Annotated in this window: 205 protein-coding genes, 1 tRNA gene and 2 pseudogenes (2 of these 208 cut by a window edge); 83 read left to right on the top strand and 125 right to left on the bottom strand. The window is 41.5% G+C overall.

The features are described from left to right. On the top strand, window positions 1-258 hold the 3' end of the coding sequence (locus tag AABS66_RS07600) for an energy transducer TonB (RefSeq protein ID WP_272539221.1). It extends 693 nt beyond the left edge of the window; 258 of the gene's 951 nt are visible here — the last part of the coding sequence; its start codon lies off the left edge, out of view; its stop codon occupies window positions 256-258. A 76-nt stretch (window positions 259-334) separates the two neighbouring features. Here AABS66_RS07600 and AABS66_RS07595 read toward each other — a convergent pair whose 3' ends face one another. From AABS66_RS07595 to AABS66_RS07585, 3 genes and pseudogenes are all read right to left on the bottom strand, one after another. Further along, window positions 335-1,582, bottom strand: coding sequence for an aromatic amino acid transporter (locus AABS66_RS07595; RefSeq protein WP_272539220.1), 1,248 nt, complete (start codon window positions 1,580-1,582; stop codon window positions 335-337). Between the two features lie 67 nt (window positions 1,583-1,649). Continuing rightward, window positions 1,650-3,053 (bottom strand): tryptophanase, encoded by a 1,404-nt coding sequence (locus AABS66_RS07590; RefSeq protein WP_206083519.1) that lies wholly within the window; start codon window positions 3,051-3,053, stop codon window positions 1,650-1,652. A gap of 535 nt (window positions 3,054-3,588) precedes the next feature. Further along, window positions 3,589-3,774, bottom strand: a pseudogene (locus AABS66_RS07585) (GNA1162 family protein); the annotation flags it as partial. Between the two features lie 259 nt (window positions 3,775-4,033). Between AABS66_RS07585 and AABS66_RS07580 the strand changes: the two are divergent. Further along, window positions 4,034-5,329, top strand: coding sequence for an MFS transporter (locus tag AABS66_RS07580; RefSeq protein WP_206083518.1), 1,296 nt, complete (start codon window positions 4,034-4,036; stop codon window positions 5,327-5,329). Between the two features lie 90 nt (window positions 5,330-5,419). Here AABS66_RS07580 and AABS66_RS07575 read toward each other — a convergent pair whose 3' ends face one another. The 3 genes from AABS66_RS07575 to AABS66_RS07565 all read right to left on the bottom strand — a co-directional run bounded on the left by AABS66_RS07575 (window position 5,420) and on the right by AABS66_RS07565 (window position 10,433). Continuing rightward, entirely contained in the window at window positions 5,420-7,729 is a 2,310-nt protein-coding gene (locus AABS66_RS07575; protein WP_206083517.1) for a M66 family metalloprotease, read from the bottom strand. A 323-nt stretch (window positions 7,730-8,052) separates the two neighbouring features. Continuing rightward, complete coding sequence (locus AABS66_RS07570; RefSeq protein WP_272681740.1) at window positions 8,053-9,183, bottom strand: hypothetical protein; 1,131 nt, start codon at window positions 9,181-9,183, stop codon at window positions 8,053-8,055. Beyond that, window positions 9,180-10,433 carry a hypothetical protein gene (locus tag AABS66_RS07565; RefSeq protein WP_371007269.1) on the bottom strand — a complete coding sequence of 418 codons (1,254 nt, stop codon included), beginning with the start codon at window positions 10,431-10,433 and terminating at the stop codon, window positions 9,180-9,182. The genes AABS66_RS07570 and AABS66_RS07565 overlap by 4 nt, the downstream gene beginning before the upstream one ends. 276 nt (window positions 10,434-10,709) lie before the next feature. On the opposite strand from AABS66_RS07565, the gene AABS66_RS07560 reads away from it, so the two are divergent. Next, the gene (locus tag AABS66_RS07560; protein WP_206083515.1) at window positions 10,710-11,423 is read left to right on the top strand and encodes a UTRA domain-containing protein; all 714 of its coding nucleotides are present in this window, start codon (window positions 10,710-10,712) and stop codon (window positions 11,421-11,423) included. Window positions 11,424-11,516: 93 nt separating this feature from the next. On the opposite strand, the gene AABS66_RS07555 is transcribed toward AABS66_RS07560, so the two are convergent. From AABS66_RS07555 to AABS66_RS07500, 12 genes are all read right to left on the bottom strand, one after another. After that, complete coding sequence (locus tag AABS66_RS07555; protein ID WP_430224742.1) at window positions 11,517-13,199, bottom strand: 4Fe-4S dicluster domain-containing protein; 1,683 nt, start codon at window positions 13,197-13,199, stop codon at window positions 11,517-11,519. Window positions 13,200-13,208: 9 nt separating this feature from the next. Next, complete coding sequence (locus tag AABS66_RS07550; RefSeq protein WP_206083513.1) at window positions 13,209-14,159, bottom strand: electron transfer flavoprotein subunit alpha/FixB family protein; 951 nt, start codon at window positions 14,157-14,159, stop codon at window positions 13,209-13,211. Window positions 14,160-14,174: 15 nt separating this feature from the next. Further along, the gene (locus AABS66_RS07545) at window positions 14,175-14,930 is read right to left on the bottom strand and encodes an electron transfer flavoprotein subunit beta/FixA family protein (RefSeq protein WP_430224741.1); all 756 of its coding nucleotides are present in this window, start codon (window positions 14,928-14,930) and stop codon (window positions 14,175-14,177) included. A gap of 152 nt (window positions 14,931-15,082) precedes the next feature. Continuing rightward, window positions 15,083-16,522 (bottom strand): purine-cytosine permease family protein, encoded by a 1,440-nt coding sequence (locus AABS66_RS07540; protein WP_219244611.1) that lies wholly within the window; start codon window positions 16,520-16,522, stop codon window positions 15,083-15,085. 283 nt (window positions 16,523-16,805) lie between these two features. Further along, window positions 16,806-17,945, bottom strand: a complete 1,140-nt coding sequence (locus tag AABS66_RS07535; protein WP_353166356.1) for an acyl-CoA dehydrogenase family protein — start codon at window positions 17,943-17,945, stop codon at window positions 16,806-16,808. Further along, a complete protein-coding gene (locus tag AABS66_RS07530; protein WP_272574012.1) occupies window positions 17,942-19,126 on the bottom strand; it encodes a CaiB/BaiF CoA transferase family protein in 1,185 nt (394 codons plus the stop codon). Before AABS66_RS07530 ends, AABS66_RS07535 begins: the two co-directional genes overlap by 4 nt. A 51-nt stretch (window positions 19,127-19,177) precedes the next feature. Beyond that, window positions 19,178-20,845 carry a urocanate hydratase gene (gene hutU, locus AABS66_RS07525; protein WP_430224740.1) on the bottom strand — a complete coding sequence of 556 codons (1,668 nt, stop codon included), beginning with the start codon at window positions 20,843-20,845 and terminating at the stop codon, window positions 19,178-19,180. 782 nt (window positions 20,846-21,627) lie between these two features. Continuing rightward, complete coding sequence (gene livF / locus AABS66_RS07520) at window positions 21,628-22,329, bottom strand: high-affinity branched-chain amino acid ABC transporter ATP-binding protein LivF (protein WP_206083507.1); 702 nt, start codon at window positions 22,327-22,329, stop codon at window positions 21,628-21,630. Beyond that, a complete protein-coding gene (livG, locus tag AABS66_RS07515; RefSeq protein WP_430224739.1) occupies window positions 22,329-23,108 on the bottom strand; it encodes a high-affinity branched-chain amino acid ABC transporter ATP-binding protein LivG in 780 nt (259 codons plus the stop codon). Before livG ends, livF begins: the two co-directional genes overlap by 1 nt. Further along, the gene (locus tag AABS66_RS07510) at window positions 23,105-24,376 is read right to left on the bottom strand and encodes a high-affinity branched-chain amino acid ABC transporter permease LivM (protein WP_206083505.1); all 1,272 of its coding nucleotides are present in this window, start codon (window positions 24,374-24,376) and stop codon (window positions 23,105-23,107) included. The genes livG and AABS66_RS07510 overlap by 4 nt, the downstream gene beginning before the upstream one ends. Then, the gene (livH, locus tag AABS66_RS07505) at window positions 24,373-25,299 is read right to left on the bottom strand and encodes a high-affinity branched-chain amino acid ABC transporter permease LivH (RefSeq protein WP_206083504.1); all 927 of its coding nucleotides are present in this window, start codon (window positions 25,297-25,299) and stop codon (window positions 24,373-24,375) included. Before livH ends, AABS66_RS07510 begins: the two co-directional genes overlap by 4 nt. A gap of 103 nt (window positions 25,300-25,402) precedes the next feature. Further along, window positions 25,403-26,512: a branched-chain amino acid ABC transporter substrate-binding protein gene (locus AABS66_RS07500; RefSeq protein WP_272539209.1), complete on the bottom strand. Its 1,110-nt coding sequence runs from the start codon at window positions 26,510-26,512 to the stop codon at window positions 25,403-25,405. Window positions 26,513-26,891: 379 nt separating this feature from the next. On the opposite strand from AABS66_RS07500, the gene panM reads away from it, so the two are divergent. Next, window positions 26,892-27,317 carry an aspartate 1-decarboxylase autocleavage activator PanM gene (gene panM / locus AABS66_RS07495; RefSeq protein WP_353166362.1) on the top strand — a complete coding sequence of 142 codons (426 nt, stop codon included), beginning with the start codon at window positions 26,892-26,894 and terminating at the stop codon, window positions 27,315-27,317. Continuing rightward, window positions 27,304-27,693: a VOC family protein gene (locus AABS66_RS07490; RefSeq protein WP_206083501.1), complete on the top strand. Its 390-nt coding sequence runs from the start codon at window positions 27,304-27,306 to the stop codon at window positions 27,691-27,693. Before panM ends, AABS66_RS07490 begins: the two co-directional genes overlap by 14 nt. 102 nt (window positions 27,694-27,795) lie before the next feature. Here AABS66_RS07490 and rpoH read toward each other — a convergent pair whose 3' ends face one another. From rpoH to ftsY, 4 genes are all read right to left on the bottom strand, one after another. After that, entirely contained in the window at window positions 27,796-28,671 is an 876-nt protein-coding gene (gene rpoH / locus AABS66_RS07485) for an RNA polymerase sigma factor RpoH (protein WP_206083500.1), read from the bottom strand. Window positions 28,672-28,946: 275 nt separating this feature from the next. Further along, window positions 28,947-29,924, bottom strand: a complete 978-nt coding sequence (gene ftsX, locus AABS66_RS07480) for a permease-like cell division protein FtsX (protein ID WP_430224738.1) — start codon at window positions 29,922-29,924, stop codon at window positions 28,947-28,949. Then, the gene (ftsE, locus tag AABS66_RS07475) at window positions 29,917-30,582 is read right to left on the bottom strand and encodes a cell division ATP-binding protein FtsE (RefSeq protein WP_206083498.1); all 666 of its coding nucleotides are present in this window, start codon (window positions 30,580-30,582) and stop codon (window positions 29,917-29,919) included. Before ftsE ends, ftsX begins: the two co-directional genes overlap by 8 nt. 6 nt (window positions 30,583-30,588) lie before the next feature. Next, window positions 30,589-32,655, bottom strand: a complete 2,067-nt coding sequence (gene ftsY, locus AABS66_RS07470; protein WP_430224737.1) for a signal recognition particle-docking protein FtsY — start codon at window positions 32,653-32,655, stop codon at window positions 30,589-30,591. A gap of 275 nt (window positions 32,656-32,930) precedes the next feature. Between ftsY and rsmD the strand changes: the two genes are divergently transcribed. Beyond that, window positions 32,931-33,512 carry a 16S rRNA (guanine(966)-N(2))-methyltransferase gene (gene rsmD / locus AABS66_RS07465; protein ID WP_206083496.1) on the top strand — a complete coding sequence of 194 codons (582 nt, stop codon included), beginning with the start codon at window positions 32,931-32,933 and terminating at the stop codon, window positions 33,510-33,512. A gap of 9 nt (window positions 33,513-33,521) precedes the next feature. Beyond that, complete coding sequence (locus AABS66_RS07460) at window positions 33,522-33,818, top strand: DUF1145 family protein (protein ID WP_206083495.1); 297 nt, start codon at window positions 33,522-33,524, stop codon at window positions 33,816-33,818. Window position 33,819: 1 nt separating this feature from the next. On the opposite strand, the gene AABS66_RS07455 is transcribed toward AABS66_RS07460, so the two are convergent. After that, window positions 33,820-34,170, bottom strand: coding sequence for a DUF2500 family protein (locus AABS66_RS07455; protein ID WP_206083494.1), 351 nt, complete (start codon window positions 34,168-34,170; stop codon window positions 33,820-33,822). Between the two features lie 122 nt (window positions 34,171-34,292). Here AABS66_RS07455 and AABS66_RS07450 point away from each other — a divergent pair, with 122 nt between their 5' ends. From AABS66_RS07450 to AABS66_RS07440, 3 genes and pseudogenes are all read left to right on the top strand, one after another. Continuing rightward, window positions 34,293-34,922 carry a lysoplasmalogenase gene (locus tag AABS66_RS07450; protein WP_206083493.1) on the top strand — a complete coding sequence of 210 codons (630 nt, stop codon included), beginning with the start codon at window positions 34,293-34,295 and terminating at the stop codon, window positions 34,920-34,922. 155 nt (window positions 34,923-35,077) lie between these two features. Next, window positions 35,078-37,480 (top strand): zinc/cadmium/mercury/lead-transporting ATPase, encoded by a 2,403-nt coding sequence (locus AABS66_RS07445; RefSeq protein WP_430224736.1) that lies wholly within the window; start codon window positions 35,078-35,080, stop codon window positions 37,478-37,480. Window positions 37,481-37,671: 191 nt separating this feature from the next. After that, a pseudogene (locus tag AABS66_RS07440) lies at window positions 37,672-38,281 on the top strand (Rpn family recombination-promoting nuclease/putative transposase); the annotation flags it as partial. On the opposite strand, the gene tusA reads toward AABS66_RS07440, so the two are convergent. Then, a complete protein-coding gene (tusA, locus tag AABS66_RS07435; RefSeq protein WP_206083491.1) occupies window positions 38,282-38,536 on the bottom strand; it encodes a sulfurtransferase TusA in 255 nt (84 codons plus the stop codon). A gap of 166 nt (window positions 38,537-38,702) precedes the next feature. Here tusA and AABS66_RS07430 point away from each other — a divergent pair, with 166 nt between their 5' ends. Next, on the top strand, window positions 38,703-39,371 hold the full coding sequence (locus tag AABS66_RS07430; protein WP_206083490.1) for a 7-cyano-7-deazaguanine/7-aminomethyl-7-deazaguanine transporter: 669 nt from the start codon (window positions 38,703-38,705) through the stop codon (window positions 39,369-39,371). A gap of 86 nt (window positions 39,372-39,457) precedes the next feature. On the opposite strand, the gene glpC is transcribed toward AABS66_RS07430, so the two are convergent. From glpC to glpA, 3 genes are read right to left on the bottom strand one after another with little or no spacing between them, the layout of a single operon-like run. Beyond that, the gene (gene glpC / locus AABS66_RS07425; protein WP_206083489.1) at window positions 39,458-40,651 is read right to left on the bottom strand and encodes an anaerobic glycerol-3-phosphate dehydrogenase subunit GlpC; all 1,194 of its coding nucleotides are present in this window, start codon (window positions 40,649-40,651) and stop codon (window positions 39,458-39,460) included. Further along, on the bottom strand, window positions 40,648-41,943 hold the full coding sequence (gene glpB, locus AABS66_RS07420) for a glycerol-3-phosphate dehydrogenase subunit GlpB (protein ID WP_430224735.1): 1,296 nt from the start codon (window positions 41,941-41,943) through the stop codon (window positions 40,648-40,650). Before glpB ends, glpC begins: the two co-directional genes overlap by 4 nt. Continuing rightward, the gene (gene glpA / locus AABS66_RS07415) at window positions 41,933-43,588 is read right to left on the bottom strand and encodes an anaerobic glycerol-3-phosphate dehydrogenase subunit A (RefSeq protein ID WP_206083487.1); all 1,656 of its coding nucleotides are present in this window, start codon (window positions 43,586-43,588) and stop codon (window positions 41,933-41,935) included. Before glpA ends, glpB begins: the two co-directional genes overlap by 11 nt. Window positions 43,589-44,025: 437 nt before the next feature. On the opposite strand from glpA, the gene glpT reads away from it, so the two are divergent. Beyond that, complete coding sequence (gene glpT / locus AABS66_RS07410; protein ID WP_206083486.1) at window positions 44,026-45,375, top strand: glycerol-3-phosphate transporter; 1,350 nt, start codon at window positions 44,026-44,028, stop codon at window positions 45,373-45,375. A gap of 92 nt (window positions 45,376-45,467) precedes the next feature. Continuing rightward, window positions 45,468-46,541, top strand: coding sequence for a glycerophosphodiester phosphodiesterase (gene glpQ, locus AABS66_RS07405; RefSeq protein WP_206083485.1), 1,074 nt, complete (start codon window positions 45,468-45,470; stop codon window positions 46,539-46,541). Between the two features lie 72 nt (window positions 46,542-46,613). Here the strand turns inward: glpQ and epmA are convergent, their stop codons facing one another. Beyond that, the gene (gene epmA, locus AABS66_RS07400; protein ID WP_430224734.1) at window positions 46,614-47,591 is read right to left on the bottom strand and encodes an elongation factor P--(R)-beta-lysine ligase; all 978 of its coding nucleotides are present in this window, start codon (window positions 47,589-47,591) and stop codon (window positions 46,614-46,616) included. A gap of 833 nt (window positions 47,592-48,424) precedes the next feature. On the opposite strand from epmA, the gene frdA reads away from it, so the two are divergent. The 5 genes from frdA to AABS66_RS07375 all read left to right on the top strand — a co-directional run bounded on the left by frdA (window position 48,425) and on the right by AABS66_RS07375 (window position 52,458). Next, window positions 48,425-50,221, top strand: a complete 1,797-nt coding sequence (frdA, locus tag AABS66_RS07395) for a fumarate reductase (quinol) flavoprotein subunit (protein ID WP_430224733.1) — start codon at window positions 48,425-48,427, stop codon at window positions 50,219-50,221. After that, complete coding sequence (locus tag AABS66_RS07390; RefSeq protein WP_004258616.1) at window positions 50,214-50,948, top strand: succinate dehydrogenase/fumarate reductase iron-sulfur subunit; 735 nt, start codon at window positions 50,214-50,216, stop codon at window positions 50,946-50,948. Before frdA ends, AABS66_RS07390 begins: the two co-directional genes overlap by 8 nt. Window positions 50,949-50,962: 14 nt before the next feature. After that, window positions 50,963-51,358 carry a fumarate reductase subunit FrdC gene (gene frdC, locus AABS66_RS07385; protein WP_004258617.1) on the top strand — a complete coding sequence of 132 codons (396 nt, stop codon included), beginning with the start codon at window positions 50,963-50,965 and terminating at the stop codon, window positions 51,356-51,358. Window positions 51,359-51,373: 15 nt separating this feature from the next. Next, a complete protein-coding gene (gene frdD, locus AABS66_RS07380) occupies window positions 51,374-51,727 on the top strand; it encodes a fumarate reductase subunit FrdD (protein ID WP_206083482.1) in 354 nt (117 codons plus the stop codon). Window positions 51,728-52,059: 332 nt separating this feature from the next. After that, window positions 52,060-52,458: a hypothetical protein gene (locus AABS66_RS07375; protein ID WP_206083481.1), complete on the top strand. Its 399-nt coding sequence runs from the start codon at window positions 52,060-52,062 to the stop codon at window positions 52,456-52,458. A gap of 51 nt (window positions 52,459-52,509) precedes the next feature. Here AABS66_RS07375 and tetR read toward each other — a convergent pair whose 3' ends face one another. Then, window positions 52,510-53,109, bottom strand: coding sequence for a tetracycline resistance transcriptional repressor TetR (gene tetR, locus AABS66_RS07370; RefSeq protein ID WP_430224731.1), 600 nt, complete (start codon window positions 53,107-53,109; stop codon window positions 52,510-52,512). An 80-nt stretch (window positions 53,110-53,189) separates the two neighbouring features. Between tetR and tet the strand changes: the two genes are divergently transcribed. The 5 genes from tet (at window position 53,190) to AABS66_RS07345 (ending at window position 59,704) form a co-directional block, all read left to right on the top strand. Further along, entirely contained in the window at window positions 53,190-54,392 is a 1,203-nt protein-coding gene (tet, locus tag AABS66_RS07365; RefSeq protein ID WP_430224730.1) for a Tet(A)/Tet(B)/Tet(C) family tetracycline efflux MFS transporter, read from the top strand. 79 nt (window positions 54,393-54,471) lie between these two features. Continuing rightward, complete coding sequence (locus AABS66_RS07360) at window positions 54,472-55,053, top strand: TetR/AcrR family transcriptional regulator (RefSeq protein WP_206083478.1); 582 nt, start codon at window positions 54,472-54,474, stop codon at window positions 55,051-55,053. A 241-nt stretch (window positions 55,054-55,294) separates the two neighbouring features. Next, window positions 55,295-57,436, top strand: a complete 2,142-nt coding sequence (locus AABS66_RS07355; protein WP_206083477.1) for a TonB-dependent siderophore receptor — start codon at window positions 55,295-55,297, stop codon at window positions 57,434-57,436. A gap of 19 nt (window positions 57,437-57,455) precedes the next feature. After that, window positions 57,456-58,589, top strand: coding sequence for an ABC transporter substrate-binding protein (locus AABS66_RS07350; RefSeq protein WP_430224729.1), 1,134 nt, complete (start codon window positions 57,456-57,458; stop codon window positions 58,587-58,589). An 11-nt stretch (window positions 58,590-58,600) separates the two neighbouring features. Then, the gene (locus AABS66_RS07345) at window positions 58,601-59,704 is read left to right on the top strand and encodes a hypothetical protein (protein ID WP_206093507.1); all 1,104 of its coding nucleotides are present in this window, start codon (window positions 58,601-58,603) and stop codon (window positions 59,702-59,704) included. Between the two features lie 75 nt (window positions 59,705-59,779). Here AABS66_RS07345 and AABS66_RS07340 read toward each other — a convergent pair whose 3' ends face one another. Both AABS66_RS07340 and AABS66_RS07335 read right to left on the bottom strand, forming a co-directional pair. Continuing rightward, window positions 59,780-60,964 carry an MFS transporter gene (locus AABS66_RS07340; protein ID WP_430224728.1) on the bottom strand — a complete coding sequence of 395 codons (1,185 nt, stop codon included), beginning with the start codon at window positions 60,962-60,964 and terminating at the stop codon, window positions 59,780-59,782. A 57-nt stretch (window positions 60,965-61,021) separates the two neighbouring features. Beyond that, window positions 61,022-61,798 carry a hypothetical protein gene (locus AABS66_RS07335; protein ID WP_206083473.1) on the bottom strand — a complete coding sequence of 259 codons (777 nt, stop codon included), beginning with the start codon at window positions 61,796-61,798 and terminating at the stop codon, window positions 61,022-61,024. Between the two features lie 188 nt (window positions 61,799-61,986). On the opposite strand from AABS66_RS07335, the gene AABS66_RS07330 reads away from it, so the two are divergent. Next, entirely contained in the window at window positions 61,987-62,196 is a 210-nt protein-coding gene (locus AABS66_RS07330) for a helix-turn-helix domain-containing protein (RefSeq protein ID WP_206083472.1), read from the top strand. A gap of 110 nt (window positions 62,197-62,306) precedes the next feature. Here the strand turns inward: AABS66_RS07330 and sugE are convergent, their stop codons facing one another. Then, window positions 62,307-62,621 carry a quaternary ammonium compound efflux SMR transporter SugE gene (gene sugE / locus AABS66_RS07325; RefSeq protein WP_206083471.1) on the bottom strand — a complete coding sequence of 105 codons (315 nt, stop codon included), beginning with the start codon at window positions 62,619-62,621 and terminating at the stop codon, window positions 62,307-62,309. A 267-nt stretch (window positions 62,622-62,888) separates the two neighbouring features. Here sugE and AABS66_RS07320 point away from each other — a divergent pair, with 267 nt between their 5' ends. The 3 genes from AABS66_RS07320 to AABS66_RS07310 all read left to right on the top strand — a co-directional run bounded on the left by AABS66_RS07320 (window position 62,889) and on the right by AABS66_RS07310 (window position 66,677). Further along, window positions 62,889-63,797: an EamA family transporter gene (locus AABS66_RS07320; RefSeq protein ID WP_206083470.1), complete on the top strand. Its 909-nt coding sequence runs from the start codon at window positions 62,889-62,891 to the stop codon at window positions 63,795-63,797. A 341-nt stretch (window positions 63,798-64,138) separates the two neighbouring features. Next, complete coding sequence (cstA, locus tag AABS66_RS07315; RefSeq protein ID WP_272681450.1) at window positions 64,139-66,232, top strand: pyruvate/proton symporter CstA; 2,094 nt, start codon at window positions 64,139-64,141, stop codon at window positions 66,230-66,232. A 247-nt stretch (window positions 66,233-66,479) separates the two neighbouring features. Next, complete coding sequence (locus tag AABS66_RS07310) at window positions 66,480-66,677, top strand: YbdD/YjiX family protein (RefSeq protein WP_272539318.1); 198 nt, start codon at window positions 66,480-66,482, stop codon at window positions 66,675-66,677. A gap of 78 nt (window positions 66,678-66,755) precedes the next feature. Here the strand turns inward: AABS66_RS07310 and efp are convergent, their stop codons facing one another. Then, the gene (efp, locus tag AABS66_RS07305) at window positions 66,756-67,322 is read right to left on the bottom strand and encodes an elongation factor P (RefSeq protein ID WP_004258667.1); all 567 of its coding nucleotides are present in this window, start codon (window positions 67,320-67,322) and stop codon (window positions 66,756-66,758) included. Between the two features lie 43 nt (window positions 67,323-67,365). Here efp and epmB point away from each other — a divergent pair, with 43 nt between their 5' ends. Next, complete coding sequence (gene epmB, locus AABS66_RS07300) at window positions 67,366-68,394, top strand: EF-P beta-lysylation protein EpmB (protein ID WP_430224727.1); 1,029 nt, start codon at window positions 67,366-67,368, stop codon at window positions 68,392-68,394. 47 nt (window positions 68,395-68,441) lie between these two features. Here the strand turns inward: epmB and AABS66_RS07295 are convergent, their stop codons facing one another. The 4 genes from AABS66_RS07295 to AABS66_RS07280 form a co-directional block, all read right to left on the bottom strand. Continuing rightward, a complete protein-coding gene (locus AABS66_RS07295; protein WP_047756639.1) occupies window positions 68,442-68,786 on the bottom strand; it encodes a DUF4156 domain-containing protein in 345 nt (114 codons plus the stop codon). Between the two features lie 413 nt (window positions 68,787-69,199). Beyond that, on the bottom strand, window positions 69,200-70,843 hold the full coding sequence (gene groL / locus AABS66_RS07290) for a chaperonin GroEL (protein ID WP_206083466.1): 1,644 nt from the start codon (window positions 70,841-70,843) through the stop codon (window positions 69,200-69,202). Window positions 70,844-70,894: 51 nt separating this feature from the next. Next, a complete protein-coding gene (locus AABS66_RS07285) occupies window positions 70,895-71,188 on the bottom strand; it encodes a co-chaperone GroES (RefSeq protein WP_206083465.1) in 294 nt (97 codons plus the stop codon). A 163-nt stretch (window positions 71,189-71,351) separates the two neighbouring features. Beyond that, window positions 71,352-71,867 (bottom strand): FxsA family protein, encoded by a 516-nt coding sequence (locus AABS66_RS07280; RefSeq protein WP_206083464.1) that lies wholly within the window; start codon window positions 71,865-71,867, stop codon window positions 71,352-71,354. Between the two features lie 440 nt (window positions 71,868-72,307). Between AABS66_RS07280 and aspA the strand changes: the two genes are divergently transcribed. The 7 genes from aspA (at window position 72,308) to AABS66_RS07245 (ending at window position 81,584) form a co-directional block, all read left to right on the top strand. Further along, window positions 72,308-73,732, top strand: a complete 1,425-nt coding sequence (aspA, locus tag AABS66_RS07275; protein ID WP_206083463.1) for an aspartate ammonia-lyase — start codon at window positions 72,308-72,310, stop codon at window positions 73,730-73,732. Between the two features lie 146 nt (window positions 73,733-73,878). Then, the gene (locus AABS66_RS07270) at window positions 73,879-75,201 is read left to right on the top strand and encodes an anaerobic C4-dicarboxylate transporter (RefSeq protein ID WP_206083462.1); all 1,323 of its coding nucleotides are present in this window, start codon (window positions 73,879-73,881) and stop codon (window positions 75,199-75,201) included. 679 nt (window positions 75,202-75,880) lie between these two features. Beyond that, entirely contained in the window at window positions 75,881-76,174 is a 294-nt protein-coding gene (locus AABS66_RS07265) for a helix-turn-helix domain-containing protein (RefSeq protein WP_206083461.1), read from the top strand. Between the two features lie 214 nt (window positions 76,175-76,388). Next, window positions 76,389-76,961 carry a division control transcriptional repressor DicD gene (gene dicD, locus AABS66_RS07260; RefSeq protein ID WP_430224748.1) on the top strand — a complete coding sequence of 191 codons (573 nt, stop codon included), beginning with the start codon at window positions 76,389-76,391 and terminating at the stop codon, window positions 76,959-76,961. 126 nt (window positions 76,962-77,087) lie between these two features. Next, window positions 77,088-77,163 (top strand) — tRNA-Phe (locus AABS66_RS07255). Window positions 77,164-77,945: 782 nt separating this feature from the next. After that, on the top strand, window positions 77,946-78,287 hold the full coding sequence (locus tag AABS66_RS07250) for a helix-turn-helix domain-containing protein (protein WP_241016812.1): 342 nt from the start codon (window positions 77,946-77,948) through the stop codon (window positions 78,285-78,287). A 90-nt stretch (window positions 78,288-78,377) separates the two neighbouring features. Further along, window positions 78,378-81,584, top strand: a complete 3,207-nt coding sequence (locus tag AABS66_RS07245; protein ID WP_430224726.1) for an ATP-binding protein — start codon at window positions 78,378-78,380, stop codon at window positions 81,582-81,584. Here AABS66_RS07245 and AABS66_RS07240 read toward each other — a convergent pair. The 6 genes from AABS66_RS07240 to AABS66_RS07215 all read right to left on the bottom strand — a co-directional run bounded on the left by AABS66_RS07240 (window position 81,562) and on the right by AABS66_RS07215 (window position 87,667). Next, complete coding sequence (locus tag AABS66_RS07240) at window positions 81,562-82,215, bottom strand: response regulator transcription factor (protein ID WP_206083458.1); 654 nt, start codon at window positions 82,213-82,215, stop codon at window positions 81,562-81,564. The genes AABS66_RS07245 and AABS66_RS07240 overlap by 23 nt on opposite strands. A gap of 69 nt (window positions 82,216-82,284) precedes the next feature. Next, window positions 82,285-83,268 carry a fimbrial protein gene (locus AABS66_RS07235; protein WP_430224725.1) on the bottom strand — a complete coding sequence of 328 codons (984 nt, stop codon included), beginning with the start codon at window positions 83,266-83,268 and terminating at the stop codon, window positions 82,285-82,287. A 3-nt stretch (window positions 83,269-83,271) separates the two neighbouring features. After that, complete coding sequence (locus AABS66_RS07230; RefSeq protein WP_430224724.1) at window positions 83,272-83,997, bottom strand: fimbrial biogenesis chaperone; 726 nt, start codon at window positions 83,995-83,997, stop codon at window positions 83,272-83,274. Window positions 83,998-84,003: 6 nt separating this feature from the next. Next, window positions 84,004-86,484 carry a fimbria/pilus outer membrane usher protein gene (locus AABS66_RS07225; RefSeq protein WP_430224723.1) on the bottom strand — a complete coding sequence of 827 codons (2,481 nt, stop codon included), beginning with the start codon at window positions 86,482-86,484 and terminating at the stop codon, window positions 84,004-84,006. A gap of 131 nt (window positions 86,485-86,615) precedes the next feature. Then, entirely contained in the window at window positions 86,616-87,149 is a 534-nt protein-coding gene (locus tag AABS66_RS07220) for a fimbrial protein (RefSeq protein WP_136135351.1), read from the bottom strand. A 209-nt stretch (window positions 87,150-87,358) separates the two neighbouring features. Next, window positions 87,359-87,667 carry a helix-turn-helix domain-containing protein gene (locus AABS66_RS07215; RefSeq protein WP_206083454.1) on the bottom strand — a complete coding sequence of 103 codons (309 nt, stop codon included), beginning with the start codon at window positions 87,665-87,667 and terminating at the stop codon, window positions 87,359-87,361. Between the two features lie 558 nt (window positions 87,668-88,225). Between AABS66_RS07215 and AABS66_RS07210 the strand changes: the two genes are divergently transcribed. After that, window positions 88,226-88,633, top strand: coding sequence for a DUF2628 domain-containing protein (locus tag AABS66_RS07210; protein WP_206083453.1), 408 nt, complete (start codon window positions 88,226-88,228; stop codon window positions 88,631-88,633). Window positions 88,634-88,745: 112 nt separating this feature from the next. On the opposite strand, the gene AABS66_RS07205 is transcribed toward AABS66_RS07210, so the two are convergent. Beyond that, window positions 88,746-90,317: an AbgT family transporter gene (locus AABS66_RS07205; RefSeq protein WP_206083452.1), complete on the bottom strand. Its 1,572-nt coding sequence runs from the start codon at window positions 90,315-90,317 to the stop codon at window positions 88,746-88,748. A 455-nt stretch (window positions 90,318-90,772) separates the two neighbouring features. On the opposite strand from AABS66_RS07205, the gene AABS66_RS07200 reads away from it, so the two are divergent. Continuing rightward, window positions 90,773-91,141, top strand: coding sequence for a DUF1992 domain-containing protein (locus AABS66_RS07200; RefSeq protein ID WP_206083451.1), 369 nt, complete (start codon window positions 90,773-90,775; stop codon window positions 91,139-91,141). A gap of 9 nt (window positions 91,142-91,150) precedes the next feature. Here AABS66_RS07200 and AABS66_RS07195 read toward each other — a convergent pair whose 3' ends face one another. The 18 genes from AABS66_RS07195 to AABS66_RS07110 all read right to left on the bottom strand — a co-directional run bounded on the left by AABS66_RS07195 (window position 91,151) and on the right by AABS66_RS07110 (window position 106,368). Next, window positions 91,151-91,852, bottom strand: coding sequence for an AraC family transcriptional regulator (locus AABS66_RS07195; RefSeq protein ID WP_430224722.1), 702 nt, complete (start codon window positions 91,850-91,852; stop codon window positions 91,151-91,153). Window positions 91,853-92,106: 254 nt separating this feature from the next. Next, window positions 92,107-92,442 carry a tRNA-binding protein gene (locus tag AABS66_RS07190; RefSeq protein WP_206083449.1) on the bottom strand — a complete coding sequence of 112 codons (336 nt, stop codon included), beginning with the start codon at window positions 92,440-92,442 and terminating at the stop codon, window positions 92,107-92,109. A gap of 193 nt (window positions 92,443-92,635) precedes the next feature. Then, window positions 92,636-92,962: a DMT family transporter gene (locus tag AABS66_RS07185; protein ID WP_206083448.1), complete on the bottom strand. Its 327-nt coding sequence runs from the start codon at window positions 92,960-92,962 to the stop codon at window positions 92,636-92,638. A gap of 21 nt (window positions 92,963-92,983) precedes the next feature. Beyond that, on the bottom strand, window positions 92,984-93,409 hold the full coding sequence (locus tag AABS66_RS07180; RefSeq protein WP_430224721.1) for a DMT family transporter: 426 nt from the start codon (window positions 93,407-93,409) through the stop codon (window positions 92,984-92,986). 53 nt (window positions 93,410-93,462) lie between these two features. Next, complete coding sequence (locus AABS66_RS07175; protein WP_206083446.1) at window positions 93,463-94,161, bottom strand: hypothetical protein; 699 nt, start codon at window positions 94,159-94,161, stop codon at window positions 93,463-93,465. Between the two features lie 14 nt (window positions 94,162-94,175). Then, a complete protein-coding gene (locus tag AABS66_RS07170; RefSeq protein WP_206083445.1) occupies window positions 94,176-94,820 on the bottom strand; it encodes a phosphate propanoyltransferase in 645 nt (214 codons plus the stop codon). Further along, entirely contained in the window at window positions 94,817-95,233 is a 417-nt protein-coding gene (locus AABS66_RS07165; RefSeq protein ID WP_206083444.1) for a BMC domain-containing protein, read from the bottom strand. The genes AABS66_RS07170 and AABS66_RS07165 overlap by 4 nt, the downstream gene beginning before the upstream one ends. Window positions 95,234-95,246: 13 nt before the next feature. Continuing rightward, window positions 95,247-96,197, bottom strand: coding sequence for a choline TMA-lyase-activating enzyme (cutD, locus tag AABS66_RS07160; protein WP_206083443.1), 951 nt, complete (start codon window positions 96,195-96,197; stop codon window positions 95,247-95,249). 77 nt (window positions 96,198-96,274) lie between these two features. Beyond that, window positions 96,275-99,706 carry a choline trimethylamine-lyase gene (gene cutC / locus AABS66_RS07155; protein WP_430224720.1) on the bottom strand — a complete coding sequence of 1,144 codons (3,432 nt, stop codon included), beginning with the start codon at window positions 99,704-99,706 and terminating at the stop codon, window positions 96,275-96,277. A 59-nt stretch (window positions 99,707-99,765) separates the two neighbouring features. Next, on the bottom strand, window positions 99,766-100,896 hold the full coding sequence (locus AABS66_RS07150) for a 1-propanol dehydrogenase PduQ (RefSeq protein WP_272539329.1): 1,131 nt from the start codon (window positions 100,894-100,896) through the stop codon (window positions 99,766-99,768). 8 nt (window positions 100,897-100,904) lie between these two features. Further along, the gene (locus AABS66_RS07145) at window positions 100,905-101,162 is read right to left on the bottom strand and encodes a EutN/CcmL family microcompartment protein (protein ID WP_206083440.1); all 258 of its coding nucleotides are present in this window, start codon (window positions 101,160-101,162) and stop codon (window positions 100,905-100,907) included. 26 nt (window positions 101,163-101,188) lie between these two features. Next, window positions 101,189-102,802 (bottom strand): acetaldehyde dehydrogenase (acetylating), encoded by a 1,614-nt coding sequence (locus AABS66_RS07140; RefSeq protein WP_206083439.1) that lies wholly within the window; start codon window positions 102,800-102,802, stop codon window positions 101,189-101,191. A gap of 69 nt (window positions 102,803-102,871) precedes the next feature. Next, on the bottom strand, window positions 102,872-103,150 hold the full coding sequence (locus AABS66_RS07135; RefSeq protein ID WP_006658501.1) for a BMC domain-containing protein: 279 nt from the start codon (window positions 103,148-103,150) through the stop codon (window positions 102,872-102,874). A 14-nt stretch (window positions 103,151-103,164) separates the two neighbouring features. Next, window positions 103,165-103,449: a BMC domain-containing protein gene (locus tag AABS66_RS07130; protein WP_206083438.1), complete on the bottom strand. Its 285-nt coding sequence runs from the start codon at window positions 103,447-103,449 to the stop codon at window positions 103,165-103,167. Window positions 103,450-103,469: 20 nt separating this feature from the next. Next, entirely contained in the window at window positions 103,470-103,748 is a 279-nt protein-coding gene (locus tag AABS66_RS07125) for a BMC domain-containing protein (RefSeq protein WP_004249182.1), read from the bottom strand. 616 nt (window positions 103,749-104,364) lie between these two features. Continuing rightward, complete coding sequence (locus AABS66_RS07120) at window positions 104,365-104,883, bottom strand: FidL-like protein (protein ID WP_206083437.1); 519 nt, start codon at window positions 104,881-104,883, stop codon at window positions 104,365-104,367. After that, complete coding sequence (locus AABS66_RS07115; RefSeq protein WP_272573989.1) at window positions 104,880-105,737, bottom strand: transcriptional regulator; 858 nt, start codon at window positions 105,735-105,737, stop codon at window positions 104,880-104,882. The genes AABS66_RS07120 and AABS66_RS07115 overlap by 4 nt, the downstream gene beginning before the upstream one ends. A 58-nt stretch (window positions 105,738-105,795) precedes the next feature. After that, window positions 105,796-106,368 carry a TetR/AcrR family transcriptional regulator gene (locus AABS66_RS07110; protein WP_206083798.1) on the bottom strand — a complete coding sequence of 191 codons (573 nt, stop codon included), beginning with the start codon at window positions 106,366-106,368 and terminating at the stop codon, window positions 105,796-105,798. Window positions 106,369-106,674: 306 nt separating this feature from the next. Here AABS66_RS07110 and AABS66_RS07105 point away from each other — a divergent pair, with 306 nt between their 5' ends. Then, a complete protein-coding gene (locus AABS66_RS07105; protein ID WP_206083435.1) occupies window positions 106,675-107,235 on the top strand; it encodes an NADPH-dependent FMN reductase in 561 nt (186 codons plus the stop codon). 68 nt (window positions 107,236-107,303) lie between these two features. Here the strand turns inward: AABS66_RS07105 and potD are convergent, their stop codons facing one another. The 4 genes from potD to potA form a co-directional block, all read right to left on the bottom strand. Continuing rightward, window positions 107,304-108,353 carry a spermidine/putrescine ABC transporter substrate-binding protein PotD gene (gene potD / locus AABS66_RS07100; protein ID WP_206083434.1) on the bottom strand — a complete coding sequence of 350 codons (1,050 nt, stop codon included), beginning with the start codon at window positions 108,351-108,353 and terminating at the stop codon, window positions 107,304-107,306. Window positions 108,354-108,517: 164 nt separating this feature from the next. After that, the gene (gene potC, locus AABS66_RS07095; RefSeq protein ID WP_206083433.1) at window positions 108,518-109,303 is read right to left on the bottom strand and encodes a spermidine/putrescine ABC transporter permease PotC; all 786 of its coding nucleotides are present in this window, start codon (window positions 109,301-109,303) and stop codon (window positions 108,518-108,520) included. Continuing rightward, window positions 109,300-110,163, bottom strand: coding sequence for a spermidine/putrescine ABC transporter permease PotB (potB, locus tag AABS66_RS07090; RefSeq protein WP_206083432.1), 864 nt, complete (start codon window positions 110,161-110,163; stop codon window positions 109,300-109,302). The genes potC and potB overlap by 4 nt, the downstream gene beginning before the upstream one ends. Beyond that, window positions 110,150-111,259, bottom strand: coding sequence for a spermidine/putrescine ABC transporter ATP-binding protein PotA (gene potA, locus AABS66_RS07085; RefSeq protein WP_206083431.1), 1,110 nt, complete (start codon window positions 111,257-111,259; stop codon window positions 110,150-110,152). The genes potB and potA overlap by 14 nt, the downstream gene beginning before the upstream one ends. 990 nt (window positions 111,260-112,249) lie before the next feature. Here potA and AABS66_RS07080 point away from each other — a divergent pair. Beyond that, window positions 112,250-113,896 (top strand): fumarate hydratase, encoded by a 1,647-nt coding sequence (locus tag AABS66_RS07080; protein WP_206083430.1) that lies wholly within the window; start codon window positions 112,250-112,252, stop codon window positions 113,894-113,896. A gap of 115 nt (window positions 113,897-114,011) precedes the next feature. Here the strand turns inward: AABS66_RS07080 and AABS66_RS07075 are convergent, their stop codons facing one another. From AABS66_RS07075 to AABS66_RS07050, 6 genes are all read right to left on the bottom strand, one after another. Then, on the bottom strand, window positions 114,012-114,977 hold the full coding sequence (locus tag AABS66_RS07075) for a fimbrial protein (RefSeq protein ID WP_206083429.1): 966 nt from the start codon (window positions 114,975-114,977) through the stop codon (window positions 114,012-114,014). A gap of 13 nt (window positions 114,978-114,990) precedes the next feature. Beyond that, window positions 114,991-115,509 (bottom strand): fimbrial protein, encoded by a 519-nt coding sequence (locus AABS66_RS07070; RefSeq protein ID WP_206083428.1) that lies wholly within the window; start codon window positions 115,507-115,509, stop codon window positions 114,991-114,993. Between the two features lie 43 nt (window positions 115,510-115,552). Continuing rightward, window positions 115,553-116,281 (bottom strand): fimbrial biogenesis chaperone, encoded by a 729-nt coding sequence (locus tag AABS66_RS07065; protein WP_206083427.1) that lies wholly within the window; start codon window positions 116,279-116,281, stop codon window positions 115,553-115,555. Window positions 116,282-116,291: 10 nt separating this feature from the next. Beyond that, window positions 116,292-118,787, bottom strand: a complete 2,496-nt coding sequence (locus tag AABS66_RS07060; RefSeq protein WP_430224719.1) for a fimbria/pilus outer membrane usher protein — start codon at window positions 118,785-118,787, stop codon at window positions 116,292-116,294. An 83-nt stretch (window positions 118,788-118,870) separates the two neighbouring features. After that, window positions 118,871-119,428 carry a fimbrial protein gene (locus tag AABS66_RS07055; RefSeq protein ID WP_206083425.1) on the bottom strand — a complete coding sequence of 186 codons (558 nt, stop codon included), beginning with the start codon at window positions 119,426-119,428 and terminating at the stop codon, window positions 118,871-118,873. Window positions 119,429-119,627: 199 nt separating this feature from the next. Beyond that, window positions 119,628-119,864: a helix-turn-helix domain-containing protein gene (locus AABS66_RS07050; RefSeq protein ID WP_206083424.1), complete on the bottom strand. Its 237-nt coding sequence runs from the start codon at window positions 119,862-119,864 to the stop codon at window positions 119,628-119,630. Between the two features lie 1,279 nt (window positions 119,865-121,143). Here AABS66_RS07050 and AABS66_RS07045 point away from each other — a divergent pair. From AABS66_RS07045 to AABS66_RS07005, 9 genes are all read left to right on the top strand, one after another. Further along, the gene (locus tag AABS66_RS07045; protein ID WP_206083423.1) at window positions 121,144-122,133 is read left to right on the top strand and encodes a nitrilase family protein; all 990 of its coding nucleotides are present in this window, start codon (window positions 121,144-121,146) and stop codon (window positions 122,131-122,133) included. 87 nt (window positions 122,134-122,220) lie between these two features. Continuing rightward, window positions 122,221-123,105, top strand: a complete 885-nt coding sequence (locus AABS66_RS07040) for a LysR family transcriptional regulator (RefSeq protein ID WP_206083422.1) — start codon at window positions 122,221-122,223, stop codon at window positions 123,103-123,105. Between the two features lie 97 nt (window positions 123,106-123,202). Continuing rightward, window positions 123,203-124,201, top strand: coding sequence for a 3-oxoacyl-[acyl-carrier-protein] synthase III C-terminal domain-containing protein (locus AABS66_RS07035; RefSeq protein ID WP_206083421.1), 999 nt, complete (start codon window positions 123,203-123,205; stop codon window positions 124,199-124,201). Next, a complete protein-coding gene (locus AABS66_RS07030; protein ID WP_206083420.1) occupies window positions 124,198-125,199 on the top strand; it encodes an NAD-dependent epimerase/dehydratase family protein in 1,002 nt (333 codons plus the stop codon). Before AABS66_RS07035 ends, AABS66_RS07030 begins: the two co-directional genes overlap by 4 nt. Continuing rightward, window positions 125,199-126,002, top strand: a complete 804-nt coding sequence (locus tag AABS66_RS07025; RefSeq protein ID WP_206083419.1) for an MBL fold metallo-hydrolase — start codon at window positions 125,199-125,201, stop codon at window positions 126,000-126,002. Before AABS66_RS07030 ends, AABS66_RS07025 begins: the two co-directional genes overlap by 1 nt. Before the next feature lie 8 nt (window positions 126,003-126,010). Beyond that, window positions 126,011-127,276, top strand: coding sequence for a F390 synthetase-related protein (locus AABS66_RS07020; RefSeq protein WP_206083797.1), 1,266 nt, complete (start codon window positions 126,011-126,013; stop codon window positions 127,274-127,276). Further along, window positions 127,273-127,884 (top strand): phosphatase PAP2 family protein, encoded by a 612-nt coding sequence (locus tag AABS66_RS07015; protein WP_206083418.1) that lies wholly within the window; start codon window positions 127,273-127,275, stop codon window positions 127,882-127,884. Before AABS66_RS07020 ends, AABS66_RS07015 begins: the two co-directional genes overlap by 4 nt. Continuing rightward, complete coding sequence (locus tag AABS66_RS07010) at window positions 127,881-129,005, top strand: sterol desaturase family protein (protein WP_349415539.1); 1,125 nt, start codon at window positions 127,881-127,883, stop codon at window positions 129,003-129,005. Before AABS66_RS07015 ends, AABS66_RS07010 begins: the two co-directional genes overlap by 4 nt. Continuing rightward, on the top strand, window positions 128,995-130,098 hold the full coding sequence (locus tag AABS66_RS07005; RefSeq protein ID WP_272539337.1) for a fatty acid desaturase family protein: 1,104 nt from the start codon (window positions 128,995-128,997) through the stop codon (window positions 130,096-130,098). Before AABS66_RS07010 ends, AABS66_RS07005 begins: the two co-directional genes overlap by 11 nt. A 40-nt stretch (window positions 130,099-130,138) precedes the next feature. Here the strand turns inward: AABS66_RS07005 and AABS66_RS07000 are convergent, their stop codons facing one another. Continuing rightward, window positions 130,139-131,455, bottom strand: a complete 1,317-nt coding sequence (locus tag AABS66_RS07000; protein ID WP_430224718.1) for a polysaccharide deacetylase family protein — start codon at window positions 131,453-131,455, stop codon at window positions 130,139-130,141. A gap of 341 nt (window positions 131,456-131,796) precedes the next feature. Between AABS66_RS07000 and AABS66_RS06995 the strand changes: the two genes are divergently transcribed. From AABS66_RS06995 to AABS66_RS06985, 3 genes are all read left to right on the top strand, one after another. Further along, a complete protein-coding gene (locus AABS66_RS06995) occupies window positions 131,797-132,909 on the top strand; it encodes a mandelate racemase/muconate lactonizing enzyme family protein (protein WP_206083414.1) in 1,113 nt (370 codons plus the stop codon). A 191-nt stretch (window positions 132,910-133,100) separates the two neighbouring features. Further along, window positions 133,101-134,411 carry an MFS transporter gene (locus tag AABS66_RS06990; RefSeq protein WP_206083413.1) on the top strand — a complete coding sequence of 437 codons (1,311 nt, stop codon included), beginning with the start codon at window positions 133,101-133,103 and terminating at the stop codon, window positions 134,409-134,411. Window positions 134,412-134,569: 158 nt separating this feature from the next. After that, window positions 134,570-135,304: a Crp/Fnr family transcriptional regulator gene (locus AABS66_RS06985; RefSeq protein WP_241016810.1), complete on the top strand. Its 735-nt coding sequence runs from the start codon at window positions 134,570-134,572 to the stop codon at window positions 135,302-135,304. Here the strand turns inward: AABS66_RS06985 and exuR are convergent, their stop codons facing one another. After that, window positions 135,305-136,066 carry a transcriptional regulator ExuR gene (gene exuR / locus AABS66_RS06980; RefSeq protein ID WP_206083411.1) on the bottom strand — a complete coding sequence of 254 codons (762 nt, stop codon included), beginning with the start codon at window positions 136,064-136,066 and terminating at the stop codon, window positions 135,305-135,307. Between the two features lie 239 nt (window positions 136,067-136,305). Between exuR and AABS66_RS06975 the strand changes: the two genes are divergently transcribed. The 7 genes from AABS66_RS06975 (at window position 136,306) to AABS66_RS06945 (ending at window position 142,687) form a co-directional block, all read left to right on the top strand. Then, the gene (locus tag AABS66_RS06975; RefSeq protein ID WP_349415536.1) at window positions 136,306-137,799 is read left to right on the top strand and encodes a UxaA family hydrolase; all 1,494 of its coding nucleotides are present in this window, start codon (window positions 136,306-136,308) and stop codon (window positions 137,797-137,799) included. A 192-nt stretch (window positions 137,800-137,991) separates the two neighbouring features. Then, window positions 137,992-138,843, top strand: a complete 852-nt coding sequence (locus tag AABS66_RS06970) for a MurR/RpiR family transcriptional regulator (RefSeq protein WP_206083409.1) — start codon at window positions 137,992-137,994, stop codon at window positions 138,841-138,843. A 187-nt stretch (window positions 138,844-139,030) separates the two neighbouring features. Continuing rightward, window positions 139,031-139,462 carry a PTS sugar transporter subunit IIA gene (locus tag AABS66_RS06965; protein ID WP_206083408.1) on the top strand — a complete coding sequence of 144 codons (432 nt, stop codon included), beginning with the start codon at window positions 139,031-139,033 and terminating at the stop codon, window positions 139,460-139,462. Window positions 139,463-139,471: 9 nt separating this feature from the next. After that, complete coding sequence (locus tag AABS66_RS06960) at window positions 139,472-139,945, top strand: PTS system mannose/fructose/N-acetylgalactosamine-transporter subunit IIB (RefSeq protein WP_206083407.1); 474 nt, start codon at window positions 139,472-139,474, stop codon at window positions 139,943-139,945. A gap of 45 nt (window positions 139,946-139,990) precedes the next feature. Continuing rightward, entirely contained in the window at window positions 139,991-140,782 is a 792-nt protein-coding gene (locus tag AABS66_RS06955; protein WP_206083406.1) for a PTS mannose/fructose/sorbose/N-acetylgalactosamine transporter subunit IIC, read from the top strand. Next, window positions 140,779-141,630, top strand: a complete 852-nt coding sequence (locus AABS66_RS06950) for a PTS system mannose/fructose/sorbose family transporter subunit IID (protein ID WP_206083405.1) — start codon at window positions 140,779-140,781, stop codon at window positions 141,628-141,630. The genes AABS66_RS06955 and AABS66_RS06950 overlap by 4 nt, the downstream gene beginning before the upstream one ends. Before the next feature lie 13 nt (window positions 141,631-141,643). Continuing rightward, the gene (locus tag AABS66_RS06945; RefSeq protein ID WP_206083404.1) at window positions 141,644-142,687 is read left to right on the top strand and encodes a tyrosine-protein phosphatase; all 1,044 of its coding nucleotides are present in this window, start codon (window positions 141,644-141,646) and stop codon (window positions 142,685-142,687) included. 187 nt (window positions 142,688-142,874) lie between these two features. Here the strand turns inward: AABS66_RS06945 and araD are convergent, their stop codons facing one another. Beyond that, entirely contained in the window at window positions 142,875-143,573 is a 699-nt protein-coding gene (gene araD, locus AABS66_RS06940; RefSeq protein WP_206083403.1) for an L-ribulose-5-phosphate 4-epimerase, read from the bottom strand. Between the two features lie 453 nt (window positions 143,574-144,026). Between araD and AABS66_RS06935 the strand changes: the two genes are divergently transcribed. The 7 genes from AABS66_RS06935 to AABS66_RS06905 all read left to right on the top strand — a co-directional run bounded on the left by AABS66_RS06935 (window position 144,027) and on the right by AABS66_RS06905 (window position 152,120). Next, window positions 144,027-144,839: a DeoR/GlpR family DNA-binding transcription regulator gene (locus AABS66_RS06935; protein ID WP_206083402.1), complete on the top strand. Its 813-nt coding sequence runs from the start codon at window positions 144,027-144,029 to the stop codon at window positions 144,837-144,839. Between the two features lie 213 nt (window positions 144,840-145,052). Next, window positions 145,053-146,045: a substrate-binding domain-containing protein gene (locus AABS66_RS06930; RefSeq protein WP_206083796.1), complete on the top strand. Its 993-nt coding sequence runs from the start codon at window positions 145,053-145,055 to the stop codon at window positions 146,043-146,045. A 157-nt stretch (window positions 146,046-146,202) separates the two neighbouring features. Beyond that, a complete protein-coding gene (locus tag AABS66_RS06925) occupies window positions 146,203-147,720 on the top strand; it encodes a sugar ABC transporter ATP-binding protein (RefSeq protein WP_206083401.1) in 1,518 nt (505 codons plus the stop codon). Then, window positions 147,713-148,702, top strand: a complete 990-nt coding sequence (locus AABS66_RS06920; protein ID WP_206083400.1) for an ABC transporter permease — start codon at window positions 147,713-147,715, stop codon at window positions 148,700-148,702. Before AABS66_RS06925 ends, AABS66_RS06920 begins: the two co-directional genes overlap by 8 nt. Before the next feature lie 13 nt (window positions 148,703-148,715). Further along, window positions 148,716-149,750: an ABC transporter permease gene (locus AABS66_RS06915; RefSeq protein ID WP_206083399.1), complete on the top strand. Its 1,035-nt coding sequence runs from the start codon at window positions 148,716-148,718 to the stop codon at window positions 149,748-149,750. A gap of 19 nt (window positions 149,751-149,769) precedes the next feature. Next, window positions 149,770-150,633, top strand: a complete 864-nt coding sequence (locus AABS66_RS06910) for an L-ribulose-5-phosphate 3-epimerase (RefSeq protein ID WP_206083398.1) — start codon at window positions 149,770-149,772, stop codon at window positions 150,631-150,633. Between the two features lie 11 nt (window positions 150,634-150,644). Beyond that, window positions 150,645-152,120: an FGGY-family carbohydrate kinase gene (locus AABS66_RS06905; RefSeq protein WP_272539340.1), complete on the top strand. Its 1,476-nt coding sequence runs from the start codon at window positions 150,645-150,647 to the stop codon at window positions 152,118-152,120. Between the two features lie 58 nt (window positions 152,121-152,178). Here AABS66_RS06905 and AABS66_RS06900 read toward each other — a convergent pair whose 3' ends face one another. Further along, window positions 152,179-153,522, bottom strand: coding sequence for a phosphoethanolamine transferase (locus AABS66_RS06900; RefSeq protein ID WP_272539341.1), 1,344 nt, complete (start codon window positions 153,520-153,522; stop codon window positions 152,179-152,181). A gap of 516 nt (window positions 153,523-154,038) precedes the next feature. Here AABS66_RS06900 and AABS66_RS06895 point away from each other — a divergent pair. The 4 genes from AABS66_RS06895 to AABS66_RS06880 are packed head-to-tail and all read left to right on the top strand — an operon-like array spanning window position 154,039 to window position 158,065. Then, complete coding sequence (locus tag AABS66_RS06895; RefSeq protein ID WP_430224717.1) at window positions 154,039-154,791, top strand: sugar phosphate isomerase/epimerase family protein; 753 nt, start codon at window positions 154,039-154,041, stop codon at window positions 154,789-154,791. Window positions 154,792-154,794: 3 nt separating this feature from the next. Beyond that, complete coding sequence (locus AABS66_RS06890) at window positions 154,795-155,778, top strand: sugar kinase (RefSeq protein ID WP_272539343.1); 984 nt, start codon at window positions 154,795-154,797, stop codon at window positions 155,776-155,778. A gap of 13 nt (window positions 155,779-155,791) precedes the next feature. Continuing rightward, entirely contained in the window at window positions 155,792-157,072 is a 1,281-nt protein-coding gene (locus AABS66_RS06885; RefSeq protein WP_206083393.1) for an MFS transporter, read from the top strand. Window positions 157,073-157,084: 12 nt separating this feature from the next. Continuing rightward, window positions 157,085-158,065 carry an NAD(P)-dependent oxidoreductase gene (locus AABS66_RS06880; RefSeq protein ID WP_206083392.1) on the top strand — a complete coding sequence of 327 codons (981 nt, stop codon included), beginning with the start codon at window positions 157,085-157,087 and terminating at the stop codon, window positions 158,063-158,065. 49 nt (window positions 158,066-158,114) lie between these two features. On the opposite strand, the gene AABS66_RS06875 is transcribed toward AABS66_RS06880, so the two are convergent. Continuing rightward, window positions 158,115-159,137: a LacI family DNA-binding transcriptional regulator gene (locus AABS66_RS06875; protein ID WP_272539344.1), complete on the bottom strand. Its 1,023-nt coding sequence runs from the start codon at window positions 159,135-159,137 to the stop codon at window positions 158,115-158,117. 80 nt (window positions 159,138-159,217) lie between these two features. Further along, window positions 159,218-160,171 (bottom strand): DNA-binding transcriptional regulator DsdC, encoded by a 954-nt coding sequence (gene dsdC / locus AABS66_RS06870; protein ID WP_206083390.1) that lies wholly within the window; start codon window positions 160,169-160,171, stop codon window positions 159,218-159,220. 209 nt (window positions 160,172-160,380) lie between these two features. Between dsdC and dsdX the strand changes: the two genes are divergently transcribed. Both dsdX and dsdA read left to right on the top strand, forming a co-directional pair. Continuing rightward, window positions 160,381-161,718, top strand: a complete 1,338-nt coding sequence (gene dsdX, locus AABS66_RS06865) for a D-serine transporter DsdX (protein WP_430224716.1) — start codon at window positions 160,381-160,383, stop codon at window positions 161,716-161,718. A gap of 12 nt (window positions 161,719-161,730) precedes the next feature. After that, a complete protein-coding gene (gene dsdA / locus AABS66_RS06860; protein WP_430224715.1) occupies window positions 161,731-163,065 on the top strand; it encodes a D-serine ammonia-lyase in 1,335 nt (444 codons plus the stop codon). Between the two features lie 43 nt (window positions 163,066-163,108). Here the strand turns inward: dsdA and AABS66_RS06855 are convergent, their stop codons facing one another. From AABS66_RS06855 to AABS66_RS06830, 6 genes are read right to left on the bottom strand one after another with little or no spacing between them, the layout of a single operon-like run. Further along, window positions 163,109-164,158: an osmoprotectant NAGGN system M42 family peptidase gene (locus AABS66_RS06855; protein WP_206083387.1), complete on the bottom strand. Its 1,050-nt coding sequence runs from the start codon at window positions 164,156-164,158 to the stop codon at window positions 163,109-163,111. Between the two features lie 5 nt (window positions 164,159-164,163). After that, window positions 164,164-164,934 (bottom strand): FadR/GntR family transcriptional regulator, encoded by a 771-nt coding sequence (locus tag AABS66_RS06850; RefSeq protein WP_206083386.1) that lies wholly within the window; start codon window positions 164,932-164,934, stop codon window positions 164,164-164,166. 18 nt (window positions 164,935-164,952) lie between these two features. Continuing rightward, window positions 164,953-165,747, bottom strand: coding sequence for an ATP-binding cassette domain-containing protein (locus AABS66_RS06845; protein WP_206083385.1), 795 nt, complete (start codon window positions 165,745-165,747; stop codon window positions 164,953-164,955). After that, window positions 165,744-167,561 (bottom strand): ABC transporter permease subunit, encoded by a 1,818-nt coding sequence (locus AABS66_RS06840; RefSeq protein WP_430224714.1) that lies wholly within the window; start codon window positions 167,559-167,561, stop codon window positions 165,744-165,746. Before AABS66_RS06840 ends, AABS66_RS06845 begins: the two co-directional genes overlap by 4 nt. Further along, window positions 167,558-168,505, bottom strand: a complete 948-nt coding sequence (locus AABS66_RS06835) for an ABC transporter permease (RefSeq protein WP_206083795.1) — start codon at window positions 168,503-168,505, stop codon at window positions 167,558-167,560. The genes AABS66_RS06840 and AABS66_RS06835 overlap by 4 nt, the downstream gene beginning before the upstream one ends. Window positions 168,506-168,523: 18 nt before the next feature. Further along, window positions 168,524-170,083, bottom strand: a complete 1,560-nt coding sequence (locus AABS66_RS06830) for an ABC transporter substrate-binding protein (protein WP_430224713.1) — start codon at window positions 170,081-170,083, stop codon at window positions 168,524-168,526. A 161-nt stretch (window positions 170,084-170,244) separates the two neighbouring features. Here AABS66_RS06830 and AABS66_RS06825 point away from each other — a divergent pair, with 161 nt between their 5' ends. From AABS66_RS06825 to AABS66_RS06810, 4 genes are all read left to right on the top strand, one after another. After that, window positions 170,245-170,907 carry a DUF1028 domain-containing protein gene (locus AABS66_RS06825; protein ID WP_206083382.1) on the top strand — a complete coding sequence of 221 codons (663 nt, stop codon included), beginning with the start codon at window positions 170,245-170,247 and terminating at the stop codon, window positions 170,905-170,907. Between the two features lie 883 nt (window positions 170,908-171,790). Beyond that, complete coding sequence (locus tag AABS66_RS06820) at window positions 171,791-173,209, top strand: NAD(P)/FAD-dependent oxidoreductase (protein WP_206083381.1); 1,419 nt, start codon at window positions 171,791-171,793, stop codon at window positions 173,207-173,209. Window positions 173,210-173,333: 124 nt separating this feature from the next. Next, window positions 173,334-173,834: a RidA family protein gene (locus tag AABS66_RS06815; protein ID WP_206083380.1), complete on the top strand. Its 501-nt coding sequence runs from the start codon at window positions 173,334-173,336 to the stop codon at window positions 173,832-173,834. 211 nt (window positions 173,835-174,045) lie between these two features. Beyond that, window positions 174,046-175,509, top strand: a complete 1,464-nt coding sequence (locus tag AABS66_RS06810) for a hypothetical protein (protein WP_430224712.1) — start codon at window positions 174,046-174,048, stop codon at window positions 175,507-175,509. Window positions 175,510-175,598: 89 nt separating this feature from the next. Here the strand turns inward: AABS66_RS06810 and AABS66_RS06805 are convergent, their stop codons facing one another. From AABS66_RS06805 to AABS66_RS06710, 20 genes are all read right to left on the bottom strand, one after another. After that, window positions 175,599-176,357, bottom strand: coding sequence for an ABC transporter ATP-binding protein (locus AABS66_RS06805; RefSeq protein ID WP_206083378.1), 759 nt, complete (start codon window positions 176,355-176,357; stop codon window positions 175,599-175,601). Window position 176,358: 1 nt separating this feature from the next. Then, on the bottom strand, window positions 176,359-177,348 hold the full coding sequence (locus tag AABS66_RS06800; RefSeq protein ID WP_047757179.1) for an iron chelate uptake ABC transporter family permease subunit: 990 nt from the start codon (window positions 177,346-177,348) through the stop codon (window positions 176,359-176,361). After that, window positions 177,335-178,297, bottom strand: a complete 963-nt coding sequence (locus AABS66_RS06795; RefSeq protein ID WP_206083377.1) for an ABC transporter permease — start codon at window positions 178,295-178,297, stop codon at window positions 177,335-177,337. Before AABS66_RS06795 ends, AABS66_RS06800 begins: the two co-directional genes overlap by 14 nt. Before the next feature lie 3 nt (window positions 178,298-178,300). Further along, window positions 178,301-179,269, bottom strand: a complete 969-nt coding sequence (locus tag AABS66_RS06790) for a siderophore ABC transporter substrate-binding protein (RefSeq protein ID WP_206083376.1) — start codon at window positions 179,267-179,269, stop codon at window positions 178,301-178,303. Window positions 179,270-179,627: 358 nt separating this feature from the next. Continuing rightward, window positions 179,628-179,900 (bottom strand): helix-turn-helix domain-containing protein, encoded by a 273-nt coding sequence (locus AABS66_RS06785; protein ID WP_206083375.1) that lies wholly within the window; start codon window positions 179,898-179,900, stop codon window positions 179,628-179,630. A 14-nt stretch (window positions 179,901-179,914) separates the two neighbouring features. Beyond that, window positions 179,915-180,757, bottom strand: coding sequence for an adhesin (locus AABS66_RS06780; RefSeq protein WP_206083374.1), 843 nt, complete (start codon window positions 180,755-180,757; stop codon window positions 179,915-179,917). 17 nt (window positions 180,758-180,774) lie between these two features. Then, complete coding sequence (locus tag AABS66_RS06775; RefSeq protein WP_206083373.1) at window positions 180,775-181,305, bottom strand: fimbrial protein; 531 nt, start codon at window positions 181,303-181,305, stop codon at window positions 180,775-180,777. Further along, window positions 181,305-181,790 carry a fimbrial protein gene (locus AABS66_RS06770; RefSeq protein ID WP_241016808.1) on the bottom strand — a complete coding sequence of 162 codons (486 nt, stop codon included), beginning with the start codon at window positions 181,788-181,790 and terminating at the stop codon, window positions 181,305-181,307. Before AABS66_RS06770 ends, AABS66_RS06775 begins: the two co-directional genes overlap by 1 nt. 11 nt (window positions 181,791-181,801) lie before the next feature. After that, window positions 181,802-182,356 carry a fimbrial protein gene (locus AABS66_RS06765; protein WP_206083372.1) on the bottom strand — a complete coding sequence of 185 codons (555 nt, stop codon included), beginning with the start codon at window positions 182,354-182,356 and terminating at the stop codon, window positions 181,802-181,804. Continuing rightward, window positions 182,349-182,930 (bottom strand): fimbrial protein, encoded by a 582-nt coding sequence (locus tag AABS66_RS06760; protein WP_206083371.1) that lies wholly within the window; start codon window positions 182,928-182,930, stop codon window positions 182,349-182,351. Before AABS66_RS06760 ends, AABS66_RS06765 begins: the two co-directional genes overlap by 8 nt. A gap of 13 nt (window positions 182,931-182,943) precedes the next feature. Next, the gene (locus AABS66_RS06755) at window positions 182,944-183,696 is read right to left on the bottom strand and encodes a fimbria/pilus periplasmic chaperone (protein ID WP_206083370.1); all 753 of its coding nucleotides are present in this window, start codon (window positions 183,694-183,696) and stop codon (window positions 182,944-182,946) included. Window positions 183,697-183,731: 35 nt separating this feature from the next. Further along, on the bottom strand, window positions 183,732-186,422 hold the full coding sequence (locus tag AABS66_RS06750) for an outer membrane usher protein (protein WP_206083369.1): 2,691 nt from the start codon (window positions 186,420-186,422) through the stop codon (window positions 183,732-183,734). Window positions 186,423-186,442: 20 nt separating this feature from the next. Beyond that, on the bottom strand, window positions 186,443-186,994 hold the full coding sequence (locus AABS66_RS06745; RefSeq protein WP_225818672.1) for a fimbrial protein: 552 nt from the start codon (window positions 186,992-186,994) through the stop codon (window positions 186,443-186,445). Window positions 186,995-187,073: 79 nt separating this feature from the next. Next, on the bottom strand, window positions 187,074-187,604 hold the full coding sequence (locus AABS66_RS06740) for a fimbrial protein (protein ID WP_206083367.1): 531 nt from the start codon (window positions 187,602-187,604) through the stop codon (window positions 187,074-187,076). Between the two features lie 1,454 nt (window positions 187,605-189,058). Continuing rightward, window positions 189,059-190,315, bottom strand: a complete 1,257-nt coding sequence (locus tag AABS66_RS06735; protein ID WP_206083366.1) for an amino acid deaminase — start codon at window positions 190,313-190,315, stop codon at window positions 189,059-189,061. 22 nt (window positions 190,316-190,337) lie between these two features. Further along, on the bottom strand, window positions 190,338-191,789 hold the full coding sequence (locus AABS66_RS06730; RefSeq protein WP_206083365.1) for a sodium:solute symporter family protein: 1,452 nt from the start codon (window positions 191,787-191,789) through the stop codon (window positions 190,338-190,340). 24 nt (window positions 191,790-191,813) lie between these two features. After that, a complete protein-coding gene (locus AABS66_RS06725) occupies window positions 191,814-192,209 on the bottom strand; it encodes a RidA family protein (RefSeq protein WP_206083793.1) in 396 nt (131 codons plus the stop codon). A gap of 12 nt (window positions 192,210-192,221) precedes the next feature. Next, window positions 192,222-193,658 (bottom strand): N-acyl-D-amino-acid deacylase family protein, encoded by a 1,437-nt coding sequence (locus tag AABS66_RS06720; protein WP_206083364.1) that lies wholly within the window; start codon window positions 193,656-193,658, stop codon window positions 192,222-192,224. 27 nt (window positions 193,659-193,685) lie between these two features. Further along, the gene (locus AABS66_RS06715) at window positions 193,686-194,303 is read right to left on the bottom strand and encodes a 2-dehydro-3-deoxy-6-phosphogalactonate aldolase (RefSeq protein ID WP_206083363.1); all 618 of its coding nucleotides are present in this window, start codon (window positions 194,301-194,303) and stop codon (window positions 193,686-193,688) included. 32 nt (window positions 194,304-194,335) lie between these two features. Further along, window positions 194,336-195,331: a 2-dehydro-3-deoxygalactonokinase gene (locus tag AABS66_RS06710; protein WP_206083362.1), complete on the bottom strand. Its 996-nt coding sequence runs from the start codon at window positions 195,329-195,331 to the stop codon at window positions 194,336-194,338. A 253-nt stretch (window positions 195,332-195,584) separates the two neighbouring features. Here AABS66_RS06710 and AABS66_RS06705 point away from each other — a divergent pair, with 253 nt between their 5' ends. Next, window positions 195,585-196,367 (top strand): IclR family transcriptional regulator, encoded by a 783-nt coding sequence (locus tag AABS66_RS06705; protein WP_225820483.1) that lies wholly within the window; start codon window positions 195,585-195,587, stop codon window positions 196,365-196,367. A 120-nt stretch (window positions 196,368-196,487) separates the two neighbouring features. Here the strand turns inward: AABS66_RS06705 and narI are convergent, their stop codons facing one another. The 5 genes from narI to AABS66_RS06680 form a co-directional block, all read right to left on the bottom strand. Further along, window positions 196,488-197,165, bottom strand: a complete 678-nt coding sequence (gene narI, locus AABS66_RS06700; RefSeq protein ID WP_206083360.1) for a respiratory nitrate reductase subunit gamma — start codon at window positions 197,163-197,165, stop codon at window positions 196,488-196,490. Then, a complete protein-coding gene (narJ, locus tag AABS66_RS06695) occupies window positions 197,162-197,884 on the bottom strand; it encodes a nitrate reductase molybdenum cofactor assembly chaperone (protein ID WP_272681487.1) in 723 nt (240 codons plus the stop codon). Before narJ ends, narI begins: the two co-directional genes overlap by 4 nt. Further along, window positions 197,881-199,422, bottom strand: a complete 1,542-nt coding sequence (gene narH / locus AABS66_RS06690; RefSeq protein WP_206083358.1) for a nitrate reductase subunit beta — start codon at window positions 199,420-199,422, stop codon at window positions 197,881-197,883. The genes narJ and narH overlap by 4 nt, the downstream gene beginning before the upstream one ends. Further along, the gene (locus tag AABS66_RS06685) at window positions 199,422-203,183 is read right to left on the bottom strand and encodes a nitrate reductase subunit alpha (protein ID WP_349415525.1); all 3,762 of its coding nucleotides are present in this window, start codon (window positions 203,181-203,183) and stop codon (window positions 199,422-199,424) included. The genes narH and AABS66_RS06685 overlap by 1 nt, the downstream gene beginning before the upstream one ends. Window positions 203,184-203,252: 69 nt before the next feature. After that, window positions 203,253-204,650 (bottom strand): NarK family nitrate/nitrite MFS transporter, encoded by a 1,398-nt coding sequence (locus AABS66_RS06680; RefSeq protein ID WP_272573961.1) that lies wholly within the window; start codon window positions 204,648-204,650, stop codon window positions 203,253-203,255. 334 nt (window positions 204,651-204,984) lie between these two features. Here AABS66_RS06680 and narX point away from each other — a divergent pair, with 334 nt between their 5' ends. Together narX and narL are read left to right on the top strand one after the other, a co-directional pair. Continuing rightward, a complete protein-coding gene (gene narX, locus AABS66_RS06675; RefSeq protein ID WP_272539359.1) occupies window positions 204,985-206,712 on the top strand; it encodes a nitrate/nitrite two-component system sensor histidine kinase NarX in 1,728 nt (575 codons plus the stop codon). Window positions 206,713-206,733: 21 nt separating this feature from the next. Continuing rightward, a complete protein-coding gene (gene narL, locus AABS66_RS06670) occupies window positions 206,734-207,390 on the top strand; it encodes a two-component system response regulator NarL (protein ID WP_206083354.1) in 657 nt (218 codons plus the stop codon). A 3-nt stretch (window positions 207,391-207,393) separates the two neighbouring features. Here narL and AABS66_RS06665 read toward each other — a convergent pair whose 3' ends face one another. The 7 genes from AABS66_RS06665 to AABS66_RS06635 all read right to left on the bottom strand — a co-directional run bounded on the left by AABS66_RS06665 (window position 207,394) and on the right by AABS66_RS06635 (window position 216,331). Then, on the bottom strand, window positions 207,394-208,548 hold the full coding sequence (locus AABS66_RS06665) for a CdaR family transcriptional regulator (RefSeq protein WP_206083353.1): 1,155 nt from the start codon (window positions 208,546-208,548) through the stop codon (window positions 207,394-207,396). A 25-nt stretch (window positions 208,549-208,573) separates the two neighbouring features. After that, complete coding sequence (locus AABS66_RS06660; RefSeq protein ID WP_206083352.1) at window positions 208,574-209,725, bottom strand: glycerate kinase; 1,152 nt, start codon at window positions 209,723-209,725, stop codon at window positions 208,574-208,576. Window positions 209,726-209,758: 33 nt separating this feature from the next. Then, on the bottom strand, window positions 209,759-211,099 hold the full coding sequence (locus tag AABS66_RS06655) for an MFS transporter (RefSeq protein WP_206083351.1): 1,341 nt from the start codon (window positions 211,097-211,099) through the stop codon (window positions 209,759-209,761). A gap of 120 nt (window positions 211,100-211,219) precedes the next feature. Beyond that, the gene (locus AABS66_RS06650; protein ID WP_206083350.1) at window positions 211,220-212,404 is read right to left on the bottom strand and encodes a thiolase family protein; all 1,185 of its coding nucleotides are present in this window, start codon (window positions 212,402-212,404) and stop codon (window positions 211,220-211,222) included. A gap of 9 nt (window positions 212,405-212,413) precedes the next feature. Further along, complete coding sequence (gene fabG, locus AABS66_RS06645; RefSeq protein ID WP_206083349.1) at window positions 212,414-213,151, bottom strand: 3-oxoacyl-ACP reductase FabG; 738 nt, start codon at window positions 213,149-213,151, stop codon at window positions 212,414-212,416. A 26-nt stretch (window positions 213,152-213,177) separates the two neighbouring features. Continuing rightward, window positions 213,178-214,746 carry an acyl CoA:acetate/3-ketoacid CoA transferase gene (locus AABS66_RS06640; RefSeq protein WP_206083348.1) on the bottom strand — a complete coding sequence of 523 codons (1,569 nt, stop codon included), beginning with the start codon at window positions 214,744-214,746 and terminating at the stop codon, window positions 213,178-213,180. A 67-nt stretch (window positions 214,747-214,813) separates the two neighbouring features. Next, window positions 214,814-216,331 (bottom strand): class I adenylate-forming enzyme family protein, encoded by a 1,518-nt coding sequence (locus AABS66_RS06635; RefSeq protein ID WP_206083347.1) that lies wholly within the window; start codon window positions 216,329-216,331, stop codon window positions 214,814-214,816. A gap of 481 nt (window positions 216,332-216,812) precedes the next feature. Here AABS66_RS06635 and yghU point away from each other — a divergent pair, with 481 nt between their 5' ends. After that, on the top strand, window positions 216,813-217,652 hold the full coding sequence (yghU, locus tag AABS66_RS06630; protein WP_206083346.1) for a glutathione-dependent disulfide-bond oxidoreductase: 840 nt from the start codon (window positions 216,813-216,815) through the stop codon (window positions 217,650-217,652). Window positions 217,653-217,858: 206 nt separating this feature from the next. Here the strand turns inward: yghU and AABS66_RS06625 are convergent, their stop codons facing one another. From AABS66_RS06625 to AABS66_RS06615, 3 genes are all read right to left on the bottom strand, one after another. Further along, window positions 217,859-219,517 carry an ABC transporter permease gene (locus tag AABS66_RS06625; RefSeq protein ID WP_430224711.1) on the bottom strand — a complete coding sequence of 553 codons (1,659 nt, stop codon included), beginning with the start codon at window positions 219,515-219,517 and terminating at the stop codon, window positions 217,859-217,861. Window positions 219,518-219,581: 64 nt separating this feature from the next. Continuing rightward, the gene (locus AABS66_RS06620) at window positions 219,582-220,514 is read right to left on the bottom strand and encodes an ABC transporter substrate-binding protein (RefSeq protein WP_375084323.1); all 933 of its coding nucleotides are present in this window, start codon (window positions 220,512-220,514) and stop codon (window positions 219,582-219,584) included. A 61-nt stretch (window positions 220,515-220,575) separates the two neighbouring features. Then, window positions 220,576-221,238: an ABC transporter ATP-binding protein gene (locus tag AABS66_RS06615; protein WP_206083792.1), complete on the bottom strand. Its 663-nt coding sequence runs from the start codon at window positions 221,236-221,238 to the stop codon at window positions 220,576-220,578. 631 nt (window positions 221,239-221,869) lie between these two features. Between AABS66_RS06615 and AABS66_RS06610 the strand changes: the two genes are divergently transcribed. The 4 genes from AABS66_RS06610 (at window position 221,870) to AABS66_RS06595 (ending at window position 225,971) form a co-directional block, all read left to right on the top strand. After that, on the top strand, window positions 221,870-223,138 hold the full coding sequence (locus AABS66_RS06610; protein ID WP_206083343.1) for a cytosine permease: 1,269 nt from the start codon (window positions 221,870-221,872) through the stop codon (window positions 223,136-223,138). 256 nt (window positions 223,139-223,394) lie between these two features. Further along, on the top strand, window positions 223,395-224,393 hold the full coding sequence (locus AABS66_RS06605) for a methionine ABC transporter ATP-binding protein (RefSeq protein ID WP_272539366.1): 999 nt from the start codon (window positions 223,395-223,397) through the stop codon (window positions 224,391-224,393). A 2-nt stretch (window positions 224,394-224,395) separates the two neighbouring features. Further along, on the top strand, window positions 224,396-225,082 hold the full coding sequence (locus tag AABS66_RS06600) for a methionine ABC transporter permease (RefSeq protein ID WP_206083341.1): 687 nt from the start codon (window positions 224,396-224,398) through the stop codon (window positions 225,080-225,082). A gap of 64 nt (window positions 225,083-225,146) precedes the next feature. Beyond that, on the top strand, window positions 225,147-225,971 hold the full coding sequence (locus AABS66_RS06595; protein WP_430224710.1) for a MetQ/NlpA family ABC transporter substrate-binding protein: 825 nt from the start codon (window positions 225,147-225,149) through the stop codon (window positions 225,969-225,971). Window positions 225,972-226,033: 62 nt separating this feature from the next. Here the strand turns inward: AABS66_RS06595 and AABS66_RS06590 are convergent, their stop codons facing one another. The 6 genes in view from AABS66_RS06590 to pefC are tightly spaced (at most 13 nt apart) and all read right to left on the bottom strand, a layout consistent with a single transcriptional unit that may run on beyond the window. Then, a complete protein-coding gene (locus tag AABS66_RS06590; RefSeq protein WP_206083339.1) occupies window positions 226,034-226,570 on the bottom strand; it encodes a fimbrial protein in 537 nt (178 codons plus the stop codon). A gap of 13 nt (window positions 226,571-226,583) precedes the next feature. Beyond that, a complete protein-coding gene (locus tag AABS66_RS06585; RefSeq protein WP_272539370.1) occupies window positions 226,584-227,132 on the bottom strand; it encodes a fimbrial protein in 549 nt (182 codons plus the stop codon). 12 nt (window positions 227,133-227,144) lie between these two features. After that, the gene (locus AABS66_RS06580; protein WP_206083338.1) at window positions 227,145-227,678 is read right to left on the bottom strand and encodes a spore coat protein U domain-containing protein; all 534 of its coding nucleotides are present in this window, start codon (window positions 227,676-227,678) and stop codon (window positions 227,145-227,147) included. 12 nt (window positions 227,679-227,690) lie between these two features. Then, the gene (locus AABS66_RS06575; protein ID WP_206083337.1) at window positions 227,691-228,701 is read right to left on the bottom strand and encodes a fimbrial protein; all 1,011 of its coding nucleotides are present in this window, start codon (window positions 228,699-228,701) and stop codon (window positions 227,691-227,693) included. A gap of 10 nt (window positions 228,702-228,711) precedes the next feature. After that, entirely contained in the window at window positions 228,712-229,371 is a 660-nt protein-coding gene (locus AABS66_RS06570) for a fimbrial chaperone (protein WP_371007297.1), read from the bottom strand. Between the two features lie 4 nt (window positions 229,372-229,375). Continuing rightward, a protein-coding gene (gene pefC / locus AABS66_RS06565; protein WP_206083336.1) for a PefC/AfrB family outer membrane usher protein crosses the window boundary here: on the bottom strand, window positions 229,376-230,686 show its 3' portion. The gene runs 1,062 nt beyond the window's last position; only the last 1,311 of its 2,373 coding nucleotides appear in the window; its start codon lies off the right edge, out of view; its stop codon occupies window positions 229,376-229,378.

Genomic DNA, 230,686 nt, shown 5'->3' with positions numbered 1-230,686 from the left:
TTACAGGATGCAAACCCTAAATATCCCAAAGAAGCTCGCTCCTTGGGTTATACAAAAGTGGTTAAAGTTCAAATTCGATTATTAGTAGGGTTAGATGGCCAAGTTGAGTCCGTTGAAATATTAAATAGTAAAATCCCTGATTTAGGTTTTAAAGAAGAAGCCGTGAAGGCAATTAAAAAAATGGCATTTAAACCCATTATTTACCAAGGACAAAACATTAAAATGTACTTTAAAAAGACAGTGGTTTTTCAGTATTAACCGGGTAATTTAACAGAAAAAAGGTACAGCAAACCCCGCTGTACCTTTACAGTTAGCTTAAAACAAGGTTGAAAAATTAACGGTATATCGGTAAAAAATTAAACTGAGCGAGTAATTGGCAGATAATACCCAAAATACCAAAAGCAATAACGGCATAGATTAACCCTTTACCGCCCCATACTTTAAATTTTGAATCCGGGAAACGTTCTCTGACTTTCAATGCCATAATAGCAGGGCAGATTATCGCCCAAATACATGCTGCCATACCAGCATATGCTATTGCGATTAAAAAACCATTTGGGAATAACATGCAAAGAATTAAAGGGGGCAAAAAGCAAAGTAATGCTGATTTCATTCGCCCTGATGGGTTATCTTTAAAGCTCAAAGATGCAAGTATGTAATCAAATAACCCAATAGCAACACCTAAGAATGAACAAAATACAGCGCTAATAGAAAACCAAAGTAAAAATGTCGCAATGTGTTTACTATTCAGAACGGAATAAAGTGATTCAATAAATGCGTCTAAATTACCGCCTTTATTTATTATTGTTAAAAACTCAGCTCTTGGTAGATTACCCATTGTCCCCATAATCCAAAGAAAATAAAGAACGAGTGCTAATACACAACCAATCACACAGCTCTTAACCACTTTTCTCTCATTTTCATGATACAGCTTGTACAAACTGCACACATTACCATGGTAACCAAATGAAGTAATTGCATAGGGAATAATAATAAATACAAAAGGTAATAATGCGGTTTGCCCACCTTCAACAGGTGATGTTAATAATAAGTCCGTTTTGACAATCAAAAATAATCCAGAGAATGCGAGGATAAACAAAATAATTTTTATAAATAAAAATAATGATGTTAAACGACTCGCACCAACACCACTCCACCAAATACTCGCACCTAGTATTAATGTGAAGGCAATAAAAATAACTCTTAAATTAATATCATAACCATAAATAGCCGCAGCTTCTTTAATAACAGATCCCGCTGCAGATATATAGGCATAAATTAATATATAAAGGACAAATATTAATGCCATGTTAGCAATATAACAGGCCCATCTTGGTAAAAGTTCTTTTGATATAAAAAAGTAATTCGTCCCTGCGCCATATTTAGAAATACATTCTAAAATATAAATCCCTGAATGAAACATAAAAAAGCAAACAACTAACAAGATAACTACAGAGTTAATAAACCAAGCTCCAGCCATAATAGTTGGCAAGCTAAACATTCCCGCCCCTATCATGGCACCGCCTAGCACAAAACCCCCTACCATTATGGAGGGTTCTTTCTTGGCTGCCGAATTATTCATGGTGTTTACCTTAAGAATAAGGATGAGGTTCCCGCATTGCACGGGAACCATAATATATACCTATTTTTTATTTAATAGGTTTTAATCTTGCTGTGAAGTGTCTTAATACTGGTGGCTCATATTCAAAATCCAACCCTTTTAAGGTGGCAAATTTATCTTTTAAGCCAATCAGAGCATCTGCAATGTAATCCATGTGGTCATTAGTATAAACACGTCTTGCAATAGTTAACCGCATGAATTCCATGTCTGCATGTTTTTGTTTCCCAGTTTCGGGGTCACGTCCTAATAAAAACGAGCCAATCTCAACAGCACGAACACCTGACTCTAAATATAGCGCGTTAATAACAGCTTGCGCTGGGAATTGATCACCTGGAATATGTGGGACCAGTTTTTTACAGTCCACAAATACAGCATGTCCACCTGTAGGGTATTGAATTGAAATTCCACCTTCACGTAAACGGTCACCTAAATATTTTACTTGGCCAATACGATAATGTAGGTATTCTTCACCAGCGCCTTCCTCAAGGCCTTGCACCATCGCTGCCATATCACGGCCAGCTAAACCGCCGTAAGTTACAAAACCTTCCATCGGAACACAGCGCTGTCTTGCTAGTGTAAAGATATTTTCATCATTTTTAATACAAACTAATCCACCAATATTTAATAACGGATCTTTTTTCGCTGACATCGTTAATGCATCAGCATATTTGTACATATCAAGGATGATTTCTTTAATCGTTGCATTTTTATATTTCGGATCACGCTCTTTAATAAAATACGCATTTTCACAGAAACGTGCGGAGTCCATAACAACAAAAATATTATGTTGTTTTGCGATTTCATACACTTCTTTCAAGTTAGCCATAGATACTGGCTGGCCACCTGCACTATTACAGGTGATAGTAGAAACAATCGCAACAACGTTTTCTGCACCATACTGCGCAATATTATCTTTCAATTTTTGAATATCAAAGTTACCTTTCCAATCATCATAGGTATCTGAGTCATAGGCTTTTTCTGTAACGATATTGATTGCTTTACAATGGTTTAACTCAACGTGGGCTGCTGTCGTATCAAAGTGGAAGTTAGAAATAAATACGGGCTTTTTCGCTCCGCCTTGTTCCTGTTTGACTTTCAGCAATACAGGGAACAACATATTTTCAGCACCACGGCCTTGGTGAGCGGGAATGACATAATCGTAATCAAACATCTCTTTAACTTTATCTTTTAAATCATAATAGTTACGAGACCCTGCATATGCTTCATCACCCGTAATCATCGCTGCCCACTGGTGATCACTCATGGCATTGGTACCAGAGTCAGTTAAGAGATCGATATACACAGCACTGCTTGGTAATAAAAATGGGTTGTATCCCGCTTCTTTTAATGCAGCTTCACGCTCTTCTCTTGATGGGATACGGATATTTTCTACCATTTTAATACGAAATGGTTCTACGATTCTTTTAGCCATGATAATACCTTTAATTTTTCATTAAATAATAAATATAAGAATTCGAACTTATAAAAAATAAGCTAACGAAACTTTTAACTGAGGAAAAATTGAAAGGTTAATTATTTGGAAAAAAGAAGGCTAAGGAAATATCAATATTGAACCATTTCTTCATATAGAAGAAATACCTTGATATTAGTGACTCGTTTAACAAGAACATACTATGACTCCTATCAACAAGGAATTAGTACAACCATCTGCATTATATATATAACAGTTACATTCTTAAATTAACCCCTATTGTCATATTATTATACTTATATCACATTATTTAGGCTAAATAGCATAAACCCTTTGAGCTCAGTCACAATGTTTATTTTATGCAATTTAGGTGTTAAAAATAATTTAATTAATTAACTTATTTCACAAGGAACTGATAATAAGTATGTTAGTTGAATAATTATAAAGAATAATTTAGCTTAATATAAAAATATCTTAATTAAAATTAAATGGATAGAATCTTACAATAAGGCTTTATCCATTACTTAACTAATCGTTACTGAGCATCTTTGCCATACTTTGTTGACTTTGGACCGTATAAAATCCCATTAGGGCTACCTGCAGATAATAACCGAGTACTTGTTATACCCGCTATTGCATAGCTTTTATCTGTCATCGTATCTGCTATCTGATTCATAACAGCAGAAACTAGCGCACCTAAAATACCATTTGAAGAGGAGTTATAAACAAATGTAACCCATAGTTTCTTAGTGCGGGTTAAATAAAACACTCAACAAAACTTATTTTTAATGAGAATAACCCTCTGTATGCCATGAAATTTTCTGCACAAAATATCCACATCCTGCATTATTTTAACTTTTTATTAACATTAATGATTGTGCTTTCTCTCAGAAACAGTAAGTGTAGGGAGGGCACGTTGTGACCATAAAAATAAGCCTGCTACTAAAAATTATTAAACCCTCATAATAAGAGAGTTAATTATGACGATGCAAACAATCGCTGTGAAATCATTTACTTCCACAAAAACAACATCAAAGGTTTTGCTGATTTGCTGGATGAGTATTTTGTTTGAAGGATACGATGTCGGCGTAATGGGGGCGGTACTACCTACCCTTGCCGAATACAAGCAATGGAGTTTATCGCCTCTTGAGCTAGGAGCTCTAAGTAGTTATGCATTAATAGGTATGTTTTTTGGTGCCTTTATTATTGGCACACTAAGCGAATTATATGGTCGGCGGCGCATGTTATTAGCCTGCGTAACGTTATTTTCAGTCACCATGTTAGGCGCTGCATTGGCACCCACACCATGGGTTTTTGGGATCATGCGTTTTATTGGTGGAATTGGTTTAGGGGGTGTAATTCCTGTTGCCGCCGCTTTAACCATTGAATATTCCCCCAGTGAAAAACGCTCATTTAATTATGGCATTATGTATTCTGGTTATTCATTGGGGATTTTAAGCGCAGCTCTAGTCGCGATATGGTTGCTTGAACAATTCGGCTGGCGAAGCGTGATTGCTTTTGGTGCATTACCATTATTACTTATTTGGCCAATGGCACGCATTCTTCCTGAATCACTCGAATATTTAACCCATAAAGGCTTACATAGTGAAGCCAAGGCATTAGCTAAAAAACTTGATATTAATTACCAATCGACATCTGAGCATGTGCAAGATAACCCCCAAAGTATTAAAGAAATTGTTTCCGTTGTTTTTGCTTGGCGCCACTTACGAGCTACAGCTTGTTTTTGGATAGCCTTATTCTGCGGTATGTTATTAGTCTATGGATTAAATACTTGGCTACCTTCTATTATGCGTAAAGAAGGATATAACTTAGGTTCCAGCTTAACATTTTTAATTGTATTTAGCTTAGCCTCTGCGCTGGGGGGGTTATTCTTAGGAAAAATTGCAGACAGATATGGTGTTCGAAATTCTGTGGCCTTCTTCTTTTTGCTTGGTGCTATTGGCGTGGGAAGCTTGATATTCAAGCAAAATATTTATATGAACTATATGCTCGTCGCCTTTGCTGGGGTCGGCAGTATTTCAGCTGCATTGATATTAACAGGCTATATTGCCAATTATTACCCATCCAATGCGCGCGCATCTGCAACGGGTTGGGCACTTAGCTTCTCACGAATTGGTGCTATGACAGGGCCAATGTTTGGTGCATATATTGCGAGCCTTGGAATTGCCACAAGTTGGAATTTCATTGCATTTGCTATTGTCGCCATTATTGCTGCGATTGCTGTTATCTTATTACCAGCCAAACAGATCGTATAATATGATAAAAAGGATAGAATATATTCTATCCTTTTAAAGATTCCATCAATTTTAATTCTAATCTAAATAATGGCATTAGCTTTAAAATAATTAATGCTCATTAATTGTGTATGCTAAATTATCACTCCCAAGATTTATTGACTTCTCCGCGACAACCCCCCCCCGAACAATGATACGAGCTAATTTTGGAGATAAATCTCGACTCACATTAATATGAAACTGATTCATTTCATCATCTCTAACTCTAATATTCTTCAGCTTATGGAAACTCAATAAACCATCAGTATATTCAACCTCAAGGTAACAATTACTATTATCCATAACCTTATCTGATTCATATATCATTCCATATGCTGAATTTAACGGAGGGTATATATAACTTGGTAATTCATTACGTGGATCGTAAAACCCAATAATAGTAATTACTTTCCTACCTTGTTCTAAAGGAACCAAGTCAACATAAGGTTCGTCTTCAATAACCCAAATAACGCCATTTGAGACATAGTATAATTCAATATTTTTTTCAGCTGATAAAATAGTTCCATTCATATGTAAATAAACACCATAACTAGATCTCGAGTTGATTTTTATAACATTGCCATTATTGTCATCATTCGCATCTGGAAAATAAACATTTCCAGCCCAATTCCCGTCATAAATATCAATATAAATATATTTATTTTCTTCAAAGTAATCATTTATATAATCAGCTGTAATATCTACAGAATTTTTAATAGTGACCCACTTAAAATCATATTTGTTTACCTTATTCTCATACTCTACCATTTTATTTTCTTGATTATTCCAAATGCTAAATCCTGTTTTAGAATTTGGATCAAATATCGCTTTGCTCTCCAAATCATTTTGAATATAAAATAATGAATATGGTGTATGTAAAGTAAAAACATTGTGCTTCTCATACATTGGACTGCCTCCCGCCATAGCATCTCTACCAAGAGAGTGGCCTTCAAAAGGGGGTGCACACGGCCCAATTCCTTCATCTTCTAGATATGTAGGTTTGTTGGTGATATCTTGTTTAAAATTAGGCAGAAAAAAATTATTATCGCAGTCCCATCCCCATGTAGAGTTTCGATGAGTTGGGATCTGAGCAACTGAGCCATCAAAATCCCCAGGGTAATGCCCTAAACCAAAGTTATGCCCAACTTCATGACTAAATTCATTTCCTATCGTGTCATCTAGCGTCACCATGCCACTTCCACCCGATCCTCCATGAACTTGTATGCCATTCTCATACATCCCTATACTTGTATGTACTGTAAATTGTGATGTATTTCCCCTTGGACCAAGCTCTCTACCTGTTACATTGATACCATAATTTGCATAGTTAATTCCTGAAGCAATCAGTGACTTGGCAATTTGTTCCCTCATAATTCCATCGTGCCAGCCACCATTCCCTGGTGCATGGCCAGTAAGTAAGCGTCCATCAGACAGCATCACCTCATCTAAATCGATAGGATCATATGTATTGACGATTAAACGAGATACTGGAATTTGTTGAAAATATTGACGATGATATTCAGGGTTTTCTTGAAATTCAAATTTCTCTCTATGGGGAGTTAACATACCAATTGCAATCGTATTTAAGAACAACTGATTAGGTGCTCTTACTATAGGCTTATCAATAAAGCCAAATTTATTATCTCGGATAAATTTAAGCTTTATTCCTGGTTGAATAACATCTTGAGGAACAACGACAGACCAAGTATTTCCTATATATTGAATTTCTGATAAAAACTTTCCATCACTATTGCTGTCAGTTGACTCGTACCATGTCCCTCTTTCATTAACAAGTAATAAGGAATCCCCTTGTTCAAGATTTTTCTTTGTAGAATTAAAGAGAATTGAAATCCCCCATGTTGATGTACATTGGAATAACACTTTTTTACCCGCATAATCCAAATTATAAAATAACTCAAAGGATGGAGAGTATCCGCCATCATAAGTTACTACATTTATTGTGTTATATTCGTCAATAAACTTATTAAAATACAATGGATCTTTAGCGTTTTGTAATTGTTCACTATTATCTAAGGTAAAATCAAAATAGGATGGCTGTGAAAAATCAGCCTCTATTTCAGCATATACGTTCGAACAGGTCTTGGTTAGGTGCTCAGGAGATAACATTTCCTGATTAAATAAAATATCAGAATTTTCATTATAAATAGCAATTCGAATAGGAGATTCGCTTAATAAATCGTCATGAGGCTTAAACATAAACATTGTTTTTCTATTTGATATTAACGTTGGTTGAATATCATTACTCACATGATTTTTTGCGGGTATAATACTATTTTGCACATAATAGACCGTACCTTTAAGATCACCATAAGTATCACTATCATATTTAGAATTATTAAAATAGGTTATGTTTTTTTTCATTTAAAATCTGCCTTTTCTTGTTGGACGGATTGTTTACTTTAAATAGCCATTAATTGTCATATAATTTAAAGAGGAAACAATATTAAAGAATTAAATAAAAATAATAGTAATTCAAATTAATAAATTACTTCCAATTCAAATCCCCATCAACTTGAAAAGTAAGATAATTAAAATCAATCATTAATGTTAAATAAAAAATAAACTAGACGCCTTAATTCGTTAAATATTATTTAACAGACTTAACTCATTATGGAAATACTAAAATATTGTATAACTATACTATTAAATAGAGGTGTGATAACACACCTCATAGATTAGCTATATTAAAAAGCAGATTGGTAAGAAACCTGAGCACCTCTAGTGAGAGTTCCCTCATTCGAGTAAGTACTTTCTACTTCAATAAAAGACTGGTTTTCCCCATTAAATATTTTTTTGTATAGTGAGAGATCTGGACGATAGCGAGTTTTCTTTGTAGCAATATCCATCATCAAATATTGTTGCGAGCCATTACCTGAAATCGAAACAATTAATCCTTGGTTACCAACATTTAAACTATGTAAATTGTTATAGCCACTCTCTGCGATTAATTCGAAGTTTCCATTGGGGTGAAATTGCATTAACGAAAACAATCGGCGAGACGGTTCTTGAGCAATAACAAAAATATCACCATTCAGGTTTTGTGCTGCTTCATTAATACGCACGGGTAGCCATTTACTACTAACCACTTGTTTAGTCGGAATATCCATAACTACTTCCAACGATCCCATTTGATGACCATAGCTATACCACATAACGACTTTGTCCCTGTATGTGGCAAAAGCAAATTCAGAGCGACTCTCTATTTCCTCAGGGTACAGTGACTTAGCGAGCTCCCGAACATCCATAAAATGTTCCCATGTCATACCTTTATCTTGGCTAACAAAAATTTTTTCATTATTTGCCACAACATAAGCAGGATAATTTTTAGATTGATAAATTTTACCTGTTATCAACCCTGCAAATTGAACGCCAGATTTATCTTCCCATGGCATAATGTTACTGGCTGATAGTGTTGTTAAATCGATAGTTTGGTAGCCATCTCTAAGAAACAATAAGCATTGTTTTCTCTCACATATCGCATTATAAAAGCTTTTATCACCACGAGTGATAAAACGGATACCTTGATTATCTGCAAATAATACTTGGTAGTCATATTCTCTTTCATATGCGTATGGATTATATGATGAGTAGTAATAATTTGAACTCTGGCTTTTTTGCGTCACAATTAATGTGCCATTTTCAGCGGGGAAAGTCGTCGCCCAATCATAATTGGTAATTGCAGAACGGTTTTCTTGATGATGTTCTATTTGCCAAGCAATACTACCGTCTCGCACAAAAATTAAAACGGTCGATAACAAACTTAATGCAAAAACTGCAGTTAATAAGATAAAACGCTTACTGAGAAAGGGGTTCATGAACGCACCTCCGTCACATAATCTGTTTGACCATGTTGGCGACGTAAATGTTTCAAAATATATTGTGATTGATAATAGGCCTTACCTCGTCGAGAGAATTGGTAATATATTGCAACGCCCAAACCAATTGAAAAGCTTATCCCCAATAAAATGGTTGTCGTAACGCTAATATACATTCCTCCTGTATCTAAGATATTAACCCAATCCCAATAGTCCCAATAATTGCCTTTCTCTATTGTTTCAGAAGTTGTTAGCCCGACAGCAATAAGAACAAAGAAAATTAAAAGAAAGCAGGTAAATCCCCATAAGCCGAAATAAAAACCACGTTCTTGAGGTGCCCCTCTGCCAATTAAGCTATAGGCAAGTCCATCTTGATGGTTATAGATACCAAATATTGCCTGTTCATTTGAGTGATCTTGGATATTTTTATGGAGAACTTCGAGCTCATCACCTTGCGCAATAAATAAGTTGTGGTTATTAAACAAAGGCTCATTGGCTGAAACTAAAACCTCCATATGGCTTTTATTAATTTGTAAGCTGATAAGGTTTAGCGCTTGCTCTGTATCCCCTGCCTTAATGGTCAAACTTCGATTATCTGTAATATTCACCTTACCGCGAGTAACCGATAATGAGGTTTTATCAATGCTAATATCTTTAGCCTTACGTAAATTACTGGCCTTAGATTTAGGGTTTTTAATACCGTCAATTTCAATCAATGGGCTTTGTTCGTTAATTTTGAATCGCCCCTCGATAATAAGGTCTAATACTTTTAAAATTTGTTTTCGTTTAGGACTAATAATGCGCTTCGTTTGTGCAAGGGCTAGGCCAAATAAAACGATGCCACAAAAAGCGGCACAACCTAAAATTGCCACCAGCGCTATCATTAAAAAGCTATCTTCCGCAGCCATAAAGCAATAATACACCACAGGGATCAAGGCCATTAATACCAGCGAAATGATATATTGTTTGCCAAGAGAGCGCGTAAAACTCACATTTCTATCGGGCTCTAATCGACCATGTTTTTCATGATAGACCCATTCTAACCAATAGCTGCCATCGTTCAGTTCTTCTGCACAAATAACCAAAGAATCGCCTTCTTGTAGGCGTTCCAAAAAAATCTTACTATTTTTAAAGTCATCTTGATTAAAGAAAAAAACTTTCCCTGACGCTATCAGCCTTGCCATACCAATTGGACTGACATTTTGATAATCACACTGAGTAAGATTGACATGGAAATATTGAACTCGCATGAATAATGCCTATTTCGCTAAGTAAATTTAACATTATGATAATAAATAAAGGCATATTGCCCTAGTGAAACTTATCTTATAATAAAATAATTCAGATAATGACGAGTGCCCTTAAGCACCTATTTTTCGAGGTTTTATATTTCGAAATACGCGCTATCTACTAGTAAAGCCAATAATTACTGATAAACTTGCAATCACAAAAAAGTCTATACATATAATATGGCAATAAAATCGATTTACTCGGCCTTCCTCTAACGACAATTTTGAATAAAAGCGATGACATCACAACCTGCTTATAAGCAAATTCAGTCTTACATTTTACGCAGCATTGATTTGGGTATTTTTAAACCCGAAACACAGATTCCCACAGAGCTTGAGCTATGTGCGCAGTTTAATGTCAGCCGTATGACAGTAAACAAAGCCATTTCTGAATTAAGCCAAAAAGGGATTTTAAACCGAATTGCAGGTAAAGGTACTTTTGTTGCGACACAAAAGCATGAGCTTCCAGTGACAAAAGCATTTGATATCTTTGATGAAATATCCCTAAGCGGCAAGAAGTATAGTGGGCATCAACTGCAATTAAAAGTCATCCCTGCATCTGCAGAAATTGCGCTACAACTCGGAATTAGTGAAGGAAGTGAGGTCGGTTATTGTAAAGTACTACATTTTGAAAATGATATCCCTCTCATGTTGGAAGAACGCTACGTTAACCACGCAATCGTTCCTGAATTTGTTAAGCAAAAATATGGGGATACAGAAACACCAAGTGGCTATTTACAACGCCATTTTCCTGTAAGTGAAATGGAACACACCATAGAAGCGGCATTAGCCACAAAATCCATCGCTCAATCATTATCGATTAAAGAAAATTCACCTTGCCTGCAACTTAGGCGTCGAACTTGGACTGGAAATACACTGATTAGCTACGTCAATATGGTCACAGCAGGTTCTCGTTACAAATTAAAATTGCATTCGCGTATTGAGAATTAATGCAAAGATAAAAAAATGGGGCAAAATTGCCCCAAAGCGACTGATAAATATAAAAAAGACATCAAGCACATCTGCATCACAACAAATTTGTTTTCACATCCCCTGATATATTGGCCCTTCCCCACCTTGCGGTGCAGTCCAAGTAATATTTTGCTGCGGGTCTTTAATATCGCAAGCCTTACAATGCAGGCAATTTTGCGCATTAATCTGTAACTTCTCTTGGTGTTGCTCGCCAATAATTTCATAGACCCCAGCAGGACAATAACGCGTTTCTGGCGCGGCATATTTCTCTAAATTGACTCGAATCGGTACATTTGTATCTACCAGTTTAAGATGGCAAGGCTGATCTTCTTCATGGTTAGTATTCGATAAAAATACAGAAGAGGGTCGGTCAAAGGTCAGTTTTCCATCAGGCTTAGGGTAAGTGATTGGTTTGAAGTTTTTAGCTTCTTTCAATCTTTCGTGATCCGCCTGTTTAATCTTTAATGTCCATGGGCTACGGCCTTTTAACAATAATTGCTCTACACCAAATAACATTGAGCCCATCACTAATCCATTTTTCATATAAGGTTTGAAGTTACGAGTCTGGTAAAGCTCTTGATATAACCAGCTCTGCTCAAATCTTTGGCGATATTCAAGAGTAAATTGAGTAAAATCAATCGACTGATTTTTAAAGCACGCTAAAAAAGCGTCTGCAGCCAATGATCCACTTTTTACTGCACAATGTGTTCCTTTAATTCTGGCCCCATTGAGAAATCCAGCATCATCACCGATTAATGCGCCCCCAGGAAAACTCAATTCAGGGAGTGCGGATAATCCCCCAGCAACCATCGTTCGCGCACCGTAACTGAGCCTTTCCCCACCAGATAAAAAAGTGCTAAAGGCGGGGTGTGTTTTTAAGCGTTGAAACTCTTCATATGGAGATAAATACGGGTTTTCATAATTCAGACCAACAACTAACCCTATCGCAACTAAATTCTCACCGTAGTGGTAAGCAAACCCACCGCCGTAAGTGTGGTTATCTAACGGCCAACCAACAGAGTGAATAACTAACCCTGCTTGATGCTGATCTTTCGGGATCTGCCAGATTTCTTTAATCCCTAAACCATAGCTTTGTTTGCTGCTATTTGAATCCAAATTAAAATGATTTATCAACTGCTTACCTAATTGACCACGACACCCTTCGGCAAAAAATGTCATTTTAGCCAGCAAGTTCATTCCAGGTTGGTACATCGCCGTTGGGTTACCCGATTTATCTAACCCCATATCACCCGTTGTCACACCAATGACTTGGCCTGCATCATCAAAAAGTACCTGTGTTGCAGCAAAACCAGAAAAAACTTCAACACCCAAAGCCTCGGCTTCAACAGCTAAAGCCGCACTCACTTGCCCTAGACTACCAATTAAGTTTCCTTTATTTTTTAAACAATTAGGCAATAGTGGTAACGGTAATTGGCTTGAGCTATTTTCTTTTAGCCATAAAAAGCTGTCCTGACTGACGGAGGTTAGCGGCGTCGAAATTTTATCTTGCCAATCAGGTAATAATTCATTTAATGCACGAGGATCTATCACTGCACCTGACAGAATATGGGCACCTATTTCTGCACCTTTATCAATCAAACATACTGACAGTTCAGTGCCTTGCTCAGCAGCAACCTGCTTTAAACGGATCGCCGCTGATAATCCCGCAGGCCCCCCACCGACAATCAGGACATCAAATTCCATCGATTCCCGCTCAGGAGCCTCGCTTACATTTTCTCTATTGTCGATAGCCATATGCACCTCTTACGCAAGCGCTTTATCAAGTTCAGGTAAGATTTCAAACAGATCACCAACAATACCGTAATCTGCTACTTGGAAGATTGGCGCTTCTGGATCGCTATTTATGGCAACGATCACTTTGCTCTCTTTCATCCCTGCAATATGTTGAATTGCACCAGAAATCCCAACGGCAATGTATAACTCTGGCGCGACAATTTTTCCTGTCTGCCCCACCTGATAATCATTGGGTACATACCCCGCATCTACCGCTGCACGGGATGCGCCGACAGCAGCACCCAATTTATCTGCGATGGTTTCTAATAACGCAAAGTTTTCACCCGAACTTAACCCCCTCCCTCCCGAAATCACGACTTTCGCTGAGCTCAATTCTGCGCGACTAACTTGTGTGAGTGACTGGCTTTTCAATTGAGCTCGTTGAATAAGTTTATTTGGGGTGATGTGTTCAATTTCTGCGCTATGTTGTGCTTCACATACGCCGCTAAATGCAGAACTGCGTACAGTGATCACCACCTGCTGCCCATTATTCTGTACTGTTGCCAACGCATTCCCTGCATAAATAGGTCGAATAAAATTTTGGTCATCAATAACTTGTGTGATGTCAGAAATTTGTGCGATACCTAATTTTGCGGCAACACGTGGGGCGATATTTTTACCAAAGGTTGTCGCAGGAAACAGTAAATGGCTATAATTTTGTGCAACAGAAACAATCGCACTGGTCATGGGTTCCGCCAGTTGGTCTTTCAAAGCATCTGATTGAATCGTTAATACTTTATTCACCCCCTTTAAGCCCGCTGCTTGTTCCACCACGTTTTCAGTGTTGTCGCCCACAACAAGTAAATGCAATTGTCCACCCACAGATAGAATATCCAGTGCAGCCGTAATACTATGAAAAGTTGATGATTTTATTGTCTGGTTATCATGCTCAACAATAACTAAAACTGATGATTGGCTCATTGTCATTCCCCTTGGTTAAATCACTTCTTTTGCTTGTAAGGCGCTCACTAATGCCGCTGCATCATTGAGTAAAGTACATTGCCCTGCCCGTTTTTTCGGCTCAGACACCTTGATAGTTTTGGTTTGCCCCAAAGGAGAGAAGTTCATATTCGAAATATCGATGATATCTAACGGCTTTTTCTTTGCTTTCATGATGTTCGGCAAAGTTGCATAACGGGGTTCGTTGAGACGTAAATCGGTTGTCACAACCGCAGGGAGCGCCATCTCCAGTGTTTCCAGACCACCATCAATCTCACGGGTCACTTGCAGTGAGTTACCCTCAACAACAATTTGTGATGCAAATGTCGCCTGACCATAATCTAATAATGCGGATAACATTTGCCCTGTTTGGTTACAGTCATCATCAATCGCTTGTTTGCCTAATAAAATTAAATCAGGTTGTTCATTTGCCACCACTTGCTGTAATAGACGCGCAATATCGAGTGATTCTAAAACTAACTCCGTTGGGCGTTGAATTAAAATGGCACGGTCTGCCCCAATCGCCATCGCACTACGCAAAGTTTCTTGATAGCTAATATCACCAATAGAAACGGCAACAACTTCAGTCGCTTTGCCTGCTTCTTTTAAGCGTACAGCCTCCTCAACCGCAATTTCATCAAAGGGGTTCATCGCCATTTTGACGTTAGTGAGCTCAACCCCCGAGCCATCGGCTTTTACGCGTACTTTAACGTTATGGTCAATCACTCGCTTCACTGCGACTAAAATTTTCATAGCAACTCCTATCCCAATTCTATTAACGATTGGCTTTTATTAAGGTGGTTTGAATCGTTTTTAGGTTGAGGGAAGCCTTAGCAGTGAAAGCTTCACTGCTATTGGCTCGCTCAATGTATTCTTTTATTAATTAAATCAAATGGTTCATTTGGTTATTTCGTGGTTGGTAATATCAGCCTATCAGCAACAGACATTGGCCATTTTTTAATCGCGATATAATAAATAATGCTGGTCGCAACTAAGCCCACTATCCATGAAACATCGACGCCACCAAGGTGTTCAACTAATGGGCCAGTATAGAAACCTGTTGAAATAAAGGGTAATTGGATCAATACGCCAATGATGTAAGTGAAGATACCCACTTTATTCCAGCGGCCATAGCGACCATTTGGGTTTGCCAGTTCAGGGACATCGTAACGACCTTTGGTCACCCAATAGTAATCAACAAGATTGATTGCGCTCCATGGAGTGAAGAATGCCAGTAAAAACAGTAAGAAAGCGGAGAATAATTTTAAGAACGAGTGTTGGCCTGCTAATCCTAATAAGGTTGAAAAGCTCACCATTAATATAATAAAGAACAATCGCTGCCCTCTCGTAATGGTGTTTTTCCCTCTAAACCCACAAACAATTGCCGCCATCGACATAAAGCTACCGTATGCATTTAACGCCGTGATGGTCACTTTCCCAAAGAAAATTGTGATATATAACAGTGCAGCAATGAGGCCTGTACTTCCCAATCCCACAATGTAGGAAACTTCGTTGCCTGCAAATTTATTCCCCGCTAAGGCCGCTGCAAACACTCCTAAAATCATTGACGCTTGAGTACCAATGACCGTCCCTGAACCCACCGCCAGAAAGGCTTTAATAGTTGGTGTTTTAGTTGGTAAATAACGCGAGTAGTCAGCAACATAAGGGCCAAAAGCAATTTGCCAAGATGCTGAGAGTGACATGGCTAATAAGAAATGTGTCCAATCAAAATGGCGATTTTCCATTAATACGGAGACATCATTCATGTAAAACAAGCGGAAGAATAGATAAAAGAATGCAATGACACCAACAACGCTCGCGACCTTACCTAAAATATGAATGATCCGATAACCACAGATAGTGATCCCGATAATCACCGCACCAAAAATTAAGATCCCAACCCAATCCGTCACATGAAGCAGCTGCCCAACCGCTTGGCCTGCTAATACCGTTCCACTGGCAGAGAACCCAACATACATCATACAAACCAATAAGATAGGAATAACCGCACCATAAACACCAAATTGTACACGGCTTGAAATCATTTGAGGTAGTCCCAGTTTAGGCCCTTGCACCGCATGCAATGCCATCACAGCTCCACCTAATAATTGACCAATAAATAATCCAATTAATGACCAAAATACATCGCCCCCAAGCACAACAGCGAGCGCCCCTGTAACGATAGCGGTAATTTGTAAGTTAGCACCAAACCAAAGTGTAAACTGGCTAGATAAGGTGCCATGGCGTTCAGATTCAGGAATGTAATCGATGGAACGCGCTTCAATAAGCGGGACATTGTCCTGCCGACCTTTTTGCCCTGTTGCGATGTCGTTTGAAACTGTCATGGTAACTCCTCTTTAAGCAGGCTGGCTTAAAGAATGAACCAATTAACTGTAATGAATTCGTAAAAACCGTAATGGTGAGTACAGTAATTACACATTACATTGGGTGATGTTTTATCTGTTATCCACCCATAATCAATAATTGAAATACATTCTTAAACCTGATTGTTGTTGTGTTTTTAATTCCATGATCCTGTTGTCAGGTAGTGCTTCCTATGTTGCTTGACTCGCGAGTAGCCGCCTGTCCCGTCTACCCGCTTCTGGTAAAAATAATGATTTCAATAAATTACACTGCATCCAATACAGCACGCGAAATAATAATTTTTTGAACTTCGGATGTGCCTTCAAAGATACGCAAAATACGTGCATCACGAACATACCGCTCAAGGGGTAAATCACGAATATACCCATATCCCCCATGAAGTTGCAGCGCAGCATCAGTGACAAACCCCGCACACTCCGCCGCAAACAGTTTTGCTGTCGCCGATTGCAAACTAAAACGCTCACCTGAATCACGCAGTTCCGCGGCACGCCAAGTCAACATACGAGCGGCTTCAAGCTGTGTATGCATATCCGCAAGACGCCATTGTGTTCCTTGGTAAGCTGCTAGTGGTTTTTTGCCAATTTGACGCTCTTTCACCCAGCCCAGCGTGCTTTCCATAGCCGCACGGGCAATGCCCAGTGACGTTGCAGCGACTTCAACACGGCCTTTGTCTAAGACTTCCATTGCAGTATGGAAGCCTTTATTTTCTTCACCGAGTAAGGCAGATTCAGGTAGCCAGCAATTCAGTGCTAGCTCGTAAATTGTACTGCCGCGTAACCCCATGGTTTTTTCTGGCTGAGAAAATGCCACCCCTTCAGTGCCTTTTGGGATCATAAATGCGCTAATACCGCGAGCCCCCGCTTCAACATCTGTTTTGGCATATAACACAATAAAATCCGCTTCTTTGGCGTTAGTAATATAGTGCTTATTCCCGCGAATACGCCAGCCACCATTTTCACGTGTTGCAATAGTACGCATATCTGCAGGGTTCGAACCCGCAGCGGGTTCAGTTAAACCAAAAGCCCCCAATAACTCACCGGATGCAGCTTTCGGCAACCAATAGGCTTTTTGTTCTTCGGTTCCACCAATCAAAATGGAGTCAGTGGCTAAAAAATGAGCGGTTAAAGAGGATGATGTAGAGGCACAAGCTGCCGCGACCGCTTCAACAATCATACTCATCGCAATACTACCAAGGCCGAAACCGCCATATTGTTCAGGTAGGTTAATTCCCCAAGCGCCCATTTCGCCTAATGCGGTTAAGCTTTCTGCACAAAATGTTTCCGTTTCATCGTAACGCTGTGCATTGGGTTGCAAAATATCGCGACACACTTTTTCAATTGCATCCACAATAGCTTGTTCTGTTTCATTAATTTCAAAACTCATTGTACGGCCTCCCTATTTTTGCTTATTGTTCTTGCCGATTTATACAGTGCATTTGCTTCGCCCAAAACAGGGGCTCTTCGTGTTGAATGGGGTTTTTTGCCATTAAAGAACACTGGCTGAGAGATCAATGGAGTCCCACCATCATTCAGGTGTGTGAGAACCTGCCGAACTTGAGCATGCTCGCTTTGTGTCGCTTGCTGTAGATTATGAATAGGCGAGGCGGGAACCCCTGCATTTAGCAGTAAATCACACACTTCATCTACCGTTTTTTGCGCAGTCCACCCCTCAATTTCCCCCCTTAACTCCCCATGATGGCGTGTACGGCTTGGGTCATCTTGAAAGCGTGAGTCTTGGCATAAATGCATTTTTCCCATACATTCACAAAAACGTTGGAACAGTTTTTCACTCGCAATGGCAATCACCACTAAACCATCTTTGGCATGGTAAGTATCAAATGGTGTGGATACAGGGTGACGATTACCCACTAAACTCGGTGCTTTATCATGTGCAAATAGGTTAGAAAGTCCCGTTAGTTGCATGCTGAGCAAAACATCCACCATCGCAACATCGATATATTGCGCCGCTTCGTTATGGCGCTCTCTGGCAAATAACGCACTGCTAATCGCCCAAGAGGCAAACATCCCCGCACACACATCACCAATAGATTCACCACTGCGCGTTGGCCCCGTTTCAGGGAAACCCGTCACGCTCATCAGCCCTGACATAGCTTGTGCCACAATGTCGTAAGCAGGGTAGCTCGCTAATGGGCTATTTTGCCCAAAACCGGAAATGCTTGCGTAAATCAGTGCTGGGTTGTGCTGCTTTAAACTGTCAAAATCAATACCAAGGCGTTTGGTCACACCTGGGCGAAAGTTTTCGACCACTACATCACTTTCTTTAACCAGCTGAAATAAAATGGCGCGATCTTCCTCTGCTTTGAGATCCAGCTCGATGCTGCGCTTCCCTCTATTGATCAAGCCGTAATAAACACTTTCACCTTCAATAAAAGGCCCTAAGTGGCGGCTGTCATCCCCATGATCTGGCACTTCAATTTTGATCACTTCTGCACCGAGATCAGCCATCATTCCCGTGCAATAAGGCCCTGCTAAAACACGGCTTAAATCAATCACTTTGATCCCAGCCAGTGGCCCTTGTCTTTTCTGAGTTGACGCAGCATTCATACTGAATTCCTTATTTTCCAGAAAGTTGCCGACCTAAGCCGGCAAACGACATCACTTCACCATTGGCAAATTCAAACCTTGCTCTTTCGCACAATTAATGGCGATGTCATACCCTGCATCCGCATGGCGCATCACGCCTGTCGCAGGGTCATTGTGCAGAACGCGCGCTAAGCGTTTATCCGCAGCATCAGTGCCATCACAGACAATCACAACACCCGAGTGTTGAGAGAAGCCCATGCCAACGCCGCCACCGTGGTGCAAGCTCACCCATGTCGCTCCACCCGCGGTATTTAGTAGCGCATTCAGTAATGGCCAGTCGGAAACTGCATCAGAGCCGTCTTTCATCGATTCCGTTTCGCGATGAGGGCTAGCAACCGAGCCTGAATCTAAGTGATCACGGCCAATCACGATAGGGCCTTTTAGTTCGCCACTTTTCACCATCTCATTGAAAGCACGTCCTAATCTTTCACGGTCTTTTAAGCCAACCCAACAAATACGCGCAGGTAGGCCTTGGAAAGCAATTCGCTCACGCGCCATGTCTAGCCAGTTATGTAGATGCTTATCGTCAGGCAGTAATTCTTTGACCTTTTGGTCTGTTTTGTAGATATCTTCAGGATCGCCAGATAAGGCTACCCAACGGAATGGGCCGATGCCTTCACAAAATAGAGGGCGGATATAAGCAGGAACAAAGCCTGGGAAATCAAAGGCATTTGCCACTCCTTCATCTTTAGCCATTTGGCGAATGTTATTACCGTAATCAAACGCTGCTGATCCACGTTTTTGCATGGTTAACATCGCATCCACTTGCACGGCCATGCTTTTTTTCGCAGCGCTGGTCACTTCGGCTGGTGCAGTCTCTTGTTTTTCACGCCATTGGATTAATGTCCAACCTTGCGGTAAATAGCCGTGTACAGGGTCGTGAGCACTGGTTTGGTCGGTGACTGAGTCAGGTGTAATATTGCGTTTCACTAATTCGCTATACACATCCGCAGCATTGCCTAATAGGCCAACAGAAACAGGCTTGCCAGAAACTTTGGCTTCTTCGATGTATTGCAGCGCTTCATCAAGGGAAGTCGCTTTTTTATCGACATAGCGTGTTCTTAAACGGAAATCGATACGGCTTTCATCACACTCGACAGCAATCATACTAAACCCAGCCATCGTGGCCGCTAATGGCTGTGCACCGCCCATCCCACCTAATCCACCAGTTAGGATCCAACGCCCTGCTGCCTTACCGTTAAAATGTTGTTTTGCTAGTGAAACAAAGGTTTCGTATGTACCTTGGACGATCCCTTGGGAACCGATGTAAATCCACGATCCTGCCGTCATTTGGCCGTACATCATCAAGCCTTTGCGATCTAGCTCATTGAAGTGATCCCAATTTGCCCAGTGTGGCACGATATTGGAGTTAGCAATCAGAACGCGAGGCGCATCAGCGTGGGTTGGGAATACACCAACAGGTTTACCTGACTGGACTAACAGCGTTTGGTCGTCATCCAGTGTTTTTAGCACCTCTAAAATTTTGTCGTAACACTCCCAATCACGGGCTGCACGACCAATGCCACCATACACCACAAGACTTTGCGGGTGTTCAGCCACTTCAGGGTCGAGGTTGTTTTGAAGCATGCGGTAAACGGCTTCAGTCAACCAACTTTTGCAGGTTTTTTCGCTGCCACGGGGTGCGCGGATCACACGTGTTGAGTCAGTACGGTTTAACATGGTTGTATCCCCTATCATCCATTTTTTAATTAACGCTAAATTAACAACTTTTGGTGATAATAATCTGTGAGGTACTTTGTTAGTGACTGTACACTTTTATTTTAAGTCAATTAATCAATTGAAAATCAATTGATTAATGATTCACCAACTTGCTCAAAGCTATTTATTCACTGAAGCTATTTCTCTTGCGTTTAAATATATATACATTTACTTCACAAAGTATATACATTTAATTTTGAAATTTTATACGAAGAGTGGAGGTCTGAAGGAAAGGGGAGTTATACAACAATAAGTAGCTCTCTGTTTCTATAGGAAAAGTTGTATATACATTTAATTTTATGTATAGAAACAAGCAAATAACGGATTTGCGAGTCGCTTCACAGAACCTTGCAACAATGTATAGAGACCAAATTTACACTGCCGCCCAAAATGCAGTACATAAAAAACAAAAACGGGCTACCTGCATCAACAAGTAACCCGTGTAATCAAAAAAGTGAATGATGACTTAATTTTCTAACTTACTGCCATTTTCTAAATCATTCGCGTTGTGGCTAGGCGGCAAGTGAAGCTAAGCCCTATGAACACACACAAGTATGTGACTAGGGTTAGCGAATGAAGCCAACACCGCCACAGCACGAAGGGAGACGAAAATTTAATTTTCTAAATCATTCGCGTTGTGGCTAGGCGGCAAGTGAAGCTAAGCCCTAGGAACATACACAAGTATGTGACTAGGGTTAGTGAACGAAGCCAACACCGCCACAGCGCGAAGGATGACGAAAATTTTAGCCACCGAGATAAGCGCTGCGCACTGCCTCATTCGCCAATAACGCTTTCCCGCTATCTTCTAGCACTATGTGCCCATTTTCCAATACATACCCACGATCAGCGAGTTTTAGGGCTTGATTCGCATTTTGCTCCACGAGGAAAATTGTCATTCCCTCTTCCCGCAGCTGCTGGATAGTGTCAAATATCTGCATAATGATGATTGGCGCTAGTCCCAATGAAGGCTCATCCAGTAGCAATAATTCAGGTTGGCTCATCAATGCTCGTCCGATTGCCAACATCTGCTGCTCCCCACCAGACATCGTCCCTGAACGCTGAGTACGACGCTCATATAACCTAGGAAACAGCTTATACACTCGCTCAATGCGTTCTAGATATTGTTGGCGCGTGGCAAAAAAGCCGCCCATCGCAAGGTTTTCTTCCACAGTCATACGGGAAAAAACTCGTCGCCCTTCTGGCACAAGTGCAATATCTTCACGCATTATTTTTGAGGTCGGTAACTGAGTAATATCCACATCACGATACAATACTTGCCCTTCAGAGGCCCTTGGATCACCGCAAAGCGTGCTTAAAAGCGTGGTTTTACCCGCCCCATTTGCCCCAATCAGGGTGACAATCTCACCCTTTTGGATATTTAAGCTAATCTCATGTAATGCTTGAATTTTTCCATAATGAGCAGAAACTTTTTTAAATTCTAACATCAGTAAGCTTCCCCCAAATAGGCTTTAATAACATCAGGATGCTGGCGTATTTCACTCGGTGTGCCATTCGCCAATGGTGTGCCCTGATTGACGACGTAAATGCGATCTGAAATTCCCATGACCAGCTTCATATCATGTTCAATTAATAAAATTGAAACATTATGATGAGTCCGTAATTCGGCAATTAAATCATCCAAGTCATTGGTTTCTTTTGGGTTAAGCCCTGCTGCGGGTTCATCTAACATTAAAATTTCAGGGCGTGTCACCATACAGCGTGCAATTTCTAACCGACGTTGCTGGCCATAAGCTAAGTTACCCGCTTGCCGATTGGCAAATGGTAGTAAATCCACACGTTCTAACCACTTAACTGCATTGTCTAAAGCCTCAGACTCTGCGCGGCGAAATGCTGGCGTTTTCAAAAGCCCTGAAAAAATACCACTTTTTAAATGCTGATGCTGCGCGATCAACAGGTTTTCGATGACAGTCATTTCCTTAAATAACCGCACATGTTGGAATGTGCGGATCACACCAAGACGCGCAATAGCTTGCCCTGTTAGACCTTCGAGATGCTTTTCTCGATACAAAATCGTTCCACTAGTTGGCTTATAAAACCCCGTTAAACAATTGAAAATGGTTGTTTTCCCTGCACCATTTGGCCCAATTAGAGAAACAATTTCCCCTTGATTAAGGGTAAGCTCAACATTATTCACAGCAAGTAGACCACCGAAGCGCATGGTTAACCCGCTGACTTGTAATAAAGGCGTGGTTAATTGGCTCATACCCCCTCCCCTTCAGGTATTTTTTTCACCTGAACTTGACGGCGTTTCATCGGCAATAAGCCTTGCGGTCGCCAAATCATCATTAACACCATCAATGCACCCAGCAGTAACATGCTGTATTGGTTGAGGTCACGCATCATTTCCCTTGATACAACTAAGATAATCGCCGCTAAAATAACAGAGGTTTGTGAGCCCATTCCCCCCAGTACCACGATGGCTAAAACAAACGCGGACTCAACAAATGTAAATGATTCAGGGCTAATAAACCCTTGCCTTGCGGCAAATAACGTTCCCGCAAACCCCGCAAATGCGGCACTGATAGTGAATGCAGTGAGTTTGATACGCGTCGGGCTTAAGCCAAGTGAACGACATGCAATTTCATCTTCACGCAGAGCTTCCCAAGCGCGGCCTAATGGCATCCGCAGTAATCGATTGATCACAAATAGGGTTAAAACCACCAGCAATAAAGCGACAAAATAAAGGAAAATGATCCGATCCCCTGGATTATAATCTAACCCAAAAAAGTTATGGAAAGTATCCCAGCCATCTTTTGCTGTTCGGCTAAATTCGAGGCCAAAAAACGTCGGTTTTGGCAATTGGCTGATCCCATTTGGACCTCCCGTAATCTCCGTATTATTCAGTAATAAAATACGGACAATTTCCCCAAAACCCAACGTTACGATGGCGAGGTAATCTCCCCTTAACCTTAGAACTGGAAAGCCCAGTAAAAAACCAGCCAATGCGGCTGTTAGCCCTGCTATTGGTAAGCTTTCCCAGAAACCAAAGCCATAATAATGGTTTAACAAACCAAAGGTATAAGCGCCAATCGCATAAAAGCCAGCATAACCTAAAACCAATAAGCCCGATAAGCCCACAACCACGTTTAACCCCAACCCTAACATCACATAAATAAGGGTTAAGGTGGCGATATCAACGCTTCCACGTGAAACAATAAATGGCCAAATGATAGCTGCGATAATGATAACAACAGCAAGAATTTTTTGCTTAGTCGTCGAGCCGTCAAAATCAGGGATCGACCACGCTTTTTTAGGTACACCTTGCCAAACCTTGCTTAAGGTTGGGCGAACCAATTGATAAACAAAAATGATCGCAATCCCAGCGATGATCCAGTTCCAACGAACAGAATCCCCCACGGTTACCACCAATTTCGTACCATCCAGCGCAAGCTGTAAGCCCATCATAAATAAGGCTAAAACAAAGAAGGTTGCCGATGCCACAATGGCATTAATCCAATTTTCTTTTCTCATACCTTTTCGACCTCCGGACGTCCCAGAATGCCGGTCGGCATGATTAACAGAACACCAATTAATAAACCAAATGACACAACATCCTTGTATTCAGTACTTAAATAAGCAGAAGTCATCGCCTCTGCAACTCCGAGGATCAAGCCACCTAACATAGCACCTGGAATACTGCCGATCCCACCTAATACTGCAGCAGTAAAAGCTTTCATTCCTGCCATAAAGCCAATGTAAGGATTGATCACACCATAAAATTGCCCCAATAAAACCCCTGCTACAGCAGCCATTGCAGCACCGATCACAAAGGTTAGTGAGATAACACGGTCAGTATTGATCCCCAATAAACTGGCCATTTTGAGATCTTCAGCACAAGCACGGCAAGCACGCCCCATTTTCGAATAGCGAATAAAAAGGGTTAATGCCAACATGGCAAGGAGCGTAACCACCCAAATAGTGAGCTGCATTTTTGTCACGGTTGCTTCAAAACCATCGCTTTCCCCTAATACCCACTGGCCTGTAATTAAGCTAGGTAATGCAAGATCGCGGGAGCCTTGAGACAAGCTGACATAGTTTTGCAAGAAGATTGACATTCCGATCGCTGAGATTAATGCGATCAGACGTTTAGAATGGCGCACTGGCCGATAAGCGACTCGCTCGATGCTCCAACCATACGCACTGGAAACGATGATCGCCGCAATAAAGGCGGCTGCTACGAGGATCCAACCAACATCAATCCCTAGCATCATCAAGCCTGCAATCACGATAAAAGAGACGTAGCTCCCAATCATATACACTTCACCGTGGGCGAAGTTAATCATCCCAATGATGCCATACACCATCGTATAACCAATAGCGATCAACGCATAGGTGCTGCCAAGGGTTAATCCATTAAGAAATTGCTGAATAAAATAAAGAATTTGATCTGACATAAGACTTTCCTTTCGAACTGCTTGTCCTGAATAGAGAACAGAAGCCGGAAGCGAGTCAACTCACTTCCGGTTATTGTTCACTACGTTGGAACACTACTGGGTACTATTTTATAGGAGTGGAAGTCCCATCTTTGTGCCATTCAAACACACCAAATTCGAACCCTTTCAGGTCACCATTTGGTTGCCAGCTCAGTGTACCCATCACGGTATCTACTGGATTTGCTTTCAGATCTTTGACTAAGTCTTCAGGTTCAATGCTCCCTGTACGTTCCATTGCAGTGGTTAAACCTTGGATTGCCGCATAAGTTGTCCACACAAATGGCCCCGTTGGGTCTTCTTTTTTCGCTTTGATGGCATCAACAATTGGTTGGTTAGTTGCGACTTGGTCATAACGTTTTGGCAATGTCACTAACATCCCTTCAGATGCATCACCTGCAATGTTAGACAGCGAAGAGTTACCCACACCTTCAGGCCCCATAAAGCGAATATTCAGGCCTGCCTGTTTTGCTTGGCGTAAAATTTGCCCCATTTCTGGGTAGTAACCACCAAAGTAAACAAAGTCCACGTTCTCTTTTTTCAGCTTCGCGACTAAGGCAGAAAAATCTTTGTCTCCAGCCGTGACACCTTCAAACATCACTTCTTTCGTCCCTGCTTTATTGAGGCTTTCACGAACAGAACGCGCTAAACCTTCACCATATTGTTGTTTATCATGAACAACAGCGATACGTGACGGCTTAATTTCTTCAAGAATATATTTCGCTGCCGTAGGGCCTTGGTCAGAGTCCAAACCCGTTGTACGCAGCACCATTTGGTAACCACGTGTCGTTAAATCCGCATTGGTTGCCGCAGGCGTGATCATGATAATGCCTTCATCTTCATAGATATCCGATGCAGGTTGTGTGGAAGAGGAGCACAAATGACCAATAACATGGCGAATTCCGTCATTGATAACTTTGTTTGCAACCGCAACCGCTTGTTTCGGATCACATGCATCATCGTATTCAACGGCAACTAATGTGTTGCCATTGATCCCACCCTTTGCATTAATATCTGCAATCGCTTGGCGAGCACCTGTAAACTCCATATCACCATATTGTGCGACAGGGCCAGACATCGCGCCCACAACTGCTATTTTAATTTCCTTCGCCCATCCTGCTGAGCTGAACGCCATTGCGATGCAGCCCGCTAATAATGCTTTATTTATATTCTTCATTTTATCGTCCCCGTCTTCATGGTTCTGAGTGTTTGTGTTTGATTTATAATCGTTTATTATGGTTGACAGGTACAATGCCTGATATTTCAAAATACAGCGAATAAGGCTATATATTTCATAGTATTAAACAAGATAATTATGCTAAATAGCAAATGGATATGGTAGGTTATTACATTAGATGCAGAATAAAAAACTGATGTGTTTAAGTAGGTTTTTTGTAAATACTAGTGTTATATTCTAGTTAAATTTAAATTAATCCGAGTGAAACTCGGAAAATGCAGTCTGACAAAATTTTTCTCTCTAAAATCAAAAAATCGGTTACAGATCACTCTGGCAGGACGAGTAGCTGCAACCCTTGCAGGGAAACAGATAAAACATCATGAGACTCACTATTATCCCTTTGGTCAATCCTACTGAGCAGCAGTACCAAGACTTGGATAAAATCTGGCCAGACCAGAAGATTGATAAACGTGTACAACCGTTCGGTGAAATGCACTTAATTTATGCAGCCCGCTTTAATGATAGATTACTTGCCGCAGCAAAAGTCACCATCGACCAAAAACAAGGCATTATTGATGATTTTTGCGTGCGAGAAGTCACTCGTAGGCGCGGTGTTGGCCTTTATTTATTACAAGAAATACACCGAGCACACCCAGAAGTCATGGTATGGCAATTTAAGTTTAATCAGTTAGATGAAAAACAAGTTCAAGTCATGCATGCATTTTTAACCACTTGTGGATTTCACGCCACTTCACAGACTGGTGTATGGAAACTCATCGTAGGCCATTTAAATGAAATTAAATAAAATTCACCATATTGCGATTATCGCTTCCCACTATGAAGTCAGTAAAGATTTTTACTGCCGCATTTTAGGGCTGAATTTACTTAGTGAACATTATCGCCCTCACAATGACTCATGGAAGGCCGATTTAGCATTTGGTGAGCTCTATCAAATTGAATTATTTGGCTTTTCAAACCCACCAGCAAGGCCTAGTTACCCTGAAGCCGCAGGGCTTCGCCATTTGGCTTTTAGCGTTGATAAGTTAGATGAGTGGATTGCCTATTTAACAAAACAAGGCATTACATGTGAAGCGGTGAGGACCGATCCCTATACACAAAAACGATTTACGTTTTTTGCTGACCCTGATGGCCTGCCGTTAGAGTTGTATAGTGATGAATAAATATGAAGTCTGCTGTAGTTAGCTGTATAACTTATTGATATGAGCATCTGCATTTATTCCCTCTTAGAGGCAATAAATGCAGATAACTTGGGGCGAAATGGACTACATTTCGTCGTCGTTTTCTTCCATCGCTAGACGCAATTTTTTCATTGCGTTTTTTTCCAACTGACGAACACGTTCCGCAGAAACACCGTATTTATCGGCTAATTCCTGTAATGTGGTTTTGTTGTCGTCATCTAACCAACGAGCACGAATGATATCTTGGCTGCGCTCATCTAATGAGTCTAGCGCATCCGCTAAACGATCAGTTGCATGGCTTTCCCAGTTATCATCTTCAATTGAGCCAGCAAAGTCAGATGATTTATCCTGTAAAAATAATACAGGCGCAACAGGGCCTCCGAAATCAGCACTGTCGTCGTCATCTGACATATCAAATGCCATGTCTTGCGCCGCCATGCGTGATTCCATTTCGCGGACATCTTTGGTACTCACACCAAGCTCTTGGGCGACCATATCGACTTCGTCTTGATTAAACCAACCAAGACGCTTCTTATTTTTTCTTAAGTTAAAAAATAATTTACGCTGCGATTTTGTAGTGGCAACTTTAACAATTCGCCAATTACGCAAAACATATTCATGAATTTCCGCTTTGATCCAATGCACGGCAAAGGAAACGAGGCGCACTCCCACTTCAGGGTTAAAACGGCGCACGGCTTTCATCAGGCCGATATTACCCTCCTGAATTAAGTCCGCTTGCGGTAAACCATAACCTGCATAACTACGAGCAACGTGAATAACAAAGCGCAAATGCGATAAGATCAGTTGCTTTGCAGCATCCAGATCGCCGTTATAATGCAGCCGTTCAGCAAGTTCCTTTTCTTCCTCAGCGGTCAGCATTGGGTAAGCATTAGCAGCTCGAACATAGGCTTCAATACTTCCTTGCGGAACAAGCGTTAATGATTGCATGTCTTTGGTCATTCAGATCCTCTATAAATATTAGGAATGAAATTTATTCGATGTTGATAACCATCATATAGGTTAACAATGAAAAAACGATATGCTGTAAACAAGTAGATAGTCTACCAGTTTCACCGCATTAAATAAATTATATACAAGAATTGTTAACGGTGGGTCAATATAGGACAAAACAATTCAGACTAAGTTCATTCTTAAAGTCAATATCTAATATAATCAAGGGCTAGGGTAATATAACCACCAATAGCCCTTACTGAAAATGACAAGAAAACAAACGGTTACTCAGGTGTAAAATGACGTAAATGTTGTAATGTGGCTAACCATGCCGCAATCCACCCCACCATCGCTGACAATAAAAGGATTAATAGGGATTCTTCCCAAAGTAACCCCTCAATATGAAATTGTGTGCCAAACACACTCGCGACTTGTGCCACACCACTACCTAGTTGCCAAACCAATAAGAAGGTCATGATCAGCGAAATAATCGCCCCCACACCACCGAGCACAATGCCGCCGTTTAAAAATGGCCGCATAATAAAACCATCTGTCGCACCAATTAATTTCATTACATTAATGGTGTCTCGCCTTGCGAAGATATTGAGACGAACACTATTACCTATCACTAAGAACAAAGACACAATCATGAGAAGACCAATGACTGAAGCTATTTTGCCCACCAGGCTCGTCAAGGCAGCAAGCCGCGCAAACCAGCTATCGTCCATACGTACTTCTTCGATACCATCAACTTGGCCGACTCTATCCCTTAATGTCGTTAAGACATCCGACCCTTCAAAATCAATTTTGGGTGTGATGATAGCCACAGCTGGTAATGGGTTTTCTTCTAGCATATCTAATGCGGTACTAAAGCCTGACCAACTGCGAAACTCGCTCATGGCTTGATCCCGTGATAAATAATTCACATGATCAACGCCTTCAAGTGCTTCCAGTTGCGTTACGACATTTTGCCCACCTTGTTCATCAAGGGATTTATCCAGATAAACCGTAAGTTGTGGCGTCGGATACCACTGTGCCGCAGCTTGAGATACGTTTTTCCAAACCACATAACATAAACTTGGCAAAGTTAATGAAATCGCAATCACCATGATGGTCAAAAAGGTTGCCAAAGGCTGTCTGAGCATATCTGCCAGTGCATTCAACCAAGAATAACGCCATTGTTCGCGCCATCCCCCTTTGAGTGCCTTGCTTTTTGATTGCATTGCACGTTCAGGCTTGGCTCTTCGAGCATTTTTAGCCATGTTGACCTCCAAGCATCCGACCTTCACTTAATGTCAGAACACGGTAGTTACGGCGCTCAATCAACGCAACATCATGGGTTGCCATCAAAACTGTCACTCCCACACGGTTAAACTCTTCAAACAACCGCATAATCCCTTCCGATAATTCACCATCAAGGTTACCCGTTGGCTCATCTGCCAAGAGCATTGTCGGCTTATTAACCACTGCGCGAGCAATGCCCACACGCTGTTGCTCACCACCAGATAATTGAATTGGAAAGTTTTTTGCTTTGTCTAATAAGCCCACTTTATCCAATGCCGCAGAAACACGTCGACGAATATCTTCCGTGCTTGCACCAGAGATAATTAGTGGCATCGCAACGTTGTCATACACTGTACGGTCAAATAGCAGGTGATGATCTTGAAAAATCATTCCAATCTGCCGACGCAGAAAAGGGATCTCCCGATTTTTCAATCGACTAATATCATGACCATTAAACAGAATATGACCCGCACTTGGGCGCTCTATGCCGCAAATGAGTTTGAGTAACGTACTTTTACCTGCGCCTGAGTGGCCTGTTAGAAATGCCATCTCCCCGGGTTGTAGATGAAAATCAACCCCTTGGAGAGCTTGGCGGCCACCGCGATAAGCTTTACTAACGTGTTCAAAGCGAATCATCGAAAATTATTCCTCTCGGGCAAATAGGGCCTCGATAAAGTCATCGGCTTTAAATGGACGTAAATCTTCAATCCCTTCACCGATACCAATATAACGAATTGGAATACCAAATTGATCGGCAATCGAGAAAATTACGCCACCTTTTGCTGTACCATCGAGCTTAGTCAATGTTATACCAGTCAGACCTACCGCTTCGTCAAAAAGTTTCGCCTGACTCACCGCATTTTGTCCTGTGCTCGCATCCAGCGTTAACATAATTTCATGCGGTGCGCTTTCATCCAGTTTTTTCATTACTCGGACGATTTTCTTTAATTCTTCCATCAGATGTGATTTATTTTGTAAGCGGCCCGCGGTATCCGCAATCAACACATCTACACCTTTGGCTTGGGCAGACTGAATAGCATCAAAAATAACAGACGCTGGATCTGCACCTGTGTGTTGCGCAACAACAGCGATTTTATTGCGTTCACCCCAAACTTGTAATTGCTCTACCGCAGCAGCACGGAATGTATCCCCCGCAGCCAACATCACGCTTTTGCCTTCAGATTGATATTGGCGAGCCAATTTACCAATCGTAGTGGTTTTACCGACACCATTAACCCCAACCATAAGAATAACATAGGGTTTTTTATCTTCGATCACGAGCGGTTTATCGACTTTCGCTAAAATATCAGACATTTCCTCACGCAATTTACCATACAGCGCTTCGGCATCTTTGAGATCTTTACGGCTTGCATGAGCCGTGAGGTTGTCGATAATTTTACGTGTTGTCTCAACGCCAACATCCGCAATTAGCAACTGTTCTTCTAATTCGTCAAATAAATCATCGTCAATTTTCTTACCCGTAAATAAGCTAAGAAAACCTGACCCCAGATTTTGACGAGTTTTTAATAACCCTTTCTTCAGCCTAGCAAAGAAACCCTCTTTTTTCGGTTTTTCTTGCTCTTTTGATAAACTATTTTTTTCCTCTTCCAAACGAAGACGTTCAGCTTCTGCTTCTTCTTCAGCTAAACGCGCAGCTTCCGCGGCTTGGCGCTCTTGTTCTGCTTGCTCTTCGGCTAAACGCGCGGCTTCCGCAGCTTGGCGTTCTTGTTCCGCTTGCTCTTCGGCTAAACGCGCAGCTTCCGCAGCTTGACGCTCTTGCTCTGCTTGTTCTTCCGCTAAACGCGCAGCTTCCGCGGCTTGGCGTTCTTGTTCCGCTTGCTCTTCAGCTAAACGCGCAGCTTCCGCGGCTTGGCGTTCTTGTTCCGCTTGCTCTTCGGCTAAACGCGCAGCTTCCGCAGCTTGGCGTTCTTGCTCTGCTTGTTCTTCCGCTAAACGCGCAGCTTCCGCAGCTTGGCGCTCTTGCTCTGCTTGTTCTTCCGCTAAACGCGCAGCTTCCGCGGCTTGGCGTTCTTGTTCCGCTTGCTCTTCGGCTAAACGCGCGGCTTCCGCAGCTTGGCGTTCTTGCTCTGCTTGTTCTTCAGCTAAACGCGCAGCTTCAGCGGCTTGGCGTTCTTGCTCTGCTTGCTCTTCGGCTAAACGGGCAGCTTCTTGCAGTTCACGTTCAGCTTTGTCCTCTGCTGCTTTAATCGCGGCCAAATCGGCTTGACGTTGCTGCTCTGCTGCGTCTTCTGCGGCCTTGACCGCAGCCAATTCAGCTTCACGCTGACGCTCTAACTCTTCTTCAGCAAGGCGTTGAGCCGCTTCTTCTTGGCGATCACGCTCTGCCTTTTCTTCAGCTAAACGCGCTTCTTCTGCTGCAAAACGCTCACGTTCTGCTTGCTCTTGCGCAGCTTGGATCGCCTCTAGCTGAGCCTTACGTTCAAGTTCTGCTTGTTCTGTTGCGGCTTCTATTGCGGCTTGTTGCGCTTCATACTGGCGCTCAGCTTCATCCTCTGCTGCTTTAATCGCAGCTTGCTCCGCTTGGTATTGACGTTCTGCTTCTGAGGCAGCGGCATCTTCTACAGGGTGTTGATTTTCAACCTCATTTGCAGCTTCTTCCTGCTGAGCTTGTTGTTTTTGAGTCTCTTCTTCATCTTTACGACCAAAACCTAGCCATGAAAAAAAGCCTTTTTTCTTGTCTTTAGCCATCTGCCACTACACTCCTCGCGGTAAAAATATGGCGCTCGATAATCAAATCGCAATCAAATTACATGCAGTCTATCATTTCATCGCCTCGCAACACATATCTGAAAGAAAAATCCTGACAATTTAATCGGAATTTTTATGTTAAAACTGTGAAAACGACACGCTATAATCGAAATTCAGCCAATTGGGGATAACAACACTGCAACTTATCGCCTGACAGGTATACAATGGTAACAATCATTTTTAAGTACACAATTAGCTAAGTAGCAATACATATTATGGCAAGAAAACCACAATCAGCCCCTTTAGGGCAAATTCGTATTATTGGTGGGAAGTGGCGTGGTAGAAAGTTACCAGTCCGTGATAGTGAGGGCTTACGTCCAACTACAGACCGCATCAAAGAAACATTATTTAATTGGTTAATGCCAGTTATTCGTGATGCGCGCTGCCTTGATTGCTTTGCAGGAAGTGGCTCACTCGGTTTTGAGGCGCTTTCACGTTTTGCGCAAAACGTCACATTTATTGAGCTGGATAAACAAAACTCACAATTGCTCACTGAAAATAAAGCGCGTTTACAGGCAGAGGATGCAACCGTTATTAATAACAGTAGCCTGACCGTATTAAGCCAACAGGGAAGCCCTTTTGACGTGGTATTTATTGACCCTCCATTTCGTAAAGGCTTGCTCACTGAAACAATTCAATTACTCGAAAAAAACCAATGGTTAGCAGACGAAAGCTGGGTATACGTAGAGTCAGAAGCGGAGTCACCACTTACTGACCTTCCAGCAAACTGGCAGCTTCATCGTGAAAAAATTGCGGGCCAAGTTGCCTATCGCTTATTTATTCGAACCTCACTTTAGGAAAAAAGTATGTTAATTAACGTTGGTCGCCTGCTTATGATTTGCGTTTGGGGTTTTATGGTATTCAACTTGATCCACCCATTTCCTAAGCCATTGAAATATTTTATGGATATCGCAATGGTCTTTATGATTTTCATGCATGCATTGCAAACCATTTTCCTAAAAGCCACATTACCTAAAGGCGAAAAAATTTCAGGTTTAGTGCAAACTCGCATCTTTTTCTTTGGGGTATTCGAAATGTTAGCGATGCAGAAAAAAACCAAGGCTGCCTTAGACGAAGCGAAAAAAAAACAATCAGGGCAATAAGTTAATTTGGCTCAAAACGGATAAAACGCGTTCCTTGTAGAGTGAGTTTACCTTCTCGACCTAACTCAACACCGCGATATTGTTCTTCTGTTACAATGGATTTAATCACTTCGCCACTGGATAACGTTTTAAAATAAATCTCGTAGCGAAAAGTTTCAGGGGAAACCACATCACGTTCTCGGGAACGCATATTGGGATAAGGATAATCTTTTTTGTTATCTACTTTTACTAAGTAACTAACAGGTAAAGAATTATCGTTGATTTCATTTTGCTTGCGTTGGTCAAAAAAACGTTTAGTCGCAAGCACGGCAATGATTGCAATAACGATAATCAATAATATTGGTTTATTCATAATTTGTGCATTTCGCTTAAAAAGTTCCTAACTATAGTTTATCTTATTTGTAGAAACAGAACACGTTATCTCAGTGAGCGACCCTTTGTCGTTTCATTTATTGAACTTATAAGGATATGTGTATGATTAGTTGGCCATTTCTTGCAGTGCTTTTTTCTGGCTGGTTATATGTCGATGCGGCCTATCGCGGTCCAGGATGGCAACGTTGGTTATTCCGCCCTATCACGCTGTTATTGTTACTTTTTTGGGGCTGGAGTTCCGATGATTTAAATCTACAAAATTACCTTATTCTTGGTGGGTTGTTGGTTTCACTGATTGCAGATCTCTCACGAATGTTTTCAAGTGAACACTTACTAACTTCTGTCACCCTCATGTTCCTTAGCTACCTGATTTACACGATTAGCTTTGGTATGCAATTAAACTTTGGTTTATTTTTGCCTTGGTTAGCCGCGCCTCTCATTATTGCTGCTATCACACTTGTTCTTATTTGGGGCAAGTTGGAAAACCTACAAGCCATTGTTTTTGCATCTTTAATCATGTGTATGATTATGGCTTGGGTCGCTGGCGATCAATATTTTGGCCTTGGGCGTGAATATAACTTCTCCATAATGGTGGGGGCATCGCTGCTTTTCTTATCTAACTGCGTGTGGTTAATTGCCCATTTTCGCTTACCATTCAAAGCCTCAAAAGCGGTTGTTGCTGCATTATATTTCCTTGGACAATTTTTTATTGTCCGCGCAATTTATTTATAACGCCTCCTGCAATAAGTGCCAATTGATAAAAAATGCTATTTGAGAATTTTATCAGTTGGCTTCCCTCTTTTCGTTTGACTCTGGAGTAGACTCCAGAGTGTAGACTTATCAACAATCAGTGATGGAACTCATTATAGTTGGATAAGGGGGCGCTTATGCACTCACACTCTCATAAAGAAAATCATACACATACAAGCTCTTGCTGTTCAAGCACAAGTGCATGTTCATCCACTGTGCCACAAAAAAGTACACTGGCGAGTAATGACTCACATGTTCATGAGCATAGCGACGTCAAAAAACACCCTGATGACGATGAGGAATCCCACCGACACAGTGGTGGATGTCACTCAGATCACAACCATGGAGAGCATTCCCATGGGGCTCACGAGCACCAACATAGTGGTAGTTGTGGAGTAACAGCAAACACCACTGATGAAGTTGAACCTTTGCAAGCCGCTGGGCAGCGTTTTAGCTGGATTATCCGTGGGATGGATTGCCCAAGCTGCGCCAATAAAATTGAAAATGCTGTTGGCCAAATCGGCGACGTCAAACAAGCCAAGGTCTTGTTTGCTACTGAAAAATTAGTGGTTGATGCAAATACTAACATCAGTGCAGCGGTTCGTTCTACCGTAGAAGCTGCTGGCTATGAATTACTCGAAGTCGGTAGTAATAACGCGGCGGCTATTGCACCACCACAAAGCTTACTGAGCGAAGCTAAGCCAGTCATTATCTTAGCAATATTGATGGCAATCAGCTGGGGAATTGAAGCATTTAGCCCGAAAATCGGGAACATCGCCTTTATTTTAACCACCTTATATGGGTTATACCCTATCGCGAGTAAGTCATTACGTTTAATTCGAACGGGCACCCCTTTTGCTATCGAAACATTGATGACCGTTGCCGCTGTAGGGGCAATTTTTATTCAAGCTACAGAAGAAGCCGCTATGGTTATCTTACTGTTTATGCTAGGAGAAATGCTCGAGTCCTATTCGGCAGGTCGAGCTCGTCGCGGGGTCAGCGCATTAATGGCTCTGGTTCCAGAAGATGCAATTCTCATTAAAGATGGGCAAAAAACCACAGTTCCTGTTGCACAACTGCGCCCTGGGGACATTATTGAAGTCGCACCAGGCGGGCGTTTACCAACGGATGCCGTGTTAGTTTCAGGTTTTGCGAGCTTTGATGAAAGTGCACTAACAGGGGAATCCGTTCCTGTTGAACGCAACGCAGGTGAAAAAGTCGCAGCAGGTTGCTTATCCGTTGACCGTGCAGTTCAAATGAAAGTGGTTTCAGAGCAAGGCCAGAACGCGATTGACCGTATTTTGCAGCTGATTGAAGAAGCAGAAGAACGCCGTGCACCTATTGAGCGCTTTATCGACCGCTTCAGCCGTATTTATACGCCGATTATCATGTTAATTTCAGCGTTAGTGATTATTATCCCACCAATTTTCTTTTCTGCACCTTGGGAAACATGGATCTACCGCGGTTTAACATTACTCTTAATTGGTTGTCCATGTGCGCTTGTGATATCAACGCCTGCGGCAATAACCTCAGCCCTTGCAACAGCAACACGTCGCGGTGCATTGATTAAGGGTGGCGCAGCACTTGAACAACTCGGTACCATCACCACTATCGCATTAGATAAAACAGGTACGCTGACGGAAGGTAAACCCCACGTCACTAACTTGGTTCCTGTTGATGGAATGACCGAAAGTGAGTTAGTCCAAATCACAGCATCTGTTGAAGTTGGCTCACACCACCCATTGGCAAAAGCAGTGGTAAATAAAACAGAAGAGCTCTCTTTAGCTGTAACTGAAGCACAAGACCGTAAAGCGCTTGCAGGAAAAGGTGTCGAAGGGTTCCTGAATAATAAGCACATACTAGTCAGTGCACCGAATCGCTTAGAGACGCCATTAGAAAATGAATGGCAAAGCAAAGTTGAAGCATTGGAAGCTGAAGGTAAAACGGTCGTTGTCACATTGGAAGATAACCGAGTTATTGGTTTAACTGCGCTACAAGACACATTACGCACAGATGCCACTGATGCGATGAGCATGCTCAAAGCGCTCAATGTCAATGCCGTCATGTTAACGGGGGATAACCCGCGTGCTGCGGGAGCAATTGCAGGCCAATTAGGTATGGAGTTCCGTGCGGGTTTACTACCAGAAGATAAAGTCACCGCAGTTATGGAGCTGAACCGTAACCATAGCACCATGATGGTCGGTGATGGCATTAACGATGCCCCTGCAATGAAAGCGTCGAGCATTGGTGTGGCAATGGGTAGTGGTACTGACGTTGCGTTAGAAACCGCGGATGCCGCTTTAACTCATAACCGTTTAACAGGCTTACCAGAAATTATTGCGCTATCCCGTGCAACGCGGAAAATTATCCGTGAAAACATCACGATAGCGCTTGGGCTAAAAGGCGTATTTTTAGTCACAAGTTTACTCGGGATCACTGGACTTTGGGTAGCAGTGCTTGCGGACTCAGGTGCAACCGCACTTGTAACCGCGAATGCTGTACGGTTACTTCGAGTAAAATTACCTCAAGTGAAAAAGTAGTGTTTCATCAACTAAGCAAAGCGCCCAATGTGGCGCTTTTTTTTTTCGAATCACAACTTAATATAATCAATTATTACAATTAGTTAATTACCATCTCATCCGTAATTTTAGGACAAATTTTTTATCCGTGAATCCGAAAGTTGCGTAAAATTACCCACGTAAGCAAGCTATTTGTTAAGTGGGGAATCAATATGGTAAAACAGCGTGATTCAACACCCAATGACGCCGCCTTTAAAGGGTTTATGTCTAAAGTTGATAATGCGCGTGACTTTTTTGATATCTACCTTTCCCCCATATTAAGCAATTATGCCATTTCGACACATTAGCGATAACCAACACATTTTTTATTGATAAACAGCTGTATTCGCGTTTCTCAGATGTCTTGTATACCGTCGAAACACAGCAAGGTGATGAGTATATTTATATGTTAGTTGAGCACCAATCATCGCCAGATAAGCTAATGGGATGGCGGTTGATGCATTACGCTTTTTAGCCATGAATCAACATCTACAACAAGGCAATAAAGACTTACCGTTAGTTGTACCTGTATTATTTTACCACGGAAAAGTGAGCCCTTATCCATATGCTCAACCTTGGACACATTACTTTCGTTGGCCAGATGTCGCATCAGATTTATATAGCAAAACATTTCCCATTGTTGATATCACTGTTATTGATGATGAACTCGTCAATCATCGCAAAGTTGCCGTCATGGAGCTTGCGATGAAACACAAGGACTTACGCGATGAATTTCAACGGGTTGTTCCCTTGTTGGCTCAAGCGCTCAACCAGCACTATAACCTATAATCCGCTGGCTTTTTTACGTAACAAATAACGGTAAGGGGCGCTTTCAGCTTCAACCGCCAGCAAGTCATGCTCCATAAAACGGCAAAAACCGGGAATATCACGGGTCGTTGCAGGGTCATCGGCAATAACCAGTAATGTCTCGCCTTCGGCCATATTCCGAACCGTTTTACGCACTAACATCACGGGCTCTGGGCAGCGTAAGCCTAGTGTATCAAGGGTTTTGGTTGCATTATTAAATAAATCAGACATATAAACGACTTCTTAAAAGAATCAATGGATTGATTATATAATAAAATGCGCGTTGATGAATGAACAGTTTTGCTTTTGTTGCGCAACAGGCGTATGATGCGCTACTCCCGATTTAGGGATGAATATCATGGGTTCCCTCACCCCATTGCGACTAAAAAGGTACAATATGTTTGATTTTACTCCGCAGCAAAAAGCCACTGCGTTAATTTGGCTATCTTTATTTCATATTTTAATTATTACATCCAGTAACTACCTTGTGCAGTTGCCGATTAATATTTTCGGCTTCCATACAACATGGGGCGCGTTTACCTTTCCCTTTATCTTTTTGGCCACTGACTTAACCGTCCGTATCTATGGCGCACCGCTTGCTCGGCGAATTATTACGGCAGTCATGTTGCCTGCACTGCTGATTTCCTATGTTATTTCTGCGCTATTTTTTCAAGGTGAATGGCAAGGTTTTACTGCGCTCTCTGAGTTTAATATATTCGTTGCGCGTATTGCTGCCGCAAGTTTTATGGCATATGTACTTGGGCAAATATTAGATGTCAGCGTTTTCAATAAATTACGTCAAAATGCACGCTGGTATGTTGCACCTGCTTGCGCCATGTTTTTTGGTAATTTAATTGATACCATCGCTTTCTTCTTTATCGCCTTTTTCCGCAGTAGTGACCCATTTATGGCGGCAAACTGGGTGGAAATCGCGTTAGTCGATTACGTCTTTAAGTTACTTATTTGTATGCTCTTTTTCTTACCTGCTTATGGCGTTTTACTGAATTTCATCTTGAAATACTTCTTTGCAAATTCAGAAAAAAAACAATTAATTCGTCAACATTAAGCATAAAAAAGGAGATAGCGAAATGCTATCTCCAACTGGGTTAAACTCAGCTAAAACAAAGAATAACAACCCTACAATTCAGTTAACTATAATGCTTTTGCTAAGAGTGAAATTGGGTGCTCACATTTCTTACTTGTGGACATCTCAATTTGCCATTTACAGGTTTCACAGTCTGTGATGACCATATCAGCCCCACTTTCCTCTATCTGGCGGAATAGCCCTGCACCAATGCCTTGTGAAACTTCATAATTCTCTTTCTTAAACCCGTAAGTCCCTGCAATACCACAGCACTGGGAATCAAGTACTATTAACTCAACACCAGGCACGCGTTTTATTAACTCTAGCGTATAAGATGTCCAACCCATTTTTTCCATGTGGCATGGAGTATGGTAGGCGACTTTTAATGGTGTGTGTTTCAACTTAAGCTCTCGCCCCTGCTCTAAAAGACGGTAAATATAACGCGTTGCCAGCTCGATATTGTCACGCATTTCTGAGGTATCTACATCCAATACATGGGTATATTCATCACGGATTGTAAATGTACACGTCGACGATGTTGCGACCACTGGTATATGTTTTTCGAGGATAGTTTCCTGAAGTGATTCTAAGTTAACGTTAGCTTGGCGTTTCGCTTGTTTCATAAAACCGTTAGCAATCAATGCAACACCACAGCATTTTTCACGTTTAAGCAGCTGTACACCTATATTCATCCCATTAAAGACTTTAATTAAGTCTTTCCCTAACTGCGGGTGATTATAATTGACATAGCAACCATGGAAAAACGCAACCTGCTCTTCAAATTTAGCTTGTTCTGCCGCTTGCTTAGAATACCAACGACGGAATGTCCCAAATGAATATTTAGGCAATTCACGGCGATGGTCTATTTTTAACGCCTTATCCAAAATTTGGCGAACAGGTTTTAACCCTGTAATAGTATTTACCACGGGAGCAAATGGCGTAGAAAGTGAGCCCATTAAATCCGTATGGCTGAGGATTGCATCGCGGATTTTCGGTTTTTGCTGGCTATAGGTATTTCTTGCACGGGCAATAATATCGCCAATTTTTACATCCGATGGGCAAGCAACTTCACAACGTTTACAGTTAGTACAATATTTAAGAGCTTCATCATAGAGCATCGGGTCTTTTAAGCGTAAACGCTCACCGTCTGGCCCCGCTTGTTTTGGGCCCGGATACAATGGATTCACTTTCGCGACGGGGCAATATGTCGTGCACACCGTGCATTTAATACAGCTTTCAAAGCTTGCATCTTGAATACTCATTGTGCCACCTCCACCTGCATCGCTTTGTTTTTACTCACTTCATTAATGATTTCATTCGCGGCAAATAATGCGCTAATCATTGAAACCCCCGCACCGCAGCCTTGGGTTAATGGGTCAAAGCCACCAAGTACCGCTCCTGCAACATACAGGTTTTCAATCGCTTTTCCCGCTTTTTGAGCCCGCAGATTTTCATCTGTTTTCACACCAAAGGCCATATAAGGTTGGGAAGCAAAAAACTCTTGATTGGTCCATTTCGCACGTTCTGAAATTTCACACAAATCTAAATTCATCAGCGGTTCATACACACGGTCAAACTCAGCGACTAAACCATTATTAAAGAAGCTCCCCGTTGCCAACACAAAATGTTTAGCCTTGAGCGAAATATCCCCGTGATTGCGAGTCTGCACAGATTCAATACGGCCTTCTGAATGATTTACCGATGTCACTTTGTCCCCTGGCATGACAATCCCACCTTGGCGACGAAATTGACGTAATAGCATCTCATGCAGGCGAATACCTAATAATGAAGGTGGTAAAGTGGGTAATAAATACAGTTGCTTACCTAATCGTTTCTGTAATTCCAACATTGGCTGTTCGCTGTCCAGCCCTATACAAGCAGGCATAAAAACAGCTTCGGCATCAGCAATTAATGACGAAATCTCCCCAACGATTTGGTCCATGTTTTCGGGTCTGTCGAGCCAACGAGCGACATTAATCGCTCTAAACTCACTTGGGTTTTCGCGCAGTCGGTCAAGTAGAGGCAAATGCACATAATGAGCACTTGCCTGTATTCCTTCTCGTTGTAACTCATCGGCTACCATTTGTGGCTGAAAATCCAAGAACCCTTCAATACCGACAACGGCAATTTTGCTGACATCCATTTTTTGATGTAAGCCAATGGTAGGGACTGACTCAGGGCTCAGCCACGTCATGCGTTTATAGCCTAACGGCGTGATGCGATAATGATTTTCTTCGCAAGAACCTTTTAAGCGAATACCCGTTTGCTGCAAGATGGATTCTGCCATTCTAGCCAGCTCAGTCACTTGATTTTCCCCCATCAAACTATAGGGGTGAAAAGGTGCTTGCGATTTTAACTCACTAAGCATTGTCAGTGGTTTTTCTGCAATTTGGCCATCAGGTAAATGCGTTAATAAATCCAATGAACCCGATGAAAAATGCAGCGCATTTTGCCCAGCACTCACCATCGCACAAGATAGACCAGACTGGGTTAGGCGAATACCGCAAAGCAGCCCCGCGAGGCCACCTCCCATCACAACCACATCATATTTCATTATCCGCCTCCTTCTGAGATGCTTTGCCTAATGTGGCTTCATTCATCCCACATAACCCATGATAAACCCAACTGGTAAACTCGCTTTCGCGCAATGCATCCCCCCAAGCGATGGGGCGAACGCCCTTCCAACGCTCATTGAGAAAATGACCAAGTTGCTGCTCAGTTTCATGCGGTGTCGTGACATTAAACCGATTGAGTAAACCTGCCGCTCGACAAGCACACAACTCTCCTTGGCAAGTTCCCATCCCAACGCGGGTACGGCGACGTAAATCCAATAAATTGTTTACAGTGAGCGAATTGACGGCATAACGTACTTCTCCTGCCGTTACAGCTTCACATTCGCACACTAAACTTTTATCTAAACGATCGGTACTTAAAATAGCGGAAGCACGGTCACCGTGGCGGTAAACTGCAGAACCACGAATTGGTGCAGGTATAGAAACTACGTTGCGCAAGGCTTCTTCCGCGCTGTGTTGAGAACCTGGCAGTGCAGCTTCAGCCGTTGTACATTTTGCTGAATGACCGAGTTTTTCACAGACTTTATCCGTTGCCCATTCTGCCATCAGTCGATAAGTCATTAATTTACCGCCTGTAATGGTGATAAAGCCTTCCATCCCATCGCGTTTCGCATGGTCTAAAAGCACTATTCCACGGCTCACATTTCGCCCTGAAGGGTCATCATCGCTAGCTACTAAGGGACGAACGCCTGCATAGGCGCGTAAAATGCGCGTTGTCGCCAATGCGGGTGATAACATCGAACCTTCACGAATAAGAATATCAACCTCTTCTGGGGTGACATACATATTGTCGATTTGGTCATATTCAATGTGTGTGGAAGTCGTTCCAATCAGCGAAATTGTATCGCCAGGCACTAAAATGTCCGCATCCGCAGGCTTACGGCAGCGGTTGATCACCATGTTATTTAGCCGATGACCTAAAATGAGCAATGCCCCTTTTGCAGGGAACATTTTAATTTTTAACTCACCGTATTCGGCAATTTTTTGTCCCCAGATCCCGCCTGCGTTAACGACAATTTCTGCGTAAATGTCATACTGTTTTTTTACCTGATGGTCGTAAACTGTCACACCGCGAACAGTATCACCATCGCGAATAAGGCCAATAACCTCATGGTAAGTCAGTACTTTTGCACCATGTTCTCTGGCATCTAACATATTTGCAGCCGTTAAGCGGAATGGGTCTACGGTGCCATCGGGCACGCGAACCGCACCAATTAATGCGGGGTTAACTGATGGCTCAAGACGGATAGCTTCTGCAGGGTCAATGGCATTAGCGTCAATACCTGCACTTTGGCAAGCCGTGATAAATTTCTGCTGATAATCGAGGCTATCTTCAGGCAATGTAATAAACAAACCATCCGTTCGCTCAATACAATGATGAGCAATTCGCTTTAAGATTTTGTTCTCTTCAATACATTCTCTGGCAGATTCACCGTCGGTAACTGCATAACGTGCACCACTATGAAGTAATCCATGGTTACGCCCTGTTGCACCAGTCGCAATGTCATGCCTTTCGAGTAAAACGGTTCTTAAACCTCGGCGAGCGCAGTCACGAGCGACTCCTGCACCTGTTGCGCCACCACCGATAATGATGACATCCGTTTCAGTCACAGATGAGCCATTCATGTCACATTCCTCACATTAATAAATAATTTCTATAATCGATAAGTATAGATTCTATTTTTATAATCTATTATTAAATATAGACCAGAAACGTGCTCAATGTTTGATAAGGAACAAAAACGAAAGCGATCTGTACATTTTTAGGGTTAAAAAGAACAGAATCGTGATGAAAATCACAAAATAATTAACATTTCTAGTTCCATTCCATTCACAAATGTCATTTACTATGCAACTTCATAAACAAAATCAATAATTGTGCGTTGGATTACAGATAAATTGTTTTTTAATGACTACAATTTAGAGCAATTAAGAAAATAAAAGCTCTTAAATTACTCGATTGTTTTCGTTTTTGTTACTTCACCAATAATAAACACTCAATCTTTCTCAGCACCGAGAGCGATCAAGTGTAAATAAATATTAGCATGCCATCGGAGGCGTATATGTTAAGCATTTTTAAACCAGCACCTCATATAGAGAGGCTGCCAGCTGATAAGATAGACCCCGTCTATCGTAAGCTTCGTTGGCAGATCTTCATGGGTATTTTCTTTGGTTACGCAGCGTATTATCTCGTCCGAAAGAACTTTGCCTTAGCAATGCCATACCTTGTTGAGCAAGGGTTTTCTAAAGGTGACTTAGGTTTCGCCTTATCAGGAATTTCAATTGCTTACGGTTTTTCTAAATTTATCATGGGGTCATTCTCTGACCGCGCGAACCCTCGTTACTTCCTACCTGCTGGTTTGATACTAGCCTCCGCAGTGATGTTGATCATGGGCTTCGTGCCATGGGCGACATCGAGCATAATGGTAATGTTCGTATTACTGTTCCTTTGTGGTTGGTTCCAAGGTATGGGTTGGCCTCCTTGTGGACGTACCATGGTTCACTGGTGGTCACAAAAAGAACGTGGTGGTATCGTTTCGGTTTGGAACTGTGCACACAACGTCGGTGGTGGTATCCCGCCATTACTATTCATGTTAGGTATGGCATGGTTTAACGACTGGAAAGCCGCACTGTATATGCCTGCATTGGCTGCTATCCTCGTTGCAATCATTGCATTTGCGTTAATGCGCGATACCCCGCAATCTTGTGGTCTTCCTCCAATTGAAGAGTACAAAAACGACTATCCAACAGACTATAAAGCATCTGATGAACAAGAGTTGACTGCAAAAGAAATCTTCATGAAGTATGTTTTCCCGAACAAACTGTTATGGATGATTGCGATTGCTAACGTATTCGTATACTTATTACGTTATGGTGTTCTTGACTGGTCACCAACTTATCTGCGTGAAGTGAAACACTTCGCAATGGATAAATCTTCATGGGCTTACTTCTTATATGAATACGCTGGTATCCCAGGCACACTATTATGTGGTTGGATGTCGGATAAAGTGTTCCGCGGTAACCGTGGCGCAACAGGTGTATTCTTCATGGTTCTTGTGACCATCGCGACTATCGTGTTCTGGATGAACCCAGCAGGTAACCCAAATATCGATATGGCCTGTATGTTAATCATCGGTTTCTTAATCTATGGCCCTGTCATGCTAATTGGCTTGCACGCCCTTGAACTTGCACCGAAAAAAGCAGCAGGTACTGCGGCTGGCTTTACGGGTCTATTCGGCTACCTCGGTGGTTCAGTAGCTGCAAGTGCTATCGTTGGTTATACCGTTGACTACTTCGGTTGGGACGGTGGTTTCGCTGTGATGATTGGTGGTTCAGCCCTTGCTGTTGTTCTGCTGTTTATCGTTATGATTAGCGAAAGCAAACACAAACGCGAATTAGCGAACTCTCAATAAACATTTCGTTTATGAATAAACGCTAAACCTGAGGGCTATATCATAATGATATAGCCTTTTTTTTATCCAAAAAGTGCCAAGGAGATATAATCATGAGCTTTCCATTAAAAACGTTGGTGGCAAGTATGGTTTTAGTGATGTCAGTGTCCGCAGCCGCGCAAGCGACAAACAAAGTGGTCATTGCCCATCGTGGTGCAAGTGGTTACTTACCTGAACACACCTTACCCGCTAAAGCGATGGCTTATGCACAAGGTGCAGATTTTCTAGAACAAGATTTAGTGATGACGAAAGATAATGAGCTGGTTGTGCTACATGACCATTATCTTGACCGCGTAACAGATGTGGCTGAGCGATTCCCCGATCGCGCACGAAAAGATGGCCGTTATTATGCGATTGACTTTACGCTGCCAGAAATTAAATCCCTGAAGTTCACAGAAGGGTTCGATATTGTTGATGGTAAGAAAGTCCAAAGCTATCCGAACCGTTTCCCTATGGGTAAATCTGATTTCCGTGTTCACACCTTCCAAGAAGAAATTGAGTTTGTTCAAGGCTTGAACAAATCAACGGGCAAAAATATTGGTATTTATCCAGAAATTAAAGCGCCTTGGTTCCACCAGCAAGAAGGCAAAGATATTACCAAGAAAACCTTAGAGGTGTTAAAAGCGTATGGTTACACAGATAAAGACTCGAATGTTTATCTGCAATCTTTTGATCCCAATGATCTAAAACGCATCAAAAACACATTAATGCCTGAAATGGGGATGAACCTTAAATTAGTTCAATTGATTGCCTATACCGATTGGGAAGAAACACAAGAGAAAAAACCGGATGGAACATGGGTAAACTATAATTACGATTGGATGATGAAACCAGGTGCAATGAAAGAAATTGCAACTTATGCAGATGGTATTGGCCCTGATTATCATATGTTAATTAATGAAGATTCCACTCCAAATAATATCAAAGTGAATGGTATGGTAAAAGAAGCCCACGAAAACAACATGGCGGTTCACCCATTCACTATTCGTGTCGATAAACTACCTAAATATGCCAAAGATGGGCAACAGCTTTATGACATCATATACAACCAGGCCGATGTTGATGGTGCCTTTACCGACTTCCCTGATCTAGGGGTTAAGTTCTTAGAGCAACAGAAGCAGAAATAATCGCTTCCGTGCCAAAAACAATAATGCAGCCATTTGGCTGCATTATATAACGAGCTATAAGCTTGATAAGCGTTATGCAATCGTGACAGGAAAAGCAATCACATCACTGATCCTTTCAGCATTTAACGCAATCATAATCAAGCGATCAACCCCGACAGCAACACCCGAGCAATCAGGCAATCCATGTTCTAATGCCGCTAATAAATGTTCATCAATCGGTTGAACAGATAGCCCCATCGCTGCACGCTTACGGTTATCTTGTTCAAAACGTTGGCGCTGTTCGCTCGCATCCGTCAATTCATGGAAGCCATTAGCCAACTCCATACCTTTATAATACACTTCAAAACGTTCTGCGACGCGATGGTCTTCAGTGCTAATCACCGCTAAAGAAGCTTGAGTGGCAGGGAAGTGATACACAACAGCGGGCTTTTCTTTACCAATATGTGGCTCAACTCCCATCGTAAACAGCAACTGTAAAAGCGTATCTTTATCTTCTTCATGAGCAGCTATATTGCTTAAATCAAGGCGTGCCGCCACTTCGCGCAGTTCACTTTTTTCTGCGGATAACGGGTCGATATCTAAATGGCGTAAAAAAGCCTGTTGGTAGGAAAGAAGCTCTGCACTTTCACATTCCAGCACTTGTTGCAATAAGTCATCCACCTCATTAATTAAGCGATACATATCAAAGTGTGGGCGATACCACTCCAGCATCGTAAATTCTGGATTGTGGTACCTACCCGCTTCTTCATTACGAAAGCTTTTGCCAAGCTGATATATCGGCCCACTGCCAGCAGCAAGTAAGCGTTTCATATGGTATTCAGGACTGGTCATCAAGTAAAGATTGATGCCTTGCGCAGCGCCTGGGCCCACAAAACGTGTTTCAAATGGCACTAGGTGAAAGTCAGTCACAGTAGCCTGACTCATTGCGGGGGTTTCGACCTCTAGTACACAGCGATCAGTAAAAAAACGTCTGATTTCAGCAATAATTTTTGCACGCTGTAACAGGTTAGCGATGGGGGCGGTTGGCTGCCAATTCGCTATATCACTCATTAAGATGACTCCAAAATAAACTTAGTCGTGCAGTGTACTCACCTCTCGGACGACGCACAATGCATTCGTATGCTTAAAAGCACATTTATCTAGTGCAAAACACCATCAAGAAATAATCAGGCTTCTTCATACTAAGGGTGAGTAAAGATGGCATGATTATCCTCGGCTTTACTCGATTAAGCAAACCTTTACAGATAACGGGGCTTTTACCTAAAAATAACGTCGTAAGGTCATGTTAAACATCTGGGTTTATGCGAGGGAAAACATGATTATTCCTTATATTATGTGACAAAGCTGTTAACAAAAAAATGAAACAATTCGCTTTCTCAATACGTTAAAATAGAGAAATTAAAAAATAAAAAAGTGTATTTAAATAAAGAGTGAAGCAAGTCCCAATTTAATATTCGAGATGAATTAAAATCTTCACAGCAAATAACAGTATTATCCTCTTACTTTGAATAAAATCCGACTAGTTTACTTGGTTTTTAATCCTGCCTTTTTATGTAAAAATAATGATAATCATTTGAAATTTCTTTTTATTCATTCTTAACACGCTAAAAATACTCTCATTGTAAAAACATTTTATAAAAAGATGACCCACCTCACATTTCGTGGGTAAATTCACCCAAAACCCCCCTCTATATCAAATTTATCTCTTGGACTATTCGTTATAATTCACAGCACGATAAGTCATTATTAGCTATTATATTATTTACTATTAAAAAAGAGAGATTTGACAATTTGACATTAGGTTGAATTGAAAATGACCTAGCTAATTATCAAAAGTATTTAAAAGAATTTATCAATTTACACTTGAACAATGGAGAAGCGCAGTGCAAACCTTCAATGCCGATTTAGCGATTATCGGGGCCGGGGGCGCAGGCTTACGTGCAGCGATTGCTGCCGCTGAAGCAAATCCCAATATCAAGATTGCTCTGGTCTCAAAAGTATACCCAATGCGTAGCCACACCGTGGCAGCAGAGGGAGGATCAGCCGCAGTTACTCAGGCTCATGACTCCTATGACTATCATTTTAATGATACTGTCGCAGGTGGGGATTGGCTGTGTGAGCAAGATGTCGTCGATTATTTCGTCGAACATTGCCCAACAGAGATGACCCAACTCGAATTATGGGGTTGCCCGTGGAGCCGTAAACCAGATGGTTCAGTTAACGTTCGCCGCTTCGGTGGGATGAAAATTGAGCGCACATGGTTCGCTGCCGATAAAACCGGCTTCCACATGCTCCATACACTCTTCCAGACATCATTAAAATACCCTCAAATTCAACGTTTTGATGAGCATTTTGTTCTCGATATCATTGTTGATGAAGGTCAAGCTCGTGGACTCGTTGCACTTAACATGATGGAAGGTACGAAAGCTCAAATTCGTGCAAATGCGATCGTGATGGCGACGGGTGGTGCAGGCCGTGTTTATCGTTATAACACCAATGGTGGTATTGTAACTGGTGATGGTATGGGTATGGCATTCCGCCATGGCGTACCACTGCGCGATATGGAATTTGTTCAATATCACCCAACTGGATTACCAGGTTCAGGTATCTTAATGACCGAAGGTTGTCGTGGCGAAGGTGGTATTCTGGTTAACAAAGATGGCTACCGTTACCTGCAAGACTACGGAATGGGCCCTGAGACACCACTTGGTAAACCAGAGAACAAGTATATGGAACTCGGTCCTCGTGACAAAGTTTCTCAAGCTTTCTGGCACGAATGGCGTGCAGGACGCACCATTAGCACACACCGTGGTGATGTTGTGTATCTGGATCTTCGCCATCTGGGGGCAGAAAAACTCCATGAGCGTTTACCGTTCATTTGTGAATTAGCGAAAGCTTACGTGGGCGTTGACCCAGTAACAGACCCAATTCCTGTCCGTCCAACCGCTCACTACACCATGGGTGGTATCGAAACAGATCAACGCACTGAAACACGCATTAAAGGCCTATTTGCAGTGGGTGAGTGTTCTTCTGTTGGCTTGCACGGTGCAAACCGTTTAGGTTCTAACTCACTGGCAGAACTGGTGGTATTTGGTCGTTTAGCGGGTGAAGAAGCTGCACGCCATGCCGCCGAAGCAACCCCTGCAAATGCCAGCGCCATTGAAGCACGTACCCGCGATATCGAAAATGACCTGCAAAAACTCATGAACCAGAAAGGGAAAGAGAGCTGGTCGAAAATTCGCGATGAAATGGGTATTTCAATGGAAGAAGGTTGCGGTATCTACCGTACACCTGAGTTAATGCAAAAAACCGTTGATAAGATTGCCGAACTGAAAGAACGCTTTAAACACGTCGAAATTACTGACCATAGCAGCGTCTTTAACACTGACCTACTGTATACCATTGAATTAGGCTTTGGCCTTGATGTGGCGGAATGTATGGCTCACTCTGCAATTAACCGAAAAGAATCACGTGGTGCTCACCAACGTCTGGACGAAGGCTGCACTGAGCGTGATGATGTGAATTTCCTTAAACATACTTTGGCATTCTATAACCCAGAGGGCTCCCCTCGTTTAGAATACAGTGATGTGAAAATCACGAAATCTCAGCCAGCTAAACGTGTTTACGGTGCCGAAGCTGAAGCTCAAGATAAGGCAAAGAAGGAGCAAGCTAATGGATGATATGAAACACCTAAAAATGGAGATCATGCGTTACAATCCGGAAACGGATAGTGAGCCCCATTTGGTGACGTATGATGTCCCTTACGACGAGCAAACTTCTTTGTTAGATGCATTAGGCTATATCAAAGATAACCTCGCTCCAGACCTGTCTTACCGTTGGTCTTGTCGTATGGCGATTTGTGGTTCTTGCGGTATGATGGTCGATAAAGTGCCTAAACTGGCGTGTAAAACATTCCTGCGTGAATACCCGCAAGGTATGAAAGTTGAGCCATTAGGTAACTTCCCAATCGAGCGCGACCTTGTTGTCGATATGACCCACTTTATTGAGCGTTTAGAAGCCATCAAACCGTACATCATCGGTAATGATCGTAAACCTTCTGAGGGTCCAAACAAACAAACGCCTGCACAGATGGCCAAATACCATCAGTTCTCAGGCTGTATCAACTGTGGTCTGTGCTATGCAGCTTGCCCACAGTTTGGACTGAACCCAGAGTTCATCGGCCCAGCAGCAATCACATTGGCAGAGCGCTACAATTTAGATAACCGAGACCATGGTGCGAAAGAGCGCATGACCTTATTAAATGGTGACAATGGTGTCTGGAGCTGTACGTTTGTAGGCTACTGTTCTGAAGTCTGTCCTAAGCATGTCGACCCTGCTGGCGCTATTCAGCAAGGAAAAGTTGCCAGCGCGCAAGACTTTGTTATCGCCATGCTGAAGCCACGATAAGGAGAATTGAAGTCATGACTACAAAACGTAAACCCTATGTCAGAGAAATGAAGGGCGACTGGTGGCAAAAGCTGGGTTTCTACCGCTTTTACATCATGCGTGAAAGCACCTCAGTCCTTCAGGTCTGGTTCAGTATTTTAGTCCTGTATGGGGTATTTGCGCTAAAAAGCGGTCCTGAATCATGGGCTGGCTTTGTTGGGTTCTTAAGTAACCCAATCATTCTTATCATTAACATTATTACACTGGCTGCTACATTGCTGCACACCACAACGTGGTTCAACCTTGCACCAAAGGCCGTCAGTATTATTGTGAAAGATAAGAAAATGTCTGATGAGCCTATCGTTAAAGGCTTCTGGGCTCTCACGATTGTTGTTACCGCAGCAATCTTAGCTATCGCATTGTTATTTTAATCTAAGGAGAATCTGATGAATCTAACGCCTAAACGTTCCGATGAGCCGATTTTCTGGGGATTATTTGGTGCAGGTGGTATGTGGAGCGCCGTAATTGGCCCTGCTATCATCATTCTGTTAGGAATTTTAATTCCACTGGGTGTTGCACCAGAAATGCTGAGCTATGAGCGTATTATGGCATTTAGCCAAAGCTTTATCGGCCGTGTTTTCTTATTACTGATGATTATCCTGCCAGTTTGGTGTGGTATGCACCGTATCCACCACACACTGCACGATTTTAAAATCCATGTCCCAGCGACAAAATGGGTTTTCTATGGTGGGTCTGCAATCATTAGTGTTATTGCCCTGATTGGTGTATTTACCTTGTAATCACGCAATAATCTAAAAACGAACCAATACCCCATACGTGAAAACGATGGGGTATTTTTTATGGCTAGGAAATTAAAGTTTAATCATGAAATTTAATAGAAAATAACCCTTAAACTACGCAAAAATAGATATTACCTGTTCTAAAATAGTGTTTATTTTAATTCAGACTAACCTTAGTTGTTATAAAAAATCGGCTTGTTATGATAAGTAAAGGATAATAAAAACTTAATTTATCCAATTTAAATCAATAAGTTAAACTAATCATATTTACTTAAACAAGTTAGAGACTAACCGTCTCTATTTTTATATCACTCATGGTAAGAGAAAATAAAATGAAATTTAAAGGATTATTTATTTCGCTGTTTCTTTCTGGAGTCATAATATTACCCGCCCATGCCAATTCGTTTTCTACGGGAAATGAAAGTGCTAATGAAATGCCAACCGAAAAAGATTTCTATAATGAATGTGTCAGCACAAACACCTACAGTTATTTGCCCATGGCAGGGGAAGCACAATCTTCAGTAGATAAAAAACGGGCAAAGCAACAAGCGGCTGTTGAGAAAAAATGTAAGTGTGTTGCACCACTTGAGTATAAATTGTTCTATGAGTTAGTGGGTAATGACCCTGAAGCATTCGCAAAAAGAATGCAAGCAGACCAACAATTGGCGATGCAAACGGCACAAAAAGCAGTCGATAGAAAACGCCAAATAGATAAGCAATGCTCTAAATAGTTTTCCATTGTTTAAGGTATGGCTTTGCGCTTATTTGCCATACCTTAAAGATTAAGGTTTAATCCCTTGAATTAATGCATCTAAACCAAACAAAAAAGCCTCAGTTCCATCATCATTATCCATGATTTGAAGCGCCGATTTTAATAATGGGGGCATTGCATTCTCATCCGTTGTTTCGCGTTCATTCAGCGCAGCACTATGCTCCTGCTGTTCAAGCACACTTCCCAACGTAAAGTGCCCTACTGCACTGATCGCATATAAACCCTTTTTTAATGAAAAACCGTTATCCACCATAAATTGCAGTTGCGTTTCTACTGTGGAATATTGTTCCGCGCTAGGTCGAGTCCCTAAGTGTACTTTTGCACCATCACAGTAGCTCAATAGCGCTCGACGAAAGCTTAACGCATTATTTCGCAAAAATGCCTGCCATGTCTCACTGTCTTTTGGCAATGGGTGGTCATGATGGCGCTTTAGCATTTCAACGGACAATTCATCCAACAAAGCTCGCTTATTTTTCACATGCCAGTACAACGTTGGCTGCTCTACGCCTAGTTTTTGAGCTAGCTTTCGCGTTGTTACCCCTTCCATCCCTACTTCGTTCAGTAAGTCTAAAGCGGCTGTAATAATGGTCTCTTTATTTAATCGCGCCATAGTTGTCCCCTTATTTTCTGATTGACACTCTATCACTGATAGGGATATATTCCAAATCTATCACTGATAGAGAAAAAACCATGAATAAATTTGCGATTACCGCATTAACGATCACCGCCCTTGATGCGATGGGGATCGGGTTGATCATGCCAGTTTTACCAGCCTTACTCCGTGAATATGTCTCCATAGAACACTTGGCAAATCATTACGGCATCTTGTTGGCTTTATATGCCATCATGCAGGTCTTTTTTGCTCCAATACTTGGCAAATGGTCTGATAAATTCGGCCGCAGACCCATCTTGTTGGTCTCCCTTGCAGGGGCAGCGCTGGACTACACTTTGTTGGCTTTATCTAGTTCACTGTGGATGCTGTATTTAGGCCGCCTAATTTCAGGGATCACCGGTGCAACAGGGGCGGTCGCCGCTTCTGTTATTGCCGACCATACACTGCCACAACAACGTACCAAGTGGTTTGGTCGTTTAGGGGCTGCGTTTGGCGTGGGTTTAATCGCTGGCCCTGCAATTGGCGGTTTTGCTGGGCAGTTATCTCCTCACTTGCCTTTTGTGATTGCGGCGGTCTTAAATGCATGCTCTTTTGTGGTGATTTGGGTTATTTTTAAAGATCAACGTAAGACCGCCGTACAGGATGATCAGCATGAAGATCAACCGTCGCCAATTCCCTTTATGCAAATAATAAAACCAATCATCCTGCTGCTTTTCGTCTTTTTTATGGCACAGCTCATTGGGCAGATCCCTGCCACTACTTGGGTATTATTTACCGAAAGCCGCTTTCAATGGGGCAGTATGGAAGTCGGATTATCTTTAGCGGGGCTTGGTGTGATGCATGCGTTATTTCAAGCTTTCGTCGCGGGGGCAGTAGCGAAGAAATTTAGCGAAAAAACAACGATTTTACTGGGCTTCATGGTAGATGGCTGTGCATTTTTGATTTTATCACTGCTCACACAAGGCTGGATGATTTACCCAACGCTAATTCTGCTAGCCGGGGGCAGCATCGCCCTTCCTGCTCTTCAAGGGCTAATGTCTACTCAGGTAAACCAAGAAAATCAAGGCAAACTGCAAGGTGTTCTCGTCAGTTTAACCAATGCCACAGGCGTCGTTGGCCCACTGTTGTTTAGCTTTATTTATGGCCAAACATTATCGTTTTGGGATGGCTGGGTGTGGTTAATTGGGGCGTTAATGTATTTATTTTTGATCATCGCTTATTTACTTTTTCAGCAAAAAGTAACCTATAGAACCAAGAATGCCATACTTTCAATGGACTAACTTTTAACACATCGCCTTTCAATGCTATGATGCATTATTCCTACTGTTTTTTAGAACAAGACATTAAGAGACAAACCCAATGACACAACCACCTAAGAAGCCAAGAACAAAACCTGCAGAAGAACGGCTTGATGACCTGATGAATGCAGCGGAAGAGCTCTTTCTGTCTAAAGGGTTTGTCAACACAACTGTCAGTGAAATTGTGCGCTCTGCGGATGTGGCGAAAGGGACGTTTTACCACTACTTCCAGTCAAAAAATGACATCATGGAAGCCTTACGCACTCGCTATATGGATTGGTATTTAGGAAATATTGATGACGCGCTCGCCCTGCAAAAAAGTGCGGCGCATAAACTCCAGTCTTGGTGCGAAAACAGTGTCAAATATTACGTTGAAAAACAACAGGTTCATGACATGCTGTTTCATGATGAATATCACGGTCGCAGTAATGACCATGAAACGCGCGCAGTCCTGCAAATCAAAGCAATTTTAACCCTTGGCGAAAAAAACCAAGAATGGTCAGCCCTTCCTCCAGACCTTCTTGCCACCATGATTTACCACTCTATGCATGCCGCCGTGGACAACCTCGCCAATAGCCATGAATATACTCAACAAAATTTAGGCGAAATTTTGTATAAGCGATTTAGCCAACTGATTAAATAAAAAATACAGCGAGTGAATCGCCCAGACGAGCTCGCGTTGTTTTAATCTCACACAAAAAAATATTTCGAACGCTGTCATATTTATTTTTAATATCAATACGATAAATAATTTCTCACTCACCCTACGAATCCCTTTCTTCAATATTAAATGCAAATGATTATTAATTAGATTGACTGATGGTCGGTCGACGATCTATGCTAACGCCATAAAATTTCTCTTTTACTTTATTGGCTAAAATTGCATGCATAAATTTACTCATCGAACCTACACGCTTTCCACCCTAAGTTTATTGGTCTGCGCCCTGATTTGCTCAAATACCGCAAATGCAAAGCCCAAAACAGACGTCTTGGTCGTCACTGCCGCAGAAAACCAAGGCCAAGAACCTATTGGCTATGCCAGTAAAACTCAATCTACTGCCACAAAAAGCTCAGCCACCTTATTGGAAACGCCGCAATTTGTTTCGGTGATTAAACGCGAGCAAATGGATACTTTGCCTTCTGAATCAATCAGCCAAGCCTTACGCTACAGCGCAGGCGTAACCAGCGAAAAATTTGGCGCCTTTGGTGGCGGTATCGATTTTTCAAAAATTCGTGGTTTCGATGCAGATTATTACTTGGATGGATTACGGGTTATCGGCAACAGTGGGATCTGGGGGCCGCAAGTTGATTCATGGACACTCAATAGTATCGAAGCCGTTCATGGGCCGTCATCTGCACTGTATGGTCAAGGAGGAGCTGGGGGGGTTATCAATATGCAATCACGCCGCCCAAGTGCCAATGAATCACATCAAATTCAGTTCCAAAAAGGCAATTTTGATAACAATGCCGTCAAATTTGATACCACTGGAGCCATGAATGACGATGAAACATTGCTATATAGAATGAATGGATTAGCGCTATCAACGGATTCACAAGTGAATTCCTCGAAGCAATCTCGCTACTTACTGGCCCCTTCTATCACATGGCAACCCAATGAAAAACTCAATTGGACAGTCTTAAGCCAATATCAACATGATCCACACATTGGCCACTATAATACCTTGCCTGCTCAAGCAATTGGCTTGCTACCGAACCCAAATGGAAAGCTGGATTTCACTCAAAACTACAGTGACCCCAAACATGAAAAATCCACACGTACACAGTGGTCAGTGACCTCATTAGTTGACTACCAAGTCAGCTCGTCCGTCACACTGAAACAAAATATGCGCTACTCTGATGTAGATACCCACATTAAACGAGACTTCACGCGCGGCTTCTTAGCGGGGGATCGGTTACTCACCGCGGTTTACCAAGATTCACCAAGCAAATCCAAAACCTTTGTTGCTGATAACCAACTGGTTTATAAAGTTAAAACTGGCGATATTCGCCACGAGTTACTCACTGGGTTTGATTTTCAAACTGGAAAGCTGGATAAAGACTGGTGGGGCTCGCAAACCGTCAGTTTCGATCCATGGGTGAAACCTCATCATCCTGAATTTAAACCTTACCCCGTTTCCCGCACATCAACAACCCAACGTTTTGATCGTTATGGGGTTTATCTACAAGACCAACTTAGTTGGCAACAATGGGATTTGATCCTCAGTGGACGCTATGATTGGTCTTATTTAGATACTGATAATAACCTCTCTCACACAACGCAAAAAAATGACACTTCCGCTTGGAGCCAACGCGTTGGGCTAACCTATGCTTTTGAAAATGGCTTTTCGCCATGGATCAGTTTTTCCGATAGCTTTGACCCCGTTTTAGGGACAGATGCGGATGGAAAATCCTTTATCCCAACCGAATCAAAACAAGCCGAAGTGGGGCTTAAATACCAATCGGATAACCTCATGGCAAGCGTTGCAGCGTATGAGTTAGAACAAAAAAATGTCACCACCCATAACCCGCTAAATCCAGATTACTATAATCAAACAGGGAAAATTCGCTCTCGTGGGGTTGATTTTGAAAGCCGTATAGCATTAACACCGTCAGTGAATGTCATGGTGAGCTATGCCTTTACTGATAATAAAATCACCGAAAGCCAAGACCTTTCAGTCTTAAATAAGCACCCTGTTCAAGTCCCTAAACACAGCGGCTCCGCATGGGTTGACTACCGTTTTCACTCCCCTTACCTCGAAGGCGCTTTAGTCGGCGTTGGCGTGCGTTATCTCGGCGAAACATGGGGTGACAACACCAACACATTTAAAGTACCAGCAGTCTGGCTTGGCGATATTAGCGCAAGGTACCAAATGGATGCATTAGCCCCTGAACTCACGGGTATGGAATTGGGGTTAACTGTCAGTAATGTCACCAATAAATCCTACGTTGCCAGCTGTACCAGTTCCACCTATTGCAGTATTGGCACGAATAGAACGTTACTTGCCACACTTAATTACTACTTTTAATTCAATAGGTAAGCAACTTATGGAAAGTTCTAAAAGGAATTTGATTAAGGCAGGGTTAGCAATGGCGACGTTAAGTGCAATGCCTTGCCCAGTTGTCGCAGCCGCAATGCCCAAGGTGACAGACATCCTTGGACGCACTATTGCTTACCCAGAAAATGCACAGAAAATTTATTTGGCTGACCCATCACTGATTTTTCTCTTTGCCACATTGGGAATACCCAATTTTGTGGAGAAACTTGTCGCTGTTCCCAGTAACTTTCGTACTGCTGATTTGCGTAGTTACCAACAATACTGTACGGCGTTTCCTAAGATTGAACAATTACCCCACCTCCCCGCGATCGGCGGGGCGCAAGCTAATTTGGAAACGATTTTGGAGCTAAAACCTGACATTATTTTCACGACAACGGGCACATTTTCGGGTCTACAAGCCAATGGGCTTCTTATGCTTTTACTGCGCGCTAATGTCCCTGTTATTGCCCTTGATATGAGTGTTGACCCACTCACCAATACGCCGAAAAGCATTGCGATTATGGGGAAAGTCTTTGGTTTACAAGAAAGGGCTCATCGCATCAATCGATTTATTAAAACACAACTAGATAATGTAAATACTCGCCTCGCTAATGCAAATCCTATAAGGCCAAAAGTACTCCTTGAGCGTGCAGCAGGTTTTACTGAAGAGTGTTGCTTAGCCTACGGAAACGGAAATTTTGGTCAGTTTCTCTCGTTTGCGGGTGGAGAGAATATTGCTAACCAATACATTCATGGAACATATGGTGTTCTAAACCAAGAGACGATTATTCACACCCAAGCTCAAATGGTGATTGTCACCGGCACCGATTGGAGTGACTATAACCCGAAAGGCAATTGGGTAGGATTAGGCCCTGGTGCAGATTTACCGCTAGCAAAACAAAGGCTTAAAATTTTAATGCAGCGTAATGCCTTTAAAACATTGCATGCAGTCAAACAGCAGCATGTTCATGCTATTTGGCACACTTTTTACGACAGCCCATTTGGCTTTATTGCCGCTCTAAAATTTGCGACTTGGTTACACCCTAGCATATTCCCTGATCTGGATGTTAATACGGTTTTCAAAGATTTTACTGAACAGTTCTTACCCATCAAGTGGCAAGAAGGCTACTGGGTTTCCCTTTAAAACAGAGGATTATGATGACCACAATTTATTCCCCTGATCCACTACGAACCCAAGTTGAAAAACAAAGCCATGGGCAACGAACCATTATTTACAGCCCTAAAGGCCAGCCGAACTATGTCTTCATCGTACCCCAGTTTGATTTACAAGACATTTCCCCCTCTTTAGGCACTGGTATCCATCCAGCTTTTATCATTCATGAGCGCCCTATTGATGCCTTTTTCTACGCCTGTTACAGCGCAAGTTTGCGAGATGATGAATTAGTTAGCCAACCCAACCAATCACCCGCATGCAATTTAGATTTAGCGCAATTTCAATCATTAGCGCAACAATCAGGTAAAGGCTGCCATATCAGTACTAACGCAGAGTGGAGTGCCATCTCAGCCTTAACTAATCAACACAATAACCTTATTCATGGTAATACGGATTACGGCCGTAATTATTTTAACCATGATGAATTTATTCCACGAATTGACGGGCTAGCGACTGGCGGTTTGCAAGGCACCCCGACAACCCCAACTAATGCACAATGGGAAAGCTGGTACCATAATCACCAACTTTCAGGGATAAGCGATTTGGTCGGTAACCTTTGGGAGTGGCAAACAGGTGCACGCCTAGTCGCGGGAGAAATTCAAATCATAAAAAATAATGATGCCGCTATTCATCTTGATGACGCATTGTTAGATTGGCGAGCTATTGATATGAGTAGTGGTGAGTTAATCCCCCCTAATAGCCCATCAAGTGCAAAATATGATTCACCAATAGCCAAACTTGATGGCAATGCTGGCACCCCGATAATCTCGACACAGATCCATCATTTTAATGGTGAGCCAATGGATTCAGGCTACCCACTGGGCCTGTTAGATAGCCCGTTTCGATTGGTTGGAACGACCGAGGGTGAACAAATTCCGACTTTATTGAAGATATTGGGTCTCGCCCCTTACAAAATTAAACAATCAGATGATCAAATCTATCTGCGTAACTATGGTGAACGCGCCTTAATGCGCGGTGGTGCGTGGTATTCACAACATAGCGCAGGCATTGATGCATTTTGCCTTAGCCATACTCGATTGCATAAAAGTACCACTGTCGGTGCCCGGACTGCATGGGTCTTGTAGCGGTTTTGTTACTCTAAAAAATAGTGCGCATCCCCTCATTCAGCTCATTGAACGAGGGGATGAATGGAGAAAAAGCTAAGTATGAGCGTGCTTTGGTAGTAAATAGGAAATAAAATACGATAACCCACAAACAGCGATAAATGCCCCAACGTAAGCTAAGTGATATTGGCTAAGGTAACTGACAATTAAAGGCGTGATCCCTCCAAGAGAAGCTGAAGCGCCATTATAACCAATGCCTAAAATTGCCGCCTGCCTATTTGACTTACTGATGAGAACTGCTGATAAATTACACAATATCATTGCTGAATAAACAGACATTAGTAGTTGAGCTATTAGTACGAGTAATAAGTTATTCGTTTGCAATATGAGATAAAGCGGTGCAGAACAGAAAACCATTAATATGACGCCAATATTAAAGACCTGCTTAGCTGAGCTGTATTTATCCGTTAGCCAACCACATATTAACATGAGGAGTAAAAGTAAACTTGACGATAAAATTGCGTAATAGTTTTTTATTTCTTCAATCTTTAATTGCTCTATTATCAATGATGTTGATAGGTTTTGAGAATAAAATGTAACAGTTCCAGGAATTGTGAATAAAAACACCCAAAACACATTCTTCCAATTAATTGATTGTTTATCTTTAGAAATCACTTGATAATTTGGAAGATTAAACCTAAACCAAAAACTCATTAAGATATTTGCAACCCCTATGAATAAGGGAATTCGCCAACCTATTGATTGCATCATATCTTCATTCAGCGTATTTTTTAACACCAAAACAATGCCTAAAGAAGCAATAACACCAAGCAAAGAACTACCGACAATAATAGACGAAACTCTTGCTTGCTCTCTAATATGTGCATCTTTAAATAAGTAGGTAATTAAAGACGGATACTCCCCTGCAAAACTAAATGACAAAGCGAGTTGTAATATTAATATAGCAACTGGTGTATAGTTACCTAATAGTTCAATAGGTAATATAGCCATCATTAATGTTGCAATACCTGTAATTAAGCTTGTTAATATTAAGGCAGGTTTTTTCCCAACCGTATCTGCATAGCGCCCTATAATATATCCGCCTAAAGGCCGTATTAAAAAACGCAGTGCAAATATCCCCCAAACCATTTCTGTCGCTTGCTCATAACCTAACTTTGTTAGCTCAGCGCTCAAATAAGTTGATATTGCAGCAAAAACAGCAATATCATAGTATTCGAGTGCATTACCTGCGACGGCACCAAACCTGAATTTCCATTTCATCTTTTTATCCTTATCATCCCTAGAATTTCATACATCAGCTATCTTATACATTGAAAATTAAGGATAATTGACTAAAGTTTCTAAGCAGGCGAGTGTAATTCCATTTTCTTTTAATGCACTAAATAAGCCACTTGAAGAAGCATGAGGGCAAGAAAGTTTCTCTTTAATCCTTTGAATTCGTTTGTGTTCACACACCTCTGAACATCCCTGTGCATAGCTAATTTCCTTTATTTTACAATGAGATAGAAGCATTCTTATTGTAATAATTTCTTTTCGAGTAAAGCGAATATTTCCAAAACGCATATACTGGTGAATATCTAAAATTTCACTTTCTAAGTCATTAATACTGTTCTTACCTTCTATTGGTATATCTAAACGACTTCTTAATGGTAAATAATTTTCATCATTTTGTTTCCATACTCCGTGAGTATAATCAGAAATAATAGGTCGGCATTTATATATTGCCATTATATCTTTTATCGATAACTTTCGTTTAGAATTAATTGACGTAATTTCATATACACTTCCATATTTAGCACAAAAATCCACTTTTAGTTTACACTTATCTGTTCTTAATAAGGTGTTCATATATTCTTTTGAGTAGTTACTCCAATACTGTATCCCTGTCGATAGCCGCTCACCAATCACTTTATCCAAATCCGCATCCCAATACATCAGAACCCAATCATAATTACTCGATGTAGTATAAACCTGCCTATTTAAAATATCTACTTTTGAAAAAGACAAGTCAATATCATTCCAATCAAAATAATTAGAAAAAGTATTTTTTAAACCTGAACATGTTTTTTCCAAGAGTTCACCCTTAACATCCATAATAATTCCTTTTAATATAATTAAATGTTAATAAAAAAAATAATAACCAAGGATATATATCACTATCACAGAATAAAAAACATTCAAAGTATAATTTAATAATAGTATTAAAAAAAGAAAATAAAAAATACAGTAATATTATTCTTAAAACTACCAAGCATTATTCAACTAATAACACTGGAGATATTATGAAACAAGATTGGCACCCAGCTGACATCATTGCGGCAATAAAGAAAAAAGACTCTTCCCTTGCTGAATTATCGCGTTCCGCAGGGCTAAATTCATCAACACTTAACAATGCACTATCAAGGCGTTGGCCAAAGGGAGAAAGAATCATTGCAGAGTTTTTAGGTATGGAACCTGCAGAAATTTGGCCATCTCGTTATAACGAAAAATAACAAAAGAGCCGTTTTCTTTATGCCCAAAAAATATCAAAAAATAAAGCGGGTAACTTTTTCTGTCACCCGCTTATTATTCATTTTTAATTAAATAATACTTGATTTGAAAACTAACTCGATATTTTTAAGCCAATTAGCCCTGTAATAATCAACGCAAGGCTTAATAAACGAAACATATTCGCAGATTCACCAAGGAAAATAATCCCAACAATAGCCGTACCCACAGCACCAATCCCCGTCCAAATTGCATAAGCCGTTCCGACAGGTAAGTCACGCATAGCATAGGCTAATAAGCCCATACTGGCGATAATCGCGACAATTGTAATAATACTAGGTGTTAAGCGTGTAAAGCCATGGGCGTACTTTAACCCTACAGCCCAAACCACTTCGAGTAAACCTGCAAATAAAAGGACGATCCATGCCATGGTCGTTGCTCCCGTATATAACTCGGGGTCGTCCCCATAATTGAATGACGAGATCCAGGTCGTCCTGAATACGTGTGATGTGTACCTCATTATAAACATTCACCAGCACAGACTCAAGCAACGAAAAATAACAAATAAATATAAATTAGCGACCTTTTTTAACCTGTTTATTCTGTTTTTTGCTAATAAGCATCATTGATATCGCACTCCCTCCTTAGCAAGGGTAAAGTAGAAAATCTTATCGAGCCTATCCATCGAGAAATTAGCATGAATTTCAAAGATATATTACTTGCCCTCTGTGTGGTCATTATTTGGGGTGTTAATTTTGTCATTATCAAGCTCGGTGTGACCGCGCTTCCGCCATTACTCCTTGGGGCATTGCGCTTTGTTTTTGTTGCCTTTCCTGCCATTTTTATTTTCAAGCGGCCTAAAATTCCGTTTAAATTGTTATTATTGTATGGGTTAACCATCAGCTTTGGTCAATTTGCCTTTTTATTCTGTGCTATCCGCGTTGGTATGCCTGCGGGGATCACCTCCGTTATTTTGCAATCTCAAGCCTTTTTTACCTTATTACTTGGTGCCATGATTTTAAAGGAAACGCTACAACCAACCCATTTTATTGGCATGTTTATCGCTATCGCAGGATTAACGGTGTTAGCCAATGGTGCGACAGCAGGCGGGTTAGATGATATTCCAATGCTCGGTTTGGCATTCACATTAATTGCTGGTTTATCATGGGCTTGTGGTAATATTACCAACCGAATTATTATGCAAAATCAAGGTGCAGAAAAATGCAGTGCGTTGTCTCTCGTCAGTTGGAGTGCGCTGATCCCCATTATTCCTTTCCTAATTAGTTCGTGGATACTTGAGGGCGAAGATGCCATTGTGGACGGATTAACAGGCTTTGATTGGCCTGTGCTCGGAGTGATTTTGTATTTAGCTTATTTATCCACTTTTGTCGGTTACGGCCTATGGGGTGTACTGCTCGGGCGCTATGAAGCATGGCGTGTTGCACCGTTTTCATTATTAGTGCCAGTGTTCGGTTTAAGCAGCAGTGCATTATTCCTTGGTGAGCATATTAATGGCATACAAGTCGCTGGTTTAATTTTGATCATGTTCGGTCTTATTACGACGCTTTTTGGCAAAAAAATTATCCAACGCTTAAGACACACCTAAGATAACTCATTTGATTACCGAAGGTTTTTAACTTTCGGTAATCAACACTCTCATTCGTTTCCATTTTATTCTCCTACCTCTTTTTTTAGATGAAAATATTGCATTATTAATAAAAACAAGATAAATACCAACACCACTAGCTATTCGCTAGTTCAAAACCAGATAAAATCCAATAAATGATCTTGGATTAGTGATATTCACTGCAATTATCGAATTTATCTAAAATTTCAATTAGGTGTCTCGTTTTAGCTACTTTTTCTTTAACTTAACTATCGCTATATCTTCCTCAGTTTTACTTAAATAAATAACAGATATCATTCATTGAACAGATGGGGATGACTATGGGTAAACAATTTATTTGGATTGTGCTCGCTCTGCTCGGTGCTTTTTCACTCGGTTACATCGCCTTATATCGTGGTGAACAAATAAATGCGCTGTGGATTGTGGTCGCAGCAGTATGTATTTATCTCATTGCGTACCGTTATTATGGGTTGTTTATCGCGAAAAAAGTCCTGCAAGTTGACGAAACACGTATGACACCAGCAATTCGTCATAATGATGGATTAGATTACGTTCCAACAGATAAAAAAGTGTTATTTGGTCACCATTTTGCTGCGATTGCAGGCGCTGGCCCCTTAGTCGGTCCAGTGCTTGCCGCGCAAATGGGTTACCTCCCTGGTATGCTGTGGTTGCTTGCTGGGGTCGTACTCGCAGGCGCCGTACAAGACTTTATGGTGTTGTTTGTTTCGACACGCCGAGATGGACGTTCGCTCGGCGAGTTAGTCAAAGAAGAAATGGGCAATACCGCAGGTGTTCTCGCTTTGATAGCCTGCTTTATGATCATGGTGATCATTTTAGCAGTACTTGCGATGATCGTAGTAAAAGCCTTAACTCACAGTCCATGGGGAACCTACACCGTCGCATTCACTATTCCACTGGCGATTTTTATGGGGATCTATACCCGTTATATTCGCCCAGGGCGCATTGGTGAAGTGTCTATTATTGGGCTGGTGTTCCTTGTTTTCGCTATTATTTCAGGTGGATGGGTTGCCGAAAGCGAAACATGGGCACCGTACTTTGACTACACTGGCGTACAATTAACGTGGATGTTAGTTGGATACGGCTTTGTTGCCGCTGTTTTGCCCGTTTGGTTGCTGCTTGCACCGCGTGATTACCTTTCAACCTTCCTAAAAATCGGGACGATTATTGGTCTCGCTATTGGTATTTTAATTTTAAACCCAAACCTGCAAATGCCATCACTCACGAAATATATTGATGGTACAGGCCCTGTATGGGCAGGAGATTTGTTCCCATTCTTATTTATTACTATTGCCTGTGGTGCTGTTTCTGGCTTCCATGCACTGATTTCTTCGGGTACTACGCCGAAGATGTTAGCGAATGAGAACCAAGCTTGTTTTATCGGCTACGGCGGTATGTTAATGGAGTCATTTGTTGCCATCATGGCGTTAGTCGCAGCGTGTGTGATTGACCCTGGTGTGTATTTCGCCATGAACAGTCCAATGGCAATGTTGGCACCAGCAGGCACCGAAGATGTGGTCGCTTCTGCCGCACAAGTGGTGAGCAGTTGGGGCTTCCAAATCACCCCAGAGCAGCTCAACACCATTGCCAATGAAGTCGGTGAAACCAGTATTATCTCCCGTGCTGGTGGTGCGCCAACGCTTGCTGTTGGGATGGCCTATATTCTGCATGGGGCGCTTGGTGGTCTGATGAATGTGGCGTTCTGGTACCACTTTGCCATCTTATTTGAAGCATTATTTATTTTAACCGCGGTGGATGCAGGAACTCGAGCGGCACGTTTTATGCTACAAGATTTACTGGGAGTGGTGTCTCCATCCTTGAAACGTACTGATTCATTACCTGCCAACTTGATTGCAACGGCATTGTGTGTGCTCGCATGGGGATATTTCCTCCATCAAGGTGTTGTCGACCCACTTGGTGGTATTAATACCTTATGGCCGCTTTTTGGTATCGCAAACCAGATGCTGGCAGGTATGGCGTTAATGCTGTGTGCCGTGGTACTGTTCAAAATGAAGCGCCAAAAATATGCATGGGTTGCCCTTGTCCCAACGGCTTGGTTGCTGATTTGTACTATGACGGCAGGCTGGGAAAAGACCTTCAGTGAAGATGCCCGCGTTGGTTTCTTAGCTGTAGCGAATAAATTCCAAGCGATGATTGATAGTGGCAATATTCCAGTGCAATATACCGAATCTCAGCTTACACAGTTGATTTTCAATAACCGTTTAGATGCAGGCTTAACGATTTTCTTTATGATTGTCGTGGTATTACTGGCTCTGTTCTCGATCCGCACCGCGCTTAAAGCGTTAAAATCAAGCGAACCGACTGCGAATGAAGTGCCATACGAGCCAATGCCAGCCAACTACGAGGAAATCGTGGCAAATACGCGCCACTATTGATTTTCGCGGAAAAGCTTTTCATGTTTTGAGTACATGCTCTTTCTCCAAAATAATTCACGTTGGAGCAAGGCGGCAAAGAAGATAATCCCTAGGAGCATACACCAGTATGTGACTAGGGTTAGCGAATGAAGCCAACGCTGCAACAGCGTGAAGTATGAAGGAGAAACTAGGAGCATGCCCTAGTATGTGACTTGGGTAGCCGAGAGCAGTCAACAACGCTGTAGCGCGAAGTATGAAGGAGAAAAAAATGTTTGGAGATTTAGGGAAAGCCGCAAAATACCTCGGCCAAGCGGCAAAAATGATGGTCGGCGTTCCCGACTACGACAACTACGTCGCCCATATGCAGCGGACTCACCCCGATCAAACTCCGATGACTTACGAGGAGTTTTTTAAAGAGCGCCAAGATGCACGTTATGGCGGAAAAGGTGGGTTTAAGTGCTGTTAGGCCAGAAAAAGATGCAAAAAAAGCCGTGGCACTCGACCACGGCTTTTTATTTTTAACGATTCCGTATAGGATACGCCGTTATTTTACGCGTGAAACGTATTCGCCTGAGCGAGTATCAACACGGATAACTTCACCGATCTGAACAAACAGAGGAACCTTAACAACTGCGCCAGTGCTCAGTGTTGCAGGTTTTCCACCTGTACCTGCGGTATCACCTTTCAGGCCTGGGTCAGTATCGGTAATTTCTAACTCAACAAAGTTAGGTGGCGTTACCGCGATAGGACGACCGTCCCACAGTGTTAAAATACATTCTGCTTGGTCAACTAACCATTTTGCGTTGTCGCCAACGGTTTTTTCATCCGCGGCTAACTGCTCGAAAGTTTCGTTGTTCATGAAATGCCAGAACTCACCGTCGTTGTACAGGTAAGTTAAGTTCATATCCATGACATCTGCACCTTCAACAGAATCAGTAGATTTAAAGGTTTTTTCCAACAGTTTGTTAGAAATCAGTTTACGGATACGCACACGTGCGAACGCTTGACCTTTACCTGGTTTTACGAATTCGCTTTCTAAAACGACACAAGGCTCGCCATCTAACATGATTTTAAGACCTGAGCGGAATTCATTGGTACTATAAGTAGCCATGGTGATCCTCTAATTTATAAACTAAAAATGGCATAGCCAAAAAATGGTCGATATTGTAACTCAAAATACCTCATCCAGAGAAGTCTGGATACAACAACTTGCTGAAGCAATCACTAATCCTGATGAATTGCTGCAAATACTGAACTTGGAAAATCATCTTGCTTCGCAAGAAGGCCGTGAGGCACGTCAATTATTTCCGTTGCGTGTCCCAATGCCATTTATCTCACGAATGAAAAAAGGCGATCCACTAGACCCGCTGTTATTGCAGGTATTAACCGCAAAAGCCGAGTTTGATGTCCATCCTGGTTTTTCTACCGACCCGCTGGAAGAGCAGGATAATGAGATCCCAAGTTTACTGCATAAATACCACAACCGCGCATTACTGCTCGTTAAAGGTGGCTGTGCAGTGAACTGTCGCTACTGTTTTCGCCGGCATTTTCCTTATGAAGATAACAAAGGAAATAAAAATAACTGGTTGATGGCTGTGGATTATATAAAAAACCACAACGAACTCAATGAAATCATCTTCTCTGGAGGTGATCCATTAATGGCAAAAGACCATGAACTCGATTGGTTGATAAGCCAATTGGAAGAAATTCCCCATATCACCCGTTTGAGAATTCATACACGTTTGCCTGTTGTGATCCCTGAGCGTATCACAGATACCTTGTGCGAAAGACTAGCACGCTCGCGCTTACAAGTGGTTATGGTGACGCATATCAACCACGCTAATGAGATAGACAAAGCATTAGCGAACTCAATGCAAAAGCTCAAAAAAGCAGGTGTAACATTATTAAATCAAAGTGTTTTACTGCGACAAGTCAATGATAACGTAACGGCACTGATGAATTTGAGTAATGCCTTATTTGATGTTGGGATCTTACCTTACTACCTACACGTATTGGATAAAGTGCAAGGTGCGGCCCACTTTCTCGTCAGCGATATTGAAGCTCGGCAATTGATACAACAATTATTGAGCAAAGTATCTGGGTATCTCGTGCCTAAACTTGCACGGGAAATTGGAGGAGAGCCAAGCAAAACACTGCTCGATCTCAATTTAAGGCAGAGCTAATCAGCAAAACGCCCAAATAATCGGTATTTGGGCGTCGCTAATTCAATTTAGGGGCACTTGTACACTTGGCCAACCATTTTGCTATCTAGTGGGATAAAGCTAGATAACACAGTTTCACTTGGGCTAGTTGCACCAAAGATCACATTTCCGCCCATTTCAGCCGCTTTATTGCGCAAATCATTCGCTGCGCTACGCATTGAGCTGGATTCATTATTTACACCACTCAACCAGTTGCTTTGTGTCCCTGCAACCTGACCGAGAAGTTGGCAATCACTTCCAGGTTGATTCTCAACAAAACGAACTTGTGAGCCTGCCGCAGTCAAGTTAGTTGACGTTGAACAACCCGCTAATAGCAGTAATGCAGCAGCACCAAGCAAGACTTTAATTCGCATGTTTTCCCTCATTTTTCATTGTGTTTTTGCAGCTGGTTTGAAAAATTATTAGCCCTAATACGGTATATCATAAATCGCTAGGAAGTGCTCCGCATACTGCGTCACAATTGCCACACATCACCAGCCGAATAGAGTCTACCACAAATTAATCAAGAAACTGCCCTATTCTTTGCTAATTCAAACCACTTACCTTACGTTAAATATAACCCGCTAAGCAATGTCGACGCAAAAATAAATCGTGTTTCGCATCAATTGTACATTGATTGGGGATATTAATTATTATCTATAATTAATGGTTCGATATAATTAAAAACCAAAAAAAAACCAGCGCGGCGAGATAACTCCACCGTGCTGGTCTTATTCAGGCTAAGTCACAAATATTCGTGACTAGTGCATGATGTATGCCAAATGGCTTACATCATGCCGCCCATTCCACCCATGCCGCCCATACCAGCGCCACCTAAGTCAGGTGCATCAGATTTTGGCAGGTCAGTGATCATCGCTTCAGTGGTGATCATCAGGCCAGCAATAGAGGCTGCAAATTGCAGAGCAGAACGCGTGACTTTAGTTGGGTCCAAGATACCCATGTCGATCATATCGCCATAAGTGTCAGTTGCTGCGTTGTAACCCTCGTTACCTTTCGCTGCTTTCACGTTGTTAACAACCACAGACGCTTCTTCACCTGCGTTGGTGACGATTTGACGCATTGGCGCTTCCATCGCACGCAGAGCAACACGAATACCAACGTTTTGTTCTTCGTTGTCGCCTCTCAGTGCATCAAGTTTAGCTGCAACGCGAACTAGTGCAGTACCACCACCAGCAACAACGCCTTCTTCAACAGCAGCACGAGTTGCATGCAGAGCATCATCAACGCGAGCACGTTTTTCTTTCATTTCAACTTCAGTTGCTGCACCAACTTTAATTACCGCAACACCGCCAGCTAATTTAGCAACGCGCTCTTGCAGTTTTTCACGGTCGTAATCTGAAGAAGATTCTTCGATTTGTTGACGGATTTGAGCAACACGGCCTGCGATCGCGTCTTCTTCACCGATACCATCAATGATAGTGGTGGTGTCTTTGTTGATCACGATACGTTTAGCTTGACCTAAGTCTTCTAATGTTGCTTTTTCTAACTCCATACCGATCTCTTCAGAGATAACAGTACCGTTAGTCAGAGTTGCGATATCTTGCAGCATTGCTTTACGACGGTCGCCGAAGCCTGGAGCTTTAACCGCTGCCACTTTAACGATACCACGCATGGTGTTAACCACTAAGGTAGCCAGCGCTTCACCTTCAACATCTTCAGCGATGATCAGCAGTGGCTTGCTTGCTTTCGCAACGCCTTCTAATACTGGCAGTAATTCACGGATGTTAGAGACTTTTTTGTCAACTAACAGGATGAATGGGTTTTCTAACTCAACTGCACCAGTTTCTGGTTTGTTGATGAAGTAAGGAGACAGGTAACCGCGGTCAAACTGCATACCTTCAACCACATCCAACTCATCTTCCAGACCTGTACCTTCTTCAACGGTGATAACGCCTTCTTTGCCGACTTTATCCATTGCTTCTGCGATTAAACGACCAACGGTTTCGTCAGAGTTTGCAGAAATAGTACCCACCTGTGCAATCGCTTTGGTATCTGAACATGGAACAGACAGTGCTTTCAGCTCTTCAACCGCAGCAACAACTGCTTTATCAATACCACGTTTCAGGTCCATTGGGTTCATACCCGCAGCAACCGCTTTTAAACCTTCAGTGATGATAGCTTGTGCTAACACTGTTGCTGTTGTTGTACCGTCACCCGCAGCATCATTTGCTTTAGAGGCAACTTCTTTGACCATCTGAGCACCCATGTTTTCGAATCTATCTTCTAATTCGATTTCACGTGCAACAGAAACACCGTCTTTAGTGATAACAGGTGAGCCAAATGATTTGTCTAAAACAACATTACGGCCTTTAGGACCTAAGGTTACTTTAACTGCGTCTGCCAGAACATTCACACCACGAAGCATTTTCGTACGTGCATCACTACCAAATTTAACGTCTTTAGCTGCCATTATCTCTTTCCTTCAAATTCTTTTCGTTCGTTGAGAAGTTTTAAGTGAAAATTACGCTTCAACAATTGCCAGGATGTCACTTTCAGACATGATCAGGACTTCTTCATTGTCGATTTTTTCAGCTTTCACGCCATAACCGTCGTTAAAAATAACGATATCGCCAACTTTCACATCCAGCGCTTTAATTTCGCCATTTTCGAGGATGCGGCCTTGGCCTACTGCCAGAACTTCACCACGCGTTGATTTGCCTGCCGCAGTACCGGTCAGAACAATGCCACCCGCAGATTTAGATTCTACTTCTTTACGTTTAACGATAACACGGTCATGCAATGGACGAATTTTCATTAATAGTTCTCCTATAAATAAAGTCCACACTAGGTAAAAGGACGATACCAGCATGTCTTAAATAAACTAGTACCATGTTTGAGCAGATTGGGGCTAGACAGAGGGACTTCAAGGGGGGAGATAAAAAATTTTTCATTTTTATCTCCCCACAAATACGAAGGATTTACGGTTTCGGACGGTCGTCTTTATCTGATGAGTCTGATTTATCAGTGTTATCAATGGTAAAAGACGGGTCGTCTTGTTTACGTTGGAATTCGCCATCAAACGTATTACCGTTTTGATATCCGCCATTTCTTGACTGATTAAAACCCGCGCCAGGTTGATAGAAACGAATATGCGGGATTAATCGCATTACAATAAGTTTTTGTACTGGTGGAAGTAATAACAATAAACCAATAAAGTCAGTGAAAAACCCTGGCACGATGAGTAAAAAGCCCGCTAAAACGAGCGCAACGCTTTTAATCATCTCTGCCGCTGGGCTTTCACCAGACGCTAATTTTTGTTGGATTTGTAGGACATTTTTCATGCCTTGGTTTTTCACCAAGGAGACCCCCAAACAGGAAGTTAAGACCACTAAAATTAGCGTCATTAGAACTCCCACTTCGGAAGCAACTCTCACGAAAATAACCGATTCAATGTAAATGAGAATACATATCAGAATTAGTGGTAACCAGCGCACAAGTTCTCCTTTATTTCAATAAGCTATCAACTATTTTACGCCCCTCGGAAAACCTTTGTGAACTGCATCTAAGAGACAACTATCAATGTTCGCTTTTTTCTTTAGTATAGCCATAATAATTGGGGCAAAGATAACGTTTTTCAACTCATAGAGTTTTTTGATTAACCAGACTTATCTGTGATGAATATCACACAACGTAAAATCTGTTGCATAAATCAAACTATATAGTGATCTAGGTTCAAGGCATTGTTTCATTAAAGGCATATTATCTACCCATAAATCAGTAGATCATAATGCTGATAACGTAGTAGAAGGTGTTAATCGCTTGTAAAGTTTTATTTTGCGATATTAATCACCTGTTAAGTTTTGTTTTTACGATATATGGATTTTTAAAAAGCGCATAAACGGACAGTAACTGTAATCTAATTAAGAAGGTTCTCATGTCAAACAATACTCGTATCGAAGAAGACCTGTTAGGTAAAAAAGAAGTTCCAGCCGATGCCTATTATGGTGTTCATACTCTGCGTGCGATTGAAAACTTTTATATCAGCGACCGCACTATTAACGATGTCCCAGAATTTATTCGCGGCATGGTTATGGTTAAAAAAGCGGCGGCTTTAGCCAACAAAGAACAACACACAATTCCACGTAATATCGCGGAAACCATCATCAAAGCATGTGATGTTGTTTTAAATGAAGGCAAATGCATGGACCAGTTCCCTGTTGACGTATTCCAAGGTGGTGCGGGCACATCACTGAATATGAATACCAACGAGGTTCTTGCAAATATCGGTCTTGAACTGATGGGGCATAAAAAAGGGGAATATGAATTCCTAAACCCTAATGACCACCTGAACAAAAGCCAATCCACTAACGATGCTTACCCTACTGGGTTCCGTATCGCAGTGTATAACTCTGTACTGAAGTTAATTGAATCTGTTGAATACCTGAAAAAAGGCTTTGAAGCTAAAGCTGAAGAATACAAAGACATTCTGAAAATGGGTCGTACCCAGTTACAGGATGCCGTTCCAATGACCGTCGGCCAAGAATTCCATGCTTTCGCTACCCTTCTGAAAGAAGAAGAGAAAAATCTGAAACGTAGCATCGAATTACTGCTCGAAGTTAACTTAGGTGCAACGGCTATCGGTACAGGCCTGAATACCGCACCTGGTTATTCAGAACTGGCAGTGAAAAAATTAGCTGAAGTGACTGGTTTACCATGCGTTCCTGCTGAAGACTTAATCGAAGCAACTTCTGACTGTGGTGCTTACATCACTGTTCACGCAGGCTTAAAACGTCTGGCAATGAAACTGTCTAAAATCTGTAACGACTTACGCCTGCTATCTTCCGGCCCTCGTGCAGGTCTTAAAGAAATCAACTTACCTGAGTTACAAGCAGGTTCTTCTATCATGCCAGCAAAAGTTAACCCAGTGATTCCAGAAGTGGTTAACCAAGCGTGTTTCAAAGTTATTGGTAACGATATCTGCGTAACAATGGCAGCTGAAGCAGGCCAATTACAGTTAAACGTAATGGAACCAGCTATCGGTCAAGCAATGTTCGAGTCTATTTCTCTGATGAGCAATGCATGTCGCAATCTGCAAGAGAAATGCATTAGCGGTATTACTGTGAACAAAGAAATCTGCGAAGCGTTTGTCTTTAAGTCAATCGGTATCGTGACCTACTTGAACCCATTCATTGGCCACCATAACGGTGATATCGTAGGTAAAATCTGTGCAGAAACAGGTAAGAGCGTCCGTGAAGTTGTGCTTGAACGCGGTTTACTAACTGAAGCAGAGCTGGATGATATTTTCTCTGTTGAGAACTTAAAACACCCAGCTTACAAAGCAAAACGTTTTGATGACTAAAAGTTTATGTTTATCATAAATAATACTTAAAAAAATAAAGGCACGCCTCTCATCGGAAAGCGTGCCTTTTTTGATTCATGCACACACAAAAAATTAACATAACAGTTTCATAATTTTAATTTTCATTTTGTCGAGGAGTAAACACTATGTTAGCCGTAGAATTTGTCATTGTTCTGCTGGCCATTTTTTTGGGGGCCCGTCTTGGTGGGATAGGTATCGGCTTTGCCGGTGGCCTTGGTGTACTGGTACTCGCTGCAATTGGCGTGAAACCAGGTACCATTCCATTTGACGTTATCTCCATCATCATGGCTGTTATCGCCGCTATCTCTGCGATGCAAATTGCAGGCGGTTTAGATTATTTAGTTGCTCAAACAGAAAAATTACTGCGCCGCAATCCTAAATACATCACTATTCTTGCCCCAGTTGTCACTTACTTTCTGACGCTCTTTGCAGGTACAGGTAATATCTCTTTAGCCACACTACCTGTAATTGCAGAAGTCGCAAAAGAACAAGGCGTTAAACCTTGCCGTCCATTATCAACAGCGGTCGTTGCTGCTCAGATTGGTATTACTGCATCACCAATTTCTGCTGCGGTTGTCTATATGGCATCGGTCATGGAAAACCCTGCGATGATGGGTGCTGGTAATACAGTCAGCTACATCACTCTGCTGGGAATTTTACTGCCATCAACCTTCCTCGCGATTATGTTGATGTCATTTATTATCTCTTGGACGTTTAACTCTAAACTTTCTGATGACCCAATCTATCAAAAACGTTTAGCAGAAGGCTTAATTGAACTGCGTGGTAGCCAAGTCAAAGAAATCAAACCTGGTGCTAAATCTTCCGTTATGCTGTTCTTATTAGGTGTTATCGGTGTTGTCTGTTATGCCATCATCAATAGCCCAAGCTTAGGGATTGTCGAAACACCATTGATGAACACCACCAATGCGATTTTGATCATCATGCTGACTGTAGCAACGTTGATTACTATCCTTTGTCGCGTAAATACCGATGCTATCTTGAACTCCAGTACCTTTAAAGCAGGTATGAGTGCATGTATCTGTATCTTAGGTGTGGCTTGGTTAGGTGATACTTTCGTACAACACAACCTTGAGTGGATCAAAGCAACTGCGGGTGACTTAATCCACGAACATTCTTGGATGCTAGCGGTTATCTTCTTCTTCTGTTCTGCGCTTCTGTATTCACAAGCAGCAACAGCAAAAGCATTGATGCCAATGGCACTGGCTTTAGGTGTTAGCCCACTGACTGCAATTGCGTCATTCTCTGCGGTTTCTGGTCTGTTTATTCTGCCGACTTACCCGACACTGGTTGCTGCGGTACAAATGGATGATACAGGGACAACGCGCATTGGTCGCTTCGTCTTCAACCACCCATTCTTTATCCCTGGTACCATTGCTGTCGCATTAGCCGTCACTTTCGGCTTCCTGTTCGGTGGAATGATGCTCTAGCCCTATTCATCAATTGAACAGCCTAAAAAACCCGTGACATCATTCACGGGTTTTTTCTGTTCGAAAATATATTTATCATTGTCACTAAAGTGGCAATGATAAATATAAAATCTGTAAAGATCATTCATCAACATTATTTTCTGTCTCATATTATAAATTTAATAAAAGAGGTAAATATATAAACCATAGCTATCTTATATATATTCAATACACCAAAATAAGATATAAAAATCGAATAAAATAAACCAAATTTTTCCAATGAAACATTTATATTAATAACCTCAATATAAGTGTAACAAGCAATGAATATATTGATTAAATCTCAGTGTAATTCCGCTAAGTTCGTCAGAAAACAACAAAAACAATATAGCTAAAATAACGATATTTTTAAATGTATAATTTCAAAAAAAACAGATATTAACGTGATAAACCTTATATATAATCCTTTAAAATCAACAATGCATACTCTTTTATTGTGTATTATAAATAGGCGCTATCTATTAATACCCAAAAATCCATCCGCCATAAATATTGGTAATGCTAAACTCATCCTTGTCTAATAGGTATTAGAAAACCATTCAGGTTCTCTTTTAAACCCGTTAAACGAGCGCTAAATTATAGAATAAGTCCATTACTTAAAATAATTTATCTCATCAGCATTAATTTATTTGGAGGAGGAATGTTAAGTACTCAACGAAATGATAATACCGATATTTCCATTTATATTGGAACCTATCTAAAACACCGAAGAAAAGCGGTTGGTTTAACAGGTGCGCAATTAGCATCACGATTAAGCATTAGCCAGCAACAAATTTCTCGTTACGAAAGGGGTAAAAATGCCATCACCATACAAGGTCTGTTAGATATCTTACAAGCCCTTGAGTTAAGAAAGCATGATGTCGATGATTTTATGAAGAAAATTTTTCAGTTTTATTATATCGATGTTGCGCTAGAGGCAAATTTGATTAATTAACGTTCCAGTCTAAATTTGATATTCACTGTCAATTTAGATTCAGGGGGGATATTTCCCCCTCCTGTTCCTCCCGCCTTTCTACAAAAAATGCCCCGTTTATTCATTTATGTAGCTCCGCCAGCTCCATTGCTATTGAGCAAAGCGCTATAATTCAATATTGATCATTGCTATGATGAAAAAAACAGACACGATGCCGATGGAGTTCATAATGCCTATCCAGCGCGAAACAATTTTAAGCCATGCATTAAACCAGTTAGAAATTCAGGGGTTATCCGCATCAACAGAAAATTTACTCAGTGAAATTGAATCTGATTTTTCGACTATTCGCCAATTTTGGCCTGATAATGAAGCCCTTATTTATGATTGCTTGCGCTTTCATGGACAACAAATTGAAGTATGGCAGCGCCAAACGCTCCTAGAGGAAACGCTAAGCCCACAGCAGAAATTAATGGCCCGTTACCAACAATTGTCCGAGAAAGTGAGTGAGGGGCGTTTTCCAGGCTGTTTATTTATCTCTGCTTGTAATTATTACCCCGATTCAGAGCACCCGATTCACCAGCTCAGTCGCCTACAAAAAGACAATTCCTTTAATTTTACCAAAAATTTATTGGATGAACTTGATATCGAAGACTCTGAGCTTGTTGCAAACCAAATGGAACTGGTTCTCGAAGGGTGCTTAAACCGTTTATTAGTCCAACGTGACATTCAAGATGTTGAAACAGCGCAGCACCTTTCTGAAGATATTTTGACGATCGCATTATGCCGTAAAAAAGGGGCGCTAAGCTAAAAAAGCCACATTAGCACGTTAAACAATCACCTTTTGCTGAAAAAGAAAACACTCAGTAAAAAAAAACGTTTTTTTATTAAAAACTCATTGACGCAAACAGCTGAATACGGTTTAATGCGCCCCGTTGCCCGGATAGCTCAGTCGGTAGAGCAGGGGATTGAAAATCCCCGTGTCCTTGGTTCGATTCCGAGTCCGGGCACCACTATTTAAAGAACCCGCCCAAAAGGCGGGTTTTTGCTTTTGTATTTTCAAACACTCATACTTAGCTAACTAGGCTAAAGACACGGAATGGCCTTTACTCTCATCTAAACACCTATTTCTCTATACTCTCTGTTTGCAAGCTATGAGTAATAAGCCTATATACAGAATATAGATATAAAAATAACCATAAACCAAAGTTAATTGGCTTAACTTATACTAAATAATTAGGAGGGAACTAGAAAAAGCCAAACGCTAAGGTTTATAACTAGATTATTATTCTCACCCTTTTCTCATTTCATCCATTAAATGGCGCCCACTCACTCTTATTGCGTGTATTTACTGGCTTGTTGTCTCATTTAAAAACCTAAAAATAAGTTTTTATATTAATAGTTATTCAAATAAACCACTAAAAAACTATAATATCATTTTTTATTCCCATCTATTGAGCTAAAAAAATAATCAAATACAATATTAAACAATAAATAATAATAATTTGTAATGAGAATGTAGCCAAGCCTTAATGCAATAAGTCAACTAAACCTTACCAAGCAATTCACAATCAATACTTAACATACTGTTGAGTAACAAAAATAGTTCTCTGAAATAAAAAGAAAATAACTATAATGCTTAAAATAAGTCTCTACATATGAACCTGAAATAAATGACTTAACATTATTTTTAATTAAGGAATACCTTATATTCTAAAATCTTATTTTTGTCATAATTTACTCTTCAAGATAAAAATAGTTTTATGAATCAATGATACTAGGGTCAAGTTTCCACATGAAAAAGAAAAAAGATACAACTTATTATATCAGCCAGCTAGTTGGTAAATGCTTACAAGAATACCGACAAGAGTTAGGTATTAGCGGTGAGAGCATTGCGAAAGAGCTAGGTATTAGCCAACAGCAATTATCTCGTTATGAACGAGGTGAGAATGCATTAACCGTAGATGTATTATTTAAATTTATTCTTATACTCGGTATTAACTTTCCAGATTTTTACCATAGGCTATTCTATATCGTTAGCCATCATCCTAAACTTTCACACCATATCACTAATTTAAATGGTTTTGGTTGGGAATTAGATGATTTGAAAGACTATTACAATTCAGCAATTGTCTAACCTTTGGCATAAAGAAATATTGTTTAATTTGTTTATTTTATATTATTATGAAAATTATGGAGTTTGCCTATAATCGATGAGAACAGCACTATGCCTACCCCTTCTCCGACTGCATTTTCAAGGATAACTCGCACATCAGGACGCACAAACAGCATACTCACTGTTACTTTTCCTTTGTTGTTTATTCTAATAGCAACATTATTTTGGAGCGCAGAACGAATTGTCCAACAAGAAACTAGGCGGTTAGAGGTCGATTTTAGGTCACTAATAGGCTATATCAATGAGCAAGAGAAATTTTTAAGATCGTTAAATAAGCAAAACCAAGATCTATCAGAGCTAGTTGAAAGCCGAACCTATGCAATACAAGAGCAATCACTACCAACCAAGCTATCATTACATTTACTTGAAGGTAAAGAGTCTTTAGTCGCAATGCCATTCACGCTGGCCTGTGATAGAAGTTTAGAATGCTCCCGAGTACCCAGTATATTATTTTCTTTAGGCGCTTACTTAGCTGATTATTATTCCACGTTTTGGGGTGGGTCCTATTTCCCTGCCGCCGCTGTATTTTTTGTCAATGAGCACGACCAAATTAGTATCAGTGTGCCTTCTGTTGGCACTGTATTAGGAAATGAATCGATATCTCCAAACTTATATTATTCCGTTATTGATAACGTCAGGAAAAATTTACCTGCTATCCACGCTCAGTTTTCAGAATCACAACCGACTGATTTAAAACAAATTATTTGGTTACGTCCAGTACCTTTTGATAATATTCTTATCGGGATTATTCCCGCAGGTTTTGATGAGCATTTATGGCAGAATGCTCACATTTCCCCTAAAAATATTTATGCGGTCAGTATGTTAAGCCAAGCTAGGTTAAGTGTGCTGGAACGAATGTTAAACCCCACACTCACACATCAATTTTGGCTAATTCATACGAAATATGGTCAGTTACTTGGAACAACCCAAGCGCCTGAGGAAGAAGCATTAGAAGGTATTTTTTATACCAAAGATGGCCTGGTTCTTAAGCTTTCATCTAAAACTGATGAATGGACTGGATATTATAGAATTAGTTATGCTGCTTTTTTTGAAGACAACCTGTGGTTTCCTATCAGTTTAGTTATCGCTCTTTTCTTTAGTTTATTTTGTGGATGGGGATATCACCGCTGGTACCAGCGAAAAATATTACAACCTGCGATAGACTCCCAGCAAGCCATCTTAGAAAATGAAGCATTCAACCAAACGCTTATCGCAACAACCCCTATCGGCCTATGTGTAATAGATAAAGAAACCCAGCAGTTACGCTTCGCGAATGAGTTAGCTCGTTACTGGCTAAAAATAACCAATATATCTACTCCCCACGACTCAAATGAATATAATGAATTACTCGTCAAGGTTCTTTCTGACACAGAACACGTTAAAACGACTTTAAAATCAGGGGAGCATGTCCTCTATGTTGTGAGTACAGCAACTTATTACCAACAGCGCCCTGTTATTTTATGCGCATTTACTGATATCACCATCCAAGCAGAAACTGAAAAACAACTTGATGATGCGAAGCGGCTTGCAGAAGAAGCCAACCGAGCTAAATCGACATTTTTAGCAACAATGAGCCATGAAATAAGAACTCCACTTTATGGCCTAATCGGTACGTTAGAATTACTCGCAAACACCTCTCTTTCACCTCAACAAGCTCATTTTATTGAGAGAATATCAACAACGTCCCAACTACTTATGCAATTAATTGGCGATATTTTAGATATTAGCAAAATAGAAGCTAACCAAATTCAAATCCATAATCATCCATTTGATTTATTAGAATTAGTACAACAAACCGTTCAACTATATCAAGGTATTGCTCAGCAAAAAGGGTTACTCCTATTTGCTGTTATTGACCCAAGCGTACAAGCAAATAGAATTGGTGACTCTGCTCGACTGCAACAAATTTTAGGTAATTTACTCAGTAATGCAATTAAATTTACCCACAGGGGCACGGTTACTATTGAACTCAAAAGAAGTAATAATAATAATATATTAATACGTGTCAGTGATACCGGTGTTGGAATTAGCCCTGAACAACAAATAAAATTATTTGAGCCATTTTATCAAGCTCATTCAGAAATTCATGCCTATGGCGGTACTGGTTTAGGCCTATTTATTTGCTCTGAGCTCATTAAATTGATGGATGGGCAGATAAGCCTACAGAGTGAAGTTGGGGTTGGTAGCTCGTTTCTCGTGACACTACCTTTAGCACTCGATATACAGCAACCACATTGGCTACCACTAAAAAATACCAATATTTGGTTACAAACCCCAAACCCATTATTGACTGAAAATATAACGCAATGGCTAAAACGTTGGGGGGCTAATGTTTATTTCACAGAAAATAGCCTCCCCATAGATACCTCATCCGTTATTGCTGTCAGCATCTTAATTCCATCGTTTCCTCTGCCAACTCATTGGGATGGACAACAATGGGTAAGTCCTGAGATGAATTTCCGACTATCTGAATTAAATCAGCAGCTATTCTTACTACAAAATAATAAAGAACAGAGATCCCTTATTTGTCCAACATCTCGTATACAAACTCACATGCATAAATACCCGCTTCGCGTTTTAATTGCTGAAGATAACCCCATTAACCAAGTTGTTCTACAAGAGCAGCTTGAATTACTCGGTTGTAAGGTATTTATTGCCAATGATGGTGAAGAAGCGTTGGTGATTTGGGATAACGAAATTGTCGATATCATCCTTACAGACGTTAATATGCCTTATCGTAATGGTTATGAACTTGCACAGCAGCTGCGCAGTGAAGGCGAAACATGTCCGATTATTGGTGTTACTGCAAACGGATTAAAAGAAGAAGAAGAGCGATGCCTAGAATCTGGAATGGATTCATGGCTTGTAAAACCTATAGAGCTAGAAACCTTAATTCAATTATTCAACCGTTTATTCCCGATTTACTCCTCATCAACTTTAGAAATGGCTCCCCTAGAAATGATTAACCCGCTAAATGGAGAAGATAGAGAAAAAATTATTCATCATTTTATTACCGATATTACTCAATTTTGCCAAGCTGTTGAAGATAACAATATTGATGAAATAAAACAGTTATCCCATCGTATCCGTGGCGCATTAATTAGTGTGGAACAACGTGAATTAGCTAATGAGCTTCGTGAGTTTGAGGCAACATTAGACACACAGGCATCAACACACATTGATATTCAGGTTAACCAGAATATCTGCAATCAATTAGCTAATTGGATAAAAAAAATCAGTCAAATAAATGATGTGTAAGGCAATAACTGATTAACGCTTGATTATTATCAACACCCAATTTACGCATTGCGGCATTTTTCTGTAAGCTGATAGTTTTATCACTGCGGTTTAATTGCTTTGCAATATCAACAATAGGCTTTCCTTGAACAAAAAGGCGCAATACCTCAAGTTCACGAGGTGATAATGTCTTTACCCTATCATTTAATGTTACCGCATTACGGCTTTTTAATGTCGTTGTCATATCTGCAACAGGAACTCGATATTGGCGGCCTTGCCCCGCTAATGTGATAGCCTTCATCAGGTCGCTTAATGGCGCCTCTTTTGACACCACCGCGCTCACCCCTGAATCATATAACATTTGTATAATCATGGGGTTAGAAACCATCGTTAATACAATCACGGCAATATTTGGGTATTGACGACGTAAAAATTGAATATAATTCTGGCCATCGCTAGACTGGGTATTATTAGGCATCATATAATCAGTTACGATCACATCAACCTCATTTTTTTTCAAAAAAGAAAATAGTTCAGCATCCTGAGTGTAGGCACCTAAAATTTCTAAATTCATTGATTGAGAAAGTGTATCTTTCAAACCTGAAAGCACAATGGGATGATCATCAACTAATACTAATTTGAGTTTTTTCATTTAATAATACTCAGCATCAGAATATGTATATTCAATATAACACCATAGAAAAAATGTCAATTAACACTCTTAATATGAAACAACAACTCGAACTGTTTTAGAAAACGGACCTGAAGCGATGGTGCTGCCTGCAATCTTGCTTAATGTCGCAGTAAAAGGGACACTAATCGGTGATTGTGGCATGATTTCACCAATACTGTAACTTTCATTATAGTTAATATCAGTTGAATTACGGGTTAATAGCGTTTGTAATCCATTACCCATATCAAGATATTTTCCGCCTAGCACCGTATTATTATTTGGTTCAAAACGAACTGATATATTCAGCCCTGTTTCGCAGTCTTGTGGCACTGACATGCCTAAATTAAAAGTTCGACTAACTACCTCTCCCGCATTCATTTGTTTTGGTGAAATAGTGCCAAAATTTACGCTTCCCCCATTAGAAGCCATGATATTCACCGCAGGTGTAGGGCAAAGTAGGGTTAAATCCCCTTTAATTCGCACATAAGTTGGTCCGCCTAAATCCTTACCTAAGTAATCCACATGAGTTCCTAATAAAAATAACCCAGTATCAAAAGGTTTAAGAGCATTAGCCCCCTTGTAAACATAGAAGTTATACATGAAAGCAATATTACGTGTAGTTCCTGTCTCTGGTTGACTCCAATACCCTAAATAAATATTTGGAACAGTTGGGTTGGTTATCGTTACTGGATTAGGAGATGAAATTACATTTTGTTGTGTCACACTGACACCACTATTAATCAACAATGTTTTAATTGCATTCGGCATTGTATTTTTAAAGTAAACTGCATTAGCTGTACTTGATGAGCCAGTAAACTCACATCTCACTGATACATATGAGCTCATTGCTGATGTCAATAAAGTACCATTTGGAATTGAAGTACTATTATTTGTAATATCAAAGGTTAATTCTTGTTCTATAGATGTAGCTCCAGAACTCGGTACACAATTATTAACCGCAGCTACTGACTGAAAACTTAGCAAAAATAAAAATAATATAGTGAATGTATTTATTTTTTTCAAAATTAACATAATTTACCTCTTATCCTTTTCATTTGACAAGGAACAAGTGGTATTACATGTATATTTCAATAAGTTTGGTGTTCCATAATCATCAATATAAGTCACAATCATTTTTGGCGATTTCACTTGTTTATCTGATAGTAAATATGTTGCATTGCTATTTGGTTTCACGACAATTTCTTTAAAATCAGGAACTTTAGATTCATTATCATTAACATTAATCACAACAATGTGATAGGGCGTCGGATTAATTAGTTTTAATGACCCTCCCACTTTCTCCACTTTCAACTCTTTTTGCCAATCATTATTAGGGTATTTTTTCAATTCACTCGGGCGATAAAATAATTTAAAACGTGATTGAATGACAATTTCAACTGCATTTTCTAGCTTTGTTTTTGGTGGAATACCCAATACATTAAAATAAAATAATGACTCTTGGTTACTCGGTATTTTTACATCATTTTTTGACAAACTAATTCTAACCTGCTTTTTTTGATTCGCTTCAACACGTTGTAATAAAGGCAAAGCAATCAGTGGTTCTGAAATTTTTTCGCCATTTTCATTCTCGATCCATGATTGAACTAAATAAGGATCTTTTTTATCAATATTTTCAATCACAACGCTAACACCTTTACTTGCTTCATCATAAATAACGCGAGTACGGTCAACAGAAATTGATGCATGTGTGTATGTGCTAATTAAAATTAAAGCACTCATTATTAATTTAATTTTTTTCATAATTTTCTATTCTTTATTACAGGTTATGTTTTTACTGGTTAAATGACTTTGTTTACCTAGCATAATTCGACATGACTGGTCACCACTCCATTTAACTATTAATTGTTGGTCTGGCTGGAAGCCAGTTAAATAAACTTGCCCTTCCTCTGCAATCATTCCCAATACATTTTTATTATCAGAGCCATAAACTAAAGCACCAAATGGAGGCGTATTGCCATCAGGGAATTTAATGGTGACTAACGCTTTTTCACCCACTAATGTATTGAGCTTTGAATAACCAACCGCACCATCAGTTAAATTTGATTCAATCACGCTGTCATCAATGCTGACATTGTCTGGTACATTATTAAGATCAACATACTGGGTCGACCTATAATAGGTTGGAACATTACTAATTGCGGCTAAACCAAACCCATTCGTGACTGATTCATTTTTATTAATTGATACCCCTTTCGCTTTATCTGTATCAATAACCATACGAGCTTGGTTATCATAAACTCGTCGGTGTAAGACTGGGCCTTGGCTGGTAATGGTCAAAGAGCCATCTAGTGACCCACTTAATGTATGGTAGTCTTCGCCATAGGAACCCGTTAGTTGTGCAGTACCATATTGCGTATCACGATAAACGGATGCATTCATTGCCGCATTTTCAAAAAAGTCTTTACTTGATAAACCTAAACTAACGTTATTATCATTAATTTTAGAGTTGTAATTAATATTACTATTATATTTCTTATCAATATCATTATAAGAACTAAAGTATTGAATCCGTGAATTTCTTTCACCACCCAATGGGACGCTTAACGAAAGGTATGCTTGCTTAGAGCGTGTACCTTTTACGTAGCTACTTTCACCAATTGATAATGATAAAATCGCATTATTTATAAAACTTGTGTTTATGGTTTTATTAAACGATAAATTAAGAGTATTGTTATTTTTTGATTCTTTCCAATAACTTTCCCGTGAATAACTTAAACTTATATCTGCCTGTAAATCAGGGAGTTGTTGTGTAAAAGAAGTCGTAAATACATTTTTCTGCCGATAATGTGGCGTTAACGGTGTTTCTTTTAAGCTAATATAGTCATTCACTGACATAAAGCCTTCGTTAGAAAATTGGTACCCTGTTAAATCCAGTCGACTCGAATTTGAAAAACGTTTTGCATAATTAATACGGTAACTTTCACCAGTATGTAAAGCGATATCCTCTAGTTGGTTTCTCGACTGTGTAATATCAAAAGATACTGCACCAAAGCGTTCCATATTTACCCCAACACCTGCATTATAGGCATGGTATTCATCATTAGTGGTTGCGAAAACACCACCAAAAATAGACAAATTATTGAGGATCCCCCAAGAAGCTTCAGTTGATATAAAATCATCATTAATGTTTTTATATCCCATTGGCTCTAACCGACCTGCATTTAGTTTATATTGCACCATGCCTGGGCGTGTTAAAAATGGAATATTAGTCGAAGAAACTTGGTACTCACGTATAGAGCCGTCTTCCTCTGTAATTTTAACATCAAGAGCCCCCGATAAAGAGGAACTTAAGTTATCAATTGAAAAAGGCCCTGGTGCCACTTTCATTTGATTCAAGATACGTCCATTTTGCGAGATAGTAACCGTCGCATTACTTGTCGCGGTTCCAGTAACACTCGGTGCATACCCTCTTAGAGAAGTCGGTAACATGTTCTCATCAGTAAAGACACTAACACCGTTAAAACGTACAGAATCAAATACATTACTTACTGTATAATATTTACCCGCAAAAAATTTTGCGGATAAACTAGGTAAATCTGTAAATAAATAAGTTTGTACCCATTTAAAATTATCATTTTTATTATCATTAAAGTCTTTTTGGTATTGATAATTACTGCGGACACGCCAACGCCCTACATTCGCACCAACAGAACCGAATGAGCTAAAATTATTAATGTCTCGAGTATTCTTATATTTAATATAGTTTTCAACAAGGTTGTAATCCAAAACGAGCGCATTAACCCCAACTTCCCGCTGCATAGGCGGAACCCAATTTTCATCAGAGTACTGAAAATAAGCTTGAGGTATTGAAAGCATTAACTCTTGCTTTTCATCATCGAATCTAGCCTGAATGTTTTTATCCTGAGATGTAAGGTCATAACACTGACCATTTTCCCATGTAGGCACTTCTTTAATAAACTCTTCTTTTAACCCAATAACTTCTACTAAGTTTCTAGAAATACAAGGTTGTATATTTTCATCTTTTTTTAAAAAATTTATTTGATCAAAATAATTAATTCTTCGACCATTTACCGATACATTAGAAAAATAAGAACCTTCACTAATTTTATTTTTCTCAAATGCACTTAGATCTATATTAGTATTACCCAAAATAGATAATGCGTCTTCATTAAATTGAACAGAATCCGCATTAACATAGTAAGTGTAAAACAATAAACTAGATACTAAACTAGTCACTATGTTTTTATTAAAATTGTTCTTTTTCATTAGCCGCAATATTCTATAATGGATTTATTGAATTAACTCATATAACTGAAAATGCTGTGAAGCAATTGCTATACACAGCATAATCAGCAAATATAAGATTTATTATTTTTTTAATATTTTTATATTAATACTTATTGGTAATCTAAAACGTAAGCGACTGTAGATTTAACAGAACCGGCAGTAGCTGCACCTAATGCCTGCATACGAGCAGATAAATTAATAACATTTGTCCCTGCATTTAAGCTTTGCTCAACAGTATCATTTGTTTTTAAATTTGCTCCACTTGCATTTTGGAATAACACACCAACATTGGTAGCAGTACCAGTACTTGCCCATAAAGTGCCTGCTGCATCCATTTGGCCAGTGAATTTAACTGTTACTTTAGAATAATCAGTACCACTTGCAGTAGGGTCCAAAATACAATCCGTTAATTCTAATGTAAAATCAACATTTGGACCTTGTGAACCAGCTGTTTGTAATGATGCCGCTGGAACAGAACCTAATTGAACTTCTTTGTTAACAGAAGAAGGAGCAATAGTACAAGCACCAGTATTCACTGTACCATTAAATTCAATAGTACCACTTCCTACATCCGCAGCGAATGAAGTTGATGCAGCAGTGAATGTTAATGCGATAATTGAAGATGCTAATAGCGTCTTTTTCATTTTAAACCCTTATTTCATGATATTATTAATATATACTAAGGCAATACCTTAGTTGGTACACAGCCATACCAATAGTATTATTGATATAACTAGAATTCAGTTAACTTTATTCGTATCATTATTTTAATGACTTGAGATGTCCGATAACATGTGAAGTAATATAACCACTAACATGAACCGTAAATATAAGGAGATCCTTAAAACAAATACTAATCTTCATTTTTTTTATTTTTTGAATAAAAACCATGACTTAATAATGAATTATATTCAGAGATCCAATTTTTTGATTGCTCTAAATCTATATCTTCAAGGAAATAATGAACACTGACTTTAAGGAAGTCTGCAATCATAACTAATGAATCGATATCTATTCTATTAATACCTCGTTCATAGCGAGAAAACTGTTGTTGACTAACATTCAAAGCCATTGCCACTTCAGTTCCCGTTAGTCCATACTCCCTTCTAAGCTTCTTTATTCTGCTCCCTACTATTTTGGCAATAGGATATCTAGCTGCCATTTTTATTTCCTTTCTGAAAAATACAAAGTAGATACTGAATAACATAAGAATAACTAACTGCGAGCAATACTAATTAAATAAAATAAAAATAACAAACTCACATACGAGTAATAAATAAAACTAAACATTAATTTTATTTATTAAAATCTCTGATTTTTGACTATTAATATATGATCCACACTTAATATAAGTAAGGTTTATGAAACATTATCTAGCGAACTCGTCATTTTTCGGGTAAACGCCATCATCAAATATGGTTACTTATCTCACATATCATAAAAATACAGTTTTTTTATCTGATAAATCATCAATGCTAAATTTTATTTATTAACTAAATGTTAACATTTACGTTTTAATGAAATTTTATATCACCAAGTTTTGGTGAAACCTATGCTTATAAAATAAGATACCTTAAGACTATAAACTTTCTTAAGGTTTTATTGGGCTCTGAACTAAACATCTTAACTATTGTGATTATTCAGATTATTCATACCTCCATACTCTATATATTTCGTTATCATTTACATAATTTTTATTAGTTAATCACAGAGGGATAAAATGGAGCAAAAACAATATTCTGAGAAATGGCAGAAGCGCTTTAACTTTTTTGACACTCATGGAGCACCCGATACGCCAGAGTTTAAAGCCGCATTGAAAGCGGAGTCTTTCGGTGGACGCCTGCTCATTAGCATGAATTTCTTCGCCTTTTTCTTCGGTATTATTTATTTTTTGATTTTAGGATTATGGAAAAAAGGTTTAGTCCTACTGGGGATTTCTATTGGTTTAGGTCTGGTGCTCAATGTCATTGATTTTATGATTGGTGGTACGATTCCTAATGGAGCTTATACCGGCCTTTCCGTCGGGATTTCAGCTCTCTGGGCGATGATTGCTAATTATGCTTATTATATAAAAGAAACCAAGGGACTTGATGGGTGGAACCCGTTCGAAGGGATCCGCATGGTATAGGTAAAATATTACCTGATAATTTATCGAATAAAAAAGTGGTTATAAAAGTGCCCCCAATAGTTGGACAACCAATTATTGGGGGTCTTTTTATGCCATAAAAGTTAAATAGTCATTAACTTCCTGGGGTAAAATAAATTGGTGAACCAGGTCCGACTGGGATACCTAATACAAATACCCAGACAATAAAGAACAATGACCAGCCTATCAGGAAGATAATCGAATATGGCAACATCATTGAAACCAATGTACCAATCCCCGCATCTTTCTTATATTTCACCACAATCGCCATAATCAGACCAAAGTAGCTCATCATCGGCGTAATAATATTGGTGACAGAATCCCCAATACGATATGCAGCTTGAATGGTTTCCGGTGCATAACCCGCTAACATCAACATTGGAACAAAAATTGGTGCGGTTACTGCCCATTGAGCTGATGCTGAGCCGATCATTAAATTAATAAATGCACAGATAAGAATAAAGCCAATAAACAGTACACCACCATGAAGATCAATACTATTTAAGAAATTGGCACCTTTAACTGCGATAACTTGCCCAATATTGGTCCAGCCAAAGAAGGCAACAAATTGTGCAGCAAAGAAAATAATGACGAGGTATAAACCTAGCGTACTCATCGCGCCCGCCATTGCATCAACAATATCTTTATCCGAACGCATAGTTTTTGCTATATAGCCATACACAATACCGGGAACAGCAAAGAAAACAAAAATAAAGACCACAATACCTTTTAAGAACGGTGAGTTACTGACTAAGCCAGTGTCTTGGTTACGTAATATTCCATTTTCTGGTACTACCATTAACGCTAAAAGTGCAGCCAATCCCCAAAAAGTCACAGATGCCCAAAATAAGGCTTTTTTCTCTAACGGGGTGACGTTTGCAGATGCATAAAGGCTATTTTCATCCTCATCAACAGCACCACCCGTGTATGGGCCTAATTGTGGCTCAACAATTTTTTCAGTAATTAAATAACCTAAAATAGTAATTAAAAACGTACTCGCAAACATAAAATACCAGTTTGCTTCTGCGCCCACGATATAAGTTGGGTCAATGATTTGTGCTGCTTGTTGAGTGATACCCGACAATAATGGGTCAACCGTACCTAATAATAAGTTTGCTGAATAACCACCGGAAACCCCAGCAAATGCGGCCGCAAGGCCTGCTAAAGGGTGGCGACCTAATGAATGAAAAATGATAGCTGCGAGCGGAATAAGTACCACATAACCTAACTCTGCCGCGGTATTTGACATGATCCCAGCAAACACGATCGCCATTGTGGTTAATTTTCGTGGGGCTTTGGTGACAACCAAACGCATGGCAGCGGAAAGTAAACCTGCTCGTTCAGCAATCCCTACCCCTAATAATGCAACTAGTACCGTTCCTAACGGTGCAAAGCCTGTAAAATTGGTGACGACATTCGCAATAATTTTTCGGATCCCTTCGGCATCCAATAAACTCACAATATGAATAATACCATCTTCTGCGCGCCCTTTTGCACCTTCTGGACGAGGGTCCGGCACACTTACACCGAAGTACTGACCAATTGCTGAGGAAACTAATAAAATCGCAATTAAAATAATAAATAAAATAACAGGATGTGGTAGAGCATTGCCTAGCCACTCAACCGTTCGTAAAAAACGGCTTCCCTCTTGCTTTTTTTGTTCCATATTTTCTCCTTATAAACAAGAAAAACGGACATTACACAATGTTTTTGCTTTTTGCTATTTACAAATAGATAATTCTAAATCAACAAAATTCATACAAATCAGACATAAAATTCAACATGATTAGGACTAACTCATTTTTATTAGCTATTAATATTATTAATTTAGCCAAAGAGGATAATTACAACCAAAATAATCTTGGTAAATTAATTTCAATAAGTGTGGTCAACATAACAATTTTCATATTATCTATGGCTTTTTTTCGTCATTTATCACTAATTAAATATCATTTTTTAGCAGTTTTATTTTATATAAATCGTAAAACCCTTATTTATCAACACTCGATAAAACCTTGCCTATAATTCGGAATAACAATCCTAATAAAGAATAATCTGCCAATTTATTTATATTGATATAGAAGGTTATAATAGTAAAAAACAACTCATGGAGCCTCTATCATGTCAGTTATCGACCTTTGGGCTGAACGCCATATTCAAGAAGCGCTAAGTAGAGGTGAACTTTCAAATTTAGCTGGGGAAGGTAAAGCTTTGCAGCTTGAAGATGACAGCCTGGTTCCGCCTGAGCTAAGGGCTGGATATCGCTTATTAAAGAATTCGGGATATTTACCTGCTGAATTACAGCAAAGAAAAGACGCGCTAACACTGAGCCATCTACTTCAAGGACTGTCGGTTGATGACCCTAATTATGTCAATGTGAGCAAACAACTCGCGCTGCTTGAATTAAAATTAAGGCAAGCGGGGGTAAATACCGATTTTTTACAGGGTGAATATTCACAGTCAATTTCAACACATATTGGCAAAAACTGAGAGGTAGCTCTAATGGGGTATTATCGCTTGAGTTCGATATTCAAGAGGGGTTTTGCCATAGTATTTCTTAAACGCATGGCTAAATGCAGAGTGTGAATCATAACCCACACAAAGGCCTATGGTTTCTATACTGCTATTTGTGAGCAATAAACTCCCCGCAGCTTCCATCCGCTTTTGTTGAATAAATTGCATCACCGTTAAGTGTGTTTCCGCTTTTACTTTTCTTTGTAACGTACTGACTGACATACAAAAAGCGAATGCCATATCTTCACAACTAATGGGCAAATGTAGCCGAGTCTCAATCCACTGAGAAACGGTATCAATCCACTGACTTTCGGGTTTTAATTGCGCCAACAGTAAACGTGCCACCGCAAAATTATTTTCAGGTGCTTGGGGAAAGCTTTGTAACCAATGAAGCAAACCAATTGCTGAAGGTGTCAGAGCAAATTGGGTCATTTTCTCGTCCAATGCCCACTGCGCCGTTGCAGGCATTTCCAAAACATAGTTTTTATTACCTTCTTGACCGCTAAACGCATGGCTCACACTTGGCGGGATCACAATACCCTTCCCTGCATCTAATTGAAAATGCTGCCGATGCATATTGATTTCCATTTGCCCTGACAACGACAATACGACTTGCCACTGCCCATCGTGTTGATGAGAAATGACCTCGTCAGAATATTGTCGAAAATGCAGTTCAGGTAATCGCAAAGGAAACACTCCTACTGATACAGATAATAGCAGTATAACCTTTTTACCTATAAATGGCAGTGATGCCAATATGTCATCACTTGAGAATTCAAATAAATATAACGAAAAGTTATATTAAATTGAATGCTCTATATAATTCGTTTTATCGCTAGGCAGCAAGCAAACGAGATCCTAGGAGCATACAAAAGTATGTGACTAGGGCGAGTGAGTGAAGCCAACAACGCGATAAAACGAAGTATGACGAGCATTGAGCATTAAGCGAGTAAAGCGCCGTTTGGGAGTGGTAAATTAAACTCGGCTAACACAATAGCGCCCTTTTCATCAGGAGCCCCTGTTATTAACACTTCAGATTTAATCCCTGCTATACGTTTTACTTCAAAGTTACAGACGCAGAGAATGCGCTTGCCGATTAGGCTTTCAGGGGTGTAATTCACGGTAATTTGTGCGCTAGAGCGTTTGATACCCAGCTCACCAAGATCAACTTCCATCACGTATGCGGGTTTCTTTGCTTTACTATTTAGCTCTGCACTAATAATGGTGCCAACACGCATTTCAACACGGGTAAAATCATCCCACTCAATAATTTGCATACTTCCATTCCTAAACTAAATCACTGTTGGTCACTAAATTAGCATAGGACAAGCCAAAGGCATTATCGTCAAACAATCATTTTATATTGAGAAAAAATCAGTGACCTCAGGTGATTTGCAAAAAAATAACCCTCAACACAAAACAATTGAGGGCAAACAATGAACGAGATAAAGAGCAAAAATAAAATAAGACTTACATTGTTGAGAATGTATTCATAATTATCCCACCAGAGATAATTAACCCCATGGCAAATACCGCAGGAAAGTCTGGTTTTTGTTTATATAAAATCATAGAAACTAATGTCACACCAACAATACCAAATCCACACCATAATGAATAAGCTACACCTACAGGGATATACCCCATTGCACGAGTCAGTGCGAAATAACATAAACAATAGGCAATGATCACTAAAATAGAAGGCCCTAATTTGCTAAAGCTATTGGTTTTTTTAATCATTGAGGTTCCAGTTATTTCAGAACCAATCGAAAGTGCTAGCCATAAAAATCCAGTAAACATAATTTTCCCCTTAAATTTTAATTAATGAACGGCTTTATTATTGGTGGATAATAATGACTCTCTCGTTTCTTTATTTGGCTCTTCTGTGTCTTCTTCATCTGCCCCCATTTTGGAGAACAGATTCATGATCACAATTCCACTTGCAATCACCGCCATACCGATCATTGCTGCAGTATCAGGATGTTGCCCATAGAACAGCATGCCAAGTGTAGATACCATAAGAATCCCAGTACCTGACCATGTTGCATACGCTAAACCTACAGGGATATATTTAACAGCTCGAGAAAGTGAGTAATAACAAACAACATACAGTATAACAATCAGTGCTAATAATATGGACTTCGTAGTCCCTTCGCTATTATCAAACATTTTCAATGTAGAGGTTGCTGAGGTTTCTGAAATAATAACCGCCAGCATCCAAAGCCATGATTTTGCTTTAGGGGACATAGATAATACTCCTACAATAAATAGAAAAATTAGATTTAATTAATTTTGATGTTTTATTTCTTTAAAGACTTTAAAGACTTTAAATAATCGACAGCTGAATCAGTTAATTTATTATTACTCGCAATATACCCTCCAGGGTCTTTCATTACTTCCTTTAAAGTAATATAGCGATTTTTTTGATAGTTATTTTTAGGTTTCAACTCTTGGTTAAAATCATTTATCAATAATTTACCTTCAATTTCATTTAGTGTATTAAACTCCACACCTAATGAAATAAGTTTCGACATATTTTCTTTAATAATATTATTGTATTTTTTATTTTTATCTAAACCTAAAATTTGGTTGAGTTCACTCTCTGGGCAGCAATGATGTTTTAATGCCAGCACAGGAATATTTTGTGCAAGCGCATGCAAAATCAGTTGGCTTTCTTCGCTGGTAAATAAGCCGTTTGCGACTTCACCAACCACCTTGGCATCAATAAAAGGTAAAAATACACAGTGGTAGTTTCCTAATGCATTTAGATGCAACGTATTTTTATCTAATATTGTTCCCAATGTTGCCCACTGTGCAAAATAAGGTGTTGCAGGCATTAATTGGGTGGCATAGAGCGAAAAAGAAACCGATAAAAATTGCGTTAACCGTTGGTAAATCGCCTGTTGGTAGCCTTCTACAGGGGATAACACCACAAGAACATGCGGGTTTAGTTGCCTTAATACCTGTTCAACTATCCGTTCAATCTGTTTTTCATTCACCTTGCCACCGTCCCTTAACCAACAATAAATACGCTGTCATTATTGCGCAGACCCGCTGCATTGGCTTCGTCAGTATCAATATGAAACTCAAGAGAAAAGCGCTCATCTACACGCACAACAACTTCATCAAATACTAAACGACGCTCACCTTCCGTACGAATATTGACCTTTTGTCCATTCACCACGTTTAATGCTCTGGCATCTATCGTATTCATATGAATATGTCGTTGTGCACAAATCACTTGAGATTCAAGGTTTGCATAACCAGCTGGGCCGATTAACAATGCACTACCTGAATCGGCTAAATCCCCTGATTCCCTCACGGGGGCTTTAATCCCTAAAGCAAAACAATCGGCCTTCGAAACCTCTAACTGGCTTTTTGGGCGCACAGGGCCTAACACTCTGACTTTGCTGATTGAGCCTTTTGGCCCAACAACCATTACACATTCCTTCGCCGCAAATTGCCCTGGCTGCTTGAGATCTTTAAACGGCGTGAGTTGATAACCTTGACCAAATAAGGCTTCGACATCCTGCTGCGAAAGGTGTACATGGCGATTAGATACCCCCACTGGGATTGCTATAGCAGATTGCATTCCATTCGCTGGGTTGTATGCTGAAAGACGAGACAAAATTTTGCCCATCAATTGCTCATTCATCATGATTTTTTACCTTTGCGCAGGTCATTTTTAGGCTCTTTAATACTATTTTCCGTCACCTCTGGTGCAGATTTTTCCTCAACCACAAGCTTTTCTTGCAGCTTTTCAGCTTGTTCGACACTTTTTTCTAACTCGCCCTTTTTACTTTTTACTGTTAATAATTTTGTAATTACACTTTCTTCAGGGCGTGCAATCACGAGTGAGCCTACGCATAATTGATTATCGCTGATCACCTCAATACCGTGATCAACGGCGGTGCGCACTGCGCTGATTTCCCCCTGAAAACAAACGGATACTAAGCCAGAGCCAATTTTACGATAGCCGACAATTTCTACACTGGCGGCCTTACACGCCGCATCAGCTGCCTGTATCGCGGATGTCAGTCCCCGCGTTTCAATAACACCTAAACTTTTCATCTGTCTCTCCTACTTAGTGACGAACCAGTCGAATATCAAAATCAAACTGTTTAAAGAACGCTTCCAATTGATCGAGTTCTTCTGCGCTATAGGTTGGGTCTTGTTTTACTGGATAAATCATGTCCAGTTTGTCGTATTTACCGCGTCCCAACTGGTGGTAAGGTAGAATATCGATACGTTTTACATTGCCGCGTTTGGATAGCGCCATCGCGTATTCAATGGCCCCAGTGATTGCGTCATACGAATCGTTATACCCACGCACCAACGGCATCCGCACCACCACGTTTGCACCTAATTCAATAAGTCTTTCAAGGTTTTGGCGCACATTTTCGTTACCAATACCAAAGATACTTTTATGCTGTACGCTATCGATGTGTTTGATGTCATACAAAAATAAATCGACGACTTGAGCGAGCTTTTCATAGTTAGCTAATGATGTTGTCCCTTGGGTCTCTACCGCGGTATTGATCATCATTTTTTTGCATTCACGCAGCAGTTCAACGGCGAAATCGGTTTGTAGACTCATTTCCCCACCACCGATCGTGACACCACCACCAGAAGAAATATAAAAATCATAGTCTTGCATGATGATTTCCATCATTTCGGCAACCGTGACATCTTTGCCCATAATGTCCAGCGCACCGCCAATGCACACCTCTTCACACTTACGACAACCAATACAATCAATGCTGCGATTAACACGGTGAATTTGTTCACCTTGCTCATTGGTTGTTTTGTAATGAATACCTGTTGGGCAAACATCGACACACTTACCGCAATTGACGCATTTATCATGGGAAAACATCACTTGAAACTGGCTGCTTAATCCCTCAGGGTTAGCACACCAGGGACAACGAATATTGCACCCTTTAAGAAAGATCAGCGTGCGTATACCATCACCGTCATAAATGGAATATTTTTGGATATTAAATATCCGACCTTTAATATCTGCAGCGCTCATCATCACACCTCAACACATTGAAAAATTTATCGTTTTTATTATGAAGTGGCAGGTATGTTGCCATACCTGCCGATATCGATTTAGAACTTCTCAATCACAGTACGGCTAATAATTTCATCTTGAACTTCTTTGCAGAGTTCGACGAAGTAAGCACTGTAACCTGCGACCCTAACGATTAAATCACGATATTTTTCAGGTTCTTGCTGCGCTTTTTTCAGCATTTCATTATCGACATAACTAAATTGCATTTGGCCATTTCCTAAAATAGAAGCCGTTCTTAGCAAGGTAATTAAGCCGTGGCGGCCTTCAGGCGTATCCAACAAGCCTTTTAAGAACTTAAAGTTATGCACCATGCCAATGTTCATTGTTTCAACATTCATCTTGCTGATGGATTTAATGATGGCGGTTGGGCCTTGTTTATCCGCACCTTGCGTTGGACTGATACCATCTGATAATGGCATCCAAGCTAAACGTCCATTCGCACTCGCTGCGGTTAATTCCCCGATTGGAGTATTATTCGAAATCGATAAGGTTCCGTGGCTAAGTGTGGAATACAACATGTCGTATTTGCGGCACTCGCGCTCTGTCCACTCCGTAATATCCAGCGCATACTGGTCAACATAGTTGTCATCGTTACCAAATTTTGGCGCGTTTAAGCAGTCGCGGCGCAGTTCGTCATAGCCTTCAAAGTTAGCTAATAGGCCATCACGTACTTGTTCAAGGGTATAACGTTTGTCTTCATAAACCAGCTTACGAATGGCTGCCATTGAATCGACGTAGGTTGCAAGACCAGAGAAAATCAAACCTGGACCGTGGTTAATCATCGCACCACCTGCGGCAACGTCTTTCCCTTTTTCCATACAGCCTTCCACCAGCAAAGACATTAATGGTTTTGGTGCAACATCACGGTGTACTCGTTGGCTGATCACCGTACCGACCGCGGATAATCGGACGATATGAGCGATTTGTTGTTTCACTGCGCGGTCAAAATCTTCAAAAGTTCTCAAGTCACGCAGTTCACCTGTATCTAAGCCTTGGTAACTATCAAACAGCACCATGCGCCCACGATTTAAGACAAACTCAATCGCGATTGGCCATTGGGTGTAACCTGTTGAGGTCCATTGATAAATTCGGCCTGATTTTTGAGGTTCAACGCAACCCATCAAGCAATAATCACGCGCATCTTCAAAGTCAAAACCTTTACGTAACATCATTTTGATGTGGGAGTCATCGAAGTGGCAGGCAGGGAAGCCCATACCAGCTTTAACGACATCGACAATTTTTTCCATGTACTTTTGTGGTGATTGGTTATGGATACGGCAAGCCAGTGATGGCTGGTACACCTTAACGAAACGCACCGCATCCATAATTAAATAAGTTAGGTCATTACACGCATCGCCCCCCGAGCGTTTTTGCCCGCCTACTGTTAAGTTGATAAACGGCTGGTAACCCGCAAAATATTTCGCGCCTAACTCACTGGACATCCACATTAATTCAGCACATTTGATGATAAACGCCTGCATCATTTCCAGCGCTTGGTCTTGTGTTAAACGGCCTGTTTTGATGTCGTTTTCATACATTGGCAGGCAATATTGATCGAGGCGCCCTAAAGACAAACCCGTTTGGTTTTCTTCGATTTCAAACAGAGATTCTACTGTCCAAATGCTTTGTAGGGCTTCTTGCAAGGTCACAGGCGGATTTGCTGGCACGTTTTCATTTACTTGTGCGATAGTCAATAACTCTTCACGGCGTTTTGAGTCTGTTTCTTTTGCGGCTAACTCACGAGCATGTTCTGCAATACGGTGCGCGTAAGACACAACACCTTCACAAGTTTCAATAGAGGCTTTGTAGAAATAGATACGGTCGATATCCTCTGGGTTTTCCATGCTAAGCTCAGCCAGTTTCGCCTGTGCATCCGCTTTGATCCCATTCATGCCTTTGGTGAATAACAAGACATCGTAGCCTGGGCATGTATCACCCCCACCGTTGATTTGGTGGTAAGACAAATCACTGACAAACGTTTCGCCACTAAACTCCCACACACCCGCTTCACGGTATTGTGCTTCACAGATTTCATCTAATGAGCGGCCTTCCCAGAACGGTGCAATGTCTTCACGAATGACTTTTTTGTCTTCTTCAGAGATAACAAATGGGTCTTGTGGGCGTGTGCTCATGGTGTCGAGCTCTTCAACCACCCAGCGCCATGCGATATCTGGGGAGAATGCACCAGCACGTGGCTTACCACACGGATGCCCAACAATTAATTCTTCTGGTTGGATTAAGATTGGTGCGGTTTCACATGCGCGACGGAATGCTTTTGCACGCAGTAAAATCGGCGGTAAACCTGGGTTATTTTTGACAACGTCAGTAAAGGCTAAAGCACGGTAGATAGAAACACTTGGGCGCGCTTCTAAATAGCGGTTACGCAGGCGTTGTAAACGCGGGGTCAGCCCTTCCATTACTTTAAATTCTGTCTCAGCTTGTACAGACGGTGCAACATAGCTGGCATTCGGCGCAGAGTATTGCGGTTGCGTGCTTGCTTGGCCGCAATATAAGCGGACTTTTAACCCATTATTGACGGCCATGATATTTTCATGAGCCGATAACATCATGGCGGATAATTCATTAATGCATACGTGAGGGTCGGTTAAATATACGCCACCTTTTAATGCATCAAACATTGGGTAGCCATCCACCACTTTTGTCGAACGCACTTCAGAAAGCTCAGCCAATTTCAGCCATAAACTTTCAACCACTTCATACGCTTGGGCTGGTGTTAAACGGCCTTGCTCGATGTCCCGTTGGTAGAACGGATAAACCGCTTTGTCGAAGCCCATTGGGTTAACCGCGTAACTGCCATTTTCCAGATGTAAAATAAGCTGCAATAAATAGAATGCTTGGCAAGCTTCTTTAAAGGTTTGTGCAGGTTTGGCAGGAACATTACGTAAAATCGCCGCGCTTTCTTGCAGTTCTAAACGGCGATATTGGTTTGATTCCACCGCTGCCATGCTTTCCGCTTTTGACGCGAGGGATTGTGCAAAATGAATTGCTGCATCACATGCATAAATTGCAGCGCGGCAATTATTTGCCTCATCAATACTATTACGACTGACTGCACTACCGATGTTTCTGACTCGGTTTTCCAATTGGGATTTAATTTCTAAAAAACCGATGTTCAGTACCGCTAAATAGTCAGGGGCATCAACGGTGCTATCCCCTGCTAAGAAGGTGTAAATACTGTTGCTGTGAATTTCGTTTTCAGTGAAGAAAATCGCGCCACGCGGTGTGGACGATTGACTACCAATAATCAATTCATCTTGCGCAATAAACGCAGGGAAATGACGGATAAATTCATAAAAACGTTGAGCAGGTTTTATTGCCTGCGGTGCACCCGAAAGTTGGTTTTCCAGTGCTTCTAAAATGTTGGCACGTTCAGTAATAATTGAGCTATTGCGGGCACTTAAGCGTTCAGCCAGCATTTTTACGCGTGGGGTCAGAGCATATTTAGTCATGTTAGCCTATCCTGATGTTCGTTCTAGTTTGTTGTTCATCACCTAACAGCTTGCGGCTGTTAAAAAGATTGCCGATATAGCGTTTCAAGTTGCACTTGGTTCACATCCCGTGGATTGGTCGGAGTGCAACTATCACGCAGTGCTTGCCCCACCATTTCCCCTAAACGGGCGTTAAAATCGGTTTCATTAATGCCTGTGGCTTGAATGCCTTTTGGCATATTCATTTCATCTTTCAATACGTTGATTGCCATAATTAAGCTTTCAACGCCTTCACGTATTGTTGAAGAGGGTAAATTCAAGTTTTTCGCGAGATGAGCGTAACGTTTTGCGGCTTCGCTATCACAACGCCCTTCTAACTCGGCATTAAATGCCACCACATGTGCCATCAATAGCGCATTGGCTCGGCCGTGTGGAATGTGGAATACACCGCCTAATGCGTGGGCTAAACTGTGCGTGATCCCAAGGGAAGCATTGGTAAATGCCATTCCTGCGATGCAAGAGGCGTTATGCATTTTTTCGCGAGCAAGCAAATTGCCACCTTCGCGGTAGCAGTCAATTAAGTGACCGAAAACCAGCTGCACCGCTTTTTCCGCTAGCGCATCAGAAAAATCAGATGCAGTGCGGGAAACATACGCTTCTAATGCATGGCAAAGCACATCCATCCCTGTATCTGCGGTAATCGACGCAGGCACGGATTTCACGAGAACAGGGTCGAGGATCGCCACATCGGGCAACATAAACTCATCCACTAGCACCAGTTTTTCAGAGTGGGACTTAATCACTGAAAATGAGGTAACTTCAGAGCCTGTGCCGCTGGTTGTTGGGATTGCAATAAACTGCGGTTTTGCCCGATTGGCGTCGCTTTTCGTGTGCCATAAGGAGTAAATAATCGCTTTCGCCGCATCAATCACTGAGCCGCCACCCAGTGCAATCACCACATCGGGATATTGCACGTCCATGACTTTCATGCCTTTTACGATGGCTGAAATATCAGGGTCTGGCAGGACATCGTCATACATTGAAAACGCAATGCCTGAGTGTGTTAACCGACGAGTGACTTCCTCTGCTAAGCCAAATTTCACCATGGCTTTATCGGTCACGATAAAAACCTGCTGAGCTTGCATTTGTGAGATAAAATCCAGTGCATTAGCACCAAATTGAACTCGCGGTTTAATGAGAAACTGGTTCATGCTGTTGTTTACTCCTTGGTATAAACCTTTTCAACAATGGCAACCACTGACATGGCTTTGTATTTGTCTTTGTTCAACGCGAAGTACTCTTCAGCTAACACAATGTCGTTGATACCTGCACCGACGCTGTCTACCGCCACATACGTTCGGTCTTTCAACGGTTCAAGATCATCCCCCAGCGCAGCGACCATCAATAAGTTGCTTCCGCTAAGTTCTTGGCATTTCTGCGTTGCGACAACATGTCCGATTACTTTTGCCAAAATCATGGTTTATACCGCCTTATTTCAATGAATTACTTATTTAGGCGACCGAGAACGGCCTTAATGATTTGCTCAACATTTTCTTCGGTGATATCACCTTGCGAAACAACAGCTTGCGTAATTTCCGCCGTGCTAAAACGGTTGTCTGCTACATGAGAAACAGGTGCAGAAGCCGTCACTGGCTGACGAAAACGGTCATCATCTAAAATACTGATTTGCGATTGATTCACTGTGGTTGAAGCCGCAGGCTGAGCAACTGGGCACGGCTGTGCTGGCTGCCTTAAATCATCAATAGAACGCACGCCATAACCCACTTTACGAATGTTCAGTAAGTTCATTGGCCCGACGTTATCTGAGCTCGAACCGCCACCGATTGCACCGCAACCTAAGGTTAATGCTGGCGTAATATTGGTTGTTGCTCCAATGCCCCCCAGTGCCGCAGGTGTATTAATCAAAATACGGTTAACGGGTTTCTCAAGGGAGAATTGACGAATGACATCTTCGTTTTGGGTGTGGATCACCAATGTGTGGCCTAAGCCTTCATTAGTCAGCAAATCCACCACACGATGGCAAGCAGATTGCCAATCTTCTTCGATATACATCCCTAAGATCGGGCAAAGTTTTTCACGCGAATAGGGGTTTTTCGGTGAAACGGTGTCTTGTAAGGCAATAAGCACACGCGTATTGGCAGGTACGCTAAACCCTGCACGCTGGCTCAAGGTAATGGCATCTTTCCCAACCACTTCAGGGTTGATGGTGCCATTTGCCCGCAATAACATTGACGCCATACGCTTCGCTTCGTCTTCATTCATAAAGTAAGCGCCTTGCGCTAACAGCTCGCGGTGCACTTCGTTATAAATACAACGTTCGACGATAATTGATTGCTCTGACGCACAAATAACCCCGTTATCAAACGTTTTACTGGTGATAATGTCATTCACGGCTTGTTTGATATTGGCGCTGCGCTCAATAAAGGCAGGGCCATTACCCGGACCGCCACTGATTGTTGGCGTACCCGATGCATACGCTGCACGCACCATGCCCTCCCCGCCAGTCGCTAAAATTAAGGAAACATCTTTGCTGTGCATCAGCTCTTTGGTCGCTTCAAGGGTCAACATTGTGACACCATCAACGATCCCTGCGGGTGCGCCAGCCTCTAATGCCGCTTTTTTAACAATGTCTAACGTACGGAAACTACAGGCTTTGGCATTAGGATGCGGGGAGAAGACAATGGCGTTACCTGCTTTTAAGGCAATCAACGTTTTGTAGATGATGGTCGATGTTGGGTTTGTCGATGGCACCAATGCCGTGATCACCCCTAACGGAACGCCTACATCCATGACTTTGTTGATTTTGTCATCATTAATGATGCCAACGGTTTTGAGATCTTTAATGTGTTCATAGACACGCATTGAAGCAAAGGTATTTTTCAAGACTTTGTCTTGCCACTTACCAAAACCTGTCTCTTCATTGGCCATTTTCGCCAGCTCTTCAGCGTGAAGAGCTGATTCAATCGCGATGTGTTTAACGATACTGTCGATTTTTTCCTGCGAAAAAGTCGCGAATACTTTCTGCGCTTGTTTCGCGTTTCTAACTAGCTCTCTTGCCAGTTGTCTGGATTGCAGATCTTTATCTAATGCAACCATGTCTTCCCCCGTATCGGAGCCAAAATTAACTAATTAACTTGTTGTTTTATTTACTTATCAGCCAACAGCTTAGGCTTTATGTTGCTGCGCAATTTTGCCGATATCGTTATGTGGTCTTGCGATAACGCGTGATGTCACTACGGTGCCAACACGTTTTGCGGCTTCAACACCAGATTCCACCGCTGCGTTAACTGCACCGACGTCGCCTTTCACCATGGCAGTCACTAACCCTGAACCGACATTTTCATAACCAATCAGTTCGACGTTGGCTGCTTTACACATGGCATCAGCGGCTTCAATACAGGCCACTAAACCTTTAGTTTCAATTAGTCCAAGTGCTTCTTTCATAAGTAATTTCCTTTTTATTCCGAGACTTTATACTGGGCGACGATTTTCTGAATATCGCTGTGAGGACGAGCAATAACCAGAGATGTCACAACAGTGCCAACGCGAGAAGCCGATTCAACACCTGAATCAACCGCTGCTTTTACCGCACCGACATCCCCCTTCACCATTGCCGTCACTAAACCTGACCCAACATTTTCATAACCAATCAGCACAACATTTGCGGCTTTACACATCGAGTCAGCCGCTTCAATACATGCCACTAACCCTTGAGTTTCGATAAGACCTAATGCGTCACCCATGTTTTTTCCTCCGGAAAAAGTTATGCCTTATGTTTAATCACAATTTTGTTGATATCGTTATGTGGACGCGCAATGACCAGTGATGTCACGACTTCACCAACACGCTGAGCAGATTCAACACCTGAATCAACCGCCGCCTTGACTGCACCAACGTCGCCTTTAACCATTGCGGTGACGAGACCTGAACCCACATTTTCATAACCGATTAGCTCAACGTTTGCGGCTTTACACATTGCATCCGCCGCTTCGATGCAAGCCACCAAACCTTTAGTTTCGATAAGACCTAATGCATCACCCATTGTTGTTTCCTCCGAGAAGCCTTCTTCATTTTTCTTTACCGCGCTCTTTAAGTTGATGTGTCCGAATACATGTTTCTTGAAGAACCGAGGTAATCATTTACGCCAACAGTGTCTGCGCGGTGATTAATTGAACGCAGCCTTTGGCTTCAAATTCACTATAGAGGTGAAAAATAAAAACAAAATATAAATCCACAACATGAAGATACTTAGAATATTTAACTAAAAATTAGATTTATTAGCCCCTAAATTCACACATCAATGCTGAAAAAACGAAAAATTCACGCATCTGTCTGGTGAATAAAAAACACGAAAAATAGATTACGGATTAATCAGGTAGGATTGTTAACAGGATATTATTAAGCTGATACCAAGGGGTAATTTACACAATGATAACTGTGGGGTGGCTCACTGGCTTATAAGCTTTACTCGCAAATAAAGAAGCTCTTTTATATTAAGGTACTCAGGAAAGTGTGCTTATCTGAGGCAAGCAGTTCACACTAAGAAGCCTATGAATAACACTGAAGATGTAAGCCATTTTAAAGACAGTTAAAGACGGTTAGAACGGGAAAACACACAAAATGATAGGCCAACTTTAATGCCCTAGGTCTGTATTTTGTTAGTCAAATTTACTGCCAGGTTTTAATGTGCAGATATAAAGAGGAGAGTTAATTGAACTTAATAACAACGCTTTATCATTCAACTTTTGGGCATTAAGAAATAAGCCATCATGACTATCTGACATTTCTCGCATAAAGTAGTCAAAAATCACATCGGGGGATTCATCAATGGAAGAGGCGCTCGATTCCCATTGGCTAATATTATAATGGCGTTCCGTTGGGGAAACCCGTTTGGTCGTATAATTAAATTTCACATAGCGCTGTAAATACAGCCACCCTGCTTTAGAGTCTGTATAGCCTTCAACAACAATAGACCCTTTTCCATTCGCACCAAAATTGAAATGAATATTGCCATTAACGTTTTCATCTTTCATATTTTCAAAGCGCATGATGCCTTTGGTAGAACACACCATTAATCCATCTTGTTTATTGGAAAATAAAACCGATTGTGTGTAAATCACCACCATAATAAACAGCAAAGCACTCAGTAAACATAATACTTTCCCAGATATTTTCATGATGGCTTCCAAGAATAATAGAAATAGTTATCGCAATAGCTAAAAGGATTGTCTTCATTTACGGCACAGTGGGCTAAAAACACACGGCCTAATCCATTAGTTTGTAATTTATCCCCATAAAAGAAAACAAATCGCTCTTTTTCTACACAGGCAAGATTTAAGTTATTTCTCACCTTGTCAAAATTTTGCACATAATTTTGTGCGACGGTGCCATTAATCATTTTTTCATTTGAAAGCACATCGCAGTTAGCATGCTCCAGCACCGTCATATTAATCGGTTGAGATGGTTGATTTGATAAATAAGCCATAATTAATAACAAGATAGAGCACAGCAAAAATGCACCACTGGCGAAATACCAACACATTTCTTTTTTTGCCTTTGTTAATGGCTCAGGGCTTTTAACGGGGGATATTGAGATTGTTTCTGGTTCAATTAAAGAGGGGGCAATAATGGGTGATAATACAACTTCAGCGGCATCTATCTCACTCAAGTTTTTAATAAATTCAGCAGGGTGCATTTTAGCATCATTCAAACGTTCTAGCGTCACTTCTGAATTAAATTCCAATCTCCCTCTGGCCACCGTGATAATGATATTTTCAATACCATACTGGCGAAATGCTTTTCTTAATAAACTCAAATATTGGTTTAAATTACTGTTGGATGAAACTAATCCATTATCATCCCACACTGCTTTTAATACATCATCACGGGATACCACACCCCTATTTTGGATAAAATAATAAAGCAGTGCATTGGCGGTAATAGACAATTGCGTATCCACCTCGTCTTCTTTCAAAGACAAAGTGCCATCGACTGCATCATATATAATGAAGGCATTGATTTTATATTTCATTGGCGCCCCATGTTTTTATTATATTAATGACGGTATTTTCGGTGTTTACTTATCCATATTAAGGTAGCTTTTCAAAAGATATCGCCGTTAAACGACTCACAATGGCATCACGCTCTTGTTTTGATAACGTTTCACCCTCTGTTAATGATGACAACCACAAGCCGTCTGCGCCATAACGCACTAGCGCCCCTAAATAGCTGTTATCGAACGAGTCACCTTTTGCTAAATGACCCAGCACCCAATTACGCCAACATTTGCGCAATACAGGCTCATTTGGCATGGCCAACGACAATAACGCGAGCTGAAAACTTTCATCTGATTCTTTAAGCTCGCCAATATAGTGCAAATATGCACGGGAAAAACGCCCATAAGTATTGATGTCATTTTCCATAATGAAACTAATACGCTCATCCATAATGCTCAGTAATTGCAAAAATAGCGCATGGATAAGATCTTGCTTACTTGGGAAATGATGCATCAGCCCCCCTTTGCTGACACCCGCTTCCCGTGCAACCGCATTAAGGGATAATGCAGAAATGCCGTCCCTACCCGCAATTATGCGAGCCGCTTTTAATAACTCCACTTGAAGTTTGACGGGATCTTTTTTTCTGTGCTGCGCTGTTTTGTTCATGTAATGGATGATACCGACCAGTCGGTATGTTTCATTTTGACCCAAATCAAGTAACCCTGTTTTGTTCAAGGTTAAATCAAAATAGTGGAATGGGACTCACAATATCCATTTTAGATAGGCCATAACCCCGTAATTAATTGATAATTTAAAATTATTTTGCACCTCTGCTTTGGCTAGTTTCAAATTTAACTTAGTTTTGCGCCAATTCGGGTTATGATGTTTAATAATGGATGTAAAATAAAATTCTGACAAAGTACAAATTATTTGTCACATTCGTCACTAACCGTCGATAGAAGAGGTTTTACCATGTCAAAACAATATAATATTGGTGTTATTGTGGGTAGCTTACGTGCGGATTCTTATAATTTAACCGTCGCTAAAGCCATCATTAAGTTATTCCCTGCAAATTTCTCATTCAAATTTATCAACATTGGCGACCTTCCTCTCTACAATCAAGATGCTGACCAAAATGTGCCTCCTGTTGTCGCCAATTTTAAATCTCAAATTAAAGCCTGTGACGGCATTATTTTTGCCACCCCTGAATATAACCGCTCTATTCCTGGTGTATTAAAAAATGCCATTGACCAAGGCTCTCGCCCTTGGGGAGATAACTCGTGGAATGCAATTCCTGCGGGGGTTTTAGGTGTTTCCATCGGTAATATCAGCACGGCAATTGCCCAACAACACCTGCGCAACAGCCTTGCCTTTTTGAATATGCCAACCATGAACCAACCTGAATGTTACCTGAAATGGTATGACGGTATGGTGGATGAGCAAGGCAATATTTCACCGAAAAGCAAAGATTTCTTACAACCGTGGGCGGATACCTTTGCTCAGTTTGTTGCCCATAACGCTGTGAGCAAATAAGTTATCGCGTACACAACTTATTGAAACAAAAAAGGCGCATAAAATTGCGCCTTTTATTTATTAAACCATTAACGGCCAGCTTTTAGCTTTTGGAAATACTCTTCGTACAGAATATTGGTATTCCCAACATCGCTTTGCCACTCGCCTTTTTTCAATACCTCTTCACTTGGGTAAAGAGATGGGTCGTTAGCAATTTCTGCAGGTAACATCTTTTTAGCGGCTAAATTAGGGGTTGGATAGCCAATTGATTCAGCAACTTGTGCCGCAATTTCAGGGCGTAATAAGAAGTTAATCAGTTTATGAGCCCCTTCAACATTTTTCGCATTGGCAGGAATAGCTAAACTATCCATCCAGAAGATACCGCCTTCTTTTGGCCACACCACCTCAATCGGTAAGCCTGCTTGCCTTGCGACAAATGCGGAACCATTCCATAACATCCCTACATCTACTTCCCCTTCAATAAACGGTGTGGCAGGGTTATCCGAGTTAAAGGCTAAGATATTCGGGCGCAATTTTTGCAGCTCTTGATAGGCTTCTTCAATTTCTTTCGGGTCAGTGGTATTGCCTGAATAACCCAGTTTGTTTAATGCGACTTGGAATACTTCCCGTGCATCATCCATCATCAATAGGCTATTTTTATATTCAGGCTTCCAAAAATCTGCCCATGATGTGACAGAGCTTGGGTCAACGGCTTCACCATTAATGCCAATACCTGTTGCGCCCCAAATATAAGGCACAGAATAGTCATTATTTGGGTCAAATTCTTTGTGGATTAAATTTGGATCGAGGTTTTTAAAGTTGGTTAATTTACTTTGATCAATCTTTTGCAGCATCCCCTCTTTACTCATTTTCGCAATAAAGTAAGTGGATGGTACAACTAAATCATAAGCCCCATCTTTATAGGTCTTCAATTTAGTGTACATGCTTTCGTTGGATTCATAGGTGGAGTAAATCACCTTGATGCCCGTTTCTTTGGTAAATTGCTCTAATAAACCAGGGGGAACATATTCTGTCCAGTTATAGAAATACAGTACGTCTTTGTTATCGTCAGCGGCAGTCGCCGTGCCAATACTTGCAGCCATTAAGCCTGCTGCCAGTAGATAGGACCATTTTTTCATGACTGAGTTTCCCTCAACAACGTGTTTTTATCCCTGCCTGCATCAAGCTGTAACTTGAATGATTTAGGGGTGATATCTTATAGGCTCAATTGGAGCCCACCCTCTCGCCTTATGGCATTTAAAAAGCACGACAAAACAAGAGTGCCGTGCCATCCTGTCATTTGTTACTGCGTTTTTTTACCGTATTTATCCCGCATTACCCATTGGCTTAAGCAAACAAGTACCAGCGACATAATCAGTAGTACCGTTGCCAGCGCATTCACTTCGGGGGAGACGCCCACTTTGACCATTGAGTAGATTTTTAACGGTAAAATTTCATAACTTGGCCCCGTCACAAACGACGACACAACTACATCATCCATCGATAATGTGAAGCTAAGCAGCCAACCCGCAACTATCGCAGGGAGCGCCAATGGCAGAATAATTTTACGTAAAATAGTAAATTCACCCGCTCCGAGATCCCGCGCGGCTTCCAGCATTTTTACATCGAAGTCTTTTAACCTCGCATATACCGTTACCACTACAAAAGGCAGACAGAAGGTAATGTGCGAAAACAGCAACGACCAAAAACCCAATGAAACGCCCAAAATCATAAACAGCACTAATAACGATATTGCCATCACGATATCGGGGGACATCATCACCACAAACAACATTCCCCCCACAAAGGGCTTGCCGCGAAAACGGTAACGAAATAGCGCAACCGCCGTTAATGTGCCAATCACAGTGGCAAATGTGGCGGATAACACCGCCATGGTTAATGAGTGCCCCGCCGCTTCTAATAAGCTGTCGTTATTACTTAAAAGTTCATACCATTTTGTTGAGAAACCCTGCCACTGAATACCAAAACGCGATTCATTGAAGGAGTTAACAATCAAAATGATGATTGGAATATAAAGATACGCATAGACGATGGCCATAAAGCCACCCCGCAAAGTACGCCCGATCATTCTTCATACGCCTTTTTATTCAAAAGCTTAGCCGCTCGGTAATACACATACAGCAACAGCCCCATCATCACCGTCAGGAAGATACTGGTTGCGGCACCAAATGGCCAATCACGAATATTGAGGAACTGGCTTTTTATCACGTTACCAATTAGGAGGTTTTTCGCGCCGCCCATTAAATCGGCGACATAAAACAGCCCCATCGCAGGCAATAAAACCAATAAACACCCTGCAATAATACCTGGCATCGTTAATGGAATGATGATTTTCACAAAGGTCTGAAATTTATTAGCGCCGAGGTCCCTAGCTGCTTCTAAATATGACTTATCCAATTTCTCAATACTCGAATACAGCGGCATCACCATAAAAGGTAATAAGATATAAATAAGCCCAAGCACAACCGCTTCTGGGGTGTACATTAAACGAATCGGTTTATCAATAATCCCAATCCACAGCAAAAAATCATTCAGATAGCCTTTGGTGCTCAAAAAAACTTTCAAACCATAAATACGGATCAGCGAATTCGTCCAAAACGGAACAATCAACAAAAACAACATAAGTGGCTGGATGCGTTTGGGTAATTTCGCCAAAATAAATGCAAATGGATAGCCGATCACAAGGCAAAAGAATGTCGCGATCAAGGCCATATTCAGTGAATGCAGCATCACTTCTGCGTACATGGGATCGGATAAACGGATGTAGTTATCCCATGTGAAGATCAGATCCACTAGATTGGTATCACTGCGTGTTAGAAAACTGGCTCCGATGATCATGACATTTGGCAAGAAAACGAACAAGACCAGCCAAGCGACAATCCCAGTGATGATCACATTTTGCAGGATCTTGTGTTTACGAATGATCATCCAGCACGACCTCCCAGCTTTCCACCCAAGTTACAGCAACTTTTTGATTCAAGGAGTGGTCAACATCGGGGTCGTCTTCATTAAAGAATTCGCTCACCATGACAATTTTGCCGTCTTCCATCTCAACCACAGAGTCCAAAGTCATGCCTTTATAATTACGTTCACGCACGTAACCAATCAGCCCTGGATGATTTTCTGCATCATTCACTTCTTCAACACGTAAGTCTTCAGGGCGCAAAAGTACATTAAGATGCTGCCCTTCTTTGACTGAGAGCTCAGTGAAAATATCGCACTCATGGCCTTCAACATTGGCACGAATACGTTTTTCATCAATGCGATACAACACTTTCGCATCAAAAATATTAATTTCACCGATAAACTGAGCAACAAATAGGTTTTTAGGCTCCTCATAAATTTCACGAGGTGTACCATCTTGCTCAATTTTCCCTTCACGCATGACGATGATCCTGTCAGACATTGCTAAGGCTTCTTCTTGGTCGTGGGTAACAAAAATAAAGGTAATTCCCAGTTTCCGCTGAAGGGCTTTTAGCTCATTCTGCATTTGCTTACGCAGTTTGTAATCCAGCGCAGACAATGATTCATCCAGTAATAAGACTTTTGGGCGATTCACCACGGCACGGGCGATTGCCACACGCTGCTGCTGCCCGCCAGAGAGTTGATTCGGCCTTCGCTGCGCAAAATCTTCCAATTGCACCATACGCAGTGCCTGATCAACGCGCTTTTGAATATCGGCTGCAGGCGTTTTTTGCATACGTAAGCCAAAAGCGACGTTGTCATAAACCGTCATATGAGGAAAAAGAGCATAGCTTTGGAACACGGTATTCACGAAACGTTGTTCCGCTGGAATATCCGTAATATCTTGACCATCAAGAATAATTTGACCATCATCGACATCTTCCAGCCCAGCAATAAGACGTAAAACCGTCGTTTTACCGCAACCAGAAGGCCCCAGAATGGTCAAAAACTCACCGTTCTGAATGGTTAAGTCAAGTTCAGAAATAATTTGTTTGCCATCAAAACCTTTATTTAAAGATTTTAATTCGACGAGTGGTGTCAGAGAGGTTGTCTCAGTCATTTATAATACACTCTATCCCTAGGAATAATGCAGATAGAACCGCCACCGTTAAAGACTGTATAAGCTTGTCGGAGGTTTACTCTCTTCATACCTCAAGTGATATGGGTGCTCGCTTCACGCTGCCATTCGAACCACATACTTATGTATGCTCATCGAGATGCCATCATTTGCGGCCTACATATCACTGGAATTATTTTGAGTAAATAATTTTCCCCAGCAAAGCCCAAAACCAGTAGCGCCATTTTTCAAATTCATTGAGCCCTGCATGATAAACACAGTTTTTATAAATTGAAAGCCATTTTCGACACTTCGTTTGCCTTTCATTATGAATTCACAATAAATAAAACTGTTTTTTGATAAAAATAAGCAACATAGCGATATATATTGTTACTATGCCGTTATCTATAGGTTTCCCTTATACATCTAAGTTCCTCCCTTAAGCTAAATACCTTACAATTCACAAAGTTAGTCGCTAATAGATGAATAATTAAATTCATTTAAAATTTAATTATTTCTTAAATTAAGATATGAGGAATATATCTTGCTACAAACTCATAAAATATCCCACTGATTAAAATAGAATTATCAAAAACTGAATCGTTTAAACTTACTAAAACAACTGGAAATGTAATTTATCCTAATGAAATACTTAAAAACTAATAATTCATAATTACAATGATAAAGAGAAAAACATCATTAAATATAATTTTATGTGATTTATATCTAATTTTTATCGTGAAGTGGTTTTTATCTCGATAACTTTAACCAACATCATATTATCAACCGCATCCCTTTGAATATAATGGCCAAATTGGTATAATTTCAGCCTAAATTGTTTCTTTTCGTGATTTCTTTTGTGATTTTTGTTTCATAATTACACTTATAAATTTTACTTTGTTCCTTTGTACTGAATTTATTAAAGAATAAGCACAAGCCTACGGGTGATTATTTTTTGGATATTCCACTGAAATTAATATGTGAGTGAGCAAAATGGCTAATAAAGAGTTTTTTTATCAAGAACCTTATCCGCTATCTGAGGATAAAACTGAATATACCCATGTTTCTGATAAATATGTTTCCGTCGAGCAATTCGCAGGGAAACCCATTTTAAAAGTTGACCCCGAAGCATTAACACTGCTTGCTGAACGGGCAATTTATGAATCGCAATTCTTCCTAAGAGCCGCACACCAGAAGCAAGTTGCGGCTATCTTGCATGATCCAGAAGCTAGCGAAAATGACAAATATGTTGCACTGCAGTTGCTACGTAACGCTGAAATTTCCGCAAAAGGTATTTTACCAAACTGCCAAGATACAGGAACCGTTGCGGTGGTTGGGAAAAAAGGCCAGCAAGTTTGGACGGATTGCGATGACGAAGAGTATCTCTCTCGTGGAATTTATAACGTCTTCCAACACGAAAACCTACGTTTTTCTCAAAATGCCCCGCTAGATATGTTTAACGAAGTGAATACTGGCACTAATCTGCCCGCACAGTTTGATATCTTTGCGACCACAGGTGATGAATACCACTTCCTGTTCGTCAATAAAGGTGGCGGTTCTGCTAATAAATCCGCGCTTTATCAAGAAACAAAAGCAACCTTAACCCCAGCTAAGCTAAAAAATTTCTTAATTGAAAAAATGCGCAATCTGGGAACAACGGCTTGCCCGCCTTATCATATTGCTTTTGTTATTGGTGGAACTTCAGCGGAAACAACGCTAAAAACAGCAAAACTGGCCTCTGCAAAATACTATGATAATTTGCCGACAACAGGTAATGAATATGGCCGTGCATTCCGTGATATTGAGCTAGAAAATGAGTTATTAGAAGCCTCTCGTCATCTTGGTTTTGGTGCACAGTTTGGCGGTAAATACTTTGCTCACGATGTCCGCGTTGTACGTTTACCTCGCCATGGTGCATCTTGCCCGATCGGTTTAGCCATTTCTTGCTCAGCAGACCGTAATATCAAGGCAAAAATAACCAAAGACGGCCTATGGCTAGAAAAAATGGAACATAATCCAGCGCAATATATCCCTGAATCAATGCGTACCCAAACTGAAGGAAAAGTGGTTCATATCGACCTTAACCGTCCAATGAAAGATATTTTGGCGGAATTGAGTAAACACCCTGTATCGACCCGTGTTTCTCTCAGTGGCCCACTGATCATCGCGCGTGATATTGCGCACACCAAGCTCAAAGAACGTTTAGATAACGGCGAAGAGTTACCGCAATACTTCAAAGACCATATGGTGTATTACGCAGGACCTGCCAAGAAACCTGAAGACATGGTATCTGGCTCATTAGGCCCAACAACGGGTAACCGTATGGACCCTTACGTTGATCTGTTCCAATCCCATGGTGGTAGTATGTTAATGCTCGCAAAAGGGAACCGTACTCAAGCCGTTACTGACGCGTGTAAAAAACACGGTGGTTTCTATTTAGGTAGCATCGGGGGTTCGGCGGCAATCTTAGCGCAAGAATATGTTAAGAGTTTGAATTGCTTAGAGTATCCAGAATTAGGTATGGAAGCGATTTGGAAAATGGAAGTTGAAGGTTTACCTGCTTTTATCCTTGTTGATGACAAGGGAAATAACTTCTTTGAGCAAGTTCAGAATACAAATTGCCAAAAATGCATAAAATAGCGCCATTGCACTGTACCAACGGAATACGCTAGCTGAAGTTAGTTAGTGTCGCCAATAAGCAATGTAAAATAAAAGAGCTGGCATATTGCCTGCTCTTTTTTATTCCCTAGTTCTATCAATAATAATTAATACGAACTATCGTAGATGCTTGAAAGCCACCTGTTTTTACTGTGCCCGTTTTCTTTACCGTCGCACTGTAATCACGAGTTACTGATGTACTTCCTTGCGGTAAACTACCGAAAAACTGGAAGTAATTAAACTTAATGTCGCTGTTTTTATCGTCCTTGATCACAAGGTTCATACCATTTTTCAAATCAATTGCATACTCACCATTAAGTGGATCCGTGGTTTCAAAATTGATATTCATGGAGAAATTATCCAAGCACCCTCTTTTTACCGCTTGAACCTGAAAATCCTTTTTAAACTCTTTACCTTGATTAAGCTCTGTGATCATCAATTGGCCAAAGTCAATTTGCTGAGATTCAGGAAAAACCTTGATATCAGCGCCACATTTTAAAAAGCGGATCCCTTGAAGCCCTGAAATAGAATAGCGTAAGTTTTTAGCCCCTGGAGTGGTATTAATCCCCCCACTTCCATCAAATTGGAAAACGGTAAATTGGTTATCACCCAAATAGTTGCCTGATGGTGGAACCACTCCTGTCACTTTGATGTATAAAGTAAACGTCACCGTCACGGTGACATTTTGCTTACCGCTAATCGGTGGTGTGCCTAAACTGACTTTTTGCTGGTCGTGTTCAAGTTGTTCACCTTGATAGTTCGCTCCAAGTAACAAACCTGTCCCTAACTTTTGTGATGTCGGGTTAAAATACATATGAACAACGTCAACCATGTTTCCCAATACGTTATCGCAATATACCGTAACGGTCAGTGGGTCTGATTGCCAAATAATCGTTCCCTCAGGGGTATCCGCTGGTATAGCAAGTTGCCCTACAGGAACAGGTGGTTTAATCACAACCCCCGTCCCTTTTTCAACACAATCCAATGCAAATGTCTTTGGGCTGATAAAAACAAATAAGAATAAAAAGTAGAACCCATACTGCTTAATAAACTTGTGTATCATAATTTATACACCTTTATATATAGGTAATATTTAAGGTAATTTGCGTTTTAATATTACCCACTGTTAATTCACTTCTTGAAAGATAGCTTTCCAACATGGAATAAATCACAATCTGTTGATTATCATCGAAATAAACTGGGTAATTTCGATATTCACCATTTGGGATTGTATTGCCCTGCTTATCCAGCAAACGAATGCCATAACCATTTAAAATTGTTTTACCACCAAATAAATTACGGTCAGTACTCGCTGTGGGTTCTGAAATGAACATGATCCTAACGACAGGATCCCGGTCATCACGATCCCGCTTTGGGAAAATGCAGTCATCAAATTTCAATTTGATCTCATGTTTAGGGCTTCTATCCCCGATCTCATTGAAATAATTAAGAGAAATTGGGCCTAATTCAATATTTTGATCCATCGAGGAAAGCGTGATTTTACAAGGCAAAGCCACGACATTACCGGTAAAATTGAGGTCGCCTCGCATCATGCTGCTGTCTGCGTATGCATGACTCCCAAACAGGGATAGCATGAAAAAACCTATTGAAAAGCAATAATTTCTCATCTCTAAAATCCTATTGGCTTTCTTTTGACAGCTGGCATATCGATGCCGCACACTGATACGTCAACATTTTCATTCCGCCGTAGTCATCCATATATCCCGCGTAAAGTTGGCTAAAACTTGCACTTGGTACAGAAACACTTTCTTTTGATAATGGCGCTACCATGACACTCTCAAAACCTGGAAAGTTATTCTTATTGTTGTGACTTAAATAACCCAACGTGACGTAGTATTTCGTTGGATTTTCAATGAGCAACTGACTACCAGAATGCGTAAACTTCAGTTCTTTCGCCCACACTTTATCGCTGTTATTTTCAATTTGAGGTGGCCGATAAAACATTTTTAAACGGCTCTGAATCGCAATTTGCACCACATTTTCTTTATCTGAAACAGGAGGGATTTCACGCACATTCAGGTAAAACAGCGACTCCCTATCCTGAGGCAATGTATCAATCCCTTCAGTCTTAATAATTTTAATTTGGTTTTTTGCATTCGGCTCAACACGTTGCATAGGTGGCAAAACAGTAAAAGGCTCTGAGACTTTGTTCCCCTTCGCATCTTCCATCCATGATTGCGCCAAATACGGCATTGTTTTACTTTGGTTATTAATCACTAAGCTAATCGATTTATCTTTGCCTGGAAAAATAATACGGGTGCGATCAATATTAATTGCCGCAGAGGCGACTTGCATGCCAGCAAAGATTAATGAAAACCCAAAGACAACTGCATACTTTTTACTCATACATCATTCCTTATTGGCAAGGGATCAAGACTTTACCTTGATTCTTTTCAGTCATATTCGGTAAGTTCAAGCGACATTGATTTGTACCACTTGCCCACTTAACAATGTAACTTTCATCTGGGTCTATCCCAGTCAAATAAGCGACACCACTGTCTGCGATAATGCCAACTTCCCTAGAGGTATTCACTTCGATGACACTCGTCCCCAGAGGTGGATAATTACCGTTACTCAAACGGATCACAGCTAAAATACGTTTCCCTTGGTTCGCTTTTATTTTTTGATAACCAATTGAGCCTTCAGTTAATGTTTTCCCAATAATGTTGTCATTCACATCAACATCATCGGGCAACGTATTCATATCAATGTACACATCCGAGTTTGAAAAACTGTTCAAACTTGTTGCAACACCGATACCGAAGCGGTTGGTGACGGACTCGCCATTATCAATAGAAATACCCGCAACGTTATCGCTATCAATCATGACGCGCGGTTCATTGTTTGTGCCATTACGGTGCATCGCAGCACCATATTTAGTGGCTGTCATAGAGCCATACCAGCTCCCACCAAAGGCGCGATAAGAATTCACATTTTCCGTTGCGTTAACATTTAATACGCCATATGGGGAAGAGCGTTGATAGCTACCACTAATATTCGGTTCTGCACGCCCGAGTTCATGCTGATCGCCACCTACTCGCATACTCCAGTAATTATTTTGCTCATTTGGGCTGTAATAGGCGACAGATTGCCCAAAGTTATGATCATTATCTGCGTATTGGGCGTCATAGCTCACTGATCCACCATTTTCTAACGGAATTGAAAATGACAGATAAATTTGATTGTCATCGGTTTCTTCGTATTTAATTTTATTGAGAGACAATGTTCCTGAAATATTTTTAAGCTGCCCAACACTAAACAGTTTACTCAGGCTCATTCCAAAGTTTGTTGTCGACTCACTGCTCCAAAACTGATGGTGTGAGGCATTAAAGTAAACCGTTAAATCCAATGGGCTAATGTATTGGTTAAAAGAAGCGGTATACACGTTTTTATCACGCCTAAAATCAAGAACACCATTAGCAGCATCAATATATTGCGGCATGGTTAGGAATTCTTTTTCAGAGAATTTGTAGCCCGCAAAAGTGACTTGTGAGTTGGTGGATTCGAAACGTTTCGAATAATTCAGACGATAACTGTTTCCTGAATAAGAACCAAAATGATCTAAATTTGCATGGGTACGCGTAATATCCAGCGATATTGCCCCAAACACATTCATGTTTTGTCCAATACCCAAGTTGACGGCTTGATAATTATTATTATCGACAGTGGCAATTAACCCGCCAAAAATGGAGGTATTGCCAAATAACCCATAAGATAATTCACCCGCAATAAACCGTGGCTCGACTTTCTGAGAACGCCCAAACGGATCCGACTGCCCCATCGTCAATTTATAAAGAAGCTGCCCTTGGCGCGTTAAAAATGGCAATGATGCCGCCGTCACTTGATAAGTCGTTTTTGAGCCATCCTCTTCCTCAATGGTCACATCTAACGTACCTTGTACTGCTTCCGTAATATCTTGAATATTAAAGGGACCGGGTGCCACTTTAGCTTGTTTAATGACACGCCCATTTTGTGAAATAATCACCATGGCATTGGTTTTAGCAATACCCGTCACCTGTGGTGCATAACCACGCAATGAAGGAGGGAGCATACGATTATCACTAAAGAGAGATGCCCCAATAAAACGGAAACTATCAAACAAATCTGTTTTTAAATAAGACTCCCCAAGTAAAACTTTTGCGCCCATTTCAGGTAATGCACGAAATGCATAAAGCTGAGTCCAATCAAATCGTTCATTCGTTTTTCCTTGAGAACGATTATATTGATACTGATAGTCTGCACGGAAACGCCAAGCACCTAAGTTCACGCCAGCCGTACCATTACTGCTACCGCTAAATGTTTCACTGGTGTTTTTAGGGGAGGTGTAATTTAAAAACAGGTTGTAGTCGAGAAATGCGCCTGCGATTCCATTTTCCCATTGGGACGGCGGAACCCAGTACGGATCATCATATTCTAACCAAGCTTGAGGAATAGAAAATAAGATATTCTGGTTCTCTTTATCAAATCGATAGTGAATATCTAGCTTTTTAGATAGTTCAACACACTGGTTATTATTATTTTGCAGAAGTTCTTCCTGAACTTTCTTTTTTAATGCAAAAAGAGTGACCATCTCTGGTGTAACACAGAGTGTTGAATTATCTTTATTCTCTTCAATAAATTTAATTAGATGTTGACCCGCTAATTTCCTACCATTCAGTGTAATATCCGTAAGATATTCACCAGCAGGGATAAAATCAGGATTTGAAAACTGACTTAAATCAATATTGTCTCTGTCCTTTGCATCAATAATATTCATATTAAATTCGACTGCATTGGACATTCCTGAAAAAGAAAATGCCAATACAATAGAAAATAATATTTTATTCATTTTAAACTGAGGCAATAAAGACATGATGTTCCCTGTCAAAAAGATAAAAAATCAAAATAAAAAGGGAAAATAACAGGCAAAAATATGCCTGTTATTTAAGGTATAGATTAGAGGTAATTTAAAGCGTAAGTCGCTTGAGAAATGATGCTACCAGTTTCTACTTTGTTACCATTTGCTTCAACACGTGCACTAAATGCTAATTTGTTAGGGCCGTCAGCTAATGGCAATTCAACACTTGTGTCACCCACTTTCATTGTTGCGCCATCAGCATTAATCAGACGAACACCAACACCTTTAGAAGTACCTGTATTTGCTAACAGTTCTTTTGCCGTTGTATCTGGCGTACCAGTGAAAGTCACTTTAACTTTGCTAACTGCAGGGAAAATAACTGTGTCTGAAGCATCTTTAACTTCACCTAAATCACAGTTTTCTAATTGAATATTATATTGAACGCTTTGGCTAAATTTATTACCAGTTTCTAATACTTTATTAGCAACTTGGCCAAGGTCAACGTTAATTGTACCATCACCTGGGATTGAACAAGGTGCATTGATAACTTTACCAGTGAAGTTGATGATACCACTTCCTTGGTCTACAGGTGCTGCATTAGCAATACCAAACGAAGAAGCGATAATTGTAGCTAATGCAATTTTAGTTAATTTCATTTATATTTTCCTATAAAAAGACGACAGATGTACCAATCACTTAATAATTAAAACAATTATTAAGTTGATATTTTTTTGCTGAGGATATAGTAAAAATAACATTTATCCCTCTAATTAAGGAATAAATTAGTTTTATTTAATTGAATTTATTTTTATATTATTTTTATATTGGATATGAGAATATCCTTAACTTTCTTAGTTAATTACTTTCTTTATTTAAGAACACATCGTCAATAAAAAAACAAATCATCTCTGTTTCTAGAGCACTAGCTAATACATGCAAATTTTCGATATTAATGTTGCACTCCCCTCTTTCATAGCGTGAGATCTGCTGCTGACTTACACCAACAAGATTTGCAAGCTCAATGCCAGAAAGACCTAAATGCTTTCTTCTTTTTCTTATTTCTCTACCTACAATACGATTTACATTTATCATCAACTATAGCCCAACAAACTTAAAATATTAAACGGCTAAACTATATTACAGATCAAAAACCTTTAGAACATAAAAATTTATCTTTTGAAATGCAAATTAAAATATTGCAAATCAATTAAAACACGAAATTTGAGTTAATTATAAATTTGAAGATATAAAAGTAAAACTGTTTATAACGATCAATAAAATAGATTAAAGCCAGAGAAACCTATCAATATTAGAGTATTTCAAATTTAAATAGTGACCAATGAAAAACAACTCAATAAAGTTAAATTTTTTAATATAGAATAATTAGAAAAACAACAACTAACCTTTTGATTTATTTTAAGTAAATATAGATTACCATTAACAATGGTAACTTAGATAAATACAGGTTTATTTTAGATTATTTAACTTAGTGATTAAATATTTACTATTCAAAATAGACATCTTGATTAATAAGCTTTTTTACATAAAAAATAGGTAAATTAATTTTTAATTTACATTATTTTAGTTTATATCAAAAATACCACTCTCAATGGTATTTTAATTTTTATGGTTTTTTAAAATTAAATATACAGGAAATCTCATTAACTCATTAAACGAGTACGAGATATAAGAAAATTGATTTAAGAGAAGGTAACTCATTTTAAATACGTAAATCTAGCAAATTATCGCGCCCTTAAGCAGGAGTGTTAACGATATCATTAAATAATGCCATTTTAAGTAAAGTGGTCACACCAAGCGACTAAAATACCTTTTATTTAACATATAGTTACATTTGCTACAAATTGTAACCAAGTGATAAATATTATTAATGAAATTAGACGTTTTTTTTCTAGTAACAAAAATAAAACATAATAATTGAGTAATTAGCTCACGGAAAAAGTGTAAAACAGGTATTTATACTTAGTTAATCACCCTGTTTTAGGTAAAAAAACTTCGATGATCTAGTAACAACAATATTCACCAGCTCAGTCTAGACGGAAATTAAGCGCTTAATCACAAGAATAGAGTACTTTTTTAGTGCTAATTAAGCCCTTTTACGGCTTTTTAGTTAAATAACTAAATGCTAATCAATAAGTTATTTTTTATCCCTGCAGATTATATAAGAATATTCCACCTAATAAGAGATTTTTTTTCGAAGAATATAATGCATTTCAACTTTTTCACTCAATTTAAATCATCGATATTCGACTAGTTTTTCTATTTCGATAACCAATGGTTATTAAAATGAAAAATAACTCATTATTTTTTTTCAAAATAACGTGTTTTTATTTTGCTAATAAAGGAGATATTGATGAATAGACAACCATTACTTCGCGCTGCAACGGTGCAATTCCAACACCAAGCAGGCAATAAAGACTACAACTTAGCCTGTATCCACAACTTCATTACGCAAGCTGCACAAAAAAAGGTCAGAATGCTCATATTCCCTGAAATGTGTATTACTGGGTATTGGCATGTCCCAAAACTGTCTGATGAAGACGTTTATGCACTCAGTGAAATCTTGCATGACAGCCCTTCATTAGCCCCTATTCGCCAACGTGCCATCGAATTAGATATGCTTATTGGCGTTGGATTCATTGAAAAAGGCCTCAATGGTAAATGTTATAATACCTGGGTCGCTTGCATGCCTGACGGGCAGTTATATGCGCACCGAAAACTGCATGCCTTTGAGCATCCAGTTATTCAAAGCGGTGATAACTACACGGTGTTTGACACCCCCTGGGGTGTCAAAGTCGGCATATTGATTTGTTGGGATAATAATCTGATTGAAAACCCGAGAGCTACTGCATTACTTGGCGCTGATATTATCCTTGCACCTCATCAAACGGGTGGAACAAACTCCAGTAGCCCGTATGGTATGAAGCGCATACCACTGCATTTATGGGAAAACAGAGAACAAGACCGACAAGCACTGATCGATGCATTTCAAGGGGAAAATGGTCGAAACTGGTTATTACGCTGGCTACCTTCACGCGCCCATGATAACGGTGTTTTTTACCTGTTTAGTAATGGCGTTGGCCGTGACGACGACGAAGTTCGAACAGGAAATGCGATGATAATCGACCCTTATGGCCGCATTATTCAAGAAACGACTGCCACTGAAAATGACATGGTCATCGCTGATTTAGACCTTAACTTACTCCCCAACTCCAATGGGAGACGTTGGTTAATGGGACGACGTCCCGAACTCTACACAATTCTTAATACTACAATGGGTTACGAAACAGATATTCATCAGGTTCGTTTCGCATCTCAAGCAACACCTTTTATCAAAAAATAAATCAGTCCCTGTAAAATAGCGAATGCTATAGTGGTTTATTCATTATATAGATACTATAGCGTTTATCATTTTCTGTAAGAGGTAAATATGGATACCCGACTTCTTCGCGCCTTTATTACTCTTGCGGATACAAAAAATTTCAAAGAAGCCTCAACACGCTTATGCATAAGCCAGCCTGCATTAACAAAGCAAATTAAGTTATTAGAAGAGCAACTCAATTTACGGCTATTTGAACGAGGCCGCCACGGCGCAATGCTGACAGAGCATGGCCTTACATTGCTACCCCATGCAAAATTAGTCCTGAACCACGTACAAGAATTATTGAATCAAGCATTGACGATCAAGGAAGAGCCCCCTAAAGTTTTGAATGTCGGTTTTGGGATCTCATCTTTTCAAGAGGCCTCTTTATTTGTTGCTCACTTACGGGAGAAACTACCTAGCGTTGCCATTGTGTTGGACGATATGCCATCACATATAATGAGAGAGAATCTTCTTACTCATCAATTAGATATTGCATTCACTCGCCGTGTCTCCCATGGTTCAATAACAAATATTATTAGCCAACCCTTAAAAACGGAAGTTTTAGCCCTCGCTATATCACGCGAATACGCACAACATAATTCGATACGGGATTATTTAACACAATATCCATTGCTTATGTTACGTGCAGAGCGCGGCCTTGGCCTTTACCAACAGATTCAGCGTTACCTGCAATCGGAAGAGTTACATATCTCTCCCTTACAAGAGGCCAGCGATATACAAACGCTTATTGCATTGGTTGCCGCCAAAGTGGGCGTTAGCCTTATTCCTTACAGTGCAAAATATATTGCACAAGAAGATATCCACTTTATTCCTCTTCACCACTGTGAGGCAGCAAATTGGCAAATCGATGTCGTTTGGCAGGCTTCATTACCCAAAGCATGGCAACGCACTTTCCGCACTTTGATTGATGAAATGCATGAAACCCCGTGAGCGATAGGCAATAAGAAGAACTCCGTAATTCCTATATATTAAATAAATGAACTCTGATATTTATTGTTGTTATCTTGGTTAGATAGGCACTTTATATATGTCCGCTAATAGGTCAATTGCTCCACTTAAAATCATCGCGTCTGGCGTTGCTTTGCCTGAAAACAAAATTTACTCCTCTATGCTCGATGAAAAATTCAATAAAACAAAAGGGTTTGTGGAGAAACATTCAGGTATCGAATATCGCTATCATGCAAATAATACTGATTCACAAGCACAGTTGGCTGCACAGGCCATTGCAAATGCATTACAGCATAATCAGTTATCACCACAAAGTATTGATATGCTGATTAACGCCTCAGCGATCCCTGTTCAGGCATTACCTTGCTCTGCTGCCCACATCCTTGAACAATCAAATTTAAATGATGGTATTGCCTGCTTTGATATCAACTCCAGTTGCATTAGCTTTATTACTGCGCTACAAGTGGCTGCGGGCATGTTAGCAACAAGCCAATACCAACGAATAGCCATTGTCTCTGCTGACATAGCCTCACGGGGCATCGACTGGCAAGATAAGGAATCATCGCTCATTTTTGGTGATGGTGCAGCGTGTGTGATTGTTGAAAAAGGGGATGGCACCAGTGGCATTCTTTCTTACACTCACACTACACACACTGACGGGATTGATTTTTGTGAAATTCGCGCAGGTGGAACACGGAAAAACCCACGTTCAGGAATGACTGAGGATGATTTCCTGTTTCATATGCAAGGTAAAAAACTTTTCCGCATGGCATCTGCCTTAATTGAAGAATTTATGCAGCGGGTCTTCACCGAGTCAAACTTACAACTCGAACAAATTGATACTGTCGTGCCCCACCAAGCGAGCCATTTATCGTTAGAACACATGCGTCAACGTGTTGGCGTGACATCCGATCAGCTCATTGATATCTATCGCCATCGAGGTAACCAAGTTGCAGCATCGATTCCATCGGCACTGCACGAAGCGATTATCACAGACCGTTTTTATGAAAAACAACATGTGATGTTAATTGGTACTGCCGCAGGTTTAGCGCTGTGTGCCATGGTATTAGTGCCATGAAAATCTTAGTCACAGGTGCCACAAGTGGGCTTGGCCGAAATGCTAGTGAGTACTTACTGGGGCGAGGTTTTGACGTTGTCGCTTGCGGGCGAAATCCACAAGCAGGAGAACAGTTAATCACAATGGGTGCTGAGTTTGCCCCTTGTGAACTGGCAAAGCTCTCTTTGCAAGAAGCGAAAGAGATGATGACTGGCTGTGATGCCATTTGGCACTGTGCGGCACTCTCTTCACCATGGGGCAAGCGCCAACATTTTGAAAGTGTTAATTTTCATGCGACTCACACATTAGCCACCGCAGCTGGCGAGCTAGGAATAGCACGTTTTATTCATATTTCGACCCCCGCCATTTATTTCAATTTCACCCATCAACGTGATATTACAGAAACCACCCAGAATACTCATTTCGCCAATCAATATGCGAGAACAAAATATTTAGCGGAAACAGCTATTCAGCAATGTGTTAAGCAGTATCCCAATACCCGCTATACCCTATTGCGGCCTCGTGGGTTGTTTGGCCCTCATGACCGCGTGCTACTGCCGAGGCTATTGGCACAAATCAAATCTCGTCAGGGTAAGTTAGTACTTCCTAACGGGGGAAATAACCATTTTGACTTAACCTATGTGGGGAATGTGGTTCACAGCATGCAACTGGCTACGCATAAAGACGCGTTACAAAGCGGCGCAACCTATAATATTACCAACCAACAGCCGCAAGCACTAAAACACACATTGCAGCAACTTTTCCATGAGCTTCAACTCGAGTGTGAAATTCGTTCCGCACCTTATCCCCTGTTATATAGCATTGCTGTGTTACTTGAGGGCATCAGCCATCTCACTGGAAAAGAGCCGCTTCTCACCCGTTATAGCCTCGGTGCAGCTTATTTCACCATGACGCTTGATAACCAAAAAGCCCAACAAGAACTAGGTTATTACCCGTTATATTCCATGGAGCAAGGAATTCATTTAACCGCTAACTGGCTAAAACAGCAGGAGAATTGATGTTAACCATTCACCAATATGAAGTTGGGTACTGCACACATCCAGGCTGTGTGGCCCTAAAAGGTGCCAGTTTTAAGTCTTGCAAATTCCCTGCCCGTGCATGGTTGATTGAAGACGAAAATCAGCGTTGGTTATTTGATACGGGATATGCCACCCATTTTTATGATCATACACGCAAAGGCATCATGCGGTTCTATCGTACGGTAACTCCTGTTTATTTCGAAAGCAAAGATGCGTTAGTCAATCAACTGGCAAGCGACGGACTTAAACCGAAGGACATTAATGGTGTGATTTTATCCCATTTCCACGGTGACCATATCGCAGGGCTGCGCGATTTTCCCGAGATGCCAATTATTTGTTCTGGTGATGGTTGGGCAAAAACACGTCCATTAACGGGCTTTGCCGCCCTGAAAAGTGCGTTTGTTCGCGGCTTATTACCTGATGACTTTGAACAGCGAACCGTATTTTATGAAGGCTTTGAACGTGTTGCCCTCCCCTGTGAATTACAAATACTCGGTGAAGGCTTTGCTGTGAATAAGTCAAAAACCTTATTAATTGTGCCACTCCCAGGGCACGCAGCAGGCCATATTGGCTTATGCGTGTTAACGGAGGCAGGATGGGTGCTGCTTGCAGGGGATGCGGCATGGTCGCCCACCAATTACCGTGAACTACGGGGCCCGATGGCTATCGCTAATATCATCATGGATGACAAACAAGCGTATTATGAAACACTGAATAAATTGCATGAAATTGATAAGCAAAATATTGTTATTCAGCTCTGCCATGAAGGTGATTTACAGTGATATTGTCGATGCTTTGGCACTATTGGCGAGCACGCCGTTTGTCATTCAAAAACCGCACAGATTTAGAGGCTTACCAGCAAAAGCGTTTGGCTCAATTTAAACACAAAATACTGGCAAAAAGCCCTTATTTTCGTGCCTATATCGACCGCCCTCTACATGAATTTCCTATTATGAACAAATCCATCATGATGGAAAATTTTGACCAAATGAATACCGCTGGCCTCTTAAGCCAAATGCTTCTCGAATGTGCACAGAAAAGTGAGCAATCGCGTGATTTTGCCCCAAAAGTTGGCCGTTATAGCGTTGGGTTATCTTCTGGTACATCAGGGCGGCGCGGCATATTCGTGGTGAGCCCACAGGAACAAAGTATCTGGTCTGGCAGCATGTTAGCTAAAATGTTGCCCAAGGGACTATTCCACGGTGAGCGAGTTGCCCTCTTTTTACGTGCCAACAATAATTTGTATGAAAGCGTGAATAACCGCTGGATATCCTTACGGTTTTACGACCTGTTTGCGGATTTTCAGCAGCAACTGTCCGCCCTTGAAGCCTATCAACCCTCAATTATTGTCGCACCTGCACAAGTGTTGTGTGCCATTGCTGATGCCATTATCCACCAGCAAATCCAGCTAACCACCCACAAAGTGATTTCAGTGGCAGAAGTTCTTGAACAACAAGACAAAGAGAAGCTTAAGCGCTGTTTTCCACAAGTGGGCGAGGTATACCAAGCCACAGAAGGCTTTCTGGGTTGTACCTGCTCACATGGCACGCTGCACTTAAATGAGTCTTTCCTGCATATTGAACCTAATTGGTTAGATGAAACACGGTTTTCGCCGATAATCACCGATTTTACCCGCCAAACACAGCCGATTGTGCGTTATCAGCTTGATGATGTATTGGTGGTCAAACAAGCGCCGTGCCCTTGTGGCTCTCCAGAACTTGCCATTGAACGTATTGAAGGACGTTGTGATGACTTACTGCAACTGACTGATCAACAAGGTAATATGACCACAATTTTTGCCGATCCTTGTGCGAGAGTCATCGTGAATAATTTACCCCTCACTGCGGATTTTCGGCTTACCCAACAAGGTTACCATTTATGCTTGCAAGCCGAGTGCAGTGAAGAAGAACTTGCTCATTGCCATCAACAACTGGAAAATTACTTAGCCAGTCAACGCGTGGATATTCAGCAGTTACATTGGGAATTATTAGCTAAACCTATTGAACAATCACTTTCCATCAAAAAACGCCGCATTACCCGCAAGGAACCGCAATGACAAGCAACGTCTTATTCCAGCGCTTAACCTATTGTTTGATTGGCTGGGGAACCGTTGGCATTGTGTACAACTACACAGGGCAAATTGTTGAGAATGCCAATATCTTAAGCCCAAGTGCCGTTGATAACATCGTGCCATTCTCCCCACATGCAGTTTGGTTTTATCTGTCGTTCTTTTTATTTATTCCACTAGGCTATTTTTGCAGCCCCATTGAGCGCGCCCGTTTATTAATGTTCGCCATGCAATTGTGTGCGTTGGTTTCTGGCGCAGTTTATTTACTGTATCCCACCACGATGCTGTACCATGAATATGATTTAACAACATTTTCTGGTCATGCATTATCGGCATTGATCGATATCGATAGCCCACAAAATTTATTACCTTCTCTACATGTCTCATTGACTCTTGTGGTACTGAATGCATTATGGTCAGTAAAATATAAATTTCGCACATTAACTTATTGTTTATGGGCCGCCGCTATCTGCGTGTCCGTATTGGTGTTAAAACGCCACTTGTTTATTGATGTTGTCACTGGAGCAGTAACGGCTTGTTGCGCGCTGTGGGTTGTCCACGCTGCAAAATACCGCTTAGAGAGAAAACGCTCATGAATGAATTAACCTTTCCCATTATTTTTATGTTAGCGATCGTCGTCGCAGAAGGCTTAGTGATCGCCAAAACACAAAAGGGTACGGTAAGCTGGCAAGAATTGGTGTTCAACCTGAACTCTGGCCATATTATGTTATGGTTATTTAGAGGGTTAGAGATTTTTTGCTATGGGTTTGTGGTCACTCACTACTCTTTCAACCTTGTTGAAAACTGGCCAACAGTTTTAGTTTGGGTTTTTACAATCTTAGCGTGGGACTTCGGCTTCTATTGGCTCCACCGATTGCACCATACTTATAGAATACTCTGGGCAGTACACGTTGTGCATCATCAAGGGGAGCATTATAACTTGTCGTTAGGGGTGAGAAATTCGTGGTATTCATCTCTCACATCAATCCCCTTCTTTATGTTATTAGCGTTAATGGGCATTCCGCTTGAGGTTTTCCTTACTGTGTCGATTTTGCACTATACCATTCAGTTCTTTAACCACAGCGCCCTGATCCCGCGCTTGGGTTGGTTAGAGAAATTTATGGTGACGCCGCAGCACCACCGCGTTCATCACGTCAAAGAAGGGCATTATTCCAATCGCAACTTTGCAGGAAGCTTTATTTTTTGGGATAAGCTGTTCGGTACGTTTGCCAAACTCCCTGAAACTGAACATCATTTTGGTATTAAAGGTACTCCAGCCTCTGAAAACCCATTTATTGACAGTAACTTACCTTTCTGGCGGATGATTAAACGTGCCAGTAAACCCGCACAAAAACCAACGCCGCTATTTCGCGTAAACCAAGTTGCCTTAGTAATGGGAACATTACTCTTATTCTCCCTAGTTATCGGCTATGTCTACCTTTACGGTTATGGCTACCAAGGCACTACGCTGCAACAAGTCGTTTTATTTGTGCTTTTGGCACTAGGAACCGTGGCATTATCAGGGATTTCTGATGGGCGAAAATCAGGGTTAATGAGCTGGTTTTTTATCGCCTGCTTACTACTGATTTGTGTGGTATTTATTTGGAAATGGACGACAGCCTTCTGGGTCATTTTTACCAGTGCGTTGTGGTTGCACAGCTTATTGATGTTAGTTGGGTTTGGCCGAAAACCGATAGTGGTGGCGAATGTCGCTTAAACCGCTTAGGCCACTCAGTTACCAGCACCGCCATGATCAAGACTTCCAAAAAGCCTTGAATAAAGCGGCTAAACAATATTTGCATGATAATGCCGATCATCGATTTGCTGACGGACGTTTTTATGCCAAAAGCGCCGTGTTGGTATTGTGCTGTTTAGGCAGTTATTTTGCGGCACTGTTACTCGATACACCTTGGGCCTTTTTTGTTTTTTACCCCTGTTTTGTCTGCTTCGCTTTATTATTGGCCATTAATTTAGTACACGACGCCTCACACAATGCGATTTTTAAACACGCCAAAGCCAATTATTGGCTCAACTTTTGGATCACCATTCCCCTTGGCTTAGACCCTGAGTGTTGGCGCGTGCGGCATATTATTTTTCACCATGCTCATACCAATATTCGCCATTACGATTTGGATATTGAAGAGAATTTTGTTTTACGCCAAACCCCTTACCAACGTTGGTATCCTTTTATGCGAGCCCAACACCTGTATTGGCCATTGATTGCAGCAATGACATTCCCTGCACTCATTTGGTTTTTTGATTGGATGGACAGGTTTCACTTTACCCGCGTAGCGCCCCATATGCGTCATCAAGGGCAGCAAGGTATATTGGCGTTTATCATGGCAAAATTACTGCATTTGGTGATGGCCATTGTGATCCCCGCAATCGTTTTGCACGATATCAGCCTTGGCACGCTGCTCTTGACCTACGTACTCAGCCAAATGTTTGCATCATTAATATTTGTTGTACTAATACTCGGCACCCATTGGGCAAAAGCCACCTTCTATACCCCGCCTAAAGAAGGAAACATGCCTCATGGTTTTTATACCCACACATTTTCAACCACTTATGACTGGCAAACCACACCACGCTGGCTAACCTATTGGCTAGGCGGGCTAAACCTTCATCTGACTCACCACTTATTTCCCAACTGGAATCATCGCCATTACCCTGCTTTGGCAAAAATTATTGAGCAAACCGCAAAGCAGTTTTCAATGGATTACCACTGTATTAGTGCCAAAGAATTGTTTGTGTATCAGCAGCGTTTCTTAAAAGAGATGGGGTCAGGCAAACAGCTCGATGAGCACTGAGTTTTCAGAGCATAAAACTCAGTGCGTTACGAAGGGCTAGCTACTTATCAACAATAATATTTTGGTTTACAACGTTTTGTTCGCTGTTACCTACCATTTGGGCAAATTTATCCAGTGGATCGGTACGAAACGCATATAAGCGTTTTAAGGCAAATGGGTTATCCCCCAGCTTCACTTTTCCTTGTATCGTCGTCACCGCGAGATGTAACCCAGCCTCTTTCGCCGCTTCCATCGCCGATGCGTTATAGCCACCAAACGGGTAAGCTAAATAACGTTGATCTGGCTCGAAGTGGCTCAAAATCTTCATCGATCGTTTAAAATCCAACATAATCGTATGTTCTTTTCGGCTAAATAAAATGGGAGAGTTGTGATTATCCAAACGGTGCAAAAAATGTGTGTGGGACTGAATGTTAAATACATCTTGGCTATCTTTAATTTCTTGTTTACTCATAAATTGTAATGAGTCAGCCGACCACTTTTGCGGCTGTGTTTTAATCCGTGAAGAAATCACAAATAACGTCGCTTGCTGCTGGTTATGCCTTAAAATAGGCAGCGCATAGCGGTAAACCGACTTCAAACCATCATCAAAGGTGAGTACCACGGCTTTGCCTGGCAGATTGGCCGTTTGATTTAAATAATCTTCCACATCTTCTAGGGACAACGTTTGGTAACCTGCATTTTTCAGGTAATTCATTTGCTCACTGAATGCCTTAGCCGATGTCGTCGTCGAGGTGTGGCGAAAGTGTTTATTTTCGCTATCTTGCAAAATATGGTGATACGTTAAGATAGGAATACCTTTATCCAATGCGACATCCTGTAAACGCACATACCCTAAACGATCTCCAAGGCGAATAGTTAACCATGCCGTCTTCTCACCCGCTTTATCGGTTTTAATCATGCGAGCCAAAATAGGGTAGCGCAAATTATCCCACAAAGAAGCTATTTGTGGGCTATTGCTGTCGGTTGTTCGGTAAACTGGGGTTTTTTGATGCGTGACCAAATAATCATAAATCAGGTTTTGCAAATCATTGAGTCGGTCTGCATCTGGTGCATAACGCGGCTTTTTATTCGCAAAAGAGCTAGTTTTAACAAAGGCATAATCATTGCCGAATTGCAGCGCACAATAGTCCCCTGCAGGGGAATAAGCGTAAAAACCATGGTCTGCATTTAACTCAGCGACTGCTCTCATTTCACCTGCTATGAGCGAAAAAATAATTTCATTTTCTTTCGTTTGTACTAATTTAGGCGGAATATCTGCAAGCTTCCAATCGTCGGTATTGCTTATCTCAACCGCTAACGATTGAGAAATTGAATTTACAAATAACACGCAAAACAGCAAAAAAAATCGTTTACACATTTGTTATCCATCATCCGCTGAATTTTACCGTAATTATTCTAAACCTACTCAATAAGTAACCCTATACTTTGATAAAAATTTTTATTTTTAATTAAAAACAATAAATTAGTGACATTGTTATTCACTTTTCAAACTTTCCTTTTCAAAATTCAGTGTTCCAAATAAAGTTGTTATACCAATTTTAAGTTTTTTTATGAGTTATCATACAAAATAAAGAGATCTAGCTCATATTTATCATTTAAAAACGCGGCATTGGCACAATCTGTAAATCATTTGACAGTTAATTCCAATTCTCACTGCTAGATTGACTTTCAAGTACTTTTCAACACTTGGGAATAGCAATGAAAATAAAAGAAATTAGCACCTTTATCATGCACGTTCCGGTCACTAATGACCTGATTGGCGATTCAACCCACAGCATTACCCACTGGGGGATGCCTGGTGTGATGATTAAAACAGAGTGCGGTTTAGTGGGCTATGGCCACACTGGCACACATGCAGATATTACAACAGACCGTTTAATTACCACCATTATTGAAGATGTTTTTGGCCCAATGTTACTGGGTGAAGACCCGAACGAAGTGCGTTATTTGCACCGTAAACTTACTCGTAGCTCAACCAATATTTGGGTGGGACGTGGTGGTTTAATGCAAATGGCTATCTCCGCCATTGATATCGCACTGTGGGATTTAAAAGCCAAAGCCGCGCAGCAACCTCTGTGGCAATTATTTGGTGGTTCTAAACATAATAAAGTCAATGCATACAATACCGACTGCGGCTGGTTAGTTCGCAGCCAAGACGACCTTGTCGATGACTGTAAAAAAATGATCTTCGAAGAAGGCTTTAAAGCGATAAAAATGAAGATTGGTAAACCTGATCCACGCGAAGATTTACAACGTATCGAAGCTGTTCGCAACGCAATCGGCGACGATATTGACTTAATGGTTGATGCAAATGGTAAATGGGATATCAGCATCGCCAAACAATATGGCCACCGTTTAAATGATTTCAATATCAAATGGTTTGAAGAACCACTGTGGCACGATGATGTGGCGAGCCATAAGCAATTAGCCGCTTATATGGATACGCCAATCGCTTTAGGTGAATTACTATATCACAATGATTCATTTAAAGAATTTGTACTCGCTGGCGCTGTTGACTACTTACAACCCGATGCAACTCGTTGTGGTGGTTTAACCGCAGTATGGGAAATTGCCGACCTAGGTATGGCATTTAACCTGCCAGTCACTCCGCACCATGGCGATATGATGCAAGCACAGTTGCATCTCGTGATGGCGCACCCTGCCTGTTCATTATTGGAATTTATTCCATGGACACTGGACTGCTTTGTTGATCCCGTGGAAGTGGTTGATGGTGTGTACAGCACCCCAACCGCACCAGGCGCAGGAACAACGTTAAAACCAGAAGCATTAGCAAAATTTAACGTGAAATAATAAAAATCCCTTTCCTGATATTTTAATTATTCACAGCAAAGGAAAGGGAAATATATAACAAGAATTATTCATTTAAATTACCTATTTAATAGCTCTATACTCTACTCTGCTGATTTCTCAGTGGTGGGCTAAACACGTAATAAAAATGAATAGATAACATCATTACCTTATAAAAAATACTGGGGTGAACCATGTCCACCAATATTGACCACTTATCATCAGCGACCAGCAAAGCGATACGAAAAATAATACCAATGGTGGTATTAATGTTCATATTAGCTTACCTAGATCGCTCAAATATTGGCTTTGCTAAACAAGAGTTTCAGCTAACAACAGGGTTAAGCGACGCCGCTTATGCATTCGGCGCAGGGATTTTCTTTATCGGTTACGCATTGTTTGAAGTACCGAGTAATATCTTGTTATACCGCATTGGGGCGCGAGTTTGGTTATCACGCATCATGGTCACGTGGGGGTTAATCTCTGCAGCAATGATGTTTGCCCATGATGAAACCACGTTTATTGTTTTGCGTTTTTTACTCGGTGTGAGTGAAGCAGGCTTCTTCCCTGGGGTTATTTTATATTTAACCTTCTGGTTCCCACAAAATATCCGTGCACGAGTCACTGGCTACTTCCTGTTTGGTGCGCCATTAGCATTTATTATTGGTGGCCCATTATCAGGCTCATTGCTTGCTTTGGAGGGCTCATCCTTTGCTTTCGGATTATACGGCTGGCAATTGATGTTTGTTGTGGAAGGTTTATTAGCTTCTCTTGTCGGGATCTGGGTATTCTTCTACCTTGATGACCGCCCAGAAAAAGCAAAATGGCTGACAGATGATGAAAAAAATGCCCTTGCTTCAAAACTTGCACTAGAAGAAGACGCGAAAAAAGGCCACAGCCCGAAAGGTGCGCTGAGTGCCCTGCTAGACATGCGCGTTCTGTACCTGTGCTTGATTTGGTTCACTGTTCAGGTCTGTGGATACGGCATTTACTTCTTCTTACCAACACAAATCGCAACCTTGCTAGGTAGCAAAGTGGGTGTGTTGGTCGGCTTTGTGACAGCAATTCCACCATTATGTGCCGCTATCGCAGTGTATTATGTACCCCGTATTTCTGAGCGTTTAAAAGAACGCCGTAAAGTGGCTGCAATTACCTTTATGTTAGGCGCTGCGGGGATTGCTGTATCTGGCTTGTTCGATAGCATCCCGGTGATTGCCATCATTGCATTGTGTGTAGCTGCTGCGGGTCACTTAGCGATGCAACCGTTGTACTGGAGCTTCCCATCGGCTTATTTAGGCGGAACGGCAGCGGCATCGGGTATCGCTTTAATTAACTCGGTAGGTAACTTAGGCGGTTTTGTGGCACCAAACTTAAGGGTCTGGGCAGAAACCACCTTTGAATCCGCACGAGCTGGCTTATATTTCATTGCCTTAGTCGCCTTTATCGGGGGCCTATTAATCCTCACATTAAAAAAACTCGGCATCGAAAAGAAATTTGAAGATTAATTTCGATTGATGTGAGCTCCCCCGAGTCATCTTTGGTGGCTCGGGATTTTCTATTTTTAGATCAAACCCATTGAATTACCTGTTGCTGTTGTTCATGATTGAACATAACCCCACCCAATGCCATGATAAAGTTCGCGATTCATGCAGGGAGCATTCAAATGAACATTGTTGTACAAAACAGTCAGTTAGTTATGACGCATGATGATGTACTAGACGTTTTACAAACCAATAGCTGGTTCAGTAACTTACCAAACTATTTGATTAGTGCGCTAATGGAGTGCGCTACACTGCGTTTTTATAATGATAGTGAGATGGTTCATTACCAAGGCGACCCCGCTCGTGGGTTGTATGCGGTCATCCAAGGTTCAGTAAAAGTCAGTTCGATCTCCACCGATGGACGTGAATGTGTGTTTCGCTACCTGTCCCCAGGCAACTGGTTTGGTGAAATTGCGATGTTAGATAAATCGGCGCGTACCCACGATGCAAAAGCCATTAGCCCAACAATCTTGCTGACCATTTCCCCAAAAGATCTTTCTCTGATCTTGGAAAAACACCCTGTTTTCTATCAGTTTTTGAATATTCTGCTCTGTAAAGTAATCCGCAATGCGTTCACCATTATCAATGACAGCGCCCTACTTTCTGTTTCGGCGAGACTTGCAAAGCGCCTCCTGAGTTTAGCGGAAGGATATGGAGAACCCCATGAAAAAGGCACTCAGTTGAGTCTATACCTTACTCAAGATGACCTTGCGACCATTATTAATACCACTCGCCAAACTATCAATAAGCGCTTGGTAGCATGGGAAAAATTAGGCTGGATTGATGCAAAATACGGGAAAATTGTCTTAGTCAACCTTCCCGCATTAAAGCAAATTTCAGAGGATGATGAAGACTAGCTAGTCGCTTTGGTCAACGGGTGGGCTATCCGCAAAGAAATAGCGATCCATGGTAAATTCAAAGTCATCACTAGTGGCGTTGAATAGCATCTTTTTGGTATTTTCCAAATGCTGCCACATGGCTTGCCTTGCGCCTTTTGGATCTCGACGGGCTAACGCTTGTAAGATTTGGTCGTGCTCATCACACCAACTTTCAATAGAGCGGTTATCGATGTGCTCATGTAGTTTTAACCAATACGGGTTAAGTAACCGCTGGCTCCACATTTGTTCGACAATCACCACCATCGCGCTGTTATGAGTCGAAGCCGCAATTTGCATATGAAATGCCAGATCCCACGCTGAGTCACGAAAACGGTCCTCTTTACGCGCATTCTTTTGAATTTCAAGCAGTTTTAAAATATCTTCTTTGGTGGCTTGAGTCGCTGCAAACTCCGCAATATGGCTTTCGATCAACTGCCTTGCTTGCAATAATTCAAACGGCCCACAGCGGCTAAACTCCAAGCCGCCCTCAGTATTGACAGAGTTATTAGACCGATTGCTGATAACATGTATACCAGAGCCTTTCCTAACATCCACATATCCTTCCACCTCTAACATGATAATAGCTTCGCGGATCACTGTGCGACTGACATTCATTTCGTCTGCCAATAGCCTTTCTGCGGGTAGTTTAGTGCCAACAGGGTACTCATCATTTTCAATACGTTCTTTAACCAGTGCAGCCACTTGCTGGTACAGGCGCGGTTCGCTCTCAGCTGAGCTCATGATTTTCTCCTTTTGCAGTATGGCCTAACTCGGCAATGCTTTTATGGCTTTAGTATAACGAAATAACTCAATGATGGGGAAGCAAGAATATGGCCAAGAAATAATTTCACCACAAAATTGGTATAACACCTTTTAAAGTTATAAACCAGATCGTATAATGCATGAAAATTAGGCAGCAAAATTGAAGATAGTCACCCTACTGATCTTTTCAGTCCGATGTACCGCTCAGGGAGCAAAACATGCAAAAAGAAATAATTAAAATACACACTAATGACAATGTCGCCGTCACACTAATCGATAGGTTCGCTGGGGATACATTCACGATTGAAGATCAATCGATTACATTGAAAGAAGATGTGAGCCGCGGCCATAAAATTGCCTTAACCGCCATTAAAACAGGCAAAAATGTCATGAAATATGGGGCGCCAATAGGCCACGCCACCGTAGACATTAGCACTGGGGAGCATGTGCACACCCATAATACCGCGACCAATCTTAGCGCATTAAATGATTATGAATATCACCCTGAGCATAATGCAATTTCTGCAACCGTGGCTGATCCTGATGTCCGACTCTATCGCCGAGCCAATGGCGAAGTAGCGATTCGCAATGAGATCTGGGTGATCCCAACGGTGGGTTGTGTCAATGCCCTCGCCCGCAAAATGATCGAGCGATTCCAAAAACAAAATGGCAACCCTGATGATATTGATGGAGTGTATTTATACAACCATACCTTAGGCTGCTCCCAATTGGGGGATGACCACTTAACCACTCGTACAATTTTGCAAGATATGGTCAAGCACCCTAACGCAGGGGGCGTATTAGTGATTGGACTTGGTTGCGAAAATAACCAAGTTGCAGCCTTTAAAGAGACCCTCGGTGAATTTGATGCAGGCCGCGTTAAGTTTATGGTGTGCCAACAATTAGAAGATGAAATTGAAGCAGGCGTTGAGCATCTTAATGAGTTATATCAACTTGTTAGGCAAGATAAACGTGTTGCAGGCAAACTCAGTGAAGTGAAATTTGGCCTCGAATGTGGCGGCTCCGATGGGCTATCGGGGATCACTGCAAACCCACTATTAGGCTGTTTTTCTGACTTTTTAGTGAGCCATAATGGGACGACTGTATTGACGGAAGTACCTGAAATGTTTGGCGCAGAACAAATTTTAATGAACCACTGCCATGACGAGAAAACCTTCGAAAAAACGGTCGAAATGATCAACGATTTCAAACAGTATTTTATCGCCCATGACCAACCTATTTACGAAAACCCATCACCAGGTAATAAAGCAGGTGGTATTTCAACCCTTGAAGAAAAATCCCTTGGTTGCACGCAAAAAGCGGGAACCAGCCAAGTAATGGACGTCTTAAAATATGGTGAACGCCTGACAACACCTGGTTTCAACTTATTGAGCGCACCAGGTAACGATGCCATTGCAACCAGTGCATTGGGTGCTGCAGGCTGCCATATGGTGTTATTCACCACTGGTCGTGGAACGCCGTATGGCGGTTTCGTACCAACGTTAAAGATTGCGACAAACAATGAGTTAGCGGCGAAAAAACCCCACTGGATTGACTTTAACGCAGGCGCACTGTTAAACGGTAAATCCATGGATCAATTACTGGCTGATTTTATTCAGCTTGTGGTAAAAATCGTCAATGGCGAACAAACCAAAAATGAAATCAACGATTTTCGTGAATTAGCCATTTTCAAAATGGGTGTCACACTTTAATATCAAGTCCATCCCTATTGTTTTGCTGTTGTGAAGCAATAGGGACCCTTTCATTATTTTTCTCCTAAATGTAAATAATCACCCATTGTTATTCACTTGCGCACAATAAAGAAAAGTCATCATTTCGCTATTTTTAAGATATGGTAGGATCACGCTGAGATAACGATTTTCAATTTATTAGCAAGGTGAACGATGATAGATCTAAAACTTAGGGAAGCCAGAGACAGCCTATCAACCAAGGAAAAGCAGGTCGCTGAATACATTATTGCTAATAAAAAAAACATGCAAAGTATTAGCATTCAATCTTTGGCACAAGAAAACAAAGTCAGCACTACCACTATTTTGCGCCTGTGCCATAAGCTTGGTTACCAAGGCTTTAGCGAGCTAAAAATTGATTTAATTTCATCGATAAACAACAAATCATACGGCACGCTGCTACAAGAAGATATTGATATTAATGATTCGATGGAAACGGTGAATTTTAAAGTCAGCCAAATCGAAAAGTCATCGATAGAAGAAACCTGTGCTTTAGTGAATCTTAATGCATTTGCACAGGCTAATGCGCTGATTAGCAAAAGTAAAAAAATAGTTATTTACGGCGCAGGTAGCAGTGGATTAGTTGCAAAAGAGTTTGAATATCAACTCATTAAAATTAAAAAAGACGTGAATTGCCACCTCGACTACAGTATTCAATTTAGCATCGTGAATACATTAGATAAAAATGACTTGGTGATTGTGATTTCCCATTCAGGTGAAAACCACGAGTGCATTAAGTTACTCACATTAGCCCGTGAATTACAGGTGCCAACTATCGCCATAACTAAGATGGGGCAAAGCTCAGTCTCTTCCTTGGCAGAAACCATTTTACATACCACATCAACCGAAAATATCTCGCGGATTATCCCTATTCGCTCAAAAATTTCACAGCTGACTGTCATTAATATGTTGATTACTAACCTGTTTATTAATCAGTATGATGAGCGTATCCAAAAGCAAATTAGCACCCGTGCAGAGCGTTTCTCACGCTTAAATAGCAACAATTAATTTTTATTTCTCTTCTTCATCTTCTCGAGGTGGCACGATATCGCCACTTCGATCTCGCTCACAAAACTGACCCTTTCTTGCTGGCTAATCCTTTTCATTCCTCTTTTTTGTGATATTGTTACTTAAAAATAAATATATAAAAGTAACTTTATTACTAAAATAAAAAGCAAGATATAAAGGGGAAAAAATGAGCTCTCAACTACCCATCATACTGGCAAGCCATGGCCCTTTTGCACAAGGGCTACTGGAGTGTGCAGAAATGTTAATTGGTACTCAGGAAGATATCAGCGTGATATCCATCCAAAGAGAAAGCAATATTAATGAGGTCAAAAAGCAATTATTCGATACCTATCAGCGAATCAACCAAGGCAATGGTGTGCTCATTTTAGTTGACCTGCTCGGTGGTTCACCGTGCAATTTAGCCAGCGAACTGGTGTTAACACAAAATGATGTTGCGCTGTATTGCGGGATCAACGTCCCTACTTTCCTTGAGATTTTAAGTAATCGCGATTTGCCTTTACATGAAATTCATCAAGTTATCAATGACGTGTTCCCAGACAGCTGCATTAATGTAGGTGAACAACTTAAACCTGTAATTCAAGATGAAACCGAACTTTAGGAGTAAACCATGCCAATTAATGTTGCTCGTATAGATGACCGACTGATCCACGGACAAGTGATTACCACGTGGGTAAAAAACTTCGATATTGAACAAGTCATTATCGTGAATGACAAAGTTGCAAATGATAGCGTACAGCAATCTGTTCTCACCATGGCTGCACCACCTGATTTGAAAGTGGTCGTTTTTGGCGTTGACAAATTTATCGAGGTATTAAAAAAAGCTGAAATCAAACGCCGCACCATGCTGCTTTTCACCAACAGCGTCGATGTGAACAAGCTGGTTGAGAATGGCTTAAAACTTGAAAAACTCAATGTGGGCGGAATGCGAATGCAAGAAGGACGCCGCAATTTATCCCGCGCCGTTGCAGTGACACCTGAAGAAGAACAAGCCTTTAAGTCATTAATCAACAATAACGTGGCCGTTGAAATTCAGATGGTGCCAAAAGACCCGATTGTTGAATTGAAAACATTACTCAATTAATTCATTTAATTATGCTTATTTTGAATAATAAGCAAGGAGCCTATTATGTTGGTTGAGGCCATTTTAATCGCAATTTGGGCGGGGATTTGTTCGCTGGATGATGTTGGTCCACAAATGCTCCGACGCCCACTATTAACGGGTACTGTCGCTGGTATTATTATGGGCGATATGGTTCAAGGGTTAGCGATCAGTGCCACATTAGAGTTAATGTGGATGGGTATTGGTAATGTGGGCGCATATTCTGCACCTGATATTATTGCTGGTTCAATTATTGGTGTTGCGCTGGGTATCGCTTCAAATGGTGGGATTGCAGCAGGTATTGCCCTCGCCGTTCCTGTCTCCATTTTATGTCAGCAATTACTGATCATTTGGCGCTCGTTTGCCAGTTTCTTAAACGTCTGGGCCAGTAAATCGATACTCGATGGTAACTATAGCGGTTTAACGAAAGTCCATTATTTTTCAACACCATTGTGGTTTTTCATTCGGGCAGTTCCATGTTTTATCGCCGTCTACTTCGGTAGTGACTTAGTCAACAGTATCTTAAATGCCGTTCCAGAAAGTATCCTAACGGGTATGGGCGTGGCTTCTAAACTGATCCCAGCCGTCGGTATTTGTATCCTGTTATTGATGTTACTCAAAGGCAGAATGTGGTTCTTTTTCCTACTCGGATTCATGCTCACCACCTATTTAAAACTGCCAATCATTCCAATTACTTTTATCGCCCTGGCTTTCGCCGTCCTGTATGACATGGCGTTCGCTAATGGCATGCGCCAAGCACCAGAAGAAAAAACAACTCAAACCTCCCAGAAAAATGAAGAAGAGGAGTACGACCTATGACCGATATCACTACCGATACTGTTTCAGATACGGCTTCTGAACAGAAAAAACTCACGAAAAAAGAGTTAAATGGGATGTTTTGGCGAATTCAGACCATGTCATTTTCCTATAACTATGAAAAGCTGCAAACCATTGGTTTTGCCCATTGCATGGTGCCAGTACTCGATAAGCTGTATGAAAAAGCCGACCAAGAAACACGTATTAAAGCGATGCAACGCCACTTTGAATTCTTTAATACTCAAATAAACGCGGGGGCACTGATCCTCGGTGTGACCGCGGCATTAGAAGAAAAAACCACTGAAGAAGAAAAAGAGGCCGTTGTTTCCGTGAAGGCTGGTCTTATGGGGCCTTTTGCAGGGCTTGGAGACAGTTTATTAAAATTTACGTGGTTACCAATCTGCGGAAGTATCGGTGCGGCCTTTGCACTTCAAGGTAATATTATCGGCCCGATACTGATGTTCCTACTGTTTAACATCGTCAACATCGGTACCAAATATTTCTTTATTCATTACGGGTATAACAAAGGGGTTGATTTAATCGAGCAATCGAAAAAATCAAATATTATTCAACGTATTACCAATATAGCGAACGTCGTCGGGGTGATGGTCCTAGGCTCCTTGATAGCGACTACCGTCAAACTCTCCACCCCGCTAACTATTGCCGTGGGTGAGCAATCCATCAAAGTGCAAGAGATGTTTGACAAAGTTATCCCTAACTTACTTACCCTACTGTTTGCACTCGGTATTTTCTTCCTAGTCCGTCGGTTACAGGGGAAACACACAGTTGCATTGATTGTGGCCATTATGGTTCTCGGCGTGGTGTGTTCTATGTTTGGAATTTTAGGATGATTAAGGAAAATATATGGAAATCGCAGTAAATCGAATTAACGCGTCCACGCTGGAAATTAAATTCAGTGAAATACCCAGCTCACCAGCGGCTTTATATTGGACTGATGAGGCGAATACACAAATTCGCCCTGATAATTTTATTACCGATAAACTGGAAAGTGCACTGACTGTGCACGACCCTTTTAATGCCAAACAACGTATTTATTTTATCTTGCAAACCGAAAGTGGGTGCCAACTGTTTGCTGAACGAACCTTACCCATTGAAGGGTTAAATAACTTTCGTGACTTTGGGGGATATACCACAACGGAAGGGAAGCAGGTCAAATGGGGGATGTTATACCGCTCTAATCACCTGTTTAATTTAAGTGAGCAGGCAAAAAACTATATTTCTCACCTCGGCATTAAAAGTATTATTGATTATCGAACCCAGAATGAAATCAATAAATTTCCCAACTGCCATATTGGTGAAGATAAAACTTATCATTTAGATGCAACAGCACAAACCGCAGAACTTGCCGCGCAGTTTGCGGCCTCGCCAGATAATGAAGACAAAGCGTTGATTGAGAGCGTTATCCACCATATTCCCAAAGAAATGGTTAACGGGGATGGGCTGCAAATATTGGAGCAATATCGCCAATTTGTTGTCAGCGAGAAATCCAAAGTTGCTTTCCACCAAATGGTTAAGGTGTTGCTTGATGAGCATAATAGCCCGAGTATTCAACACTGTAGAGGCGGCAAAGACCGAACAGGTTATGGCGCGTTGTTGATCCTTTCAATGTTAGGCGTGCCCAAAGAAACCATTGTGCAAGACTACATGGTGACCCATTTTAATCGGCTTGCGCGCAATGAAATAAAAATGGCAGGTTATCGAAAGATCACACAAGACCAAAATGTTTTGGATTATTTACTTTCATTAATTGATACCAAAGAGGCGTTTATTATTGAAGTCTTTAATGCAATGGAAGAAATCTCAGGCTCAGTTGAAGCTTATATTAAAAATGAGCTTAAATTTACCGATAACGATATCAAAAAATTAAAATCTATTTATTTAGATTAATTTTTATTTTAAAAAATTAGAGTTGATTAATTTAGCTGATTAAACGCTAGGGAATTTCATTTTCAAAAAATGACAAAATAGCCACACTGAATCGTTCTTTGTGGCTATTTTATTTAAAAAATAACGATAATGATTAAATACTCAAGATCATCATTAACTATTCTATTAAATATGAATTATTGAAAATTTACTTTTGACCATAATACGCATTTTTGCCGTGCTTACGTAAATAATGCTTATCTAACAATTCTTGCTGCATTGCCCCTACCGCAGGCTGTAATTGACGAGTAAATAAATTCATATAGGCAATTTCCTCCAGAACGACCGCATTATGCACGGCGTTATCAGGGTTCGTTCCCCATGCAAACGGGCCGTGGCTATTGACTAGTACCGCAGGAACATCTTTTGCTGTAATGCCTTTTTCTCTAAAGGTTTCAATGATGACGTTGCCCGTTTCCCTTTCATAATCACCGGCAATTTCGCTTTCAGTCATTAAACGCGTGCACGGAATTTCACCATAAAAATAGTCAGCGTGTGTGGTGCCTAACGCGCTTAATGGTTGCCCTGCTTGTGCCCAAATAGTTGCGTGGCGCGAGTGAGTATGCACAATGCCACCAATTTCTGGGAATGCCTTATAAAGCGCCAAATGTGTGTCTGTGTCAGAAGAAGGGCGGTATTTCCCTTCAAGCACTTTCCCCGTTTCTAATGAAACGACGACCATGTCTTCAGCCTGCATGGTTTCATAATCCACGCCAGATGGCTTAATCACCATTAACCCTGCGTCACGATCAACGCCACTCACGTTCCCCCATGTGAACGTCACTAAGTTGTGCTTTGGTAAAGCAAGGTTCGCTTCAAAGACTTGTTGTTTGAGTTTCTCTAACATAATGATCCCCTAGCTATAAAATTTGCTTAAATATCAACAACAAAAATTTATTCTCTGGGTGTGTTTTGTGTGTTGATAACCTGTCTCTACCTATTAAGGTAAACAGATTCTGCTGATTTAAAAAGCAGCCACATTTACAAACTTGCAACAAATCAGGCTTACTCGGTCACACTCGGTCGTAACTGGTCGCATTTAGTCAAATTTCATATGTGGAAAAGTGACTGAGTTAGCCCATTTTTTTTTGTTTCTCATGGATTACACCGAAAGATAACGCAAATAATGAGATTCAAATCACAAATTGAATGTAACAAAACTTCCTACGCTTCAAATACTGAAATAAAGATCACTTTAAAATGCTTTGTTTTTTTCAAAAAGGGATTACTTGAATCTAGTCACGACAAAAAAAAAGTAACGCAGGCAGAATAAATATCGTGGAAAGAATAGGAGCTAAAAATGTTACAAGCCGAACGCCATAAATTAATTTGTTCCCATGTTGCTCAAAATGGTTCGGCGTTAGTGCGTGAATTAGCTCAGTTATGTCTAGTTTCCCAAGAAACTATTCGCCGTGATTTAACGGTACTGGAGCGCGAGAATCGTATCATTCGTAGCTTCGGTGGTGCTGTCGCCATTGACCAAGAAGAAATACCGATGGTCAATGTGATGCCATCTTCAGTCAAACTCAGTCAAATGGTTGATGGTGCAGAGTCTTTTCGCAAAAGAACTGAAGAGCACCCCGATGCGAAAATGAAGATTTCCAAAGCTGCACTGAAATTTATCCAGCCTGGTGATTGTATTATGTTAGATAACAGCAGTACTTGCTGGTTTCTAGCAAGACAGATCCCTGACATTGATATCACTGTGGTCACGAATTCTGTCAAAATTATCCAAGCCTTAGCGTGCCGCGATCGAGTACGTGTTATTGGGATTGGCGGTGAATATTCAGAACGCCATGATGATTTTCATGGCCCGATTGCAGAAAGCATTATCCGTAGCTTCCAAATTAAAACCTTATTTTTATCGTGCCAAGGTTTTAATATTGAAAATGGTATTCGTGATGGTAGCGAAATAAACTCAAAACTGAAAAATATTATGCTGCAGGTTTCTGAGAATACTGTTTTGCTCGCCGATAACAGTAAGCTTGGAAAATATGCGTTTAGCCAAGTTTGTACATTTGATGATATTAATGTGCTAATTACCAATAAGCTTAATGATACTAATTTTCAAACACAATTTCCGAATTTGAATATTATCGAGTGCGATAAGTAATTTATTAAAATATAAAAAGTCCGTAACCGTGATGTAAGTAAAATAATAATTGTTAATTTATTTTCTGTATTAAAAAAGTGCAGGGATATTATGTACCCATAATTCCTAAGCACTTAATTATAGGCATACCTAAATTCGATAATAACATTGACCCTACGTTGATGAGATAGCCGATTTTAGTATCCATCTACACTAAGGAATACAACTATGAACATGAAGAAGCTAGTTTTACCTTGTTTAATGAGCGTTGCACTGTTTTCAAATGTTGCGATGGCTGAATCTCAAAAAGCACAAAAACCCTTTACCATGGGCGTTGTGGTGAAAGTCGGTGGTATTCCTTGGTTTAACGTGATGGAACAAGGGATCACAGAAGAAGGTAAAAAACTCGGTGTGAATGCATTCCAAGTTGGTCCAACAACCGCTGATCCTGCAGAACAAGTTCGTGCAATCGAAGATTTAATCGCAAAAAAAGTGGATGTTATCGGTGTCGTGCCAAATGATGCAAAAGTGCTTGAGCCTGTACTGAAACGTGCACAAGAAGCGGGTATCAAAGTTATCACCCACGAATCACCAAACCAAACGAACGCAGACTGGGACTTCGAATTACTCGACACCCAAAGTATGGGCGCTAACCATATGAGAGATATGGCTGCCTGTATGGGTGAAGAAGGTAAATACGCCATGTTTGTCGGTAGCTTAACCGTTCCTCTGGTAAATGAGTGGGCAGATGCGGCCATCGCTTACCAAAAAGCCAACTACCCGAAAATGCAAATGGTCGATGACCGTTTCGGCGTAGCTGAATCCGTTGATGACTCAATGCGTACCGCTAATGACCTGTTATCCAAACATAAAGACCTAAAAGGCATCATGTCATTCGGTTCACAAGGCCCTATCGGTGCGGGTCGTGCTATCGATAAACGCCGTAAAAATGCTGAAACATGCGTATTCGGTACTTTCACCCCAGGCCAAGGCATCAAATTACTGGAAAAAGGCGCAATTGATGGCGGTTATATTTCCAATCCAAAAGTGGCAGGGCAAGTTTTCGTTCAAGTTGCGACCGCAATGATGAATGGCGAAGCGATCAAAGATGGCGTTTCAATCGGGGATATGGGTGAAATTAAAGTCAGTGGCAACACAATTTTAAGCGATAACCCAGTTAACCTGAATATTGAGAATACCAAAAAACTGGTTGAAGTCGGCCTGTAATTACCCTCTATAAAATGTCATATAAAACAAAAAAATAAGATTTACCCAGATTTTAAATTTTCTGTTTTCAAATCGTTCGAGTTGCCACCAATAGCGTGGCAGCTTGAATGATGAAGAACAAGCCAACACCAATTTATTTGCAGTAGGAATTGTACTTATGACAACCACCTCAAAAGCTGACAAATCCGATCCACTCATTACCTTGCGCGACCTTTCAAAAAGCTTTGGCGGCCACCGCGCGCTACGCAATATCGATTTGACGCTCAACAAAGGTGAAGTGCACTGCTTAGCGGGCACGAATGGGTGTGGGAAGAGCACACTGATCAAAACCATTAGTGGTGTCTATGCCCCTGATGACGGTAGCAAAATTGAGATAGACGGCAAAAGCTACAACCGTCTTACCCCAGACAAAGCCCGTGAATTGGGCGTGCAAGTTATCTACCAAGATTTATCGTTATTTCCGAACTTAACCGTTGCGGAAAATATTGCATTTGAACTGAATCTCAAAGGCTATTTTGGTTGGTTTCGTCAAAAACAACTGCGCGAAAAAGCATTAGAGATCTTAAACGAACTCGCTTTTACCATTAATCCAGACACGCCCGTGCAGTTTTTACCCATCGCCCAGCGCCAGCAAGTCGCAATTTGCCGTGCATTAGTCGCAGACGCACGTCTGGTGATTATGGATGAGCCAACAGCTTCCTTAACCCGTACCGAAGTAAACCAGCTTTTATCTACAGTTAACTATTTAAAAAATAAAGGTATTACGGTCGTATTTGTTAGCCACCGTTTGGAAGAAGTGAAAGAAATTTCAGACCGCATTACGGTTATCCGTGATGGGCAAAAAATTGGCACATGGCCAGCAGAAGGCCTCACTACCCGTAAAATCACTGAACTCATGACGGGCTTAGACATCGTCCATGAGCGTAAGCCACCAAATAATGCCGAAGACCGCCGTTCCGTGTTAGAGCTGAAAAACTTAAGCCGTGCGGGGCAATATAGCGATGTTTCACTGAACTTAAAACGCGGTGAAGTACTGGGTTTATGTGGTTTGTTAGGTTCTGGCCGTACTGAGCTCGCCTTATCGCTGTTTGGGATCACCCATCCCGATAGTGGTGAAATGAAAATTGAAGGCAAGCCAGTTAAGTTAAAAAACAATACCGATGCGATTAAACACGGCATTGGTTATGTCTCTGAAGACCGCCTGACATTAGGTGCGATTTTGCAACAATCCATCGCGGACAATATGGTGATTTCGATTCTGGATCGCCTTAAAACCCCACTGCATTTAATCGATGAAAAACAGTGCCAAGAAATTGTGCAAGAGTGGATCGCCGACTTAGACATCAAAGTCACTGACCCCAATAACGCCCTTTCGACGTTATCGGGCGGTAACCAACAAAAAGTGGTACTGGCGAAATGGATTTTAACACGCCCTAAAGTGTTAATTTTAGATTCACCAACCGTTGGGGTCGATATTGGTGCAAAAGACAGTATTTACAAGCTAATCCACCGCTTATCAGGTGTGGGAATTTCCATTTTATTAATTACCGATGAAGCCTCCGAAGCTTATTACAACTGTGACCGAATTCTACATATGAAACAAGGTTCTATCGTTAAAGAGATTGTGACGGATTCCATCAATGAGCAGCAATTGGAGGAAATCATCAATGGCTAATTGGCAAAAACTTCGTCCCCAATCTGTCGAAGGTTGGTTAACGTGGGTCATCCTAATTATGGTGATTTTCTTTACCACCATGAGCCCGCAATTTCTGACGATCCAAAACTTACTCGACCTCAGTGAAAGCTATGCGGTTACAGGCATCTTTGCATTAGGGTTATTTGTTGTCTTAGTCACCGGCGGGATTGATATTTCCTTCGCTGCCGTGGCTTCTGTGGTGCAGTACGTCATAGCGACATGGCTACTTCAAGGCTTTATTGCCAGCCCAGCATTAAGCATCACGCTGGCGATTATCATCGGGATCACTTTTGGCTTAATCAACGCGATTTTAATCTACTCGCTGAATGTGGTGTCGATCATTATCACCATCAGTATGCAATCACTGCTATTTGGTATGTTGATGTGGCTAACTAACGGGCACAGCATTTATGACCTGCCTGATTGGTGGGTTGATCCTGTGACCATCTTACCTTTCGAGGTAGACGGGGAATATTACCAAATTGGCTTGCCACTCGTTGTTATGTTGGGGATCGCCTGTTTAACCTGGATTTTAATGAACAAAACCCACATTGGTCGCCAACTGTATGCAGTGGGGGGTAGTCAAGAATCAGCATCTCGCATCGGGATTCGGGTATGGGTAATTTACCTGTTTGCATACGGTTATCTTGGTGCAATGGCGGCCATTGGCGGCATGTTGCAGACCTACCGTATGAGCGAAGTCGTGCCAAGTGCTCTCGTGGGAGGTGAGTTAGATGTACTCGCGGCAGCCGTGTTAGGGGGAGCAAGTTTATCTGGTGGGCGCGGAAGCGTTATTGGTACGCTGATGGGGGTATTCCTCATCGGTATCTTGAAAAACGGCCTTAACCTGATTGGTGTCTCAAACTACTTCGTCAATATCGTCATCGGTATGGTTATTCTCATTGCGATTTGTATTACCCACTATAAGAAACGCAAAGAGACGGACGTAGGTTTTGTTTAACAGGAATATCACCATGAAAAAACAAGCTTTTTTTAAAATTGATGGCTCTGTTATCGGACTGCTTTCAATCTTTGTACTGGCTATCGCGGCCTTCAGCATCGCGATGCCAGGGCACTTTTTCACTCAAAATACATTTTTGAGTATTACCTTCCAGCTCCCTGAGTTGGGGTTACTGACATTTGCCATGTTCGTGCCTATGTTAAGCGGCGGCTTGAACCTTGCGATCATCAGTACTGCCAACTTAACTGGGTTGTTTATGGCGTGGGTATTTATCAACTATCTCCCCGTCGATGCAGGTACGGGCACGCAGATTATGTGGCTCGTGATAGCTTTAGTGGGCGCCACAGTGATCGCCGTGATTATCGGTAGCTTAACGGGGTTAATGATTTCCCATATCGGTGCCCACCCTATCCTCGTGACTTTAGGGACAATGACCATCATCAGCGGTATTGGCGTATACCTGACCAAAGGTGCGGCGCTCAGTGGGATGCCACCGATTGTACGCGCTATCGGTTCTGATACCGTCTTTGGTGTACCGATTGCCATGATTATCTTTATTGTCACCGCTGTTTTATTGGCGCTGTTCTTAGGCTGTACCCGCTTGGGTAAAAACATCTACATGAGCGGCAGCAATATTAACGCAACGTGGTTCAGTGGCATTCGAACTGACCGTGTGATGATAGCGATTTACACCATTTCGAGCCTGCTGTGTGTGCTGGCAGGGCTGATTATGATGGCGCGCTTTAACTCGGCGCGTATGGGATACGGTGACTCTTATTTATTACTGACCATCCTTGCTATCGTATTAGGCGGAACCAACCCATTCGGGGGAGTTGGTAAGGTGAGCCGTGTGTTCTGTGCACTCTTGGTTTTGCAGGTGATTGCTACAGGTTTAAGCCTGCTCGGTATCAGCTTGCACTTTAACCTTGCGGTTTGGGGTATCACCTTAATCTTGGCGTTAGCGTTCAAATTCTTTAAAGAAAAATGGAGCGCCAAACGTGCGATGACCCGTAACCAAAAACTTAATAAAGCATCGTCACAAAGTTAAATTTTTCAGGGAGATTATTATGCGCAAGCATCCGATTGGAATTTATGAAAAAGCCTTACCGAAAAACAGCAGCTGGTTAGAAAAGTTAGCCATAGCCAAAGCCGCGGGATTTGATTTTGTTGAAATGTCGGTGGATGAAACTGACGAGCGCCTTGCCCGATTAGACTGGAGCCAAGCAGAGCGCTTAGCACTCGTCAAAGCCATGCAAGACACTGGCGTTCGCATCCCAAGTATGTGTTTATCTGGTCATCGTCGCTTCCCATTTGGTAGCCATGATGAAGCCACGCGCTTGACGGCATATACCTTAATGGAAAAAGCCATCAAACTGGCTCAAGACTTAGGTATCCGCACTATCCAGTTGGCTGGCTACGATGTCTACTATGAAGAGCAAGATGCCCAAACCATTGCAAATTTTGAAAAAGGGATGCAATGGGTCAGTGAAATCGCAGCCGCTTCCCAAGTAATGTGTGCGGTGGAGATCATGGATACACCATTTATGAATTCCATTAGCAAATGGCAAGCATTATCCGACAAAATTCGCTCACCATGGTTCAGCGTTTACCCAGATGTCGGCAACCTGACAGCTTGGGGTAATGATGTAGAGCAAGAATTCACAAAAGGTATTGAACATGTCGCGGCTATTCATTTAAAAGATACTTATGCTGTCACTGACACCTGTAAAGGGCAATTTCGCGATGTGCCATTTGGTGAAGGTTGCGTCGACTTTGTGAGTTTATTCAAGCTGTTAAAACGTCTAAATTACCGTGGTACTTTCTTAATTGAAATGTGGACGGAAAAAGCCGATGAGCCACTAGTCGAAATTATTAAAGCGCGTCAGTGGATGGAAGATAAAATGCAGCAAGCGGGTTGGAACAACGCGTAAAGGAGCCCAAAATGAGCACATTTTTTATGGGTGTTGACCTCGGTGGGACAGTCATTAAAGCGGGGATCTACACGCCTGAAGGCCAAGAAATTACTGTTGCTGAACACCCTTTTCCCACCGAAAGCCCTGAGGCGGGCTTCAGCGAACGGAATATGAACGAACTATGGCAAGCTTCTTGCCATGTTATCCGCGATGCCATCAAAAACAGCCGATTAAATGCATCCCAAATATCTGGCGTCAGTTTTTCCTCACACGGTAAAGGCCTGTACTTATTAGATAAACAGGGTAAACCTGTTCGCAAAGGGATTGTATCCTCGGACTCACGCGCCCAAGCCATTGTCGATAAATGGCATCAAAATGGCACCGCAGACAACGCTTATCCGCTGAGTTTGCAGCAGCTGTGGGCTTCACACCCTGTCGCATTACTGCGTTGGTTAAAAGAAAACGAGCCCGATAACTACCGCGATACGGGCCATATTTTGATGGTACACGACTATATTCGGTACCGCCTAACTGAACAAATCGCGTGTGAAGAAACCAATATTTCAGGTAGCCAGCTGTTTAACCAAATCCAATCGGGTTATGACCCTAAACTTTGCCAACTTTTCGGCATTGATGAGGTGAATGATAAGCTCGCCCCTGTTATCAATTCCGCAGAGCTTGCGGGGACAGTTACTCGCCAAGCGGCTGAAGAATCAGGTCTTATGGAAGGAACGCCTGTATTTGGCGGCTTCTTTGATGTCGTTGGCGCAGCATTAGCATCGGGTGTCAGTCAAAAAGACAAACTCAGCGCAGTTGCAGGAACATGGACAATTTCCACTCGTGTTTTCGACGAAATTGTTCCCTCAGACTACCCGTATGTTTGGAGCAAATACTGTATTCCAGGCACCTATTTTGTCCATGAGGGCAGCCCAACGTCAGCCAGTAATTTGGCATGGTTTACTCGCCATTTCTTCAACCAACGGTTGCAAGATTATGACGTGCTAAACCATTGCGTTGCCGAAGGGGCAACACGGAAAAACGATATTTTGTTCTTTCCTTGGCTGTACGGTTCGAACTACCACAGTAACCTACATGGCGGCTTATTAGGCTTGAGCTCACACCACACCGACGCGGACATTGTTTACGCTATTTACCAAGGCATCGTGTTCTCGCATTTACTGCACCAAGACCGCATTGTTGGCCTTGATAATGCCACTGAATCCATCCGTTTCACGGGTGGGCCAACACAATCACCACTGTGGATGCAGATGTTCTGTGATGCCAGTAATTTGCCGCTAGATGTTGTGAACGTGCAACAATCTGGCTGCCAAGCTGCGGCATTGTGTGCTGCGGTAGGGAGTGGGTATTATTCAGGTTTTGATGAGGCGATTGCCGCGAGTACGCCCAAAATCACCACTTACCAACCTAATGCGCTAGGTCACCAGCAATTACGTGATAAATTCACGCGTTTTAAAGCGGTCGCGGATGCATTAAGTCGTCATTAAATACACGAAAATCATAAAGGCAGCGCTGATATTAAGCCCTGCCTTTATTTTTGTTCAATTAATCCGCAACAACTTTTGTGTTAACCGTTGCAGGGGAAAGCACGGTATCCTGCGGTAAGCTGTCATATTTCACAAACTCATCTCGTGGGAAAACAAACACATCGATATCTTTTTCTGGTGTGATAGTGTCCGCGACAATACTTTTTGCTGGTGATGTCAGGTTCGTTTCAACCCCTAACCAAGACGCAAAGTAATCAAACAAATTCCACTCACTTAACGTTTCATCACGGAATTCACGTTGTGTATCGTCCGAATTCATCACCACTAGCGGAATTTGGTACGCCCCTTTCACCAATTGTCCGTGGCGTAGATACAAGTTGCCCTCTTTAATGAAGCCTTTATATTCTGCCTCCAAAGCCGCAACGTGCTGCTTATTCGCTTTCACTAAACCTTGCCCATGGTCAGCAAAATACAGGATGGAGAATGGGTTTTCACCATTTTTATTGTTTTCTTGCAAAATGTTATACACGTCACCAATAAAATCATCACTGAGTTTTATCCCTGAGACATAACAATTCACCAGACTGCCCCACCCTGTATCAAACTGCTCAGGATTGATGTTGTAGTTCTCTTTGATAAGCCCACATGCGCCTTTTGGCCAGCCATCATGATGTGGCCCCCACATATGCACAAAAATCACTTTTTCTTTGTCTGACGGGTTATTTAATGCAGCTTTAAAGGCGGGCAGCATTTTGAAGTCGTTAGTGAGTTTATTCACACTATCGTCAACCGTAAATTTCTCTTGTACAAACAAGTTTTCAAACCCAGCTTTACTGTCCCTTACGGGTAAAAAATAATTAGCTTTTAAAAAGTAGTTCGTAAAACCGATTTCATCGTCCCCAAAACTACCGTTATTACCAATATAGTAGGTTTCATAGCCCGCTTGGTTGGCAAGGTCAACAATGGAATTATTGTTGTAATATGGCTTTTCGTGGTGCTCAGTGATAGTGCTGAGATCATTTTTGGCTAATGCACGAGTCAGCGTTGGTACAGTATTCGACGCAGCGCTGATAAAGTGGTTAAAAAAACGACCATTTACTGAAGACAGAAACGGCGTGTTTTCCAATGGATAGCCATAGGTGTGCATATAGTTTTTATTGGTACTTTCCCCGATGATGACAACCTTTATCTTGTATTTGTCCGCATTTTTCTTGGTAATTTGAATATCTGTTTTGGTATTCACGCCATAACAAAGGTCGGCGTTGGATTTTGCTGCTTGTATGAGTTCAGGCGTACATGCTTTGGTATACACTCCTGCATTTTCGGTGGTGTTCGCCTGCGCCCATGAAACTGTGGTCAGTAACAGCGTGCTGTAGAATGCGGTGGTATTGATTAATTTCATCTCCAGATCCTTCATTTTTATCGTTTATTTTTTCTATACTGATGGAGCAAACCGATAAAATTTTTTTGCATGGCTTTTCGCATAACTTTTTCCATAGCTTTTTGTCATAACAGCATGCACCAAAATTTCATCACCCAGTCAATATATTGAAATAATATTTCATTGAAAGCGTTAAGTTAAGAAATTGGGATACAAGTACCAATAAAAAATATCTAAAATGGAGGGAAAAATACCTTGTTTGTGTTATCACGACCTTTTTACTCAGCTTTTAATCTCTTTATTAAACAAATAATTACTGAGTTATAGCTGCCTTCCTATTCGGCATTTTTTTCACTTGCATTCATTACATTAAGAGTTGTGATGGAGATCGGTAATTCAGCGTTTACCAAGCCTGGATTAGTGATATAGCTCTTATTTTCCATTTTCCTCGCTAGAAACCAAAATGGAACCGATTCCATAATAAGTTATTCGCAATGGCAATGGGGTTTGTCCCCTCCAAGAAGACAGAGGAAAGTCATGAGCAAAGAGATTATTGTCGTTACCGCCGCCTACGGCGCACAAACCGTAAAACAGCTGGGGGGTCAACAGGCTTTATTTGATGTTATTCAAGAGGCAAACGCTGATGGTGTCGAGATCCGTCAAGAGTTATTGCTCTCCAACGATAACCTTGATGATATCGCTAATGGGCTGCAAACAAGGCAACTCAGCGCGGTCTATTCTGTGCCAGATACCTTATTTCAGCACCATTTACCGATTGAAATCACAAAACTACAGCGTTATTTCGACGATGCAAAAAAGTTGAATGCCTGTTTCCTTAAACTCTCGTTAGGTGACCTGCCAGAACAATACGATTTAACGGACGTTATCAACCTACTCAAACATTATTCCACCCAGCTAGTTATCGAAAATGACCAAACAGAGGTCGGTGGTCATATTGCCCCACTCCGACGCTTTTTTAAGGATGTCGTGGCACAAAATATGCCAATCAAAATGGCATTCGATATGGCCAATTGGCACTGGCTCGGTGAAAACCCTGTCGTTGCCGCACAACACTTTGCCCCTTTGGTCGCCTACATCCACGTAAAAGCCAGCCAGTTACGTGCAGATAATAAACGCGTTGCTGTTGCCCTTGATGATAGCAACGGATCATGGAAAGCCGTCTTAAAATTACTACCTAACAACGTTCCCCGCGGGATTGAATTCCCTCTTGAGGGTGATGACCTACGCGCGGAAACTGAACACTATGTTTCTCTGTTAAACGAGATTTAATTCATGAAAAATCAATTAGATGTTGTAACCCTTGGCGAAGCCATGATGATGTTTGTGGCGATAAATACTGGTGAGCTCCATGAAGTTGAAAGCTTTGTTCGCCGTGCTGCGGGAGCAGAACTGAATGTGGCGATAGGTCTTTCTCGTATCGGCTTAAAAAGCGGCTGGGTGAGTCGCCTAGGCAATGATTCTTTTGGGCGCTTTATCCAAAGTACACTAGATAAAGAACATGTTGATCATCAATGTGTTAAATTCGATGAAAATTACCCAACGGGCTTTCAGCTTAAATCTAAAGCTGAAAATGGAACCGATCCCAAAGTGGAGTATTTCCGTAAAGGTTCAGCTGCAAGTCATTTAGACCTCACTGATTTCAATGAAGATTATTTTTCCTCTGCACGCCACTTACATTTAAGCGGCGTCGCCGCAGCGCTTTCTGCCACCAGTTACCAATTATCACTCTATGCTGCGAAATGGATGCGAAATGTAGGAAAAACATTATCTTTTGACCCTAACTTGCGCCCATCGTTATGGCGCAGTGAAAATGAAATGGTGGCGCAATTAAACCAGTTAGCCTTTCACGCCAATTGGGTCTTGCCAGGTTTAAAAGAGGGGAAAATCCTCACAGGTTTTGACCAACCCGAAGCCATTGCCGATTTTTACCTCTCGCAAGGGGTAGAAGCCGTTGTCATCAAAACAGGCGAGCAAGGCGCTTATTATAAAACATCAAATAACCAGCAAGGTATCGTCCCTGCTTACTTAGTCAAAAATGTGGTGGATACCGTTGGCGCTGGCGATGGCTTTGCCGTTGGGGTTATTAGCGCGCTTCTCGAAGGGTTATCTTTACCTCAAGCCGTCGAAAGAGGAAACTTTATCGGTGCAAGGGCTATCCAAGTGATTGGTGATAGTGAAGGCTTACCGACGAAAGCGCAGTTACAGCAAGAAATAATGGCATTTTCCCCCTCAACCACCGCAGATGCTGCGTGCTAAGAAGGAATAGATTATGACAATCAGAGCTCCTGCGATGTCACGTTGGTGGCGCATTATGCCAATCGTGTTTATCACCTACAGCCTTGCCTACCTCGACCGCGCTAACTATAGCTTTGCCGCTGCCGCAGGGATCAACGCCGACCTAGGGATTACCAAAGGGATGTCCTCCCTGCTTGGTTCCCTGTTTTTCTTGGGGTACTTTTTCTTCCAAATCCCCGGGGCTATCTACGCGGAGAAACGCAGCGTCAGAAAACTGATTTTTGCCTGTATTTTCCTGTGGGGTATGTTTGCCAGCTTGACAGGGATGGTCAGCAATATCCCCATGTTGGTGATTATCCGTTTCAGCTTAGGTGTGGTCGAAGCCGCGGTCATGCCAGCCATGCTTATCTACATCAGTAACTGGTTCACTCAATCCGAACGCTCACGAGCGAATACCTTTTTAATTTTAGGTAATCCCGTAACAGTGTTATGGATGTCAGTGTTATCGGGTTACTTAATCCAAGCTTTTGGTTGGCGTGAAATGTTCATCATTGAAGGTGTTCCCGCGGTTTTATGGGCATTTTTCTGGTGGCGAACTGCACGTGATAAACCAAGCCAAGTTAATTGGTTAAGCCAACAAGAAAAAGACGATTTAGACAAAATCCTCAGTGATGAACAAAAAAATATTAAACCTGTACGCAATTACCGCGAGGCGTTCAAATCACGCAATGTTGTGCTGCTGTGCGCACAATATTTCTGCTGGAGTATCGGGGTTTATGGCTTTGTGTTATGGCTACCTTCGATTATTCGTGGTGCATCAAACTTAGGCATGGTAGAAACAGGCTGGCTCTCTGCGGTGCCATATCTTGCCGCCACGTTGGCGATGATTTTGGTATCATGGGCTTCAGACCGTATGCATAACCGTAAATTATTTGTCTGGCCAATGCTCTTAATCGGCGCAGTGTGCTTTCTTGGTTCTTACATGCTAGGCAATTCAAATTTCTGGTTATCTTATACATTACTGGTGATTGCGGGTGCCGCCATGTACGCACCTTATGGCCCATTTTTTGCGATTATCCCTGAAATGTTACCGAAAAACGTGGCTGGAGGCGCAATGGCGCTGATCAACAGCATGGGGGCCTTGGGGTCATTCTTTGGCTCATGGTTTGTCGGTTACCTCAATGGTGCCACAGGAAGCCCAAGTGCTTCCTATATGTTTATGGGTCTAGCATTATTAGCCTCAGTGTTCTTTACGCTAATTGTGAAACCCAACCAAGAACCGAACAACAGTTCCGCTATCGCCAAACACGCTTAATAAGGGGCAACCATGAAAAAGAATGTTATTTTGTATAAAACGATCCCCAATACGCAACTTGCACGCTTACAGCAGCAATTTAATGTTACTGTTTTTGATGAAGTGACAGAAGAAAACAGAGCGAGTTTCCAGCAAGCATTAAGTACCGCAGAGGGCATTATTGGCGCAAGCTACCCGATTACGGCAAAAGAGTTGGCCCTGGCGCCACACTTAAAAGCAGCATCAACCATTTCAGTTGGCGTTGACCAGTTTGACATTGACGCTATGAATGCTCGTAAAATCCCCTTAATGCACACCCCCAATGTGCTCACTGAAACCACCGCAGACACTATTTTCACCTTAGTACTTTGCAGTGCCCGCCGCATTATTGAAATGGCGGAAATGGTGAAAAATGGTCAATGGACAAAAAGCATTGGCGAAAGTGATTACGGCAGTAACGTGAATGGCAAAACCATCGGTATTTTAGGTATGGGTCGTATTGGTTATGCCGTGGCAAAGCGCGCAAATGCAGGCTTTGGCATGCCTGTTCTCTATTACAGCAACCATGCACATGCAGAGGCTGAGACAAAACTGAATGCCCGACGCTGTGATTTAGATACGCTACTGAAAGAGTCTGACTTTGTTTGCGTGGTAGTCCCATTATTGCCATCCACGGAAAAACTGATCGGTAAAACCGAGCTGGCGAAAATGAAACCTAGCGCATTTTTGATCAATGGTTCTCGCGGGAAGATTATTGATGAAGCGGCGCTGATTGCAGCCTTAGAAAATGGCACGATACGCGGTGCGGGCTTGGATGTGTTTGAGGTGGAGCCACTACCAACAGATTCTAAACTGCTCACATTACCGAATGTGGTTGCCCTGCCCCACATCGGTTCTGCCACCCATGAAACGCGCTATGCGATGGTCGAATGTGCAGTCGATAACCTCATTGCCGCACTAAACGGTGACCTTAGCGAAAATTGCGCCAATATAAGCGCGATACAAGCACGCTAGTTTCTATCGATAACACAAAGAGGCGCTCCCCTCTTTGTGTTATCCGGCCTTACAATGTGGTTGAATTCCTCACCACTAACTCACCATGGAACAGATATTGTGTTGGGGCTTTTTCGGGATTTTCCAGCTTTTCTAATAAACACTCAACCGCTTTGTGGCCCATTTCGGCTGTAGGCTGTGAAACAGAGGTGATCCCTTGCCCAGCAAAGGCCGCCCATTCGAGGTTATCAAAACTGAGAAAGCCAATATCTGCCCCCCAACGTAACCCTTGTTGGTTCATCACATAGGCAAGCTGCAAGGTTAACACACCATTTGCCGCCACAATCGCTTTACGCATACCACGGTGCGAAGCGCAAAAGTTGGCAACGATGGAATCTAATTGCGCTGGGTCTGGTAAGGTGATTTGGTGAAACTCGCCTTTTACTTGCCCTTGCTGGTTTAGCAAGCGTTGGAAGGTTTGTAGGCGCTCTTTACGCGCGCTGTTATATTCAATGGGTTCGGTCACAAAGCAAATTGCCTCGAAACCTTGTTCTATCAAGTGGTTAAATGCCATCTCAGCAGATGCAGGGTTATCTAAGCCGACCATATCACATGGGAAATCCTCGATTTTTCTATCGAGTAAAACAAAAGGCAATGTGGTTTGTTTTAGCACATCAATAAATTGTGCGTTCACCCCCGCTGAATTAATAATTAACCCATCAACACGGTAGCCTTTTAATAACTGAATAAATTGGCATTCCAGCTCAATGCTATTGTTTGCATTGCACACCACCGTCATAAACCCTTGCTTGATGGACTCTGACTCGACCCCTTTGAGCACCTCCACCGAAAATGGATTTCCGATATCGGCAATAATCAACCCTATCAACCCTGTACGACCATGCTTTAAGCTACGCGCCATTTGGTTTGGGCGATAATTCAATTCTTGGATTGCTGCTTCAATACGTTGGCGCATGTTATCCGACAGCAAATGTAATTCACCGTTTAAATAACGTGAGATACTGGTTTTCCCTGCCTGTGCTTTGGCAGCCACATCTTTAATTGTTGCTACTTTTTGAATTTTCGGTGCCATCGCGCGCGTTTTTTCCATGTGATGAAAAGAAAGGCTAATGCCTTATCTTACTCGAATTAACAGCAATTTTCTTGCCATATTCATCTAACTTGCTGTTTTAGCCACTGAATAAAAATATCTGCTTTGGGGTTACGTTTTTCATTTAACATCGCAAAATAGTGGCGTTGTTGACACTTGAGTGCAATGTCACCAAAAGGCATCACTAGCTCTTGGCGCTTAATGCGTTTTTCAACCAACTGCTTGCGTCCCATTGCCACGCCCGCATGGTTCATGGCTGCTACAATCGCCAAGTCTGAGCGGTCAAAACACAGGTTCCGACGGTGAGGAAATAACGATAACTGGTAGTGTTCGCTCCACGCTTTCCATTCATCATAATCGGAGTTACTGCTCCAAGCCTGCCTGTCATGCAACAAAGTACAGTTTTTGAGTTGATAAATATTGTCCATCAAATCATGCTGCTTGGCATATTGTGGGCTGCATACAGGCACAATGGATTCAGGCATTAAATCTTCGCAATACAAGTTAGGCCGCGTAATATCATCGTAATAAATCGCCACATCAATACCATAACCACGAAAATTAACGTCATCATTCCCCGTTAATAAATTGAGCTGAATTGACGGGTATTGGTTAGTAAAGTCAGCAATTTTAGGGATAAGCCAACACTGGGCAATAGAAGGCCGTGAATACACGGTCAATTCCCCTGAAATCTCTTGGTTTTTAATATCCAGAATTTCTTGGTTGATATCATCCAAGTTTTTGCGCAGTGCCCAATAAATCCGCTCGCCGTCCGCGGTTAGCTCAATACGCCGATGAAAACGCTCAAATAACTTAAAGCCTAATTCCTCTTCAAGGGTATTAATTCGGTGGCTCACTGCACTAGGCGTTAGCGCCAATTCTTGTGATGCAAGGGCAAAAGAACAATGACGAGCCGCCGCTTCAAAAGTGTGTAAACGGGAAAGCTGATGGCTTGACAGCCGCTTATGCCATTGAATAAAACCCGATTGCTCAAAGGGATTAAGATTAGGTGACATCGAACCTCCTCGGTCAGTTCTGCATTTTTCCAGAATAGCGCGTTTAACATGAATTATTATGATGCAAATCGGTAAATCACCCTTTTTTATGACCAATATCACGCCATTGAGTTAATTTAATTCACCTAAGACTTAAGTTTCATCGTTTGTCACTCCTGCATATTTATTATCCAATATAGGCACAACAACAAAATGATTAGGGGTAGGATATGGACTCTACAATGTGGATGCTCGGCACGCTGGTTATTAGTATCTTGCTGATCATCGTTTCAATTATTAAATTTAAGTTTCACCCTTTTTTAGCCCTTTTACTCGCCAGCTTCTTTGTCGGTATCTCCATGAAAATGAACCCGTTAGAAATGGTAAATGCCATTGAAAATGGGATTGGTGGTACACTTGGTTTCCTCGCCGCCATTATCGGGCTGGGGACTATCCTCGGAAAAATGATGGAAATCTCGGGGGCTGCGGAACGCATCGGCGTCACCTTACAAAAAAGCCGCTGGTTAACCCCCGATGTCACCATGGTGTTAATTGGTTTAATCTGCGGTATCACCCTGTTTGTTGAAGTCGGTGTGGTGTTATTGATCCCACTGGCGTTTTCCATTGCCAAAAGAACCAATACCTCGTTATTAAAACTCGCTATTCCACTTTGTACTGCACTGATGGCAGTGCATTGCATCGTGCCACCACACCCTGCCGCGCTATTTGTCACCAATGAATTAGGTGCAGATATTGGTACGGTAATTGTTGCAGGGTTGGCTGTGGGGCTAGTGGCTTCATTAGTGGGTGGGCCACTATTTCTGAAATTCCTAGGTGAGCGTTTACCGTTTAAAACCGTACCAGAGGCATTTTCTGACCTCGAGGTGCGTGACGAAAAAGACTTACCCTCTTTAAGTGCCACATTATTTACCGTTTTACTGCCAATTATTCTCATGTTAATCAAAACAGCCGCTGATTTAAACATGAGTAAAGACAATCAGTTATATATCTTACTACAGTTTATCGGTAACCCCATTACCGCCATGTTTATTGCCGCGTTTGTCGCGTATTACATGCTAGGTATTCGCCGTAATATGGGCATGAGCGTATTGCTCAGTAAAACCGAAGAAAGCTTTAGTTCGATCGCCAATATCTTACTGATTATTGGTGCAGGTGGTGCATTTAACGGCATTTTAAAAGGTAGCGGACTGAGTGATTCTCTTGCGTTAGTGCTTTCTGGTATCGACATGCACCCAATTTTGCTGGCATGGTTAGTGGCGATTATTCTGCACGCTGCTGTCGGCTCCGCCACTGTTGCCATGATGGGCGCCACCGCCATTGTGGCACCGTTAATGCCAATGTACCCACACATCAGCCCAGAAATTATGACATTAGCCATTGGTTCTGGTGCGATTGGTTGTACTATCGTCACAGACTCCCTGTTCTGGCTGGTTAAACAATATTGTAATGCCACCTTGGCTGAAACATTCCGTTTTTATAGTGTCGCCACCCTTATCGCATCCCTTGTTGCGCTGGCAGGCACCTTTGCACTTTCATTTGTGATTTAAAAGAGAGTAATTATGACTCAGATAAACGTGAATAAGTTAATTGCTGACTACCCTTTAGTTCAGGACTTAATCAATTTAAAACACGTGGCATGGTTCAACCCTAACGCCACCACCACAGAAGCGGGTTTACCTTATGTGGGGCTGACCATTAGTGATGTTCAAGATGCCGAAGCGCGTTTAAACCGTTTTGCACCGTATTTGATGAAAGCATTCCCAGAAACACAAGCTACTCAAGGGATTATCGAATCTGATGTAGTTGCAATCGCCAATATGCAAACCGCGCTCGAAGCGCGTTACCAAACGCCAATCACCGGGAAAATTTTATTAAAGAAAGATAGCCACTTGCCTATTTCTGGCTCTATCAAAGCGCGCGGGGGGATTTATGAAGTACTCACTCACGCCGAAAAACTAGCACTTGGGGCAGGGTTGTTATCCATTGATGATAATTATGAAGTTCTATTTTCTGATAAATTCCGCCAGTTCTTTAGCCAATATAGTATCGCGGTTGGCTCAACAGGTAACTTAGGGATGTCTATCGGCATCATGAGTGCCAAATTAGGCTTTAGCGTCAGCGTGCATATGTCTGCGGATGCGCGCCAGTGGAAGAAAGACAAACTACGCTCACATGGCGTTAATGTCGTTGAATATGAACAAGATTACAGCATTGCCGTTGAACAAGGTCGTAAAGAAGCAGAACAAGACCCAAATTGTTTCTTTATTGATGACGAAAACTCCACAACCCTATTTTTAGGTTATGCCGTCGCGGGGCTGCGTCTGAAAAAACAATTTGCGGAACAAGGTGTTATTGTTGATAAAGACCACCCACTGTTTGTCTACCTGCCTTGCGGTGTCGGCGGTGGCCCTGGCGGGGTTGCCTTTGGGTTGAAACTGGCATTTGGTGACGACGCACACTGCCTGTTCGCGGAACCAACGCATTCACCGTGCATGCTTTTGGGCGTCCACACTGGATTACACGATGGTATTTCTGTACAAGAAATTGGTATTGATAATATCACTGCCGCAGATGGCCTTGCTGTAGGGCGTGCCTCTGGCTTTGTAGGCCGTGCGATGGAGCGGTTAATCGACGGGTATTACACCCTTGATGACCAAGACATGTATAACTTGTTAGGGTTACTCAACAAAACAGAAGGCATCAAACTAGAACCCTCTGCTCTTGCGGGTATGACAGGCTGCGTGCATGTCACACAGAATACTAATTACTGGCAGTCTAAAGGCCTTAGTGCACAGCAAATGGCGAATGCCACTCACCTTGTTTGGGCAACAGGTGGCGGCATGGTACCGAGTGACGAAATGCAAAAATATTTATCACAAGCCAAACTGAGTTAATCATCCTACCCCCTTCAATACTGTGGAGGGGGTTTCTCATCGATTACTGCCCAGGCAGTGGAACTAAATCACTTTCAATATAACGCCTGACTAACGTGGCTAATGCCACCAATGAATCCATGTGTGTTCTTTCCCAACCATGGGAACTGTCGAGTGCAAAACACGCCAATGCCGCACGAATATCCCACCCTGCATCAATCGCCGCGGCACTGTCTGAGCGGTAATGTTTGAACGTATCGCGAACATGGGGAATATCGTATTGCTGGCACAGTTGCAATAAATGGCGGGTGATTGCCAAATCAAATGGCCCTGTTCTATCGCGAAACGCTAGCGTCAGTGAATCATCCCGCGTTGCTTGGTCTGGCCCTGATACTGAGTTGTCTATCGCCAATAACTCTTGCACTTGTGAGCCAAAACCATGGGTTCCACCAATACCAACTTCCTCAGAAATCGTGAACATCATTTGGCAAGAAACCGCAGGCACAACGCCATCATCCACCAGCGATTTCAGAGCAGCTAACATGACGGCACAGCCTGCTTTGTCATCCAAATGACGAGAAACAATAAAACCGTTATCAATGAATTCAGGTTGAGCATCTACCGCAACAATGTCTCCCACGTTCAAACCGTGAGATTGCAGATCAGCAAGGTTATAACAAGGAGCATCTAAGCGGATTTCGAGGTTATCCCAATCCGCCACTTGAGTGTCAACCTCTGTATTGAAGCGATGCCCTGATGCTTTTAAAGGCAAAATTGTGCCGCGGTACTGGTGGTTATCACTAAATACTGTCACCCTTGCACCTTCTGCAAAACGCGCAGCCCATGTCCCCGTGTTACGTAACGCTAAGCGGCCGTTAGACTTTAACTGGGTGACCATGGCTCCCAAGGTATCTAAGTGAGCGGCCAGTGCACGTTTGGGTTCATCCCACCCTAATGTAATGTGCAGTACCCCACGGCGCGTATACTGTGGCTTGAAGCCTAATTCAGTCAGCCATTGGTGAGTCTGCGCAACCGCTTTATCAGTCATCCCAACAGGACTCGGCGTTTGTAACAATGTGCGTAATACATTTGCTAGATATGCTGTGTCGATCATGATGATTACCTATCTTCACTTAAAAAACGTTCTTGTAAGGTGGCTTGTAGAGCCAACATGGCGTGTTCTGCATAATCCATGTGCGCTTCCATGACCGCTTGTACTTTTTGTGCATCTTTGCGGCGCAAGGCTTCTATCAATTGGTATTGGTATTCAATACCTTGGCGTCTATCAACGGGTTCAGGTTTCAAATAAATATCTTTACAGACGGCTAAATCTTTCAGTAACCGCTGAAGAAAATGACAAATAAATACTAAAAGCACATTATCCGAATAGCTCGCGACAACCGTGTGGAAATCGAGCTCCGCCATCCGCTGTTGCCAACGCTCTTCTTCGTCAGCAGGTTCATGGTCGTAAATAGCGATGATTTCGTACAGTTTTTGAATGCCTGCATTATCGATTTTTTCCATCGCACTCACTGCCACAACAGGCTCCAACAATTTTCGCAATGTATAGATATCCTTGATGGAAATATCCCGCGTAAATAAATAGTTAGATAACAAGCTCATGGCCCGTGATTCCGTCATTGAATCAATAAATGCACCGCCTCCTGGGCCCGTTTTGGTCTTTATCAGCCCTTGAACTTCGAGGGATTTTAACGCCTCCCTGACCGTGCTTTTACTCGCGCTATAACGCTCAATCAGGTCTTTTTCTTGGGGTAACCGATCACCGGGGCTGAGATTGTCCGCCATAATGGTTTCTTTAATGGCATTCACAATTTCATCTGTCCGTTTAATGCGAACCGGCTCAATTGCCGATGGCTTATCGATACTCATAGTTGCTCTCAACAAGTTTTAATAGGTCCGAATACGTGGCGCACTCGATAATAGGTTTTGAGTATACGCATGTTCAGGAGCCGCAAATAGCTGACGGGTTTCACTGCACTCAAGCAAATCCCCTAAATACAGCACGGCAACTCTGTCAGCGATTGATTCCACGACGGCTAAATCATGGCTAATAAATAAATAGGAGAGTGAAAATTGCGCTTTTAACTCTTCCAGAAGCAGTAAAACTTGGGCTTGCACGGATACATCCAAAGCACTTACGGGCTCATCAAGCACCAATACCCGCGCATCAGCAGCAAGTGCCCTTGCTATCGCCAAGCGCTGAGCCTGCCCACCTGAAAACTCATGAGGGTAGCAAGCTAATGAATCCATTGGCATATTGACGGCTTCAAGTAATTCTACCAATCGATTAGTACGCTGTGAGGGAGCCATGTGCTTTAAATATTTCAATGGAACCGATAAAGTTTCCCCAATGGTTTTTCGTGGATTTAACGATGCAACAGGGTCTTGAAAAACGTACTGAATCGCTTGTCCAAAGGCCTTAGCACCTTGCTTTTGCCACTGTGCCTTGCTTTGACCCAAAACCTGAATGTCCCCTGAGGTGGCATTTTCCAGCCCCACTAAAATGCGGGCGAGCGTACTTTTCCCTGAGCCACTTTCGCCAACAACCGCCAATGTTTCCCCTTCATACAATGACAGTGAAATATTTTTCAGAGCATGGACTTCCCGCCCTTTGGGATGAAATAGGCTACGAGGCTGCCCAAATGTTTTCACTAGCTGATTCACTTCAATCACAGTATTCATGGTGCCTCCTGCGCTGCGTTTAGACTTTTGTCATCGGTTTCATTGCGATAAAGCGCAGCCACTTGCGTTAAAAATTGACGGCCTTCCCCCAGTTTTGGAACACTAGCAATTAGCCGTTGCGTGTAAGGGTGTTGCGGGTGCTGCAATACCGTTTGAGTCACGCCCGTTTCCACTATTTCCCCTTGTTGCATCACAGCAACCCGGTCGCAAATTTGGTTAATCACGGCGAAATCATGGGTAATAAACAACAGTGCTACACCCCGTTCGCGGCGCAGTTTATTCAGTAATTCTAAAATTCTTGCTTGAACAGTCACATCCAGCGCCGTTGTCGGTTCATCCGCTATGATAAGCACGGGGTCGTTTGCCAGCGCCATGGCAATCCCCACCCGCTGGCGTTGCCCGCCTGATAACTCATGAGGATAAGCACTGAATCTGTCAGCCGCATCAGGGATCCCCACGCTATCAAGAAGTTCGATGGCTTTCACTTTCGCCACTTGGTTGGATAACGCTTGGTGAGCGGTGATAGCCTCCTGAAGCTGTACGCCAATCGTAAACTGCGGATGCAGTGTCGTCAGTGGGTCTTGGAAAATATACGACACCCGTGCGCCACGCCGCCGTTGCATAATAGAAAGCGGCAAGGACAACATCTCTTCATGTTCCACATACACCCCACCCGCTGTAATCACCGCGGGCGGCGAAGCCAACAACCCCATAATGGACAGCGCGGTCACGCTCTTACCCGAGCCACTTTCCCCTATGAGACCAAGGCACTCACCAGCACCAACGGTAAAACTAATCCCTTTGACGGTTGGACGTAGCTGGTGGCCTTGGCGAAATGCCACCGCAAGGTCTTTCACTTCCAGCACGGCCTGAGTGCCTGCCATTTTAGCTGGGATATTCACGCGATCTGTTTGGGTCATTGGCTGTGAACGGTGTAAAGCCCCTGATTTTAAACGTGGATCGAGAATATCACGCACGCCATCACCCAATAAGTTAAAACTGATAACAATTAGGAAAATCATAATACCTGGCACTAAAGCGACATGAGGCGCCACAAACATTTGTGCGCGCCCTTGCCCTAACATCGAACCGAGATCAGCATTCGGCGGTTGTGTGCCTAAACCTAAAAACGAAAGCCCTGCGGTTTCTAAAATCATCCAACCAATAGTCGTCGACATAGTGACCACGATAATTGGCAGTACATTAGGTAAAACCTCAGTTAATAACACCTGTAAATGATTCTTACCTGACAATCTTGCTGCCTGAATGAAATCTCTATCACGCAGCCCGACCGTTAACCCACGGATATTTCGTGCAAAAAAGGGAATATTGACTAAAGCAATCGCATATAACGCATTTAATAAGCCTGGCCCTAATACCGCGACAATGGCCAGTGCCAATAAAATATAAGGAAATGCCATAAGCATATCGATACAACGCATCAATATAGTGTCTGTACGGTGACCAACATAGCCTGCAATTAAGCCTATTAACGTTCCAAAAACGGCAGCAATAAGCGTGGCAGAGATCCCCACCATCAGTGATACTCTTGTCCCCCATAATAAACGCGATAAAATATCACGTCCCAAATGGTCGGTACCTAAAACATGCCCCGATGAAAAAACAGGTAATAAGCGGTTCACTAGATTGGTTTCATCTGGGTTATCCAATGGTAGCCAAGGCGCCAATAATGCCAGTAGTATGATGACCATTAAAATTACCAACCCAATCGTCGCAAGACGGTTCGCTAGCAATAGCGAGCCAATAGATTGTCGATGGCGATGTTGAATAATCGGTGTTGTCGTTTGGCTCATGATTTCAACCTCGGATCTAACATGGCTTGCAGGACATCAGCAAACAAATTGATAAACACGTAAGACGCCGCTGCAATCAAGACGCCCCCTTGAACTAAGAATAAGTCTCGGGTTGCCACGGCTTTGACCAACATTGCACCTAGCCCTGGCCACTGAAAAACAGTTTCGATATACACCGCGCCACCAAACACAAAACCCGCTTGAATCCCAATGACGGGGATAACGGAAACCAGTGCCATACGAAAGGCATGACGGAAAATGACTTTACGCTCACTGAGCCCTTTGGCTCTCGCGGTTCGAATGAAATCGAGGCGTAAAACTTCTAGCATGGCCGTTCGTGTTAATCGGGCAATGACGCCAGTAGCAACAAGTGATAGCGTAATGACAGGTAATACAAGGTGATGCAATAAATCCCCTAAGCCGCCACCTTGCCAAATATCGTACATCCCTGATGCAGGGAACCATTGCAGTTGAACGGAAAAAACCATAATCATCAATAACCCAATCCAGAAGGATGGCATTGAAATCCCTAATAAAACCGCTAAAGTAATGAATCTATCACTCCAACTAAACTGGCGAATAGCAGAAATGATCCCTGCCAATAAGCCCAACACGGAGCTCAATAATAAAGCACTCCCCCCCAGGACTAAGGTCGCCGAAAAACGTTCTAATACTTCATCAACGACGGGGCGGTTCAGTACAAACGAGCGGCCAAAGTCCCCCGATATTAAATTCTGCATCCAAATAAAATACTGTTGGTATAACGGTTTATCTAAACCAAGCTCCGCTTTTACACGCGAAACATTCTCAGGTGTCGCCCAAGGCCCAAGGAGCGCTTGAGCTGGGTCACCAGGGATCATCGCCATGATCAAAAAGACAATCAGCGTCAAACCAATCAATATGGGAATGGTCGCTAAAATGCGCTTTAAACAGTATAACCACATCATTTTTTCCCCATAAAATTAGTTTTTACGAACATCTTTAAGTAATAAATTAAAGTTCGGTTGTAATTTGAAGTGCTGAACATGCTCACTTGCCACGGCATTTTGCTTCCAGTTAGCGACAAATAACCAAGGCGCATCTTGATGGACTATTTTTTGCACTTGCCGATACAGTGCAGCACGCTCTTTAAGGCTATTGGTGACCCGCGCCTTATCCAACAATGCATCAAGTTGTTTATTACTGTAATAACCTGAATTGAACCCGCCTTTATCAGGCCAAGAGGCGGAATGTAAGGTCAAGAAGGGCAATGTATCAGGATCATTGGTCATCCATGCCATCTCCGCCATGTGCGCCTCTTTTAGCCCCGCATTGACTTTCGACAGATAGGTATTCCATTCAAAAGTTTGAATTTCCACCGATAACCCAACCGCTTTTAAATCCGCTTGGATTGCTGTTGCCATCGGAATAGGGTCTAACATGCCTGAGCCCCCTTCGGTCACGTAAAACACAATTTTCTGCCCTTCGGCTCCAGCCTCTTTAATAAGCTCGCGGGCTTTTTTCGGATCATAAGGATATGCTGAGGTTTCTTTATCAAATGCCCAATCGAACGCGGAAGGGATCGGACCTTCCGCGACATCCGCAGAGTCTTGAAGAATATATTTAACAATATTTTGCTTATTCACTGCATAGTTCACCGCTTGGCGAACACGCACATCATCAAACGGTGGTAATGAAGCATTTAACATGCTGTACCACACATGAGGGCCTGTAGCTTCGTATACCCGAAAGCGACTATCCCTTGCAAAAAGGGGAACATTATCAGCAGGGACTTCAACCATTGCATCAATGCCCCCAGACAACATCTCTGCTACGCGCGTATTGGCATCAGTAATTGGACGAAAAACCACGTGTTTTAGGGCTGGTTTACCCTCCCAATAGTTGTCATTAGCTGACACAACCACTCGTTGGTTGGCAGTCCACTCATCGAATTTAAAAGGCCCTGTACCACTTGGGTGGCGACTAAAATCTTTACCGTATTGCTTAACCGCAGCAGGTGACACAATCAGGCCTGCGGGTGTCGCTAAATTCGACAAAAAAGGTGCAAAAGGTTCTTTTAACGTAAAAACCACAGTTAAATCATTGGGGGTATTAATCTTGTCGATAGCAGAAAAGAAAAACGACAGCGGAAATGGCCCAGTAAAATAGTAAGGGTGCTGATTATCCAACATACGTTCAAATGTAAACTTCACGGCTTGCGCATTAAATGGACTACCATCATGAAACCGAATATTGTCACGTAACTGGAAAGTATAAGTTAGCCCATCATCACTGACGTTCCATGACTTTGCGAGAGCAGGTTCAAGCGTCAACGTGCCATCCGTATTGCGTACCAGCCCTTCATAGATATTGACTAAAATCCGTGAGTCATTCGCTGCCGTTGCCACTTGAGGGTCTAGAGATTGCGGTTCTGCAACCTGCCCTAACAGCAGCACATCATTATATTTTGACGCCTGAGTCGGTAATGAAAACAAAGAGAGCAGCAAAACAGCTGCAATCCACCTACCTAAACGTATTCTCATACAACCCCCCAGTGTTAACCGTGCTATGTGGTATTTGAAATGTGATTTGTGTCAATTTTGTTAATTATTTTATCTTTTTCTTTATTTATGATGATAAATTATATTTCACGCAACAATTTATAATGATAAATTTGATCGATGTCTAATTTATGAGGTGTAAAATGACATTTTCAATTGTGGCGCGTTGTCCACAAACAGGGAAAATTGGTGCAGCAACGGCAACTGGCGGCCCTGCTGTGGGGGCGTTAGTCCTGCATGGTGCAAGTTATGCTGGTGCAATCGCCACACAAGCCATGACAAATCCCATTGCAGGTTTAAGGGGAATTGAGCACTTACAGCATGGTCTATTTGCAAGTTCATGCCTCAACAGATTGTTAACGGAAGATGAAACTCCTGAACGACGGCAGTGGGTTATTATCGACCATGCTGGCAATAGTGCAGATTGGACTGGGCAAGCTTGTTTGCCTTGGTGCGGGAGCTTGTCAGAAAAAAATGTTGCAATAGCGGGAAATATGTTAGTGGGTGAACAAGTCATTGATGCCATGCACCAGTGCTACCAGAAAAATAGGGGTCTTGAACTCGCCGATAGGCTATTACTCGCTATGCAAGCAGGCGCAAAATCAGGTGGGGATTATCGTGGCATACGTTCAGCCGCTCTAAAAATATGGAGTAACCGCCAATATGCCGATATTGATATACGTTGTGACTGGTCAGAAGCCCCCTTAACTAAGCTAGAGATCATCCTTCAACAGGTTCGTGCCGAGGATTATGCTGATTTTTTCGCTCAGATCCCCACAGGAAATGAATATATTACTAATAATTAACCTCTATGTGGTGTATATCGACCAATAAAGTAAAATAACTGAATGATATACACCCCATTATTAGATGGTTATTTTTCCATCTAATTGATAGGTGCTTAATATTTTTGTATTTTTATCACAAGAAATTTTATAAATATATTATTAATTAATAGATTTATTAATAATATTTAATTAAACAATTCGATCTTTAATCCCACTATATTTATCTCACCTATTTCACATTCTGATATATCTGAGTATTCGCTCAAATAAACAACGCGTTGGTTATATTTATTTTTCATCGTGAAATAAATCATTTTAAATCCCCCAAGTTATTACCCTCATCAACACTAGGTCATTCATCAATTAAAAATAAATTTAAAAACTATTATTTTTCATAATGATAGATTCATGAGCAAATCAAAAAGCAAAGTTAATACACCAAACCAGAGTATTACCATTCAGAAGATGAAATCTGTCGTTTAATTAACCAAAAGTTGAATGAAATTAGCGCAAGCATTTAATTAAAAAATTATTTTTATATTATATGATTAGCTACATGACTTAACCTATATTTAGCATTTTGTTCTGTCATTCATTATTTTAATTTTTCACTGCATTAATACCAAAAAGCACAACTTAAGTACAATAATTAACTTTACACCCGTACACTTTTAATTACATTAATATTTCAAAATCATTAATTAGCTAATACATAAATTTGAATGATCTCCGACAAACCCTTTACAGCACTGAGCACACCAATTTACGTTCATATTCATTTAATCGACTTTTATTAACAAATGCTACCCCCACTTAACAATTTCAAAATATATGATAAGATCATTATCTCAATTTGAAATTATTTACTATATAAAAAACAAGATTGTTATTGAGGTTATAGATGAAAATCTCGAGAAGAAAGCTATTATTAGGGGTTGGTGCTGCTGGTGTTCTGGCAGGGGGTGCAACAGTTGTTCCGATGATCCGTCGTGAAGGCCGTTTCGAATCTACACCATCGCGCGTACCAGCTGTTGCTGGCACTGAAGGCAAATTACCTGAGTCTGCAGATGCAGTCATCATCGGTGCTGGCCTTCAAGGGATCATGACAGCCATTAACCTTGCTGAAAAAGGTTTGAATGTTGTTATTTGTGAAAAAGGCGTTGTCGGCGGTGAGCAATCAGGCCGTGCATATAGCCAAATCATCAGCTATAAAACCTCACCAGCGATTTTCCCTTTACACCACTACGGAAAAATCCAATGGCTCGGTATGAACGAAAAAATCGGTGCTGATACTAGCTACCGTGTTCAAGGCCGTGTTGAAGTTCCTTCAAGCGAAGAAGATTTAGAAGTTTCAAGAGCTTGGATCAAAGCTGCTTCTGAAAACCCAGGTTTCGATACCCCATTACGTACCCGTATGATCGAAGGTACTGAACTGGCAAATCGCCTGGTTGATGCTCAAACTCCATGGAAAATCGGTGGATTTGAAGAAGATTCAGGTAGCCTTGACCCAGAAACCGTCACCCCAGCAATGGCAAACTACGCAAAATCAATCGGTATCCGTATCTATACCAATTGTGCAGTACGCGGCATTGAAACAGCGGGCGGTAAAATTTCTGATGTTGTGACTGAAAAAGGCGCTATCAAAACCTCTCGCGTCGTTCTGACTGGTGGTATTTGGTCTCGCCTGTTTATGGGTAACTTAGGTGTTGATGTTCCAACACTCAACGTTTATCTGTCACAACAACGTATTTCAGGCGTTCCTGGTGCACCGAAAGGCAACGTCCACTTACCTAACGGTATTCACTTCCGTGAACAAGCAGATGGTACCTACGCGGTTGCACCACGTATCTTTACCAGCTCTATCGTTAAAGACAGCTTCCTGTTAGGCCCAAGATTCCTACACGTATTAGGCGGCGGAGAATTACCATTAGAATTCTCTATTGGTAAAGACTTATTTAACTCCTTCATGATGTCGACATCTTGGAATTTAGATGAGAAAACACCATTTGAAGAATTCCGTACTGCAACCAATACACCAAACAATGAACACTTAGATGGCGTTCTGGAAAGACTGAGAAAAGAATTCCCAGTATTTAAAGAGTCTAAAGTAGTTGAACGTTGGGGTGGTACCGTTGCACCAACAGATGATGAAATTCCAATTATTTCAACAGTCGAACAGTATCCAGGTTTAGTCATCAATACCGCAACAGGTTGGGGTATGACTGAAAGTCCTGCATCTGGTCGCTTAACGGCTGAATTGTTAATGGGTGAAACACCATTTATCGATCCAACGCCGTACAAACTTTCTCGTTTTAACTAATAAGCGAAAAAGTCGCGTTTTTTTTTACTGGGATCTATCAGTCAATGGAATTAGGCTAAACTAAAAACTGGCCTTAAGTGAAACTGATAGTTCCCGTTTACTTTGATAATGTTAAGGAGTTTACATGCGCTATAAAACTTTATTGCTTTCTCTGCCTTTGATTTTAGGTGTAGCGAGTGCAAATGCAGCTGAAGATGTTAAACGCGTTCCTGTGAAAGGATTCCCTATCTCTGAATCAGTAGAAATCAGCGCGGGCAACCTTATTTTCCTAAGCGGAAAAGTTCCTTCTAAAATCTCTGCAGATGCCAAAGAAGGCGTTTTAGAGTCTTACGGTAATACCGAAGCACAAACTATCAACGTGTTAAAACAAATCCAAGCTAACCTTGAAGGTATGGGTTTGACTATGAACGACGTTGTTAAAATGCAAGTATTCTTAGTTGGTGGTGAAGAAACTCAAGGGACTATGGACTTTGCTGGCTTTATGGCTGGTTACAACAAGTTCTATGAGTCTGAGAAAGTGACTAACCTACCAGCTCGTTCAACTTTCCAAGTCGCTAAACTGGCTAACCCAGCTTGGAGAGTAGAAATTGAAGTAACAGCGGTTCGTCCTGCTGCGAAAAAATAAGTTATTCTAACGAATAGCGAATCGATAATGGGGCATAGCAATATGCCTCGTTATATTTTCTCTCTTTCCCCTTCCCTCGCAATACTTTTTCATTGTCTTTCACAGACTGTCACCGTGATTTCCGCTATTTTATGGTTTTTATAAAACCATGTTATGCTTCATTGATTGATAAAGAAGCAAAAAAGATAAAAGTTCCCAATAAAGGCGCAATATGATTAAAGAATCTCTCAAGATCCATGGAAAAAAACAGTTTGAGATTAAACAAAAAGTGTCAATTCCACGTAAGTCTAAAGAGATCCGCTACCAAGTAGAGACCTTTTTCTTTTTGCCTTCTTCGCTGCAAATCAATCCTGACTTATACACAGCCTCTAGCCTGCAGCGCAGCCTTAAAAATTACATTCGGCTCAGCCCTCCTACGGTAAAACTGTCTGCTTTACCGGAAGAAAACGGGGAGTTAGACGGTTTAAAACGTTGGTTGGAGCAGTGTGATCCACTCAATCCCCCCTCGCTAGATGAGTATGAAAATAGGCTTAAGCGCTATACCTTAACCTTTAAGCGAACCGTACGAATTAATATCAAAATGGTGAGCCAAAACCCACAACGGAAGACTGCGGAATATTTAACGGAATTAATGGCAAATATTGCAAAATGCCTATCTGTTTATCGTGAGCTCGCCACTCAGGCCACCCTGATTGAAAAACATATTCATTCCAACGCGTTTTCATACTGTGACGAGTTTATGACTTACTACACCATAAATTATTTACGTGATTTGTTAGCCGATAAACACATGCCATTACGGGAAGAAATACGTCATTTTTGGTATCAAGAAATGCGTTACCTGAAAAAACAATACCCTGATTGTTTCCCCAGTGATGAAACCGATGCTGAGTTGGTGACTTATCGTCGTAATTTATTGAAAAAATATATCAATCGATATCTCTATTTAGAAATTCGTCATAAACGGGGACTTCCCCTGCTATTACACTCTATTTATGGTATTGCTGCTGCAATTTCAATGCTTTTCGCTACTGTTATCGCCTTTTTCTGGCAGGGAAAATATGGAGCCTTAAGTGCAAATTTATTTTTGGCGATGGTCATCGGTTATATCTTCAAAGATAGGCTGAAAGAAGTAGGTCGAGAGCAGTTGTATCGCCTATTCCAAAAATGGATCCCTGACCGCCAATTACGTATTTATCGTGAGGGTGTAAAAGCACCTGTGGGTATTTGTAAAGAGTCTTTTCGCTTTATTAGTGAAAACTCACTCTCCCCAGATATCCGTGAGATGAGGCAAAAATCCCATTGGGTCAATTTAGTTAATGTCCAGCGAATGGAAGATATCCTGTATTATCGCAAAGATGTGCTACTGCATAACCGCCATTCAGTGTTTGAAAAAAACCAGTCATCAATCGCTGATATTACGCGTTTTAATATTTCGGATTTCCTGAAATATATTGATATCAGTTATGAAGAATTAACTGTCAATGATGATGAACCTGCAATTATTGGTGAAAAGGTGTATCACATTTACCTTTGCCGCCGCGTCACTATTAATAAAAAAACCTACAATGAACTGGCGCGCTTAGTAGTCAATGCCGATGGGATAAAACGTTTAGAAGTGTTGCAGTCACTAGACTTACTGACAACCGATGAAGATATTGAGATTTCACCGTAGGCGTTTTATTTTCCTATCCTATTATTTTGACTAATTTAGGTTGTAGCCGCCACGGCTACAACCTAAAGGATGACGAAAATTTAAAAGAGTTAATAGTACAAAGCAATATACTGGTCATCCACCTGCTTAATATCAACCGGCGTGTCAAAGATATCCTCAATAATTTCTGATTTCATGATGTCTTCAGGCTTGCCATGATAAGACAAACGGCCATTTCTTAATGCAACAATGTAGTCTGAATACACGGATGCGAAGTTGATATCGTGGATCACTAAAATAATCGTTTTACCCAGCTCATCTGCGGCGCGGCGCAATAACTTCATCATGATCACTGCGTGTTTCATGTCGAGGTTATTTAAGGGCTCATCCAGTAGAACGTATTCGGTATCTTGACACAGAACCATTGCCACATAAGCACGCTGGCGTTGTCCACCAGAAAGCTCATCTAAATAGCGGTGGCGTAAATCAGATAAATTCAGAAATGACAGTGATTCATCAATTTTCTGTTTATCTTCAAGGTTTAAACGCCCTTTAGTGTAGGGATAGCGCCCGAACCCCACAAGCTCTTCTACTGTTAAACGGCTCGCAAACTGGTTTTCTTGGCGCAAGACAGATAAACATTTGGCTAACTTATCGCTTGGTGTTGTCGAAACATCTAATTCATTGACCTTAACATGACCGCCTTCATCGGGTGTTAACAAACGGCCTATAATCGACAGTAAGGTGGATTTACCTGCCCCATTGGGCCCAATAATCGAAGTGATACCGCTATTTTTAATGGTTGTTGTGACGTTATCTAAGACCTTAGTATCCTGATAACTTTTCGATATCTGACTAATCTCAATCATACTAAAACCTTCTTAACACCATATAAATAAAGAATATTCCGCCAACAAACTCAATAACAACGGACAAGGTTCCCGCCATATTTAAACCATATTCAAGAACGAGCTGTCCGCCAATCAGCGCTATCACACCTAACAAGAAAGACACGGGTAATAAATAGCGGTGCTGGCTACTCCCACTGATAAAGTAAGCCAAGTTTGCCACCATCAGTCCTAAGAAGGTTAAAGGCCCAACCAAGGCGGTTGAGATAGCGACTAAGATGGAAATCAGCAGTAAAATAACCGTGACTTGTTGGCGATAATTAATCCCTAAATTAACGGCATTGGCCTGCCCTAATGCCAAGACATCAAAGCAATAACGCATCCGCCACAAGAGAACGCCAACGACAACAGTAATAAGCAAGGTAAAGAAAATAAGCTCTGGCGTACCTCGAGTGAACGTTGCAAACATGCGGCTTTGTAAAATGGAAAACTCATTTGGATCCATTAGACGCTGGAGTAATGTGGCCACACTGCGAAATAACGTGCCTAAAATGATACCTACCATCAATACCAGGTTGATATTCATTTTCACAGAGACAAATAACCAGCGATAAAGCAGAACCGAAAACAGCACAAGCAAAGTCGATTCCAACAGGAACTTACCGATATTTAGTAACCATGAAGCAGGGAAGCTGTCAGTATAAAAAATAAAGACGGTTTGCAACAAGACAAACAAAGCCTCAAGCCCCATGATTGATGGCGTCAATATTTTATTATTTGCAATGGTTTGGAACAATACTGTCGATACCCCCGCTGCAAACGCCACAACAATCATGGTCAACACGATATAACCACGATGCGGTAGAATATACGCAAGGTTATTGCCTAAGTTGATTGTCATATAAAGCACAATGGATAGCAGCGATAAAGCCAACAATATCCATATTCTTTGCAGTGGCGTTAACCCTTTTTTAGGTTTTGCTAACGCAATTGCGGAGTTAACTTTTTGCATAACGTTGTTGCTTCAACAATAAATATAAGAAAATAACAGCGCCAACCACACCTAGAATCACACTCGCAGGGATTTCAAATGGATAGCGGATCAAACGCCCAATAATGTCGCACAGTAAAACTAAACCACCACCCGCAATACATATCCACGGAATGGTTTTGCGAATGTTATCCCCCATCACTAAGCTCACAAGATTTGGAATAATTAAGCCTAGGAAAGGTAACGCACCAACCACAACGACCACGACACCGCTAATCAGCGCGATAATGGATAAGCCGATGGTCATGACTTTACGATAATTGAGCCCCACATTAATGGAAAATTCACGGCCCATACCAGCAACAGTAAAACTATCTGCAATCCAGCAGGCGATTAACGTGAGAATGCCCACCAGCCAAAGCAATTCATAGCGACCCTGAATGATGCTAGAAAAGTCGCCGCTCATCCATGCCCCAAGGGACTGAAGTAAATCAAAATAATAGGCTGTAAAGATAGTTAACGCGCTAATCACCGCACCTAACATGATACCCACTAATGGTACTATCAACGCTGATTTTAAAATGACACGGCGTAATAACAGCATAAACAGCATCGTGCCAATCAGGGCAAAGCCACTTGCAACGACCATTTTGGTCATAATACTTGCCGCTGGGAATAGAATCATCACGACCAGTAAGCCTAAACTGGCAGACTGTGTTGTACCCGCAAGCGAGGGCTCAACGAAGCGGTTTTGTGTGAGTAATTGCATGATAAGCCCTGCAACACTCATGGCACTGCCGGCTAGAATTAGGGAGACGGTTCGAGGAATTCGGCTAATAAAAAAGATGTCTTGCATCTCTGGGTCGGTGAAAAGCGAAACGGGTGACACGTCACCCGCTCCAACAAACAAGCTTAATACCGCTAAAACCAATAACGTGATAATTCCACAAAAAAGATAAAGCGTTTTCATTGGTTATTTTGCTTGGCTCTTCTCTAATGCGTTATTGATATCATCCATTAATTTGGAATAGGTCTGGATACCACCTGAGATGTATACCGCTGTTGGGTCAAGGTAAGTAATCTGGCCTTTTTCCCATGCAGCTGTTTTTCTTACTAATGCGTTATCAAGCACTTCCGCTGCAGGTTGTGCGTCTGCTTTACCAATCGCGCTATCACGGTCAATCACAAACAGCCAATCTGGGTTTAATTTTACCAGTAATTCAGCATTGACGATGTTACCGTGACGACCCGTGTTTTCTTCAAAGACATACGCAGGCTCGAAACCTAACACATCAAAAATAAAGCCAAAACGTGAACCTGGGCCATAAGCAGAAATTTTACCGCCACTGACTAAAATCACCATCGCTTTACCCGCAGTTGGGGCTTTAGTTTTAATACCGTCAATTTTGGTATTGAAATCGGCAATCAGTTTTTTTGCTTCTTCTTCTTTACCAAACAGGGCGCCAAGCTCATTAGTACGCTCAGTTAAGCTACCGATAAAGTTTTTGTTGTCGATATCTAAAGAAATCGTTGGAGCAACGCCGCTCAATTTATCATATGCATCACGAGCACGACTACCACCTAAAATCAGGTCAGGTTTTGCGTTACTTAATGTTTCATAAGCAGGTTCAAACAGCGTTCCGCCATTCACATACTCAGAGCCACTGTATTTCGTTAAGAATTCAGGAAAACGTACGTTGGTTTGTGGAACCCCTGCGACGGGTGCACCTAATGCATCCATGATGTCCAGCGTTTCCATGTTCATGACAATCACTTTTTGTGGATGGCGAGGAATTTCAGTTTTGCCTTGTACATGTTCAATTGTAATGGTTTGTTTCTCTGCCGCTTGGGTTGTTTCTGGCGTTTCTTTTGCGTTATCGCAACCCGCCAAAACTAAAGCGGATAATAAGGCAAGACCTGAAACTAATGATTTTGCAAACATCTCATTTCCTCCATCCATCTATAAAAGTACTGACGATAAAATGTCAACGTCTCGAAGAGGGGGGTATCTTACACGTTATTAAGCGCTAATGATATTAGTTTGCATTTGCATTTGCTAAAAAGATGTTAGAACGCACAAAATCACCAATTCTATAAATGGATATCAATCAAAATAAAGCGTAGGAAAGAAATATTAGAAAGGAACTCATTGCAATGATGGATAATCAACGCCCTAAATACAGGGCAAAAACAAATAGGCTGAGTCTTCAACTACATTTGCATTCTGGCAGCTCAATTATAACGAACGACAGAAATTATAATCCCAGCCTATTTATCATTAATACCAATTTAAACGCTCATCAATGAATGTCATCTAGCCGCCCATTTTCAATGAGTTGGGAGCTGATATCTTCCAGAAACCAATCAATTGGTGTTTCCATCAAAAATGAAAGTTTAAATAAATGAAACAGGTCAATTTTGATCTTCCCTCTTTCATAACGAGAGATTTGTTGCTGGCTTACGCCTAGCAGTTGAGCCAGTTGAAAACCCGTATAACCGAGCTCTCTGCGTTTCTCTAAGATCCTTTGACCGACCATATAATGGATTTTTTCACTACCGTTTTCTGAATACATATTTTCACCATTTATTAAGGTACAGTTAGAATAAGGGCTGCCGCGCCTTCAAATGTGCCAGGTTGAACACGACCATTCGTCCCTAATACGGCTTTCAGGTTGACGGTATTTGTTCCCCCAGCAGGTACATAAAATTTATAACCCGCCTCTCCTGGCGTGTTATTCGCCCCTAAAAATAAGTTGGCATATAAACTACCATCTGGCTTTAAGTTAACCCGACCATTTGTAACGTTAACCCCTGTTGCGACAACCAGCACATCCATCGCTAGATTACATGTTACAGTGATGGGGACTTCTTTTGCTTGCCCTGCGAGATCAGCTTCACTAATTGCACCAAAGTTAATATCTGGGATACTGTTATTGATCTTACAGGCGCCAATTGGTGGAGGTGCAATACCACATAATGAACCAGGGATTAACCCTCCATTATTTGTCACGCCTGTCGTCTCTTGATAAAATAATCCCACACATTCTTGGTTATTCTGTAACCTGACACCTGTGTGTACAGCCCATTGTGTTGCAGGAGCCAGTGCTTTAGTCATCACTCCAGGGATGTTCTGAACCTCTCTCATCGTCCGGTACTTAGAAATTTCAGCAATATTTACTGTTGCCGCACCAGGCGTTCCATTCGCTGTATGTTTATGGCTAATGGTGAGGTAACATTGAGGCCAACCATAGCAAGGGTTCATCACACTGGGTGATTCAGGATCCCAACGGGCTATAACATATTTATAGTCTGCATCCCCTCTAGCTGGATTGGCTCCTGGCTTTGACTCTGTGATATAAGAGAATATGGATGCCGATGCAGAAGATGAAAACATGACTGCACCAATTAATAGAGATAAGAAAACTTTCATATTAGTTCACAGCCTTATTATTCATAATCTAATTTAAATGTGGCCACGGCACTGTATGGCCCCACTTTAATTGTCTTGTTCTTAATCGCTTCAGGCTCACCTTTTAAATAGGCATAAAAGCGCAGTTGGTTAGCCCCATTTTGTAATGTAATCTTCGCGCCTTTTTTTTCGATATCGAGCGCTGTTTTATCACTGTTTTGCAGTCCCACAGCAAAACCTGATGCCACACTGCTTGTTGAAAGCGCTAAAAAACCAGGTAATGCGAGGTTTGGTGTTCCTGAGAAAGTCACCTCAACAGATTTACCAATTGTGGTATCACAGTCTGCTAATTTAATCGCAAACTCCCTCGGTACCGTTTCGCCATAGGCATAAAAGTTCTTTTCTGGCGTATCAAAAAAATCCATCGGGATATTTTCATCACCAGGCAAAATTGTGCAGGGTTCTTCCACTAAGTTACCGATAATTTTTAAGTTATCTGGTACAGCAAAAGCCGCATTCACATTTATGAATAAAGCACCAGCAACTGCACATTGAATTAATTTGTTCATTATTGGTACTCCGCGAGCAATGTCCCTGTTGCGGTAAAGCTTCCTTCTGGCAACGTAATGCCTGGTTTCTTCACAGGCACCACCGCGAGAACAGGCGCTTGCCCATAAACAATTTTCATTGGCTTATTAATTTCAAAACCAAGGCCATTTTGTGTAATGCGCATTCCAAGGTCTTGAATATTGGTTTGCAGAGCGGCTTTGTCAAAATCAGTTGCCGTCCCCTTAATAGTGAGTATTAAATCCCAACCTTTTAAATTCGCATCACATTTCAACGCATAATTAATCGGTTTTGTGAAGTTAGTACCATCAATTTTATGTAAGCCAATATCTTTATAATCAATAACTTCCACTTTATCTTCAAATACAGTACACGGAGGTGGTATTAATAAAGTGCCTGTAAATTCCACGTCATCAGCAATAGCTATACCCGTAGGTATAACTAACAAACTCATTACCAGAGGAAGTTTTTTTATGAATTTTTGCATTGTTCTTCCCCTTATTGATAATCAAGTTTGATAGTGACACCTGCACGAAAAGCACCACCTTGTGTCAGTGTTTTCGATAAATCGCGAACAGGTATCGCTTCAAATTGAGGTGCATTGGGATAAACAAACTTAATTTCTTGATTTAAGCGAAGTTTGTTTCCGTTATAACGAAACGCAATACCTAAGCCAGGAATATCCGTTTCAACTGCCCCTGAATCAAAAGATATTGGGATCCCAACCAGGGTCATTTTCATTTGTTCAGTGGGTCTTTTATCGCACTTTATATTGTAATTAACTGGCTTAGCGTAAGCAGAGCCATCAATCCGCGTGCTCATGATTTCTTGAAAGTCCACCTTGACAATATTACCGTTATTAATGACGCAAGGTGGTGGTGCTAAAACAACGCCTTTAATCGGAACGGTCACCATACCAGGAGTTATCGTTGCCCTTGTTCCCGCTGAAGGGCTAATACGTGAGTCTGGTAGCCCTGCATATGAAGCTGACGTTGAAAATATTCCAGCAAGGCAGAATGCCAGCAGGTACCTCTGCTTATTTAAATCACTCATAATCCACCTTAAAGTCCATTACAGCGCTGAAACTTCCTTCCGTTAGTTTTTCGGGGGTCCTCACTGGCGTGACAAAATATTGAAGAGTACCCTGTGGTGCATCAAGAAACTGAGGACGCCCTTGGCTTCCAAGCCGAATATCACCTCTTTGCGCATCAGTGACTTCTAATGCCAAACCAGAGACACCTTTAACACTCAACATTTCAGGGAAATATTTATCTGATACCGCAACAAAAGAGACGGTTATCACAGGTTGCATCGCATCCCAAATTGGCGTATCGGTTCGAATGTCTCTCATTCGGCTTGCCGTGCGAATGCAATGCCTAAATTCTAATTCGAATGAGACAGGCTCAGCTCTATCACCTGGTTTACGGAGTGAAGATGAAGGGATCTCCCCTAGAGACACTTCTTGGCGCATTGAATTAGTCACATCCATAGTACAAGCTGCTTCTGTCATCATGCCATTTACTGTCAATGTTCCATGTAAACCCTCTATATCCCAACTATCTGCGCTGCTGGTAAACACAGGCGCGACGCTGAATATAATAGCGCTAAACAGGAGAGTCCTTTTCATACATTATTCTCCGTTATCTGTCCGTCGAAGATTCAACTTTACATGTTGTGCCTGCACAGCCGAACGTTAATTTTGGCCTTCCGCCATAGTCATTGATATACGTTAGAACTGGTTTTGCACCCATTGAACTTGCACTGCCTTTTAGCATTCCATTACTTTTTGGCGAAATCATCACTGGTTCAAATTGTTTAACCGTATCACCACCCACTTTTGAACTGGCATCCACAATGGTGACAAAATAAGCCGTTGGATTACTGACTTCATAAGCATCACCTTTGCGCGTTAACGTAATTTTTTCCTGCCATGGGTTTTCGAGGTCAGTACGTGTGGCATATAGCGCTTTTGGTCGATAAAACAACTTAATGCGTGTCTGCAGTGCAATTTGCAATACGTTAGCTTCTTTACTACGTGGTGGAATTTCACGTAAGTTAAAGTAGTAAACACTTTCTCTATCTTGTGGCAATGCGGATACATCAGGGAGCGATTGAATCTTAACTTGGCTACTTTCACCTGCTTCTACGCGTTGAACTGGCGGTAAAACCGTTAATGGACTTTCAATTTTGTTACCATTCTCATCTTCAATCCAACCTTGCGCAAGATAAGGTAATTCAGTGTTTTCGTTTTTAATATTTAAGCTGATAGTCTTATCAGCGCCATTATAAATGACACGGGTTCTATCCAGTGCAATGGCAGCTAACGCCTGGCCGCACAGCACAGTCGATAACGTAATTGTTGTCGTAAAAAACGCAATTTTTTTAATATTCATAAGTACCAACTCTTTTTAAACTCTAATAACCCGGTTTACTCGGTATAATCGATAATTTGAGCGAGATCCGGTGGCTTCAATAACCAACGCTGACTCGGTGCGACTCCCTGCTGAATTGGCGCTGGCTTATAAGCTGGCGCTGGTTTCCCCACGGGTACCGCTTTTGCTGGTATATAACCAGGCTTGGCATTCGGGCTGTTAGTACAGGGTAATAACAGGGAATTAAACTCTGCCGTGCTAATATTTTCAGGAATCTGAATCTTGCATTGCACGCTACCATCCCAATAAACATCCAACACTTCATTTGGATTCACACCTGAGATATACACAGAACCATTATCCGTAACGATACCTAACTCTCTGTTTTTCTCATTTCGTACTGTTGCACCAAATGGTGGATAGCTACCATCTGCAAGCGCAAGCCTAACCATCGTTTTTATCCCTGATAACACTTCAAACTCACGGTAAGCGACGGCACCTTCTGTCAGTGTAATTGGCTGAGATGTTCGAACTGCTTCCACATTGTCAGGCAAGTTAGTCACATCAATTCGCGTACTGGTACGGTAATAGTCACTGATATCTGCAACGACAGCTTTACCGAACATATTAGTTTCTGTATTTGGCCCAAAACCTTGAATAGGCACGTTCCCCACACCTTCTGTACTGACCATGACTCGGCTTCCGCCTGGTGTATTGATACGGTGTAATGCAGCACCGTGGCCTGTTACAGTTGCACCACCCTGTAATGAGAATGCTGCTGAAGATGTATCACCATTGATATAGCTCGTACTCGCTGTCATCGTTGCCAAATCAGCATAACGCGTGTAGAAGCCATCGATAGTTCCACGACCTCGACTACTCAACCCAGTTCCAACACGATAATTTGTCTTATCATCAATGGCGTCAAAATAGCTGACAGTGTGTGAGTTACCGTCTTTTGTGATCATGTTGTTGTAGCTTATGGACGCTCTATCCGCCCAAGGCACAGACAGGTTCATGTATAACCCATCATCATTGTTTTTATTATCAAATTTGTTACGAAATGCCGTGAGACTTAAGTTAATATTTTTAAAACGACCAAGATCAAAATATTTAGCAACGGAAAGGTTGTAACGTTTTGCTGCTGGTTTATTCCAATACGTTTCATGGTTATAGTTCAGATATGCCGTCAGATCTGCAGTTGTAAAGTATTTATTAAACGTAATGGTGTATAACTCTTTACTGTTATCAAACTCCACGCCTCTGTAACGACGATCTAAGTATTGATTCATACTCATAAAGTCACGCTCAGAGAATCGGTAACCTGCGAACGTCACTTGGCTATCATAATCTTCGAAACGTTTTGAATAACTTAAACGATACGATGCACCTGTATAAATTTTGTTATCCGTTTTTAGTTTTGCGCGTGATTCAGTCACATCGAATGAGATAGCACCGAAGGCTAGCAAATCTCGACCAACACCGAGTGATAATGCGTTATAGTCACCTGCTGCAAGCCCACCACCGAATAATGACCAACCGTTAGAGATACCCCAACTGAATTCGCCCATGACGAACCCTTGCCCTTCGGTTTTATGATCCATATTATTTGGGCGACCACCCGCAACTTTGAAAAGCACTGAACCAGGTCGAGTCAAATACGGTATTGATGCAGTATTCATCTGGAATTCTTGTACTGAGCCGTCTTGTTCTTCAACCCGTACATCTAACTTACCATTAACAGCATCACTTAAATCTTGGATACGAAAAGGCCCTGGTGCGACTTGGGTTTCGTAAATCACTCGCCCTTGCTGAGTTACAATGACTTTTGCATTTGTTCTTGCAACACCTGTAACTTCAGGTGCGTAACCACGTAAGTTTGGCGGCAGCATTCTCTCATCAGAGATCAAACTTGCCCCCATATAACGGAATGAATCAAACAGCCCTGAACGCAAAAACTGTTCACCCATTGTCAGCTTTGCATTTAGCTCTTTTACAGCTCGGTAAGCGTAATATTGGCTCCAATCCCAACGACGGTCTGTGGATTGCCCATTAGTGCGATTATAACTTGCTTGCCAATCTGCTCTAAAGCGCCATGCACCTAAGTTAAAGCCAGTTGTTCCATTCCCTGTTAATGATTGGGTATTGGCTGAATCTGCAGGTCTTGTGATGTTAGCATTCAAGTTATAGTCAAAAAGTAAGGCAGGTACACCTTCGTCCCAGCGGGATGGCGGATCCCAATTATCAGAAGTAAACTCAATATAAGCCTGTGGTACAGTCAACGTGACAGTTTCTTTAGCCAACGAGCCAGCTATTGTCATTCCTGGAATACTTTCAGGAATTAAACATTGCCCTTTGCTATCAAACTGAACCTTTTTTTTCCATTCGTCTCGTAAAGCAATGCTATCGACAATATTTGCCGTCAAGCATGGCGTAGTGATACTAGGATCATTGGGATCAGCGATATATTCAATATCAAAGCTATCAGCGAGGTCTCGGTTATTTAAATTAACCTTAAATGGATATTTCCCTGGCATCACATAGCCAGCACGAGAGAACTCATTTAAAGAAATATTGCTTTTATCCTGAAGATCTAAAACATCGGTATTAAACTCAATACTATCATTATTCGCATTAGCTAAATTTATATGAGCAATTGCAATGAACACCATAGCCGCTACAGGTGTTAAAAAATAACTTACTGAGTTATTAGATACTTTATTTTTACTTTTTAATAACAGAGCCATAATAGTCCCTTAGTAATAACTCAGTAATAATCCATCTTAAAACGGATAGTGGTCTGATAGTTTCCTGGCTTTAAACGTTTATTATTAGGCACAACACGCACGTTATAGTGAAGTGTTGTTTCACCTGCTTTGATAGGCAAATCAGGCATCGCCTTACCAGGGATTGCAACATTTCCATCAGCATCAGAAATTTTTACTGACAATCCATTTGCGTGACCGAAAACATCAAAATTGCGACCATCTGTCGGACCATCAAATGTAATATTGAAAGTTTGCCAATTAGGAGTTCCAGGCGTTACCGGTGTTAGAACACAATTAATAAGACGTATCGAGAAATTACGAACTGGACTTTCTCTGTCATGAATTATTTGACTAACAGGCACAGTAGTTATGCTTACTGATTGATCTCGGCTATCTGCATCAATTGCACAGGGGGTTTCGATAATTGAACCACCCATTGTGACGGTTCCTTCGAATGGACCTTGTGCCCGAGAAATTTGATTTTGTGCACTAACTATTGGGGCAAACATTATTCCTGAAAGCACCATGACAATTGTGCCAAAGTGATTCATAACGACTCCATTTCAACTTAATGAGCAATTTCAATTCATTAAAATTAGTGCCCATACATCCTTGTACGGGCGGTACCAATTACTGGTAGCTCAGAGCAAATGTTGCGATTGCATCAAATTCACCCGGAACAGCAGGTTTGTTTGTCGCGTCTGCATCACCTTGTAAGAATGCAGTGAAGCGCAGTGTGTTAGCACCAGTAAACAGAGTTTGAGATGGAGATTTAGCGCCTAAATCAATTTTGTCGCCATTAACGTCAGTGATAACGATACCCGCATTTTTAGCTGTACCAGCGATAGCTAAACCACCATTAACAGAAGTACTTGGCGTACCTGTGAATGTAGTTTGTACAGTTTTCAGAGTAGTGATATCACACTGTTCTAACTCAATATTGAAAGGACGAGCAACACTTTTACCGCCGCCGTTTAATGCTGAAGTTGCGATAGCACCCATCTTAACTTCAAATGCTTCAGAACCTGGTGGGATTGAGCAAGGAGCATCAATGATTGAACCTTTAAAAGTTACAGTACCAGAACCTTGGTTTGCAGAAGCAGAACCAGCAACAACAGCCAGACCTAAACCTAATACTAAAGCAAGTTTATTTAATTTCATTTTATACATTTCCATTAGATAAAAAAGACGACACAAATTAAAATAACGAGTTATTATTAATCTGATTATTTTAATTTTTTCTTAAAATATGTTTGGTTAGTAAACATTAAAAATTGACATGCTAACTATCCCTAATTTATTAGGCTCCGCTAATAAACCAGATAATTAAACAATGTATCAATGCGAAGCCATTATTATATCTCATTTTAATTATGTCAAATTATAGAGTTAATAAACAACCCAGAGAGGTAAGTTTGTGAAATATATAAAATAATTCAAAAATTACAGCCATTAAATACTCTAATATAGGATAATTAAGTAACCACACTTCAATTTAAATAGACTTTTTTTAATAAAAAACCACAAAATAACTCCATTCTTCAATAATAAAGTTTTTTATACTCATAAAACGGGTGCTTATTAGTGAAAAAAAATGACTAAAAATAAAATATAACTAAAAATCAGAAATAAATAACAAAAAAAACATTTAACCATGTTTTTATTTTAATAAGAAACATCTTAATTTTAAATATTAAATAATTTCATAATGTTTCCAATATTACCTTCTGTTACACATTTAATGTGTTAGTTTAAATGAAAATAAAAAATAAAACATTAAATTACAAATAGTTACCCTAAAATAGCCATATAACAAAAAACGAGTAGAAATATGTGTGATTAACAATTACTAATGATTAATCACACTCAAATATATATAGTAAAAATAAAACAACACAACAGAAAATCATTAAATAAAAAATAGTAAAAAAATATTAAGTCGTATTAAAACACTAAGAAAAGCATTACAAAAATATTCAAAATGTGTTTTTTTGTAACTTTCAATATTAATTATGGAATAAAACAACCATAAAATCCATTTATAAAAGACAAAATCAAAGTCAACAACATTAATGAATGAAGGTATTAAGACACCTTACATAAGCCAATAAACTCATCTACTCTCGATACCCCCCAAAATGCTAGGAATTATAATGATTAAATAGTACTGAATAGTTTCATCATTTAAATATTATTCATAATTATTAATTTATACCTTACACTAGCGATGATTACGTAATAATGAAGATGCTACCATCTATTATTATCCTCATTTTATCTAATATTAACTTAACATCATCTTTTTAAGATCTCCTTAAATACCCTTTGATTTATGTCAAGGGAATCCTTTATCTGCACTAGAAAAATTGAATATACCTGACACCTATCGTTTAATTTATAGTGATAAAACATCAATTCCTGCCACTGTCTTGTCAGTAAAAACTGAAATACCTCTGATATCGTAAAATCACTTTATGAGGTAAGACTCTAAAGCTGGCAATTCAAACGTTGTACGCTAATATCCAATAACACAGCCAGTTGGCATTACAAAAATAAATAAAAAAACCAGCTACTTAACAAAGAAGCTGGTTTTAATTAACAAACAAGAATGCGGTTTAGAAAAATGTTGGCATATCTTCTAGCACGTTATATTCATCATCCGTCAGATAAATAACTTTCCACTTATCAAACGTAATGCACGGGTGCGATGTACCAAAAACGAGGATGTCCCCTACTTGAAAATAACAACTTTCATCAAAAGATAAAATGGCATGTTGGTCCATTAAGCCAAACGTTTTTGCACTTCCTCGTTGGAAGGAAAGCCGCTGACCATCTCGATATTGTGCTAAAGGTTGAGGTAACCCAGCATCAAATGCGACATCTCTTTTACCAAAATTAACAATTGCCCGCCCTTTTTCAGGAACCGACTGTACTAATGCCACAATTTCCATTGCGGGCATCAAGTCCCCTTCTAACTGACAAGCGATACTATCCCGCGCTTTTAGGGCTTGTTGAGCCTCATCATAAATACCATGGTCATGTGTAATATAACAACCAGGGCGAATGACAAAGCGAAAAGCCTTTGAAAAGGTAAACTCTGCCACCTTCTTACTCACAAGGTCATACCAAACTGAACCTGCTCCTGTGAGTAATACCTCTCCCTGATATCTATCAAACACCCCCAATCTATCGAGTTTTTGGCTCGTCGCTAAGACTCGCTGTAAGAATTGCTGCACCTCATTAATGTCTTTTTCTGCATCATCGCTATGAATAACACCCTCATAAAATTCAATTCCAGCAATGACTAGAGAGGGTAATGCTTTTAATTCTTCGGCTAACAACAGCGCTTCATCCTCTGTACGACAACCACAACGCCCTCCATTAACACCCAGTTCAATCAAAACATTCAATGTTTGGTTTTCGCGTGAAAAAACCTCGGCAAGTTGTTTCGCATTTTGAATACTATCAACACAACAATACAAGTTGGCTTGATTGAGTTTAACCAGTTCGCCAAGTAACCGAATATTCGTTTTACCAACAACCTGATTAGCAATCACAATGTGCTTAATACCCGATTCAATTGCCACCTTTGCCTGATAAACAGTTCCAACACTCAACCCCCACGCACCTTGTGCGATTTGGCGTTTGAAAATTGCGGGAGTCATCGTCGTTTTACCATGAGGTGATAACGACACATTTACGGTGTTCGCATAATGTTGCATCCATGCAATATTATTTTCTAATTCACGCTGTTTCACGACCACCGCAGGTAAACACACGTCCTCGTGAAGAATGTTTATCTGCACACTCTCTGAGTTAGGCAACCTCGCCGACTTATGCTTTATCTCTTCGAGAAAATTATATTTCGTCATTTGCATCTCTCAATTTGGACATTTATTTACTTTTCGCCGTATTTTCTCTTTCGTGGGTAATGTTTTCTAAAACTTCCTCACGGCTGAGTTTATTTTTTGGTGTCACTAAAGTGACAACCACAGCACAAACCAAGCTGATCAATAATGCAGGGATCACGGGGTTACCTAATTTTGCAGACCACTCTGGCGTTAAAATAATCGTTAACGATGTTGAGCTTCCCGCCACCAGCGCGGCTATACAACCTTGCCAGTTAAAGCGATGCCAAAATTTACCTAATAACACGGTGACACAAAGCCCTGACATAATCATTGAAATCATTTTAGTGATATAACCAATGATGTCATTTGAGGTCAATGCGAATACCAGTGCAAGCAAGATAACGCCAAGTAAGAAGATCCGAGATAAATTAATGGCTTTCTCTGGTGGTGGCATTTTCCCTGTTACCATCGTATAGATATCACGTAGGATTATCGAAACCCCTGCGATGGCGTCAGAGCTACCTGATGACATGTTAGCTGACATACCTGCGATCAATACCACCATTGCCAGTACATGCGGTAATGCATTGGTTGCATATAAGAAAGCAAAACTGCTGTTTTCTAAATTAGGCTCCATTACATGGGTTGCCATGCCGATAATTGCAGGTAAGAACGAGAACCCCATATATAAGACGCCAGTAATAATGAATGATTGGCGAATGGCTTTTGTTGACGCTGCTGAATAAATACGCTGACGATAGGAAGGTGTCGCTAGAACACCAATACCAATCACAATTGCAAGTGAAATAGCAGGTAGCATACCAAGTTTACCAATCCCAAATAACGTGAACGCCTTCGGATCCGTATTTTGTACAACGACATCCCATCCGCCGACGTAGCTCACTGAGGCGACGGCAAGAATAATAAACCCGAGGAATAAGACGATGGATTGTAATGTATCGATCCATGAAACAGCTTTATAACCACCGATACCCACATAGAATACAAACCCGACAGCAATGATGATCTTCGCTACTGTGATATCAATGTCTGCAGCCCATGCCAAGTATAAGCCGCCCCCAAGGATGTGCGCACCTAACCAACCAATTGATGCTAAGAAAATTAATATCGCAACCAGGTTTTTGACTAAGCGGCTGCCACCTGTGTAGTAACAAATTTCCTCACTCATTGTCATAAAGCGATAGTTTCTTACTGGCGCAAATAACCAAGCGGTGAGTAAGATCCCCGTTGCGCCGCCGATGCCATATAACATACCAGCCCAACCATTCGAATAACCGAAACTCACCGCACCAATACTTGACCCTGTTCCCACCATCGTTCCGACAGTAGACCCTAAGGTGAGTAACATCGGTAATTTTCTGCCGCCAAGAATGAAATCTTCACCTGTCTTTTGATGCCTTGTTACATACCAGCCAATGAACATCATGACGAACGCATACAGCAAAAACCACATTAAGAAATTATTATGTTCCATAATAGCCCCTCATCGTCTCAGCGATTAAGATTTGAACTTGCTGTTAAAGCAGGTGATGTCCACTTCAACCATGCAATCAACCACAAGATCCGCAACAAAACAGACTCTTGCTGGTGGATGCTCAGCAAAGAATTGCTGAAACACTTTATTAAAGGACTGAAAGTATCGAGCATCACTCAAAACCACTTTCATATGCACAATATCTTGGCGCTCAAATCCCGCGTCCTTCATGATGTTTAAACAGTTTTCGATAGCCAGTTTTGATTGTGCAATAATGCCGCCATCAATCACTTCACCATCAACCATCGGTGTTTGGCCTGACACATATAACCAGCCGTCCGCTAGCACAGCTTTCGAAAAAGGTAATGATTGCCCACCAGTCCCTTTTGAACCTTCAACGCCAAATCGTTTAATCATTATTATTTCTCTCTTTTATTTATTTCTTTCTAAGAATTTACCTGCTCTATCCCCAGTCATTTCTTTTGCGGTATAGGTCAGAACACCATTAACAAAAACATATTCAATGCCATCTGCTTTCTGCTTTGGATCTTGGAACGTCGAGGTTTCATTAATTTTTATTGGGTCAAATAAGACGATATCTGCAAAAAAGTTTTCTTTGATAAGCCCTCTATCCTTCAAAGAAAAACGCTGAGCCGACATGCCCGTCATCTTGTAAATTGCGGTGGTCATTGGGAACAGTTTCTCATCACGGCTGTAGTGACTAATTACGCGTGGAAAGGTGCCCCATAAACGTGGGTGCGGATTAGGGTCGCGGGGTAAGCCATCTGAACCAACCATGCTGCTTGGGTGCTGCAATACACGGCGAACATCGTCTTCATGCATTTGAAAATAAATAGCGCCCGCAGGGACAATTTTTTCCGCCACTTGGTAAATATCGATATTCCACATTATGGCGATATCTTTTAGTGTCTTACCTGCAACATCAGGGAATGGCATTGACCAAGTCACTAGGATGTCATAATCCTCAGTGACTTGCGTGATATCTAAGTTTGAAGAGCCCGCTCTATAGGGGTAGCAATCACAGTTAATATCTTGCATTGCTTGATATTTTTCGATTAACGCAAGCGTCTCTTTAGTACGTCCCCAGTTTTTTGCCCCAGCACACTTATGGTGAGAAATTTGCACAGGTACTTTTGCATGGCGGCCAATATGAAAAGCTTCATGCATTGCATCGATGATTCCATCATATTCAGTACGCATATGCGTGGTGTAAATGCCCTGATGCTCTGCTAATAATTCGGCCAGCTCACAGATTTCTTCCGTGGATGAGTTAATGGCATTACCGTAAGACAGCCCTGTGCTTAGCCCTAAAGCACCTTCATTTAATGCAGATTCTAAAACCCGCTTCATCTGTGCAATATTGCTCTGGGTTGCAGGTTTTAATAAATCCGAAACACAGTTATTTCTTAATGTGGTATGGCCAATCAATGTCGCTACATTAACGGTCGGCGTAATTTCATTAATTTTCTGCTTATAGCTAGCCAAATCTACGAAATTAAATTCATTTAATTCCCCCAGCAAATTAATTGGGTCAGGAACTTCATCTTTTAATGTGGCGCATGCAGCACTGATCCCACAGTTACCAACAATAATGGTGGTAACACCCTGTGATGTTTTTTCAATATATTCTGGTTTATCTATGACAATTAAATCATCATGCGTATGAACATCAATAAACCCAGGCGATAAAATTAACCCTGAACAATCAATTATTTTTTCAGACTCTTCGTTAATATTTTCAGCAATTTTAATAACACGGCCATTTTTAATTGCCACATCGCTAATAAATTCATTTTTACCACTGCCATCAATAACAGTGGCACTTTTAAAAACATAATCGAATTTCATTTTAATATCTCTTTTAAATTAATAATTTTAATTTTTAAATGCGATATATGCAGATATAAATGCTTTCGCGTTTTCTCTGGTTTTCTCTGGTGATTGGCCTGCACGGTAAAGGTCGTTCCCAAGCCCTGCGCCATAACAGCCTATGCTTAGGTACTCATGTAAATTTTGTGGCGTTACGCCACCAACGGCATAAATAGCTATATCTTTAGGGATCACTGACATCAGTGACTTAACGTAGTTAACTCCTAGCGGCGCAGTTGGAAATATTTTTAAGTTACAAGCACCTGCATCAATCGCTGTAAATGCCTCAGTGGCTGTTGCACAGCCTGGGTATATTTCCATCTTGTTTGCTAAAGATGATTTGATCACCGAAACATTAATATTCGGTGTGACAATAATCTTTGCGTTCATTGCTGCTAATTTTTCAACATTCTGTTGATTCAGGACAGTTCCTGCCCCTATTTTTAATTTATTGCCATAGTGCTGAATAGCCAATGGAATACTCTTTTCCCATTCAGGGGAATTCAATGGAATTTCTATATATTGAAAACCTTCTTCCGCCAGTATTGAAATATGTTCTAAAACCTCTTCAGGTTTAATTCCACGCAATATTGCAATTAAAGGAATTTCATTTTCAAGATTCATATAATCACCTAATAACAAATTATTAAGAATGCTTATTTATATTCTGTAAGGTTTAATATTGAAATTGCACCTAATCCAGAATACGGCTGTTCCTTTTTATCTTTTAATACGCTGATTTCACCCGTGAAATAACTATCATTTTTAATTAATAATTGAAGCGCATTTGCTAAGATAGGTTTTCCACTAATCACAATTTTTATATCGTTAGTCACACATAAGGCTTGACTGTTTTTTATCGCAAGTAAATCTGATGCTAAAATCGCGCCTAATAAAAAACTCGATTTTTGGTCAAGAGTAGCTTCCGTAAAAAGATCTAATAATCTGACTGAAAAACAGCTTCTGGCAATCCCTACTTGCTGACTTAACTCGGCACCCTTAAGTAAATATTCGCGATCAAGTTGCTGAACAAATTGATGCTCTAATGAGCTTGCGAGTATCGTTTGGTGCGTCAGCGTATCGAAGATTTCCCCTGCCATCGTAGTTGCCAGTGCAATCACATTTTTATTGTCATCAATGCGAACAAACTTTGAATGCGAACCTGGTAAGATAACCAGCGAAGCGCCTAAATCTGGCTGCTGTGATAAGATACCGAAGATCTCAACCTCTTCACCGCGCATCACATCCATGCTTTCAATAGAGTCAAACGTTAATTCCGTGGTTTTATTTTTAATTCCTGGTATAAAAATAATTGGCTTTTCGCTAATTTCATTTATCACGCGCGCACTGGCCTTTTGTGCGAGCTGTCTCATCGAAACTGGAGTCACTTCATGAGGCAAATGGCATAACCCAATTTCTGAAGTAATCATACCCGATGCCACTAAGCGATAATTTTCCCTTTCTTCATCACTAAACTTTGCTAAAAGTTGTGCCAAAAGCGTTTTTATTGATTGAATTAAACGCACATTATTTCCATTTTTCGCACAATCCCGAATCCCAACTTCCGCGCTCAGCTCTCCCACAACCATATTGTTTCGCCATGCTCTCACGCGGGTATTTGTTGTCCCTGTATCAATGGTCACTATCAACATATTTATCCCTTTAAAATAACGGAACGTTGTTCCTTTTTTTATAAGATACATCAAAATATAGGAATGTCGTTCCGTTTTTATAAGAATGACGATCGTGATCACAATCAGTAACGTAAAGACAAGGCTTATCAATTAATTACAGATCTCCCGCCTTTACACACAAAAAGAGTCACAACAAGGAGAAAATGGAACGACGTTTAATTCACATGAAATTGTGCGTACAATGACCCCCAGCGCATGTAAGGAGCCAACAATGACGAAAGACAGCCAAGCAAACTCATCAAACATTGATAGAGTACTGACCATCCTTGAAGAGATAAGTAATCATTCCGATGGAATTTCATTGGCAGAATTAGTTAAAAACACAGGGATCGCCAAAACCACTGCGTTTCGGATATTAGAGACGTTAAAAGAACGCCAATATGTCAGTATCGATCACCTTACAGAGCGTTATAACCTTGATTTAAAAAGCCTTGAACTTGGCATTAAAGGTTTAATGAATGTCAATTTAGTTGAAGTTTCAATCCCTTATTTAAAAACACTATCGAGCTCAACATTCGAAACCTGTTTTTTGGGGGTCTATAACAGCGGGCATGTGGTGTACCTGTATAAAAGTGAAGGTACCCTCTCAATTCAAACAACTGCAAAATTAGGGGCAAGGCTACCCGCCTATTGCACAGGGATTGGGAAAGCGCTTTTAGCGTTCCAACCGTTGGAAGAAATTGATGAGGTTCTGGATAAACCTCTGGTGAAATTCACGGAAAAAACCGTTGTCGATAGAATGAAACTGTATGAATTGTTGGCAGATATTCGTTTGAAAGGCTTTTCTTTAGATGATGAAGAAAATGAAGAAGGGCTAACGTGTGTTGCAAGGCCAATATTTAACTACACTGGCAACATTGTTGGGGCTATCAGTGTTGCAGGCCCAACACACCGTATGTTACCCAAAATAGATAGGGTCAACGATGAACTTGCCCATGTTTGTTTGCTGATTTCTCGCCGCCTGGGCTATATCGAACCCGCCGTCAGCAAATAAACACAAAAAAACCCCATCTAACATGTTAGGTGGGGTGCCAAAATAGCCATATTTGTTGTTTACACAAGAATCAATTACACAAGAGCAATGTACTGGCTCACTTCCCTGTGAAACCCGAACTTAGTGGCGATTTCTCACCAACTGATACCGACGACTTAGGTATTCGATAGGTGCACTCCAGATGTGCACTAAACGGCAGAATGGGAAGAGTAAGAATATTGTCATCCCCAACACGATATGTAACTTGAACACGATGCCAACGCCTTCAAGGTAATTCGACGCGCCCCAATGGAATGTCACAACTGATTGCGCCCATCCCACTAACTTCAACATTTCACTGCCATCCATGTGCTGTGCAGAGAATGGAATAGTGAGTAGCCCTAAACACACTTGCACCACCAGCAATACCATAATCATGATGTCACCAAAGGAAGATGTGGCGCGAATACGTGGGTTAGTCAGTCGGCGTTTCAGTAACATCGCTCCACCAATTAACATCATCACCCCCGCAGAGCCGCCCCCGATCATCGCCATCAACTGCTTGATATGCATTGGTAGGAAAGATTCATACATCCAATGTGGTGTTAACATCCCCAGAAAATGGCCGACAAAAATCCCAATAATCCCCAAATGGAATAAATTGGATGCCAGACGCATATTCTTTTTATCTAACATTTGACTCGAACCCGCACGCCATGTGTATTGACCGTAGTCATAACGCAGCCAGCTACCGACAATAAACACGGTGCCTGCAATATACGGATAGATGTCGAAGAAGAATTGATTGAGAAAATTCATTTTTGCACTCCTACATGGCTGCTCGTACCAAGGTCCAAGTATTGCGGCGTGACGGCATTGGCAAAACGGTGTTGATGGGCGGTGACTTCCCCACCGCAGGTTTTCTCATCCGCAAAAAACTTCACTTGTTCCTCTTCCCACACCGCATCAAGGGCTTGAGGCGTGTCATCCCGCGCTTCTGATGCCACTTTTTCGCTAAGTTGCTCAGTGGTAATTTCGCTATTGGATAACTCAAGTAATATCTCAAACAAGCTCGCAAAGCGGCTTTCACGCTGTTTTAATCGCTCCCCTAGTAACGCTAAGATTGGCGCGATATCGTGCAAGCCCCCCACAGTTTCTTGCGGTGGTAAAACAGTGAGATACTCCAAGTAAATAGGCAAATAGTCGGGTAGCTCTTTGCAATCAATTTGCAAGCCATGCTGCTGGTACTGCCCCATTAAATCGACCATTGCTTGACCGCGGTCGCGGGATTCCCCATGAACATGCTCGAATAACAGTAACGATGTTGCGCGCCCTCTATCAAACAGCTCACAATATTGCGCCTGCATATCTAACAAGTCGTCATTGAGATATTCGCGCACAAACATCATCAACTGAATAGCACGAGTAACAGGTAATTCATCTGCTTGCTCTAATGCTTCGATTAACTCATCGCGGTGCTGCCAAAGCGCCTCTGAAGGGTATTCTAACAGCCGAGAAATCACTCTTAACGTCATCATAGTGTGTTCTCCTGCGCTGTTTTTGGCGTCACATCAATGGCATCAATACGTCTACTATTAAACAGATTGGTTTTGCTATCACTACCATGGCAACCATCACCAAAACTAAAGCCACAAGCTTTGGCTTCAGGGAACGCTTCACGTGCTAATTCACGATGACTGGATGGGATCACAAAACGGTCTTCATAGTTAGCAATTGCCAAGTAACGGTACATTTCTTGGGCTTGCTCTTCCGTTAATCCCACTTGCTCCAACGCACTGGTATCACACTGGTTTTCTACGGTTTCAGCACGTTTATAATGGCGCATCGCTAACATACGTTTTAGTGCTAACAGCACAGGCTCTGTGTCCCCAGCCGTCAATAAATTGGCGAGGTACTGCACTGGAATGCGCAGGCTTTCCACATCAGGCAATACGCCATTGTTAGCCAATAAACCCGAATCAGCGACAGATTGAATGGGTGACAGAGGTGGCACATACCACACCATCGGTAATGTGCGATATTCAGGATGCAGCGGCAGCGCTAGTTTCCACTCCATCGCCATTTTATACACTGGCGATTTCTGAGCAGCGTCGATCACACTTAATGGGATCCCCTGTTTTTGCGCTTCTTCAATCACTTTAGGATCGTGTGGATCAAGGAAGACATCGAGCTGACTTTGATACAGATCCGTTTCTTTTTCTACACTCGCCGCCGATTCAATTTTATCGGCGTCATACAGCAACACACCTAAATAACGGATACGCCCAACACAGGTTTCCGAGCAAACCGTTGGCATGCCAGATTCAATGCGAGGGTAACAGAAAATACATTTTTCTGACTTGCCGCTTTTCCAGTTAAAGTAGATTTTTTTGTACGGGCAGCCTGTCAGGCACATACGCCAGCCACGGCATTTATCTTGGTCAATCAAGACTATACCGTCTTCAGAGCGTTTGTAAATCGCACCGCTTGGGCACGTTGCAACACAAGCAGGGTTCAAACAATGTTCACACAGGCGTGGCAAATACATCATGAAAGTATTTTCAAATTGCCCATACATCTCTTTTTGGATGTGCTCAAAGTTTTTGTCTGCGGCGCGTTTCGCAAATTCGCCACCAAGGTCATCTTCCCAGTTAGGCCCCATTTTCACGTTGCTCATCCGTTCGCCTGTGATCAATGACCGTGGACGCGCAGTTGGCACATGTTTGCCTTCTTTGGCATTTTTTAAATGGCCGTAGTCATAATTAAATGGCTCATAATAATCATCCAAAGCAGGTACATCAGGATTAGCAAAGATTTTAGACAGCACGCCCACTTTGTTCCCCATACGAGGAACCAGCTTGCCTTTGATGGTACGGATCCAACCGCCTTTCCATTTTTCCTGATCTTCCCAGTGATGGGGATAGCCGATACCTGGTTTGGTCTCGACATTATTAAACCATGCGTATTCAACACCTTCGCGACTGGTCCAGACATTTTTACAGGTCACTGAGCATGTATGGCAACCAATACATTTATCGAGGTTTAGCACCATGCCGACTTGAGAACGAATTTTCATTATGCTTTCTCCTTTCCGCTCAGGGTCTGCTGATAGGCATCGTTTTCCCCATCCAGCCAGTCGACCTGTTTCATTTTGCGAACAACCACAAATTCATCACGGTTAGAACCCACGGTTCCGTAATAATTGAAGCTATAAGCTAGATGGGCGTAACCGCCAATCATATGGGTTGGTTTCGGGCAAACACGCGTTACTGAGTTATGAATACCCCCGCGCTGCGCCGTAATTTCTGACCCCGGCAAATTGATCAACCGTTCTTGCGCGTGGTACATCATGATCATGCCATCAGGGATCCGTTGGCTGACGATCGCTTTTGCTGTCAGCGCCCCATTGCTGTTAAACGCTTCAACCCAATCATTATCTTCAATGCCTAACTCGCGAGCATCGTCCTCACTTAGCCAAACCACAGGGCCACCACGACCGAGCGTCAACATCAATAAGTTGTCGCTATAAGTGGAGTGAATACCCCATTTTTGGTGTGGCGTTAGGAAATTCAACGCTTTTTCAGGGTAACCGTTGGATTTTTTACCCATTAATGGCTGAGCCGCACGCGTATCAATTGGCGGGCGATATACCACGAGACTTTCACCAAAGGCACGCATCCATTCATGATCTTGATATAACTGCTGACGACCACTAAGTGTACGCCATGGGATCATCTCGTGAACGTTGGTATAACAAGCGTTGTAAGAGACATGTTCATCTTCTAAGCCTGACCACGTTGGGCTGGAAATGATCTTACGTGGCTGTGCCACAATATCGCGGAAGCGAATTTTCTCATCTTCTTTGTAGCGTGCTAAATGCGTATGGTCGCGCCCTGTCACCTTGCTTAACGCATCCCATGCTTTCACTGCCACTTGCCCATTGGTTTCGGGGGCTAAAGTTAAAATCACCTCGGCAGCATCAATGGCAGTGTCAATTTTAGGGCGGCCTGCATTAGCCCCTTCTGGCTGGGTTTTGTTCAGCTTTTTCAGGAAATCAACTTCATCTTGCGTATTCCAACTGATGCCTTTCCCACCGTTCCCTAATTTGTCCATTAATGGACCAAGGGAGGTAAAACGTGCGTAAGTATTGGGGTAGTCACGTTCAACACAAATAATGTGCGGCGCCGTTTTTCCAGGGATCAGCTCGCACTGGCCTTTTTTCCAATCTCTCACATCAAAAGGTTGCGCCATTTCAGCTTTACTGTCGTGCTGGATCGGCAGTGTGACGACATCCGTTTCTTTGCCTAGATGGCCGACACTGACATCTGAGAAAGCTTTGGCAATGCCTTTGTAGATTTCCCAATCGCTTTTCGATTCCCAAGCAGGGTCAACCGCGGCGGATAATGGGTGAATAAACGGATGCATATCCGAGGTATTCATATCGTCTTTTTCATACCAAGTGGCGGTCGGTAAAATAACGTCTGAGAACAGGCAGGTGCTCGACATTCTGAAATCGAGAGTCACCACTAAGTCCACTTTCCCTTGTGCTGCTGTATCTTGCCATTCTACTTCCTCAGGTTTGACGCCACCTTGTTGACCTAAATCTTTGCCTTGAATACCGTTTTCAGTACCCAGCAAATATTTCAATAAATATTCATGGCCCTTCCCTGCGGAACCCAATAAGTTTGAGCGCCAAATAAACAGGTTACGTGGGAAATTTTGTGGGTCATCTGGCTGTTCTGCTGCAAAACGAATATTGCCGTCCTTCAATTGCTTAACGGTGTAATCTACTGGGGAAAGCCCCACGTCTTGTGCCTGTTTAGCAATTTTGATTGGGTTAACGCTTAATTGTGGTGCAGATGGCAACCAGCCCATTCTTTCAGCACGCACATTCATGTCCACTAAACTGCCGCTAAATGCTTTTTTATCCGCTAAAGGTGAGAGTAACTCTTCCGTCCCTACCGTTTCATAACGCCATTGGCTTGAATGGTTATAGAAGAATGATGTGCTGTTCATATGGCGTGGTGGACGCTGCCAATCAAGACCAAAAGCCAGTGGCGTCCAGCCTGTTTGTGGGCGCAATTTTTCCTGGCCGACGTAATGTGACCAACCACCGCCGCTTTGCCCCACGCAGCCACAGAAAATCAGCATGTTGATAATTGCGCGGTAAGTCATATCCATGTGGTACCAGTGGTTGATACCAGCCCCAACAATTACCATCGCACGGCCGTGGGTTTTCTCTGCGGTGTCCGCAAATTCACGGGCGATGCGAATGATATTTTGGCGGCTCACCCCAGTGACTTTTTCAGCCCATGCAGGGGAATAGGCTTTCATATCATCGTAATCAACGGCACAGTTTTCATCACCGAAACCACGGTCAATACCGTAGTTAGCAAGCATCAAATCATACACACTAGTAACCAGTGACTCACTGCCATCCGCAAGCTGAATACGTTTCGCGGGTAATTTGTGCAACAAAACATCTTTCAATTCAACACGTTGGAAATGTTCGCTTTCTAAACCACCAAAGTATGGGAAGCCAACCTCAACAAATTCATCGTGCGTATCTGCAAGGCTGAGTTGCATTTTGATCTGGTGTGCATCTTGCCCTGCGCGCGGTTCTAAGTTCCATTTTTGGCTGTCATCCCAACGGAACCCCATCGAGCCTTGAGGGGCGCACAGTGCCCCTGTTTCTTCATCAATCGCGATGGTTTTCCATTCGGCATTTTTCTCTTCGCCTAAAGAATCAACGAGATCCGAAGCACGCAGCATACGCCCAGCAACATACGCACCGTTTTCATGTTTATCGAGCATCACCAACATCGGCATATCGGTGTAAGTGCGAACATATTCACGGAAATATTCCGCTTCACGTTTGACGTGGAACTCATTGAGGATGACATGCCCCATTGCCATCGCCATGGCACTGTCAGTCCCTTGTTTTGGGTTCAGCCAATGGTCGCAGAATTTGGTGATTTCGGCGTAATCTGGCGTGACAGCAACAGTTTTCGTCCCTTTGTAGCGGACTTCTGCAAAGAAGTGAGCATCAGGCGTACGAGTTTGCGGGACGTTCGAGCCCCAAGCAATAATATAAGATGAGTTATACCAGTCTGCGGATTCTGGTACATCCGTTTGCTCCCCCCACGTCATTGGGGATGCAGGCGGTAAGTCGCAGTACCAATCGTAGAAGCTCAGGCAAGCCCCACCAATGAGAGATAAATAACGGGCACCTGACGCATAAGACACCATCGACATCGCAGGGATTGGCGAAAAACCGACAATGCGGTCAGGACCAAATTCCTTAATCGTCGCCACGTTAGCAGCTGCAATTAACTCGTTCACTTCCTGCCAGCTGGAGCGAACAAAACCACCGCGACCACGAGCTTGTTTGTAACTCTGCGCTTTTTCTGGGTCGCTAATGATGGATAACCATGCTGCGACGGGGTCTTGGTGCTCTGCTTTTGCATCGCGCCATAATTTCAGTAAACGCTTACGCATCATCGGGTATTTCACGCGGTTTGCACTGTATAAATACCATGAATAGCTGGCACCACGCGGACAACCACGAGGCTCGTGATCAGGTAAATCTGGGCGGGTGCGTGGGTAGTCAGTTTGTTGTGTTTCCCACGTCACAAGGCCATTTTTGACGTAAATTTTCCAGCTACATGAACCAGTGCAGTTAACACCGTGGGTCGAACGTACGACTTTATCGTGCTGCCAGCGACTACGGTAACTATCCTCCCAATCACGGTTAACATTGAGCTCTTGCCCATGGTCGCCTGCGAAGGTATCACCCAGCTGCTTAAAATAACGAAATCTATCTAAAAATTTGCTCATTCGGATTGCCTCCAAAGAGACGGCGACCGCCGCCGTACATTGCTTAAAAAGGATTTTTTTAACTTGTTATTATTTGTGGGTACGTCCGTAAACTAACCACGTGATAAACACACAAGAGAGATAGAACACAAAGAACACTTTCATGGCATCAGCGGGTGAGCCTGTCAGGGTTAACGACGTCCCAAAGGCTTTTGGAATAAAAAAGCCACCAATTGCACCAATGGCAGAGATAAACCCAAGCGCTGCCGCACTTTCTGTTACTGCTTCTTTTTGTGCTTCTTGCTCTGAAGCACCTCTTAATAAAGCCTTGTCCATGGTTAATTTGCGAAAAACCACGGCAATCATTTGGAATGTGGAACCACTGCCTAAACCTGCCGTTAAAAACAGCACCATAAACACACCATAAAACGCACCGAAGGAGCCGCCTTGGCCATTTTCTGGCAAGGTAAAGAACAGTAGCCCTGAAAAAATAGCCATGGCGATAAAGTTCAGGAAAGTTACTTTGACGCCGCCAAAACGGTCAGACAGCATGCCGCCAAGTGGGCGGGCTAATGCACCAAGGAATGGGCCAAAAAAGGCAAATTTCAAGATGACGATATCGGGAAACTGGGTTTTCGACAGCATGGCAAAGCCCGCGGAAAAACCGATAAATGAACCAAATGTTGAGAGGTACAACAGGCTTAAAATCCACAGATGTCCACGTTTTAAAACAGGAAGTTGCTGTTTTAAGGAGGCTTTATTTGCTGCCAAATCGTTCATGCCAAACCATGCCATCACCGTAAAGAACAGCAAGAATGGCACCCAAACCCACGCAGCATTTTCCAGCCAAAGTACAGAACCGTCAGGCTGAACCGCTCCTGTTCCACCCGCAAAAGCAAACACCCCCACACCGACAATAAACGGGGCGACTAACTGCATCACGCTAACGCCTAGATTTCCTAGACCACCATTTAAGCCCAGCGCACCACCTTGGCGAGCTTTCGGAAAAAAGAAACTGATATTCGCCATGCTTGATGCAAAGTTTGCCCCAGCAAAACCACAAAGCAGGGAAATAATCACAAATACTTGGTATGGCGTTGTTGGGTCTTGAATCGCATACCCCAACCAAATACACGGAATAATCAGAAATACAGTGCTAATTGCCGTCCAACGACGACCACCAAAGATAGGAATAACAAAAGAATAGGGCACGCGTAATAAGGCGCCAGAAACGGAAGGCAGTGCGGTTAATAAAAATAATTGGTCAGTGGTAAAATTAAAACCCACTTTATTTAAATTAACAGCAACCGCACTAAATAGCATCCATACACAGAATGCAAGCAATAAACACGGAATTGAAATCCACAAATTACGTTTGGCAATTCGCTGACCTGTTTGCTGCCAAAATTGGCTTTCTTCAGGACGCCAATCCTGAATAACACCTTTTGGCTGCACAGCCGTATTATTAATCCTCTCTCGTTGAGACATAATTCACCCCGATAAATACGATTTTCTGAGCGCAGTGTGTGGCGAATAAGCCAGCATGAAGCTGATCTAAATCAAGGTAGATTTAAATCAAATTTGGCACGAAATTCAGACCGTCCACCAGAGGAGTATTAGGGGTATTTTTAGTTAACCAATTAAATATAAACGAATAATTTAATACATTAAAAACATTCATTGATGCAAATTTTAGCAAAAAGACTCGGCGAGATATTAGGGAGTAATACCGAAGTGGCATATTCAATTTTGTCTAATAGAGGAACAATAATAGCGTTATAAAAAATATTGAATAATGATGTCATGGAATTAAGGATTATGTATGCCAACTGCGAACCGCCGATTTTCAATCATTAACCAAGTTATTGGCTTAATGTTATTGATTGCTGTACTCGGTATTATTGGCATGACAATTTCCAACCAAATGATTATTAGCGTGCAAGGGAACGCTCACGCAATAAATAAATCGGGGTCGCTAAGAATGCAAAGTTATCACTTGCTTTCATTAACACCACTCAATACCTATTCGGATATTTATCTGAATGAACTTGAACATGATTTATTAAGCCCTGAATTAACCCAAGTGGTCGAAATAGAGGATTTAACTAATCTATTTAGCGAGCTTCACCAATATTGGCTAAACGACTTAAGACCTGCGCTAGCAAAAGCCAATTCCCCCAATGATGCACGTTTTGAGGTTATCACTTTTGTTAATAAAATCGATGAGTTAGTAAAAAGTATCGATGAAAAAACAGAACGTAAAATGACCTATGTCGCCATGACACAAATGGTGTTTATCGGCCTCGTTTCTCTATTATTACTCTTCACCATTTGCCATTTTAGGAAGAAAATTTATTACCCTTGGCTAAAACTGTTAAATATGGTGAATGCGATTAGTCATCGGGATTTTAGCCAACGTTATCCAACGTATAAAAAACATGATGAGCTTAGCGCTCTTGGACAAACATTAAACCAAATGTCTGATGAATTAGCGCAAAGTTACCGTCAATTAGAGTCTCGTGTCGAAGAAAAAACGGCAGACTTACAGAATAAAAACAAAGTATTGCTGTACCTGTATCAATCAAATCGTACCTTGCATTCCATCGACCCACTGGCGGTACGCCTAGAAAAAGTACTGATAGAACTACAAAACCTAATCCCCCTTAAAAATATTAGCTTGCGGCTATATGAAGAAAATAACGATACCTATTTTCATGACATCCACTGTGGTGAATTTCCAGCCCCTGAAACCGTGGAACATCCAACAATGTTATCGTGGGATATCTCCGATAATTTACACCGCTATGGGGTTATCCTAGCTGAGATCTCAATAGATAGGCCTTTATCCGATGAGCAAAATAATTTAGTGCTAATGTTGGTCAAACAAATCACTGGTATGTTAGCAATGGCGCACCAATTAGAGCAGCAACAACAATTGCTAATTATGGATGAACGCTCGGCAATCGCCAGAGAACTCCATGACTCTATTGCCCAATCGTTATCATGTTTAAAAATGCAAATTAGCTATCTGCAAATGCAGCCAGAATCTTTGCCCAATAAACAACAAGATTTACTCAATGAAATGCGCAATGAAATTAACTCTGCTTATAGCCAATTACGTGAATTATTAACCACTTTTAGGTTAAAGCTCACTGAACCAGGTTTATTGCCCTCTTTAGAAAGTACTATCAATGAATTTAGCCAACGTGTTGGCTTTGAAATAAATTTGAATTACCAACTGCCAGCAAAAAGCATTTCGCCACACCAAGCTATTCATATCATACAGATAATCCGAGAAGCCTTGAGCAATATTCTCAAGCACGCCAATGCAAATTGGTCGCAAGTTTCGTTATTCGAAAATGCAGACGTTATCACCGTCACCATTGAAGATAATGGTGACGGTATTCAACCCCAGCCCACGAAAAATAACCATTATGGACTGATTATCATGAGGGAAAGGGCTCTGAGCTTAAACGGAGAATACCAAATTGCACCTCGTGTTCAGGGGGGAACAACAGTCAGTGTCACATTCCCACTCGCTGTGGCTTAATTAAATTGGAGTTACTTGTTGATGGAAAACAAAAATATCACCACTGGCCAATCCACAATTTTACTCATTGATGATCATCCGATGCTGCGTAATGGGGTTAAGCAACTAATCAGCTTAGAGCCGACATTGCGAGTCATTGGGGAAGCTGATGACGGAGAAACAGGCATTAAAATCGCCGAAGAATATGATCCAGATTTAATCCTATTAGACTTAAATATGCCAGGAATGAACGGGTTTGAAGTCCTCTGCAATTTACGCAACCACGAACTTTCTGGCCGCATTATTTTATTCACCGTTTCTAACTATGGTGAAGATTTAATTAATGCGCTAAAACACGGTGCTGATGGCTATTTATTAAAAGATATGGAACCCGAAAAACTCATTGTTGCATTGAAAGAAGCCGCCAGCGGTAAAATGGTTGTCAGTCCAACATTAGCCTCTGTTTTAGCCGAATCATTAAGAGATAATCGCACATCTACTGAACATAATTTATCGGTACTCACCCCAAGAGAAACGCATATTTTAGATTTAATCTCACGGGGGCTATCCAATAAGCAGATTGCCAATAAATTAAATATTACGGAGAGTACCGTTAAAGTACATGTGAAGCATTTACTGAAAAAACTCAATTTAAAATCGCGTATTGAAGCCGCTATTTGGGTTTTACAGCAAAAGTAATAATTAGGTTAATGCATCTAACCATGGCTGCTGTTTTGGGTAACGCCGACGGTAGCCATGCATCGCCACCGATAATTGAATCAAATCAGTGAATTTTGTTGGGTCTAGCCCCGTTTGCTTTTTAATTTGTTGTAGCCGATAACTTAACGTGTTGCGGTGAATACCAAGCTGCAAAGCGGTATTACCAATTTCACCATTTTGCGATAAAAATAACTCTAACGTTTCCAACAAACTTTCCCCTGAATCATGCAATAAAATTTTGTTGCAAATATCCAAAAAGAAATTAAATAAATAACTGTTTTCTAACTCATTAAATAAACAAAATGAGGCCATTTCTTTAAATAAGAAAACCTGTTTTTCAGGGACTGTCTGACGTCCCACATCAATCACTGAGCGAGCAAAATGCACCGCATCACGCACATGTTCTTCGCTATCGGCTTGCACACCAACACCAATATAGTACTGACTCAGTTGACCATCCAAAATAAAATGTAGGTTAGGAATAAATGATTCATTTTGATAGTGTTTTGAGGGAAATAGCATCAATACTTCACGGCTATTGAGTAGCAATACATCACTTTTTTCCATCGCCGATAATTCTGTAATGATGGTATCTAAGATTTCAGGGCGATATTGAATGGCTTCAATATTAATAATCACTGGGATCGTGGGTAGCGAAAACGAAAAACCTGAGTTATGCAGCTTTAATAATGCACTACGTCCCTGAATAGGTGTGGCACTTTCAATAAACTGAACAAATAACATATCCCGTAAGCGGTGCTGCCAATTGATGCTACGACGCTCAATTTCTTGCTGAATAAGTAACTCCGCGGTAAGAATCGCTAATTCCGCATAACGCTGAATAACCACGGGATCGCCACTCACGCCAATCACCAACTCCACTTTGTCAGCCACAATAATCGGATGATTGATCCCTGGGGCTACATTAGAATAAGCACGGGCTTCATTTTCATTGTAAATTGTGATCCGTTTGCCGCAGCGGATCACCTCCACTGCGGCTTCATGTGTTTCACCAATACGTTTTTTTTCACCTGAAGCGATAATCATCCCCTGACTGTTAATCACATTGACGTTGTGGTGGATGATCCCCATCGCACGCGTGACAATATCATTAGCTAATTTTTCAGTCAGTAGCATATTACCGCCTCATCTTATTGTTTTATTAAATTTTTTGGCTTGCTAATACTGTTCTTAGTAAGTTTTCAGCGGTATCCACTAGGTAACGCTCTCCATTAACCATCGCTTGCTCTAAAGAAACAGGTCCAGGGCAAAGTGACCACATCGCCGTAATCCCGTGTTGATACAAAATTCGACTATCCTCACTGTATCCACCGCATAAGGCGATTGTCGGCACACCAAAGCGACTTGCCATACGGGCGACACCGACGGGTGCTTTACCGTTGGCACTTTGGCTGTCCATCCGCCCCTCTCCAACAATCACTAAGTCTGCTTGTTGAATATAAGCCTCTGCACCCAATAACCCGAGAACAAGGTCAATCCCTTTTTCGAGCTTAGCATCGACAAACCAACGCAATCCTGCACCGAGTCCACCAGCCGCGCCACTTCCCGCTTCTGATGAGACATCTTTCCCTAAGGTACTCGACATTAATTGTGCATAATGCGTCATACCTGCTTCCAGCTGGTCTAGTACAGTTTTATCAGCCCCTTTTTGTGGGCCATAAATATACGTTGCTCCATTTTTGCCGAGCAGCGGGTTTTCCACATCACAAGATACGTTAAATTCAACGGCCGCAGCACGAGGATCAAACTTATCCAAGTCAATTTTTGCGATATTAATAAGGTTCTCACCATTTATTGGCGAGCTAATCAGTTGATGGTTTTTATCGTAAAATTGTGCGCCTAGTGCTTGCGCAAAGCCCGCCCCGCCATCGTTTGTTGCACTTCCACCTATACCAAGAATAATGCGGTTGCACCCCAAGTCGAGGGCATATTTCACCATTTCCCCCAAACCGTATGTTGAGGCTTTTTCTGCATGGCGAAATTCAGGTTTGACAAGCTCTAGGCCACTGCATTGTGCCATTTCAATAAAAGCGGTTTTTCCGTCCAGCACCAACAGCCGTGCATCAACTTGGCTGCCATAAGGCCCTGTACACGTCAATATGTAAGGCGTTACACCAGATAAAACTGGACTATGCTCTAGTGACTCCAACAGGCCTTCTCCGCCATCAGATATTGGCAATAACGTCATATCCAAATCGGAGGATACACGCTTGAAACCCTCAGCAACTGCTTGGCATGCCTGCTGTGCTGAGCAACTTCCTTTAAAGGAATCAAGTGCGATAACAATTTTCATGTAGGCTTTCCTATTGTAAATGGCGATGTTGCGTTATTTTGCTTGTACCGATGTTGGCGTTTTTACTTTCTCGCTGTTGCTCATACCGTTGGTGTTCACTCGCGAAGCGATAAGTGTTCCGATAACCAACAAGCCAACACCAAACCATAATCCAGAGGTGGCAGTGCCTGTGTAATCTTCAAAGAAACCTAAAATAAATGGTCCTAAGAAACCGCCAAATAACCCTAAACAGTTCAGTAAGGCCAAACTCCCTGCCAGCATACTACCACTCATATACGTTGGTGGAAGTGAGAAAATAATAGATTGCACAACAAAGAACATAAAGGCAGTTAAGCAAAAGCCGATTAGCCCAACCACTGGCCCGCCAAGTGCCCCAATCACCAATCCAACAGCCATCACCGCATAACCCGAAATTAAAATGCGGGACGAACGACGCGGAGTATTCGCTTTTCTTGCCACAAAAATGCCGCCAATAGCCGCTGAAATCCAAGGAATTGCCGTTAATAAGCCTATTTGAATTGGCGTTAACTTGCCGTATTCACCAATAATCGTTGGTAAAAAATAACTTAAGCCGTATACAGAGAATTGGTGCGTAAAATAAATCGCGACAATCATCATAAACGCTTTATTTTTAAATGCCGCCTTAAGTGAGAATTTGTTATTACTGACACTAATGCTGTTTTGGTCTTGCTCGTGTTTATATTTAATATAATTCCGATCGTCTTCATCTAACCATTTTGCGTCTTCTGGTTTATTCGGTAAAACAAACCACACGACAAAAGCCAAAATAACCGCAGGTAAACCTTCAATCACAAACATCCATTGCCAACCATGGAAACCTAATAGCCCATCCATGCTTAACAATAAACCACTCAATGGTGCACCAATGATATTGGCAAGACACACCCCTAATAAGAATAACCCTGTTGCTTTAGCCCGTTCTTCTTGGCTAAACCAGTAGGTCATATACAGGATCACACCAGGGTATAACCCCGCTTCTGCTGCCCCTAATAATAGGCGCAAAATATAAAAAGACGTAGGCCCTGTAACGAATGCCATTGCGGCAGACAATAACCCCCACGTGATCATGATCCGCGTGATCCAAAAGCGCGCACCCACTTTTTCCATGATCAGGTTACTTGGGATCTCAAGAATTGAATAGGTCAGGAAAAATAACCCCGCGCCGATCCCGAATGCCGTGGCAGATAATCCGAGGTCTATCGACATCGCATGTTTTGCCATCCCGATATTCGTGCGGTCAATAAAGCTAATAATATAAGCCAAAATCAATAACGGCATCAGGTTGCGATATATCTTTGCGTTGGTCTTTTTACCCTGTGCCGCATAATCTAACTTTGCATTTGTAGAAAACATAGATAAGATCCTCATGTTGCAGTGAAACAGGCTTGGTGCTTTCTTACATTCCCCTACCTGTTGTTATTACCTCAGCAACAGCCCGACGCCCCACGTCGGGCTTTTTACTTGCGGTATTTCTTATTCTCTTTCGAACAACATTGATATCCCTTGACCACCACCGATACACATCGTCACTAACCCTGTAGTAACCTGACGGCGTTCCATTTCATACATTAACTTAACGGGTAAAATCGCCCCACTCGCCCCAACGGGGTGACCCAGTGCAATCGCGCCGCCATTCACATTGACCCGTGAACTATCTAATGACAAATCATTCATAACTGCTATCGCCTGAGCGGCAAAAGCTTCATTTAACTCAATGAGATCAATGTCTTTGACATCCATCTTTATTTTTTCCATCAAGCGGCGTGTCGCAGGTGCGGGACCGAACCCCATAATAGCGGCTTCACATCCTGCAACCGCCCAATCCACCACTTTCATCCGTGGCTTCAAACCACGTTTTTCCGCTTCTTCGCGGCGCATCATCACTAATGCCGCTGCACCATCATTAATCCCTGAAGAGTTGGCTGCAGTAATCACACCATCCGCTTTAAATGCAGGGCGTAATTTTGCCAGTTTTTCCCTTGGCGTATCTCGTGGGTGTTCATCCGTATCGAAAATACGTGTCCCTTTACGCCCTTCTTGAATTTCCATCGGCAGGATTTGATCTTTAAAGTAACCTGCTTCGATGGCTTTCAGCGCTTTTTGCTGACTATCCCAGGCAAAATCGTCCATTTCCTCACGGGAAATATTAAATTGCTCTGCGACATTTTCCGCCGTCATCCCGTTGTGGTATGGGCCTTCAGGCCAAGTTAAAATCGACGTCAATCCATCTTCTAAAACATCATTGCCCATGCGGTAGCCATAACGCGCTTTACGCAAGTAGTACGGCAGCATGGTCATGTTTTCCGTTCCGCATGCCACAACCACATTCGACTGCCCTGTTTGCAACAACATCATGCCATCTGCCAGTGCCTGTAGCCCCGAGCCACATTGGCGGTTAACAGAATAAGCGGTAGTTTCTTTTGGTAAGCCAGCACGTAGTTGACAGATCCGCGCAATAAAACCGCTTTCTGCGATTTGCCCCACGTTTCCGACAATCACTTCATCCACATCTTCTGGTGCGATCCCTGCACGTTTTACGGCTTCACGGATCACTTCAGCCCCTAAATCGTGTTGGTGCGTGTTCGCAAAACTGCCACCCATAGTACCAATCGCCGTTCTCACACCACTGACAATCACAATATCATTTGCGTTTTTCATTCTGTTCTCCTACAGCACCATACCGCCGCCAACGTTAATCACTTCGCCATTGATATAGCGCGCTTTGTCTGACGCTAAGAACGCCACACATTGCCCAACGTCTCGTGGGTCACCCGCAAAGCCCGCAGGGATTTTGCTGATCATGATGTCCCACACTTTTTCAGGCACACCCCGGGTCATGTCAGTATCAATAAACCCAGGGCAGATAGCATTGACGGTGACGCCTTTACGCGCCAATTCGCGACAAGCGGTTTTCGTTAAGCCGATAACCCCTGCTTTTGAGGCTGCATAGTTAGCTTGCCCCACATTTCCTAACCAGCTTGCGGAAGAGATATTCACAATGCGACCACTTCCTTGCTCGCGCATCAATTTTGCTGCTTCTTGCATACAGTTAAACGTGCCTTTCAAGTTAATGTCGATAACCTTATCCCAATCGTCGTCACTTAACTTATGCAGCATGCCATCACGGTTGATCCCTGCGTTATTGACAATCACGTCAATGGCGCCAAAGTGTTCTTTAGCTTGTGAAAAGAGTGCATTTACTTGCTCGCGTTTGGAAATATCACACGGGATAAACACGGCTTCAAAGCCTTGATCCTGTAGCTGTTTTGCGCTTTCTTCACCAGAGGACATCGCGAGGTCGGAAATCACCACTTTTGCACCTTCTTCTGCCAGTACCTGTGCAATAGCAAAACCAATACCTCTTGCTGAGCCCGTGACGATGGCAACTTTGTCTTTGACTAACATAAATAAATTCCTCTTTAATATTGAAACTATAAATACGAAACCAAACCAAAAGGCGCTTCTTCAAATAATGAAGAGGACATCACTTTCAAATCAGGGGAGATTTCTGGCACGAAATCCATATGGGCAAGAATGTCACGCTCAATGTCAATCCCTGGTGCGATTTCAACCAATACAGGCACTTTTCCACCCAAGGTAAATACCGCACGCTCCGTGACAAAATGCATGGTTTGGTTAATCTGGCGTGCCACATCTGCGTTCCAAGAAATCTGCCTAACGTTATTCACCAACTTACGAATATCCCCTTCACGGGTAATCTTTAACTGCCCGTTTTCACAGTGGATATCTAACCCTTTCGCAGTAAATGTTGAGCAAAAAACCACATGGCGGGCATTTTGTGTGATATCAATAAACCCACCTGCTCCTGGGCAAATATTGCCAAGTAAAGTGGCATTCACATGGCCGCTGGCATCCATTTCCCCTGCGCCCATATAGGTGATATCTACCCCCGCCCCGTTGTAGTAAAGCATCTGATCTTGGTGGCTGATCATCGCAGACAGGTTGCGGCCAATACCAAAATCAATCCCCCCCGCTTGAACTCCGCCCCAAATGCCAGATTCCACAGTGATATCCACGCATTTCGTGGCCTCTTCCTCTTGAATGATTGAACCGATCACATCATTCGGGATCCCTGTCCCTAAGTTAATCACACAGTTTTCAGTGAGGTAACGACAGGCGATACGCCCGATCAACTTGCGAATATCGAGCGGCAATGGTGTGGTTTGCTGTACAGGCGTGCGGATATCACCGCACAGTGTTGGGTCAAAGAACCAACTTGAAGACTGGCGGTGGTCTTCTTCTGGGTTATCACAAATCACAATGTGGTCAATAAAACTGGCAGGAACAGTAACGCGTTTCGGGTGCAAAGTGCCTTCTTCCACGCAATACTTCACCTGAGCAATGACTTTCCCACCGAAGCGTTTTGCCGCTAAAACCGCATGCAACACTTCCAACGACATGGCTTCTTCATCAGTGGTCAGGTTGCCTTTGCTGTCTGCATGCGTACCGCGGATCACCACAACATCCAGCGGAATTTCGGGGTACCACAACCAATCTTCCCCTTTAAAACTCACTTTTTCGACCAGCGGTGGCAGTGCTAGCGTTTTAGCATTCATTCGGCCGCCTTCTAAATCAGGGTCAATAAATGTCCCTAAACCGACTTTGGATAAACGACCAGGAAGACCTGCTGCCATCGCGCCATACAAATGCACCATTTGCCCTTGAGGTAAGCAGTAGGCCTCAACTTCATTGTCGTTGATCATCTGCATCCAACGCGGCGCTAATCCCCAGTGAGAGCCAATAATACGTTTCACCATGCCTTGATGTGCAAAATGTTGATTGCCGCGAATACGGTTACATTGCCCTGCCGCATGCACTAACGTTAATTGTTTTGGCGAACCTTCTGATAAAAAACGCTGTTCAATGGCAGACAAAATAGACTCAGCTGCGCTGGTTAATGTCATTCCCACAGTACAAATTGTATCGCCATCATTAATTAATTCAGCGGCTTCTTGTTTAGAAATAAACTTATTATTCATGATAAAACCTACCTAAAGGCTAATATTTCATAGCCCTTTATTTGATAAATTAAAAAAGAATTAGCTGTTAGCTATTTAAAGAATAATATCGCTGTTTTAAATCTTTCTTACTTATTTTCCCATTCCATGTTCTTGGGAAATTACGGGTAAACATAATTTTTACAGGGACTTTATAATTAGGTATCCGTTCTTTTAGCCATTCCATAATTTCTTTACTGGTTAAACACACTTGGCTTTCTGGAATAATAAACGCTATTGGTTCTTCACCATAAATTGGGCTTTCTACTGGAATAACGGCGACTTCATTGACACCAGGGTAATTGGAAATTAAATCTTCAACTTCGATAGAATAAATTTTTTCCCCACCTCGATTAATCATATCTTTAATTCTATCTTGAATATAAAGAAAGCCGTCTTCATCCAGATAACCAATATCCCCAGTAAAGAACCACCCATCCTGAAACGACGTGGTATTTGCAGGGCTATCAGGCCAATAACGCTGGATGACAACATCCCCTTTAACCCAAATATTCCCAGTTTCATTTACCTGTTTTTCTTCACCCTTTTCACTTCTAATCGAAACTTTCAGCCCTGGAACTGGTGTGCCTGAACTGGCTTTTTTCGGGCTGTTTCGAATATCATCTAAATATACCGTTGCAGGGGACGATGTTTCCGTTAAACCATATATAGAATGAATTGATGTTTTTGCAAAAATATAAGATAGCTCTTTAATCGTTCCTTCATTTAAATGCCCTGCACCGCAGGCAATCATTTTCAACGAATTAAATCTTTCTAAATTAATGCTTTTATTTTCTTTTATCTTTTGAACTAATAAAATGAAAACTGTCGGCGAGCCATGTAAAAAAGTAATTTTTTCTTTCGCAATTGTTGAAATCATTTCTTTAGCATTAAATTTTTGATGTAGAAAAATAGTTCCACCAATATGAATAAATAATGCCAAAATAGCCGATAGCCCAGTAATATGGTAAATCGGTACGGCTAATATCGTTTTATCATTTTCAGTTAATTTTAATGTTTGTTGATAAGCATAAACCGCTGACAAAATATTTTTATGCGTAATGACTGCACCTTTTGGTGCCCCTGTTGTCCCTGATGTAAAAATAATGACGGCGGGGTCTTCTTCATTAACATGATTCACAAACGTCATTTCATCCGTCAGTGTTAATGCTTTCCATTGAGAAAGGCTGATACCTTTCACATTAAAGTCCCCCAACCACGGCTGGTAGGTATCATCCCAAAAAATGGCATCTGCATTAATACGTGAAAGATGCTCTTTGCCCTCAAACTCCTTCATTTTGGTGCTTAATGGAATAACCTGAATACCCAGCCCCACCGCCGCATAAAATAGCTGGCAAAACTCTATGGTGTTTCCCCACCCCAAAATAATACGGTCGCCTTTTCGCAATTGTAGGGTCGATGTTAGCCAAAACATCGTTTGGTTGACCTTCACCAATAACTGGCGATAACGCCAATGCTGCTCTTCAAAAACAATAGCGACAGCATCAGGCTGCGTGTTTGCCCTATTTAATAGGCTTTGATAGATATTTGAATTTGATGCAAACATGGGCGCACTCCAACCAACGGATATCTCTTATTGGTATTCAATGTATAAAATGCCCCCTGCGAAATTAGTGCCAATGTTCACATATTGTTCACATCCTTTTTTTAATTGGATTAGTTATTTGCACAATTCGTTTGTTAAATATTTTTCGCTTAAGTGTCAATTAAAGGTGTTTTTTTGATTGCCGAGATAAATATTTACCTTTAGTTATCAACTTAACACTTAAGCTATCTCAGCTTAAGGGCGATTTTTTTACTGACTCGTTGTGCGCATTAACAACACCAGCGTAATTTCACCAATCAGATTTTATGCAAAAAAACCATTCTGTTTAAAGATGGAGTTCATGCACGCTGCACAGTTCACAACCTGATCACACCTAAAAATAGATAAAAAAGCTGGCGAATTGGCAATGGCTTGCTACAGTGGAACCATTAGCAATGGGATTATTGAATCAAATTCTTCGAAATAATTAAGGAGATAATCAATGGCAGACACACCGTATATTCCACCAAAAGTATGGCAATGGCAGCAAGGCAATGGCGGCAAATTTGCCAATATTAACCGCCCTGTTTCTGGTGCCACACACGAAAAAGAACTTCCAATTGGTAAGCACCCACTACAGCTCTATTCACTGGGCACACCTAACGGGCAAAAAGTGACAATTATGCTTGAGGAGCTGTTAGCGCTGGGTATTCAAGAAGCCGAATATGATGCTTGGTTGATTAATATTGGTGAAGGTGACCAATTTGGTTCTGGCTTTGTGGATATCAACCCGAATTCAAAAATCCCTGCATTAGTCGACAGAAGTGGTAAAGAACCTATCCGCGTGTTCGAGTCAGGTTCAATTCTTACCTATTTGGCGGAAAAATTTTCTGCCTTTTTACCTACCACACAGCCTGAGCGCGCCGAAACATTATCGTGGTTATTTTGGCAGATGGGCTCAGCCCCCTTTGCGGGAGGCGGTTTCGGTCATTTTTACGCCTATGCCCCTGAAAAATACGAATACCCAATCAATCGATTTGCCATGGAAACCAAGCGCCAGCTTGACGTGTTAGACAAACGCCTAGCAGACAATAAATACGTGGCAGGTGATAACTACACTATCGCTGATATCGCCATCTGGCCGTGGTATGGTGCCTTAGTCAAAGGCTGGCTATATGACGCCGCCGAGTTTTTATCAGTGCATGAGTACAAAAATGTCATTCGCTGGGCAGATGAAGTTTATGCACGCCCTGCAGTACAACGCGGCCGCCGCGTCAATCGCTTACAAGGCGATCCCGCACAACAAGTACGCGAACGCCACGATGCGAGTGATATTAACTAACCAATATCATCAAGGTGGCATATTGCCACTTTCAGACTGCTGACAAACCGATCAGGTTTGACTACAGACTGGATAGGTTTTGAAAATAAATTAGGAAAATCAATTTATTGATTTTCGGCTGATAACACAAAGCAGGAAAAACCACGCTTTATCCTGCTTTGTCAACAAACTAAAGGTGGCATATTGCCACCTTTAGTTCTTCCACATTATTCTTTGCTATACCGCCCCTGCATCCATTGTGCGCACAGCATCAAACTTAAACTGATCAACACTGCGATGCAGGCCATCGCCATGCCGCTGCCGATGGAGCCTTGCTCAAACTGCCGCCACACAAAGATAGATACCGTCTGCATTCCTGCGGGAGCGAGTAAAAGTGAGGAAACGAGTTCCCTCGATGCCACGGCAAATACCAACATCATCGCGGCCAATAAGCTTGGCAACACTAATGGGAACAGCACCAAACGCAATGTCGTTATTGCAGATGCGCCGTGTACCCTCGCCGCATCCGCTAAACTACCACCAATTTGTGTTAGCGCTGCGTTGCAATACCGCACGGGATATGGCAACAACAAACAACTGTAAGCAAGCAATAAAATGCCCCAAGTATGGTATGGCGTGACAGGCCAGAAAGGCTGATTCCACGCCAAAATCATCCCTACGGCAATCACTATCCCTGGAATGGAAATGGGTAATAAAGACAAGGCATCAATGATAACAGCCCCACGGATACGTTGAGAAACCACCAGCCACGCAGATAAAAACCCTAAAACCCCCGTTAATATCGCTGTTGCGCTGGCTAATGACACACTGGTTAATAACGCATCTAGCGCTTCCGCTTGGGAATCAACCAAACCAGAGAAATGCCTTAAGGTTAAATTATCCCATGCTAAACCGCCTGAGACCGTCGATGAAAATGCGGTACCAAACATTGCCAGTAGCGGCATCCCGACGGCTAAAAAGCTCACCACTGCAAATACCCCGACAACAGGCCAACGCCATACCCCAAGAGAGCGTGTCATCAACGCCGCGGCTTTCCCTGTCGTCGTCGCCACATTTTTCCCCGAAACAATAGAACGTTGTAGCGTATAAGCAAAAATAGCCACACTCGCCAAAATCAACGATAACGACGCCGCACCAGGTAAATCAATCGGCCAATCCGCTAAACGCTGTTCAATATCCGTTGTTAATACACGAATACCATTCGGTGCGCCTATTGCAGCAGGGATGCCATATTCTTCAATCGCTAAGGTAAACACCAACAATAACCCAGCCGCTATTGACGGTAAGGATAACGGAAAGGTAATCCTGAAAAAGGCCTGCCAAGGCGGTGCGCCATGAACTCGAGCCACATCAGCAAGACGGTTACCATTTGCCGCCATACTGCGTGAAACGGCAAAGTACAGCACAGGAAATAAATTCAGCGCCATAATTCCCATCATACCACCTAAGGAAAATATCGCGCTTCCTGGGCTAACACCAAACAACTGTTGGGAATACCCATTCGGCTGCAATGTCAGCATCCATGATAACCCTGCAATATAGGGTGGGATCAAAAATGGGATCAGAAAAAGTAAATCCCAAGTCTTGGCAAACGGCAAATTAAATAAGCCTCGCAACGCCCCTAAAGGGATCGCAATTACCGCACTAATGAGTGCAACGCCGACGCCGAGCAATAATGTGTTTTGTAGTAGTTCGGGTAACTCAGGCTCATTAATTAAATGAATAATCGGCGCGAACGGTTGGGAAAATAGCCCTTGCCCGAGTTGTGGAAACAGCGCCTGTAGCACAATAAAGCACAGAGGGATCACCACTAAAATGGCGAGTGCAATAATGATGATTAAAGGGAGGAAACGAATTTTTATCATTAGAAACAACACTCCTGCTGGGTAAGAGGCCTACCCAGCGGTTTGCTAATTATTGCCGAAAAAACTAACGGAACAAGGCGCTTAAACGAGAGAGAACATCGCTACGTTCTGCGCTATCTGTTGTGGCTTCTGGCAATAATGTCAGTGTCGAGAAATCAGGACGTTTCCCTGCAATATCCGCTCGAGCAGGCATCAACCATGCATTGGCGACGATCTCTTGGCCCTCAGCTGACAGCACGTAGTCAATAAACGCTTTCGCTTCATCAGGCTGTTTACTACTTTTTAAAATCATCATTGGTCGCGGGGCTATCGCGGTACCGCTACTGGGGAAAATAACTTCAATGGATTCACCATTGGCAATGCTGCCATAAGCCACGTAATCCACCGCACCAAATACAGCGGCTTTCGCCCCTTGTAGTACTGGGGTGAGCGCTTGTGCGTTTGGCCCCGAAATCACCATACCATTGGCTTTTAAATCAGCAAAAAGTGACCATGCAGCCTCTTTTTTTGCATTTTGTAAACCCAAAACTAAATCCAGTGATGCCCCAGATAATGCTGGGTCTGGCATCGTCACTTTATCCTTAAATACAGGCTGTGCTAAATCTTGCCAATCCGTTGGTTTTGGCGTGCCGCTTTTACTGTTCCACACAATACCAAGAGCTGAAATCCCTTGGGCGACATAATAAGGGGTTTTAAATCGCGCAGGCACTTGCTGTGCATTTGGACTTTCATAGGCCAACAACCAGTTTTTTTGTTGTAAATCAACGGCGGTATCCCATGAAGCGGAAATCAGCACATCCGCACGCGGGTTTGCTTGTTCGGCCTCAAGCCTAGCCATCACTTTGCCCGTTGTGGCCTGAAATACATCCACCTTCGTGCCTGTTTGTTTTTCAAATCCTGCGGCCAGTTGTTTTGCCATCGCGCCAGGCCCCGCGGTATACACAGTAATGGCTTGCGTTGAAACAGAAAACAGTGCACAGGAAAGGCTAAGGCTCATGGTAATACCCTTTAGTGAAAAAACGTGTTTTGCGGTTAACTTTTGCATGGAATTTCTCTCTTCATAAGGTCGTCAAACGGTCAATTTTGCCATTTCGCATATGGGCGATTTGGTGTGCTAACGTATTGGCTTCCGCGGGATCGTGAGTAACATACACCGCAGTAATTTCCAGTGTCCTCAGCAATTGCGCCATTTCTTCACAAAGAGATTGGCGCAGGGCGATATCGAGGTTGGAAAGAGGTTCATCGAATAACAAAATTTCAGGTTCAGCAATAATGGCTCGAGCCAATGCGACGCGCTGCTGCTGCCCGCCAGACAAATCCGCGGGTTTTCGCTTGGCAAAATCCATTAATCCAACACGCTCAAGGGCCTGAACTACGCGAGCTTCAATCTGCTGGCGACCCACTCCCCGCATTCTCAAAGGAAATGCAACATTCTGCGCAACGGTCATATGCGGCCATAAAGCATAATCTTGGAATACCATGCCGAGGTTGCGTTTCTCTGGGGGGACGAGGTGGTGAGCACTTGCGACGATATTGCCCGAAAATTGGATAGTGCCATCAGTGGGCTGCAATAAGCCTGCTAACAGTTTGAGCAAGGTACTTTTGCCGCAGCCAGATGGCCCCAGTAGTGCTAAAACCGTGCCTTTTTCCACCGTTAAGTCGATGCCATTAAGCACATATTGTTGTGAAAAAGCCTGTGATAGATTTTGTATTGCGATCATGGGTAAGTCGCTCGCCGTTTGCCTGAAAGGCAAAATAGTCGAGCACTCACTCGATGAAGAGAGAGCCTGTTGCATCATCTTGGTATCCTCTTTGGGACTTAATCGTTGCCGATGATGCTACGGGGGTAATACGTCAGATTGATGAAGGTTTTGTGAATGGAAAATGACAACTTAATAAATCTATTATATTTATATAAATAATATTTTAACAAATATAAAACATTCAATTTGATTGAAATCACAAATTTAAATTTATTTTTTAATAGAAATATAAAAATATATTTTTAATTTTTAAATATCATCTAAAAACAACATTAATTCACTCATTAACGATGCGTGCAATCACATTAAAACACCTTTATTGAAAACAAATCAACAATCATCCACCCTATTGATGAATACTTTTTAAATGGATTCTATTCTGTACTAACTATTGCTATGCTTGCTACACCATAAAACGAACCAAAAAAATCAATTAATTACAGGTTAATAAAGCAATTTATTCACCATGGGGTTTATTTTCTTTTTTTAGCGAATTAATTCATATCCATAAAATTTAAATTATAGAAATTTTATTATTAATTTTTATAGGTACTCCAATTAATTTTAATTAAAATGAGGTTCACCTAATATGTCAAATAAAGAAAAAGATAATATTTTATTAGATTCCGAATATGAACATGTTCCCGTTCCCCTCGAACACCGAAAAAGTTTTGCCTCTGTTTCTGCTGTTTGGTATAGCTTCCCTTTAGTATTAACCAGTGCTGTTATTGGTGGCGTCGTCACTGCCATGTTAGGCTTTAAAATGGGCGTTACCGCTATTTTAGTGGGTAACTTATTACTGTGTTTAGTCATTGGATCTTTAAGTTATTTAGCTGGGAAAACCGGGGAAAATTTCGCGATCTCCGCAAAAAGAACCTTTGGGCAGCGTGGATATATCGCTGTTTCAGGTTTGCTTGCCACTGTTGTTATCGGCTGGTTTGCATTAATGGTCGGCCTTACGGGTGATACAATGTTCCGCTCATTTGGGCAGGACTTATTACTGATGACGATTTTAGGTGGAGTGCTATATGTTGGCGCAACCTTCATCGGCATTAAAGCCCTCGCCATTTTGGGGTATATCGCAGCACCAATGTATTTGATTTTAGGGTTAATCTCCGTTTACATTGCGATGAAAAGTGGCTCTTCAGATATTCTCAATTACCAACCGTTAGCAGGTGCTGGAGCATTATCTTTTGGTGTTGCAGTTACCATGATTTTCTCCACGTTTACAGATTCAGGCACCATGACGGCTGACTTTACTCGCTGGGCAAAAAATGGCAAACAAGGTTTTCTCGCTGCCTTTACTGCCTTCCCGATTTCCAAATTTTTTGCGGAAGTGATTGGTGCAATTATTGTGGCAACTGGAGTGGTCATGCACCCAGAAGTCACGGGGGGTGATTTCATCACTATTTTAGCAAATTCAAGCCCACTGCTTTCCGTACTCGCGATTATTTTTGTGTTTGTTAACTTGGGCGTTGGCTGTACTCACTGTTTGTACAATGGTGCGGTAGGTTGGTCTCATATTACTAAAGGTAAAATGAGAACCTTAACCATTATTCTGGGGGTTATTGGGATCATCGTTGCTGTAACAGGCATTTGGAATGCATTCCAAACATGGTTGAATTTACTGGGTTTAATTGTGCCGCCAATCGCTGCCATTATCATCATGGATCAGTTAGTACTCAAACGTAAAAATAACGAAGCAAAAAATTGGCAGCCCTTAGCGTTCGTTTCTTGGATACTCGCCTCTGGCATTGCGTTAATCGTGAATGCTTATGCTCCAGAACTCTCCGTTGTCGTTGCTGGGTTAGTTTCATCCTCGATTATCTATTTGATTGGCCATCGATTTTCGAAATAATTTTTAATGGTTGGGGGAGTATCACTCCCTCAACTTCTTCTATTTCAACCTAATCCCATAATCCTTATTCTGAATAACGAACAAAAAAATAATAATCCAATGATTATTAACGTTTCTATTGATTAGACTATTTTCATCTAACTCATCCCTATCTTTTATTTGACATTCATCACATTCCTGATTATTTTAGCGGTATAGACGTCTAGATATCCATTTTTGGATCTATGATATAACCAATTCATCCAAGGGGATCAGCGTGATAACACTCAAGAATGTCAGCAAGATCTACAGCCGTAATAAAAAACAGACCGTAGCGGTTGATAACATCAACCTCAATATTGCGGCTGGGGATATTTTTGGCATCATCGGTTATAGCGGTGCAGGCAAAAGTAGCCTCATTCGCTTGCTAAATCGGTTAGAAGAGACTACTAGCGGTGAAATAATTGTTGGGCAACATAATATTACCCACAGCGATGAGAAAGCAGTTTTAAAAATACGCCAATCCATAGGCATGATTTTTCAGCACTTTAATTTACTGTGGTCACGGACAGTGCGAGAGAACATTGAATTTCCATTGCAAATTTCAGGGTTCGATAAAAAGAAACGTAAAGCCCGTGTTGATGAATTAATGGCATTAGTTGAGCTAACCGATAAGGCTGATGAATACCCATCCATGCTGAGTGGAGGGCAAAAACAACGGGTTGGTATCGCACGCGCCCTTGCCAACAACCCTGATGTTTTATTGTGTGATGAAGCAACGTCTGCGCTAGACCCAAAAACCACACAAACTATTCTGCAATTATTGGCACGTATTAACCGCGAGCTGAATATCACCATCGTGCTAATTACCCACGAAATGCAGGTCGTCAAGAGTATCTGCAATAAAGTGGCTGTCATTGATAAAGGCCGTATTGTTGAGGAAGGGCTCGTTAGCCAAGTATTTCATGACCCGCAACATACAATTACACGGCAGTTTTTATCACAAAGTGAGGTTGCGACAGATACCCCAGAAGACTTAAAGGCAATATTGGCTGATGGCCCGATTATTCGTGTCGTTTTAGATGAAGAAAAACAGAGCCATTATTTGCTGTATGACTTAATTTCTCAATTTAATGAGCCGATTAAATTGATTAAAGGGGCGTTTAACCAAGGTACTGGCTTTTTATATCTTCAATTTCTACCTGAAACTGAAAAATTAACGGATGCCATTGAGTATCTTAAAAATAAAAGAAATATCGTTGTTGAGGTGATTTAGTCATGGATGATATACAGCATTGGGTTAGTGGCTATTTACCCTATTTAAAATTGCATGTTTTGGGCATTGAAACCCTCAATACGTTATATATGACATTGGTCTCTGGTGCGTTATCGGGCATGTTGGGAATTTTAATTGGTACTTTTTTATTTTTAACCGCACAAGAGGGTAAAAAAGAAAATATTGCGGTTTACCGTGTGCTTTCTTTTATTGTGAATATCTTCCGTGCTGTGCCGTTTATTATTTTAATCATTTTATTATTCCCTGTAACCAAATGGATCGTTGGCACTATTTTAGGGGTTAACGCGGCACTTCCTGCCTTAGTGATTTCAGCGAGTGCTTTCTATGCAAGGTTAGTGGAAATTGCCTTACGTGAGGTCGATAAAGGGGTTATTGAAGCTAGCCAGTCTATGGGAGCAAAACTGCACACCTTGATTTTTAATGTATTGATACCCGAGTCTTCCCCTGCCTTGATTTCAGGCTTAACGGTTACGCTGATTTCATTAGTGGGAGGCACCGCGGTTGCTGGTGCAATTGGTGCGGGCGGGTTAGGAAATTTGGCCTATTTAGAAGGATTCCAACGCAGCCATATGGATGTCGTTTGGGTCGCTACATTAGTGATTTTAGCCATTGTTTTATGTATTCAAGTGATAGGAGACACCCTAGTTCGGTGGATTGATAAACGTTAATAACATCAACCTAGGTCAACGAATTATTAATTTTATCTACACTCAGCTAATTAGGAATAACAGTATGAAATTATCATTATTAACACGTTTTGGGGCATTATTAATTACCAGTTTAGCACTAACTGCTTGCCAGCCAGACCAACAAGAAAAAAGCAATAAATTAACAATTGGAGCATCTTCAACACCCCATGCGGAAATATTAGAGTTCGTTAAACCACAGCTCGAAAAAGACGGAATTAATTTAGATATCCGTGTATTTAATGATTACATTATTCCGAACCAAGCATTGGCTGACAAAGAATTAGATGCGAACTTTTTCCAGCATGTTCCATATTTAAATAAAACATTGGCAGACCACCCAGATTGGAAACTCGTGTCTGTTGGCGCAGTGCATATGCACCCATACCGCTTTTTTTCGCAAAAACACAAGAGCCTGCAAGACTTACCCAATGGAGCAAAAGTACTGAGCAGCAACAATATTTCCCAACACGGTCATATTCTAAAATTGTACCAAGACGAAGGTTTAATTAAATTACGCAGTGATATTGACCCTGATGATGCAACCATTGACGATATTGTTGAAAACCCACGTAACTTACAGTTTTTATTTACTTATGATGCACCATTAATGCCGCAAATTTATAAAAATGGCGAGGCCGATGTTGCCTCTATTGATAGCCATTTTGCGATTAATGCCGGTTTAGATTTAACGAAAGACGTCATTTATAGCGAACCTGCAGCTAACAGTAAATTTGCCAATGTGGTAGTGACGCGTGAGGATAACCAAAATGACCCGCGAATTACGAAACTGATGGCTGCACTGAAAAGCAATGAAACGAAGAAATTTATTTTAGATAATTATAAGGGTGAGGCGGTACCAGTTCCTTAATTTTCCTACTCTAATGATTAAGTTGAATGAAATATTTTAGTTAAACTTCATTCAACTTAATCTTATTTATAAAGCATATCGATGATTACACTACTCTTCATCACTCCTTTTTCAATACTCTGAGCCTGAGCATAAGGTTTTGCATAAAAGCTAATATCAAACTGATTATTGTTATTCGCACTAAATCGCGTATTCGTCCCTGATAAATCAATGGGGGTGGCATCTAACCAAGATAAATAAATACCAACACCCGATAAGTTTGTTTTTAGTTCACCACCCGTCCCATTATTAAGGGCACCTTGGCTACCTGGGCGAAACTTAATATCGATATGACTGGGCTTAAAGCCACTTTTCTGGCAATCAACAATAAACTGCGTCTTTACCGCAGGTTGCTTTCCTGCCAATAAATCACCTTCATTAATGACTTTAAAATCAACGATTTTGTTAAACCCCTTTCCATCATTAATGTCGCAGGTAATATTCACGATATCGAGCGAAATCTTTAATATTGTGTCGGGTAACACTTCATCAGAAAAAACGTAATGTGAATAGCCAATCAGAATAGTGGCAATTAAAGAAGCTGATATCTTTTTATTCATATTATTATCCACATTAAATATATTTAATCTTAATTGTAATATGTGTATTCCCACTGCCTAAATTGATAGACTGCCCTCCAAGCGGTAGTACAACAGGCTTTACTTTGATTTTTATCTTCATCAAAGACGCGCCTATTTTTTTAAAAAAGAGGTCTTGCCCCATAGGAACCCCCGAGCCAACAGTACCGACTTGGTCATCTTCCCATGAAACAAGGTAACCCAATGTCGTATTTTTTGAGCCAATATATCCCGAGGAAGCCATTGTTAAATGGGGGTTTGCTGGCTCAAACCGTATTGATATTCGCTGCGGCTTAATCGTTCCTGAGCAATCTAATGAAAGTATCGAATGCCCTTCAATTTCACCCGATAAAATCGTTGCAGCATCGAGAGATCCAAAACTCACATCATCTACAGTTGCAGGTAAACAAGTCGCTATTCTCACATTCATACTAAACTGCGATTGAATTGCTTCACCAACAATCGATGTTTGCTTTGGCACTTCACCATAACTTGGTAGCGCACTAAGTATGAAGAAACCAGCAAGCAAAATAGACCTGAACATAGTTGCCCTTAACTAATTAAATGTCAGCTTAATATTCAAAGCCGTATTTGCCGCCCCTGGAGAAACAACATCGCCCAATGCGATAGGCTTTACTTTAATTGGCACACTGAAACTTGCCGCAGTGGGCTTAGTGGTTGGCGTAATCACAGTGCCATTAATCGCTAATGCGGTATCGACTGGCTTAACCGTAGAACTTCCCCATTTTAATTGATATCCAACCGTTGAATTTCCTTTTGTATTCATTATTCCATTAGCCACATCTTTCACGCCATCAGCGGCCGTAAACGCTAACGTATAATTTGCGAGCGTTGTATCGCAGGTCACTGTTAATGTCATTACTTTATCTGCCACAGTTCCCTTTTTGATATCCCCCGCCGCTTGGTCACCAAAAGCCACATCAGCAACACTAGCACTACAAGATGCTTTTACGGTCATACTTAAATTTGATGTTACGGTACCGCCAGTCACATTAGAGGCAAAACTGGTCGCGTTAGCAGAAACAGAAAATAGAAAGCCAAGAGAAATAAATAACGTTTTCTTTATCATGATTCACTCCTTTTAATTTAATTTCACATTAATCGTTAATGCGGTGTTCGCTAACCCAGGAATAGGCTGTGTTGATAAAGCAACAGGCTTTACCGTCACTGGGATCGTAAAGTTATTGGTTGTGGGTTTTGAATTAGGGGTAATTGCCGTGCCATTGATCACCACCGCACTATTAACTGGCTTCACAGTGTTATTTCCCCACGTAAATTGATAACCAACCGAACTATTCCCTTTTACATTAATAATGCCAGTCGTTGCGTTGTTTACGCCGTCTCTACCTGAAAAACTTAAAGTATATGCAGGAAGTACTGCATTACAGGTAAATGCAATATTGATTGTTTTAGCGGCAATCGAATTCGCTCTTACTGAACTCGCTGTTTGCACTCCAAAAGCCACATCGTTGACAGAAACTGCACAGGAGGCATTGTTTATCAGTGTCATCGATGTTGGTGCACTAAAAGCCACGGTTTCTTTTTGTAATGTCCGGCTGTTTTCACCAATTCGTGAATAAAAATTTCGGGTTAACATATATGTCGGGTTAACGGTTGTTTTTCCTGGGGGTGGCTTCTTTTGTAAATAGACAACACCTGAGTCTGTACTGCCACCTGGCCCAGCTAAGTTGGTATAGCCTGTTCCACTTGTTTTATAATCCGCCAATAATAACCAAACCGTATTTCCACAACTTCCAGTTGAACGAAATCTTAAATAACCATCCGCCGAGTTTTTATCTACAGTTCCATAAGAACAGTCATTAGGAGAGGCTCCAAATTTATCAACGATATAAATAAAGTTGCCTGTTGTATTGCCTGCTCCACTTGATGCTCGTAGACATTGCCCTGCAAACGTAATTGGCGCCCCAGGGTTCCCAAAAGAATAGAGTTGGTCACCGACTTTTTTGTTCGTAACATCAATTTGCGCTGGAAAGTTATATTTCAACGATAAGCTTCGACACCTTGCCGCAGAGGCATCGAGTGAAAAAAGCAAAATCATTAATGCGATGAAATAATAAGACTTTTTATTCATGCTAATGTCCTTAACGAAGCTCAATAACACGCCTAGCCCCGTAATCATCAATGGCCTCAACCGTGACTTTCCCAGATAACGATTGCTGTAAATTCACTTCACTGAAAGGGGGAAATAAACTCATTGATTGCTCAATTTCTTTTGATAAAGCCAATGGACGACCATTCACAAACACCTGAGTCAATGCAAAATAATAGGGTGTTGGGTTTTTCAACACAGATCCTGAATACGTGAGGTTTTTCTCTGCATCTTCACGGGCCTCAGCGAGTACTTTGGGGCGATAAATCAGTTTCACTTGCGTATTCAAAGCAACAGCGAGGACGTTACCTTCATCAGCAGAAGCAATAGGGGGGATTTCCTGAACATTTAACCAAAACAAAGACTCTTTATCTTTGGGTAAAATATCATTCACATAAAGTAAGCGGATTAACTGTTTTTCTTCACCCGCAATTTTAAATAAATTAGGTGCAGGTATAAAAAAAACATCATTGCCACTTAAATTATCAACCCAAACCTGACCGCCATAGGTTTTATCGCTATTATTTTTTACTTCAATAGCAATATTTTTACGCCCCTCATCATAGATAAACCGAGTCCCATTCAAAGTAAATGCAGAATAAGCATTTGCGCAGGTAAACAACGATATCAATATAATAAAATGCGATGCCATTTTATTAATTACATTCGACTTCCATAATTTTATTTTCATTTGATTCTATATTTTCCAAATTTAATGTACATACCTCATTATCTGAGGAAGAAATAAAAATCTTTTTCGGTTTGTTAAGTAAGTTTAAAAGTAACACTCCACCATTAGAAACAAACCCGACATATTCATTACTTTCTGTTCTTGCCGAACTACCCGCTGAAACAAATTGACCGTCTGATTTTTTCAGCCTTAATATATATCTATAAATCGTTGAGAATTTAAACTCACGATAAATAATCGCCTTATCAGTTGGCACAAACCCCTGTACTGAATCCAGCAACTCTATGTCATTAGGAACTTCTTCTGTATTGATTTTTAAATTATTTTCAACGTAAGGTGATACCCCAATGACCGTATTACCATTTCTATCCGTAGGGGGTGAGTCATTAAAGGTAATATTTTTAATATTGCTAATATTCGCAATGGCGACCGTATCGCGCCGAACATTACTCAACAATAATCCCGTTTGCTGGGTTGCAAGTAAGCTTCCTGATGCATTTATTGAGCCTGTTGTTTTATTCTCATTTTTCGAAATTGCGAACCCCGTATTAACAATATCTTGATTAACCCCGAAATAAGCAGAATTAGACCAACTTTCGCGGTCTTTATTTGTATTTACGCTATAGTTGATTTTTTCATTAATATTACCTGCAACACCTGAGTTAAAACTCGATTTATTTCTACGGTCATAATTCACCGAGTTTGTCCAATAATGATTCTTATCAAATAAACTAAATGGAATATTCACACCAACAGATAAAACATAGTTATCACGGTCATAATCATTTAACTTTTGGTAATCTGCCGATACAGATAAATCCACACCTTTCAAAGTTGTGTTGTAGGTAATATTCGCACCGACTTCATTATGTATTTGGCTACGATATGTTTGAACCCAACCTGAAACACTGACAAAACTATTATCAAAATTCTGCGATAAGATAGTTTCATAACGTTCTTTGCGATTACTTCGATGATATAACGCATTTGAATTAAACTCATTAAAATCAACATAGTCCTTACCTGTATAACGGTAAGCTAATAACTGTAAATTCGTATTATTAGACAATGAGTTAGCGTATTTAAGCATATAACTAATCCCAGATTGCCGAGATTCTGACATAGTTGGAGTTTGCTTTTGAAACGTACTCACGGCTGTATTTAAATTAAATGAGATCGCACCAAATTGCCCTAAGTCTTTACTCGCACCTAATCCTGCACTTTTATAATCATTATGCAAAATACCTGCGGTATGAAAGGTAAAGTGAGTGAGTCC

The sequence above is a fragment of the Providencia sp. SP181 genome, assembly GCF_050446505.1.
Lineage (GTDB): Bacteria > Pseudomonadota > Gammaproteobacteria > Enterobacterales > Enterobacteriaceae > Providencia > Providencia vermicola.
This window is presented reverse-complemented; position numbering and strand designations above follow the sequence as displayed.

Bases quoted from the DNA above. Each gene is read 5' to 3' on its own strand.
- potA (WP_206083431.1), bottom strand. From the start codon at position 111,259: ATGACTGAGACAACCTCTCTGACACCACTCGTCGAATTAAAATCTTTA.
- AABS66_RS07105 (WP_206083435.1), top strand. From the start codon at position 106,675: ATGTCAAAACAATATAATATTGGTGTTATTGTGGGTAGCTTACGTGCG.
- AABS66_RS06755 (WP_206083370.1), bottom strand. From the start codon at position 183,696: ATGAATATTAAAAAAATTGCGTTTTTTACGACAACAATTACGTTATCG.
- AABS66_RS06750 (WP_206083369.1), bottom strand. From the start codon at position 186,422: ATGGCTCTGTTATTAAAAAGTAAAAATAAAGTATCTAATAACTCAGTA.
- narX (WP_272539359.1), top strand. From the start codon at position 204,985: ATGCCAACTGCGAACCGCCGATTTTCAATCATTAACCAAGTTATTGGC.
- ftsX (WP_430224738.1), bottom strand. From the start codon at position 29,924: ATGGCTAAAAATGCTCGAAGAGCCAAGCCTGAACGTGCAATGCAATCA.
- cstA (WP_272681450.1), top strand. From the start codon at position 64,139: ATGGGTAAACAATTTATTTGGATTGTGCTCGCTCTGCTCGGTGCTTTT.
- AABS66_RS07150 (WP_272539329.1), bottom strand. From the start codon at position 100,896: ATGAACCAGTTTCTCATTAAACCGCGAGTTCAATTTGGTGCTAATGCA.
- AABS66_RS07310 (WP_272539318.1), top strand. From the start codon at position 66,480: ATGTTTGGAGATTTAGGGAAAGCCGCAAAATACCTCGGCCAAGCGGCA.
- AABS66_RS06805 (WP_206083378.1), bottom strand. From the start codon at position 176,357: ATGATTGAGATTAGTCAGATATCGAAAAGTTATCAGGATACTAAGGTC.
- yghU (WP_206083346.1), top strand. From the start codon at position 216,813: ATGGCAGACACACCGTATATTCCACCAAAAGTATGGCAATGGCAGCAA.
- AABS66_RS06905 (WP_272539340.1), top strand. From the start codon at position 150,645: ATGAGCACATTTTTTATGGGTGTTGACCTCGGTGGGACAGTCATTAAA.
- AABS66_RS07110 (WP_206083798.1), bottom strand. From the start codon at position 106,368: ATGAACAAAACAGCGCAGCACAGAAAAAAAGATCCCGTCAAACTTCAA.
- AABS66_RS07570 (WP_272681740.1), bottom strand. From the start codon at position 9,183: ATGAACCCCTTTCTCAGTAAGCGTTTTATCTTATTAACTGCAGTTTTT.
- AABS66_RS07540 (WP_219244611.1), bottom strand. From the start codon at position 16,522: ATGACAGTTTCAAACGACATCGCAACAGGGCAAAAAGGTCGGCAGGAC.
- glpT (WP_206083486.1), top strand. From the start codon at position 44,026: ATGTTAAGCATTTTTAAACCAGCACCTCATATAGAGAGGCTGCCAGCT.
- AABS66_RS07360 (WP_206083478.1), top strand. From the start codon at position 54,472: ATGACACAACCACCTAAGAAGCCAAGAACAAAACCTGCAGAAGAACGG.
- AABS66_RS07235 (WP_430224725.1), bottom strand. From the start codon at position 83,268: ATGTTAATTTTGAAAAAAATAAATACATTCACTATATTATTTTTATTT.
- AABS66_RS07035 (WP_206083421.1), top strand. From the start codon at position 123,203: ATGTCCGCTAATAGGTCAATTGCTCCACTTAAAATCATCGCGTCTGGC.
- AABS66_RS06760 (WP_206083371.1), bottom strand. From the start codon at position 182,930: ATGAAAAGGACTCTCCTGTTTAGCGCTATTATATTCAGCGTCGCGCCT.
- ftsY (WP_430224737.1), bottom strand. From the start codon at position 32,655: ATGGCTAAAGACAAGAAAAAAGGCTTTTTTTCATGGCTAGGTTTTGGT.
- AABS66_RS06850 (WP_206083386.1), bottom strand. From the start codon at position 164,934: ATGAGTATCGATAAGCCATCGGCAATTGAGCCGGTTCGCATTAAACGG.
- AABS66_RS07320 (WP_206083470.1), top strand. From the start codon at position 62,889: ATGAATTTCAAAGATATATTACTTGCCCTCTGTGTGGTCATTATTTGG.
- AABS66_RS06610 (WP_206083343.1), top strand. From the start codon at position 221,870: ATGTCAAATAAAGAAAAAGATAATATTTTATTAGATTCCGAATATGAA.
- AABS66_RS07030 (WP_206083420.1), top strand. From the start codon at position 124,198: ATGAAAATCTTAGTCACAGGTGCCACAAGTGGGCTTGGCCGAAATGCT.
- frdD (WP_206083482.1), top strand. From the start codon at position 51,374: ATGAATCTAACGCCTAAACGTTCCGATGAGCCGATTTTCTGGGGATTA.
- AABS66_RS07115 (WP_272573989.1), bottom strand. From the start codon at position 105,737: ATGAAATATAAAATCAATGCCTTCATTATATATGATGCAGTCGATGGC.
- AABS66_RS07205 (WP_206083452.1), bottom strand. From the start codon at position 90,317: ATGGAACAAAAAAAGCAAGAGGGAAGCCGTTTTTTACGAACGGTTGAG.
- AABS66_RS07120 (WP_206083437.1), bottom strand. From the start codon at position 104,883: ATGAAAATATCTGGGAAAGTATTATGTTTACTGAGTGCTTTGCTGTTT.
- AABS66_RS06775 (WP_206083373.1), bottom strand. From the start codon at position 181,305: ATGAACAAATTAATTCAATGTGCAGTTGCTGGTGCTTTATTCATAAAT.
- narL (WP_206083354.1), top strand. From the start codon at position 206,734: ATGGAAAACAAAAATATCACCACTGGCCAATCCACAATTTTACTCATT.
- AABS66_RS07220 (WP_136135351.1), bottom strand. From the start codon at position 87,149: ATGAAAAAGACGCTATTAGCATCTTCAATTATCGCATTAACATTCACT.
- AABS66_RS06735 (WP_206083366.1), bottom strand. From the start codon at position 190,315: ATGACGAAATATAATTTTCTCGAAGAGATAAAGCATAAGTCGGCGAGG.
- hutU (WP_430224740.1), bottom strand. From the start codon at position 20,845: ATGTTAAACCGTACTGACTCAACACGTGTGATCCGCGCACCCCGTGGC.
- panM (WP_353166362.1), top strand. From the start codon at position 26,892: ATGAGACTCACTATTATCCCTTTGGTCAATCCTACTGAGCAGCAGTAC.
- AABS66_RS07555 (WP_430224742.1), bottom strand. From the start codon at position 13,199: ATGGCTATCGACAATAGAGAAAATGTAAGCGAGGCTCCTGAGCGGGAA.
- AABS66_RS07345 (WP_206093507.1), top strand. From the start codon at position 58,601: ATGATGACCACAATTTATTCCCCTGATCCACTACGAACCCAAGTTGAA.
- AABS66_RS06920 (WP_206083400.1), top strand. From the start codon at position 147,713: ATGGCTAATTGGCAAAAACTTCGTCCCCAATCTGTCGAAGGTTGGTTA.
- AABS66_RS07080 (WP_206083430.1), top strand. From the start codon at position 112,250: ATGGCTAATAAAGAGTTTTTTTATCAAGAACCTTATCCGCTATCTGAG.
- AABS66_RS07565 (WP_371007269.1), bottom strand. From the start codon at position 10,433: ATGCGAGTTCAATATTTCCATGTCAATCTTACTCAGTGTGATTATCAA.
- tetR (WP_430224731.1), bottom strand. From the start codon at position 53,109: ATGGCGCGATTAAATAAAGAGACCATTATTACAGCCGCTTTAGACTTA.
- AABS66_RS06600 (WP_206083341.1), top strand. From the start codon at position 224,396: ATGGATGATATACAGCATTGGGTTAGTGGCTATTTACCCTATTTAAAA.
- cutC (WP_430224720.1), bottom strand. From the start codon at position 99,706: ATGACTAAATATGCTCTGACCCCACGCGTAAAAATGCTGGCTGAACGC.
- AABS66_RS06995 (WP_206083414.1), top strand. From the start codon at position 131,797: ATGAAAATAAAAGAAATTAGCACCTTTATCATGCACGTTCCGGTCACT.
- frdC (WP_004258617.1), top strand. From the start codon at position 50,963: ATGACTACAAAACGTAAACCCTATGTCAGAGAAATGAAGGGCGACTGG.
- AABS66_RS07265 (WP_206083461.1), top strand. From the start codon at position 75,881: ATGTTAAGTACTCAACGAAATGATAATACCGATATTTCCATTTATATT.
- potD (WP_206083434.1), bottom strand. From the start codon at position 108,353: ATGAAAAAATGGTCCTATCTACTGGCAGCAGGCTTAATGGCTGCAAGT.
- AABS66_RS06730 (WP_206083365.1), bottom strand. From the start codon at position 191,789: ATGGAACATAATAATTTCTTAATGTGGTTTTTGCTGTATGCGTTCGTC.
- AABS66_RS06880 (WP_206083392.1), top strand. From the start codon at position 157,085: ATGAAAAAGAATGTTATTTTGTATAAAACGATCCCCAATACGCAACTT.
- narH (WP_206083358.1), bottom strand. From the start codon at position 199,422: ATGAAAATTCGTTCTCAAGTCGGCATGGTGCTAAACCTCGATAAATGT.
- AABS66_RS07595 (WP_272539220.1), bottom strand. From the start codon at position 1,582: ATGAATAATTCGGCAGCCAAGAAAGAACCCTCCATAATGGTAGGGGGT.
- AABS66_RS07580 (WP_206083518.1), top strand. From the start codon at position 4,034: ATGACGATGCAAACAATCGCTGTGAAATCATTTACTTCCACAAAAACA.
- dsdC (WP_206083390.1), bottom strand. From the start codon at position 160,171: ATGTCACCTAATCTTAATCCCTTTGAGCAATCGGGTTTTATTCAATGG.
- AABS66_RS06885 (WP_206083393.1), top strand. From the start codon at position 155,792: ATGACAATCAGAGCTCCTGCGATGTCACGTTGGTGGCGCATTATGCCA.
- AABS66_RS07250 (WP_241016812.1), top strand. From the start codon at position 77,946: ATGAAAAAGAAAAAAGATACAACTTATTATATCAGCCAGCTAGTTGGT.
- sugE (WP_206083471.1), bottom strand. From the start codon at position 62,621: ATGGCATGGATCGTCCTTTTATTTGCAGGTTTACTCGAAGTGGTTTGG.
- AABS66_RS06765 (WP_206083372.1), bottom strand. From the start codon at position 182,356: ATGAGTGATTTAAATAAGCAGAGGTACCTGCTGGCATTCTGCCTTGCT.
- AABS66_RS06910 (WP_206083398.1), top strand. From the start codon at position 149,770: ATGCGCAAGCATCCGATTGGAATTTATGAAAAAGCCTTACCGAAAAAC.
- AABS66_RS07285 (WP_206083465.1), bottom strand. From the start codon at position 71,188: ATGAAAATTCGTCCATTGCATGACCGTGTTATCGTTAAACGTAAAGAA.
- AABS66_RS07455 (WP_206083494.1), bottom strand. From the start codon at position 34,170: ATGAATAAACCAATATTATTGATTATCGTTATTGCAATCATTGCCGTG.
- efp (WP_004258667.1), bottom strand. From the start codon at position 67,322: ATGGCTACTTATAGTACCAATGAATTCCGCTCAGGTCTTAAAATCATG.
- AABS66_RS07430 (WP_206083490.1), top strand. From the start codon at position 38,703: ATGTTTGATTTTACTCCGCAGCAAAAAGCCACTGCGTTAATTTGGCTA.
- AABS66_RS06650 (WP_206083350.1), bottom strand. From the start codon at position 212,404: ATGAAAAACGCAAATGATATTGTGATTGTCAGTGGTGTGAGAACGGCG.
- AABS66_RS06955 (WP_206083406.1), top strand. From the start codon at position 139,991: ATGTTGGTTGAGGCCATTTTAATCGCAATTTGGGCGGGGATTTGTTCG.
- AABS66_RS07560 (WP_206083515.1), top strand. From the start codon at position 10,710: ATGACATCACAACCTGCTTATAAGCAAATTCAGTCTTACATTTTACGC.
- AABS66_RS07240 (WP_206083458.1), bottom strand. From the start codon at position 82,215: ATGAAAAAACTCAAATTAGTATTAGTTGATGATCATCCCATTGTGCTT.
- AABS66_RS07165 (WP_206083444.1), bottom strand. From the start codon at position 95,233: ATGAAAAGTTTAGGTGTTATTGAAACGCGGGGACTGACATCCGCGATA.
- AABS66_RS07000 (WP_430224718.1), bottom strand. From the start codon at position 131,455: ATGTGTAAACGATTTTTTTTGCTGTTTTGCGTGTTATTTGTAAATTCA.
- cutD (WP_206083443.1), bottom strand. From the start codon at position 96,197: ATGATGAGCGCTGCAGATATTAAAGGTCGGATATTTAATATCCAAAAA.
- AABS66_RS06595 (WP_430224710.1), top strand. From the start codon at position 225,147: ATGAAATTATCATTATTAACACGTTTTGGGGCATTATTAATTACCAGT.
- araD (WP_206083403.1), bottom strand. From the start codon at position 143,573: ATGTTAGAGAAACTCAAACAACAAGTCTTTGAAGCGAACCTTGCTTTA.
- AABS66_RS06665 (WP_206083353.1), bottom strand. From the start codon at position 208,548: ATGCTACTGACTGAAAAATTAGCTAATGATATTGTCACGCGTGCGATG.
- AABS66_RS07005 (WP_272539337.1), top strand. From the start codon at position 128,995: ATGTCGCTTAAACCGCTTAGGCCACTCAGTTACCAGCACCGCCATGAT.
- AABS66_RS07550 (WP_206083513.1), bottom strand. From the start codon at position 14,159: ATGAGCCAATCATCAGTTTTAGTTATTGTTGAGCATGATAACCAGACA.
- AABS66_RS06820 (WP_206083381.1), top strand. From the start codon at position 171,791: ATGAAAATCTCGAGAAGAAAGCTATTATTAGGGGTTGGTGCTGCTGGT.
- AABS66_RS06990 (WP_206083413.1), top strand. From the start codon at position 133,101: ATGTCCACCAATATTGACCACTTATCATCAGCGACCAGCAAAGCGATA.
- AABS66_RS07450 (WP_206083493.1), top strand. From the start codon at position 34,293: ATGATTAGTTGGCCATTTCTTGCAGTGCTTTTTTCTGGCTGGTTATAT.
- glpB (WP_430224735.1), bottom strand. From the start codon at position 41,943: ATGAAATATGATGTGGTTGTGATGGGAGGTGGCCTCGCGGGGCTGCTT.
- tet (WP_430224730.1), top strand. From the start codon at position 53,190: ATGAATAAATTTGCGATTACCGCATTAACGATCACCGCCCTTGATGCG.
- aspA (WP_206083463.1), top strand. From the start codon at position 72,308: ATGTCAAACAATACTCGTATCGAAGAAGACCTGTTAGGTAAAAAAGAA.
- AABS66_RS07355 (WP_206083477.1), top strand. From the start codon at position 55,295: ATGCATAAATTTACTCATCGAACCTACACGCTTTCCACCCTAAGTTTA.
- AABS66_RS07390 (WP_004258616.1), top strand. From the start codon at position 50,214: ATGGATGATATGAAACACCTAAAAATGGAGATCATGCGTTACAATCCG.
- AABS66_RS07545 (WP_430224741.1), bottom strand. From the start codon at position 14,930: ATGAAAATTTTAGTCGCAGTGAAGCGAGTGATTGACCATAACGTTAAA.
- AABS66_RS06620 (WP_375084323.1), bottom strand. From the start codon at position 220,514: ATGAGCCTTAGCCTTTCCTGTGCACTGTTTTCTGTTTCAACGCAAGCC.
- rpoH (WP_206083500.1), bottom strand. From the start codon at position 28,671: ATGACCAAAGACATGCAATCATTAACGCTTGTTCCGCAAGGAAGTATT.
- AABS66_RS06585 (WP_272539370.1), bottom strand. From the start codon at position 227,132: ATGTTCAGGTCTATTTTGCTTGCTGGTTTCTTCATACTTAGTGCGCTA.
- AABS66_RS06965 (WP_206083408.1), top strand. From the start codon at position 139,031: ATGAGCTCTCAACTACCCATCATACTGGCAAGCCATGGCCCTTTTGCA.
- AABS66_RS06845 (WP_206083385.1), bottom strand. From the start codon at position 165,747: ATGAATACTGTGATTGAAGTGAATCAGCTAGTGAAAACATTTGGGCAG.
- AABS66_RS07210 (WP_206083453.1), top strand. From the start codon at position 88,226: ATGGAGCAAAAACAATATTCTGAGAAATGGCAGAAGCGCTTTAACTTT.
- AABS66_RS07180 (WP_430224721.1), bottom strand. From the start codon at position 93,409: ATGTCCCCTAAAGCAAAATCATGGCTTTGGATGCTGGCGGTTATTATT.
- AABS66_RS07575 (WP_206083517.1), bottom strand. From the start codon at position 7,729: ATGAAAAAAAACATAACCTATTTTAATAATTCTAAATATGATAGTGAT.
- narJ (WP_272681487.1), bottom strand. From the start codon at position 197,884: ATGATGACGTTAAGAGTGATTTCTCGGCTGTTAGAATACCCTTCAGAG.
- AABS66_RS07040 (WP_206083422.1), top strand. From the start codon at position 122,221: ATGGATACCCGACTTCTTCGCGCCTTTATTACTCTTGCGGATACAAAA.
- AABS66_RS06615 (WP_206083792.1), bottom strand. From the start codon at position 221,238: ATGATCGCAATACAAAATCTATCACAGGCTTTTTCACAACAATATGTG.
- AABS66_RS07295 (WP_047756639.1), bottom strand. From the start codon at position 68,786: ATGCGAATTAAAGTCTTGCTTGGTGCTGCTGCATTACTGCTATTAGCG.
- AABS66_RS07070 (WP_206083428.1), bottom strand. From the start codon at position 115,509: ATGCTATCCCTGTTTGGGAGTCATGCATACGCAGACAGCAGCATGATG.
- AABS66_RS06925 (WP_206083401.1), top strand. From the start codon at position 146,203: ATGACAACCACCTCAAAAGCTGACAAATCCGATCCACTCATTACCTTG.
- AABS66_RS07500 (WP_272539209.1), bottom strand. From the start codon at position 26,512: ATGAAGAATATAAATAAAGCATTATTAGCGGGCTGCATCGCAATGGCG.
- AABS66_RS07445 (WP_430224736.1), top strand. From the start codon at position 35,078: ATGCACTCACACTCTCATAAAGAAAATCATACACATACAAGCTCTTGC.
- AABS66_RS06930 (WP_206083796.1), top strand. From the start codon at position 145,053: ATGAAGAAGCTAGTTTTACCTTGTTTAATGAGCGTTGCACTGTTTTCA.
- livH (WP_206083504.1), bottom strand. From the start codon at position 25,299: ATGTCAGATCAAATTCTTTATTTTATTCAGCAATTTCTTAATGGATTA.
- narI (WP_206083360.1), bottom strand. From the start codon at position 197,165: ATGAATTTTCTCAATCAATTCTTCTTCGACATCTATCCGTATATTGCA.
- AABS66_RS07075 (WP_206083429.1), bottom strand. From the start codon at position 114,977: ATGATACACAAGTTTATTAAGCAGTATGGGTTCTACTTTTTATTCTTA.
- AABS66_RS06855 (WP_206083387.1), bottom strand. From the start codon at position 164,158: ATGATCGACACAGCATATCTAGCAAATGTATTACGCACATTGTTACAA.
- AABS66_RS07200 (WP_206083451.1), top strand. From the start codon at position 90,773: ATGTCAGTTATCGACCTTTGGGCTGAACGCCATATTCAAGAAGCGCTA.
- epmB (WP_430224727.1), top strand. From the start codon at position 67,366: ATGGTCGATATTGTAACTCAAAATACCTCATCCAGAGAAGTCTGGATA.
- AABS66_RS07185 (WP_206083448.1), bottom strand. From the start codon at position 92,962: ATGTTTACTGGATTTTTATGGCTAGCACTTTCGATTGGTTCTGAAATA.
- exuR (WP_206083411.1), bottom strand. From the start codon at position 136,066: ATGAGCTCAGCTGAGAGCGAACCGCGCCTGTACCAGCAAGTGGCTGCA.
- AABS66_RS07140 (WP_206083439.1), bottom strand. From the start codon at position 102,802: ATGGTTGCATTAGATAAAGATCTGCAATCCAGACAACTGGCAAGAGAG.
- AABS66_RS07010 (WP_349415539.1), top strand. From the start codon at position 127,881: ATGAATGAATTAACCTTTCCCATTATTTTTATGTTAGCGATCGTCGTC.
- AABS66_RS06660 (WP_206083352.1), bottom strand. From the start codon at position 209,725: ATGAAAATTGTTATCGCACTTGATTCCTTTAAAGGAAGTTGCTCAGCA.
- AABS66_RS06635 (WP_206083347.1), bottom strand. From the start codon at position 216,331: ATGTTTGCATCAAATTCAAATATCTATCAAAGCCTATTAAATAGGGCA.
- AABS66_RS06960 (WP_206083407.1), top strand. From the start codon at position 139,472: ATGCCAATTAATGTTGCTCGTATAGATGACCGACTGATCCACGGACAA.
- AABS66_RS06840 (WP_430224714.1), bottom strand. From the start codon at position 167,561: ATGAGCCAAACGACAACACCGATTATTCAACATCGCCATCGACAATCT.
- potB (WP_206083432.1), bottom strand. From the start codon at position 110,163: ATGATCATTCGTAAACACAAGATCCTGCAAAATGTGATCATCACTGGG.
- epmA (WP_430224734.1), bottom strand. From the start codon at position 47,591: ATGAGTGATATAGCGAATTGGCAGCCAACCGCCCCCATCGCTAACCTG.
- AABS66_RS06705 (WP_225820483.1), top strand. From the start codon at position 195,585: ATGACGAAAGACAGCCAAGCAAACTCATCAAACATTGATAGAGTACTG.
- AABS66_RS06745 (WP_225818672.1), bottom strand. From the start codon at position 186,994: ATGAATCACTTTGGCACAATTGTCATGGTGCTTTCAGGAATAATGTTT.
- AABS66_RS07060 (WP_430224719.1), bottom strand. From the start codon at position 118,787: ATGTCTTTATTGCCTCAGTTTAAAATGAATAAAATATTATTTTCTATT.
- AABS66_RS07170 (WP_206083445.1), bottom strand. From the start codon at position 94,820: ATGATGAATGAGCAATTGATGGGCAAAATTTTGTCTCGTCTTTCAGCA.
- AABS66_RS06800 (WP_047757179.1), bottom strand. From the start codon at position 177,348: ATGCAAAAAGTTAACTCCGCAATTGCGTTAGCAAAACCTAAAAAAGGG.
- AABS66_RS06625 (WP_430224711.1), bottom strand. From the start codon at position 219,517: ATGATAAAAATTCGTTTCCTCCCTTTAATCATCATTATTGCACTCGCC.
- AABS66_RS06975 (WP_349415536.1), top strand. From the start codon at position 136,306: ATGCAAAAAGAAATAATTAAAATACACACTAATGACAATGTCGCCGTC.
- AABS66_RS07530 (WP_272574012.1), bottom strand. From the start codon at position 19,126: ATGAATGCTGCGTCAACTCAGAAAAGACAAGGGCCACTGGCTGGGATC.
- AABS66_RS07050 (WP_206083424.1), bottom strand. From the start codon at position 119,864: ATGATAAATGTAAATCGTATTGTAGGTAGAGAAATAAGAAAAAGAAGA.
- tusA (WP_206083491.1), bottom strand. From the start codon at position 38,536: ATGTCTGATTTATTTAATAATGCAACCAAAACCCTTGATACACTAGGC.
- AABS66_RS06900 (WP_272539341.1), bottom strand. From the start codon at position 153,522: ATGAAATTAATCAATACCACCGCATTCTACAGCACGCTGTTACTGACC.
- AABS66_RS07375 (WP_206083481.1), top strand. From the start codon at position 52,060: ATGAAATTTAAAGGATTATTTATTTCGCTGTTTCTTTCTGGAGTCATA.
- AABS66_RS07215 (WP_206083454.1), bottom strand. From the start codon at position 87,667: ATGGCAGCTAGATATCCTATTGCCAAAATAGTAGGGAGCAGAATAAAG.
- dsdA (WP_430224715.1), top strand. From the start codon at position 161,731: ATGACTCAGATAAACGTGAATAAGTTAATTGCTGACTACCCTTTAGTT.
- AABS66_RS06815 (WP_206083380.1), top strand. From the start codon at position 173,334: ATGCGCTATAAAACTTTATTGCTTTCTCTGCCTTTGATTTTAGGTGTA.
- AABS66_RS06640 (WP_206083348.1), bottom strand. From the start codon at position 214,746: ATGAATAATAAGTTTATTTCTAAACAAGAAGCCGCTGAATTAATTAAT.
- AABS66_RS06810 (WP_430224712.1), top strand. From the start codon at position 174,046: ATGATTAAAGAATCTCTCAAGATCCATGGAAAAAAACAGTTTGAGATT.
- glpQ (WP_206083485.1), top strand. From the start codon at position 45,468: ATGAGCTTTCCATTAAAAACGTTGGTGGCAAGTATGGTTTTAGTGATG.
- AABS66_RS07015 (WP_206083418.1), top strand. From the start codon at position 127,273: ATGACAAGCAACGTCTTATTCCAGCGCTTAACCTATTGTTTGATTGGC.
- AABS66_RS06680 (WP_272573961.1), bottom strand. From the start codon at position 204,650: ATGTCTCAACGAGAGAGGATTAATAATACGGCTGTGCAGCCAAAAGGT.
- ftsE (WP_206083498.1), bottom strand. From the start codon at position 30,582: ATGATTCGCTTTGAACACGTTAGTAAAGCTTATCGCGGTGGCCGCCAA.
- AABS66_RS07590 (WP_206083519.1), bottom strand. From the start codon at position 3,053: ATGGCTAAAAGAATCGTAGAACCATTTCGTATTAAAATGGTAGAAAAT.
- AABS66_RS06715 (WP_206083363.1), bottom strand. From the start codon at position 194,303: ATGAATCTTGAAAATGAAATTCCTTTAATTGCAATATTGCGTGGAATT.
- AABS66_RS06945 (WP_206083404.1), top strand. From the start codon at position 141,644: ATGGAAATCGCAGTAAATCGAATTAACGCGTCCACGCTGGAAATTAAA.
- AABS66_RS07045 (WP_206083423.1), top strand. From the start codon at position 121,144: ATGAATAGACAACCATTACTTCGCGCTGCAACGGTGCAATTCCAACAC.
- glpC (WP_206083489.1), bottom strand. From the start codon at position 40,651: ATGAGTATTCAAGATGCAAGCTTTGAAAGCTGTATTAAATGCACGGTG.
- potC (WP_206083433.1), bottom strand. From the start codon at position 109,303: ATGATCGGGCGTACTTTGCGGGGTGGCTTTATGGCCATCGTCTATGCG.
- AABS66_RS06790 (WP_206083376.1), bottom strand. From the start codon at position 179,269: ATGTTTGCAAAATCATTAGTTTCAGGTCTTGCCTTATTATCCGCTTTA.
- AABS66_RS07245 (WP_430224726.1), top strand. From the start codon at position 78,378: ATGCCTACCCCTTCTCCGACTGCATTTTCAAGGATAACTCGCACATCA.
- AABS66_RS06825 (WP_206083382.1), top strand. From the start codon at position 170,245: ATGACATTTTCAATTGTGGCGCGTTGTCCACAAACAGGGAAAATTGGT.
- AABS66_RS06985 (WP_241016810.1), top strand. From the start codon at position 134,570: ATGAACATTGTTGTACAAAACAGTCAGTTAGTTATGACGCATGATGAT.
- AABS66_RS07025 (WP_206083419.1), top strand. From the start codon at position 125,199: ATGTTAACCATTCACCAATATGAAGTTGGGTACTGCACACATCCAGGC.
- glpA (WP_206083487.1), bottom strand. From the start codon at position 43,588: ATGAATGGCTCATCTGTGACTGAAACGGATGTCATCATTATCGGTGGT.
- AABS66_RS06935 (WP_206083402.1), top strand. From the start codon at position 144,027: ATGTTACAAGCCGAACGCCATAAATTAATTTGTTCCCATGTTGCTCAA.
- AABS66_RS07190 (WP_206083449.1), bottom strand. From the start codon at position 92,442: ATGCAAATTATTGAGTGGGATGATTTTACCCGTGTTGAAATGCGTGTT.
- AABS66_RS06875 (WP_272539344.1), bottom strand. From the start codon at position 159,137: ATGGCACCGAAAATTCAAAAAGTAGCAACAATTAAAGATGTGGCTGCC.
- AABS66_RS07460 (WP_206083495.1), top strand. From the start codon at position 33,522: ATGTTAATTAACGTTGGTCGCCTGCTTATGATTTGCGTTTGGGGTTTT.
- AABS66_RS07130 (WP_206083438.1), bottom strand. From the start codon at position 103,449: ATGGGTGACGCATTAGGTCTTATCGAAACTCAAGGGTTAGTGGCATGT.
- AABS66_RS07135 (WP_006658501.1), bottom strand. From the start codon at position 103,150: ATGAAAGAAGCACTTGGACTAATTGAAACTAAAGGTTTAGTGGCCTGT.
- AABS66_RS06950 (WP_206083405.1), top strand. From the start codon at position 140,779: ATGACCGATATCACTACCGATACTGTTTCAGATACGGCTTCTGAACAG.
- AABS66_RS07490 (WP_206083501.1), top strand. From the start codon at position 27,304: ATGAAATTAAATAAAATTCACCATATTGCGATTATCGCTTCCCACTAT.
- dsdX (WP_430224716.1), top strand. From the start codon at position 160,381: ATGGACTCTACAATGTGGATGCTCGGCACGCTGGTTATTAGTATCTTG.
- AABS66_RS06890 (WP_272539343.1), top strand. From the start codon at position 154,795: ATGAAAAATCAATTAGATGTTGTAACCCTTGGCGAAGCCATGATGATG.
- AABS66_RS06895 (WP_430224717.1), top strand. From the start codon at position 154,039: ATGAGCAAAGAGATTATTGTCGTTACCGCCGCCTACGGCGCACAAACC.
- AABS66_RS07065 (WP_206083427.1), bottom strand. From the start codon at position 116,281: ATGAGTAAAAAGTATGCAGTTGTCTTTGGGTTTTCATTAATCTTTGCT.
- AABS66_RS07125 (WP_004249182.1), bottom strand. From the start codon at position 103,748: ATGGGTGATGCATTAGGTCTTATCGAAACTAAAGGTTTGGTGGCTTGC.
- livG (WP_430224739.1), bottom strand. From the start codon at position 23,108: ATGAGCCAATTAACCACGCCTTTATTACAAGTCAGCGGGTTAACCATG.
- AABS66_RS06785 (WP_206083375.1), bottom strand. From the start codon at position 179,900: ATGTATTCAGAAAACGGTAGTGAAAAAATCCATTATATGGTCGGTCAA.
- AABS66_RS06740 (WP_206083367.1), bottom strand. From the start codon at position 187,604: ATGAAATTAAATAAACTTGCTTTAGTATTAGGTTTAGGTCTGGCTGTT.
- AABS66_RS06835 (WP_206083795.1), bottom strand. From the start codon at position 168,505: ATGTGGTTATACTGTTTAAAGCGCATTTTAGCGACCATTCCCATATTG.
- AABS66_RS06575 (WP_206083337.1), bottom strand. From the start codon at position 228,701: ATGAATAAAAAGTCTTATTATTTCATCGCATTAATGATTTTGCTTTTT.
- AABS66_RS06770 (WP_241016808.1), bottom strand. From the start codon at position 181,790: ATGCAAAAATTCATAAAAAAACTTCCTCTGGTAATGAGTTTGTTAGTT.
- groL (WP_206083466.1), bottom strand. From the start codon at position 70,843: ATGGCAGCTAAAGACGTTAAATTTGGTAGTGATGCACGTACGAAAATG.
- livF (WP_206083507.1), bottom strand. From the start codon at position 22,329: ATGTTAGAATTTAAAAAAGTTTCTGCTCATTATGGAAAAATTCAAGCA.
- AABS66_RS06590 (WP_206083339.1), bottom strand. From the start codon at position 226,570: ATGAATAAAAAGATATCAGCTTCTTTAATTGCCACTATTCTGATTGGC.
- AABS66_RS07340 (WP_430224728.1), bottom strand. From the start codon at position 60,964: ATGAAATGGAAATTCAGGTTTGGTGCCGTCGCAGGTAATGCACTCGAA.
- AABS66_RS06780 (WP_206083374.1), bottom strand. From the start codon at position 180,757: ATGAAAGTTTTCTTATCTCTATTAATTGGTGCAGTCATGTTTTCATCT.
- fabG (WP_206083349.1), bottom strand. From the start codon at position 213,151: ATGTTAGTCAAAGACAAAGTTGCCATCGTCACGGGCTCAGCAAGAGGT.
- AABS66_RS07535 (WP_353166356.1), bottom strand. From the start codon at position 17,945: ATGAGTTTTGAAATTAATGAAACAGAACAAGCTATTGTGGATGCAATT.
- AABS66_RS07510 (WP_206083505.1), bottom strand. From the start codon at position 24,376: ATGAGAAAAGAAAATTGGATTAATGCCATTGTGGCATCGGCAACCTTC.
- AABS66_RS06915 (WP_206083399.1), top strand. From the start codon at position 148,716: ATGAAAAAACAAGCTTTTTTTAAAATTGATGGCTCTGTTATCGGACTG.
- AABS66_RS07055 (WP_206083425.1), bottom strand. From the start codon at position 119,428: ATGAAATTAACTAAAATTGCATTAGCTACAATTATCGCTTCTTCGTTT.
- AABS66_RS06685 (WP_349415525.1), bottom strand. From the start codon at position 203,183: ATGAGCAAATTTTTAGATAGATTTCGTTATTTTAAGCAGCTGGGTGAT.
- AABS66_RS07230 (WP_430224724.1), bottom strand. From the start codon at position 83,997: ATGAAAAAAATTAAATTAATAATGAGTGCTTTAATTTTAATTAGCACA.
- AABS66_RS07350 (WP_430224729.1), top strand. From the start codon at position 57,456: ATGGAAAGTTCTAAAAGGAATTTGATTAAGGCAGGGTTAGCAATGGCG.
- AABS66_RS07270 (WP_206083462.1), top strand. From the start codon at position 73,879: ATGTTAGCCGTAGAATTTGTCATTGTTCTGCTGGCCATTTTTTTGGGG.
- AABS66_RS07225 (WP_430224723.1), bottom strand. From the start codon at position 86,484: ATGAAAAAGAACAATTTTAATAAAAACATAGTGACTAGTTTAGTATCT.
- rsmD (WP_206083496.1), top strand. From the start codon at position 32,931: ATGGCAAGAAAACCACAATCAGCCCCTTTAGGGCAAATTCGTATTATT.
- AABS66_RS06655 (WP_206083351.1), bottom strand. From the start codon at position 211,099: ATGTTTTCTACAAATGCAAAGTTAGATTATGCGGCACAGGGTAAAAAG.
- AABS66_RS06970 (WP_206083409.1), top strand. From the start codon at position 137,992: ATGATAGATCTAAAACTTAGGGAAGCCAGAGACAGCCTATCAACCAAG.
- AABS66_RS06570 (WP_371007297.1), bottom strand. From the start codon at position 229,371: ATGGCATCGCATTTTATTATATTGATATCGTTGTTTACCTGCGCAAAT.
- AABS66_RS06710 (WP_206083362.1), bottom strand. From the start codon at position 195,331: ATGTTGATAGTGACCATTGATACAGGGACAACAAATACCCGCGTGAGA.
- AABS66_RS07145 (WP_206083440.1), bottom strand. From the start codon at position 101,162: ATGATTTTGGCAAAAGTAATCGGACATGTTGTCGCAACGCAGAAATGC.
- AABS66_RS07020 (WP_206083797.1), top strand. From the start codon at position 126,011: ATGCTTTGGCACTATTGGCGAGCACGCCGTTTGTCATTCAAAAACCGC.
- AABS66_RS06795 (WP_206083377.1), bottom strand. From the start codon at position 178,297: ATGAAAACGCTTTATCTTTTTTGTGGAATTATCACGTTATTGGTTTTA.
- AABS66_RS07335 (WP_206083473.1), bottom strand. From the start codon at position 61,798: ATGGATGTTAAGGGTGAACTCTTGGAAAAAACATGTTCAGGTTTAAAA.
- AABS66_RS07330 (WP_206083472.1), top strand. From the start codon at position 61,987: ATGAAACAAGATTGGCACCCAGCTGACATCATTGCGGCAATAAAGAAA.
- AABS66_RS06720 (WP_206083364.1), bottom strand. From the start codon at position 193,658: ATGAAATTCGATTATGTTTTTAAAAGTGCCACTGTTATTGATGGCAGT.
- AABS66_RS06830 (WP_430224713.1), bottom strand. From the start codon at position 170,083: ATGAGAATACGTTTAGGTAGGTGGATTGCAGCTGTTTTGCTGCTCTCT.
- AABS66_RS06580 (WP_206083338.1), bottom strand. From the start codon at position 227,678: ATGATAAAGAAAACGTTATTTATTTCTCTTGGCTTTCTATTTTCTGTT.